Below are 230686 nucleotides of genomic sequence, written 5' to 3' on the forward strand. Positions count from 1 at the left end.
CTCCGCGTCGCATGCCTTTCCGGACGCTCCGCGTCCTCTTGGCGACGCAGAGCGTCGAGACCTGCATTCCCACGCTGGAGCGTGCGGAACGATCATCGCAACTATCGTGCGGCACTCCGCGTCGCATGCCTTTCCGGACGCTCCGCGTCCTCTTGACGACGCAGAGCGTCGAGAACTGCATTCCCACGCTGGAGCGTGAGGAACGATCACTTCAACTATCGTGCGACGTTCCGCGTCGCATGTCGTTCCGGACGCTCCGCGTCCTCTTGACGACGCAGAGCGTCGTGAACTGCACTCCCACGCTGGAGCGTGAGGAACGATCACCTATCGTGCGGCGCTCTGCGTCGCATGCTATTCCGGACGCTCCGCGTCCTCTTGACGACGCAAAGCGTCGTGAACTGCATTCCCACGCTGGAGCGTGAGGAACGATCACTTCAACTATCGTGCGGCGCTCCGCGTCGCATGCCGTTCCGGACGCTCCGCGTCCTCTTGACGACGCAGAGCGTCGAGAACTGCATTCCCACGCTGGAGCGTGAGGAACGAGAATCCCGACGATCGTGCCAACGCTCCGTGCAGTAGAGCCCGTCCACTAAAAGTTGACGGTGGCCGACAATCTCGCCGTTCTGGGTGCGCCCATGAACAGGTAGTCGTCACCCAGATACTCCCCGGCATCACGCCAGTAGCGTTTGTCGAAGAGGTTGTCGACGGTCAGGCGCAGGACCGTGTCGTAGCCGCTGATTCGGGTGCTGTAACGGCTGCCGATATTGAACAGTGTGTAGTCATTGACCTGCACGGAGCCTTCACGGTCAGCGTACTTGCTGGCGCTGTACTGCATCCCGCCGAGTAAGGCGAGCCCGGGCACCGGCAGGCTGTAGTCAGCTTGCAGGGTGCCACGGTATCTGGGCACATTGAGGGCCTGATGATCGTCATAGGCCTCGGTGCCGCTGTCTTCAACGCGCGCCCGGATGGCCGCCGCACTGGCGGATATCTGCAGGCGGTCGGTCACCCAGCCACTCGCCCCCAGTTCAAGCCCGGTGTTTTTCTGCTCGCCTTGCTGCACATAGGTAAACGTGCCGTCATCGTTGGGCCTGGAGTGCTGATACGCCTGGCGCGCCTGAAACACTGCGGCGGTCAGGCTCATGCGCTGCCAGTCATACTTGATACCGGCTTCCAGCTGTCGGGATACGGTCGGCGCAAGAATTTCACTGGCATTGGTGGTGAACCACGCCGCTGTCCCGCCCAGCGACAGGCCCTTGCTGTAGCTGGTGTAGAGCGAAACGTTGTCCACCGGCTTGTAGATCAGCGCCGCCTGAGGCAGAAACACATAGCGCTCGGTGTGTCGCGCATCGCTGCCGTCCTCGTTGAACGCCTGTTCGTCGAGCCGCACCCCGCGTCCGCCCAGCACGGTTTGCCAGTGCTCGTTGAAACTGATCCGGTCGGTGGCAAACAGCCCGTACTGGCGGCTGTCCAGACGACGCTCGGTGTGCGCAAGCGCCAGAGTCGAGGGGGCCACTTGCTCGGGCGCCTCATTGATATTGCCCGAGCCGACGAATTCGTTGAAGGTCCCGCGCGTATCGACCGTTCGGCGGTAGGCACTGCTGCCGAAGGTCAGTTCGTGCCCCAGCGATCCGGTAGTGAATGTGCCGGACATGGCCGCTTCGACTTCATCGTTGCGACGCGTGTCGTCCGGGCTGCGGAAATCATAGATGTCATAATCACCCTCGGCACTGAAGTGGTTGGGCACCGCTTGCCCTGCGCAACTGGCCGAGCCGTAGCAACCCCACGCAAAGGCACTGTAGTCATCGATGACCACACGACTGCGTGAAGCGCTGAGACTGCCCTTCCAGCTGTCATTGAATCGATATTCGAAACGTCCGTTCATGTTCAGCGAGTCGATACCGACCGGATTGGACCAGTTCTGGTAGCCCAGCAGTTTACGTGGTGAGGCATCGTGAGGCAGCGCAGTACCGCCCAGAAGCTGATAACCGGGCACCGAGCGCTGTTCTTTGGTCTGGTACTCGACGTCGAGTTGCAGCAGCGCGCGCTCGCTGATGTTCCAGTCGAACGCCAGCGAGGCGAAATCGCGCTGACCATCGGCGTGTTCGACATACGAGCGAATGTCTTCGTGGGCAAGGTTGGCGCGCAAGCCAAACTGTTGCTCGCTGCCGAACCAGCCACCGACGTCGGTGGCGATGTAACGTTCACCGTGCTCGTTGGTCGAGACCGTGACCGACCGGACGTCCTGCGCCCGCTTGGTCTGATAGTTGATGACGCCACCGGGCTCGGCCACACCGCTCTGCAGGCCGGAGAGCCCTTTGAGCAACTCGACCTGCTGCTTGTTCTCCAGCGCTACATTCTGCTCACCGGCAATGCTGCGGCCGTTGATGCGATAACTGTTGGCGGCGTTCAACGAAAACCCGCGCACCACAAAGTTTTCGTAATAGCCCACTGGTGCATAGCCGTCGCCGACCGACGCATCGTTGCGCAGCACTTCACTCAGCAGCTTTGCCTGACGGTCCTCGATCAGCGCAGCGCTGAACACCGACACCGAGGCCGGCGTGTCCAGCAGAGAGGCCTGATCCAAGCCGAAGATCGACGCCCGCTCTGCTTTATAGTCGCCGGTGCTTTCCGGCTCGCTGAACCCAGTGACATTGACCGCATCCAGGCTGACCACTTCTGCGGCCAGCAACGGCGAGGCAACCGCCATACCCAACGGTAACAATCGCCAGGCGTGGCGCATGGCAGGTCGGTAAGGCGTTCTCATCGAGCAGACTCCGAAAGGACAGATGCCTGGACAGACGCGACGCACCTTCCGGCAGGGGGCCAACCTTTTACGTTCACTGCCGGTTTTTTTCAACCTTTACGTGACGCTCTGCCTGTAAACGAAGTGCAGGGGAAAACTTTACTTGCGAATCGGCAGAGCGAGACCGGCTTCATAACGTTTCGCACACTTGAATAATTAAGCGTGAATTAAGTAAGCGCGGATAATCTGAGTTCAACAAAACCGCTGAACCAATCAGCCTGTGATGAATCCATCAAGACAGATCAATCAGAAAGGAAATACCCCATGAAACTTATGCCTGCCGTTTTCGCCGCTGTTGCCCTCACTGCTGTTGCAGGTGCCGCCCAGGCTGACGTTGGTCCCGATGAAGTGATCCGCCTGTACAAGTCTCAGGCGCTGGGTGACTTTGAACAGTTCAACAAGAACGCTGTTGCCAAGCACCAGGGCTTTACGGTCAGCGATACCGAGCTGGAAAAAGACCGCACCGGCCGCCTGATCTACCAGATCGAACTGAAAGACGCCAAGGGTGTAGAGTGGAACTACGACGTCGATGCCAAGACAGGCGAAGTGGTACGTGACGCAAAGGATAATTGATCCGACGGCTTTAACGGTTACCACCGCAAGCAACTCATAAGAAAATTCCCACAACATTGTGGGAATTTTCTTTTTCAAACGATTAATAGTTTATTACTGAGCCAAGCCGACTTTCAGCAGGCTTCCCTTATCGTCGTCGGTCAACAGATACAAGTAACCGTCCGGCCCCTGACGCACATCACGTATGCGCTGTTTCATGTCTTTCAACAGACGCTCCTCATGAACGATCTTGTCATTCTCGAACTGCAGCCTGATCAACTCCTCAGTGGCCAGCGCACCGATGAATACACTGTGATCCCATGCCTTGAAAAGGCTGTGGTCATAGAACGCCATGCCACTCAAGCCCGGCGACACTTCCCAGACCTGGAACGGAATTTTGGTTCCTTCGACAACCTTGCCCTTGGACTCCGAAATCGGCTGACCCGAGTAGTCGATACCGTGGGTCGCGATCGGCCAGCCGTAATTCGCGCCACGTTCGATGATATTCAACTCATCACCGCCCTTGGGACCATGCTCGTTGGTCCACAACGTCCCGGTCCAGGGATCCAGCGCGGCCCCCTGCTGATTACGATGGCCATAGGACCATATCTCGGGGCGTACGCCCTTCTGGCCCACGAACGGGTTGTCTTTCGGTACGCTGCCGTCCGGATAGATGCGCACGATCTTGCCCTGCAGCTTGTCCAGATCCTGCGCAGTGGGGCGCTGATTGTTCTCGCCCAGCGCAATGAACAGGTAACCGTCGCGATCGAAGACCATCCGCGCGCCGAAGTGGTTGCCCACTGACAGTTTCGGTTCCTGGCGGAAGATGACTTCGAAGTCTTCCAAGCGGGTCATGTCTTTGGACAGGCGACCACGCCCTGCGGCAGTGCCGGCGGTATCACCCTCGGCGGCGGTCTTGCCGCTGCCCTCGGAATAGGTCAGATACACCATGCGGTCCTTGGCGAAATCCGGTGACAGCACGACATCAAGCAGACCGCCCTGCTTCTGCGCCCAGACTTGCGGCACCCCGGAAAGCGGCGCAGACAATTTGCCATCCGCCGACACCACGCGCAGGTTGCCGGAACGCTCTGTCACCAGCATGCCTTGCCTGTCAGGCAGAAAGGCCAGCGCCCACGGATGATCCAGACCTTCGACAACAGGCGTCACCGTGACGGTGCCCAGTTCGCTTTTGTAGGTTTCCGTAGCGGCGCTGGCCGTCAATGGCAGGCTCAGAATGGCTGCAGTACACAATGTCGCGATCAGGGTTTTTCTAAGCATGAGCGTTTCCTTATGCATTGAGTCGACGTCCACACGGGTTCGCCGGGTTGAAAATTCAGTTGTTGCGCTTGGGGTCGATTGTCGGTGTAGAAGGACGTGGCGTGTTCTGGCGCGTGGGGTAGCCGTTGCCGATGCCACCGTTTTCCAGGGTAGGCTTGCGCACCGGCGGCGCGATGTTGGGGCCACGAGACGGGGGCACGCTGGACTCGGTGCCCTGGCGACTGTTGGGGTTGGCACGGTGGATCGGGCTGTTATACGGGTTGCTGCTGGCACCGTTGTTGAGGGTGCTGTTGGGCAGCGTCTGCGCCTGGGCTGCGCCGATGCTGCATGACGCAACAAGCACGCCCCCGACAAGATTGCGCACAAAACTGTTCATCACTACCTCTGGGCAAGGTGAAAACTTCGGAGTAACCGTGAAGGCTCAGGCCTTTGATGGCAACCCGAGCCTCAGGTTCGACGCGACACTGCCGATGAGCAAGCAAAGCGATGGACGAGTTTGTAACAAGGATGGTCAGGGCTGTCGCAACCGAACGACGCGACGGCCTGCAGCGCGAGGTTTTCCGGAGGCGGGCAGCCTGCGCTCAGGCGTTGGCTGACGCAGAATGCTTACGCAGACTTCAACGGCATGCTGAAGGTAAAGACCGTGCCCTGCTCACGCGTGGAGCACACCTCGAGCGTACCTCCATGAGCAATGGCGATCTCACTGGCGATGTACAGACCCAGTCCGAGCCCGGCTTGCGGCTCATCGGTGATGGGTCTTGAGTACGGCAGGAACAGTTGCGCACGAACCGATTCAGGTATCGGCTCCCCCTGATTGGTAACGCTGAGTACAAACAGCTCGCCATGCACACCTGCCGTCACTTCGACCGGGCTCTCGGCATCGCCATGACTGATCGCGTTGGACACCAGATTGGAGAGCAATTGCGCGATCCGCTCGTGATCGCAGCGGATACGCTCCAGCACGCCTATGTCCGAATGAATCGGCCGCGACGGATGAACACGCTGCACCTCGGAAATCACATGCTCCAGAGTTTTATCCAGGCCGTGCGCCTCATGGATACTGAGAGGAATGCCGTGGCCCATGCGGCCTCGGGCAAAATCGAGCACGTCATCGACCAACTGCGAAGCACGCTGGCCAGAGGTCAGGATGTGTTGCACAACCTGCAGGGCCTTTTCATCCAGCGGACGACGCAACAGCAATTCGGCACTGGCATTGATGGCAAACAGGGGGTTGCGCAGGTCGTGCCCCAGCACGGCGATAAACTGCTCGCGCAGCTCAGCCACCTCACGTTCGGCGAGCAGGTCTTCACGCGCCTGTTGCAGATTTTCCTCGGCCTCGATCTGCAGCGCCAGAAGACGTGCGAACGACACCATCATTGCCTCGATGGGCGTACCGGTCAGCTTTGCAGGCTTGGGATCCAGCGCGCAGATGGTGCCGAAAAAAGAGCCGTCGGAGAGAAAGATCGGCACCGAGATATAGCTCTGAAAGCTGTACAGACGTGGAGTGTCATGCGTACAGAACAGCGGATCCTCAGCGACATGATCAATCACCACAGCCTTGTGGGAGTTGCGAATCTCATGGCAGATGGTGCTGCTTACGTCCAGTTCGCCGCCAGGTTTCAAACCGAAATCGAGCTTGTCCAGAACCGCACAGGCCGTCCAGGTATTTTCGGTTACACGCGCCACGGCGGCGAACCCCAGCCCTGTGGATTCGGCAATGACCTGCAGGATGGCCGGCACCGCACTGATCCGACTGATCGTGGCCACATCATTTGAAATGGATCGCCGCATGTAGAACCTGTATGAGCCTTGATGTGATGACGCAGCACGCTAGTTTAGGACTGTAACGATTTTTCTGCACCCGTGAATAACACGGGTTGATCGGCAATCTGCATGAAACCTGATCAAACCTCGGATTTCGCCGGGGGACGCGGAAACGCCACCGTGAACGTCGTGCCCTCTTCAGCCGAAGAACGAACCGTCACATCGCCTAGATGGGCTCGAACGATCTCGCGCACGATAAACAGGCCGAGCCCGACTGTACGGGTCTCGTCACTGTCGCTGACCACGCGTACGACGGGCTCGTAGAGGTCGTCTACTTTTTCCATCGGTATCGGCTCACCGACGTTGTGCACCGACAGTTTGATCATCCAGGTGTCGAACGACGACGTAATCAAAACCTCACCGTCGTCGGTGCCGTAATTGATGGCATTGCTGACCAGATTGCCGAGCATCTGCAGCAGGCGGTCAGGATCAGCCGAACATGCGCCCTGCCCTTCGCTGCGATGGGTCAGCACCCGATCCGGGAAAACCTGGCGCAGCTCTTCGACGCCGCGGGCGACCACTGCGTGAAAATCGACAGGCTGAGGAACGACGGTAATGCCGCTGCCCACGCGGGCGTGAGTGAAATCCAGCAGATCGACAATCATGCGATCGGCACGGTCGGTGGAATGATTGATGTGTCCCAGAATCCGCTCCTGGCGCGACTCAAGCGATGTGCGCTCCAGCAGTCCGGCAGCCATCTTGATCGCGGCCAGCGGGTTGCGCAGGTCGTGGCTGACGATGCCAATCATCTGTTCGGCAAAAATAGCCCGGATCTCCGCCTCGGCATGCGCCAGACGCAAGCGATTGCGCGCCGAAGTCAGCTCGCTCTGCACGGTCATCTGCTGTTGCAGGAGCTCTTCGGCGATCTTGCGGGCCGCCAGCAGTTCGCGCTCGTACTTGTTGCGCTCTTCGGCCAGGAACACGGCCACTTCATGCAGATACCCCGACGGGTACTCGCGGCGTACGGCATTGAGCATCATCGGAATGGGGCGGCCATCGGCATGAATCAGCTCGACCTTGACCTCGGCAATTGAACCTTGCGACTGCAGCGTAGGCGCCCAGTGAGTCTGCAGAAAGGCCTTGCCTGCCAGGCTCAGCAGATCCTGAAAGCGGCGGCCCACCACGGCGTCGCGCTCCAGACCCAGCCATCGGCAAAACGTCAGATTGGCGCGCTCGATGGTGCCGTTGGGCAGCGTGATCAACAAACCACAGGGCGCCTGTTCATAGAGCTCTTCGGTGGCGGGCAGGCTTACCTGTTCAACGGTCATGTGCGGCGCTCTCGTAAGAGGCCAGAAACTGATTCATCGCAGTAATGCATTCCTGTGCTGCGCTCATGTGCGGGTAATGCCCTACGTTGTCGATCATGTGCAGGGTGCTGTTGGCGATGACACGGTGCAGGTACTCACCCACCTCGACCGGCACCACCATATCGTCGCTGCTTTGCAGAATGAGTGTTCTGCTCTTGAGTTGCACGACATCGGCACGATGGTCGGATAAAAACGTCACGCGGGCAAACTGTCTGGCGATCTCGGCATTGGTGCGACAGAAACTGTTGGCGAGCTCTTCGCTCAGCTCAGGCTGGTCCGAGGCGCCCATGAGCGTCGGCGCGATGGTGCTGGACCATCCCAGATAATTGCTTTCCAGTGTTTCAAGCAACGAATCGACATCGGCGCGAGTGAATCCCCCCACGTAATCTGCCTCGTTGAGGTAATGCGGGGATGGGCCGATCATGATGTGGCCGTCGAAACGACCGGGTGACTGAAGCTCGGCAAGCACGGCAATCATGCAACTGACCGAGTGGCCGACATGCACAACCGGCCCCTGTGCGGCGAACTCGTTGACCACCTCCAGCAAGTCGGTTGCATAACCCTTGAGCGACGAATACTTGTGCGGATACCAGGCCGACACATCCGAATTGCCGTTGCCCACCAGATCGAACAGCACGACCTTGAAGCGCTCTGCAAAGTGCGGCGCCATAAAACGCCACATGTTCTGATCGCAGCCGAATCCATGAGCAAAAATCAGAGTGATCGGTCCGTCGCCCACAATGTTGACGTTGTTACGCTGCTGGACCGACATATCGGGCTCCGAAAATGGCCTGGTAAACGGCTGGGTATGCATACCGTGATAAAGATGGGAGGAGGTTATCACCGTTAAAGGCACATTAGTGGCACAAACCGCACTTTAAGGCAGGAGCCGGAGAAGATTAATGACGGGCAGTATTCTGATGCAAGCCTGAACGTTGAGGGTATCAGGGAGGTGTCAGGCGACGAAGAGCGTCACGAACTGCATGCCAACGCGAGCATTGGCACGATAAGCAGTTAGATTTCCGATGAGCGCGGAGCGTGGGGCTGATAAGACGCGGGATTCACTCGCCGATGTCTTCGTTCCACAGCTCGGGCTTGCTGGCGATGAAGCCCTGCATCATGTGCTTGCAATCATGGTTATCCAGCACGTCGATCTGCACGCCACGCGAGCGCAGCAGGTCTTCCTCGCCCATGAACGACTCATTCTCGCCGATGATCACTTTACGAATGCCGTAGAGCAGAATCGCACCGCTGCACATCGCACAGGGCGACAGTGTGGTGTAGAGGACCGAGTCACGGTAGACACTGGCCGGCTGGCGACCGGCATTTTCCAGTGCATCCATCTCGCCATGCTTCGTCGCACTGCCCTCTTGTACACGACGGTTGTGGCCTCGACCGATGATTTTGCCGCCGTGGACGATGACCGAGCCGATAGGGATTCCGCCCTCCTTCAGCCCGAGTTGCGCCTCATCGAATGCTGCCTGCATGAATGCGTCCATGTTTTTTGCCTCGTATCGTCAAAATAGCTGTCAGTGTTGCAGGGCTGCCTCGGCGTTGCCCAGCGCACGGCTGACAAATTGTCCCAGCAGTTCCGATGATCGGGCTTTCATATCGGTGCTGACCTGGGTGTTTCTGGCCCTGAATCTGTTCCCCAATGAAGGCGAATCCGCCCCCTGATTGAGCGAACGCAACTCCTCGGCGGTAAAGGAATGAGCATATGCGGCTGCCAGATTGCGGTCCCACTGCGCCTGATATTCCGGTTTCAGGCGCTGCAGTTCCTTCTGCACCAGTTCCTGGGCTTCAGTCTTGCCAACCGCCTGCACGATACCGGCAAACGTCGCAGTGCGCGAGGCGACCTGATACCCCAGCCAGGCGAGGCCTTCGCCCAGGTTTCGTTGTTCCACCAGCGCTAGCGCCATGTCGTCGGCCTCTTCGGCACTGGCCGGCTGCATCGCGTCCAGCGACAGACAGGCCAGCAATGCCAGGCAAGTCTGCCACGTGCCGCGCGAGCCCCGAACGTGACCAGTCATGACGCCTCCCGAGCATCGATTGACCCAGACATGAACTTATCAGCTCGGTGACGCTTTACCACTCGGCGCGTCGCATACCGGTCATCGATGCCGTTATCAGCTATGCGCCTCGTGTCATTCAGCAGGGCGTTAGTCAAAGACTGCTGCTGACCCGCTCGGCCACATCGGCAGGCACCCAGGCTTTCCAGACGTCGGGATGCTGCTTCAGAAAGCGTGCAGCCACGACCTTGGCATCCTCATGCTTGTCACTCATTTCACCCAGGGTCTTGTTCAGCAGGTCAATCGGGAAATCCACGCCTTTGAAGACACTCACCAGCTCAGGGTATTGCTTGCTGAATTCTGCCGACACACCGATCGACAGGGTTGCCGCCAGCGAAGACGTGCCGCGCGGATTGGGGTTGCTGGCGTCGGTCAGGGTTTTCCAGGCTTCGGCATCAAAGGCCGGCTCGTCCAGTTTGATCAGCTTGTACTTGCCCAGCAACGGCGTAGGTGACCAGTAGTAAAACAACACAGGCTTGCCGCGCCGGATAGCCGATGCGACCTCGGCGTCCAGTGCTGCGCCCGAGCCGGTGCGGAAGTTGACGAAACTGTCGGCCAGGCCATAAGCCTTGAGCTTCTGGGTGTTGACGATTTCCGAAGTCCAGCCGCTCGGGCTGTTGAGGAATCGGCCCTTGTCCGGCGACTCCGGGTCTTTGAAGACGTCCTTGTAGCGTGCCAGATCCGCGACAGACTTCAGGTCCGGCGCCAGCGGCTTGATACCTTTGGCGGCGTCGCCCTTGATCACGTACTCAGGCACCCACCAGCCTTCGGTCGCGCCTTTGACGATGTTGCCCAGGCCGAGCACCTTGCCTTCCTCTTCAGCCTTGACCCACACCGGGCTGCGTCCGGTCCACTCTTCGGCGATCACCTGAATGTCATTTTTCGCCAACGCGGTTTCCAGGCTGACGGTACTGCCTGGCAGGGTATCGGTCGGGTAGCCATAGCCCTTCTCGACGATGGTACGCAGGACTTCAGTAATCAGGCTGCCACTTTCCCAGGTCAGCGCGCCGAACTGGATAGGCTTGGTCTTTTCAGCCGCTGTCGCGGTCTGCCCAAGCAGGCCCAGCGCCAGAAGTGAACAGCCCAGTAGTCGTGTTATTGATTTCATGCTCACCTCAAATGGCGCGAAAGAAACGGGTCTGAAAGTATCGACACCAGCCAGCGCCGATTAGTTGTCACGGCTTGAGCCTCTGTATGATGCGAGGCCCCTGTTTAAAGCGCCGCCGCGATGTCCGAAATCCAGTTCTACCCGCTACCTGATGAATGTCGCCCGTTACTGGGCAAGTTCTACCGTGAGCACCAGTCGTCAATGCGCGCTGCCAGCAAGGGCCAGGCGTGGGTTGCAAGGCGGGCAGAAATCATCGGTGCGTTGTGCCTGACACCTGTCGCAGAGGGGCATTGGCTGACCGGGCTGTTCGTGGCGCCGGCGCTGCGCGGACAAGCCGTGGCGCAGGGCCTGATCGAAGCGGCATTGCAACCGCTGAACGGGCCGGTGTGGCTGTTCTGCCATCCGGATCTGTTGGGCTTTTACCAACGCTCGGGGTTCGAGACGGCACAGCGTCTGCCACAGGCACTGGGCGAACGGTTCATGCGTTACAGCCGCAGCAAGCCGCTGGTCGCACTGTGCCGCGAAGCCTGACGGCTTCGCAACGAAACGCCACGATCACTCGTCGGCGTTGGGGTCCATGTCCGGAAACATCACGTCCATGAAGCCGAATTTGCTGAAATCGGTGATGCGCGACGGGTAAAGCCGACCGATCAGGTGGTCACATTCATGCTGGACGACCCGCGCGTGAAAACCGTGGGCAACGCGCACGATGGGCTGGCCTTGAGGATCGAAGCCTTCGTAACGAATGCTCTGATAACGGTCTACCATGCCGCGCAATCCGGGCACTGACAGACACCCTTCCCAGCCCTCTTCCAGCGTCGGGCTCAGCGGGGTAATCAGCGGGTTGATGAGAATCGTCTGCGGAACCGCCTCGGCCTGGGGATAGCGCTCGTTGCGCTCGAAGCCGAAAATCACCAGCTGCAGATCGATGCCGATCTGCGGTGCCGCCAGGCCCACACCGCCGACGCTGTGCATGGTTTCGAACATGTCGGCGATCAGCGTATCGAGCTCGCTGCTGCCGAACATGTCTGCGGGCACCGGAGGGGCGATGCGCAACAGGCGCTCATCGCCCATCTTCAGGATGTTATGGATCATGACTGCCTGTCCCTTGCCGACTTAAAAGGCGATCTTGCCACAGAAAGCGATCAGGCTTCGTCCGCCTTCTGCAGCGGCACCGAATGGTCGCGGCCCAGACCGGAGACATGCTGCTTGCCTGTCTCGCTGCTTTCCTCGCCAAGGCCGTCGCCGGCTTCCTTCTCGCCTGCGTCCTTGCCTTCAGCGGACATGTGCTCGATCACCGCATTCATTTCCGCACCCAGCAACAGCACCGCCGCCGAAATATAGAAGTACAGCAACAGCACGATGATCGCGCCGATGCTGCCGTACATGGCGTTGTAATCGGCAAAGGTCTTGACGTAAAAACCGAAGGCCAGGGAAGCGACGATCCACACCACCACGGCCAGCACCGAGCCTGGGGTGATAAAGCGAAACTCCTGTTTGACGTCGGGCATCACGTAATAGATCAACGCCACAGCGACCATCAGCAGGATAATGATCGCGGGCCAGCGCAGGATGGTCCACAGCGTCACGATGAAGTCTTCCATGCCGATCTGCGCGGCAATCCAGTTCATGACCTGCGGCCCCAGCACCATGAAGGCTGCTGCTGCCAGCAACATGCCGGCAATGCCTACGGTGTAGAGAATCGACAGCGGCAAACGCTTCCAGATAGGGCGTCCTTCGACGACGTCGTACGCAGCGTTCATGGCGCTCATCATCAGGCGTACACCTGCTGACGCGGTCCACAGCGCGATGACGATACCGATCGACAGCAAGCCACCCTTGGACTGCTGCAACTGGTCGATGACCGGGTTGACCTGCTCGAGGGCCTGCGGCGGCAAGAGGAACTCCGATTGCAGTCGCAACCAGGAGAAAAAGTCCGGCAGGTGCAGAAAGCCGATCAGCGCGATCAGAAACAGCAGGAACGGAAACAGAGAAAACAGCATCTGGTAAGCCAGTGCCGATGCATAGGTGGACATCTCGTCATCGAGGAATTCGTTGACGGTTCTCACCAGCACCTTGCCGACTTTCAATTTACGCAAATGGGGGAAAATCATGGCGCTTCCTCTCGCTCCCTTACTGGAAAACCCTACATCCTGAAAACCGGCATGTCATACATGACATATCGCGCTGACGGAGCCGATACGCGAATATCGATGGCACATTGACTGGACAGGCCATGAAAGGTTTCAGTCCCGCAGAGCAGAAAGCATAACGGCCATCCGTGGATGGCCGTTATCGGTAATGCCTGCTCCCGGCGCCAGGACGCCGGAAACGATCGACTCAAGCCTTGTCCACGCCCTTCTTGATCGCGTCCTTGACTTCGCCTTTCGCCTGCTGGCCTTCGCCTTTCAGCTCTTGTACCTTGCCTTCAGCCCGCAGTTTGTCGTTGTCGGTAGCCTTGCCAACAGCCTGCTTGACGTTACCAACTGCTTCGTTGGCCATACCTTTGGCTTTATCGCTGGTGCTGCTCATCGGAAATCTCCTGGGTCTGAAGACCGCACTGGATCGGATGTCGTACTCGACAAAGGATTGACCTGTGCCGGTGACGAAGAGTTTCAACTATTTTCCGGGCCGCTGTTGCCATTCATCTGCCGTGCATTGGGGCAGGTTTGCAGCAGAGTTTGTGCGAGAATGCGCGCCACCGTTGTCCGGCAGGGCCGACACGCTGAACACACCGATTCACAGGAACGTTATGAAACTCGATAAAAAGCTGGCCATTGCACGCAGAAACCAGGATCTGGGTGGCGCAGTGCTGGGCGTCAACAACACGCATTTCGCCGTGCTGGACCACAAACGAAACATCTGGTGGTTCGACCTGCCTGTCCCGCGCCTGCAAGTAGGTCAGTACGAGTGGCTGCACCTGCTGCTGCACACGCCTGAAACCGACCAGTTATTGCATTTGAAAGTGACCACGGTATTCATGCGCGACCACATGGAAGGCCTTGAAGTGCGCAATGCCGACAAGCGCAAACCGACCGTCAGCCTGGAACTGAGCGCCGACAAGGACTCTTTCCTCAAGGACATGCGCCCCAAGGGCAGCAACCTGAGTTTTGCCGGTTTCCTGCAGAAGTAGCGGCTGCGTTCCCGCACTGCACCGGGTGAGCGTCGCGCGCCGGCAACGCTCATTCCGGCACACCGCCGCTTCAGGCGAATCGACGTACCGCCAGATAGCCCGCCGTACCGGCCAGCGCTGACACCACCGTGCCCCACGCATGATCGACCAGCGCCAGCTGCGCAGGCCAGCCCTGCAAGGTGGCCCAGTTGGTCAGGTCATAGGTGCCGTAGGCAATCAGCCCCAGCAGACCGCTGCACAATGTCGCGTGGCTCAGTCGTTGCGCTCTGAGCGCAGGCATGACGCCGAAAAACACCACCCCCGCTCCGTACAGCAGATAAAACGCGATGGCAGGTCCCAAGACCGGCGTATCGAGCATCATCGGTCCAAGCCATTCACGGTAGGTCGGCCCCATCAAAACGCCCAGCCACACTCCGTCGAGGATCAGAAACGCCAGTAATGTGCCGAAGTAAGCGATCAGTATTTTTTTCATGGCGCGTCCTTGATGAAGTTCCAGGGCCGGGAAAGCCCGCTTGAGGGTATGACCGACCAAAGGTAGACATTGATCCATCCACCTTCAGGACTTTTAAAAGGTTAAGGGAGTCAGTGTTAACTAGCGTTATGGAGTTTCAAGCACATGAACACTGTTGGTCCCCTGAAAATAGATGTCTGGAGCGACTACGTCTGCCCGTTCTGTTACCTGCAACTGGCCGTCCTGGAACAGCTTCAGCAAACCTACGGTGAACGGCTCGAATTCAATTGGCATGCCTTTGAACTGCGTCCTGACCCGCTGGCACTGCTCGACCCGAGTGCCGATTACCTGCGTGAAACCTGGTCTCGGTCAGTACTGCCGATGGCCGACAGGCGTCAGGTGATGATGAAGATGCCCAGCGTCCAGCCGCGCAGCCGCAAGGTTCTGGAAGCCGCGGCGTTTGCCAGGAATGCAGGAGGTTTTGAGGCGTTTCACAAAGAGGCTTACCGGGCGTTCTTCGAAAAGGGGCTGGATATCGGCGAGACGCACACGCTGCTCGACCTCGCCACCTCCACCGGGCTGGATCGGCAAGCGATGGAGCAGGCACTTAACGCCGGTCACTTCGAAAAGGACGTGATGGACGACCAGCAATTGGCGCAGAAGCTTGGGCTGAGGGCTGTGCCAGTCGTCCTGCTGCGACGCAGTGACGAGGCGCTGGAAGACGCCCGAGTATTCAACGGCACCTTGCCGTTCGATCGCTTGAGCCAGGAAATAGACGCGCTCGCCACCTGGGCTTGAGGTGCCGCGAGCTGCGTCGAATGCAGCTCACATCGATGACCTCACGTGCACCCAGGCTGCGATGCCGTATCAGACCAACTCGATACGGTCGGCGTGAATAACGATCTGGCCCTGCTTGTACAACGCACCAATGGCCTTTTTGAAGTTGCCCTTGCTGACGCCAAACAGACCGCTGATGACCTGCGGATCGCTTTTATCGCTGACCGGCAGCGTGCCGTCGTTCTCGCGCAGCTTGGCGAGAATCTTCGAATTCAGGCTGCTGGCAGCCTCTGCACCGACGGGCTGCAGGCTCAGGCTGATATTGCCGTCGCTGCGGATTTCCTTGATGTAGCCTTTTTCCTGCTTGCCGGCGCGCATGAACTTGAACACTTCGTTCTTGTGAATCAGGCCCCAGTGCTTGTTGTTGATGATCGCCTTGAAGCCCATGTCGGTCGCTTCAGCCACCAGCAGATCGACTTCCTGCCCCACGCTGTAGTTGGCGGGGGTCTTGTCCAGGTAGCGGTCCAGACGCGCAGTGGCGGTAATACGCCGTGTGTGCTTGTCGAGGTAGACGTGAACCACGCAGTAATCACCGGCCTGCAAGGTGCGCTTCTCTTCGGAGTACGGCAGCAACAGGTCCTTGGGCAGGCCCCAGTCGAGGAACACACCGATGCTGTTGACTTCAACCACCTTCAGGCTGGCGAACTCACCGACCTGCACCTTGGGTTTTTCAGTGGTGGCGAGCAGCTTGTCTTCGCTGTCCAGATAGACGAACACATTGAGCCAGTCTTCATCTTCCGTAGGAACGTCCTTGGGGATGTACCGATTGGGCAGAAGGATTTCACCGTCCTGCGCGCCGTCCAGATACAGACCGAAGTTCGTGTGCTTGACGATTTGCAAGCTGTTGTAGCGCCCGATTAAAGCCATTTCCAGATACCCTCATTACGTGGGCGGCATTCTACCCGACTTTGAGTCCGGGTTCGCGTTGCGTGGCAGAAGGTGTCGGCACAGCCTCCACTCGTCAGTTTCTCGGGTGCTCAGCGGCCTGCCCTGATGCGCAGCGGCGCAGCCTCTCATCGAAATTTTATATCTGAAAACAGACGGTTAGCGCTGTGTCAGACAAATCCACCAAGCCGACAAATACAGGCTCGGCTCGGGCGATTGCCACATTCACCAAGCAATAATCAAGCGTTTCCTGTACTCTGGCTGGCCGTATTACGTTTATGAAGGTAAATGGCAGCCATGCGTATCAAAGCATCCCACTCGAAAGCCAAACCCGCCCCAGCCGTTGAAACGAGCGACTCGATCAACGCGCAGATTGCAGCTTTCCTGAAGTCCGGCGGTGAAATCCAGCAAATTGCCAAAGGCGTGAGTGGCCAGACCTTCGCACCGTCCAAGCAGATCAATCTCGGTAAAAAGTAAAACCGCGCTCTGCCTGTCGATCTCTATGCGCCTTGACGCTCAAGGCGCTAGATTGACCATCCTTCGCTGGATATTCTTTCGGTCACGCTGCTACTCTCTCCTCTGATATCACTATGACCACGAGCTGGATCACGCTCTGGACGTTATCTTCTTTGTGGAATGCTCGAATGAAGAACTGGATGTTTTTCGGTGCACTTGTCTACCTTGGCGGCTGCGCGTCGCACCACTGCGAAAACGGCCCCAACGACAGTCAGCTCACCGACAGCCCTTGCCGGGCGGAGCACCTGCTCTATCAGAACGACATGCTGCAGGCCAAACTGCTGATCAGCGAAGACAACCGCGAAAACTATGAGCTGGCCGAAGCCATGCTGCGTCGTGCCGCACTTGACGACGCGTCGGGCGAAGCCGAGTTCTATCAGGCCGTGTTGCTGATTCGCCAGCAGGCCGACCAAAAGCAGATCATCGATTTGCTGCAAACCGCTGCGAAACACAAGCATCCGTTGGCCATTGCCCTGCTCTCCCAGCAACTGAGTGTCAGCGACCCAAAACTTGCTGAACGTTACCAGGCCGAATACGCCCAACTGGACGTCGCCAAGAGCGGCTACCCGTCGTTCGAGCAGGCGCTGGTGGTGATTCGCGGGCTGATCATTCCGTCTGCACGCACCACTGCGGCCAACTGACACACAACGGATCGACGAACGGTCCGCCCTCAGCTGATTTCGACGGTATGCTTGCGAGGCTCTAGCTCGCGGCTTGTGTCGGCTCCTGAGCCATTTTCGATACGCCATCCCTGACCACACTCCTCGCAGATCAAGGAGTGAGCCATGCTCAGCCATCGCTTACATGTGCTGTCTTTCAGCGCCATGCTTGTTTGTCAGTCCGTCTCTGCCCAGGTTCTGGAGCGGGATCTGGGCGATTTCGACCTGAAACTCGCCACCACGCCTACGCGCAGCATGGCCCAGGGTCTGGTGACGCCCACCGGCGGTTCCGGCTCCTTTCATGGCGGCCTGGACCTGACCCACGAGAGCGGTTTCTATTTCGGACAATGGGCACCCGACATGGGCCTGACCTCCGATACCGGGATGGAGCTTGATTCCTACATGGGCTTCAAGAAGCCGTTCGATAACACCCTTGGCTACGAGCTGGGGATGATTCGTTACAGTTACCCCGACACCAGCCAGATCGACAGCCACGAGTTCTACGCCGGTCTGCGCATGCTCAACAGCCGCATCGGCGCGGCCTTCAGCAACGATGTCGGCAGCCGCGACAGCACGGTATTCGTCGATCTGGGTGCCATCGAGCAACTGGGGGTCGGAGTGCGCATGCAGTACGCCAATCACCAGTTCGATACCCCGCAGTCCTCAGCCGACGGCGGATTGATCAACGGCTTCAACGACTGGTCGCTGAACCTGTCACGCCCCTGGCTGGGCATCGACATGAACCTCATCTACAGCGGCTCAAGCCTGAGCGGCGGCGATTGCAGCGTCTACAGCGGCCACAACGCGCGCTGTGAAGGGACGTTCACGCTCAAAGCGGTGCGTTCATTCTTTTAAAGGCCCAAACCGGTTGAACTGCCAGACGCTACACTCCTCTACTGCACGTCAGTACGCCAAGGAGATGTCATGCAGTCTTTATTCAAAGCATTCGTCACGCTGTTGATGACCGCTGCACTGCTCGCAGGATGCAATCAGGTAGGACTGGCGTATCGCAACCTCGACGTGATCATTCCGTGGACGCTCAGCGACTACCTGGACATGAATTCGGAACAGAAAAGCTGGCTGGACGTGCGCCTCAAACAGCATTTGAGCTGGCATTGCAGCACCCAGTTGCCGGAATACCTGACCTGGCTGGACAAGCTTGAAGACATGGTCAAGACCGACCAGGTGACTTACGAAGGGCTGCAAGCCCGTACCAGCGAAGCCAAAGAGGCGATCGCCAAGATCTCGAAGGAAATCACCCCGTCTGCCGTGGAGTTGCTGTCGCGCTTTGACGACAAGCAAGTGCAGGAGATGCAGGAGTCGTTCGCCAAGGACCAGCGCAAGCGCGAAAACAAGTACCTCGACCAGCCACTGGAGCGCCAGATTGCAGAGCGTGCCGACCGGATGGAGAAACGCGTGACGCCATGGGTCGGCAAGCTCAATCAGGCGCAGAAGGATCGCATTCAGGTGTGGTCTGCATCACTGGGCGAGCAAAACAAGGCGTGGATTGAAAACCGTACGCGCTGGCAGAACCTGTTCCTGGCCACGGTCCAGCAGCGTCAGGCCAGTGACTTCCCGCAGCGCATCGCCGCGCTGCTGCAGGACCGCGAGACGTTCTGGACCCCTGAATACCGCAAGGCCTACGACCAGACCGAGAAGGCTGCGATATCGCTGATCGTCGACATCACCGCCCTGAGCACCCCGGAACAGCGCGCCAAACTGCTGAGCCGCATCGCCGACATGCGCAAGGACTTCACCGACCTGGATTGCCTGAAGTCGCAGAAGTAGTCCGCTAGCCCTATCACCATGACTATCGTGCCCATGCTCTGAAGTGGGCATGCCGTTCCGGACGCTCTGCGTTCTGCCTTGAGTGCGCGGCGCAGGATCGTGACGCAGAGCGTCACCCAATGCATTCCCACGCTGGAGCGTGAGGAACGATGGTCATTTCAGCACAACGATGACTATCGTACCCATGCTCCGCGTGGGTATGCCGTTCCGGACGCTCTGCGTCCTCAGAATCGGCATGTGCAGTGTCAGCGGTTTCAGGCGATCTGCGGCTTTTTGGCGATGGTGTCGAAGAGCGCGGGGTCAAGGGGGTCGCCGGCCTGCTCATTGAGCATCTGACGGGGGTGATCATTCCCCGGAATGCTGCTGTCGATCAAAGCCAGCAGACTTGCGCCGCGCTTTGTCAGCATGTACGTCGAGCCATCTCCGCCTTCCTCGCGAGGACGCGGCTCGATGTAGCTGCGATTCAGCAGTGTCTCGAATTCAGTGGATGTCGATGGGGTGCCATTGTTCTGCACATCGTGCAACAAACGCTCGATAAGGTCCCAGTTATAAGTCATTTTTCTAAACCTCCGTCCAGCATGGAATGATCACCCATGACCTCCAGCCACGGGCATGCGACTCAAAGGGTGTGACCCGCGAGGTGTGTGACGGTTCAGAGAAGCTGGCGGACGGTGTAACAAGGCGTTGTCAGTACTGCAAAGAGGTCGATCGCTCCCGAATGCTCGGGAGCGATCACGGCAATCACTCGGCAGCCGGGGCCGGCGTGCTGCGTTTTTTCAGCGGGGCCATGCCGTCCTGGCTGACCAGGTCGGACTTGGGACGGTTGACCGTCTTGCGTTTGGTCGGCCCTTTGGCCGCGACCTTCTTCTTGTCGCCCTTCGCGTCGGTCTTTTTCTTCTTGACGCCTACTGCCTTGCCGGAGGCCTTGACCTTCTTCGGCCCGCCGTAGGTGCCTTTGACTTCCTTGATGACGCGACGCTCGAAGCTCTGCTTGAGGTAGCGCTCCACGCTCGACATCAGGTTCCAGTCGCCATGACAGATCAACGAGATCGCCAGACCGTCGCTGCCTGCGCGACCGGTACGCCCGACGCGGTGGACGTAGTCATCGCCGCTGCGTGGCATGTCGAAGTTGATCACCATGTCCAGACCTTCGACATCAAGGCCGCGAGCCGCCACATCGGTGGCGACCATGACTTTCGCGCCGCCTTGCTTGAGACGGTCGATGGCCGCCTTGCGGTCCTTCTGGTCCTTGTCGCCGTGCAGCACGAACGCCTTGTATTCCAGCGCCACCAGACGGCCATACAGACGGTCGGCCATAGCCTTGGTATTGGTGAAGATAATGGCTTTCTGGTAAGTCTCGTTGGCCAGCAGCCAGTTGAGGACCTGCTCTTTGTGCACATTGTGGTCGGCAGTGATGATCTGGTGGCGTGTGCCGGAAGCCAGTTCGCTGACGCTGTTCACTTGCAGGTGCTGTGGATCCTTGAGCACCTTGCCGATCATTTCCCGCAGGCCAGCGCCGCCGGTGGTCGCCGAGAACAGCATGGTCTGCTCACGACCGGCACATTCGCCGGCCAGACGCTCGACGTCTTCGGAGAAGCCCATGTCCAGCATGCGGTCGGCTTCGTCCAGCACCAGCACTTCAACGTGCTTGAGGTCCAGATTGCCTGCGTTCAACTGCTCCAGCAAACGACCCGGCGTGCCGATCAGAATGTCCGGCACCTTGCGCAGCATCGCGGCCTGAACCTTGAAGTCCTCGCCACCGGTGATCAAACCGGCCTTGACGAATGTGAACTGCGAGAAGCGCTCGACTTCCTTGAGCGTCTGCTGAGCCAGCTCACGGGTCGGCAGCAGGATCACCGCACGGATGTCGACGCGAACCTTGGCCGGGCCGATCAGACGGTTGAGGATCGGCAGCACAAATGCGGCGGTCTTGCCGCTACCGGTTTGCGCAGTCACCCGCAGGTCGCGCCCTTGCAGTGCGAGCGGAATGGCGGCCGCCTGCACGGGCGTAGGCTCGACAAATTTAAGCTCGGCCACAGCTTTGAGCAGGCGTTCGTGCAGGGCGAATTCGGAAAACACGGGTGCTACCTCGACGAAAAACAAAAATACAGCCGCATAGCGTAACGGTTTCGAGCGCCGGGGCCGAGTTTCTTTACCAACAAAGGCCGATTTTGTTTACCAACGGGCGCATAAAGGCCATTCGCAAGTTTGCCGGGCAACGCCGCAAACCCGCGCCTCGACCCTCTCTTCCCCCCCTCTTGCGCGCAAAAAACCGAAGGTCGTGATTTCTTTTTCTACCTTCAGATTCGGTTAAGAAAGCGCTTCGATACTCCACCCTACTCGCTGACCGGGGGAGGAGCCTCGCCAATGCCTGATATCGATTCGAACATTCGTCTACCGCTGAGTTTTGGCAATGCCGGGGCCCCCACCCTGACCCTCTTCCGCGCCTTGGCGCATGAACAGCCGCGTGAGCCTCTGGAACGGTTCGTTCAGCAACAATTTCGCAAGGCCCACAACGCCGACGTCAGGCAATTCATGCCGGAGCTTTTCGGGCTTCAGGACGGCAGCGGCGCGCTGTGTGCGGTTGCCGGCATTCGTCACGCCAGCGCCGGCACATTGTTTCTGGAGAACTATCTGGATGCGCCCATCGAACAACAGGTCAACGCTGCAGCAGGGCGACTGATCGAGCGCCAGGGCATTGTCGAAGTCGGCAACCTGGCGGCCAGCAGTCTGGGCAGCGCCCGGCTGAGCATCATCACAGTGACCTGGTTGCTGGCGATGGGCGGTTTCGAATGGGTCGCCTTTACCGGCAATGCGGCGCTGGTCAACAGCTTCAATCGTCTGGGCCTCAATCCGGTCACGCTGTGCACTGCCGATCCGGCACGCCTGGGTGAAGAACGTCACACCTGGGGCTCGTATTACGACTCACGGCCCAGCGTGCATGTCGGCGACATCCGTGCCGGTTTTCTGCACCTGAGCAGCATGGGCATCTTCGAGCGCTTTGGACTGCCACAGACACTGGAGCCTGATAGCCATGTCGCATGAACGTGAAGCCTTTTGGCAAAAACTGCAGACGCTGGCCGATGAGCAGCCCCGGGCCATCGCCCTGCAAGGCGAAGACCGGACGCTGGATTACACCGCACTGATCGAAGAGGTTACGCAGCGCCGCGAACAATTGCGCGTCGCCAATGCGCGGATCGTGGCGCTGCTGCTGGACAACAGCCCCGACGCCCTGCTCTGGGACCTGGCCGTGCTGTTCGAAAGCCTGAGCTGCGTGGCGCTGCCGCCGTTCTTCAGCGCCGCTCAACGACAACACTGCCTGGAACGAAGCCAGGCGGACACGGTGATTACCGGATCGATCTTCGCCCAAGAGCTGCAGGCCTCTGATTACAGGCAACACGGCGCACTCTGGCAACGCCGCGCTGCTGAGCAACCGTACATGCCGGCGGGCACCGCCAAACTGACCTTCACGTCGGGCACCACGGGCACCCCCAAGGGCGTGTGCCTGAGCGCCGACAGCATCCTCACGGTAGCTCGCGGGCTTCATGAAGCCAGTCAGTCGGTACACCCCGTGCATCATCTGAGCCTGTTGCCGCTGGCGATCCTGCTGGAAAACATTGGCTGCTACGCGGCCTTGTATGCCGGCGCACGCATCAGCCTGCCGAGCCAGCAGGACCTGGGTATCCAGGGTGCCAGTGGCGTCGATGCGTCGCGTCTGCTGATGTTTTTACAGCAGCGCCGCCCGGACAGCATGATTCTGGTTCCGCAATTGTTGTTGCTGCTGGTGACGGCCTGCGAAGCGGGCGCGTTCGATGCGTCGATGCTGCGCTTCGCCGCAGTCGGTGGCGCACGCGTCAGCCTTGATCTGCTGTCACGCGCTCAAGCGGCGGGCCTGCCGGTCTTCGAGGGCTATGGTCTGTCGGAGTGCGCCTCGGTCATCACCCTCAATCGACCGGACGCCCAGCGTGCCGGCAGTGTCGGTCGCCCACTGCCGCACATTTGGCTACGGCTTGCGGCTGACGGCGAAGTGCTGGTGGCCGGCAGCCCGATGCTCGGCTATCTGGGCGACACGACACCCACACCGGCCTGGTGGCCTACCGGCGATCTGGGTGAGCTCGATGCTGACGGCTACCTGTACTTGAAAGGCCGCAAGAAACATCAGTTCGTGACCAGCTTCGGACGCAACGTCAATCCGGAATGGATCGAAGCCGAACTGACCCAGAACCTCTGCATCGCCCAGGCGTTCGTGTATGGCGAGGCTCTGCCGTCCAACCACGCCCTGCTCTGGCCATCGCGCCCCGGCACCACTGACCTGCAGATCGACGAGGCCGTCAACCGGGCCAATCAGACGCTGCCCGATTACGCCCGCGTCACGAGCTGGACCCGTCTCGACGAGCCTTTCAGCCCGGCAAACGGCTTGTCCACTACGAATGGCCGGCCTCGCCGCGAGGCCATTCTTGAACGCTACCAAACCCTTTTCACGCCCTCCAACCTGACCCAAGGTGCCTTGTCATGAGCTTTTTTCAGACCCTGCAGGATGCGACCCAGGAACAACGCGAAACCCTGTTCAACCTGCCGATCATCCGCCAGGCAATGGCCGGCCAGGTCAGCCTGGAAAGTTACCGGGCGTTTCTGACTCAGGCCTACTACCACGTGCGCCATACCGTGCCGTTGATGATGGCTTGCGGCGCGAGGCTGCCGTCGCGCATGGAATGGCTGCGCGCGGCCGTCTGTGAGTACATCGAGGACGAATACGGGCATGAAAAGTGGGTACTCAACGACCTGCGTGCCTGCGGCGGTCAGGCTGACGCCGTGGAAAACGGCCAACCCGGCGCGCCTATCGAACTGATGGTCGCCTACCTTTACGACCTGATCGCACGTGGCAACCCGGTGGGCCTGTTCGGCATGGTCAATGTGCTGGAAGGCACCAGCATTGCCCTGGCTACGCACGCAGCAGACAGCATGCGCAAAGGGCTCGGCCTTGGGCCAGAAGCGTTCAGTTACCTGAGCTCTCACGGCAGCCTGGACATCGGCCACATGGAAACCTTCCGAAAACTGATGGACAAGGTCGATGATCCGGACGATCAACAGGCCGTGATTCATGCGTCGCGCATGGTTTACCGCCTGTACACCGAGATGTTTCGCGAGTTGCCGGGTGCTGCGCTGACCGTGCACAAGGGGTCCGATCATGCGGCTGCCTGACGCGCACGTCGTTCTCACCGGTGCCAGCGGCGGCATCGGTCTGGCAATCGCCGAGGCACTGTGCAGCCAGGGCGCCAAGGTGCTGGCGGTGTCGCGGCACGTGCATCCGCTGCGTCAGTTGCTCGAGCTCTACCCGGCCAACCTGCACTGGGTCGAGGCGGACCTGTGCACGGCGCAAGGTCGTCAGCAAGTAGTCCGTGCGGTTGGCGCCGTGCCTGGCGTCAACCTGCTGATCAATGCGGCGGGCACCAACCATTTCGCGATGCTCGAGCAGCTGTCAGCCAGCGACATCGATTCCATGCTGACCCTCAACGTGCATGCACCGATCCAGTTGACCAGCCTGATGCTGCCGGTGCTCAAGCAGGCCAGCGAAGCCATGGTGGTCAACGTCGGTTCTACCTACGGCTCCATCGGCCATGCCGGGTATGCCACCTACTGCGCCAGCAAGTTTGCGTTGCGAGGGTTTTCCGAAGCGCTGCGTCGCGAGCTGGCCGACACCCGGGTGGGCGTACTGTACGTCGCCCCGCGTGCCACCCGGACCAGCATGAACAGCGCCGCAGCACAGGCACTGAACGACGCGCTGAGTTCGGCAGTCGACGACCCGCAAGACGTTGCCCAAGCGGTGCTTCAAGCCATTGCAGGTAATCGCAGAGAGCTTTACCTGGGGTGGCCGGAGCGTTTTTTCGTCAGGCTCAACAGCCTGTTGCCGACCCTCGTGGACCGCGGCCTGCGCAAGCATCTCCCGTTGATCCGCCACCACAGTTCACCCATTGCGCAAGAGAAGCACATACCATGAAAAGAATCGCTTTCGTCGTCATGAGCCTGATCAGCCTGCCGCTCTGGGCACTCGATGCACCCGACCAGCAACGTCTGGCCGGTATCCAGAAAGAATGGGCGCATATTCAGTACGGCCTGCCCGAGAAGCAGCGTGTCGACGCATTCGAGAAGCTGGCCACGCAAACCACGGCCTTCACTCAGGATCGTCCCGACGCAGCAGAAGCGTGGATCTGGTCGGGTATCGTCACCAGCAGTTGGGCCGGGGCACAAGGCGGCCTTGGCGCGCTGGGCAAAGCCAAACAGGCAAAGGCCGACCTGGAAAAGGCCATGACCCTCGACGCCAATGCCTTGCAAGGCTCGGCCTACACCAGCCTGGCAGCGCTGTATGACAAAGTCCCCGGCTGGCCGATAGGCTTCGGCGACTCGGCCAAGGCCGGGCAATTGCTGGAGCAGGCGTTGAAAATCAACCCGAACGGCATAGATACGCTATTTTTCTCGGCGCAACATCAGTTCGATCAAGGCAACTATGCTCAAGCACAGCAAGCCCTGAACAAGGCGTTGCAGGCCCCCCCCCGTCCGGGCCGTGAAGAGGCCGACGCCGGGCGCAGGAAAGACATTCAGTCGCTGCTCGCCAGCGTGAACAAGAAGCTCAACTGACGGAGAGACCATGCGTCTGCTGCTTATCGAAGACGACGTTGCACTGGGCGAAGGCATTCAGCAGGCACTCAGCCGGGAAGGCTACACCGTTGACTGGATCAAGGACGGCAGCAGCGCCCTGCATGCCCTGCTCAGCGAGAGCTTCGATCTGGCCATTCTCGACGTCGGCCTGCCGACGCTGAGCGGCTTTGAAGTGTTGCGTCGACTGCGTCACAGCGGCTCGACGCTGCCGGTCATGATCCTGACCGCACGCGACGCCACCGAAGACCGGATTATCGGACTGGACAGTGGTGCTGACGATTATCTGGTCAAACCCTTCGATGTGTCCGAGCTGAAAGCCCGCTTGCGCGCCCTGCTACGCCGGAGTGCCGGGCGCGCCAAGGTGCTGATCGAACACAACGGCATCCGTCTGGACCCCAGCACGCAACAGGTCAGCTATCACGATGCTGCAGTTGCGCTGACGCCCAAGGAATACCAATTGCTGTATGAATTGCTCTCGCCACCAGGCAGGGTCATGACCCGCGAACGGCTCATGCAGCTGCTCTATGGCTGGAATGAAGAGGCCGAAAGCAACACCCTCGAAGTGCACATTCACCATCTGCGCAAAAAGTTTTCCAGCACCCTGATCCGTACCATTCGAGGCGTGGGTTACCTGGTGGAGGAGCGTTCTTGAAGTCGATACGCCGCCGCACACTGACACTGATCATCGGCCTGCTGCTGTGTGGTCTTCTGGTCCTGACGCTGTTCAACGTGCATGACAGCAATCACGAAATCGCGGAAATCTACGATGCCCAGCTGGCGCAGAACGCAAGACTGCTGGAAGGCGTGATGCGCATGCCCATGGAGCGCAAGGAACACGCGCAGCTCTATCAGGCCTTCAATCAGGCGCTCGCCCAGGCCGAACCGCGTGTGGACGGCCATCCTTACGAGGGCAAGATCGCCTTTCAGGTCTGGGACAAGGACAACAATTCGCTGGTACACACCGCCAGCGCCCCGACCTTCACTCATCCGCCACAGAGCACCGGGTTCAGTGATTTCAATGACATGACCGGCCATCAATGGCGAGCCTTCGTGCTCAGGGACCAACAGCACGGGCTGCTGGTCTGGGTCGGTGAGCGCGATGACGTGCGCTCGGATCTGGTCAACCGCATTGTGCGCCACACGGTCTTGCCGAACCTGATCGGCAGTCTGGTGCTGATGATCGCCATCTGGCTGGCGATCCGCTGGGGGCTGAGGCCACTGGCCGATTTCGCCAATACCCTGCGTGGCCGTAACGCCGGCTCTCTGCACCCTCTGCAACTCAACGCCCTGCCCGCTGAACTGGAGCCCATGCAGGCCGCCCTGAACCGCCTGCTGGGGCAGATTCAGGACCTGCTCAAACGCGAGCGACGCTTCATTGCCGATGCGGCCCACGAAATGCGCACGCCTCTGGCGGTCCTGCGGGTGCACGCGCAAAACGTCCTGGAAGCGCACAACGAAGAGCAGCGGCAACAGTCGCTGGGCTACCTGATCATCGGCGTGGACCGTACGACGCGGCTGGTCAACCAGTTACTGACCATTGCGCGTCTGGAGCCCGGCCCTTCGCCAGCGGGCAAGGTAGCGGTGGATCTGGTCAGCGCCGTGCGCGACAGTCTGGTGCAGCTGACACCGTGGGTGCTGAGCAAGCATCTGGAGCTGTCCTTTGAATGCACTGAAGCCAGCCGCGAAGTCATGGTCGACTTCCCCGCGCTGGACATTGCCTTGCACAACCTGATCACCAATGCCGTCAACTTCTCACCCGAAGGTGGCCAGGTCACGGTGGGGCTGACGTTCAGTGAGCATTGCTTCCGGCTCAACGTCGACGATCAGGGCCCCGGTATCGACGAGCAGGAGCGCGAGCGCTTGTTCGAGCCGTTCTACAGCCGTGGCAACGATCAAGGCGTGGGTCTGGGACTGGCCATCGTGCAGAAAGTCGCGCTATTGATGGGTGGCAACGTGAGCCTCGACAATCGTCCGCAGGTTGGGCTCAGGGCCAGTCTGCAGGCGCCGCTGCGCTGAGCATTGAGCAACGCGCCGAGGGACGGTCATCGAGCGCAGTCACGACACCGGCAGCAGTACATCGACCACCAGACCGCCGCCCGGCCGATTGCGTGCGGCGATCTGCCCGCCGTGCATTTCGATAGCCCGCAGGGCGATGGCCAGGCCCAGACCAAAGCCCTGCGCGGCATTCTCCGGACCGCGCTCGAAGGGCTGGAAAATCCGTTGCAGACACGCCTCGTCCACACCTGGCCCCTGATCGATGACATTGACCATCAGGCACAGCGGCTGGGCCTGAACGTTGGCGACCACCACCACATCCGTGCCGACCGCCGTGTGGCGAACGGCATTGCGGATGACGTTTTCGAAGGCCCGATAAAGTAATTCGCTGTCGACCTGGGCGACGAAAGATCCGGGAGCCTGCAGCCTGACCCGACACTGCTTCAGTCCGGCCTCGAATTCGGCATCTTCGACGATGGCTGCCAGCAGGCTGATGACATCGACCTCGTCGCGGGTCAGGCTTTCGACATCGCTCTGCATGCGCGCCAGGGTCAGCAATTCTTCGATCAGCGAGTCCATTCGCTCCGATTCGCGCTCGATGCGTTCGAGCATGTCCAGTTGGGTCGGCTCCTGGCGCAGCAGGCCGATGGCGGCACTCATGCGCGTCAGCGGCGAACGCAGCTCATGGGAAATGTCATGCAGCAGTTGTTGCTGGGAGTCGGCCATGACCTTGAGCTGATTGGCCATGCGGTCGCAATCCTCGGCGAGGTCGACGATTTCATCGCGCCGCCGGCCCATATCAGGTTTCACCCGTGTGTCGAATCGGCCTCTGGCGACCTTGCCCATCGCCTCGCGCAATTTAATCAGCGGTGCCACCAGATAGCTGCTGAGAAACCAGCTGAACAGCGCGCTCATGACCGTGCCGGTGATCAGCGGATTGAGGTGAGAGGGTTGATCGTCATGGTTGGGACGCTGGGTAGAGCGGATATGCACGAGTGCACCTTCGCGCGTACGCACGGCGAGTTCGAAGCGAGGGTTTTCCAGCGAATCGCCCGCCAGCAGCATCCCCTGGCTGTCGTAGAGACCGACCTTGCTGTGACCCTCCGGCTGCCAGGCATCGAGCAACGCCCGCCCTGCGGCAATGCCCGAGCGCTGCAAAATGCGCACTTCGTTGTCGAGCACCGTGCTGAACGAGGGATCGTCCCGCCCTGCCTGGGTGAACATGAACAGGCCGGCACCGACCATGAAGGTCAGGCTGGTCGCCAGCCAGAACGCCAGAAACAGCTTCCAGAACAACCGGCTCGGCCTCATGGCGTGATCAACATATAGCCCAGATTACGCACGCTCTGTATCCAGCTCTGGTTATCGTTGCGCGGGCCGAGCTTGTGGCGAATGCTGCTGATGTGCACGTCGATACTGCGATCGTAGCGGGCCAGCGGCCGTCCCAGCGCGTTCATCGACAGGTTCTGTTTGCTGACCAGTTGCCCGGCATGCCGCGCCAGCTCTTCGAGCAGGCAGAACTCGTTGCCGGTCAGTTCAAGCGTCACGCCCTGCCAGCGCGCTTCACGCTTGCCTGGCCAGAGCATCAGCTCTCCGGCCTGAATCACATCCCTGACCGTCTCGATCACCGGCACCGCACGCACCCGGCGCATGATCGCCCGCAGACGCGCCACCAGCTCACCCGGCGAGCTGGGCTTGGGCACGTAATCGTCGGCGCCCAGTTCCAGACCGGAAATACGGTCGATATTGTCGCCGCGGGCGGTCAGCAGAATCACCGGCACCTGGCTTTGCGCGCGGATCCGCCGCAGCACCTCAATGCCGGAGATGCGCGGCATCATGATGTCCAGCACGACGATGTCGTGACGCCCGGACAAGGCTTCAACCTCGCCCTCTTCAGCGCTGTTGGTGCAGGTCACGTCGAAGCTTTCACGGGTCAGGTACTGGCTGAGCATTTCCGTCAGTTCCCGATCATCGTCGACAAGCAATACGGAAGTCATGGCAGGCCCTTGATTGGTAGTTGCCGATTATCCCGGCGCTGCTGCGGCGTGTCAGCCGGGCTCGTTGATCTTTACCTAACCTTACACGGCGTTAACCGTCCCCAACATGCCCTCCCCCTATGCTGCGCAGCCAACAGCGCCCGCCGGACCGGCCCTTTCTGGCGTGTCATCGGCAGCGCTCAAATGCCTTTGTCGCAGCTTTCTGGAAAGGGTTTGATGATTTCTTCGCGTCTGCTTCTATCGTTCTGCCTGTTATTCAGCGTCCCGCTGGTACACGCCGATACTTTTGCCATCTCGGACATCCGCGTCAACGGCCTGCAACGCGTATCTGCCGGCAGCGTATTCGCTGCGCTGCCGCTCAATGTCGGCGATCAGGCCGATGAGCAGCGTCTGGCCGACGCGTCGCGCTCACTGTTCAAGACCGGTTTCTTTCAAGACATCAACGTTGCACGCGATGGCAATGTGCTGGTGATCAATGTAGTCGAACGCCCTTCTATCGCCAGTATCGAGATTGTCGGCAACAAGGTCATCAGCACCGACGACCTGATGAAGGGGCTCAAGCAGTCGGGGCTCAGTGAGGGCGAGATATTCCAGCGCGCCACGCTTGAAGGCGTGCGCAATGAACTGCAACGCCAGTATTTCTCCCAGGGCCGCTACAGTGCCTCGGTCGATACTCAGGCGCTGCCTGCACCACGCAACCGCATTGCCCTGAAAATCACCATCGACGAAGGGACGGTGGCGTCGATCCAGCACATTAACGTGGTCGGCAACACCGTGTTCTCCGATGAACAACTGGCTGATCAGTTTCAGCTCAAGACCAGCAACTGGCTGTCGTTTTTCAAGAACGATGACAAGTACGCCCGCGAAAAACTTTCCGGCGACCTGGAACGACTGCGCTCCTGGTACCTGGACCGCGGCTACATCAACATGGATATCAACTCGACGCAGGTATCGCTGACACCTGACAAGAAAGGCGTGTTCATTACCGTCAACATCACCGAAGGCGACCGGTACACCGTGGGCAGCGTCAAACTGGGCGGCGACCTGAAAGTGCCGAAGGACCAGCTCGAACAACTGATTCTGGTCAAACCGGGCCAGGTGTTTTCACGCAAGGTCATGACTGACACCACCAACCTGATCACCCGTCGTCTGGGCAACGATGGCTACACATTCGCCAACGTCAATGGCGTGCCGAAAGCCAACGAGGCCAATCACACCGTCGATATCAGTTTCGTGGTCGACCCCGGCAAGCGCGCCTACGCCAACCGCATCAACTTTCGCGGCAACACCAAGACCGCCGATGAGGTGCTGCGTCGTGAAATGCGTCAGATGGAAGGCGGCTGGGCCTCGACCTACCTGATCGACCAGTCGAAGGTGCGCCTGGAGCGTCTCGGTTTCTTCAAGGAAGTGAACGTCGAAACGCCAGCGGTCCCCGGCACCGACGATCAGGTGGACATCAACTACGCCGTCGAAGAACAAGCCTCGGGCAACATCACTGCCAGCGTGGGCTTTTCGCAAAGCGCCGGGCTGATACTGGGTGGCTCCATCTCGCAGAACAACATCCTCGGCACCGGCAACTTCGCCAGCCTTGGCATGACCCGCTCCGAGTATCAGACCAAGTACAACTTCGCGTTCACCAACCCGTACTTCACGCCTGACGGGGTGAGCCTGGGCTACAACGTTTTCTACAACGCGACCGACTACAGCAAGTACTACGACGATGACGACGAGGTCTCCTACTATTCGCTCAACAGCGTGGGCGCCGGGGTCAACCTCGGCTATCCGATCAGCGAAACATCGCGCCTGACCTACGGGCTGTCGATCCAGCGTGACACCCTCGACGCCGGCAGCTACAGCGCTGACGAGATCTACGACTTCATCGAGCGCGAGGGGGATGCGTTCACCAACCTCAAGGCCAGCGTCGGCTGGTCGGAATCGACCCTCAACAAAGGCGTACTGGCCACCCGCGGTCACTCGCAAAGCCTGACCCTGACCAGCACCGTGCCGGGCAGTGACCTGCAGTTCTACAAACTCGACTACAACGGCCAGACCTTCCTGCCGCTCAGCGACACCACCTCGCTGCGCCTGCATACCAAACTCGGCTACGGCAACGGTTACGGCGATACCGACGGCCTGCCCTTCTACGAAAACTATACGGCGGGCGGCCAGGCCACGGTGCGCGGCTTCAAGGACGGCACGCTGGGGCCACGCAATACCCCCGCCACCGGCACCTACGCCAGTCAGGGGCAGATCTACTATTCCGACCGCGACACCGAAGCCCTGGGCGGCAACATCCTGATCACCGGCGGCATGGAATACCTGTTCCCGATGCCCTTCGTCAAAGACCAGAAATCCCTGCGCACCTCGCTGTTCTGGGACTTCGGCACGGTTTACGCGGACAAGTGCTACCTGACCACCACGCAGAACTGCGGCAACATCAATATCGACCAGATGGCCAGTTCGGTCGGCGTCGGCGTGACCTGGTACTCGCCGCTCGGCCCCCTGAGCTTCGACCTCGCCGTGCCGATCAAAAAGCCCGAAGACGCCGAGACCCAAGTGTTCCAGTTCTCGCTGGGCCAGACCTTTTGAGGCGGACCTTTTACAGCATGAACAAGGCGGTCTTTACCCAGCATTACCTGGCCCGGACCGCGCTTTACATCCCGTCGTTGAATACTGCCTGCACTACTCATCAGGTCAGGAGTCGTTACATGAGCCGCGAAGTCAGACAGATCACCCCCGATGTGCAGGAAATCATCCAGCACGCCTTGCGCTCACTGCTGGGCAAAGGCTTCGTCATCGCGCTGTTCGGCAGCGAGGATGCAACCGGGGCCATGCACTACCACCTGCGTATCGACCACGACGCCACGGGGCTGGGCATCGAGCATCACGACAACGTCGAAGACGGTTTCATCGACGATATCTTCATGCTCGCCACCCGCATGAAAGCCATGCTCAAGCACCGCGAAACCCTGTCTCGCATGCACGGCGGCAGCCAGGCGACGGGGCAGGTCCGGCTGCTGACCTGGATCACCGAGGACAACAGCCAGACAGTCATGCAAACCGCCGAGGCTGCGGGGCGCGAGTGTTTGAGTGCGTTACGCGAACGCAGGCTGCGGGCTTGAATCATGAGCGCCGCACGGCTCAATCAATGGCCGAAGCCATCAGTTCTCGCAGCCACATATGAGCCGGATCACGGTGCAAACGCTCAGGCCACAGCATGAGCATTTCAAACCCGGGAATCGAAAGCGGCGGTTCCTGAACCACGAGCGTCGGCTGGGCGCGCACCAGCCGTTCGGGCACCACTGCAACCAGGTCGCTGCTGGTCAGTGCAGACACCAGCGAGCCGAAATGCGGCGCCGACAACACGACCCGTCTGCTTAACCCCTGCGCCGCCAGGGCCTGATCGGTGCTTCCGGCGAACCCGCCGCCGTTGGGAGACATGACCGCATGCTCCAGCTCACAGAAACGTGTCAGCGATACGGGCTGCACAAAATCCGGATGATCATGCCGGGCAGCAAGCACATAACGTTCATGGATCAACGACCGCTGACGCAGCTTGGGCGGCGCCTCATCGCGGGTGTGCAACGCCAGATCCAGTCGACCGCTTTCGAGATCCGCGGCAAGGCTGACCGGGTGCTTGTTCAACAGGGCCAGGCGCGTACCCGGAGCACTGCTGCGCAACCTGCCGAGCGACGGCCATATCAACGCGATGGTCGCGTAGTCGCTGGCGGCCACGCGCCAGGTGTGATCGGCCTTTGCCGGATCGAAATCCCGACCGGGCAGCAAAGCGGACTCCAGCGCTGCAAGCGCCTGCCTGAGCGGTTCGCGCAGTTGTTCGGCCCGCGCAGTCGGGGTCATGCCCCGCGGTCCCGGCAACAGCAATGGATCACCCAGTACCTGCCTCAGCCTGCCCAATTGCAGGCTGACCGTCGGCTGAGTCAGGTTCAGCCGATGCGCCGCGCGGGTCACATTCTGCTCCGAGAGCAATGCATCCAGCGTGATCAGCAAATTGAGGTCGATACGCCGCAAGGTATTGTTCATGCACATACCCAGTGTTTGGGAGATTGATTTCCAGCATACCCGATCGAGTGTGTAGCGTTGCCTCATGACAGACAAACCGGAGCCCCTCATGAACGTACTTATTGTCTACGCCCACCCCGAACCGCGCTCGCTGAATGGGTCGTTGAAAGACTTCGCAGTCGATCATCTGCAGAGCAAAGGCCATCAGGTGCAGGTGTCCGACCTTTACCAGATGGGCTGGAAGGCGACAATCGACGCCAACGATGCACCTGGCCTTGAGAGCAGCAGCCGCTTTGACCCTGCCCTTGAGTCGCAACGCGTATTTGCCGCCGGTATTCAACCGCCGGACATCGAGGCCGAACAGGCCAGATTGCTCTGGGCAGACGCCGTCATATTTCAGTTTCCGCTCTGGTGGTTTTCGATGCCGGCAATCATGAAAGGCTGGATAGAGCGGGTGTACGCCTGTGGTTTCGCCTACGGCGTGGGCGAGCACAGCGACCAGCACTGGGGTGATCGATACGGTGAGGGAGCGCTGGCAGGCAAGCGCGCCATGCTGACGGTGACCATGGGCGGCTGGGAGTCCCACTACAGCGAGCGTGGCGTAAACGGGGCGCTGAACGACGTGCTCTTTCCTATCCAGCACGGCATCCTGTTCTATCCAGGTTTCGAGGTGCTCGCGCCCTTCCCTGTGTACCGGGCAGGCAAGGTGGACAGCGCAACCTTTGCGCGGATTTGCGCCGACTACGGCGACCGCCTGGATACCCTGTTCACCCTTGAGCCCTTGCCGTTTCGCAGGCAGAACGACGGTGACTACGAGATCCCGGCGCTGACATTGCGTCCTCATCTTGCAGCGGGTCGGCAGGGGCTGGACATTCACCTTCGTGATGAGGATGAGGATGAGGATGAGCCTGCGGATCTTTAGGCAGATTTGAAACCACCAGTGACCGATAACAAAAAAGCCCTGCTTGTGCAGGGCCTTTTCATGCGTAGCGCTTTCAGGCGGATTACTTCAGGTTGTTCTTGAAGAACTCGCCCAGCTTGTCGAACGGGATGAGATCGACCCGATCGTAAAGATCCACATGCCCGGCCTCTGGCACGATGATCAATTGCTTGGGCTGGCCGGCCAGTTTGTACGCTTCCTCGCTGAACTCCAGCGAGTGCGCCTTTGAACCGGCGATGAACAGCATCGGGCGTGGCGAGATGGTCGCGATGTCGTTGAACGGATAGAAGTTCATGAACTTGATGTTGCTGGTCAGCGTCGGGTGAGTGGTCAGTTCGGGGGACTGGCCTTCGGGCGTGAACTCGCCCCGTGGCGTGCGATAAAAATCATAGAACTCGCGTTCGATCGGGCCGGATGTGTCAGTCAGTTTGTGTACCGTGCCACTGGTATACGCGGTGTCGCCGCCGCTGTATTCCACGTCACGTTGCAGTGCCGCCTGCTCGATGAGCTTCTTGCGCTGCGCCAGCGTCTGCGAGTGTTTCAGGCCGTTGCGGTTGGCGGCGCCCATGTCATACATGCTCACCGTGGCGATGGCTTTCATGCGCGGGTCGATCTTCGCGGCACTGATGACAAAGCTGCCGCTGCCGCAAATCCCCAGCACGCCGATTCGTTTTTTGTCCACGAAGGTCTGCGTGCTCAGGAAGTCCACTGCGGCGCTGAAGTCTTCGGCGTAGAGATCGGAGGAAACGGCGTTACGTGGCTGGCCTTCGCTCCCGCCCCAGAACGACAGGTCCAGCGACAAGGTGACAAACCCTTGCTCGGCCAGTTTCTGCGCGTACAGATTGGCGCTTTGCTCCTTCACCGCCCCCATCGGATGGCCGACGATGATTGCCGGAGCTTTAACGTTCGGGTTCGAGCCTTTGGGTATAAACAGGTTGCCCGCGACTTTCATCTTGTACTGGTTGTTGAACAGCACTTTTTGCGCAACGACCTTGTCGCTTGTGTAGAAATTATCGGCACCGTGAGACATGTCTGCTCCTGTCGCAGCGTATGAGCTGATTAAAAGCCCAAGCATCAAAAGAATCTTTTTCATGGCGTGTTACCTCGTTGATAAATTGACCCGCGTTTATCTGCCCGGCCCTGACCGGTGTTGCTTTCCTGCAGGGACGCGTTGTCGCGTGCCGTCCAGGCCAGCGCGGCCGAACACGCCAGTAACACGCCACCGAATGCGAACGGGCTCCACCAACCGAAGCTGTCGAACAGCGCACCGCCGATACCGGCCCCGGCGGTGATCGCCAATTGAATGGTCGCCACCATCAGGCCGCCGCCCGCCTCGGCATCGTCGGGTAGCGTACGGCTCAACCACAGGCCCCAGGCGACCGGCGCAGGTGTGGCAATCAGCCCCCAGACGGCAAGCACAATGGCGACGGACTGAGGTGAATGGCCCAGGCCGGTCAGCGCCACGGCCAGCACCGCCATCAGCAACGGAATGGCGATCAGGCAGGCATACAGGCCTGTGTGCAGCAGCCTGCCGATCAGGTAGGTGCCAACCAGCCCGCTGGCCCCCAGCGCCAAAAGCATCAGGGACAACGTGTTGACGCTGACCCTGGTGATCTCTTCCAGAAACGGGCGCAGGTAGGTGAAGACGGCGAACTGGCCCATGAACAGCAACACGATCGCGCTCATGCCAACGGCCACTTGCGGGTTGCGCAGCAGGCGGAACGGATTGCGTGCCCGGTTGTTCGGCTGACTGCGCATGGCCGGCAGGCTCAGCCACTGCCAGGCAAACGCCAGCGCCGCGAGCGGGATAACCAGGAAAAACGCCCCGCGCCAACCGATGTACTGGCCCATGAAGCTGCCCAATGGCGCGGCGACCGTCGCCGCCAGCGCATTGCCGCCGTTGATCAGTGCCAGGCCCTTGGCGACCGATTGCTTCGGCACCAGCTTCATCACGGTGGCGGTCGACATCGACCAGAAACCGCCAATGGCAATCCCGAGCAATGCACGTCCCGTCATGAATAACCAGCCGTTGGAGGCCAGCGTGACGATCACGCCAGACACCAGCAGCAACAGGCTGAAGCCCAGCAGGACAGGCTTGCGATCCAGATGTCCGGTCAGCGGCGTGTTCAGCAGACTGGTCAGCACGGCAAAAAAGCCGGAGATCGAAATCGCCTGCCCTGCCTGCCCCTGGCTGATACCGAGGTCCTGCGCGATAGGTGTCAGCAGGCTGACCGGCATGAACTCCGACGCAATCAGCACCACCACACACAGCGCCATCGAAAACACGGCGCCCCAGGCTGGCGGATGAGTGGTTATTTCGGACTGCTTCAGGGTTGAATCAAATACTTGCATGCGTCCTGACCTGGCGACGTTAAAAATGAGTCGGCACAGGTTAGGGCAAAGGTATTAGGATGATTAGACACCACAATTTATACGCGCTTGTGAGAGGGATTCAGTAATGAGCACACCCAAACTCAATGACCTGCAAGCCTTCCTGCAGGTGGCACGCGATCAGAGCTTTACCAAGGCCGCGACCAGACTGGGCGTTACGCCTTCAGCCCTGAGCCACACCCTTCGTGGCCTTGAAGAGCGCATGGGCCTGCGCCTGCTGGCGAGAACCACCCGCAACGTGGCCCCGACCGACGCTGGCGAACGGCTGATGCGCTCGATCGGGCCGCTGCTGGATCAGATTGCCGCAGAAGTCGAAGTGCTGGGCGAACTGCGCGACAAACCCGCCGGCACCATTCGCATTACCTGCTCTGATGACGCCGCAGAAGGCATCATCCGCCCGATGCTTGCAGGGTTTCTGGCGCAGTACCCGGATATTCAGATCGAGATCTGCATCGACTACGGCTTCACCAATATTGTCAGCGAACGTTTCGATGCGGGCATCCGTCTGGGGGAGTCCATCAGCAAGGATATGATTGCCGTGCGCCTGGGGCCTGACTGGCGCTTGTCAGTGGTCGGCTCGCCGGCCTACTTCGAGCGACATCCCGTCCCGCTGCAGCCTCAGGACCTGACTCAACACACCTGCATCAACATCCGCCACTCGCCAAACGGCAGTTGCTACGCCTGGGAGTTCGAGAAGGACAGCCGCAAGCTCAACCTACGGGTCAACGGGCAATTTACGTCGAACAGCATGATCCATGTGCTCAACGCCGCACTGGACGGCGTGGGCCTGGCCTACGTGCCGGACTCCATGGCCGAGCCGCACATCGCCAGCGGCCGCCTGAAAGAAGTGCTGGTCGACTGGAGCCCTTACTTCGAAGGTTTTCACTTGTACTACCCGAACCGGCGACAGGCGTCGCCAGCATTCAGCGCGTTTGTCGAGGCGGTGAGGTATCGGGGCTAGCACCCCGCCGCCTGATTACTGCGCGGCTTTCAACGCATGCGCGACCTTGTTCAGCGAACCTTGAGCAGGCTCGGCAAGCAGTTTCAGCTCGGTGGTTTTGCCACGCACCACCACTTGCATGGCGGTGGGCGCACCCTTTGCGTCACCCACGATCCGGTAAACGGTGTCGCCGCGCACGAAGCTCAATACGTGCATGGCAGCGTCGTACTTCAGTTGCTCACCTTCAGCCTGGGGAAACAGCAGCCCGACCTGATTCTTGCTGTCCACGGCCGCGTAGAAGACCGGGCTTGCGTCCCCTGAGCGGAACAACACAATGCGCTTGCCGGACGGCGCGAGCCTGAACGACAGAAGAATCTCACGCTGCTGGTCTTCCTCCCAGACGATGCTGGTGGTGTGCGTCATCTTGCCATTCTGATTGCGACTGACTGTTTCAGTCGGCAGTCCCGACCCACCGGTATGGTCAAGGACCGTCTGCGTTTCCAGAACCGGCTCGCCATTACGGATGCTGTAGGTAGACGTCTGGTGCCAGCAGCAACCGTCCTTGGTCATGGTCTCGATCTTGCGGGCTTTCTCATCCACGCTGAACAGGCCGCAGTTGTTTTGCGCCAGTTCGGAAAACGAATCGCTGTGCCGAAAACCATCGGCCGTGCCGAGAAAGACCTGATACGAGGGGCCGTGATAACAGCTGTTCTGCCCGTCCATCAAGGCCAGGTCCTTGATGCCATCGAAGTTGAAATCCTGATAGATCAGTACGCTCTGTTCGCCATAGGGCAACTCGTGCACATTGGTTTTGACCTTGCCGGTTTTCGGGTCAGTGCCGAGCACCAGTTCATCGGACTGCACGCGGATCAACGCCGCACCGCTGGCCTTGTCGTACACGTTGATCACGCCGGGACGAAACACATCGTCCTTGGCTGAAATATCCAGCGTCGCACGGTATTTATCGGAAAAATCCTGCAGGGCGTAGTTCTCCCGGGGCGAGCCCGCGAACCCTGCTGCGTCCATTTCACCGTAGGTCGGTAACGCACCGGCGGCACTGACCAATGTCGACGAGGCCAGACCGACCAGTACCCACAAGGCCTGCAACCCGAGACGTGACGCACAGCGTTGAACGATGGATAGGTGCAAGACGCAACTCCTTTGATAATGAGCGATGAGTCTACTTCAGCGATCGATACAATTTGAAATCATTGCCCAACGTACACTTCGTGCTCACGGGCCGCCCTGTCCGACCCGGTAAATGTTCTAATCACGCCCCCTCCTCGCTTAACGGGCCCGATGCTTTTATGGATATTCACTCGCTTTGGCTCAAGACCCAGGAAATCTGGGACATGCTCGATCAGCACCCGTGGGTACGCACCGGGCTGGCGCTGATCCTGTTGCTGACCGCCGCACTGGTGCTTGGCCGCGTGGCGCGCTTTCTGGTGCTGTACGCCGTCAGGATGCTCGGCCGTCAGCCGTCCCTGCACTGGGTCAACGACTTCCGCCACAACAAGGTCTTTCACCGACTGGCGCAGATGGTGCCGTCACTGGTCATTCAGTTCGGCCTCACGCTGGTCCCGGGCCTGAGCACTGCGGGCCGGAACGTGATCGGCAACATCGCCATGGCGTTCACCATCCTGTTCATGACATTAGCCATCGGCACCCTGCTCAACGCCCTGCTGGACATCTACGCGCGCACCGAACACGCCCGCACGCGCTCCATCAAGGGTTACGTGCAGCTGTCGAAGATGATTCTTTACGTCTTCGCCGGGATCATCATCGTCGCCACACTGATCGACCGTTCGCCCCTGCTACTGCTGTCCGGCCTCGGCGCCATGTCGGCGGTCATCCTGTTGGTCTACAAGGACACCCTGCTCTCCTTCGTCGCCAGTGTGCAGCTGACCAGCAACGATATGTTGCGCGTCGGCGACTGGATCGAAATGCCGCAGGTCGGCGCAGATGGCGACGTGGTGGACATCACCCTGCACACCGTCAAAGTGCAGAACCACCCGTGAGTTTTCACCGATTGACTGATCCCTGTGAGTTCTTCAAAAAAATGGACAACCTTGTTTCCAAGAATTCTCACTAGCAAGGCCGCAAGTGCCCACATCCTCCGTGTCATCAGCAGGCAGTGTTAATAGTCAAACTTCACGGCTACATGCAATCGATCTGCTGCCCTATAAGCCAACAGAAATGCGATTAGGCTGGTGCGTGCTCCGAGGCTTTGCAGATCACGTCCTTGAACGTCAGTCCGTCTCCGGCTCCATTCCTTCAGCTATAGAACCCTGGCCCGATGTCGATTTTCCCAGCGGGGGGGTGAGAGATTTGCTGTGTGAGTCAGATTTCAACCTGAGCTGTGCTAGACCTAGCGATACCTATCACTGGCATCACTCGTAAGCGGACACGATCAACTCGCTCTGCTTAGCGAATAATTAAGTACATGCTTCGGAACTCATGCTTGAACATCGAAACGTTCTGGCAGAGTGAGCGCGGGCCTAGATCGCCAGTGGGCTTCGCCCTTTCGCTGGTAAGTTGGAGTACACCTCCACGCCTCGTGGCAGTGCCCCCCAGTGCCACGCCTTCCGCATGATGACTACATTTCAGAGCGCTCCTCTCCAGCTGCCGGTTTGGCAGCCGTTGGTCATTAACCAATGTACCTATCTTAGATAACATCACACTCAGTTGATTTTTTTTATATTTAATATCCACAAACTATATATACAATCAATCACGCCTCCTTCCAACCTCCAACTCACCCTCAAAAACCTCAACCCCCAAAGACATGCGGACTGGAAGCCAAGCGCTCAAATAAAGCAAACAAAGGATGATACAAAATTAAATTGTCAATTAATTAGATATTACCGAAGAAACCCTAAAAAATGGATTAGAGGATACTTCCAGCATACTTTGAATGATGCTTGACAGCGCCTGCTCTAAAACTTTAAATCCCATACCCGAACCCATTCAGTCCTTCTAAGCATGCCTGTAGCAGTCAACCGAGAACCGCGCCAGACTCCATACCGAAAGTATCGGTTTTTAGTGCTTCCTCTCATCTCCGTATTTAAGGCAGAAATAGCTTCCGATGATGAACTGCTTGAGGCGGCGGCAATCATCCAAGGCAAATACCTTATTCGCCCCTTCAAGAGCGATTCGGGAAAATACGAACTGAGGAACGTCCCGGTCATTCTTAAGCCAGACGGCACCATATGGCGCCACGGGTCTCTCTACATTCTTTCAAGAGCGTCAGAGTACAGCCCTCCTTCCGACCAGACGCTGAGATCGTATGCGAAAGGCTTGGTGGATTACGTCAATACCCTGGCCATTGATCAAGTAGATTATCTATCAACTCCACTCAGACAGAGCAATCGACCTACTTATCACTATAGAGCCGAACTTGAAGAACGAATAAAGGGAAATTTACTTGCAACTTCTACGGCAAACTCGCGCATTAGCATCGTAGTGAATTTTTATCGATGGATGAAAAATCGTTTCGATTACCATCCTACTCAAGATCTTTGGATTGAAATAAAAAAATACGTTCGCTACAACAATCGACAAGGCTTTAGCAGTGGCAGAGAAGTAATCACCACCAACCTAAATATAACATCGTCACCAGAGGTCAATACAGGTGAGTACATTGTAGACGGCGGCAAGCTATACCCGTATTGTGAAGAGCAGCAGCGCACACTCATCAAAGTTTTGTTTGAAACACAAAATACAGAGATGATCCTTAGCTTTCTCGTTGCACTCACTAGCGGAGCACGCTCGCTGGCAACATACACCCTGCGAACGACTGATATAGTAAATCCTGAAGCCGTGAGAGGGACAGAAGTAGCTATAAGAATAGGGCACCGCACAGCGATTGATAACAAAAACAACAAGTCAATGAACATCTATATTCCATCATGGTTAAATCGTCTCATCTACATATACATAAATTCTGAACGCTACAATAAAAGAGCTTCTAAAGCGGGGCAGCCAACGGATGGCGCACAATATGTTTTTCTTACATCTCATGGCAATCCGTTTCACATTGCAAAAAGCGACATGAGAAGAGGACAAGACAACCCGATCCAAGAAGGAAATTCTGTTCGAAAATTCATCTCCGAGAAACTTCAGCCTGCCCTGAACAAACTTGAAACATCATTCAAATTTCGCTTTCACAACCTAAGAGCTTGTTTCGGCATGAACCTTCTCGAGGAAAAGCTTAAAGGTTTACCAGTTAATTCTGTGGCTTACACACGAGCACTCGGGAAAGTCCAGCAGCGCATGGGGCATTCAGAAAGAAGCACCACTGAAAGATATCTAAACTATCTCGAGGATAAAGAGCTGACATTCCAAGCTCAAAGCATGTTCGAGCAACACTTACAGACAATGTCAGAAAACTATGTATATTGTTAAGGTCAAGTCCTACTTACGCCGGGTTTCCGGCGTCACTGTCGTGGACATCAATAAGCTCTCGCTGTCAGAAATCGATGACAAAATTGATGAGCTAGGGATACATAAAGTTGCATTTGCGACTAAAGACGAAGCTGTCTTTCATGTAGGGTCACATTGCTTTCGCAACCGCTATCGGATAGCAAACACGGCATTCTATCAGTGCCAGAAATTCGACCTGGACGCTAATAAATGTAAGGCGCTTGATGGATGGGCCCGAAACGCCGTTACGGCGGTAAAAACGGGTGCAATCAGCCAATCTACTTTCCTCTCGAATGCACGAGAACTCAATCAATTTCTCTGTTGGAGTTACAACAATGGATACCCAGATTTATTTGACAGCGTTGAAACTTATTACGAAGCCTATTCAGAATATTCAAATCATATCTACGAAATACACATGGGCGGAAAATACACATACCATACCGCCACACTAAAACAAAGCGCTCCCTTTACCGTACTTTATTGGTTTTTTCCAGAAACAACCATTAACTTCAAACAAGCCCTACCGAAGGTGCCTGTTAGTCTAAACTACAATCCAACACCTGTACCACCAGAGGATCAAGTCGCTCGTGGGCTGAAGCTTTGCACTGAAATCTTCAAAGAGTTTACGGATGCTCTGCTGAATGGAAATAAGTACCCGTTTAAAGTTAATTTAATGGACGATAATCTTTGGGCATTCCCTATTCAATGGTTATGCCATACGAAGGGAACACGGCCACCTACGTTCATCAGAGAGCTTTGGCATTACAACACAGGCACTCTAATACCGCAAACCAATGATTTTCGCATTAAGCGGTACAACCGAGCCTTGGAAACTATCGCGAATGAAAATAAAGATCCGAATGTGCTCACTGTTCACAGACAGCGTCTGGGAAAGCTGGCGCATGATAGTTTTCTATTGATGTTCGCAGCAAACACCGGCATGAACGAACAGCAGATCAGAGATCTGGAATGGTTAACAGGGGAGTACGAAGTAACTCCGAGCGTGCAAGGTTTCAGAACGGTTAAATGGCGAGCGGGCAGGAAGGTGCAGAGTTTCACTATAACGGCCCGCTTTGTGAGAGAGTTTGAGATTTTCTTGAAACTTAGAGCCTTCCTCACAATGAATAGGGCAATTAAATCTCTATTCATTCAAATTCCATGTTCATTAAAAAAACAGTGGCGACCATTACAACCTAGCGCCCTGAGAAAGCTGGGAGACTTTATACGTCAAACCTTGGACGAAAATTTTCCCTATTTAAGCTACCGGCAACTTCGACTATACAAATACAACTTTCTACTAAAAGAATTTGGAGTTGCGGCTGCCAACCAAATCATGCAGAGCAGTGTCGGCACAATCTCAAAGGCATATTCAACTGCTGCTGATGATGTGGCCACGAAAGAAATTAGTGCTTTTTACAATCTTCTTTCAGAGGCACACAAGAAAAATCGGCAAAGAAGAAAACAAAACAGTATTCCCTCCGGGCATTGCATTGAACCTGGAAGGGCAGTTCTGTTGGTGGAGATCGAGCACCCTGTGGCCGAACCATCGTGCAATAACTTTATCACATGCCTGTTTTGCGAGCACTTTGTTGCCCACGCCACGAATAATGACATCCGAAAACTGCTCAGTCTGCAATATTTTCTTGAGCAAATAAAATATCAGTCCATTTCAGCTGAAGAATTCGAGAAACTGAATGGAGCGACTGTGCGAAAAATCAACTACATCATTGGAAAACTGAGAGACACCTCCAAAGAGATTAGCGACTCAATAGGCAAGGTTGAAAAAGAGGTTTTTACCAACGAAATCCTAACGGACTACTGGGCAGCACTTCTTGATAACCTGGTACGAATTGGAGCGGTCAAATGAAATCGACAAACGCCCGTAAACACGCCAACAGTGGCAACGATGCTTACTTAAACATGGATGCGTCCGAGATCAATGACAACACAGTCATCAGTCGCGACAAGGATGGACGCATCATTTCTATCGTTGCCCATAATAAATGGGCTACACCACAGCTAAGCAATCATCACATCAAGACGTCTGCGATATGCTTCTCCAAGTTCAGCACAAAAAACAAGATAGAAATTGAAAGCTTAGCTCAAGTGAAGAAAATTATCTGCGTGCAGATTCATCGTCCTTCCAAAAGAACAGGGTCTTACCCTAGCCACGACGGAGTTATGTCCAATCACGGAGCTCTTCGTAAAGTTCATGAATTCGCCTCCGAGAAAAAATTAACTATCGCTGAGATCTTTGTGAACCCAGTTGAGTTTGGGGAATATATTCGAGAAGTGGAATCGTTAATTGGTCTCAGAATCCTGCAAACTATGCTCAACAAGGTTGTTGAGGATTCAATCTACCCGGTCTCCCCTCTTGCCCTAAAACTGATAGATCAGCTCATTCGAGAATCAAATGACGAGTCAGAGCAGCATCCAGTTATCCCAGGCCGCATTCTATTTGATAAAATTTCGAACTATAAGGAACTCCTAGCGGAATACAACTCTATTGCAGACGAGATTGATGAGCTGAACCATCGGGTAGCAGCCAATCCATACTACGGCAGGATGAAGCAAATATCAAAAAACCCTGCGCGCCCTAACGTTCCTTTTAGCCAAGCCATAGCCGAATGCGGCCTAAGTGAAATCAGTGATAAATACAATTTCAATCAACTAGCAAACGTCGGAAATTATCTCAACCGTTGTTATTATGCGGCCAAAATGCTTATACACACATTCACAGCAATGCGTGAACGAGAAGCGTACCTGTTGAAAGAGAACTGCATCGAAAAAATCTCAAATGACACTTACATAGTACATGGACTAACAATAAAACTAACGAAAGCACCTCGCCCAGCGAAATGGGTAACCTCTGCGGACATTCTCTACCCTTACGAAGCAGCCATGAGAATCACGCAACTCATAAAGCAACACATACCAAAACACGTCAACACCCAAGATCTTCTTTTCCTTTCGGTCACTTACTTGCCAACCTCTAACTACTACAACAAGAAGTGCAAATCAACAAAACTTACCCAAGCCATCCTCTCTCCTTCTAAATGGGAAGAAACCTTTTCGGCCACGATTATCAATACCGAGGACTTTAATGAGCTAGTAATGCTAGATCCTCTCAGGGACTGGCAATCTCAGCCTGAATTCCAACCGGGTGAAAATTGGCGATTAACAACTCACCAGTTTAGACGTTCAATGGCAGTATATGCTGCACAAAGTGGTTTGGTGTCGCTCCCTTCCTTGAAGCGGATGCTGCAGCACACCTTGCTTCAAATGTCACTGTACTACACCAAAGGGTTTACCACAGCCAAATACCTCTTCGAGGATCTCAATCCTGAAATCGTCAAATACTTTCAAGAACAAGCAGTCCCAGCAGAGGCCAGCCTGTTCTTGAAAGATGTCATCATGGAAGAAGCAACGCTTCATGGCGCTGCGGGAACCTTCTATGAGCGCAACGTTAAAGATTCATTCCTGGGCAACATCGCCACCAATTTTGCCGAAACCCTGAAAAAAGTAAAACAGGGGTTACTTTCCTATAAAGAAACCATTATGGGTGGCTGCCTCAAGGTAGGCGAATGCTTCGAGCGCGCGCACCACAATTATGTCGCTTGCCTCAACTGCAGCAACGCCTGCATTAAAGAAAAGAAGCTTGACCAAGCGGTCTTAATACAAGTTAAAGTTATCGAAAGCATCCCAAAAGGTACGTTCGCGTACAACACCGAGCAGACCAAGCTCAGCATGCTGCAACGCTTCAAAGACAAAATCTCACAGGTGATCGCATGAACTCAAATGTTATACAACAACAATACGAAGCTGCTCTTCAACGACTGATCAACAATCAGCCTGCTTCATCAGGAGTTAAAATCAGTCGTGATAGCGTGACTAAAGCAGCACTGCAAAAGAGCTCGCCTAACGGTAAACATCCCCGCCCCAAAGTACGCGCCCCAAAAAATGAAACACAGCGTGTTGAGATTGTTAAGGATGATGCGAACTCATGACTTCCGATGTCATTCTTCAATATGAAACAGCACTTCAACGACTGGTTGATAACAAGCCAAACATCTTGCCGCTGGGCAGCAAGATCACAATCAACAACGTGGCCTTGGAAGCTGGACGCGGGAAAGGCTCTATCAGAAAAGATCGGGAGTGCTTTGATGAGCTTCGCGAGAAGACCAAGGCTGCCGCAGACAAACAAAAAAAAGAAAATAGCGCGAAACCCAACAAAGCGTCTGAAAAGCTGTTCAAAGACCTCTATCACCAGAGCTTAGCCAGGGAATTGATGCTGATTTCTCAGATTGATGAGCTGGAGAAAGATCTTTCTGTATTGAGCAACGTGACGAATATCGCTACGCAGAAGGAAAAAAACAGAAACGCGGCTGAGAAATGAGCACTCTGCGCAAGATCTTGAAGTTGTTGTGACCAGATGAGCGGAGTGACTGGGAGAATCGGCAAGAGCGCTTATTCATCGACGCTGCCAACGAATTGGAAAACTACTATTTGACTCACCAAGGTAGGCTTTCGATGGATCCTGAAGAAGCCAGGAAGGCCCTGCTCCGCTTCGCTCAGCAGTATAAAAGGCCCCCACAGGTAGGTCATCGCTGTGGGGTTGTACAGGCTGGACTACTCATGCAGCGGTATGCACGTAGGCGCTTGGATAGTGTATCGGCGGCTCGATATGAGTTCCTCGAGTCTGCTAATGGCCTTTGCGCCGTGGTAGCTGCAGAGCGACTTACATCGACTGTCACCTGTCACCTGTCACCTGTCACCTGTCAGGATGAGCTGGAAGGTATCCACTCTCCGTTGGGCAATGCCGTAAAGATCATTACTCGCGATGACCTGGCTCGCATACCAACCTAGTGTCGGCAATCCAGCATATGACGACGAATCTTAAGGAGCTTTGTGATGGGCGGTAAAAGGAAGCCTTTCATTACCACCAAGGCAGTAAGTGAGGCGGTTGTAAGATCGGGGGAGACTCGCGGATGGACACGTCCATTGATCCTGGAAGTATGGGAGCTATCGTCGCTCCACCTCTCAGAATCGGTCATTAGGGGTGTTTTTTCCCCGATCCTCGCTAAAACCACTGTGTCAGCGCTATTCGACAGGAACGTGTATACCGTTACAGGGCGAGAAGCGCTTCAATTCGAGTGCACAGCAGGCTTAAATAGCGATCCTGGCTACATTCTTAGCGAGATGCTGCGCGAGCTGATCACGAAACAATGGCCCATGGACAGGCTACTTCCAGTGGGCAGCGAGTGGAATGATTTCACCGAGGCTCTTTTCGAGACACTGTTCAATTCAAGGTGTGCATCGCGCCGCTTAAGGGGATGGAAACTTGAGCTAGATCTTGGTATTTGAATTGAAAACTCTGTAATATCCGGGTAGCCTCACAAAGGCCACGAGGACGGGATTACCTGGGCTCCTGCGGTCAGCTTGCAAAGCTAGCGTACCAGGCCAGAATACCCTGCTCAATCAATATGCCATAAATGCTTGTCGTGAAGCTGACAACGACGTAGTAGGCATTTATAGTTCGGCATTTTGATTGAGTAGGTTCTGAAGTACACGTCATGTACTATTTACCCTCATCTGTTTCTAAGTGCACGCTTGTGCAGTTCCAGGTGGGCCATTCCACGTCTCCACTCGTTGAACAAGTTCTCCCAATCCCGGTAGTACGCACCTTCTACCATTCAAGTAGATCCCCGGCTCGCCCACATCCACACCTATGCCCTCGAGTAGTGATCTCGTAAAGGCTGATAGTGACCTTTCGGCGTATACACATGGGAGTGCTCTTTTCCAGTCAAGAACGCTAGAGTGCCTACGTATCCTTCTCACTGGACAGCTCAAAGATCGACGTGATAGCTTTCGCCGACCGATGTATCTGGATCGGGCGGTCGGCTCGCGAAGGCTTTAGTGCCACAGGTTTCGAAACCCTTCTTCATGCACGCATTTCGACAATAGTCAGCGGGCAGCCGACGCCTCGACGTTATTGGAGAACTGCCAATGCGCGTTCCAGTACATCCAAAAGACCTCATCCGCAACAGTAGCCTCAAGAAGCTCGCCAAGAATCTGCAGAAGCAGTGGTGTGGCCCAAGCCCACTCACCCACACATCAGCCCTGGAGCTTCTTGCCCAGGGACTTGGTTACAAGGACTACAAGGATCTGGCAGTTTCCACGAGCGAGCAGATGCCAGCAGGTACCTTCCCACAGTCTGCGGTGAGGCAGGCAGTGATGCTCGCAATCAAAGCGGCGATGACACCCAGCGAGTGGTTTGCCTCAGACCAGGCGGCACTGGCGCAGATGATCAACTCGCTGCACCTTAACGCCCTCTCTGCATTCAAGGTGCCGAAACAGGTTCATCTACCGCCACGTCATGGTGAACAGTCCACTGGGTCGAACATGTCCGCTTTGAGAACTCAGATGGCGAATTCTGCATGGAAGCTCTCCTCCCAGTTATCAGAGGAAGAACTTGAGTCTCTCAGTCGGGCCGTTGAGACCACGGAGAGCCTGCGAGATCAGGCACTGATGAGCTGCATGATCGCCGGCCTTCGAAAATGGGAATACTTAAGCGCGAGGCCCAGCGACTTTTTTGAAGATGGTGAACGCACCCTCTTTGTTTCTCGGGGCCTCAAAAAAGCGCGAGTCACATTGCCTCGCAAATGCTGGACACCCATCAGCCGCTTCATCACCACCGCGAATCTGGCGGAAAACGCCCTTTTGTTCCAATCCAAAAGGAGCCCAGAAATTCCTATGTCTCCTGCGGCACTTCACAAACTGTGCAAGGCTTGGGCACACAAGGCTGGCATTGATCCTGCCAAAGTCAGTCCACTCACGATTCGCATGTCCTTAAAGTTGAACGCGGCTATGCAGACGGCCACTGTGAGTAGTCCGCTCCCAATCGTGGCAAAACAAATGGGCCACTGGCCAACGGAGTCGATGACGAAGTATTACCTGAGTAGCGGCTTGGACTCCAAACTCAGCGATTGAGACGAGACGAGACGTTCAGGGTGGGAGTGACGGTGACCAAGACGGCAATTTCTGACGCGTTCGGGACGGTTGTGCGGATAGGTCGAAGAACGACCCGATACCGCCAATTGCTGCGGGAAGGCATCAAGCAAGGCCGGCGCTCTCACCCTGGTGATGCACACGTCATCATGATGCTGAACTTGGAGCTGAATGAGCTCGCCGAGCACGTCGGCATCCTGCTTTCAGAATTTCGGAGAAACGAGATGGAGTGCGCTCTGCAGGCCGAGCTCAACTCCATCGAGGCATATCCCGATGCAATTAAGGCGGTCGCTATGCTCCGGGAGCGTGGTGTTGCTCTCGGTATCAGCAGCAACCTTGCCAAGCCCTATGGCGCGGCGGTGGAGCAGCTTTTCCCGAGCATGAATACCCACGCATTCAGCTTCGAGAACGGTGCTGCCAAACCCGATCCTCGTATTTACCAGGCCCTACTGGAGAGGCTTGATCCCAGGTCAGGAAGGACTGCTAGAACAGATGCACCTGAAGTTTGGATTGTAGGTGACTTAGCGCGGTGTGATCGGGATGGTGCCCGAGCACGTGCGCTAGTAACGCCGACCGTCTTGAACCAGGCCCGTCGATGCTCGCCGTTGTCCTAACCCTGCCGGACTTTCATCCTTACGCCAGCGCGCTCAGCTTGCTGGTTGCTATGAGCCTTCAAGCTGGACTGCAGACAAAATCTTCCGCAACAGCTCAAGGTTTTCCAAAACCAACCGTTTGTCATAGGTATGTATCCCTTCGAGCGAATCGCTTTGATCCCACCAGCCGATGACTACGCACAGCGTTTGAGCGCCGCCATTTCGTTCCCCAAGACGATCCTAGGCAACCGTCAGCACGCTGCCTGGCAACGTCTGATCAGCGTCATCAAGTCTTCAGAAACCCTTTCTGCATTTGATAAAGCAGCAGCCTATGTAGAGGGCTACGCACATGCGCTGGTCGACAGCGACCAGATCGACATTTCCATCGAACGAGATGTACTGATCATCGGAACTGTCAACGCCTGGCGATGCGCCCGTGTTGGCTCCAGCACCTCCACCTATTTGTAGCCACCAGTGAGTACCATGACTTCTATTTTTCAACGCTATGCCGACGACGAAACATCAGACCCGCGCATCTCAATGCCGCAGCGGTTTCTTTCCACGACCGTCAGCTATTACCCAATCGATGTGTTGGCGCGCCACCTGGAAAAATACTTGGTGGATCCGTCCTCCACTCATGATCGTTACCCATGGGCGGCTCGATTTGTTATGGGTATGCCCGTACCAACCTGGTCTCGCGGGCTGGAGTGGAACGTAGGCCAGCAGGCTCGTTTCATTACTGCTGTTTGGTCAGGGGCTGATCTTGGGAGCTACCTTACGAACGACTGGTGCGAGCCGGCTGACACAGGCAGGGCATTGGCGGACAACAGCGAGATTCTGGTCGATGGCCAGCAACGGCTTCATAGCCTTGAAATGTATTTCCTTGATCGTCTTGCTGTGCCAGATGCACAGGGTCAGCCGAGGGTTTGGTCTGAACTTGATAATGGCGAGCGGAAGCGTTTTTTGTCGACGATCTTTAGCCACGCGAGGGTGTGTTCTGACGATGAGGTAGCATTGCGCAAAACGTATGACCTTTGCGCGCTGGGCCTAGCACCTCGGTCATTTGATCAACGAGCTGTTCGATAATCTTTGCATTTACAGTAATCGGGCGTACCCCTCCGGGGGCGGCTGTCGTAAACCGAGTCCCGTCATGACGGGTCTCGGCCCTCCGGGCTTCCATCCTTACGCTCTCCGCCCATCATGGTCTGCGCGCTCCGCTTGCGGAGCGATCCTACTCACCTCCTTGCTTGGACATTGGCTGCTGCTCCCACATACTGCTGAGCATCCGATCAAAGATGAGGCCAGGCAAATGGGTTGGCTATTTTGGAAAGACAAGCGCCCCGCGTGGGTTCAGGAAGAGGAGCGGGAATTCATCAAGGCTGCGAACCGCTTAAAGACGCTTCAGGTCACCCCTCGTGGTGGCATGAGGATTGACCCTGAAGAAATTCGAGACCAGATTGTTTCCGCACGAGAGCTGTATAAAGGCTTGGTTAAAAAATAGCTTTCGCTAGGGATCAACCACCTTTCAGTGAAGGTAAAGGCCGGTGAGTCAGGTACAAAACGTCCATGACCCAAAGCCATACCACAGCAGGAGCAGCTAGGCTGCTTTCGAAAACAGGTCAGCCTTCCCCCTGCTTACACAGCGATTGATCCTGTCGCCCAGACAAACCTTCCGAACTTTAGGCCGTAGCAACCTTGTCCAGAATTTGCAGCTATGTTTCGGTTAGCCTTCCATATCGCAGTGCTGCATCCTGTGCTTAGACATCTCGTGCATCGCGCCGGGGTAGACATCTAGGAAGCGCCAATGCTTAAGAAAGCAATCAAATTTCTACGCGACTCTCTACTGGAGGACTTCGGCCAGCCGGCGACCCTGATAAACTTGCTTCGTGCAGACGTCGGCCTGAACAGACACTTGATTGAGCATGAAAAAGGTATCAGCGCAAGCGAAGTGGTGCGTTGGAACGACTTTGGCGACTTGGGGTACGAGACCAGTCGGATGTACCGGCGGAGGCTCAATGGATGGACACGCTCTCCTGGCTCCTATCAAAACTACGGCTCGACCAGCCTAGTCCGAGAGGATCTTCTCAGCCTGGGCACAGTTAGGGAGATCCAGCACTGGAACTGTGACATTCAGCAGGTCGACGGCTTTTCCGCATCGAAGTCAGAGCTGCGCAAGTTCAAAAGCATGGACGCCATGGTTGAGCGCAACTCCCAGCCGATGATCACACCTGTTACCCAAGAAAAGCTTGAAGAGAATCTCCGATGGGACGAGATCCGGATCATCTCTAGAGAAGATCACGATTACTTCTCCACATGGGAATGGGACGGACGAGTGTTCTTGATCAACAGCGGAGGCTCCCACCACTTCGCTGCGGCTAAGTACATTGCGAAACGGATCGGGGTCAACGTCCCACTCACAGGTCGGTATAAGATTTACGGAATTAATCAGGTCGCTTTGGCGAGCCTAAGACGCGATTTCGACATGTTTGTATTGTCATGGCACTGCAAACAGCAAATGGACTTTCACAGAGCCATGCAGAGATTTGAGGCAACCTACTACTGGAAGGATCTCCCACGTCCATACACTGACCAGGCGGCGATTTTCCTGCCTAAAGCGGAGAAGCGCGCTGGGAAAGTATCTGAGGTAATGCGTAAGGCTGGATTTCAGGATTTAGGCCTTTACCTCCAGAAGCTGGCTAATAGTACGGCTCATCATGTCTCGGTCGTCTAGCTGCCCTATGTGCATCTGAACGCCGCATTTCAGCCTGCCATTGATTCAGAAATTTGTCCCAGTCATAGGCATACGGGCCATCGAACAGACGCGTCGAGCTGGTGCTCGCTTGCAGAAAGCGCTCACGCCATGGCTGGGGAATACCTGCCTTGCGCACAATGCTGATACCGGAACTGTGGCGCTCAATCAGAACTGCTTTGCGGGCAACATTTAATCGTCGCCTGGATGACTCTAGTTGCCGAGCGCTTGATCATGTCGGATAGCGGGAAGCCGTTGGAATGGTTTAGCTCTCTCCCGGCTGCCATGGATGGTTGGGATGCAAGCCTTTGACACGCCGCAGGCTTGTCTTGATGACCTCCTGTTTGATCCTTCATGTGCAAGCGACTCGCTATCGCAGAATCAGTCTGAACAGTTATGCTGCGGTAGAAACCAGCCAGGGATCGGAGCTGCTGTGGCCATGAACGATTATCCAAAGCGTGTCTGGGACAACATCATTCCGCTTTCTGTAGGCGATACCTTGCCAAAAGCCTTTGAGGAATGGTCTTTCACTGAGGTCATCCGTGATCATGAGCATCCCACTGAGACGTGCGAGCTATGTGATCAAGAGTCTCTCCGATATCAGTTCGAGATCCGGAATGCCCTGACGGCACGTGTTCTGTGGGTCGGCTCACAATGCATACTTAGATTCGGTGTATCGGTATTCGAAGCTGGTCGGCGCCTCTCTGCATCCGACACCAAGAAAAAGCTGGAGCGACTCACCGAAAAAATGCGAGGGGAGTCATGCGTGAAGGCCCTGCAGCGCTTAGCGATATCGGAACAAAATCCAATTCTCTCGAAGGCACTGGCCTACTATCAGCTCAATAAAAACCTCTCGCCGAAATTTGCGTTCGTGGCCTTCTGGAGGCTCAAGGCTAATCAAATCGATCACAGCCCTTCTTTCTTCAAGGTCAATCTGAAGCGCCTCAAATACCAGCAAGATCTTCAGGCGATGGAGCTACAGCGCGTGCAAATGATCTGGCCTGCGCTGTCATCCTCTCAAAGAAGCATGGCAATCCGGATGGGGCATAAAGCACCTGCCGTGTAATGAGCTGTGCACGGTGAGCCACTCACTGCATGCGCATAGAGCTCAACGCGAATATCGATGCCATGCAATCGGTGTTAGCTTTGACTTCATTATGGTCGGAAAGGGGTACGGTGCTGCACGCCCAAGGGTGACTCGACGAGTCATGGTAGGCGGCGACCTATCCCGCCAGAGCCCTGGAGCATTTCCTCAACGAACTCAATCGAGCTCTCCAGCTCGCCCTGGATCTCGTCGAATACCGGCTCAAGTGCTGGATGGGTACCTGAAGCTCTCAGCTCGGAGATGAGCTCCAGAAATTCTCGCCCTTGGGCCATTGGCATCTGGATGTTGCAGTAAACAGTGTCCCTCGTGTCTCGACCCATGGATTCTCCGTATTGGTTTGCGATGTAGGGCTTCAAGATGGTCAGAGAGCTAGGTCAGCACGTGACTGATGGCTCACGCTTTTTGAGCTGTTCCAGCACTAGCCCTAAAAACAGGCGCTCTTCAGCATAGAAGAATGCAGTTGCGTCATGGCTCGCAAGGTGCTTGGTGTCCTCCTCCCACTCGCCATACCAGGCGTCTGGTTGGTCGACATAAATAGCAGGTCGGTCAGCGAATTGGTCACCGGTGATGTCGACGATCAGCCCATCGACTTCAAGCCAGGCATGTGAGGCTCCGTCCTTCATCCCGCAAACGTAGAAGAATTCGCCGATCCCCACGGTGTTCAAATAGTCGCCCATTAGCTCAGAAATGATTCCGCAGCATCCGCGTGGAAAACCTTGGATGTGCATTGGAACATTACCCGTCTGTATGGCTATCTCGACTGCCGACCTGAAGCTCGTTGCCAACTCAAGCATCGCTGAACGAAGCATTTCCTGTCCCTCATAAAGAAGGGCCCCGCAGGGCCCTCCATTTGTACTCAAACGATTTTACTGAGCCAACCAGCTCTCGACTGTCTCGGAACCGTGTTCGGCTTTCCATTCCTTCAGCACTTTATGATTGCCACCCTTAGTCTCGACGACTTCGCCCGAGTGAGGGTTCTTGTAAACTTTAACTGCGCGAGCCTTCCGGGTGCCCTTGGTCTCAGCGGCTGCAGGAGCGCGGCGGTTATTGGACTGAGGATCCAGGATGGCGACGATATTGCGCAAGCTGTAACCATACTCAGCTAGCAGGTCACGAAGTTTCGTTTCGAATTCAATCTCACGCTTTAGACCATCATCGTTTTTCAGTGTTTCAAGCTCGGCCAACTGGGCAGCAAGCTGTTGTTCAAGCGCGCGGAATTGAGCAAGACGGGACATAGAGCACCTCAGATATTCAGTGGTGGCAGTATAGTCAGCGCCGTCAACTGTAGACAATCGAAGGTGGGGCTGAGGCTAAACGCTGGATGCTCACCTTGCTGACCAGTGAGCATCCAGGTGCCGCGTTTCAACCTGCCATTGAGCCAGGGCTTTTTCCCAATCGTGAGCGTTCGGGCCTACGGTCAAGCGCGTCGACCCAATGCTCGCTGCAGAAAACGCTCACGCCATGGCTGTGGAATGCTGGCCTCGCGCAATGCTGATCTCGGAGCTATGGCGCTCAATCTGAACTGCCTTGCAGACAGCATCCAGATCGAGGCTTGGATGACTATGGTTGAGGTCGACGCGCTCCTGGCCTTCGATGTCGTCTAGAACATCCACAATCGCGGCAGCCTTCGGATCACCCGGTATCAGGTGCGACAGTGTCCAGACCGCTTTGCGCCTGACAGACTCGCGCGAACGAAGATCATCGACCATGTCCAATGCCTCGATTTGAACCCGTTGCCAGCCGACGATAAAGGTCGGCCAGGAGACGAGCATCTAACAGTGCGTGGTGTGGAAGCTCAGGCAGCACCACGTCGCCGATATCATCCGCTCCGAAATGCCTGAACAGCAGGATCAGGTTGGTTGCGCGATTGGCGACGTGAGCTGGCCAACGGTTGTTGACGTAGGCCAGATCGCAGAAAAAATCCCAATCCCATTCAGGAGCATCGGAGCAAACCTCGACCAGGCCTTCGAAACCACCCAGAAACGCGATAAGTGATGCTTGAGCTTCGACTAGGGTTTGCCCATGTACAGGCAGGTTGAGCTGAGGCAGGACGTGTTGGATCACGAAATCGCTGCAGTCCTGGGTCACGTACGTGTCTGTGAGCTCGACGTAGTATTCATGGCCGGCTTCAGACACGAGTGCCAGAGAAATCAGCTTAGTGTCTCGGTTGAGCCGAGTGAACTCACTGTCTAGAAATAGCTTCATCCTCTCCTCCGTAGTACCTTCGTCTACCTGGTCTAGAGATCGACATCGTCGAAGATATTTCGACCTCCCCCTTGTGTAGAGGGCCGGATTAAATCGCTGCGTCCGACTGCAGGTTCTTCGCCCCGCTCCTGCGAGACCTCAATTATCCACTCGTCAACTCGACGTCTTTGGATATCGACCACATCCTCGATCCCTGGCCATTCCGGAAAGGCCGCACAAATCCCTTCTAGCTCATCAATGAAATCAGAAAAGTGGTAATCAGGATCGTTTTCATAGGAATACGACTCCTGCAGGGACTGGCGAACTCTGTCCAGGTCAGGCAACACATGCTTCTGCACATCGATATAAAAGTCCTCCCGCTCTTGGCTAGTGAAGAATTCATGCATCTCGTTATCGTAGATGTGGCCAAGCTCGTCATGATCGAAAACAAAGTCGCGGATCTTGGCTGAAATCGCTTCTCTCGCTGAATCAGGTAGAAGTCCTTGCCGTAGCAGGCGGAGAGCCAGATCAGAAGACCTCGTGAATAGGCTTATCGCGAAGTCACGAACCAAACTGGAGTTCAGTTTTCCATCGATTCTCGAATAGATGTCTAGGAACACGTCATTCGTCCTGCGCTGCAGAAAAGAATACAGCCTTCCCCGCCTTCTGCGCTCCAGGTCGCCCTCGCATGCAACGTATTCACAGCACCGGCTCGCGATTTCTGCGAACATGCTTGAAGGCAAAATCGTAGCGTTCTGAACGCCTGCGTCGCCGCATGTCACCAAGTCCATCAAACGTTCAATCGGAGTTCCGTCCACAAAAATCTGCAGGTGCTCTGGACTCTGGGCGAGTATCAACGCAAACGCATCCCCAATCGTAGGATGCTTGTATCGCCAGAAACGTCCATCAGCCGTATCTGCCACCTGAAGAAAACTACCCCGCAGGCTGTCCAGTGCTCGGATACACCCGGCTTGGCTCCCGCCCAGCCTTTCAATCGCCTGCATCTCTCCGTTAGAGAGACTCACCGGGCTTTCGATTGCTCCATGCTTCATGTAGAGAAGAGCAAGTGCAGCTTGGCTCTCGTCATCCATTCCTTGCATCGTCTCGACGAGCCATCGTTCCTGCTTCGCGACAAATTCGTCGATACTTTTCTGGTCAATCTTTAGCGCTTGGGTAAATTCGACGCTCCCCAAGCGCCGAGCAGTCTCGGGAGCGAACCGACCGTGCGCTGCCACTGCAGGAAGAAACTCCTTCAAGGTTGTCCGAACCCGCTGCGGTTGGTTTCCAAGCTTCACATGGTTGTAGAGGATTTCTGATTTTTCCTGGGGGGTCAGCTCTTTCACGTCGATGACCACCTGGCTCTCTTCCATCAGAGGAAATGCTGTTTTCTTGAGGTCACGCCGTGCGCTGTTGTAAATATAGTCACGGCTGGTCAGAACTATCCGATGCCCACCTCGGATCATGGTCGTGAGAGCGGGAAGAATCCGGTTCCACTCCATCACCAAGTCTGCTTCGTACTGCATCGCCCCGAAGGCATCATCAACCCAGATGAACTGCGATGCCTCCTCAGTATTCCAGTGATCTCTTATCTGCTCGGGCCTCTCCAGCTTCAAGACCAGGCTTCCCCATTTGTCCATTGCACACATGGCCATGAGTGAGGCAATCGTCGTCTTACCTGCTGCTGGCTCTCCAACCAGAAGAACAAAGCCATGCTGCTGGAGGGCTTGAAGCGCTTTGCGATAGGTGCCCGTCACCACGAGCTTTGAAAGGTCGGGAAGCTCTGTTAGGAGCGCCTTAGTCTGCTTGTACCGTCTCTCATCCAAGATCTGGCTAAGGTCGCCAAGACCATAGAGTCGGGGTACGTTCATGCGCAGGTTACTGTTCAGTTGGATCTTCTCGCAGATCCAGGTAGAGCCCAGCAACAGCACATGTTTTACACCTGCATCCTCAAATGCCAATCGGATTTTGAGATTGCTGTCTCCCGTCCAGCCTGCGTTTGTCATCAGAACATACACATCGCACTTTCCCTGGGCGACGAGTCGGCGCACCTTTTCCAGCTCGCCAGCGACATCAGACAGCGTGAGATTGTGATCACGGCGCGATGTGAACTTGCACTGGATGACAAATTCGCCTGCATACACTTCGTTTGGCTGAGGAGACCACGTTCCCTTGAACCCACCATCGCGGCCTCCGTCATTTCCTTCAAGGAACGTCTCGACTGTTTGACCCAAAACTGTTGAGGCTACTGCCATGCACAGTTGCTGAAAACTATGCCAACCTAAGAGATGAAGGTCGTATCTTGGGGGCGTCATGGGCATTCGATCCTTGCAGCAAAATCCAGGGTTAGGACAGAAAGCCATCATAGCGGAACTGTAATAATGCCGGGGCTGTGGTAGCAGAAACCGCACGTACTCACCTACGGGCGAATTGGAGGATATTTGTTTATGAGACAGGTCAGGCTGATCCGCCATGGAGAAAGCGCTGCCAACGCCGGCGAAGCCAGCCTGGATCACGCGACAATTCCTCTTACGCCGAAAGGGGTTGAGCAAGCGTACTTGGTGGCCTGCTCCTTTCGCACTGCTCCCGATCTGATCGTTACCTCTCCCTTCACTCGAGCTGCGTCAACAGCTATGGCCACGTTCACAAGGTTCATAGCCGTCCCGCTTGAGACTTGGCCTACTCAGGAGTTCACGTATCTCGAGCCAGGTAAGTGTGCGGATACGACAGTCGCCCTACGGCGTGAGTGGGTCGACGCGTACTGGTCGAGATCCGATCCTGCATTCAGGGATGGGCCGGGTGCAGAATCGTTTCTGGATTTCATATGCCGCGCTCAGTCCTTTTTGGATCTTATCGCGGAGCATCCCGCCCAGAATATCGCGGTGTTCTCGCACGGTCAGTTTATCAATGTGGTGGCATGGTTGATCGAGAGCAGGCCACAGCATATAGATGCGCGAGCTATGGCGAATTGGCGCGAGTATGAGATCACGAACCACGTCCTCAACTGCGGTGGCTACACGCTTATCAAACTCGTGGATGACGCTACTTGGCGAGTGAGCATCTCAGCACCTCAGGAATTGGTCGAGGCTTCCTCAGAAGCTCGCTGTCTGCTGCCTGATGATTCACCTATGCATGCTGAGAAGCGGTTGCAGGAAACGGTATCAACGCAATCATCAAATGGAAGTGTTGATGACCACCCTCCAGCCCAGCTCTCAGCAAGGGAGGTTTGCCAGGTATTGCGCGAGGTAACCTTCGGGCGACGCAGGATGACCAGGCTGGGTGAAGCATCATGGGATGAGATCTATGCCGGCCACTTCCACGTCGATATTGATGGTTGGTGGCTGTCTATCTATAACGACTGCGGTGAGCTCGACTATTGCGAGGAGTGCCGATGCCCGGATGGTAGACGCTGGTCATTTGATTCTGGCGACCGTTTCGGGACTGACCCAATCGCCCTGCTGTCGACTTGGGAGCACCGAACAATAGAAGGGATGCTGCACCAGCTTTAAATTGCTTTGGAAGTTAGTTGCGCGCCCTGCCGGGGGCCGGCTCTCGTGAGCCAAGCCGCTAAACCGCCGCGTCTTGGCCCTCCGGGCTTCCATCCGCGCGCTCCGGTTGCGATCAATACTGACAAGCGGAAGTCCGTAAAGATATCGATGAGAGCTGGATTAGAGCGGCAGTGGAATATTCCGACGGTGATGGAGCAGAGTCCTTCCTTGATACTGTCGCCCGAGCGCAGGCCTTCCTGGCTTGCTGAGAGTTCACCCTCCTTACCTTAACCCTGAGTGACGAAACCAGAAAGCCCGGCTTGGATGCGGTCTCAGAGACCACAAGCCTGCAGGAGGGTGACGGGCGGCCTGGGCATGACCGCGTGGCAGTGAGGCGGACAGTCTATTTAGTGGATTCGGCGATGCCCCAGGGATCGAGGACGGCAAATAACCGGTTGGTGTAAAGCGTACATATTACCGAGGTAAGAAGAGAACCCGACCGAAAGCATTCTCTACAGTCGGGCCATTCTGTTTTTAACCGACCCTAGCGGTGGGCTCTGCCGGATCGCTACTGTCTACCGAAGCCACCGGCTCTGCCGGTACTTGGCCTTTGGCGACAGGTGCGTCAGGGTAGAACGCCTCAAATTTGTCACGTGGGAAGAGAGACCTAATTTTATACAACGCGTTGGTGAGGAACTGCGTTTTCTCCGCATCGGCGTAGTCGCCGCTGTATCTGCCGGAAAAGAAGTTGATCTCCCAGTAGCCGCCCTTGGGCTTGATCTCGCCAGCGATTCGAGCAGCCTTCATACCAGTCATACTGGGATGCCCAAGCTCATCCGGTTTAGGAATATCTTCAGCAATGAACACCTCTCCATCTTTACCAATTGCCCAGATAAGCTGGCTTTTGGAGGCTGGGTTGTTGGCTACTTCATCCGCGACCTTTTGGTACGCCTTGTGAACCTGAACCAACGGAATCTGCTGCGGATCCCAGATTCGCTCTACAGTCGGGTTGGTACCCTCCCCATCTCGCGAAACCTCGTTGACCTTGATGTGGTTGGGTGCACGCAACGTGCCATACATATCGTTAAGGTGGCCTTCGTAATCCTCACGGCGCTGCTTGATGGCCCTGGTAAAGGCTGCGAAGAAGTGCTCATCATCCATCCCGGCGACCTGGCACTCCTGACCTTTGAAACCACCTAACATAGCATCTGCGTAAATGGGATCGTGGATGTAGATTCCCGAAACAGCGTTGCCCAATGGGATGTCCGTGGCGTCCAAGAACACACGAAAGGCACGCTCAGAATTCCAGAAGAAGTCGATTTGCCATTGCAAACGAGCCAAATTCCCTGTCAAGAAACTCAGCTTCTCCTTCCGCCAACGAATCATCCTCTCCTCATCGAGGGTGTATTTTCCTAGGACATCGCCGACCTTGCGCGGGGTGTAGTGCTCTCGAACCTCCTCCCGAGCCTGAGCAATTGATGCGAGCTTGATCTCATAGGAGACCTCGGGCACATCGAAACAAAACTCAGGACAGATCTCGTCTACCAGATAACCCAAGACTTGATCAGAGATGCGCTCAGCGGTGCCACGAGCGAATTTGAAATCAATCCGTGTCTTTTTATCTGCCGGGACGATTGAAATGTCAGGAACAATAATTTCGTGAGGAGGTATCCATGTAGTGGCATCCGGCTCCCGGATGGACATCGCTAATCCCCACCGATCCTTCAGCTCGTCCGGAGTGGACTCACCCAGGAACTCCTTAAGCATAACCATTTCGGCTCGAGCATACGGGCCAAGACGGTCGTCGTGTACGTACACCCACTTCTTATCTCTGTCCCGGAAGTCATACCCAAGAGCGGTGATTGCATGCCCTGCCTTGAGGTGCTCTCCAGCTGCGTCGGGTTTGGCACCGTAGACCTTACCCGTCAGAATGACAGGTAAGTCGCTATCGATGTGAGCCACAAGCGATTCTCGGAATGACTCTGGGGACGACTTTTCGAGACTGGTGTTGTGGTAACGAAGACCTTCCACGTCCAGTGTTCGCTGAATTTGCTTGTTAGTAAGCTCTTTATTCGGAAAACCGTTGCTTGAACCGTTCACAAAATTCAAAGCGGCTGTAGTGATCTCACTGCAGGACTTGATGTCCTTCACGCCCCGGCCAGGCAAGCTGTGAAGCGCCGTCCAAATAGCGGTAGTAGCACACGCAGCTACGACCTTGTCCTGCTCCTGGAAAGCAATCGAATCGATAGTGAGCTTGATGCCGAAGAGGTTAATATCATAACGCTTATCGATTTTTTTCTTGCCCACGCCGCGATCTCCGCTAACGCGGAGGCAGGTTTTCCCCACGAATGTCCTGGTTAGCGGCTTAATAACCATGAAGCCAAGGTAGTGCGACTGCAGTTGCTTGATGGTTTTTACAGCCTTTTTATCCTTGATGTCGGCCAGCGCTTCAGGTGCGTCACCAGCCAGCAGTGCATCCAGTTGCTTGTGAGTCAGATCGCAATTGAAGAAGTGGAGACGAGCGCACTTGTATCCGTCATTGCGGAACCGTCCCAGGTAAAAGCGGGAGTAGTCTTCAAGGAAATCTCGGTCGATGTACTCATGCTCGAGCAGAATGCTCCCTACCGTCTTCTTGCCCCTCTTAAGCTTGGGCATGAAGGATTTCAGGTAGTTATAGATGTACTTAATTTGAGGTTTTTCGAAGATGTCAGCGTGATCATAGCCGTATGGCTCATGAATCAGAGCTGCCAGCGTCGCTTCCTCGAAGCTGGTGATGAGATATGGAGTCATTGTGATCGCGCAAAAAAAAGCAGCCCATTAGGCTGCTTTAGAATGAAGAGATTTTTTAGAGGCTGCAGGTCTTGGCCAGCAGCGTCGCGGTGACTTCTTGGTTAGCGAATTCACGTGCCAGACGGGTGTTGGTCTTCGCCATGCGATCACGAGCCGCCTTAAGGCTGGCTTCATGAGAATCCTTCCGGTTACGGGCCTCTTCGATCATACGCTCCAGAGTCATAGCTCCATCCTCTAAGAATATTGGTTCCACGGTGCATCAACGAATCCAAATGCGCGACCACTGACTCAACTGGTTGGCAACGTGGTACCGACGCGCTTGCGGCGGCGGCGCGGATTATCGAATCCGCTCGCCAAGCTTCACAAGCAGTACCTGTCGTCAGCCGACAAGCGGCATCACGACTGTAGTTCAGACCGAGCCAAAGCTCCAAGGTTCACGAACCAGTATCCCCAGGATCCCCAGGATCCCCCAAACGGTAGCGCCGTCACAGCTTTGCTTCCCAACAAAAACCGTGACATTCCTCCCCTACTAGCCGGCGCTGCAAACGCCTAAACCTCCATCACAGAGGTGCCCTAGCAGGGCGAGAATCATTGGATGAACCGAGTATGGCATATGGCGATCATCCACTTAAAGTGTAATTTATGATTTTTTGCGTACCATTTTGGTGCAATAGAAGGGTCATTTCATCGAGGCATACCGGTGATGAAACGATAATTTAGGCGATGTGTACTGGGTACAAATGAGGTGGTGGAGGGCCTTTTCTCCTATTAGGCCCTCTTCCTTTACAGGACGCCCCTCGCCTGGGCGTCACAAGCCGAGCCAGCTCTTCAGCCTGCTGATCAGCGACGGTGCCTCGACTGGCTGCCCAGATGGCGCAGACCGAGTTGCGGGGTCGTCCACTGGCCTGAACGGTTGCCGCCGTGCTTTCGCTTCGGCATCGCGCTTGCGGCCCGCGTTGATCGCCTCTTGGGACATGTTTCCGGCCCACTCGATTCGGCCAGATCGCACCCAGTAATGCGAGCGACATTTGAACGTCCAGTTACCAATCGAAGGCTTGAGCGACACCGTTTCGCCATCGAAAGACATCTGCCAGTCGGTTGGCGAGAACGGTGTGATCACTTTGTTGCCGCAACCACAGGCACACAGGTGAGCTGCAGTTGCGAAATCCATTGCCAGGTACAGCTCACCGGGCTCCAGCTTCTGCGGGAAGCTCTCAACGAACTGTGGTGTGAGACTCTTGATGGTCATGGGCGCTCCTCGCTGTTGCCCATCTCGTTGAGGTTGGTAGAGTAGGTGAAGTGATCGGCCTGGACTTGGTCAACGTAAAACCCACAGAGCCGCTTCCAGGTGCCAACCGCTAGTACCGCGTTGAGGGCATTCAGGTCAGCGATCTGAATGTTCGAGCGATACGCATCCTCTGCAGAGTTCTCGGTGAGCGGCATGGTACGAGATGCGTGGTCGTGATGCTCTGGAGTGAGGGTCGTGACGCGGCACATCCCCCAGACTTGTTGTGTATCGCCAACGAGGTGCACCCCCATCCCGACATCAAGCAGCGAGGTTTTCGTACCACGCAGCGCCTTCACCACCAGATCACGGACTGTAGCGTTATCGACACTGAGGAACACGTAGTCAAAGGCGCCCAGTTCAGCGACATTGCCGCCAGTGATCATGCATGGGTAGGCAGTGATGTTGCGGTGCATCTCCCCATACTTCTCCTTGAGGTACTCAACCTTCTTCATCTCCCGCTGCAGGTCGGTGAAGGAGACAGCCCCGGGGTAGCGAAACGCGTTGTGCTGCTGGAGTACGTCGCCATCGAACAGATGGATCTCCGCAACGGGCGTCTTAGCGACCTGATCAAGGATATAGGCACCGGTACCGCCGAGTCCCACCACTGCTACTTTCAATCCCTTGAACTTCTCAGTCGGCGCTCCGATGCCAGCGCGTGCTGATGCCGTATCGGTGTAGGCGAAGACCGTTTCCTCTACATCCGAGCGGAACGGGGCAAAGGTCTGAGCAGTGACATCCTTATCAATGGCCTGAGCCTGGCCACTCAGAATCGAAACGTAGATCGAGACTTTTTCGTAGTAATCGGCATAGTTACCAGCCTTGGGTTTGGCCGAGAAGAAGTGGTTCACGACCAAATCCGACAACAGCTGATTGGTACCACTGCTGTTGATGATTTGCTCGAGGGCACACCCTTGCGAATCGCAAGGGCGGTCACCGATGAAGTGCGCCGTATGGTCGCTCGGACTGACCGCTACATCAGCGGTCAGATTTAGCGCCATGACCAGCACGCCTTTGCACACCTGGCGCTGAGTATTTACGTAGGGCACATCCCGAACCAAGAGATAACCGTCCTTGGTATCAAGGTTGTACCCTTCATTGCGCAAGCGCAGGAGGTGAGGACTACGACTTATCAGTTGGTGTGACATTGAAGTGCATCCCCTTCTTGATACGGACGTGCTGGCCATCGACCAGGTTGGTGGACGAGTTACCTTCGTGGCCCTTCGCAAAGGTAACGGTGAAGTGAGCGTTCGGATCTGGCACCGCCTGCGGGTACGCCAGCCGTACCACTTCCCAGTAGTTGAGGTCGCGCGAATGGACAATCACCGGTTGCGTGTTGACGAAGACCTTGATGTTGATCTCTACCGCAGCGAATTTCTCGACACCAGGGCGCCCCAGATCAAAGAGGTCGCGGTCTTCGATCAGCTCATCGTCATCGCCTGGGATGACCAGGAAGATGTCGTATTTCTGAGCATCCACACCTGCCAGTTTCTTCAGAGTGCGACCAGAGATGCGTTGAGCCCCCCAGTCCTTCGCCTGCCCATCGATGAAGAAGCGGAAGGTGCGGTCGCTTTTGAATGCCAGGAACTTCTCGATGCCCGCCTGGCGCAGGTCTGTGGTCTCACTAGGGCTGAGCAGCTCCAAGTGGCCGTTGGTGAGAAGCTGGAACAGCAGGTACTCGTCCACCGGGCGGAGTTCAGCAGCCTCCAATACCTGCTGCCCGGTCGGAACAGGATCAGCGATCACCAGTGGCCGGTACTCCAGCGCATCGTTGCCGAGCTGGATTTTGTACGGGCCGTGATCGCGCACCTCGCGGCCCGCCAAGACGGCGGCTGCCACGTCCTCAACCTCAAAATCGTTCAATTGACTCATGGGTGAACCCTCGCATCTGAACCAAATGATCTGTTGTCCGCACAGACAACACCACCGCCCTTAAAAACGACCCAAGGGTCGTTGTCCAGCCAGACAACAGTGGACTTCAAAAAAAAGCCGCTTATCATGGATCATGAATCGCGAGCTGTTGTCTGGCTAGGCAACAGACTACTCCCGCCCATTTGGGCAATGCAAGAGGTTGGAGAAAAAAATGGATTTGGCCGGGTTCATCGCTACCATGCGTGAACGGAAAGAGCTGAGCTTTCGTGACCTGGAGAGACGTGCAGGCGACTTGGATCACGCATACATTTGGAGACTGGAGAAGGGAGATCGAGCGGCACCCTCTGAGGAAGTCGTCGACCGCCTGAGTCAAGCGCTCGAGCTGGATGAGCGCGAAGTGGAGGTGTTCAAGCTGCTGGCCAAGTCGGTCACGGTTGAGGACTCCCTATACCGTCTGATGGTCTCGAGGGTGGACATCCCATGGCTGGATTTTGAAGACGTGGCAACAATGAGCTTCAGAGGTGAGCGTCCCAATACCGAGGATGCCTGGCTCAAGCGGATCCAACTCATCCAGCAAATGTAACGACGAGGGCTTTCATGGACGAAAACGTTGTCATCTCACGAGCTAGAAAACTACTGAAAGACGCCGGCATCAACACAGTACCCGTTGATGTCGAGGCACTTGCTCTCCACTTGGGCTTCAAGGTCTCACGGGTGGAGCTTGAGGTGGGTGAAGCAGGTAACACTTTCGAGAGGCGTGGACAGAAGCACATCTGCGTCAACGAAAAGGACAGCCCGGTTCGACAGCGTTTCACGATCCTTCATGAGATCGCACACCATGTCCTTGAGCTCCCGTCCAAACACGGCGATAAGGTGCCCAGTGATGAGCTAGAGCGCTTCACAGGGCGTCATCCGGAAGAGGTTTCGTGTGACCTCTTCGCTTCCGAGTGCCTGGTTCCCTGGGCAATGATCCAGCCATTTACAGAGGAGCGAGACTTTTCCTTGGAGAGCCTTGCCTATCTGGCTGATCACTTCCAAGCCTCCCGCTCCTGCATCGCATCCAAGTTCGCACAGGCCTCTGAAGGCCATCTGGCTTTCGTTGTCGCCGAAGATGGCGTGGTCAAATATTCGATTGGCTCGAAGGCCCTGCGAGATGCCAGGGTGTGGATCACTAAGGGGATCCCCCTCCCCCAGAACTCTGCAGCAGCCAAGGCGTACAAGGCAGGCATCAGCGGCCTTCATGAGGCAGATATCGAAGGGATTGATTGGAGCACCAGTGATGATGCCCGGCGCTTCGCCTGCTACGAACAAGCTACCTACCACGCTCCTACCAGGCAGACTCAGTCAATCCTAACCTTTGACGAGATGGATCCTCGCCCTGTGTCGAATAGCTATCGTGCGAGAAATGATGACGATGATCTTCTGGAAGAACTGGATGGACGGCCTGGGTGGTCGAAATATTGATAGTGTTCCATTTTTATCGGGAAGACATTTAGCAGCCGGCCTAAAATTCTGTATCTCAACGAAGTTAAAGACTGCACATAGAGACTTTTACGATATGTGCTTGCCACAACTAAAAGCCGAGCCGTTTCGGCTATAGCGGCAAGACTTCTGAAGCTATCACCATACGCCACCACACATCCTCTAAGGAAGATAAATAATGCCCCGACGCAAACGAATTAGTGACGAGGACTGTGAATTACACCTCCGAGATAAGTGGAGAGCAATCTTAAGCCTAAGGCTTGCCGCACTTATTCAAACACACGAAAAGGTAACACTACATCTAATAGAAGAAGCAATTGACAGACTAGCTAGCATTTATCGCCTATTCGGAGAGCACAAAGACCCGCACTTCAACAAAGAAATTATGAGCAACTCTGCAAGTTATGACCAGAGAATGTCCGAGATACTATTCTATTATCATTTACGGCGCGGCGGGTTTACCGATCTGGAGAGCAACAAAAAGGGGCCTGACTTTTTCTGCAAAAAGAACAACCGAGAGTATTATTTCGAAGTCGTAACACCAACACCCAACCCAAATCATCTTGACTGGATACAAGATGGAATCAAAAGTAGCGAAAACGCGCCACAAATGTATGTAGAGCGCAGACGTCACATTGCCAAAACCATAGGCAGAAAAGTTAATGATTATCTGGAGTACATCGAAGACGGTACCATACCATCAGACGCAACCTACGTCATAGTAATGAATGACACCTTTCTTCACCCATACAATGAGCCTTGGTTCGGAGCAAACTTGAGCCAGCCCCTTGCATATGGTCATGCAGCAGTCCCTGTGATAGCTAACGTAACACTTGGCGCCATGGATATCAGGTTTAATGAGCTGAACGGAACTTACTTACACCGAGAAGAGGGAGCGATTTACACGAAAGAATCAAAATATATATCCTCCAGCGGAATCAGCATCAATGGCAATCGAGGCAACCAGCCTGACATTACAATAATGAGGGGAAGCGAAACCCCAAAATCCATCGAAAAAACACTAGACATAGCGCTACTGGATACTCAGAAAGTGAGCGGCTTTTATCAACTCACACTTAGAGAAGACCTAGTATTCCTGGATAGAGTATCAGCACACATAGGGCAAAACATATCTAATCCGTCATCAGCGCTCGCCGTTAGGAAAGAGAACTCAGAAAACATCATAGAAGACATCCCCCACTTCTATTTATATCGCGATGACCTACCATTCACTTCGGTGTCCGACCCGTTCTTGATCTTAGGCTTGAGAGGAAGCGACATGTTTAGCAAAGGACTAAAAAGCAACTTAGATTTCATACACGAAAATCTTTACAAAAAAACCCTTAATAGTGCATAAATTTTCTTGAAAGCTTAACTAGCCCTGCCGCAAGCGCGACAGCCGCAGGGCCATACTCTGACTGCCAGCCAATATCAAAACACCTAATAATTAACAACCTGCTTTTGATACGCGACCGAGGAAAAATTATATCGTCTAGATTGTAGCCAAAATCACATACGCTAATTACAACGCCACATCGACTTCAATATGCGTTAAAGGCCATCATCTTGAGCATTAAGGTGCGCCGCCAAGACATCCCCGTGGCATGCAGCAGGCTTGCAATGGCAAGCGATGACCTTACCCCTGATGATGCCTAGGTTGTGCTCAAGGTTTTCAGATGCCTTGAGGAAGCCACGACCGAAGTCGTAGGCGAACTTGCGGATGACCTCATCGCGATCACCGTCCTGGCCCATCTGATATGGATTTCCCCAGATAGTGCCTCGACCGATGTAGACGTCGTAGAGGTCTCCCCGATCCTTGTTCACCACCAAGGTGAGCTGCAGCGGGACTACCCGGGTTGGTATGGCAGCTAGGCCCAAAGCGTCTCTCAAACCGGCAAAGCACTCGCGATCCTCAAAGAGAATCGCGTGCGTTGCTTTTTCGACGGCGCCGGCCTGGTCTTCCACTAGCTCGAACGGTATGCCCTGCTCTTCCGCATAGGCGCTCACGTAGCCATTGGGATCGACCATGGCCAGGAGCTGAACCTCGGCAGATTGGCTGGTGTAGAACTGAACCTTCCTCTGCAGCTTCGAGTAGCAGAGGAATTCCTTCGGGTAGGCGATCAGGATGGTCTTGGTATCACTCATACGAGATGCTTGACGTCGATAGACTCATCGCTCCAGTGCTCTTTAAGATACTCAGTCACGAGCCGGCGATGGCACTGATGAGGCTGGTGCTCACTGCAGAGGAGGCAACCCCCTTCCATTAGGTCTCGGCGCACGTGCTTTTCGATGTTGCGCTTCGCCATCAGGCTCAAGAATTTCTCCTCGTATTGCTGCCAGGTGATGTCCTTCTTCTGGTAAGGCGAGAGAATCTCCTTGGTAGGAGCCAGGTCAGGTAGGTGCACGTAGTCGACGTCGCAGATCTCCTTCAAGAAATACTTCAAGTCGTCACGCTTGGCGAAGCCGGAAAGCTGCGAGATGTTATTGAGCCGAACGTCCACGACACGCTTGGCGCCTGAAAGCTTGATCAGAGAGAAGAAGCGCTCAGCCTTCTTTTCGGTGAAGCCGATAGTCAGTATTTTCATGGGCATCCGTCAGAGAATGGCTGCGACAAGCTTGTAGGCGTAACCCGTGTGGGGATCGATATCACCTAAGCTAACTGTAAAATAGTTGATTCCTTCTGGATGATGAATACCAGTCCCAAGACCTAAGAAATACTGCTCAGCAGGTTCGTCAGTGATACTGAAAGCGTACTGGATTTGATTGTATATGAAGAAAGCACGGGCCTTGAGCCTGTGGTTACCCCACTGAGCGCTTTCCGCTGAAACCCTAACAGAAACCCTTTCTGGCCGAATCAGGTACAGCGACTCCCGCCGTAGGTTCAAGGACTCTGGGGGAACCCGATCATTTACGCCACAACGACTGTGATGGCCCGACTCCCAAAGCCTTAGGGGATGATCTTCAAGGTCGGCGATCTGAGCCAGACTCAATTGACCTTGCGAAATCCACAAAGGTGGGTGGACGATAATATGGTTTTCATTCTGGTAGGGATGATTCTGCAAACCCGAAAAGGTCACTGCGGCCAGATCCCTCACCTGTGCAGTTTGGCCATTGGCGTACGTGCGTTCCACGTCCGAAATCGAGTCATGCTCTCGGTTGCTTACGGGGCGAATCCACACTCCTTGGTTCTCTCCCCCCCATAGCTTGCCGGCTATACAACGGCCATAAGGCTTCTTGGAACTGGCCAAGCATACGAACTGATGCGAGTACGGCATTCTGTGACTCCCTCCATGGTAGCGATGCGCCACACCCATCCTGCACGCATCCCGCGCCCTTATCAATATCTTGGGGGCGCCGTTAGAACCTATACCGTAACCACGCATTTCTGGGGCCGGGGTATAAGGAAGCCCGACCGATTGTTAGGCTGCTTCAGCAGACCATCCCTACCTTTTTAGCTCTTCCCTCTATTTCCTATGCGCCATTGGGCGGGAAGCATCGGCCTCTGAGGGCCAAATCGAGAAAATGACAGTAAACTGTACATGCGTACAGCTCTCGACAGAAAGAGTCCCGATCACCGCCTCATATCTGCCCTAATGGCAAGTAATTCATTATGATGGCCATCGAATTCGGCTCTCTCGGTCAGAAATGCGCCAATTAGGAACGCAAACGAGGGGGCTAGGAAAGGATATGGCAGAGACACAGATTGAGTGGACAGACTCTACCTGGAATCCGGTAGCAGGCTGCTCCATCATTAGTGCCGGGTGCAAAAACTGCTATGCCATGGAAATGGCACGTCGGCTTGAAGCCATGGGCACTCCAAAATACATGGGCTTAACCCGTAAAAAGAACAAGCGCGTAATCTGGAACGGCACCATCGTCGAAGACCATGACGCCTTGGCGATCCCGTATCGCTGGAAAAAACCTCGCAAGGTTTTTGTGAACTCAATGAGCGATCTCTTCCATGAGAAGGTCAGTGACGAGTTCATCGTTGCCGTGTGGAAGGTGATGCGAGAAACCCCGCATCACAACTATCAAATTCTGACCAAACGCCCAGAGCGGATGAAGCAGATTCTCAATGAAGTCATCATTGAGGTACTGCCGAATGTGTGGCTGGGCACCTCCGTGGAAGATCGTGATGCTGCTGGACGAATTCAGTTTTTGAAAGACACACCCGCCCAGATCAGGTTCATCTCCTTTGAGCCATTGATCGGCCCCGTGGGCAGCATTGATCTCTCGCAGATTGACTGGGCGATTGTCGGCGGCGAGAGCGGGAATAAAGCGCGACCGGTGAAAGAAGGGTGGATTGATGAGATCTACACACAATGCCTAGAAAGTGGCACGGCGTTTTTCTTTAAACAATGGGGGACGTGGGGTAAAGATAATGTCCGCCGTTCGAAAAAAGCTAACGGTCGCGAATACCGTGGCAAAACCTGGGATGAGATGCCTGTAAAGCTGGTGGGCATGGCCTAGTTGAAATACCGTAGCCTGACAAGGAATATCCATGGCTAAGAAGAAGTATGATTGGGAAGAAGGTGCAGTTCTTGAAGAGCACTCAAGGAAGAAGCATCAAATACTTCGCGATTATTTTTATCAGTACGTGATCACACGGTGCAAGCACCCGCAGGTCAGAAAATTTCGCCTGGCTGTAGTAGACGGCTTCAGTGGCGCAGGCCGATATCAATGCGGCACTGCCGGTTCACCCATAATTTTTGTGGAAGAGCTGAATCGAGCGTTAACTGACATCAACACCTACAGGGCAGTTAACAATCTACCCCTTGTGGATATCGAGTGTAGCCTTTTCCTGAATGATGCCGAGCGGATGGCAATCGGCATTCTGGAAGGAGTCTTGAATCCAATTATCCTCCACCATAGCATCTCGAATAGCCGGCTTAAAATCCAAACCCGCTACTCGACCGAGCTGTTCGAACATGCTTATCCAAGAATCAAAGCTCAGATCAAATCAGAGAAATACCCGAACATAATCTTCAACCTAGATCAATGTGGGCACAGTCATGTTGACACTGCGACCTTGATCGACATGATGAATCTGAATGAATCGGTGGAGGTTTTCTACACCTTCGTCATCTCTTCTCTACTGGCCTTTTTGAAGCAGCACGATCCAAAAACGCTGTCGAACCAATTGGCATACTTGCAGCTGAGCAGCCGGGACTTCGAGATTCTTGAAGAGAAGCAATCGAAGACAACATGGCTCGGGGTGGCGGAAAACATCGTCTTCGAAAACTTCAAGAAATGTGCAAAATTTGTCAGCCCTTTTTCAATCAACAACCCTAGTGGTTGGCGATATTGGCTGATACACCTCGCCAATTCGTATCGTGCTCGCCAGGTTTACAATGACCGTCTGCACCAAAATAGCGAGACTCAGGCTCATTTCGGCAGATCTGGCCTTGGCATGCTCGCGCATGACCCTAGCGAAGGTAAGACGCTTTACCTCTTCAATGAGTCGGCGAGAGATCAAGCAAAAGACCAGCTTAAGGAGGACATTCCAAAATTCCTCCACGACTCGGTACCCGCATTATCCGTGAAGGATTTTTTCGAAAGGATTTATAACAATACTCCAGCCCATAGCGATGATATCAATACTGCGCTACTAGGTAGCAACGAGATCGAGATTCACACCGCTACCGGTGGAACAAGACGCAAGGCTAGCCAAATCCATACTTCAGACATCATCGCCTTCAAGAAGCAACGAAGCTTCTTCTTTACCAAATGAAGTCAAGTCGGACATGGAACAGCCTAATGAGGTCGACGACCACCGAGTCGTCCGTCACATCACCTACCAAATCCAACGGAAACGTCTATCCACATAAGATGGCCCTGCCGGCCCCTGTAACAGCTTGATCGTCTACCCTCACCACATTTCTACACTTCACATCGCCCAAGAGCACTTAAAAGATCCTGATGGATTAGGCTGATTGATCTTGTAGCTTGAATATCGGCCTGGTACTAACGAGCGTAGCCCTCATGACTCAGCCGCTTTTCGACTTTGACCTCAAATGCGTCTCACACCAGCACTACATAACAGGGAAAGCCGCCATCAACTTCCCCCATCCTGGTAGCACCACGGGTGGATGGCATTTCCTTTCATATTTTGATCGGGAATCCGGCGTGGCCAAGGTGTCATTGGCAGGCATTCATTATCCTGACACGACGGGCTACTTTGGCGACCTGGGCATCACAGACGTGACTGATCGGTTGGCTGACCTTGGCTGGTCTGTGGAGGGCCAACGTCTGTTCATGGCGGATCACTACAGAGCCGCAGCAGACATGATCGTGAAGTGGCTACTGAGCGACTCCAAACACTGTAGCGTCGAGGTTGCTGAATGGTTTCTCTCCCCCGCTGACAGACAAAAGCTCCTTAGGCTTTTAGAGTTGGCAAAGCCAAAGCTTCTCGCGGTGGGCAGGCTTGAAAAAATGGAAGCATGGCTCAGCTCGCAGTAACCTCACCACAGCAGTTGGCGCATGAACCCGCCGCTAGCCCAAAGCTGGACATGCACTCTCTCAGTTAAGGACGACAAATGTTTCCACCTATGGCGAACCCCAATCTCGAAATCTCAGCTGCCGAATTTGAGCGGTTGGTCAGAGAGTGGATCCTCAAGCAGGGTGGTGAACTGACATCGCTGGAGGTGAAGCACGACGTAAGGATCGAAGCCTACGACTCAACCTACCAGATCGACGTGCTGGCGAAATTCCAAGCCTTTGCAGGGGCCGAATTTATCGTGCTGATTGAGTGCAAAAAATACCGAAGCGCAGTCGAGCGAGAGCTCGTTCAGGTACTGCACGACAAGGTGAGATCCGTCGGTGCTCATAAAGGCATGCTCTTCACCACGACTGGTTTTCAATCCGGCGCGATAAAATACGCCAAAGCGCACGGCATAGCGTTGGTGTCGATAATTGAAGGCGCTGCTACATACGAAACTCGCTCCGCTTTTCCAGTCGCGGCGCAGCCTCCGGCCTGGCTCAACCTGCCGAAATTTGCACTCTGGCACGTTGGGGAGAATGACGCCGGAAGCATCTCGATGAAGTCGTTGGGCCGTGCTAGTACAGAGATAAGCGACATGTTGGGCAACTAGGCCTGCCTCGCCGCATAGCTGTCAGGATTCACGACATGCGGATGCTACGGCTCACGGGACGGTTGACAGGCGCCACGGCCTCCAAGCCGGTCACCAACTGATTGATAATGCATTGCCATAATGTCGGGACATCAACTGAAATCCGGCCCAAGGAATGCTCATGACTGTAGGTACCCTGGTTCAGCAACTGAGGATGGCTCAGCACGTCGTTGTTTTCACAGGGGCGGGTGCATCAGCCGAAAGCGGCATCTCAACATTCAGGGATGCGCTGACTGGGCTCTGGGAGCGATTTGATGCAGCTCAACTGGCCACCAGTGAAGCATTCAGAGCCGACCCAGCGCTGTGTTGGGGATGGTATGAATGGCGCCGCCAGAAGGTTGTCCAAGCGCAGCCCAACGGTGCTCATGTTGCTATCGCCGAACTCGCCAGCTATGTGCCCAAGCTCACTGTCGTCACTCAAAATGTCGATAACCTGCATGAGCGGGCTGGCAGCCAGGATGTGATTCATCTACATGGAAGCCTGCACTCGCCTAGGTGTATCGATTGCGGGCTGGCGTATACGAGGCCCCTCCCGTCTGACGATCTCCCTGACGGTGGAATTCGGATTGAGCCACCGCGATGCAGTTCCTGTCGCGGGTATGTTCGCCCTGGAGTCGTTTGGTTTGGCGAGATGCTGCCTGAGCATGCTTGGAGTGCGGGCCTAGCTGCTGCAGAGGAATGCGATGTGTTCCTCTCCATTGGTACGTCCGGGATTGTTTACCCAGCTGCGGAGCTACCACTACGCGCGTTGGGTCATGGGGCGGCTGTCGTCCACATCAACCCAGTGCGCTTCGACGTCAGCAGTCAGGAGCACTTTCTCCAGGGCCCTGCTTCGGTGATGATGCAGAGCCTAATTCGCGAAGCCTTTAGCGCTTTTCCAGCCTTATAACTTGACGCCGATCCACGGCATACCCGCTTTGGGCTTGCCCCCTGTCGGGTTGCGGCTGTAGTGAACCACACCCTGCCTGCGCCGGGTTTTGACCCTCCAGGCGCCATCCTCACGCCTTTAGCCCTTCGGGCCAGCGCGCTCCGCTTACGCTATAAGCTTATCAACCAGGGAATCAGGAGCTGCATGGTTAATCAGTCCGAATCAAAAAAGCCCCCTCGTCCTTAAGATCTAGCCACTCTGCCAAGCAGATCGAATTTCACGAAAACCGACGACTGCCAGAGAGGCACTGGTCTTCCGATCCAAACCAGCCGAGGCGCTTGGCCGAGGAAGCGCCCCTCTTGATTCCCACCAACGCGATACTCGTTACCGGCGCTTATGTCGCTCCTGCTGACTCAGTGGCGGCTCCTTATCGCGTCGTTGGTACTCTGTAGTTGGTGGCGGGGTTGGTATTTTCTGCTCGCTGCTTTGTGGTTTTTTGTCATCGGTCATGCGATCAACTCCCTAATGATTGTGAGGACGGCGAGTAGAGCAAATGCGCCCGCTCCGATAGTAATTTCCTGGTAGGCCAATTCCAGCGGTTTCGACTTTTCGTCTATAGACGTCTTGAGGATCTCGAGGGTGTCGACATAGCAGTTATAGATGTGTGCTTTTTGCGCCTCGTCATCCACAGCCTTCAAATATTCTGCCGTTTCCCGACTAGAGGGCAGACTTGGGTAGGCCTTGATACTGAGCGCACTGAGAGCGTGTCCCCAAGCACAGCCTATAGCGAGTGCTGCCACGGCAAATGCTAAGAATGCACACACGGCCAGCGGGGTTTGGATCTGGAAAAGAATCCCATTCTTCAAAGCTGCTAAGGCGCTGAGCCCAGCGACCAAAACTGACACTGCGGTAAAAAACTTAGCACTTTTGTTCTCTACCTGATCGAAGCGACCTTGCTCTTCTTTGAATCTGTCTTTCAGGTACGAAATCGTTTCATCCATCGAATCGCTCACCCCATGCTAGGCGGCCCATAGGCGCAATCGCCCTTGAGCGTGATCGCGGTATAGTAGCGATATGAAAGCATCGGCATAAAGGAATTTGCTATGAGCACCGATCAGTACCGCACGCAGGTGGCCAATATTCAGAACAGTATTGCCAAGCTTCAGGGCGAAAAAGCCAAGAAAGTCGATGCTGCTGCAAAAGCGGGTAAGAAAAATCACGACGCCCTAGCCGCAGCAGCACGCACATCTTCGGCTTCGACCGCCACGTCTAAACTCCGGGAGGCTACAAGGTACGCCAGTGAGCAGGCCAAAGCCGAGACAGAGGTTGGCAAAATTGAAAAGAAAATTGCCGACGAGCATAAAAAACTCGTTACGGCACAGAAGCGTCTCGAGGATGAGTTGAAGCGAGAGCGCAAACGGCAGGACACTGCTCAAGCTCGGCGAGTTACCGAAGAGAAGAAAGTCGTGGCTGAGCAGAAGCGCGCCGCCCTCCAGCAAGAGCGTGTACTCCGCAACCTGAGCCAAGGCCTTTCGAGGCACGAAAATCTACACGTTCAAACCGCCCTAGAGATCGAGCGCCTAAAGGCCCTCCCAGAGAAGATCACCGTCGTCTTCTTCGCTGCCGACCCTGGCAACGACTCAACAACCAAGCTTGGGCTTGATGAAGAAGCTCGCCTAATCGCTGAGCGCATCCGTGCTTCGGAACATAGAGATGCTCTGGTTTTTCATACAAGGTGGGCAGTGCGACCGCGCGATGTGCTTCAAGCCATTAATGAATTGCAGCCGACCGTGGTTCATTTTAGTGGCCACGGGACAAACGCCGATACGCTCGTGCTACAGGACGATCAGGGGAATGAAAAACACGTCAGCAAAGAGGCCATCGTCAGTGCGATGGCGCTTGGTTCGGAAAGCGTGAAGCTGGTGTTCTTCAATACCTGCTTTTCCTTCAATCAAGCTCAAGGTTGCTTGCAACACGTACCCGCGACCATAGGCATGAACAGAGATGTCGGTGATTTACCTGCACGAATTTTCTCAGCGCAGTTTTATTCGGCAATCGGTTTCGGACTTTCCATCACGAAGGCATTCCAGCAGGCTAAGGCCTTGGTAGCAATGGAAACTCCTGGCGAGGAATCGATACCAGAAATATACGTTCAAGAAGGTTTGACTGAGGAGATGCTGACGCTTGTTAGGCCGCCGTCACTTTAAACATCAGCCCTACTGTTCAACGCTACCCACAACTGCCGTTCACATCACTCCCGTATGATTCGATATCCCTAGTCAGCAGCATTTTTCTCCAATCAAAGCTGCCTTGGCTCCTAAACCAAGGCTCAGCTTATGCGAGGTAGTGATCGCAAACGGGTTCGGACAATCCAGCCCAGCAGTACAAAGCTTCCCCCGAGCACCCCAATGTATTTCAGACCAATGCTGTCGATCAAAAAACCGCCGGCCAAAGCTCCCAGCATGATCCCAAGATTGATAGCAGTGACGTTGACGGCACCGATTAGCTGAGCGCTGCTGCCCGCTCTTCGCAGGACATCAATACCCATCAACAATCCGGTCATTGCGTGACACCCACCCACTGCGGCGACTGCAAGGGGTAGAATCCACATCTCATCGCCCAACAAGGTGATAGCTGCCAGTGATCCGGCCAAGATCAGGAGTAGACGCTTGAACAAGGCGTCTAGGGGATTGGGAACTCGCTTGGCCAACATCAGGTTGCCCACGATGTCCGCAACACCATAAAGCGCCAGAATCATCGTTACCTGCACCGCAGGAAAGCCGGTATGTCGGATCAAGAAGGTGGCGAGGTAACTGAACACGGACATGATGCCGCCGAATATCAGCACAGAGCTCAACAGCATCAGCACGATATCCTTCTTCCAGATTTCGCTCAGTCGACTCAGCAACGTGATAGCTGGCTTTGACGCATTTGACTCAGGTGGACGGATCCACTTGATGACCATCAAGAGCGCCACCGCACTCAAGCCAGACATCAAAATCAATGCTCCTTCCCAATGCCACAAATCACTGACAGCCTTTCCGACGGGAACACCTACAACGGAGGCAATCGAAACGCCGATCAAAACCCTGGACACCGCGAGGCTCTTGGTCTGCTCCGAAGACATTGCAGCTGCAATCAATGCAGCATTCGTCCAGAAAATTGCGACCCCTACCCCGCCTAAAGCACGCCCGATCAACAGTAAGGAAAAGTTCGTTGTCAGGGCCGCAATGGTGTTGCCTAGGAAGAGCGCAACGCAGGCCGCCATCAGCAACGAGCGCATGCGGACACGATGTGTAAAGGCCGCAATTACAGGGGCGCCGATCCCCATCCCCAAGGCAAATGCAGTGATAAGCCAGCCTGCGTTTCCGACGGTTATATGCAGACCTGTCGCGATTTCAGGGAGAAGGCCGGCTACGATGAATTCTGATGAGAGCATCACAAAAGCAGTAAACGTTAGTACATACACCTTCGGGTTTAACAAACTGGTCATTGGTTCCCATTTCAACTATGTGTATTGCTGGCAGACATATGGAGGGGGATAAATGCGAGCGCATTGTCCATCCTCTCCTATCCGTCCAAGTGCCAAGGAGCAGTGCAATCTGATGGAGTTGAGGAGGAAGCTGAACGCAGCGTTCTTGGCAAGCCACTTCGTACTCAAATATGAGCTTCAGTTTAACGATAAGGCATCGGTACGTCGTTGAGCAGCTTTCAACGCAGCATTCGATCCGCCACCACAATGCAAAGCTGCTCACCTGATGCTCGTCATTAGCGCAAGAAATCCCCGTACTTTGACCGTGCCCCCATACTCGATCAGCTGTAGCCAAAGATTGATGCTCCAGGGATCAAGTGACCTGGTGCAGAATGGTCGAACCTGGTGAAATCGCATTTCCTTGATTCCCAAGCCTAGAACCGGCGGTTAATTGCCATGGGGCGGAGGAAGAGAAATACCAGTGAATCGCCAACCAACGTAAGAGGGCCAGAATGAACGATACGAAAAAGGTGCAACTCTGCGTTTTATGTGGGGAGCGGCCAGCCACAAAAGGAGAAGGTGATCACTTGCCGCCGCAGTGCATTTACCCGAAGCCGAGGCCATTGGGTATACCTTGGAATAAGGTGCCTGCGTGCACTCCCTGCAACAACGCAGGCAGCGCAGACGATGAGCAGTTCAAGCTGATCATCGGGTTGAGTACAGGTGAGTACAGGGAAAATCCAGACCAGGTAATCGACTCCCTCGCAGGAACTATCGGTAAAAATATGAGGCTTGCCCGACAGGTGTTGACCAAACAGGAACGCGGCTATGGTCACCGCTTCGGGAATGCCGTAGCCGAGCCACTGGTCGCCGTTCCGTTCGACCGTGAAGCCTACAGCAGAGTCATTCAGCGCATTGTCAGAGGCTTGTATTGGCAGCAAAGTGGCCAGATTCTTAGACCAGACGCAGAGATCCAAGTCATCCCGGCACAATCCGTTACGCCTGAGCTCGGGGCGCCGATTAAGCTTCTACTATCGCGCGCCATGCGGGTAGAGCTCAACAACGCCACATTCGTCTACAAATTCATACTGGAAGACGATGACGCTAGCTTCTGGGGCCTCCAGTTCTTCGACAAGCAGTTCGTCTTCGCGCTTGTGTCCCCGCAGACGGAACCGAAATAGACCAGAGGAGGTGTATTCCTTCTACTGACAAGCATTTGAATGGCCGTCTTCTTCAACCTCCACAAACCAATGATAAACCCTTGTGGCGGGTGGTAGTTCTGACGGCTCCTCACAGCTAAGCAGTCGCCTTAGCCCAGTCTGTGTACCCCTTCGCGCCACCACCGTAATAGTCATCTCGTGTGGACTCCGCGAGCGGCTTATCTTGCTTGAATCGCTCTACAAGATCAGGGTTGGCAATAAATGGTCGCCCAAATGCCACAAGGTCGACCAACCCTTCAGCCCGGCGCTCCATGGCCAGTTGAAGGTCATAGCCATTGTTACCCATGTAAACGCCCTTGAACCGCTTGCGCAAAGCATCAAGGTCAATACCCTCAGCTAGGTCGCGAGAGCCTGCCGTGGCACCCTCTACAAAGTGTAGGTAAGCAAGGTCATAAGCGTTCAGCTTGTCGATCAGGTACCCGTAAGTCTCCATGACCTGCCTGTCCATCGGAGTGTTGCCGGCATCGGGCGTAGTCGGTGAAAGGCGGATGCCAACGCTACCGCTATCCCACACCTCAAGCACTGCCTCCACAATTTCCCGCGTCAGGCGTGTACGGTTTTCGATGGATCCACCGTAACGATCCGTGCGCTTATTCGTGGAGTCTCGGATGAATTGGTCGAGTAGATAACTGTTCGCCGAATGCACCTCGATACCGTCGAACCCTGCCCGCTTAGCGCACTCAGCGGCATGCCTGTATTGCCCAGACAGGCTGGCGACCTCGTCCGTAGTTAGCGCCCTGGGTACCGAGACCCTCTCAAAACCGTTTTCCGTGAATGTATGCCCTTCAGCTTGAATCGCAGACGGTGCGACCGGAGCACCACCCTCTGGCTGCAGAGATGTATGGGAAAATCTACCCACATGCCAAAGCTGACAAACAATCTTCCCTCCAGCCTCATGTACCGCATCTGTCACCAGTTTCCATCCGGCGACCTGCTCATCAGTCCATATGCCAGGGGTATAGGCATAACCTCGTCCCTGCAAGGAGATGTTGGTGGCCTCGCTGATGATCAGCCCGGCAGTCGCCCGCTGGGAATAGTAGGTTGCGTGCAAAGCCGTTGGCACGCCATCTGAGCCCATGCGGCTCCTGGTCAATGGGGCCATCGCTATCCTGTTGGAAAGCGACAGATTACCCACGGTAACAACGTCGAAAAGGTCAGTAGAACGAGAAGGGGTCGACATTTTTTGATCTCAAAAGACGCATTTGCCCCACACCCTACGTACCAATTCAGCGCAGGTGAAGATCGCCCCTGAGCACAACACTGGTTCTCCTTAATTACCAATCCGACAGGTGATACCACGCAGCATGTGAAAGTCATCAATGGATCTTTGATAATCTAACTGCCTATTTTCGTGGGTGTATCTGATGGACGTCTTTCACTCGATGCAGGTTTTTGTAAGCGTCATCGAAACCGGCAGCTTTACCAAAGCCGCGCAAGCTCTACACCTGCACCGCCCCGCCGTATCCAAAACTATTCAGCTCCTCGAACAACAATTGGGTGGTCGGCTGCTTAACCGAACGACGCGTCAGGTCAATTTAACCCCTGAGGGCGAGGCGTTTTATGAGCGTTGCAAAACGATCCTTGCAGACGTTTCGGAGACCATGTCTTCTTTGGGTAATCGCCCTGCCCGCCTTATCGGAAAACTACGTGTAGACATGCCGGTTAGCTTAGCAAAGCTATTAATTATTCCTGCGCTGATGGACTTTCAACGTAGGTACCCAGGGATTGAGCTCACCATCGGAGCGAGTGACAAACCCATCGACATGCTCAGTGAGGGCGTGGATTGTGTAGTCAGGATGGGGGAGCTTGAAGACTCCAGCCTGATCGCCAGCAGCATCGGCCATTTACCCATGCTGACGTGCGCTGCCCCCTCTTACCTTGAGAACTTTGGCACACCTCAAACCTTGGCTGACCTGGAAATGCACCGCGCCGTAAATTACTTCTCAGGCAACAACCCGCGCCCTATCGAATGGGTATTCACGGTGGATGGGCATGTCAAAGCGATGCGGCTGGAGTCAGGGATCAGAGTCAATGACACCGAGGCATTTGTGGCATCTGCATTGGCTGGTTTTGGTCTGCTCCAGGGGTTGGAAATTTCTGTACGTAGCCATTTGCACGATGGTTCGCTCGTCCAAGTGCTCAGGGAGTTTGAGGTTCCAGCAAAGCGGGTTTCGATCTTGTATCCGCACCGTGAACTTTTGCCACCCAAAGTGGAAGTCTTCATAGAATGGTTGAAGGCGCTGATGGCTACCCACCACCTGGTGTGATTCCCATTGGTATTTCCTGGATAACAGTGTGTGTCTGCAGGCGGTCTTCCTGAAGCCGCTGCGAGCGATTAGTTTTGACCTTTTCCGTATCGCAGGAGCTGGCAATGTCTAAAGTCGTTCGTTTTCACCGCATGGGTGGCCCAGAAGTCCTACAAATTGATGACGTTGATGTGCGAACTCCTGCCGCCGGCGAGGTGCGCATCAAGGTGAAAGCACTCGGGCTAAACCGTGCCGAGGCCATGTACAGGTCTGGCCAGTACACCTTCACCCCGGAGATGCCAGCGATCCTCGGATATGAAGCAGCAGGCACCGTTGAATCGGTGGGTGAAGGTGTCTCTGAATATGCCGTAGGCGACGAGGTGAACGTTATACCAGCGTTCTCTTTTGCAGATTACGGCATGTATGGAGAGCTCGTCGTTGCTCCGGTTCACGCACTTGTAAAGCAGCCAGCAGGACTGACATCCATCCAGGCTGCTGCGACATGGATGAAGTACGTAACTGCCTACGGCGCGCTGGTAGACATCGGCAACCTGCAAAAAGGCGAAACCGTATTGATTCGTGCGGCATCGAGTAGCGTTGGGTTGGCGGCCATTCAGATCGCGAACCTCTTGGGTGCTATTCCCGTGGCATTGACCCGTACCAGTGAAAAACGACAAGCACTTCTAGATGCCGGCGCTGCGCACGTGATCGCAACGTCGGAGCAGGATCTGGTAGCTGAAGTGAATCTTTTAACTGAGGGCAAAGGCGCGCGGATGGCGTTTGATCCAGTCGGCGGCCCTGAGGTCGCAAACATCCTTCGAGCCCTTTCGTACTTGGGTATTTTTTTCCAATACGGAGCGCTTGAAACCACCGACCTGAGTGTTCCGGTCATGGAATTGCTGGGCAAAGACCTGACCATTCGCGGCTACCAGCTCTTTGAGATCACCCAAGATCCTGAACGTCTGAACCGTGCGAAGAACTTCATCACTAAAGGGCTTGAAGGTGGCGCCCTCCAGCCGATCATTTCAAAAACGTTTCCGTTCAGCGAGATGATTGAGGCTCATCAGTACATGGAGTCCAACGCGCAGATCGGTAAGATTGTGATCGAGCTGTAATTATCGCGTCGTAAGCCGGCGGCGAAGATATCTTCTGAGTCAAAGCGTTAAGCAATGGCGTCATTTGTGGCCGCCATTGCGTTCTGTGTCCGTTACGCAGAAGAATTAGGTGCCTGTCGGCTTCTGACATTCAACGTTTGCCGATGAAGCACATGCTCTAGATGCTTTTTCAAAAGTGTCTGGAGCGTCCCGTCATAGCCTCTGGCAATTTTCAGGAGAGCTACTAATTCGCGATAATCAATCACGTGAAATAGATCACCGGTTTCGCCCATCGCGGCGACAGCTGCCTCATACACCTCATCCCAATTTTCAGCAAACAGCTCTGAAACGATCACTACGCAATGCAATTGATCTGACAGATCCACGTTTAAGACTTTGCCCTCGATTGAGCTGATCTTGCAGTTCCGTCGAAGCGCTTTGGCTGCACCTACGAGCTGAGCTAACCCTTTTAAAGCCTGTTTCTTTACGCCAGAGACCTTCCTTGCATGCACCCTGGAGCCCTTTGAAGCAAGCATCGCGAGGTCTTTAGCTTCAATGAGAATATTCCCGTGGCTTGAAAGGGCCAGAACGTCCGTTAGCTCTCGGGTTTTCTCACCATTTTCTACAGTTGGACTTTTATAAAGCTGCGCCGGGTAAACAGATGAGAGTGCTGCCCATACTGAGTTCTCCAGCATCCCACCCTCATCCGGATGATCCACCTGAACAGTTTGATACGTGCCCATACCCACGTACGATAAAAAGTTGGGATGCCAGTCGACAAGCTTGACGGGGATTTTCACAGCAGCTAACTCAGGATTTTTCGCCACCGTACTATTGTCGTGCATTGCTTCATTGAAGATATCTAGAAGACATTCACCAAACTCTAGAACGCCTCCGGTGTAAAGCCTAGTGATAGGCTGAAGGCATACAGAAGCTTGTTCGGAACCCTCCGAGGCGAGGGATCCTGGTGACCAGCCGACGCAGTGATCCATCTCGTTGAACAGAAAAAAATTCACGTCACCGCGACTCAAGACCTCTATGAGTGCTTGGTGTTCTTCAGCATGTGCCTGAGGTCGAGAAACAATGAGTGGAGTGTCTGGAGCGTCGTGAATAATCCCTGCAACGCAGACTTTATTTTCTAACACACCTATACCGACTTCGAATGAACAGCCTACCGATAAAGCTTTGAGGCTGCTGATGGGGGCCTTGATCAGAACGGATGCACCGTCTGTAGTTGGTATAAACCATATGCCAGCTTCAGACGAATACATTTCCTGATGGATCCTAGTGCTTGGCATTATCAAAAGTAGGAGGCTCCTTCGGAATGTACATTAAGGCCCACGTCAACCAAACGGGATGAATCAGCTCATCCCACAGCGATGAGGAAGCAGTAAGCCGTTCTAAACTCCTCCCTGGCTCGCGACCGACAAGGCATCGATCATGGCTAGGTGAGTCCGGAGGCACAAGTATGCATCTTGTTGTGTTTCATCATAACCTCTCCAGAATCTCAGGCCTTGTCGCTTCTCTGTCGGGTACCTGTCGTGTTGTGCCCTCAGCACCTTCTTCATCATGAGCCTTACCAACCATCTGATGGAGCTCAAAAATGAACGCGAACAACAAATCTGGCCAACCTCGTATGTTGAGTCTCGAAGAGCTCGCCACTCTCATCCGAAAAATGCGGGAAGCTTTTCAATGGTCGCAGGAGACTTTGGCCGAGCTCGCAGGCCTGAACGTACGAACAGTCCAGCGCGTTGAGAATGCGAAGTCGGCAAGCATCGATACTCGACGCGCGCTCGCAGTCGCTTTCGAAATCGAGGACATTGACGCCTTCAATAAGCCTTTCGCCATCCCTACAGAAGAGGAGCTGAAGGAAGAGAAGGCCCGTATAGAACGCGACTACATCACCTTACCGGCAGTCCCTCTGTCGACGGGACGCCAACTCGCTACACTGGCGGAAAGCTCCACTGTGGATATCTCCCAACCTGGATTTGAAATGAAGCGCGATGCCCAGGAGGTCTTTGCGTCGCTCGTGGACTACTTCCGCGACTATAGAGATTGCGCGAGCGATTACTCAGAAAGCGCCAAATTTGCTGTGTACGACGAAATGCAGGAGCTGATCGATGAACTGCAGCAGCTTGAGGTAGCAATTCAATGTGCAACTCGCAAGGTACACCTGAAGGTTAGTGGCGAACCGTCAGAAGCGGCGCCCCTGACTGTCCACATGTCGTACCTGATTGCCTTCGAACAGGGTAAAGCTCCAAGCGAATTCGCGGTGCAAAAAAAACTGAATTTTCAGTTCTGACATGCATTGCTCCGAGCAAGGAGGCTTACTTCCGCGATCACTGCTTCTACCACCCCACCGGTGCGCCAAAACCTCAATGGCTTACAGCGTTGCGAGTTGCTGCGCTGTCTGCTGATCGGTAATCAGACCTGATATCCATCGCCCGCGTAGTGCAGCCAGAATCGCAGGTATTTTACGCTCCCCGCCCGCGAAGGCGATGATCGGGCGCTCGGCCAACCTTGGCAAAGGCAGGCTCGTAACCCGCTCTGACCATCCCTCATTGATGGGCGCTCCTTGACGATCCATCGCCCAGCCCAGGATTTCTCCGACCGCGCCCTGCTCCGCCAAGGCTTTCGCCTCCTCCGGCGACAGGAACCCGTTCTGGACTAGCGCGCAATTAACCTGCACTTCACCAATACCGACAAAGGCGACTTCAGCCTGGCTGTACAGATCTTTGATCAATGGGGTCAGGCGGTTATCGAGCCATTGGTCTCGCTCATCGGCGGTATTAGCGATGATCGGCATCGGTTGGAGGAAGGCTTTACCGGAGGTTTTGTCGGCAAGCCTCAACCCTACGTCGTAGGAGTTGAACGACCCATCGCGAGCCACACTGCCTGCAAGGGAAATGATGCTCAACTGCGGAGCTCGCAGCTCGGTGATTTCGTCTACCACGGCCTTCAGAGTACGACCGAACCCAACAGCCATTACTCTCAGAGAAGGCTCAGCCAGGTAGCGCTCCATCATGGCAGAGCCCAGAACGGCGATCCGACGCTGACCGGCAGCTTCATCAGGTGAATCGAGTGGTGCTACCTCACACATGCTGAGCCCGAAACGCTGCTGAATCTTGGACGCAAGATCCATGCACTCTCGAATAGGATGGTTGATCCGGACTTGAACCATCCCGGATTCAGTAGCTAGAGAAATCATTCGATTGATGGTAGGGCGCGAGATATTCAGGCGCTGTGCGATCTCTTGTTGCGTGTTATTGCCCACGAAATAGAGCCACGCCACCTGCGCCATCAGTTCTTTTTTTGTCGACTGCATTCCCAACGCCCTTGCTCCATTCCGCATACGCAACGCGGCTCAACGAATGTAAGTACCTTATCAGATTTGCCAATCTACCCGCATGAACGGCCTCTTTTCGCGGGTTTAGCCACGATGACGACTGCGGAAATAACTGATCAGGCCTTGGGTAGATGGATCTTCCGCTGATGACTCATCTTGGCCCACCAGTCGGCTATAAACCCCTTTACCCAGCTCCTTACCGAGCTCGACACCCCATTGATCGAAAGCATTGGTGCCCCAGATGACGCTTTGTGCGAACACCTTATGTTCGTACATCGCTACCAATGCTCCCAGCCTGCGCGGACTAATGCGCTCAAGGACGAGGGTGTTGCTTGGGCGGTTGCCAGGAATCACCTTGTGCGGTGCAATCGCCCGGATATCGTCCTCACCAACGCCTTTCTCGCGCAGTTCTGTCTCAGCTTCAGCAAGAGTTCTTCCCAGCATCAGCGCCTGGCTCTGAGAGAGGCAGTTGGCAAATAACCACTGATGGTGATCAGAAACGGGATTGAAGCTTACGACCGGGACGATGAAGTCCGCCGGAATTAGCTGAGTGCCCTGGTGCAGCAGTTGGTGATAGGCATGTTGACCATTGCAACCCACACCGCCCCAGATGACCGGCCCGCTATCAACAGAAACGGCAGTACCGTCCTGGCGAACGCTTTTACCGTTGGACTCCATATCCAACTGTTGAAGGTGCTTGGTGATGTTACGCAGGTAGTGATCATACGGCAGGATCGCATGGCTTTTCGCGCCCCAAAAATTGCCATACCAAACGCCGAGCAGGGCTAACAGCACAGGCATATTTTCTTCAAACGGTGCCGTTTGGAAATGCTGATCCATGCTGTAGGCACCGGACAGTAACTCTTTGAAGTTGGACATGCCGATGGCCAAGGCAATAGGCAATCCAATCGCCGACCATAGCGAGTAGCGTCCGCCCACCCAATCCCACATAGGGAAAATGTTCTCTTCACGGATGCCGAAAGCCACTGCTGCTGCGTTGTTACTGGATACCGCGATGAAATGGCGATGGAGCTCCGAAGGAGTGCCACCCTGTGCCAAGTACCAAGCTCGTGCCGCATGGGCGTTTTTAAGCGTTTCGAGGGTATTGAAGGTTTTAGAAGAAACGATGAACAAGGTCGTTTCGGCGCGCAGCTTCATTGTCAGTTCATGAAATTCGCTACCATCGATATTCGCCAGGTAGTGGCATCGCACTCCTTTCTGGGCGTAGGACAGCAGGGCCTCCGATACTAGCTCGGGGCCGAGGAACGACCCGCCAATTCCGATGTTCACGACATCCGTAATAGGTCGTTCGGTGTAACCACGCCACAACCCGTCGTGAATACGACCGACCAAGTCGGTCATTTGGTTCAACACTTTGTGAACGTCAGGCATCACGTCCTGGCCATTCACCAAGAGTTTGTCGCCTACCGGACGACGCAACGCCGTGTGCAGTGCTGGCCGGGTCTCCGATGGGTTAACTATCGCCCCCTCAAATTGGGCATTGATAGCACCGCGCAGACCTACCTGGTTGGCCAACTCAACCAAGAGCTGGCGAGTCTCGGTGGTGATCAGGTTCTTCGAGTAATCAAGGAATAGCCCACTGCTGCTCAACGTGAACTGCTCGAAGCGCAGTGGATCGGCATTGAACGCCTCGCGCATACTGAAATTTGCCATTACACCTTTGTGGTGACTGAGCGCCTTCCAAGCGGGCAGCTGCGTAACATCATCAGGGCTTTCGTGGTGTGTCATTCAATTGCTGCCTATCTTATTGTCGAGGATCGGTCATCACTGGATGGTGTACCCGCCATCCACCACAAGGTTCGCTCCGTTGATCATCGACGCCGCATCGCTGGCGAGAAACAAAGCCGCCAACCCAATTTCCTCCGGCTGGGCGAAACGCTGGGTGGGTATCTGAGCACGCGCGCGAACACCGATTTCGCCCGACCAACCCTTGTTGCCCATTTCCGTCTCTACAACGGTGGGTGAAATGGTGTTGGAGGTCACCCCTCGTGGCCCCCACTCCACCGCCAAACACTGATTCATGCCAATCACCGCAGCCTTCGACGCGCTATACGCCGTATGTCCCGGTATGCCAATCAAAGCGGCCTGAGAGGCCAATGTGACGATCCGGCCCTTGCCCTGCTCAAACATGTAGGGCGCTACTGCCTGGGCCATCAGGAACTGACCTCTGAGGTTGATCTCCATCGTCGCGTTCCATGCATCCGTGGTGAGCTCTTCGGCAGGTGCAGTGATAGCGATACCTGCGTTGTTAATCAGAACGTCTATCTGACCAAAGTGATTGGCGACAGCGGAAATCACGTCAGTAATCTGAGAGGGTTCACGGATATCAACCACCCACCCCTGCCCAACCAGTTCTTGCGCGACTGATTCGACCTGAGGGTCGCGATCCAGCAAGGCAAGTTTCGCCCCCTTTTCCGCAAATAACTCAGCGGTGGCGCGGCCAATACCCGTTGCTGCACCAGTGATGACGACTACCTTCCCGGTAAAGTCGAAGGCTTGGGCGAACGTAAGCTTGCTCATAACGGCTCCTTCCTGGATCAACGATTGTGGTGTTTGCGGCTGACGAAAATCGCCAACAGGATGATCGCGCCCTTGATCACGCTCTGGACGTACGGCGAAACGCTCATCAGGTTTAGGCCGTTATTGAGCACGCCCAGCAGCATCGCGCCCACCAAAGTACCTAGAATCGCGCCGCGACCGCCTGCAATAGCTGCACCACCCAGCACAACGGCAGCAATCGCATCCAGCTCAAAGGAGACGCCAGCGTTTGGTTGTCCGCTCATCAACCGCGATGTCAGCAACAGACCCGCCACTGCAGCAGTCAGCCCACTAATGCCGTAAACCAGCAACTTGTAGCGTGGAGCGCGGACACCTGAAAGGCGCACCGCTTCCTCGTTACCGCCAATCGCGTAGATATAGCGCCCAATTGGGGTGTGCTGGAGAAGGATGAACGCCGCGATGTAAACCAGAACCATCGCAAGAATCGGGATCTGAATGCCCAGGAACTCACCGCGACCGAAGAAGCTGAACCACTCTGGCAGGCCAGAAATTGGGTAGCCATTGGTGTACATAAGGCCTAAGCCACGCGCAATGCCCATGGTCGCGAGCGTGACAATAATGGGCGGCATTTTGAGGTAAGCGACGAAGATGCCATTGCCAATACCGAAGGCTGCACCGAGCAGCAGGCCGGCCACTATCGCGATGGGGCCAGGGACGCCGGCGACCAGTAGTGCTGCCGTGAGCGTTCCACTCAAAGCCATCACCGGGCCTACAGACAGGTCGATTCCTCCTGTCAAAATTACGCAAGTCATGCCGACCGCGATGATCGCGTTAATTGAGACTTGGCGCGCAATGTTCTCCAAGTTGGCGGAGGTCAAAAACTTATCGCTCGCGAAGATCATGCAGATGGTCACTACGATCAACCCTACCAAAGGGTAGAACGCTGGCGAGCGCATGAAGCGAGCAAACCACCCTTGTGGTGCCTTGGCTTTTGTTGCTTTCAAGGAGTCGTTATTTAACGCTTGCGGTTGCATGGCGCATTACCTCTTCGGAATTGATGAACTCGGCCTCTAACACCTTGACGATGGAGCCCTTGTTGAAAACCGCAACGCGATCACACATGCCAACGATCTCCGGCAACTCGGAGGAAATCATGATGATTCCGAAGCCCTGAGCGGTCAGTCGGCGCATCAGCGTGTAGATCTCTGCCTTGGCCCCCACATCGATACCTCGGGTAGGCTCATCGAATACCAGGACGGTGCAGTGGTGATTCAACCACCGGGCGATGACGACTTTCTGCTGGTTACCACCGCTCAAATTGACCACCCTCGACTCACTGCTCGGTGCCTTGATGGACAGTTGGCTCATCAGTTCATCGGTCTGTTTGTTTTCATGGGAGTGGTTGATCAGGCCAAGTGCGCTGCTGTATTTGCCGAGGTTATTCAGCGAGATGTTTTCCCTGATGCTGAAGTCTGTGATCAGGCCCTCACTCTTACGGCTCTCTGGCAGCAGACCGATACCTTGATGCAAGGCTTCAGCGGGATCTTTGAGGGATGCCGCTACACCATTCACGCTAACGTCTTTTGAATGGGTGGGTATCGCGCCGATCACCCCGAGGGCCAACTCAGTGCGACCTGATCCAACGAGCCCTGCGAACCCCAAGATCTCACCCGAACGCAGTTGAAAAGAGTTGCTAGGCCCGTTTCGGTGAAGGCTGATCTCACGAACGTCCAGTAGCGGTGGCCGTATTTCAAGCACTGGCTTGGGGGGAAAGTTCGATTCCAGCTTTCGCCCGACCATCATCTCGACCAAGGTATCAATGTCGCATTCATCGACACGTGCCACGCCAGCGTTGGCGCCATCCCGGAGAACGCTGATGCGGTCACAAACGTCAAATATCTCGTCGAGGTGGTGGGAGATAAAAATGATGGTCACGCCCTGGCCTTTCAGCTCGCGCATGATCTGAAACAACAGCTCGCTCTCAGCCGGCGTCAGGGTTGCAGTGGGCTCATCCAGAATGAGCAGGTTGACGTCGAGCGCCAACGCCTTTGCGATCTCGACAAACTGCTGCTCAGCCACACTTAGGCGTGCAACCGGACAATCCAAGTCGAGCTCCACACCGAGCCGCGCAAATAGCTGGGATGCCTTAGTGCGCATCTCCTGTTTTCGAAGCATGCCCCAACGGTTGGTTTTCTCACGGCCCAAAAAGATGTTTTCGGTCGCATTTAGATAAGGGATCAGACTGAATTCCTGGAAGACAATACCGATACCTGCTTCGACCGAGTCGTTGTAAGAGCCGAATCGCTGGGTAACACCGTTGAGCGTGATCGTACCTTCATCCTGCGGCTGAATTCCGCCGAGGATTTTGATCAACGTCGACTTACCTGCACCGTTTTCTCCCAACAGAGCATGAATCTCACCACGCTCGATGCTTAGGTTGATTTGCTTGAGCGCCTTTACCCCAGGAAAACTCTTGGATACCTGCTCAAGCACGAGCAATGTGTTCTGTTGCATATTGAATTCCTCTGCCGCTCACGCGAAGCGCCTTGACGCCCCGCATGCCAACATCAAAGTTGCCGCGAAACCCGCGAGGTTACCAGCTGAACGTCTTGGCTTTCGGAGCGTCGATGAGTTCGACGTCAACTGGGAAGCGGCGAGGAATAGTGGCGCCCCAGTGCTTTGCCAAGGCGAGTGCGAGCCCCAGGCGGGCCTGCTCACGAGGAAATTGTGCTGAGGTGGCGATGAAGTGCGAGCCAGGCTTCAAGATGGCTTGAATAGCCTCAGGAGCACCGTCAACACTTACGAGCTTGACATCCAGACCGCTGGATTCGATGGCGGCCAAAGCACCCAGAGAGCCGTTGTCGTTTACGCTGAAAATGCCCTTCAGGTCAGGGTTTGCCTGGAGCATGTTTTCAGTCACTGAAAGTGCCTGATCCCGTTCCTGCTTACCATTCTGTACGCTGACAACCTTGACTTCTGGATGCTTGGCCAACGCCTCTTTACAACCTCGAACGCGCTCCAGAATACCCAGCGATGGAATGCCATCGAGAATCCCGACATTGCCTTTCTTGACCGTTGTAGCCAAATACTCGCAGGCTTTGAAGCCCGCGTCGTAATCTTTGGAACCAACGTAGGAATCGATAGGCCCTTTGGCCTCGGCATCAATGGAAACAATGGCGACTTTCTTTTCATGTGCGCTGATGACGGCTGACTGCACACCAGCAGAATCAGTCGGATTCAACAGCAGAATATCGATGCCCTGTTGGAGCATGTCTTCTACGTCGCTGACTTGCTTGGACACATCATGGCGAGAGTCGGTGACAATGAGTTCGGCGCCGATGCTCTTGCTCGCCTCCTCTAGCGCCTCCTTCATCGTCACGAAATAAGGATTGTTCATCTCTTGGAATGACACGCCAATCTTCAACGGTTCGGCGTTCACGGATGCCCCGGCCAAACCCGCGACAATACCGGCTACAAACAGGCTTATTACTTTGCGATGGCTTTTCATCAGAGTTACCTTTTATTGTTGTTTTGAGCGCACGACGTCGCCGCATTGAATTAACAACGCGTGTAGCATCAGACGATAAACTTGAAACGTTTTAAGCGGCTTTTACTTCTGGGTTACTCAGTCCACATGCCCTGGCATAAGAAGCAATCACTTGGCGAACTTCGAAACGCAGCCAGTCCAGAGGATCATCACCTGCCAGCATCCCGGCGCGCCGCGCGGCCTGAACCTGCGGGAGGTACTGGCTCAACAAGGTGTCAGCTGGCCGCTTCTTGCGAACGTTGTCGATCAGGCGGTCGACTGCTGCCAATACATCTGGCTGTTGCCAGTAATAACGAATGCGGTCGCTGTAGCTGTATCGACGCGCCAAGCGCTGAGCCTCTTCGCTACCGCGATAGTACGGCGCCCAGTGTTCGGGATCGGCAAGCATTCTGCGTTCAACTACACCACGCAAATCCGAGCGCTCTTCGATATTGGCGAACAGCTCGTCCTCAATATGGCTCAACGCGAATAATGCTTCACGCCAAGCAAAGGTGACGCCCGGCCCGACCTTAAGAATCGCAAAGTGGTCTCGCACTAACGCGCTTAAGGCTGCCTCCGTTTGATAGTCCGTAGAGTGCGCCTCGAAGACCAGGCCCGGAAATGCAAGGATCGCCTTACTCAGAGCCTGTGCTTGCTCGGGCTGGTAATCAATGACGCTTTGGTCATCGAACTCCACACCAGGCTGGGTCACAAGGGCTACGACCCGAGTCAATGCACCTTCCAGTCCCTCCGACAAGAAAGCTTCACGATGGGCCTCAAGCGTTTCAGCCACATCAGCAACGGCGGTTACCTGAAGCTCCTCTTCTTCACCAGCGGTGTGCTGAGCGCCTCCGGGCACAGGTACTTCAGTACCGATGACATATCGAGGCAATGACGCAGGTGCGAGATTGAGCTGCGAGGCGGCTTGCTCGGCAGCAGCACACAGCCGTGCAGCGCGCTGCGCGATGGTTGCAACAGAAAGCGGCTGCACATCATCAGCGCATGCCATGCTGGCATCGAGATGGATCTTGCGGAATCCTGCCCTTACGTAGCTTATGACTAGGATTTCAGCTTGCAGCAGGGCTTTTTCCGCAGGCAGGTGACGCCAAGGGTTTGGGCCCAGATGATCTCCACCCAACAGGAGCTGATCCGTGGGAAAGCCTTCTGCCTCAGCCAGTTTCTGCACCTGCCCGAAGAAGTCGGCAGGCTGCATTCCTGTATATCCACCGTGTTGATTGACCTGGTTGCACGTCGCTTCAATCAACAATGGAGAGCCGTCTGCGAGCGCTTGTTGCATTGCTGCGCGCAGCACTTGTTCATGCGCGGAACAAATCGAATAAATCCCTTGGTGACGACCATTACGATTCGCGGCTGCCAGTGCTTGCAGCACTGCCGCGCCAGTTGATGTATCAGCATGATTAGGCATGATCAGCGTGCTCCTTGATGAACAGGTTGATGTGAGCTGGGTCGCTGTTACCTTCCATTGGCCCTCTACGCGTAACAGCCAAAGCACCAGCTGCGTTAGCCATTTCTAGGGCGTGCTCGACCGGGCTACCCAGCGCTATCGCTCCGACGAAAGCACCACCGAAACAGTCTCCGGCACCGGTGGGGTCAAGCTCTACGACGGGGAGCGGTGTGGCATCGATTCGACTTGCCCGGTCAATGTATGTACTGCCCTTGGCGCCGCGTTTCAGAACTACGCGCTCGATATTCGCTTTCTCGAAAACGAGGGCGATGCTCTCCTCTATCGGAAGATCCGGGAAGAAGAACTGCAGGTCAGACTCGCTCGGCAGAAAAAGATGGCAACGATTGAATACGTTGTGCAATGCCGCGCTCATCGGCTTGAAGTGCAGCATTTCGGTACGGATGTTCGGGTCAAAGCTGATACGCACATCATGGTCAAGCGCTTGCTCAAGCAGAACGTCCAGCGCAGCTATCGCACCGGCGCTGTTAAGCGAAGAACCCATTACATGTAGGTACTTCGCGCCCTTCAGCGCATTGGCGGGAATGCTCCCAGCTCCCAGCAGACCACTAGCGCTCGCAGTGATGTTGAAGACGTAGCTGCGGCTACCATCGTGTTCGTAGGCGACAAATGCCGTTCCGGTAGGCAGCTCGGCATGCCGAACAATGTTGCTTACGTCTACACCGTTCGCTTGAAGTCGCTGAATGATGCAGGTGCCAAACGCGTCAGTTCCTATGTGCCCGATGTATGAAACAGACGCGCCCATGCGCGCTGCCTGGTCGGCGAAAATCGCTGGGGCACCGCTGGGGAATGGGCCCGCAAAGGTGCTCGGCTCCAAGTACCCACGACCAATTTCTTCAGCCACGAACTCGGCCAGAAGCTCACCAAATGCAACTATGGTAGCCATCGCTTGTATCCTCGCGCAGGTTGACTCAGCTCATCCAGTTACCGCCGTCGACATTCAATGTCTGGGCGGTAACGTAGTCGGAATCTTTGGATGCGAGGAACACGGCAGCACCGACGAAATCTTCAGATGCGCCCATTCTGCCGAGTGGGACTGCGGCACCTACCTGGCGCTTCTTCTCGCCTGGAGCAAGGTTTTCGTAGCGCGCAAACAGGCTATCTACCTTGTCCCACATTGGCGTATCGACGACGCCTGGAGCGATGCCATTAACGTTGATGCGATCTTTGGCGAGAGCGAGCGCGGCTGACTGGGTATAGCTGATGACCGCAGCTTTACTGGCGCAATAGTGCGCAACCAGGGCCTCACCACGCCGACCCGCCTGGGAAGCCATGTTAATGATTCGGCCACCCTCCCCCTGCTTCACCATTTGCCGCGCGGCTGCCTGCATCAGGAAAAACATGCTTCGCACATTAACGGCAAAAATTCGCTCATAGGCATCCCAGGACTCATCGAGAAACGGGCCCATGTCGAAGACGGCAGCATTGTTGAAGAGGATATCCAGGCGACCAAAACGCTCGACGGCAGTATTGACCACTGCCTGCAGGTTTTCCTTGGAAGACAGATCGATGCTGAGAGTGGAAAGGCGACTGGCGTCTACACCCGCAAACGGGGCTAGCAGTTCTTCATCAGTCTTGATGTCAACGAGCAGGCAGCTCGCACCCTCAGCAAGATATCCCAGGGCAACGGCCTGACCGATCCCGCTACCCGCACCGGTGATTACAGCGACTTTATTGACGAGCTTCATGAATAGACCTGCATATTTGTTTTTATGTGAGGTCAGATTTACATATGTTCAACAACCTAACAAATGTAATGTATTTATCGGCTTCGCGTTATCGATTGAGAAAATGATAATTTCGATGTTATGGGGGGGTTCTTGCCGTGTGGCCCGTTGGCCCGGATGTTCCAGAGCAAAGCTGGTTTAGCCGTCGTGATCGAGAATTGACTGATCAGAATTGATCATCGCATGCGCCACTGCTGATGGATTCTCTTCAGCAAGCCAGTGACCGGCGTTGCTGATAACGGCAAAACTGACCTTTTCAGCTACCTCCTCCATCATGGATTTCATGATGGTGCTGAACGCACTTGACTCACCTGCCAACGCGAGCACCGGGATTTTTGTCTTCCCGCGCGCCGCTAATTGAGCACGATTGAATTCAGCGTCGGCGGCAAAGGATCGGTACAGCTCGAACCCCGCTCTCATTCCACCAGGCCCGCTGAAGCTGGAAATGTAGCTCGCTTTGGTTACCTCATCGATGGCGCCTGCATCGTAGGCAAGGTCATGCCAAAAGCGCTCGAGGTAATAAGCCTCTTTTCCTGCTGTAAGCGCCTCGGGAATATCCGGAGCTTGGTGAAAGTGGAAGTGCCAAACGCGTCGGTCATCCAAACTCACCTGATCAAACGCCGCAGTGCCTGGCAGTGGCGCGTCAAGGACAGCGATCCCTCTGGTGGACTCAGGGTATTTGCGAGCAAAGGCGTAGGCGATCATCAGCCCAATGTCATGCCCGACGATGAGCGCACGCTCCAAAACGCCTGCATCCCGGAGCACGACCGAGCAATCCTGCGCCATCGTACTTTTGTCATATCCGTGAAGAGGCCGACTGGATCCGCCCGCTCCCCGGACGTCGGGCGCGATGACCTTGTAACCCTGCTCAACCAGAGGGCGGACGATCCTTCTCCAGGCAATCGCGGTTTCTGGGTAACCATGGATGAGCAGAACAGGTTTGTGACCGGTGCCAGCGACGCCGTAGCGAATTCTCACGCCGCCGCCTACATCCACTGACCGCCAGCTCATTTCGATGTGCTCTGGTTCTTTCATTCCGGGTGCTCCTTAAGCTTCTGCGATGACAGATACCTAGCGAAGGCGTGGTCTACTCTAGGAGCGCCACGCCTTAGCAGCGCACGGATCGGTTATTTCAGGCGGGCATTTTTCGCGTGTCGGTGCGCCTTCACAACTTCCGGCGTTGTCCGGTTATCGATAGCCTGCTGCTTGGTTTCTTCGTCGCCACCCACGACATGATCGACATTGTTCATCAGGGCCTCGAAACCTTGGCGCGCAACTTCGGTTTTATCGTTCTTCTTGGACTCACCGATGGCGCTGTTCCCCATGCCTGCGTTCTTGTGGAACTCACTGTCAGTGGCACCAGGAAGCAAAGCAGTCACCGTGACGCCGGTGTCGCGAAGCTCTTCCCGCAGGGACTCGGCAAAGGAAAATCCGAATGCCTTCGAAGGGCCGTAGACCGTTTCGTAAGGGGTTGGCTGAGTCGCGGAAATTGAGGACGTGATGAGGATACGACCTTTTCCATTAGCCACCATATGCTGGGCGACCCGCTTGGCCATGTGCACGGTGCCAGTGATGTTGACGGCAATCAGTTTGAAGTCATCTTCAAGCTTGTTATCGATGAACGCGCCACCTTGGCCGATGCCGACGTTCAATGCTGCGGCTTCGAGCGGGCGATTCAGCGATACGACGAAATCCCAGAGGCCCTGGACGCCTTCGTAAGTGCCAGCGTCGGCCTGGTGAGCAAAACATTGCGCACCTAACTTTTTGATCTCTTCAGCGGACTTCTCAACCTTGTCACTCGAACCAGAGATGACCAAGTCGAAACCGTTCTGAGCGAAGTGCTTCGCCAGTTCAAAACCGATTCCTGAAGAACCTCCAGTTACTAGGGCGAGTGGTCGTGTAGCAGTCATAGGTTTCTCCTCAAGGTTAAGTAGATGTCACTTACTATCGGAAACCTCCTAGCCGCGAATGATCCATGAGCCTGATTCAACGGAGCGTTGCCCTGAATACAAGGTCATCGCCTTTCGACACAGGTCAGACGCTGTGCCCTTAACCAAGAGAGGAACAGCAAATGTCTAATTTGGAAAACACCGTAACCATCATCACTGGCGCCTCATCAGGTATTGGCGCTGCCACGGCGCTAAAACTTGCAGAGAAAGGCAGCAAGATAGTCCTGGCCGCTCGGAACGAGGAAAAGCTTCAGAAACTCGTGTCGCAGATTAAGGACGCTGGCGGTGAAGCGTCGTACCACGTCATCGATGTGTCCGAGCGCTTCAGCCTTGAGGATCTCGTCAAATTCGCAGTTTCCAAATACGGAAAAGTAGACAGTCTGGTTAACAACGCAGGGCTGATGCTGTTTTCTGATTGGAAGGATGTTGCTGTCGACGACTGGGATCAGATGATCAACACCAATATCCGTGGATATCTACACGCCATCGCGGCAGCGCTGCCAGGCATGATCGCTCAAGGTCATGGCAAGATCCTCAACATGTCCTCAGTTGCTGGGCTTCATGTCGGTGGTTCAAGCGGTGTCTACAGCGCAACGAAATTTTTCATCAGGGGCATAACCGAGAGCCTGCGCAAGGAGGTCGGTGTTGAGCATGGCATCCAGGTTTCGATGATCAGCCCTGGTGTGATCAACACCGGCTGGGCGGACAAGGTAAACAACAGCGAAGGCAAAAAAGCTGCGCAGGAGCTCAACAAGATCGCCATCACTCCTGAGCAGGTTGCCGATGCCGTGGCCTATGCCCTGGATCAGCCAAACAACCTCACAATCAACGACATCGTGATTCACCCGACCAAACAGGACTGGTAAAGCAAAGCCGGCGGCCAATCAGATTGGGCGCCGGCTCGTTGTGCCGATGATTTTGAGTCAGTCGTCCTGGTGCTCTAATCCTGATCCAGGTCGCGCCCCTTTCGCATGTAAACTGGCAGTCACGGTGTCAGGGAGAAGATTGTTCACGACGTTGCCGATAAATTTACTATCAGGCTTGCCGGCGACGACTCGATCCTTTCCGGCCTTCATGGCTTCGTAGCCTTCCTCAGCCACTTTGGTAGGCGCAGCTTTTGGGCCCAATCCCAGCTTGCTCGTATCCATCCCGGCTCGGTGCCAGAAGTTCGTATCTACCTCTCCAGGTAGCAGCAGAGTCAGGCTGACACCGCTATCTTTGATCTCAGCTTTCACAGCTTCTACAAAAGAGATTAGAAACGCTTTCGTTGCCCCATACACCGCCTCGTAAGGTGTAGGCATGGTTCCAGAAATTGATGCCGTGTAAAGCACCCGTCCTTGGCCACGCGCGATCATGTCTGGAAGGAGTAGCTTAGTGAGGTGCACTTGGGAAGCTGTGTTCAGCTGAATCAGCTTCAATTCATCTTCAATAGAGGTGCCACCGAGGAAAAACCCACCTAATCCTAATCCTGCGTTTAGCGCTGCTGCGTCCAGTGGGCGCTCAGTTGAGCGTATTGCCTGTACTACTCGCTCAACCCCTTCTGACCCAGTCAGATCTGCCTTAACGATGATAGCGTTGGCTCCGGTCGCACGAACTGCATCAGCAGTACGCTCTAAGCCATCGTTTTCGCCGGTTGCAGTAATGATTAGGTCATAGCCGTCAGCTGCGAACAGGCGCGCGAGTTCATAGCCAATGCCGCTAGATGCCCCGGTTACCAGAGCGAGTGGACGTAAGTCAGTCATGGTGATGCTCCAAAAATAGAGTTAGCAGTTGAGCGCGTCGGCTGCTTCAGTGAGAGAGTCAACGATTACATCCCAGTCTTGTACAGCGACCAGATCGGACGTCTGGCCCGGCCCATGCTCGGACGGGCGTCGAATGAAAACGGACTTAAGCCCGTTAGAGCGCGCGGCAGCCAAGTCAGAATTGTGAGCGGCAACCATTGCGACCGCTTCAGGTGCAAGGCCCACTGCTTTGGCAGATTTCAGGTAGGTCTGCGGCTGGGGCTTGTATGATCCAGCGACTTCGGCGCCTACGATGACATCCCATGGCAGCCCACCGAATTTGGCGAGATTGAGCATCCCGGCAATATGTCCGTTGGACAGAGGGCCAATAGAGAATCTGCGCTTCAGACGCGTGAGACCGGCGACCGAGTCAGGCCATGGATCTAACCGTTCCCACGCTTTGTTAAGCTCAACCAGTTCGGCATCGGTGATCACCGCGAAATCTACGTTGTGGCTGGAAAGTACCGTCTCTAGATTTTCCCGATTCAACACATTCAGGGTTACAAAGGGGCGCTCACCAGATCGCACCCGTTGCATAGACGGTTGGTAGAGCCTACGCCATTGATCTGCGAACTCGAGGGGGTCTACATTCAATCCGTGTCGTTTCAGAAAAGGAGCAGCCGCTCGCGCGACACCGCTTCGCCAATCGACAACAGTGCCAAACACGTCGAACCCCAAAAAACCTACCTCTTCAAGCTTTGTCATCTCGTCGCTCCCAAGGTATGCGTCGTGATTTTTAGTCATTTAGAAAGAAAATTGCCCCGATGAATGGGGCAATGCGCGCTATCCGCCTACCGGCTGCACGAAGACGAATACGCGCGCCTGATCAGGCTTTCTTTTCTACTTCTGTCAGCCACGAATATGCAGGCTTGAAGCCCAGCACCCGTTTAGCTTTCTCGTTCGAAAGTAGAACCTCGTTGCCTGTGATCTCCTTCCGGCGCTCGATGTTCGGGTAATGTCGATCAAGCAGCTCGCTGCTTGGTGTGCGCATGACAGTCTCGTCGTTGGTGATGAAGAACTCATCCTTCCCGCGAACGTCATGGTGCAGCGCCAATTCAATGCCCTGCGCCACGTCCCGGTTATCGACGTACGTCCAGAAATTCCAAAGACGCGCAGTTGGATCGTCCTGCCATGTTTCGAACTTGGCGTACTCTTCTGGGTTCATAACGTTCGACAAACGCATGCACGTGATACGCAGGGTGGGGTCGTTCAAGCAGAACTGGCGGGCCATCTCCTCGCCGAGCACCTTGGTCAGGGAGTAGACGTTGTATCCACGCATCGGGTAGTCCTCATCCACCGGAACGTAAGGAGCATCCGTCTTATCGTAAGGTACGCCCGTGCCGACTTCGCTCGCCGCCCAGATGATGTTTTTGATGCCGAGGCGACGGCACGATTCGAAAACGTTATAGGTCACCGTCATGTTGAGTCGGAACTCGTCACTGTCCGGCAGCATGCGTGGATGCGGCATGCTCGCAAGGTGGATGACGGCGTCGAATGCTTCGCGCTCCGGTCGGGCGTACACATCGCTACCTACTGAGGACAATGCATCCAGAGCCTGACCGAAGTCTTCCAAGTCGGCTTTCATCATCGGCTCGTCCAGACTCAACGGCTCGTCCTTATCGATCACGAAGACGTCATAACCACGCTCCTGCAGATAGGGAACCAGTACCTTGCCCACTTTGCCGTGACCACCAGTTACTGCCACCCGTTTAATTGATTGAGACATTTCTTCCTCCAGGATTATTGGCGATTAATTCCGCCTTACCCCTGTACTGACTCTCATGCCATGCGAACAACCCTTCGATTTCAATCAACGCACGATTGAAATCAGTTCAACATTAGTTAAGGGCATGGAGCCTGTGATTTGCGGTAGCGTAGAGGGAGCGCCATTCGGCTAGGTCGGGTGACAAACCAATCAATGATCTAATGGAGGATTTATGAAGTACGTGAAGCTTGGTAGTACAGGCTTGGACGTTTCGAGACTGTGCCTTGGATGCATGACCTTCGGTGAGCCTGATGCTGGCACGCATCCATGGACATTAGGCGAGGAAGCAAGCAGGCCCATCATCCAGCGCGCAGTCGAGCAAGGGATCAACTTTTTCGACACCGCAAATAGCTACTCAGCTGGAACCTCCGAAATCATCGTTGGCAAGTTGCTCAAGGAGTTCACGCGTCGAGAGGAAACAGTGATCGCCACGAAGGTATTTTTCCCAACAAACATGTGGGAGGGCTCAACAAAGCCGAATGAGAAAGGTCTCTCTCGTAAGGCAATCATGGCCAGCCTTGATGCGAGTTTGAGCCGCCTGGGCACCGACTACATCGACCTGTATCAGATTCACCGATGGGACTACGACACCCCTATCGAAGAAACCATGGAAGCCCTGCACGACATCGTCAAAGCAGGTAAAGCCAGGTACATCGGCGCATCCTCCATGTACGCGTGGCAATTCGCTAAAGCTCAGCAGGTTGCCGTGGCCAACGGATGGAGCAAGTTCGTGTCCATGCAGAACTACCTGAACCTTGTGTATCGAGAGGAGGAGCGTGAAATGATCCCGCTCTGTCTCGATCAGGGTGTTGGGTTGATGCCATGGAGTCCGATGGCTCGAGGCAGATTAACCAGGCCCCACGGCCAGCAGACCGAGCGCACCAAAACTGATGTCAGCGGGCAGTCATTTTACCAAGCTACCGAAGTTGAAGACGGTCGGGTGATTGACGTCGTAGAGCAGGTTGCCAGTGAACGAGGCGTGCCAATGGCGCAAATAGCATTGGCATGGGTACTGGCAAAGCGCGGAGTATCAGCTCCCATCGTTGGTGCCTCCAAGGCAGCTCAACTGGACGACGCAATTGCGGCGCTGGAGCTGGTGCTGACCGATGATGAAATCAAACGCCTAGAGGCCCCATACGTGCCTCATGCAGTGACTGGTTTCTCGTAATCTGACTTTCTGAAAGCAGAGACGCGGACTGTCGAGTATCAGTCTGTATAATCAGCGGAAGCCAAGATGTGTCTCAAAGCGTTACTGGGAGCAGTTGATTTGCAGAGCCGGACAGATCCTGAAATTTATGAGCTAGCCAACAACGTGCTAGCCGAAATAACTCAAAACCTTTCCGATGGAATCTATAAGCAACTCCAAGGCTCCCTGTCGTTCGGTTGGGCTACCGCACCGAAATTCAATGCGTGGGCAGAGTCAGACACTGTTGTCGGCGGCCCTCCTCAGCATAAAATCATTCTGCACTATGAGCTGGCCCGCCTGCTGTACCGAGATGCTGAGGAATTTTGTTCATTTGCGTCGAATGAGCAAACGAAACGCCTGATCCAAACGGCATTTGCAGATGACGCAACCGACCTCCTACCCGAGTGCTTCACACTCGACGATTGCATCCAGAACATGTTCCTCGGATCGCTGACATGGGTATATTTCCATGAACTCGGGCACCTGATGCAGGAGCACGGGAGAGTCAGAGATGACGGGAGCTCGGCTTCTACCATAACAACCATCCAAGAGCTAGACGCCCAGGCCGCTCAAATCCTTACCGGTCGGCAGGCTTTGATTTCTCATGCCACTGAATTGGCAGCTGACTCTGAGGCAACAACTTTATGTCTGATTGCATCAGCTCGGCACTTTTTGAGAGGGCCACTCGTCGATGAAGGTGATGGCGCTGAGGTATTCATTGGCAGCGTGTATTTGCTGATCTGCAGCCTCGCCTGTATTTTCTACCGATTCAACGCTGGCTCCAGCCCGAACGTTATCACCCCGATAACAGGCTCCCATCCCAGCCCTATCTATCGGCTTGAACTCAGCGCGCCTCACATTTACGAGCTCACTGAGCTCCTACTGAAAGCACATGACTTTGATGGTCAGCGCAGACGTCTGGTTGGCATGACAAAACAAGCAGCAGATCTAGGGTCTTTTTTTTGTAACTACGGTCAAGGAACCAGCACAGAAGAAACCATCCATCTTTTCATCAAAGGGTTCCTGCAGCGACCAGAGTTCAAGCCTTACTCTAAAGAAATTCTGACTGTTTGGGACGAGATCCATCCCAGCATAATGGCCTCACGGCATTTCGGCGTTGAGCTGGGAGTATTGCGGTTTACTTCGGAATTTCGGAACTTTGTTTTTAGCGACTCATCCATGACCTAACTGCAGGTCAAAAAACATGTGTCAAATGCACTTACTCTTCCGAAGATGTCGGTCGCAGATGTAGGGGGCGGTCACGACTGCCGCCCCCATAAGCTCTAGGCAAATGTGCTTGGATCAGGGCCAAGTCGTTTGCCGCTGTCCAACCTGGCGATTGCCGCCAAATCTGACGCATCCAAAGAGAAGTCAAAAACGTTGAAGTTTTCCCGGATACGCGAAGGCGTGATGGATTTCGGGATCGCGATAAGGCCGAGCTCTAGGTGCCACCGGATGATCACCTGAGCGGCTGTCCTGCCATGCTTTTGAGCAATGTCCAAAATTACCGGGTTTAACAGTGCGCTACCCTGCCCTAATGGGCTCCAGGACTGTGTAGCGATACCCATCGATTCATGGGCACTCCGAAGGGCCTCCTGCTGCATGAAAGGATGAAGCTCGATCTGATTCAGAACCGGCGCGATTCCAGTTTCATCAATCAGCTTTTGTAGGTGGTCAGGATTGAAGTTGGAAACTCCAATAGACCGAGCTTTTCCACTACGTTGCGCCGCGATCAGTGCACGCCATGTATCTACGTAATTGTCTTGGCTGGGTGCCGGCCAGTGGATAAGCAACAGGTCTACGTAATCGACATTCAGTCGCTCCAAACTCGCATCCAGTGCAGCGGTAGCCGATTCAAAACCGTGGGCGTCATTCCAAATCTTGGTGGTGAGGAACACTTGCTCTCGGGATGTCCCTGCATCTCGTAGGCCGTCGCCGACCCCCTTCTCATTGCCGTAGATCGATGCGGTATCCACATGACGAAAACCCTCTTCCAGCGCGACACGGACAGCGCCGCGCGCCTCGTCATCACTGGCTTGCCAAACACCCAGACCAATTTGGGGAATGCGCTGTGCGTCAGATAGTTGAATGGTCAGCTGTGGCTTTAACATGAATCAATCTCCTAGATTTCGATCTGTTCAAGGCGAGATGTTCGGAGCTCGCCGGGTATTGTCTCGCTCTCGTGATTACGACGTGGCAGGGCTGGTCGACATGGAGAGCTTTTCAACACCGATGGAGATAGCGAAAAAGATAATCCCGAGAACGGCCAGACCTGCGCCAACCCAACCTGTAGATGCCCACCCGAGGCCACCAGCAATGGCGAGTCCGCCCAGCGATGCACCGACAGCGTTGGAGATGTTGAACGCACTGTGATTGAGCGCCGCTGCGAGCGTTTGCGCCTCGCCGGCAACGTTCATCAGACGCACCTGAAGTGCGGGTACCAGGGCGAAGCCGCAGCCAATCAGAAACAGCACGGCCAATGTCCCAACACCAGACGAAGCAAAGAGTGAGAACGCACCCAGGAACACTGCGTTCCAGATCATGATGTAGAAGATTGCAGGCACCAGCGCACGGTCGGCCAGCCACCCCCCTATCAGGTTGCCAACGATCATCCCGATCCCCCATAGCGCCAAAACCATAGGCACCTGGCCGGATGAGAAGCCTGTTACCTCGGTAAGCGTCGGGGTGATATAGCTATACACAGAGAACATCCCGCCGAAGCCGATTGAAGCTGTGGCAAGCGTTAGCCAAAGCTGAGGCTTTTTTAGGCCACTGAGCTCAGATTTAGGACTCGCAGACTCGTCGCGAGGGATGGTTGGGATGAATATCCAAAACAGAATTATCGCAATGGCTCCTCCCGCAGCAAGCGCCCCGAACGCGCCCCGCCATCCGAAGATCTGACCAATCCACGTGGCAGCAGGAACACCGACGACATTGGCCGCTGCCAGCCCCGCCATGACATAGCCGGCAGCTTGGGCTTTTCGATTTTCAGCCACCATGGTCGCCGCCACCAAGCAGGCGACACCGTAATAAGCGCCATGCGGCAGACCCGCTAGGAAACGTGCCCCCAGCAAGGTTGCGTGATTCCAGGCTACGGCACTTGCTCCGTATCCAACAGCAAACAAAGCAAGCAAAGCGATCAGTAGAGACTTGCGAGGCCAGCGTGCGGCTAGGATTGCAATGAGCGGGGCACCTACTACGACGCCAAGCGCGTAGGCCGTGATGTAACCCCCCGCGACCGGTATGGAGACGTCGGTGCTCGACGCCAAACCTGGAAGCAGACTCATGGACGCAAATTCACCCGTCCCGATGAACAGGCCGCCCAAGCCGAGCATGGTGATGGCCATGCCTGTTCCGTGCGGAACATCAATGGCCGGCTGGATTTGCGAAGTGCTTGTATCGACACTGGATTGACTGGTCATCAACGATGCCTCCGATGAAGCGGTACCGAGGGCACGCTTTAGAAATGAAGGGAACGGCACCTGCTTTGAGGGGGTGCCGAGGATGGGCTGATCGAGATAGCGACAGAATTACTTGTCGGCGATGTCTGCGACGTAAGCGGAGAATTTGTCTGCATAGTCTTTGTGCCAGCGAGAGAGCGCTGGGCGGTTCTGAATCATGTCGTCCGCCGCCCACTGCATGCGGCGCTGATCCAATTCCCAACTGGCTTCGTTGTCTTCGCAGAAAATGTAGAAATCCCCATCCGCCATTCTCTCGAGTAAACGATCTGCGACTTGATCAGCAGTCCACGGGCTGTCCGGCTTTTGCGTATCACGGGTCATGCCAGGGAAGTTCATGGGAGTGAACGTGTAGCCAGGTATCAGGAGGTGCGCAGAAATGCGGTCACCCACCTTCTCGCGTAACTCATGCGCCAACTGCTCAGTGAGAACTTTGACAGCCGCTTTTGACAGCGAGTACGCCGCGTTTCCAGGGCGAGTAGTGATGCCTTCCTTGGAGCCAAGGTTGACGATGGCAGCAGCCCCATTTTGGGAAAACATCGTTTCCACGAACAGCTGCTGAAGCGTCAACACACTCCAGAAGTTGATATCCATCAGCGTTCGCCATTTGTGCATGCCATCCCACGGGCCAGCACCCTTGATGATGGCTGCGTTGTTCACCAACAAGGAGACCTCCCCGAATTCGCATGATTTCTCATAGAGCTGGTGGAGATCGCTTTCAGAGGTGACATTACCCTTGATCGCCAGTAGCTTCACGTCAGGAAATTCGTTGAGTAACGCCTTGGTCGCGCTGTCCAACGCAGTCGCATCGCGATCAAAAAGAACGACGTTCATACCCTCGCTGGCAACGCGGTGCGCAATGGCGTAACCAATACCAACAGCTGCTCCAGTGATGACCGCAACGGCGCCTTTACGGATGGCTGGATGATTATTCATAGAAAATTCTCCTAGCAGAGGATGCGTCTGAGAAATAACGTCATTGAGCAGTTGACGTACCAATCGTTGAGTGGAATTAATAGTACATGAGATAAATCACGCGATTGATTAGCGAGATTGCATCAGCCATTGAATCCAGCTCAACAACGGATGCGTCATGCCTGTACTGCCTACTACGCGGCTTTCTCGAGCAGACCTAGCCGATCTGAACTCCTTCCTAGCAGTTGAGAGGATGCGAAGCTTTACCCACGCGGCTGTAGAACTCGGTATCACGACCTCTGCGCTGAGTCATGCGATCCGGAATCTGGAAAGCCGGCTCGGGGTACGGCTGCTGAATCGGACAAGCCGGACGGTCTCTCCGACAGACGCTGGAGCCGCTCTCGCCAAGCGACTGGCTGTGGGCTTTACCGAGATAAGCGGCGCCCTTGCGGCGCTAGATCGCCACAGAGACAGACCCTCCGGCAGACTTCGTCTCAACGTGTTGGCCGATGGCGCCCGCTTACTGTTCACGAAGTTTCTGCCTCCATTTCTTGAGGCCTATCCTGAGGTCTCAGTCGAGGTCGCAGTTGACGACAAAATGGTCGATATCGTGGCTGCAGGCTTCGATGCCGGCATTCGCTTCGGCAACACCATTCCTGAGGACTACATTGCCGTTCGACTTAGTGAAGAGTTGAGATGGGTGGCGGTGGCATCCCCTCGGTACTTGAACGCGAACGCTCGCATCTTGGTTCCCGAGGACTTGAAGAACCATAATTGTATTCAGATCCGGACGGGTAACGGCGTCATCTACCGCTGGGATTTTGAGAAGGATGGCGACCACCAAGCCATCGATGTCCCTGGTCAGTTGTGCGTCAACGAGACTACTTTTGGGATTGAAATGGCTCTGGCAGATAGAGGAATCACCTACTGCCTCGAAGAGCGCGTCAGTGGTCACTTGGCTCGCGGAGAGTTGCAAATCGTTCTCCCGGATTGGGCTCCCATCGAGCCGGCGTTTTATATGTACTACCCCGGACGACGGCAGATGCCGCCGGGGCTTCGCGAGCTGGTGGACATGTTTAGAGCAGGATTACCCTCGTGATCCCAAGATGAAAGCGGCAGCGTCAACTCACCACGGCAACATCGACGCTGCAGCTGTCACTCAAGCTGCGCCGAAGAAATCCTTCAACGCCTTCGCAAGGTTCAATGGCTGCTCAAGCGCCAAGCCGTGGCCACACCGATCAAAAATCCAATTTCGGGAGGGCTCGATGCCTATGCTGGATACACTTTGACGTACCAAATCTCCGAAGAAGTGTGAGGCGCCGATAGTCATTACAGGCAGGTCGGGAAGCGTGGCTTGTAACCTCCGATTTATTTTGGCGTTCTCAAGCGTAGCCTTGTAGGTATCCAGTGTCCCACGCAGTCCATGAGGCGTAGATAAGAGCGTTATCCACTCCTCCTTTAAGTCCTCAGGGTAAGCGGTCGGGTCGTAGCTTTGCTTGTTCAGCCAGTACGTCCAGAACTCACGCTCCTTGCCTGCGAGAAGCATTTCCGGAACATCAGGGGTGAAAAAGAAAGGGACATGCCACTCCCACACACCGGAGTGGTCGGCTGCCTCATTCACATTTTTCTCAGTGAAGAAAGAGCGGTCTTCCAATCCGAAGCCTGAGAGCATCATCTCGGCGAAGCTTAAGGCCTTTACTCGTTGTGGGTGGCTGGCAGCCAAGACAAAACCATACTCGGCACCTCGGTCTTCGCCATGCACGAAGGCTTTCTCAACCTCAAATGCATCAAGGAGCTGCACGAGGTCTTCCGCGATGGTTGAAGACAGATAGCCTTTCTCTGCGTACGGATGCCCGCTAAGGCCGGCTCCACGCAAGTCAGGGGCGATGACTTTGAAATAGGGCGTCAGAATAGGCAGCAACGTACGCCAATAAATATGGGTCTTTGGCGTGCCATGTAGCAACAGCAAGGGCTCGCCTTCTCCGGCGGTCACAGCATGCAGCTCGATACCGTTCACTTGAACCCGATGCTGGGTGGCTGGTGCGCCTGTATGGTCAGTTAGCTGGATCATTGAAGCCTCCATAAAGGTTTTTGATCAGAATGCGAGCTCATCCCACTGGATACGAGCAAGACTCCCAGTGCTGGATAATGTGGCGAAAGCGACGTTCGGCAGGTCTGGGTCAAAACAGAGGTTGGTCGGAAAGTGTTCCGGCATATGCAGATCGGCCAAGTGAACCCCTTGCGGAGAAATCACCGAGAAAATGCCACCTGGCTGGTTGGCAATGAAAATGTTGCCGTTTGGAGCAACAGCCAAGCTGTCGAGCAATTGGGCGTCGGGGGCCTGCCATAAAAGACGCCCGCCATGTGCCGCATTACCAGAACGCTCAAGCTCACCTGGTGCATTGGTATCCCACACCCACAAACGGCCCGCGCCATACTCTGTCGCGTACAACCTGGTGCTATCTGGGGCTAGCCCTATCCCGTTAGCACCCATCGGCAGGGGATACGCCAATTGGCGACAGTCGTTTTGAGAGCCGTCTGACCAATAGATCCCTCCATAAGTACGATGGTGATGACCGTCTCTCCCAAGATCGGTAAACCAGAAACCACCGCGCGGATCGAAAATAAGGTCATCGATAGCCTCAAACTTCCGACCATTTATGTGATCAATTACACGCTCAACTTTTGAGGTGGATAAGTCGATCCGCTCAACCCTTGATTCGTAGCCTTCAGTTTCAAATCCATGAGAAATAGTTAAATCCCCGACCTTCTCCCAGCGCATGTTTCCTCCATTATTTGCAACATAAAGGAGGCCGTCAGGCCCGAATGACAACCCGTTAGGCCCGCCACCCAGATCTGCGACTACAGCCTTTTCACTTCCAGTAATACGCCATACGACGCCTCCTTTAATATCGCAGAGGTATATGGCTCCATCTCGGACAACTGGCCCCTCAATGAAACCTAATCCAGAAGCCAATACATCAATATCAGGCGTTAAATTTTTCACATGAGCCTCCAACATAGTGCGGACTAATGATTGGTGACCTTTGAAATTCAATAGTTTCAAATTAACTGTTGAGCTGAATTTGATGACGCATTGAATGCAACTACCTTCTCTTAAAACTTTATCGCTTTAGAATTTTACGATCATGAGCGTATTACGCCGATCTTCGCCCCAATCCTTATGACTCATAGGAGAAACGATGTGGATACTACCGACGGCAGTGATTTGACAGACCAGCAGAAAATGTCCCCTCAACGCAGGACATTCTTGAAAGGAGCGGCGGGTTTGGGCGCGATTGGGCTTTCCTCCGGACTCTTGAGCACTGCATCGGCTTCGCCCCAAAGCTCATCGCAGGCGGTACCGGCTACGTTCACCCAGCCATTTCCTGCGCATGGCTATGCCGCAAAGTCAGCAGATGCCCCTTTGGCTCCGTTCAGCTTTCAGCGCCGTGCGGTCGGCGCTAACGATGTTGTAATCGATATCCACTACTGCGGCGTGTGCCATTCCGACATCCATACGTCCAAAGGCCAATGGGGTGAGCAGCGATATCCACTCGTCACCGGCCATGAAATTGCAGGCGTCATCCTTGCAGTCGGCAGCGGGGTGAGTAATTACAGAGTCGGCGACCGCGTGGGCGTGGGCTGCATGGTCGACTCTTGCGGGCATTGCGCGGAATGCTCGACTGGCTTTGAGCAATACTGTGAGGTCGGGCCCACGATGACCTACGGTTCGAAGGTAGAAACATCCGTAGAGCCGGGCGGCCTGACTCAAGGCGGATACTCAAGCGCCGTAGTAGTAAGCAAAGACTTTCTGATACGTGTACCAGACGCGATTGACCTTGCCGCTGCAGGCCCGTTGATGTGCGCCGCCGTCACGGTGTACTCCCCGTTACGGCACTGGAATATCCGCAAAGGCTATCGTGTGGGCATCGTTGGTATGGGTGGCTTGGGACACCTGGCGGTTAAAATGGCCACAGCGATGGGCGCCGAAGTAGTCGTTTTCACAACCAGCCCAGACAAGGCAGCTGACGCAAAGCGGTTTGGAGCCGTGGACGTCGTGGTCAATAACGACCCTGAAAAGCTCAAGCAATACACCCGCAAACTCGACTTCGTACTGAGCACCGTCCCATATCAGTACGAAATGGATCCGGTTATGGCGACACTCAAGCGCGATGCAACGATGTGCTTGGTAGGCATCGGTCTCGTGACGCAGCCCAACAAGCTTGGCCCGTTCACCACCATTCAGAAACGTAATAGTTTTGCTGGCTCGATGATTGGGAGCATCCGTGAAACCCAAGATGCAGTGGACTTTTGCAACCTTCACAACATCCGACCTGACTACCAACTGATCGGGGTTACCCAGATCAACAGCGTTTGGGAACAGGTGGTCGCAAAAAAAGCTCGTTATCGATATGTGATTGATCTTAAAAAAGCGTGATGGTTTTTGCTTGGCCTGGATACTCGGGTCAAGCGCACTTCAAACGATATCCCCCTGCTTCGCATCCAAACGGATGCCCATCCAAGAGACACGACCTACCGTCCCAACATGACGAAACGTCATGAAACAAACAGGGGTCGCACCCGGCTTCTATGCCAATTATCCTCCTTCGACTGGTCACATCGCTGGCCGCTTATGACATGGATGATTCAATGCTTCATGATGAGTTCGGAAGCTTAGCAGCGTTCGTAGTTGTTGCCGAAGCTCAAAGTTTTACCCGAGCTGCGGGAAAGCTGGGTACCTCGCAGTCAGCAGTAAGCCACAAGATCCGCAGACTGGAAGCTCGCCTGGGAATCCGCCTTCTGACCCGAACAACACGCAGCGTAGCCCTCACCGAGGCTGGTGAACGGTTACTCGAAACGTTGCGCCCGGCACTCGCGATAATCGAGGCACAGTTGAGCGCATTGACTGTCGTAGGTGACAAGCCCGCAGGAAATGTGCGCATAACAACTGCAGATCATGCATCCGAAACAATCCTCTGGCCGATCCTGCGACGCGTGCTCCCTGATTACCCTGACGTTGCTGTCGAGGTCACTGTCGACAACAGCTTCGTCGACATCGTTGCTGAGCGCTACGACGCCGGCATAAGGCTAGGTGAGAACGTAAACAAAGACATGATTGCCGTCCCTATCGGGCCGCCAGAACAAATGATTCTTTTCGGGTCACCCGAATACTTGGCGAAGCATCCGCCCATACATTCACCGGATGATCTCGCACTTCATCAATGCATCAACCGACGACATGCCTCTCTTGGTGGATTCTCAGCCTGGCAATTTGAAAAGGACGGCGAACAGGCTCAAATACGGGTTTCGGGACAGCTGGCATTCAACCGACCTGAAATGATTGTGGAGGCCGTACTGGAGGGCTTCGGTTTGGGGTATCTACTGAAGTCGCAAGTGGTTGCACACCTGGAAGCAGGGCGAATCGTTTCTCTCCTGGCAGACTGGTGCCCTCCTTTCCCTGGGTATCACCTCTACTACCCTAGCCGACGCCAAAACACTCCTGCATTTCAGATGTTGGTAAATGCGCTGCGATATACCGAGGAGCCGACTTCTCGTAACTCCGCCGGACAGGCGTCATACCGAGCATGAGGCTTGATCAGGTTGCGTGAATTGCGCGAGGGGCATACCCGAGTGGCACTCAGATTCTGGTATCAAGCCTGTGCTGCCCTCTCGCTTGTGACATGCCAGTACGTTTTCGCGCTGGAACCTCCTCCCTCAGAGAGATGCGCTCTAAAGTTCAATAATGGAGCATCACTAACCGTGCCCGTCGCACGGACGTCAAAGGAAATGAGACAAGGCCTGATGGGACGAACTGATCCGACCCCAGGAATGCTATTCGTGTGGTCAAAACCAGGCATCAGAGGGGTTTGGATGAAGAATACAAAAGCCCCGCTGTCAGCAGCGTGGATTGATGGCCGAGGTGAGATCCAAGCAGTGCTGGATTTGAATCCGCTGAGCACGGAAAAGCGTTCGTCGTTCCTGCCGGCAATTGCCATACTTGAGCTTCCTCGAGGTACCTTTGAGTCCATTGGAGTTGGCACAGGCAGCCGTGTGCAAGGCGCCTGCCTGCCTCGTCGATGACAACACTCCGAGCGATCCAAGCGAGCTCAGCGCTCAAGGAGTCGGAGCTTTGGCCGCGATACGTATCAAGCGACCTGCGGCATCGTCCGTAATCACCCACAACGCACCATCGGGGCCTTCTTTCACATCGCGAATTCGTTGATGCTGATCTTGAAGAAGTCGCTCCTCTCCTACGACCTTGTCGCCATTTATCACCAACCGAGCAACATGCTGACCGGCCAGTGCCGCAACGAAAAGGTTGTTCTTCCACTCTGGAATAGCCTTCCCTGAATAGAAGCCCATGCCTCCGGGTGCGATGGTGGGATCCCAGTAATACCGAGGCTGGTCGGTGCCTTCGAGCTGAGAACGACCTCCGTGAATAGGCGTCCCGTCATAGTTAGTGCCGTAGGCTACAAGCGGCCAACCGTAATTGTGCCCTCGCTTGATCAGGTTGATCTCGTCTCCTCCCTGAGGCCCGTGCTCACCATCCCAAAGCTCACCTGTTTCGGGATGAATTGCGAGTCCTTGAGGGTTGCGCTGACCATAGCTCCAGATTTCGGCGCGGGTATGATTTTCAGCTTTTTGATCGGTGGCGAATGGGTTCCCAGGAGCTGGCTTGCCATCGGTTGTGATACGCAGAATCTTGCCTGCCCAACTGTAGAGTGACTGGGCTTCGTCACGGTATGGTGAGAAGAACCGCTCTGCGAGCGATACAAACAGATACCCCTCACGGTCGAAGACCAGGCGGGAACCATAGTGCTTTTCACCGACTATTCCTGGCTCAACTCGAATGACCGTTTCCACCCCCTGCAAGTTGTAACGAGGCGGCTCGCCTTGGCGTACTTCACTGACGAGTTCGGCCTTAGCCACTACTACTCCGTTCTCCTCACCTGACCGAGGTTCAACGTAGGTGAAGAAGACCTGATTGTTTTTAGCAAACTGCGGATCGGCCACGATATCCAACAGACCTGCATCACCTCCGAACACAACTTTGGGTACTCCCTGAACATTGCCCAGTATCTCGCCAGAGGCCAGATCTACTATACGCATAGCGCCTGGCTTCTCAGTGATAATCGCCCGTCCCTCGCCGATGAATGCTATGCCCCAAGGGTGGTTCAGATTTTGCGTGATGACGCGTGTCTCAAGAGGCGTCCGTGTTACAACAGCAGGAGCGCGAGTCTGACCAGGAAATGCAGGCTCCTGCTTAGGAGCAATGGGAGTATTGCGTGGTAGCGGCTGTCCGGCTTGCACGCCTGCATCAGGCGCACGAACGCCCTTGGTCGGGATATCTTCCATATCGATGACTTGGGCAATAGCAGATACGCTCGAGAATCCGAGGGCAGCAGTCAGGAGTAAATTGATCGATTTCAATGTTTTCATTCCTTGTGAATTGGATGTCTGAAAAATTGGCGTCTGGATAAATTTCGAAAGTCTGAGTTCTCTGACGTGCCTTGAATAAAACTCAACGCCTCATTCAAACCCGCGCAATGTCTTAGCTACTGGTTAGATGCTGAGAGGCCTGCTGTGGAGCTCCGAGGTTGGTCACCAGAACGTTCCACCCACCCACCCACCCCCAAGCGCTTTGTAGAGCGTGACGAGATTGTTAGCTCGGGCGACCTTCGCGGATACGAGGCTTTGCTGCGCATCGAACAAGTCCGTCTGTGCCTGCAACACAGACAGATAGTCGTCGACCCCACTTCTGTAGCGCATGTTCGACAACTCCAAGCGCCGCGTTTGCGTTGTCTCGTAGCGCTGTAATGACTGGATCTGCCGGTCATAAGTACCGCGAGCGGCCAAACCATCCGCCACCTCTCGGAAAGCGGTCTGGATCGCCTTTTCATACCTCGCAATTTCGATACGCTTCTGAACCTGAGCCAATTCAAGATTGGCTCTGTTCGCGCCGCCCCTGAAGATAGGAACAGTGATCTGCGGTACGAAGCTCCAGGCGCCCTGACCGCCAATGAAAAGACCACTGGTCGAGGGCGACAAGGTTCCAAAACTTCCCGTTAAGGAAATGCTCGGAAAGAAAGCAGCTCGCGCAGCACCTATGTACGCATTGGCTGCTAAAAGTGATTGCTCAGCCGCAGCGATATCGGGACGACGTTGCAGCAGCTCGGAAGGCAACCCGGCAGGGATGTCGGTCAGGAGGTTTTGCTGTGAAAGTGTCTTTCCTGCCGGTAAGTCATCAGGCAACGCTTGCCCTATCAGCATGACCAAGGCGTTTTCATCCTGTGCCCGAGCACGTGAATAGGCCTCTAGTGTCGCTGAGGCCTGCTCCAGAATTCCTTGGGACTGCTGCAGGTCAAGCTCGGTCGCGATGCCATTGTCGAAACTTAATTTGGTGATCCGGAAGGACTCTTCAGCATTCCTCAGCGTGGCATGGGTGACTGCCAATTGATCCTCTTCGCCGAGCATCGTCAGGTACTGGATAGCCACCTGTGAAATCAATGCCATTTCTGCCGCTTTGCGGGTTTCAGCGAGCGACAAATATTGCGCCAAAGCTTCGTCCTTCAGGCTTCGCACACGGCCAAAAAAATCCAGCTCCCAGGCTACATTCGCGCCGACGGAATAGACCGTGCTGGAGGTTGACCCACCTGTAGATAGGTTGCTTGGCGTGCGTTCACGGGTGGACGATGCGCCGGCATCAACCCATGGAAATAGCTCAGCGCGGGTGATTTGATACTGCGCCCTCGCAGCCTCCACATTGAGCATCGACACCCGTAGATCACGATTGTTTTGTAGAGCGATTTCGATGACTGACTGCAACCGTGCATCAACAAAGAAATCCCGCCAGCCGATATCGACTGCCGCCTTCCCGCCCGAGCTTCGGGCCCCGCCGTCGGGAGCTGTAGCACCTGGCTGGCGGTCGTAGGCGGCACCTGTGGGATAAGCCGCATCGACCGACGAATCTGGACGTTCGTAGGCGGGCTGCAGACTGCAGCCAGCAGTCAAAGCAGCAGCGAGAGTCATTGCGAAAGGAGAAAACCCTTTAATGAGCATCATCTCAATGCCCCCCTTCGACTTGAAAACTTTCGTCGCCTACAGAGGCTTTCTTTTTGCGCCTGGACGTCGTCAGCTTGCTAATCACGACGAAGAACAGCGGCGTCATAAAGATCGCGAGAAACGTGGACGCAAGCATGCCGCCAATAACGCCCGTACCGATTGCATTCTGGCTTACGGAGCCGGCACCACTGCTGAACACCAACGGCATGACACCTAGAATGAATGCCAGAGACGTCATCAAAATAGGACGAAGACGAAGACGAGCAGCTTCAATGGCGGCCTCTACAACATCCATCCCCTTGTCCTGCAGATCCTTGGCAAACTCCACGATGAGGATCGCGTTTTTTGCTGCCAAACCGACTGTAGTCAGCAGTGAAACCTGGAAGAACACGTCGTTCTCCAACCCTCGCATCAGTGCCGCTGCTAAGGCCCCGAGAATACCCAGTGGAACGACCATAATCACCGAGATCGGGATCGACCAACTCTCATACAGAGCTGCCAGACAAAGGAACACGAACACGATAGAGATCGCATACATGAGCGGCGCCTGAGAGGCGGACTGCCTTTCCTGAACAGAGATCCCCGTCCACATGTAGCTGATGCCTGGCGGTAAGTCCTTCAATACCTCTTCCATCGCATCCATGGCTTGTCCGGTGGAATAGCCTTCAGCGCCGTTGCCGTTGATTTGAATGGCAGGCACACCCTGGTAGCGTTCAAGTTGTGGTGAGCCGTGAATCCACTCTCCCGATCCAAAGGCATTGAAAGGCACCATGTCCCCAGATCTATTACGGATGTACCAATCATTCAGGTTCTCGGGTGTCATGCGCCATTTAGCGTCCGCCTGGACGTAGACACTCTTGATCCGGTTATCCATGTCCAGAAACTTGTTCACATACGCAGAGCCCCACGCGACAGAGAAAGCCTGGTCGATACCTTCTGCGGTCAGCCCCAACGCGCTGGCTTTTTCCCGGTCAATGTTCACTTTGAACTTCGGAGTATCACTCAAGCCGTTAGGTCGAACGTTTTGCATAACAGGAGATGCATTGCCACGAGCAATGACATCATCACGAGCGGCCATTAGGGCGTCGTGTCCTACACCACCACTGTCCATAAGCTCCAGGTCGAAGCCTGAAACGTTACCCAGCCCTGGGATAGCAGAGGGGTTGCCCGCAGAGATATTGGCATCCTTGTAGTCGGCAAACCGCTCGTTGATCCGGGCAACGAGATCCTGGGCGCGAGTCGCATCTCCTTCACGCTCAGCAAAATCTTTCATCTGCACGAAGATAATGCCTGATGTCTGAGCACGTCCGGGAAAGCTGTAGCCGTTGATCTCCCAAGTCGAGTTGACGATATCCTTCTCATCGCCGCGAAGGTAAGCGCTGACGTCATCCAAAGCTCGGGCTGTACGCTCTTGGGTCGCACCTGGAGGAGTCGTTACAACGACGAAAATACGGCCCTGATCCTCGTCCGGCAGGAAGCCAGTAGGAACGCGCAAAAACATGAACACCGCAGCGGCGGTGAGCAGTGCATACAACAGCATCGAGCGGGAGGAACAACGGATGACCCGCTTGACGTTTGAGTGATAACGCTCCTGACCTTTGTCGAACACCCGATTGAACCAGCCAAAAAAACCGGTCTTTTTCTGGTGATCAGGGCCGATGGGTTTAAACATCGTCGCGCAGAGTGCAGGGGTGAGGATCAAAGCGGTGAGCACTGAAAGGATCATCGCGACGACTATGGTGAGAGAAAACTGGCGGTAGATCGCTCCGACCGAACCGCTGGCGAAAGCAACTGGAACGAACACAGCGCCCAATACCACCGCGACCCCGACCAACGCACCGGTAATCTGCCCCATTGCTTTGCGGGTAGCTTCTTTGGGACTCAGCCCTTCCTCCGCCATCACGCGCTCGACGTTCTCCACCACGACAATCGCGTCGTCCACCAACAAGCCAATCGCAAGCACAAGGCCAAACATCGACAACGTGTTAATGGAAAACCCAACAGCCGCCATCGCAGCGAACGTCCCCAGGAGAACCACTGGCACGGCAATAGTTGGAATGAGCGTGGCGCGCAGATTCTGCAGGAACAAATACATGATCAGGAAGACCAATACGATCCCTTCAATCAATGTATGAACCACACCTTCAATCGACGCCGTCACGAACGGCGTGGTGTCCTGCGGATACGTCACGACAACACCTGGCGGGGCAAAGGGTGCAAGCTCAGCCACACGCTTACGAACTCTCTCAGCTACCTCCAGAGCGTTCGCGCCTGTAGCTAACTGAATGCCAATTGCAGAGGCTGCCTGACCGTTATAAAGCGTCAGGTAGTTGTAATCCTCGCCCCCCAATTCGACTCTGGCCACGTCCTTCACCCGAACCTGTGAACCGTCGGGTTCGACCTTCAGCAAGATGTTCTCGAACTCGGCAGGCGTGCGTAACAACGTAGCCTCGGTAATTGTGGCTTGCAGCATCTGGCCAGGAGCAGGTGGCGTTCCCCCCAGCGATCCACCAGCAATCTGCACGTTCTGTGAAGCGATAGCCTCAGTGACATCAGTCGGGTTCAGCTTGTAATTATTGAGCTTTCCGGGATCGAGCCAGACTCGCATCGCAAACTGGCGCCCATAAAGCTGAACCTGACCAACACCATCAAGTCGACTTACCGGATCCTGAATGTTCGACGCGACATAGTTGGAAAGCTCATCGCGATTCATGGCTCCATCAGAGGAGATAAATCCGACAGTGAGCAGCGTGCTGCTATTGGATTTCGACACTTCGATGCCGGTCTGTTGTACCGTCTGGGGCAGCTGAGGGGTCGCCAGCTGCAGCTTGTTCTGTACCTGAACCTGCGCGATGTCGGGGTTTGTCCCCGGTGCAAACGTCAGGGTGATCACCGCTTGCCCAAAGTCATCGCTGGTGGAAGACATGTACATCAGGTGATCCAGACCGCGCATTTGTTGCTCGATAACCTGCGTGACTGTGTTCTCCACAGTGCTGGCAGATGCGCCGGGATAGCGGGACTGAATCTGAATGGTCGGTGGTGCAATCGTTGGATATTGAGAAACCGGGAGCGCAAAAATGGCAGCAACCCCAGCCAACATCAGGATGATTGCCAGCACCCACGCAAAAATCGGACGATCAATAAAGAAATTAGCCATGAGGCACGGGCTCGCTTTTCGAAGAGTGAGGGGCCTATGCGCGGGGGCTAGGATTTGATTCGGTTTCGGACGCAGGGCCCGTGGCTGTGGCGCCATGCTGTTGAGCAGGAACAGTCTTCACCAGTGCGCCTGGGCGAACTTTTCCCGTACCTTCCACAATCACGCGGTCGCCAGGTTTCAATCCACTCGTCACCACCCAGTCGCTGCCGCGTGTCCCGGCAGTAGTCAGGACAGCTTGCGAGACCTTGTCATCCGGCCCAACCACCAAAGCGATAGGTCGCCCTGATTGATCATGAGTGATGCCTACCTGAGGAATAAGCATGGCGCCTGCATTGGTACCCTCCTCAAGACGCGCTCTCACGAACATTCCAGGCAAGAGCATTTGATCCTTGTTGGGAAATACGGCCCGAACGGTTACCGACCCAGTACCCTGGTCAACACTCACGTCCGAAAACTGAAGCTTTCCTACGTGGGAATAGGCACGACCATTTTCCAACGTGAGCGCTACTTTTACCGCCCCGCTTCCTTGAGTTTGCAGGCGTCCTTCCTGGATATCGGTACGCATCTTCAGCCCACTCGCGCTTGACTGCGTAAGGTCGACATACATCGGATCAAGCTGCTGGACGGTTGCCATAAGAGTCGCGCCACTGGCTTGAACGTATGCACCAGGAGTAACGTCCGACACGCCTATTCGCCCACTGATGGGCGACACGACGTCGGTGTAACTGAGATTGATCTGCGCGCGCTCCACAGCCGCTTGGCCGGCTGCCACGTCTGCGGCTGCCTGCCCGTGTGTGGCAACTGCGTTGTCATAGGTTTGCTTACTGATCGCATTGCCAGCGACTAGCACTTCATAGCGTTCCACCTGAGCGTTTTGGGCAACAAGGTTTGCCTTGGCTCGTGCCAATGTGGCTTTTGCACTGTTCAATGCGGCCACATAGGGTGCCGGATCGATCTTGTAGAGCCGCTGTCCCGCTTTGACGTTGGCGCCTTCGGTAAACTCACGATGTAGGACAATGCCATCGACTCGGGCACGCACCTGCGAGACCAAAAAGGCGCTGGTGCGTCCAGACAGGTCACTGTAAACAGGCACCGAGCTGGTTTTCACCGTAATCACACCGACCTCGAAAGGCTTCGGCGCAGCAACCTCTTGCTGTTTCTCGCACCCTGAGAGGGTGATAACAAACAGCAGAACACCGCCGGAATAACCGGCTTTTGACTTCAAATTAAACATGTCGACCTCAGTCTGATATGACAAAAGAAAGCGCGAGCGAAAGCTCTTGTCATGTCTTACTCATACATTCATGTATGCGCGTAAAACACGTATGTATGTTGGTTAAACAGTTATTTCTGCCAGCACCAAACGCTGAGCGCATTCTTAACTGCGCTCAGGGCCTGATACCTTTTCAAACTTTATTATTATGAACGCCTGATGACGCGATGATTACAGTGACGCTAAAGGCTTAAACCGACTCAACGGGCAGGTCGTAACGTGAACTCCGTAATCTCAGACGGGACGCCCAGTCGGATAGGAAAACCCATCCAAAGTCCTGTCCCGTTACTTACATAAAGTTTCATTTTGCCGACGTCATATCCGCGCGAGGCAAAGCCTTCGTTCGCGTTCGCGACGAACACACTCAATGCTTTGATCATGCCGCCATGTGTGTGGCCTGATAGCTGCACATCAACCCCTGCTGCCTCATTGATCACAGCGCCCTCTGGTCTGTGACTCAGTAGAATCATCGTCGACGACGGCGAGACACCTTTCAACGCTTTTCCAAGGTCAGGGCCGGCGAAGCCGTAGTTCATCGCTGCCGCATCGGTAACGCCAGCGATAATCAGCTCGGCAGATTGGTGCTGAACTACTTCATTCTCGTTGGTCAACATACGTATCCCTAACCCTTCCAGCACTGGCTCCCATTTGGCGTAATCGAAGTAATATTCGTGGTTGCCTGGGATACCAATAACACCGTGTAACGCGCGGAGATCGCTCAGCGGTGCAACGTCTGCCCGTCTCGCTTCAGTGGAACCGTCGATAAAGTCCCCAGTGATGACGATCAGGTCTGCAGACAAGGTATTGGTGCGCTCCACAACCGCACGTACCCAAGGTTCTGGAAACAAACGACTGATATGCAGATCACTCAGTTGCACAAACCTAAAGCCATCAAGCTCTGCTGGCAGGCCTTCAATAGTGAGCTCTTCGCGATGTATCTCTGGAACCTGGATAGCCTGATAGACACCAAACCCGCCCAGACCGGCAGCGGCAACTGCCGCGCCAATACGAAGCTTGATTCCTACAGAGTTCAGAGCATCGCGACCGCCTAAGATCCGCACCAGAACGCTAACTACATCAGTAACGAGCGTGAAAACAAAAAGCAGAACAAACGAACAAAACAGCCAGCCAAGAACAAGCACTACCGCAAAAGGAAGTTCTGGCGACCACATATTTCCGTAGAACAACACGGAGAGCAGGTGATATTTCGAAGCAACCAGAAGCACAAATCCGATGAGCCCACGACTCACCCATGGCAATGGCAACGGGTAAACGAAACGCACAAGCACATAGAGATATGCGATAGTCAGATAAATATGAAACACGATTCCTACCTAATTCGAAGGGTTCTGAAGACGCTGGCCAAGCCTGACTCGCGCGCTAGTTTTGATGATACCGACGACTTCCTCTCGTAAACGTTTAGAAGAACCGTAAGATGCATTGAATCCAACTCATCAATAGGAGCTAGTTCCATAAGCCGGTGCCTGCAGGCAAACTGACCGGATTACTGCGTCGAACTCCGAAACGTCTGGTAACTCAAAACAGTCACTCAAGAGTCGTTACGTGTTCCCACCTTTATTAGATGCTGGCTTCAGAGGAGGAAGCGGTGCAAGCGTAGCTCGATACCCTTCTTTATCTGTAAGCAGCAAGCGTGCTTGTGTACCCCAACCGCCGATAAATATGTCCGCTCTCCCATCACCATCAAGGTCGCCCTGCCCCATATTCCAGCTACGACCGACAGTGATGCCTGGCACCACCTCGAGCGTTACGTCCTTGAAGCGACCCTGGCCATCGTTTTGCCAAGCTTGCAGTTGAAGCGGTACAAAACCGGGTACCTGGATGGCGCCCACCAGCAAATCCGGTTTCCCATCAGAGTTGAAGTCGACGACCGTACCGGCCCAGCTGGAGAAAGTGTGGGTTGGCAGGCGCTGGGAAGTCTCGTCCTTAAAACGCGCTTTGCCGTCATCGATCAAGATCCGAGATTGTGGATCCTTGTCCCACCCAAAGTTGTTGCTTGTGATGCTGAAAAAGACGATATCCATGTGGCCGTCCTGGTTCACATCCACGGCGTGCACGTCCCTCGTTTCCATAGGAACAAGAAGCTCCAGACGGTCAGAAGCATCTGTGAAGTGGCCTTTGCCGTCGTTGAGTAATAGACGGTTCGGATGGGCTGGGCTCGCGAGAACCATGTCTAGGTCTCCGTCTCCATCCATATCTGCCAAAGCAATGCTTTCGGTTTGGTCGTCAGTGTTCGGAAGGTGGGTTTCCGTTGCGTTGATGAAGTGCCCTGGCCGCTTGGGATCATTCAGAAACAGAAGATTCCGGGCCGGGATGATCTTGGCATCGGGCGCGTAATCAGTCTCGCCAGTGCTGCCAATAATGATGTCTGGCAGGTTATCGCCGTTGACATCGCCAAGCGCCAGGCCATTACCTTGGCTCGTCGCAGGCAGGCGATCACTCACGTCAGTAAAGCCACCCTTTTCATCTCCAAGGAACAGCTGATGCACCTCGTCAGCCTCTGCAACAAACACAACATCCATGTTGCCGTCGCCGTTGAAGTCGGCAGCACGCACATGCTCGCTGTCATGAATGACTTTGCCAAAAGCACCAGGTTTATCCGTGAGCCGGCCTTGGCCATCGTTCAAGTAAAGGCGGTTAACACCGTGCTCCACCGAAACGACCACATCGAGGTCGCCGTCGTGGTCAACATCGGTGAACACAGAATCGGTTGAGTGAAGGCTAGGCGCGATAGGCACGTGGGTTGCAGTCGCATCCACGTAGACACTCGAGGGGCGTTCAGGAATTAGGTCAAACGCATCTGCTGCTTGGGCCTGCGAGGCCGCATTCGCCACCGTCGAAAGGGAGGTGAAAATTCCCGAGGTTGCAAGAATAAGAGACGCTTTGAATTTGAGAGTCATGAACGCTTCCTTCAATCATTCGATCTGTCGGCGTTCGCCGCAGGAAGAATCATTATCAAGTGCAATTCATGAGTTTATTAGAGGGATGATGGCGAATGGGTATATGACGCGATGTCATGAATAAACGCTGCATTTTCATTCCAGCAGGGTTGGCTCTCGTTAAGGCGGGGGGATTTATACCGGGTATTTCTGAATATTACAAAATGCGACATCTTGGTCGTGGGAGGTCGTCTTATTGAAAGTCCAAAGCCGCATTCAATGCCCTGTTGCCTTTTTATGCGGCCTTTTCTGATCGTCCAAACTCGCATCCTGGAACGATGCGATGCTCAAGAAAATTAAACTGCTTTGCTTTTCGCCACACACTCGACATTGCATTACATTCAAAGGCGTGTTGCATTTTTTTCAACAAACTCGAGAACTTAAGGTGTTAGCGTTGATGGTCGCTATGTTGTGAAGCCTTAGGCCGGGTCTACAAAATTGGCAATTGACAAGAGAACGAACTGCTCCGCAGTCACTCACAGCAAAGAGGAGAAGCGCTATGAAACGTATAATCCTTTCTACGGATCATCGCTCATCCAAGGGCGCGTTAAATGCTACGACTACTGGTGACGCCGTTGCCCCTCCTTTAAGCGCTGCCCCTGCCAAGTCATCTACCGGAACGGTGACGCGCAGTTCCCATAGCGCGATTGATACGGGAAAGTCATCCGATGCCGCCCCACGGTTGAACTTAACCAGTCTCAACCACGCAAGCTTTCCATGCTCGGACTTGCAAGCCACCATCGAGTGGTGTGGTCGAGTTTTTGCGATGCCAGAGTACGCATTTCAAGATTATAAAAATTCGATGTTTGGCGGGAATGGTCAAAGTATTTTACGTCTAGGACGTGGGTCTGCGGTCGCCTATATAGCACTCGCGCAAATGACGCCGGAGGAACTCAAAGCCCAAGCGTCGATTCGTCCTCACTTCTGCTTCGGCATACGAGATTTCAGCGTCGACAAGATCTTCGCGGCTCTCTCGAAGATGCCCGCGAAAGCTGAATCGGTTTTGAGAGAGGGTAAAACAATCAACGGCGTTAACTTTACTGATCCGGACGGATTTCCTATGCAGTTCAACCCGGATACCGCCTGTGGCGGAAACGGTTTTCTGGGCGAAACTTGCGACATGGATGCCACAGTTAAACGTCAGCCTGATTGGCCGGCGCCAGTAGAGTTATCAACCTTCAATCACGTCCGCATGGTCGTGAAAGACATCGATAGCGCCATCGCGTGGTACACAAAATTGACCGACATGAAGCCACATGTCTTCGACCTTGATTATGGTGGTAAAAGAACCATCCTACGCATCGGGTCAGGCCCGGAATTTGTACTACTGGAGCAAGGGCCGAGTCCACGAACTTTCAAGCCGCTTCTCGGAGTGGGTATGGATGATTTCAACGCTTGCGAGGTCGTGGATCGCCTTAAGGCACATAAAGTCCCTGTGCGTGTAGAAAAGCCCAACGGCCAAACCCCTGAGATTTTTGTGGAAGGCCCTAATGGCATGGAGTTCCAGGTTCAGGACGTTTCCTACTGCGGAGGTTTCGGGCCACTGGGCAACAAGCTTGCTTAGACCAAGAAGGCTTTCGGCTAATAAGTCGGCACCACTGTAGATTCAAATCACGGTTGGCCCGCAGGTACAAGGTTTGTCGACGTTGTACCTGTGGGATCCGATTTTGGCTTGGACAGGCTGGTGGAACCTATGTTAAGGGAACACAACAGCGTCACGTTTTTCAATGACGCATCCAGCAAATTCATCCGCGATCTACAACTGCTGGAATATCGCCGCCCAGTTCGACGGTGATCCAATCATCAATGGGGCTGGCGAGGAAATGTTTGATAGCGTGCTTCGCGACGGAAGCTGCAAAGTCTAAGGTTCGCCTCACCTCATCGTTACGTTTTTCCACTAAACGCCCCCTATGAACCGCTTTCGACCCATATTCATAAGCCTTTTTAATCATCCTGTACGTTTCTAACTTACGCTGAATCGGCCCTCCCATGATTATAGCGGCGCGAATTGAAAGCCTGTGTGACAACTCCCCACTATCATTATCAAGGAACAAACTTTCCAAGGATGTACGCAGATATACAGCCGAATCTGAAAGATCGCCGCAGCTATAATATTCATTCAACTTTTTTATAGGCAAACGAATATGCTCACGGTGTTTTTCACTGAGCCGACCGAGATTCTCCAACTGCTCAAGTAAAACCACAATCGAGGAAGCTGTCAGTTGAATTGACTTCCTGCGGACATGAAAAGAATGATGTATCCATTCAGCTGGGCCAAAGGAAGGAACAGCGTCAGCTGGAATGATTGATGACGCTACTTTCTGCACAGCCAAGGAATTTTCACTGCACAGCATAAGACAGTTTATCACATCATCGAGATCTTTCATGACATCTGAAACAGCTACAGGAAGTTCACCCTGCGAAGGTTGACCAATTAAAACCGGATGGGACATTGGTATAACCAATGCAGCCGAATACTGTGGAAATAAAGCATGTTCATCCGTTGAATCAGTCAATGCCAACTGAAGTTTTTTATTAGGAAGTTGATAGATATTTGTCAGCCGACCGAATCTCCCAAGTTCTATCGGCTCATCCACCTCCAAGCCTGCTAAAAGCACCACCCCGTAGGCTGAAAAGCTATCATTTTCGATGTACTCCGTTAGCTCCCGCTCGAAGTCACATCTATCGATACCTTTTTTGTAAATCCATGACGCGAACAGCTCAGGTGTCACCCTGTGACGAGACAGACCGATCACTTGCCATCCCGAGAGAATGGCTGCTAGAGATGGATCATTTTTTATAAGGGTAATAATCCCAGGCTTTTCTGCACTTTCGCTAATGGCTGCCCGAGCGAAAAATTCTTCAATATTTGTACCCGTCGTTCTCCAGCCGCTATTCCACTCAATAATATCTACAATTCTCTGATCCACTATGACCTCTACTTGTGCTCGGCGATCAACCTTCAACTCTAGCAATTAATTCACGGCGGCTCTTACATCGTAAAAATAAGCTTTTTAGCAAAGCCAAACCAGAATTTCTGCCTCGCCGCTGCGCAGCCCTTTGCCATGTGGGCATTTTTCACTCACCCTGCTCGCCTCCGCCAGTGCACTACTATACCGCTTCGGCCACCTCCATCACTATGCAAAATGAGGACTCGATGGACTCACTGAGAGGGGCCACCATTTTACATTTTCGTATCCGGCGCCAGGTTTATTCGGAAAACTAAACGAATTTTCTTCCCAGCCACAGCATCAACCCAACGCGTAAAATGAGCTACTCTAACCTCACCGGAAGATTCAATAACTCCCCGAAGTCAAGGAGATGTACATGCCACAGGCAGAGCCCTATCTAGATTTCGCTGCATTATCCATCGACAGTAACATTCTTCGTGGCCAGCGCTACAACTTCGACGGAGGCATCCTAAAGCAACTTGAACAATTCCAAGGCAGCCCTGTCCAGATAGTTCAGCCAGATGTTATTCATTCCGAGGGAGTACAACATCTTTCTGCAGAAATCGCTGAAGCACTGAAGGCAGCTAGAGGCAATCTAAGAACGCTTTCTAAATATAGTGAAGACAGCAAGATACCAGAATTTGGCGCTTCTCATTTATGCGAAATAAACCCGAGACTGATGGCAGAAGAAAAGCTGAAGAACTTCTATAAACGAATTAATGGTAGTGTAATTGCTAGCTCATGTGTCAATATTAGCGACTTAATGCGCATGTACTTCTCTACCGAAGCTCCATTCGAAACCGCGATAGAAAAAAAACACGAATTTCCGGACGCCATCGCCTTACTTACTCTTGAATCTTGGGCAGTAGGGAATGACAAAAGAACTGTATTAGTCAGCAAGGATAAAGGTTGGCACGCATTTGCGAAAGGTTCCTCCTACCTCCACGTTGTTGAAGAGCTGCCAGATGCGCTTGCGTTATTCCAACCTCATACAAAGGTAAAGAGCCTCATTGAGATGCTCCAAGCGGATGGACTACTCGACAGAGACAGCCAACTATTCCAAGGCATCAAAAATGTAATATCGGAGCGAGTTAGTGAACAAACACCCGATATCGAAGCGAACTCTCTATTCTATTTCGAGAGCGACGACGTTCAAATCGAATATCTTGGTCATAAGTTCGCCCAAGGAGAAGACAACAAACCTAAGATTAGAATCGTCTTGATTGAGGATGATCTTGTTGTGCTCAGCCTTACAGCTCTCGTAAATACCAAGGTAATGACTACTTTCTCATTCTCACAGTACGACTCGATTGATAAAGATTATGTACCATTAGGTGGGTCAGTAGAAGAAAGAAATGAAAGCTACGAGACAGAAGTCCTCATCCACTTCAAGGGTGATTGGAAAGAACTAGGCAATGCTCTTGTCCCGAATGAGATCGAGGTGGAGGGTGAAATGGATGTAGTTAAATTTGGTGATATTGCGCCAGATTATTCTAGTGATCGAGATGAGCAGCTCCGCTGGGAATGGGAGTGGGAACAGGAGAAAGAAAGAAGACGTGACGAGGCTGTGGGTTTCAAGCGCTAAAACCTTGGCGTCGAGGCAAATCGATGGCGAATGCGGTCAGCCATAGGGAGCGCATTCGGCACTTCTCCATCGAGGTTGATCAGGACGTGTATCGTCCGCGATAACGCTACACGCCTACTGCAGTACGTGCGGGGACAGATGATGCTGACCACTAGATAGTCGCAGATACTGGCGAAGGCTAGCACGTCCGTTACTACGCTGAAACGTAACAAGGACATATCTCGAATTTTCAGTTGTCATTACCCAAAACCTACCTTCCCGCTCGACTTTCAACACGTCGGAAGTCCGGATCAAATGGCCGTCTCCGAACCGACCATACTGGTCTTTCCGCTGGTGACCAAACACCACACCAATGCCTGCGCGCGCCCTGATAGATACTCCGCAAAGGTACGCAGTGACCGGTATGTCAAAGCCCTGCTCTTGAGCCCTTATAATTCGCTTCAGATCAAAATCTGTATGGCGTTTGCCGTGAAAATTCACATCTATCGTGTCCAGCATCGTTGGGCTCCGGTTGCGGTCTGTAGGTAGTTATCAAGAATTGCGCACATAACCAGGAGCGCTGGTATCGTGGGGGATTAATGGTAATTTTCAGGCTAATCGAATCATGCTTAAATGAAAGACAGGCCTGATGTTCACCAGCGCTCCAATTTGAAAATCTGGTTGGTGCGAGGTGTGGTAAACCTCGCCCTCACCCACCTCTAGGACGCAAACCTCAGAGCCAATTCTGTCCTCACCTACGCTCAACCTGGTCAATCGCCCCATTTGCCAGCCTGTGGTCTTATTCATCCAGGACGGCGTCACAGCCATGACTTCGGTGATACTTAAGTCGGGGCCTTGGCTCACCAGAATTTCTTGAAGCTGACGCGTGTCGTCAATCATCACAGCACACTCGCTGACCCGACCTTCGTTTTCGACGCTGAGGGTCAAGTGGTACCAAGGAGTTCGGAGCAGCCTTGACACTCCGCGCCAATGGGATACGCCCTCCCCGAACAATCCTGGGACGCCTATCAGGTCGTTGTCTATGGTTCTAAACATGTGTCGCCTCAAGCTGCTGCAGAACGTCAGTTGCCCTGCAGAACCGGTGGTAATCAGAAAAGGGAAAATATCGCTTCGATAGAAGCAGACTTACGATGGCCTGGCCCGAGCAAAACGTAGACGGAGTTGCGTGTTTCGAATAGGTAGCCTTCTTTGAAAGCGGTGCCCATGCTTGAGCGCACCCAATGACCTGGTTCAAATCTTCTCTGTTCGTCATGCATCACTTTGTGGGCAAACATGAAGATTGGTTGGCAGCCTGCAGCGGTAACTTTCGCTCGCTCGTCATCGGTGACGATGGCGTCGAGGATTGTCCATTCTTCTACGGCGCAGAGGGGCATCCATTTGTAACGTTGCCTAGCGGCAGCCATCACGGCTTCGAGACCTAGCTCAGAACCCATCAGGCTGACACCAGGATCGCCCAACAGACCGTCTTCGATGATCCCATCCACGGCCCAACCCCCTCTCTGTCAATATTCAATAATTAGCGGCTGAGGCGCTGTACCGCCACAACGACAAATATATCTGTTTGTGTGGCGGCAGGCAAATACGACATACCGTCTCTTTTTATTGGGATAGTGAAATGTCGCTGCGGAAATCTTATGCAGCAGTGGTTCAACTGCTTCGCACTCGGAAAGGCTTGTCTCAAGCAAAACTCGCGGGCTCGTTAACACAAGCCCACGTGAGCGAGCTTGAGCTCGGTAGAAGCTCAGCGACCATCGAAATGAGTGCCCGACTTGCCTCAGCGCTGAAAGTAGAGCCAATTACTTTGCTGGCACTCGCTGCTGCCTCCCATGAGAAGTGCACAGTGCGGGAATCTCTCCTGGCTGCGCTGGATGAGGCTGAATCCCTAGGGCTAGCGGACACTCTTCTGCCAACCGAACCACAAGTTATGGATCCGTCGAGAGTGTTGGAAGCCAAGAGAAAATGGTTGGCCGTGCAAGAGCTGAAGGCGAAAGGGCTCAGTCAGAGTGAGGCAGCGAAACATCTAGGGGTGCCTGAATCGACGTTGCGTCGGTTGTGGCATCAGACGCTTAAAGATTAAGGCTGGTGCGGCGAATGCATCAACTGGGCAATTAGCTAACTGAGAATCTTGCATTGGGAAGCAGCAGCCCCACCAGGCTGGTGCCAAAATTCACGCTTTCAGGCGGCAGGAGCGAGGTAGATCTGAACGGGCCAGCAAGGTCTGGATTTGCTCCAGAGACGTGGCTTGCCAGGCACCACAGCTCTCCCCTATCAACGTTGAGATCTTGCCTGCCTTGTCCATTTTTCTGGAAAAAGATGGACAGGTGCGATTGTCTGTAAGTGATTGTTTTTAATTATTTTCGAATGTCCATTTTAGGGCCCTCTCACGGGTGTACATGTTCGACAAAACCATCGTCTCCATCCCGACCTGGCGCCTGATGTCCGAGTCGTTCCGCAACTGGCGCGGCATGCAGCAATCAGGCGGACGCCGCATCAAACGCAGCCTGTTCATCGACGCCAGCGGCGTGCGCTTCGTGCGCGACGATGAAGAACAGCAACTCATGCAAATCCACCTGCTCACCGACTACATCGGCCGCAAACAGGCCGAACTGCTGGCCTGGAACCAGGCACAAGGCAACGTCGCACAAATGTCCGCCAACCGCCGGCGCATGACCAACATCGGCACCTTCCGCGCCTACGCCCTGGCGTACCTGAAAAGCCACGTCGACATCAACCCGAACATGACCTGCATGGTTCGCCAGCTCGAACCCACCTCACAGGGCATCCCGCTGGAAATCTACTGCTTCACGCGCACGACGGTGTGGGTGGAGTACGAGCGGATACAGGGGGATATTTTCGATTATCTGATTACGGTGATGCCGGAGTTCGGGTTGAGTTTGTATCAGCAGCCGAGTGGAGCGGATATGCGGGTGGGGTTGCGAGGGGAGACTGTGAGTCAAGTCACAGCTGACTGGGTGCGGGAGCGTTGAGGCTGGGATTTTAAGGTGTCTGGAATGGGGTCATGGTAAATGAAGCCGGAAATCAACTCCGGTGAGAAAATCGCTAGGTACTGATAGATGTCGCACTTCTTCTGGTGATTTCAATTGCAAGGCGGCGGGCCGAAGGCTTGATCGATTCTGTGGCAACATTGAGGCCTGTGGTTCGCTCGGGTAACCAACTGTGCATTCGGTCAGTGGGTACACTTTAAAAGCCTACCGCGCTCTTGAGTTTGAGGTACGGCTTTGCGTGTCCATCAAACACCTGAATCTGGTAACACTCTCGCCTGAAAGATGTCCAGAATCATTAGACCTAAATGGCGACTCAGCGAGGGCAGCCCAAAGAGCTTCAATGTGAGTGCACATTTTGAAAGACAGCCAAAAGTTCTATGTCGGATGGGATGTCGGGGGCTGGAATTGCGACAGGAATCCAGCAAGCCGGGATGCATTGGTGATTCTTGACTCAGCCAGAGAATTGGTCGGTGTTCCTTGGAGGGGGAATTTGCGCAACACCCTTAATGAGGCAACCAGCTCCAAAATTCTGGCCATCAAGATCCTTGAATTGTGCCAAGTGAAAATTGATCTCGAAAATTCGTTCAGGTTGCTATTCGCGATTGATACGCCACTTGGATTCTCCAAGGCATTTACTGACCTGATTGTTTCCAGGGTTGCTGCCGGCCAAATTCTTTCCTCATCAGCGAACCCCTACCTACACAGAGAAACAGAGCGGTTTCTTTTTGAACGAGGGCTGTCGCCGTTGTCTCCCATAAAGGACATGATTGGAAGTCAGGCTACAAAGGGAATTCATTTCCTGGCCCGTTTTGCACCAGATCTCGCGAGTTGCGGACTCTGGACAGATGGCCGTTACATTCAGGCAATTGAGGCCTACCCTTCCGCATGCAAACGATCAGCCTGCATTAGCGACATGCGCCGGCCTTTCTACGAAAATTCTGGTGGCAGTGTCCCAATTGAAAAGCTCAAGGCCCGTCGTGAGTTTTATCACGTGGATCTGGAGGACGCGCTGACATGTGCGCTGGTTGGTTGGTCATTTGAGAGTCAACCAGACTTACTCGTGCATCCAACGCCAGCCATAGATCAGTCTGAAGGTTGGATTTTTGTACCCTGTGATGGACTGAGAAGCCTGGAGCATGCCTAACTGTCTTTGCAGGTTTTGTGCAGTCGACATCTTTAGGTTTGCAAGCCCAATGATAAGTTTTTATTGAGCGCCCTGAGATGTTGATCGTCAACGTGTCTGCGGCCCATGTCTGGCTCCTCACCAAATACGAATTACATCAGCTCCAGCGCGCAACTCTGAAATACGCCATGGCTACATTCCTCACATAGCCACTGTCCACCTGAAGGCTGAAATTGGCGGGGAATGCTCTCTGGACGCTTACGAATTCATCATAACCGAGCTAGCTGCGGGCTATGCTTGAAGCCCTTTGATCTGTACAAGCATTACTATCGGGGCATCAAAAGCCATCTATAAAAAAAATGACAAATTGGGGGTAAAGATGAATCGCCTATTTCATGCTGCAGCGTTTGCAAGCTCCATGATGATCGTTGCAGCACCCGCCCAAGCCCGTATTACACAGCTGGAGATCCTGCGGACCGAACCCGCTTTCGGAGGCGAAAGCTTCGGGAATACAGGGGCTTACAAACGCGTCTTTGCACGCGCTCATGGTGAATTAGACCCAGGAGCGTCTGGAAACAAGATTATTCAAGACATCGAACTTGCACCCCGTAACGGTCGTGGGATGGTTGAATACACGACCGATGTTGCAATCCTGCGTCCCGCTGACGTGGCCAAATCGAATGACATCCTTCTATTCGACGTGCCAAATCGAGGCTCTAAGCGCGCGATGTTATTGTTCAATGCTGATATGCGGGGTAGCCCAGCAGCGTTCAACAACTTCGACGTCGCCGGAGACGGTTTTCTACAGCGCCAGGGTACGACGCTGATCGCGTTTGCCTGGCAAGGTGACGTTGCACCGGGCGACAACCGCATGATGGTGCAATTGCCGACGGCCATAAATACTGATGGGTCGCCGGTAACAGGTGTGGTGCGCAGTGAGTTGACCACGCTCTCACCGACCGTCAGCCTTAACCTGTCCGCAGGTTGGTTCACCTCCACGCCGCCTCATACCAGCTATAAATCGGTTGAAACCGACAATACCAAAGTGCTCTCGGATGGCTTTCGTCCGACGTTGACGGTGCGTTCGCGGGCAAATGCGCCCAGGCAGGAAATTCCAGTGAATGACTGGAAGTTTGGCGATTGCAATACGCCAAACGAAACCCAGATATGCCTACCCGCTGGTTTTCAGCCCGGCAAGCTTTACGAGCTGATATACCGGGCCAAGGAGCCGGCGGTAATGGGTATCGGTTTTGCGATCGCACGGGATGTTGGTGCGTTTTTCCAGCAGGCTGAGCATGACGATAAAGGTGTGCCCAACCCTGTCGTGCATGGGCCCAAGGTCAAGTCGATTATCACTGGCTCATCACAATCCGGCCGATTCATCCGCAGCATGATCGCACTGGGTTTCAACCGCAGCGAGGAAGGTCATCGGGTCTATGATGGTGCGATGCCGCATATCGGTGGCGGCCTGATGCCGCTCAACATCCGGTTTGCTCAGCCTGGCCGGGCTTGGGGCCAGCATGTCGATCATGACTACCCTGCTTACGATTTTCCGTTTACCTATGGCCGGGAAACCGATCCGATTACCGGACGCTCGCAGGGTTTGCTGGATCGCTGCAACGATAATAACACCTGCCCTCTGATATTCCACATGGCAACGGCCCTTGAACTTTGGGAGGGACGCCAGTCGCTTGGCCTTACCGATCCACTCGGCTTGCGCGATACACCTGAACCGGAAAACGTCCGCACTTTTATTATGGCAAGTACGCAGCATGCCCCGCCGTCTTTGCCACTTCCGGTTAACCCACCCTTTGGGCTTTGCCAGGTCCAATCAAATCCCAATCCACACACCTGGACAATGCGCGCAGCGTTCATCAACCTCGTTAGCTGGGTTCGTGATGACACAACACCGCCCGCTTCGATAAAGCCTTCTGTGGCGGACGGTACCCTCGTGCCGGCGGACAGGGTCAGTTTCCCGCTCATCCCCGCGACCAATTATGGTGGCGTTACGCGCCCCGCGCTCCACTACACCGGTGCCGTCAATAGCCTGCAAGTGCTTGATTTTGGACCTGGTTTTCGTCCCGAAGACAGCTCTGGCATTCTCACAAACGAGCCGCCGAAATCGGGGGTCGGCAGTTACGGCCTCCTGGTGCCTCAAGTGGATGCAGACGGAATTGATGTGGGTGGCGTTCGGGATGTGTATCTGGGTGCTCCCATCGGAACTTACACGGGTTGGAACACCTTCCGGCCCGAGTTTTTTGATGGCGGCTTTTGCAACTTTCAAGGCAGCTTCCTCCCATTTGCCGAGACGAAGAAAGAGCGAATCGTGGCCGGAGACCCCCGCCTTTCCTTGGAGGAACGCTACCCCACGAAGGAGGCTTATGTGTCTGCGGTGAGTAAAGCTGCAGACTCGCTGGTTGAAGCGCGGATGCTACTTCCTGCGGACCGTGAGCGGCTTGTGAAGGAAGCTCAGGAGAAAGGTGTGCGTGTAGGGCCTTGAGCATAGGTGGCTGCCCCTGGTGCTAACAAACGGTACGGCCTCTGATCTGAATGTATAAGCGTTTGATCATATGGTCGTTACCCCACCCTCCAATGCCAAAATTAGCTGCAACAATCCCACCGGGCAGCAGTCCAAGGACGCACACGTGCCAGCGTTCAGAGGATGTACTGATGAAGGTGTTCATAAGCTCCGTGGTAAAAGGATTTGAGCATTTCAGGGCCGCAGCCAAAGACGCCGTGGAAACATTGGATATGAAGCCGATCATGAGTGAGCATTTCGGGGCGCGCACATATTCTTCGGAGCATGCCTGCCTGACAGAGGTCGACCAATGCGACGTTTATATTCTCATCCTCGGTGCTAACTACGGCTATGAACCCCAGCCAGCCCTCTCTGTTACGCAGCAGGAATTTCGCCAGGCAGTAAGCAAGCGTAAGCCGATTCTGGTTTTCATCCAGCAGGCAGACTTTGATCCGAAGCAGACTGTGTTCGTTAATGAGGTGTCCGACTACAAGCTAGGTTTTTTCAGAGCTTCATTCTCTGATCCCCAAGAACTGTTGAAAGCTATCGTCCAAGGCCTGAGCAGGATGGAAAAATCCAAAAACTCACTTTCCGAGAAAGCTTTTCACGAGCGTATCATGGAGGCATCAAGCTCTCGTTCGTACAGTGGGCACTCTTACGCGCCAAAACTTGAGTTTGCCTTTTTGCCACAGCCCGTTGAGCAGCATGCTGTGCACGGGGCTACCCAGCGCCGTGATGAGATTTTCCAAAGCCTTCATAATCTGGGCTTAGCGAAGTTTAAGCAGGGCTATGAAGAATGGGATGACAGGTCGTTTACGGGTTTGAAGTCGGGAGAAACGTCCTGGCGTGTTTTCGACGACGGGCTCATCCTGCTGGAAACTGATGCAAGTGTGCCGGTGGAGGGGCGTACTGCTGGTCTCTATTTCGTTTCTCCGACCAGCCTGTCCAAGCTGATAATGTCCTGCTTCGAAGTGGCCGCATTCAACAGTGGCTGGTATCGCATTACGTTGAAGAACTTAGACATGGCGAAGATAGAAGAGCCCCCATCAACTGCCTCCAACAGCTATACGATGCCGATGCGTCGTGAAAAGGTTGTCAGCGAGTCACGACTTTTCATCCCTGCCACACGCCCCATGGTGGAGCAATGGACACAGGAAAGCATCGTAAGAATGGCCAGAAGCTTGGCCTATTGATCTGTGTACCCCAAATACGCGCCTCGGTCACCATGAGCCGAGGGAGTCCTGTTCAGCCTTCAATGTGCCATAGGCACCCAACAGCGTTTCCGCATAACTCCAACTGCCGACAGTCATTAAGGTTGCCTAGTGGTCCGCATTGACGTCATCTGGCTCTCCACCGAACCGATGGATACGCGTGCAGGTATGTCGAACGCGCTGGCTAGGTTGCCGACGTAGCGGCCAGTGAGATTGGCCAATTACTATCGCATCGTCAGCCGATGCCTGCCTGAGTCACGCATGACTCTCGCGAGCGCCTAGCGCCAATGTCTTCTAGTCCCATAATCTCGGATCCAGCCTCAAAACGAGAACGCTATCGGCCAAGCACACTCGCGAACCAGTTACAGTCCTGAAACTGGGCAGTAAACTTAAGCAACTCTCGGTTGATCTGGTCAACTGTTCCAACTATCCCGCTCTCAGCCAATGAATAAGCATCCTCGAAATAGCCGCACAGGCTAAGAGCGTCAGGAAAGTCGTAATTCGATCGAAACCAGGATTGATACATCCCCTCTGCTAAGACCTTTCCAAAATCAGGATCTGCAAGTAGCCTTTCATGTGCCTTGGCGAGCACATAGGGCAACACCTCTGCGCGGCTCAAGGAGGGAGTCCCGACTCGAAGTAACTGATTTGCGGTGTCGTACCGATTCGAGTCACTCATCAGCGCGAGCTCTATCAGTTCATAGGTAGGATTTCCCCGTGCAGTGATCTGATCGTCCGCCCATTGCACAATGTCCGAAACCTCAAGAAGACGTAGCTCTAACGCTTCTCTTAGGTAAGAGATCTGGTCATCAACACTAGGGCTATGAATGTTCCTTGCCATGCGTTCTTTCCGACTTTCCTATAAATAACTATATCCTAATTCAGTAGGAAAACATTGTCGTCTGCTCTCGAAAAATCGAAGGTAATGGAAACTCTAGAAATCGTGCCAATTGTAAGTTGCAGGGGGCGTCAGCGCTGCTCGGGGCTGATCCGGCGATAGAGCCGTTTCCTACAGAAAATTAGGCAGATAGGCGCAGATAATACGCCGCTGAGCACCTAAGATGGATTCACAACCAATAGGAGCTGAATCATGAGCGCTCGAATTTCTCCAATCGCGCCGGAATTTGAAACTGAGGAACAGGACACCCGCTATGACAAGTGGTTTTGTACGCAGGTCCAAGCCTCAATCAACTACCCAGCGCCTAATATTCCAAACGATCAGGTCATGGCCGAGATGCGGGCGCTTTTAAAGTCGAAGCAGCTCGCAGCCATTGACTTTGATTGAACAATCTCGCGGATCACTGTCCCGCCCTCCCCCAGAACTCTTCGACCGGTTGACTGGACAATGCTTTTGGCCGGGCCAGATGAATCTCCAGTGGTATATCCCAGCTTTCGTCCAGCGCTCTGACCAGGCGACCATCAAGAACCTCCTGTTCGGTGAGGCTCTTGGGTAACCACGCTACGCCTTTGCTTTCTAGGGCCATGGACATGAGCACCGCCGCAAGATGGCTGCTGAACAGTGGTTTGAGGTGCAGGTAATCTTCCTTGCCGCGCAGTCGGTGGGCGACGATACGGCCTAGTCCGGATTCGTGGGTGTACGCGAGGTAGGGCAACGCCGCAGGCGAGGTGCCGACGTTGGCGGAGGCGCTTGCAAGCGGAACGAGAACGTCCTCACCCACTTTCTTGCTGACAAACTGATCAGGGGCCAGTAGAGGCGGAACGTCGGGGTGGCGGTGGCAGAGCAGAAACTGCACCTGACCATGTATCAGCATCTGCTCACAAGCAGCCATGCTGTCGGAATGCAGTTGTACGGCCTCGATCGGGGCACCGTTTTCTGCGGTTCTGAGCCACTTGGGAAAGAACGTGAACGACAGAGAATGAGTGGCTGCAAACCGCAACGACCTGGCTGCCACGCCAGCGACTTCTTGAGCCTCACTGCGCATTCTGTACAAGTGCCGGGCAGCTTCCTGAGCACTGGGCAAAATCTGCCTTCCGGCCTCGGTGAGGGTGGCTCCTTGCGGTGTGCGGACAAATAACTCCACCCCCATCCAGTTCTCCAATGAACGAACTCTTCGGCTGAACGCCGGCTGGGTGACATGGCGTGCTTCAGCGGCACGAACAAAGCTGCCGTACTCCGCGAGCGCTGAAAGGTCTTCAAGCCAGACGAGTTCCAAGGGCCATGCCTCCTGTGCATAGGGTGCGGCATTAATAGCATTGGGCGGGTGGCGTCGCAACGCATAACGTGGCGCTCACAAACAACAAGAGGAGCCCGTCATGCGCATCGTAGACATTCGTGAAAAAACTGTTTCTATCGCCTCCCCTATTGCCAACGCCTACATCGACTTTTCGAAAATGACCTGCTCGGTCGTCGCTGTGATTACCGATGTGATTCGCGACGGTAAACCTGTTATCGGCTACGGCTTCAACTCCAATGGTCGCTATGGCCAGGGCGCACTGATGCGTGATCGTTTCCTGGCGCGCATCACGGAAGCTGACCCGAACACCCTTGTCGATCATGAAAACAACAACCTCGATCCGTTCGCCATCTGGAAAACCCTGATGACTAACGAGAAGCCGGGCGGCCACGGCGAGCGCTCGGTTGCAGTGGGCACGATCGACATGGCTGTGTGGGATGCTGTTGCCAAGATTGAAGGCAAACCTTTGTATCGTCTGCTGGCCGACCGCTATCGCGAAGGTGTCGCCGATGACAAGGTCTGGGTCTACGCCGCGGGTGGCTACTACTACCCTGGCAAAGACCAGACCAAGCTCAAGGCAGAAATGCAGAGTTATCTGGATCGGGGCTACGACGTCGTCAAGATGAAGATCGGTGCAGTGCCACTGGATGAGGATATCCGTCGCATCGAAGCGGTGCTTGAAGTGGTTGGGGACGGTCGTCGACTGGCGGTCGATGCCAACGGTCGTTTCGATCTTCAGACCGGAATCGCTTACGCCGAAGCCATCAAGAAGTACAACCTCTTCTGGTACGAAGAGGTTGGCGATCCGCTGGACTATGCATTGCAGGCCGAGCTTGCCAATCACTATGAACTGCCCATGGCTACCGGTGAAAATCTGTTCTCCCACCAGGATGCCCGTAACCTGTTACGCCACGGCGGTATGCGCCCTGATCGCGACTATCTGCAGTTCGACTGCGCTCTGTCCTATGGGCTTGTGGAGTACATGCGCACCCTCAAGGTAATGGAAGAAATGGGTTGGTCTTCCCGCCGCGTAGTTCCACATGGTGGTCACCAGATGTCCCTGAACATCGCAGCCGGCCTGCACTTGGGCGGCAACGAATCTTACCCGGATGTGTTCCAGCCTTTCGGCGGTTTTGCGGACGGGATCAAGGTAGAAAACGGTTATGTCGGCCTGCCGGATATTCCAGGTGTTGGCTTCGAAGCCAAGTCCGCCTTGTACGCAGTCATGCGCGAGTTGGGCGAAGGCTGATCTCCCTAGATCTGCGGCCTCCTTGAGAGAGGCCGCAGCATCAGGCGTCACCTACTGACGCCAAGCCACATGCCCATCACAAAAATAAAATGAGGTGCTTCCGTGGAAATCTCCAAAACCCGCTGGTATAGCCAGCTGTATGTGCAAGTGCTGATCGGCATCGTGATCGGTGCAGCCATCGGTTACTTCGTGCCTGATGTCGGCGCCAAGCTCCAGCCCTTTGCCGATGGTTTCATCAAGCTGATCAAAATGCTGTTGGCACCCATCATTTTTGGTACGGTGGTTGTAGGCATCGCAAAGATGGGCAGTATTAAAGAAGTCGGACGGATCGGTGTTAAAGCGCTGGTCTACTTCGAGATTCTTTCAACCATCGCGCTGGTGATTGGCCTGATTGTGGTCAACATTGTGAAGCCTGGCGCGGGTATGAATATCAACGCCAGTACGCTTGATGGCAGTGCTATCAGCAAGTACAGCCAGGCTGCCAGTGAGCAAGGAGGCACTATCGAGTTCTTTCTCAATATTATCCCGAATACCTTTCTTGGCGCGTTCTCCAATGGCGTGATGCTTCAGGTGATCCTGCTTTCGGTACTGATGGGTATTGCACTGGTGCAAATGGGCGAAACCAGCAAGCCGTTGATCAATACCATTGATTTGTTCCTGCAAGGTCTGTTCAGGATCGTTGCAATGGTCATGCGCCTGGCCCCTCTGGGTGCTGGTGCCGGCATGGCGTTCACGATCGGCAAATACGGAATTGGTACTCTGCTGTCACTCGGGCAGTTGCTGGTCGCCCTCTACGTTACCACCTTGATTTTCATCGTGGTGGTGCTGGGCTCGGTTGCCAGATGGTCGGGCATGCCGCTGATGCAATTCCTCCGCTACTTCAAGGATGAAATTCTCATCACACTGGGCACCTGCTCGACAGAAGCCGTGCTGCCGCGAATGATGGCCAAGCTTGAAAAGCTTGGCTGCAAAAAGTCGGTAGTGGGCATGGTGCTGCCAACGGGATACACCTTCAACGCGGACGGCACCTGTATCTACCTCACAATGGCCGCCATCTTCATCGCTCAGGCGACCAATACGCCACTGACATTTGTAGATCAGATGATTCTACTGGGGGTGTTTCTGCTGACGTCCAAAGGCTCGGCCGGAGTGGCGGGTGCGGGGTTTGTGACGCTGGCTGCAACGCTCACAACCATCCACTCCATTCCTCTGGTAGGTCTTGTATTACTTCTGGGCATTGACCGGTTTTTGAACGAAGCGCGGGCCGTGACCAACCTGATCGGTAACGGCATCGGCACCCTCGCCATTGCCAAGTGGGACAACTCGTTCGATGTCGAGGCCTGCGAGCGTGAAATCGCCGCGATGAAAGATGAAAAAACAGCGAGAAAAGCATTATTGGCGCAAAAGTAACCCTCGGAGCACCTTGGTCATGCCGTTCAAATACGGCATGACGGTTAGGGTTTGCGGCTTTAGAGCTGGACGTTCTTGTTCAAGCTTTCGGGGCTGCCTGCACATAAACCATCCATCACCAGGTTCAACAATCTGGTGATGCGTGAGCGCCATTCACTTTGAGAATCAACTTGCCATATGCCTGCAATGGCGAGAAAAAAGTCATCAGCAGTTACACCGCTACGAATCGTTCCAGCAGCTTCATTGGCCCGCAAAAGCAGCTCGGCGGCCGACTGAACGGGTGCGTATCCGGACTGCCCCGGAAATTCATAAACAGACGCGGCCTGCCGGATAGCGGTGGCGAGACCCGCCTTGGTCATTGCATATTCAACGAGGTGGTCCATCCACTCACGAAGGGCCTGCCTGGGGGCAGTAGTGGCGAGCAGTTGTTCCGCCAACGACGCCACTTGCTGCATTTCGAATTGATAAACCTCGAATACCAGTTTCTCTCGGGTAGGAAAATGGCGATAGAACGTTCCCTGCCCTACCCCGGCCTTCTTCGCGATTGCGCTTAGCGCCACAGCAGGATCGCTGGTCAGCTCCACCACTGCGACCTCCAGTATCCGTTCACGGTTCTTCCTGGCGTCAGAACGCATCACCAATTCGTCAGTCATGAGCAAAGATTTTCCTTGATTGGATTGATAAGCGGACACCTGTCCGGTAATGTCCTTCAAGTGGACAATTGTCCGCTTAAGCATTATTTCCGGAGTTTACTATGAACGGCACTGGCAATACGATTCTGGTTACTGGCGGCACCTCAGGCATAGGCCTCGGGCTGGCCCTCAGGCTTCAAAAAGCGGGCAACACTGTCATCATCGCGGGACGTCGCAAGGCTCTTCTCGACAAGATTGTGTCAGAACATCCAGGTATCGAGTCGATATTGCTGGACGTCTCCGATACACAATCAATCCAGCGCAGCAGCGAGGCGCTTGCGATCAGCCACCCGCATCTGAACGTTCTCATCAACAACGCAGGCATCATGCACTGGGAGGATCTGACTGATCCGCAATACCTGAGCACAGCCGAAGATATCGTGACAACCAACTTACTCGGCACTATTCGCATGGTGTATGCATTCACGCCACAGTTGATCAAGCAGCCCAGTGCAACGATCGTGAATGTCAGTTCGGCGTTGGCATTCGTTCCGCTGCCTGCGACACCAACCTACAGCGCAACCAAAGCGGCCGTTCATTCGTTCACTCAAAGTCTTCGAGTGCAGCTAGAGGGCTCGCCGATCGAGGTTATCGAGCTTGCACCACCGGGTGTACGCACCACATTGCTCGGGCAGGAAAATGACGAGCACGCGATGCCTCTGGAAGAGTTTCTGGATCAAATTTTCGACCTGCTCGAGACCTCTCCGACCCCACCAGAACTTATAGTGGAGCGCGCCAAGCCATTGCGCTTCGCCGAAGCAAGCGGTGCCCATGATGAGGTATTGAAAATGCTTGCAGGGTACAAACCACCGGCACAATGATATTAACCACGTGAGTGGCGACTGATGCCATCGCTGTCGGCAAATGCATTTGCTTGCCCAGCTACTCAGCTCGCCTCTCATGCTGAAACATTGTGCACAGGAGCATGCGGGGTGGCTGTCGACAGAGTTCGAACCAGCGGTGCTGGGCCTAACATGACCGCCACCACGTTCAATCGCTGATGGGTTCTTAATTGTCAGCAACCTAATGGGACCGGTGCGCGTACTGTGCCCATTTTTCTTTGTGCTAGAAAGTCGGCGGGCCTCGGCCTTTTTTGTAGTGCTGATGGCTGGCATTGGTTTGCCAGCGTGTCACCAAGCGCAAAGGCGCAACCGCGCACCTTATCGAATGGTCGGTCGAGTTATTCCGCAAAGAAAATAGTCAGCGATGAGAGACCTCCGCCAGCCCATTATCCGAATATAAGCAGCGCCATTTCCTACAAACAATTAAGGCCTGAAGGCACAGACAGGAAACAGCCTGGCAACTAAGATAGCCCTACCTAAATTGCATGTGGTCAAGTAACTGCTGAAATACAGACATCTTTAGTAACGAGACAACATGCAACACAGTTGCTGCCACGCATCCGATAGAAACATGTAACCCACTAGCGAATCCAAAAAGTTTACCGCCTAACCACGCAAAAAAACCGCACGCAAGCCTACACACATCAAGAATTGAGTTTTTCAATTAAAGGAATATCATGAAAAAAGTATTAATCAGCGCCGCAATTGCTACGTGCCTGCTGGGCATGTCCCTGACCTCTCAAGCGGCGGAAAACTGCCCTACCGTCGAGAAGATCGAGCAGGTCTCACCCGGTGTATACCGGGCGAGCGGCAATGACGGCGAGTGGACCGGCGTGCTGCAAGGCGTTGTAAAAAAGAAAATGCCTGTGCAGTCCTTTGAACTGGCCATCGCTATTCAAGAGAGCGCAGACGCGCCTCAGATGCTGCAATACTGTACCTACAACATCGGTGGGCGCGAGATGCTGGACATGCGCTTCACTGCTAAAAACAATAAGGATTTCACTGTAAAAACTGCAGGCAGTACCTGGAAAAAAGAAAATGGTTTTTTGGGTCTCGTCTATAACGTATGTGAAAAAACATCACCTGAAAACTGCAAGTTCACCGTTGTTAAGTAAAACAAGGTGAGCATGTCGCTCTTCAGCGGGCCTGCAATGGCCGGCTGAAGAGTCACTCACGTTAGATCATGCAAATCCTTGCCCAGTGCAGGCATGACCTCGAAATTAGAGAACACCACCTCCAGCCCTCCCCGTTCCGGACTGCAACACATCGGCCCTACGGCATAAGACTCACTCACGGGAAATGGTGCCAGGCGCAGCAGCGGCCAGCGCAGCCCGTCGCTGGAGTGCTGAATACGCATAACGCCCTTGGCGACCGTGACTCGCAGCCAGAGGCCGGATGATGAATCATCAAATACACCTGTGGCCCAATCGGATTGTCCGCAGGTTAAAACGCTGCCCAGCATCAGGGCTCCGTCACTGACTTCAACGCCGGTTTTGACCCAGTTGCGCTCGTCAATGCGGACCATCAACCCCGCCTGATCGTAAAGCGTCTTGAAGTCACCCTGCACATGCACTTGCGCAGTGAAATCACCGGTCACCGAAACACCCAGAAAATGACCGGTGTCACGGCAGAAGCCGTAGTGCGTCTGCTGCCAGAAATCGGTTTGCGGATCTGTGGTGACTGTCAGGCGCTCTTCCGCCACGTTCCAGTGCCGGGGTTGGTTCAGCCAGATGCCTTTGTCGAACATGTTGCCTCCAGTGTAGGGTTGTCGAGGGTGATGGAGGCGTTACCTCATCTAACCCATGCAGATGGGCGCGCTTCAATAATAAACATCAACCGACAACACACTATCTGAACACAACCTAAAATCTAACGCATCGCAGCCGCCCCAAAAAATGCCGTTTCCTACGCTTCAGCCCCACACCTTTCCCCCCACACACCCCATTTCGAAGCCACCCTCGTCCTCCGTCACAGCCATATGCTGCGTCAGTGGCTGACGCATGAGGTGCTGACGACCTTGCATGATCAACAGAACGTCACGCTGGATAAACCCAGAATGAGCCAGCTGCAATGGCCCGGCACATCGCTGAGCGTGCTGCACTGGCGCAGTGAAACCTGGATTCGCTTACGGGACATGCCGAATGTGGTGGCCGAGGCAGCTCCTCGTCCGAAGCGGCCGTTATGGCGCAGGGTGTTGAAGCGCATCAACACAATGCGCACTGCCGCCTGACCGGTACTGCCTGAACCCCGTTGACACCCCTCCCACCAAAAAACATGATGCATCCACCCTAAAAACCGGAACGCACTCATGAGCGACAAGAAAAAGCTTTTGCTGACTGGCGCAAGCCGGGGTATCGGTCATGCCACGGTCAAGCATTTCAATGCCGCTGGCTGGGAGGTGTTTACCGCGTCGCGGCAGAATTGGGTCGCTGATTGCCCGTGGGCTGAAGGTCTGCTCAACCACATTCACCTGGACCTGGAAAACATCGACAGCGTCAGCGAGAGCATGGCGGCAATCAAGGACAAGCTCGGCGGACGGCTCGATGCGCTGGTCAACAATGCCGGCGTTTCCCCAAAGACCGAGGACGGCGGGCGCATGGGGGTGCTGGAGTCGGATTACAGCACCTGGATCAAGGTGTTCAACGTCAATCTGTTCTCTACCGCGCTGCTGGGTCGGGGTTTGTTTGACGAGTTGAGGGCAGCCAAGGGCAGCATCATCAATGTCACCTCGATCGCCGGCTCAAAGGTCCACCCGTTTGCAGGCGTCGCCTACGCCACGTCCAAGGCGGCACTGTCGGCGCTGACTCGGGAAATGGCCTTCGATTTCGGCCCGCACGGGATACGGGTCAATGCCATTGCGCCGGGTGAAATCGATACGTCGATTCTGTCACCCGGCACCGCCGAGATTGTCGAGCGGCTGGTGCCGATGCACCGGCTGGGCAAGCCCGAGGAAGTCGCTTCGCTGATCTACTTCCTGTGTACGGCTGGCGCGTCCTACGTGAACGGTGCGGAGATTCACGTCAACGGCGGCCAGCACGTCTGACTCAACGTGTGCCGGAAACGCTCTCCGGCACGCGCCGCACGCCCAGGCGACTGATCCACACCGACGCCACGATCACCCCGCCGCCGATCAGCAGGCGGGTGAAGTCCTCATGCTGGTTCCAGATCAGCAGATTGATCAACAGCCCCAGCGGCACATGCAGGTTATTCATCACCGCCAGGGTGCCGCCGTTGACCATGCACGCACCTTTATTCCACCAATACATGCCCAGCGCCGTCGAACACAGGCCGAGAAATAGCAGCACGATCCATTGGGTCGGCGCTTCGGGCAGGTGTTGCGGGTTACCGAATATCAGGAACGCAGGCAGTACCACGGCCAGTGCGCCGAGGTAGAAGTAGCCGAAGCGTCGGTAATGCGGCAGGTCGCTCGGGTAGCGCGCCACCAGATGCTTGTACAGCACCTGCCCGGCGGCGTAGGTGAAGTTGGCCAGTTGCAGCAGCAGAAAGCCGCCAAGGAAGTCGCCGTCCAGGCCATCGTAACGAATCACGCCAGCGCCCAGCACCGCGACCGCCGCCGCCAGCAATGCCCAAGGGTTGAAGCGCCGGTTCAGCGCATCTTCGATCAACGTCACGTGCAGCGGCGTGAGAATGGTAAACAGCAGCACTTCCGGCACCGTCAGCACCCTGAAACTCAGGTACAGGCAGACATAGGTCACGCCGAATTGCAGCGCGCCGATCAGCAGCATGCTGCGCATGAAGCGGGGTTGGACCTGACGCCAGCGGGTCAGCGGAATGAATACCAGACCCGCCAGCACCACGCGGACCAGCACCGCGAAATAACTGTCGACGTGCCCGGCCAGATAGACACCGATCAGGCTGAATGAAAACGCCTGAATCGGTGTGACGAAAAGTAGATAACCCATGCCCGCCCCCCATTTTTGAAGGGCGCGACCATAGCGGTTGCGTCACTCACTGTCCACTCGACGGCCGCCAATTTTTGACGCCAACCCGTCGCCGCGCTCCGCGTTACCCGTCACAAATATGACAGTCGCATTATTGACGTACATGTCGTCGGTTTCGACGAAAATATAGCCTATATCGGCAACTTTTCCACAGAAAAAGGTCTTATCATCTCGACGCTGCAATATTGACTCATTTCATCCACATTCGTCGTCGCCTGGAGTAACACCATGATATTCAACACAAAAGACTTCGGAGCAGTGGGCGACGGCGTCACTGACGATACAGCTGCCATTCAGGCCGCAATCGATGCGGCGGCGGCTGCAGGCGGCGGTGAAGTGGTCATGGGGGCCGGCACATACATCGTGTCCGGTGGCGAAGAGCCTTCTGATGGCTGCCTGATGCTCAAGAGCAACGTCACCCTGTCGGGTGCAGGCATGGGCGAGACGGTCATCAAGCTTGCGGATGGCTCGGACACCAAGATCACCGGCATCGTGCGCTCGGCCTATGGCGAAGAAACCCACGACTTCGGCATGAAGAACCTGACGCTGGACGGTAACCGGGACGCCACCACCGGCAAGGTGGACGGCTGGTTCAACGGTTACATTCCAGGCTCTGACGGCAAGGATTCGAACGTCACTCTCGACAGCGTCGAGATCAAGGATTGCTCGGGCTACGGCTTCGACCCGCACGAGCAGACCGTCAACATGGTGATCAAGAACAGCGTGTCGCATGGCAACGGCCTGGACGGCTTCGTGGCCGATTACCTGAGCGACAGCGTGTTTGAAAACAACGTTGCGTACGACAACGATCGTCACGGCTTCAACGTGGTCACCAGCACCCACGACTTCACCCTGAGCAACAACGTTGCCTATGGCAATGGCAGCACCGGCATCGTGGTGCAGCGCGGCAGCGAGAACATCCCCTCTCCCGCCAACATCACCATCACCGGCGGCGCGGTGTATGGCAACGCAGCAGAAGGCGTACTGATCAAGCTGTCCAGCCAGGTTTCGGTCAGCGGCGTGGACATCCACGACAATGGCAACGCCGGCGTGCGCATTTATGGCAGTTCCGGGGTGGATATCTTCGATAACACCCTGAGCAACAACGCGCTGGGTTCAGCGGTTCCGGAAATCATCATTCAGTCCTACGACGACACCACGGGCGTGTCCGGCAAGTTCTTCAGCGGTAGCGACAACCTGATCCGTGGCAACACGATCACCGGCAGTGACAACTCCACCTACGGCGTCGCCGAGCGCAACGAAGACGGCACCGACCGCAACAGCATCGTCGGCAACACCATCAGCCACACCAGCAAGGGGCTGACCCTGGTGTATGGCGACGGCAGCTTCGCAGGTGATGCGTTCCCGCTGGTGACCGTCAATGGCACCGAGGCCAACGACGTCATCACCGGTGGCGCGGCCCACGAGCAGATCTTCGGTCTGGCGGGCAAGGACACCTTGAACGGCGGTGCGGGTGACGACATCCTGATTGGTGGTGCCGGAGCCGACAAGCTCACCGGTGGCGCGGGTGCCGACACCTTTCGCTTCGATCAGTTGACCGACAGCTACCGTACAGCGACCACCAGTTCCACCGATCTGGTCACCGACTTCGATATCAGCCAGGACCGCATCGACCTGAGCAACCTGGGCTTCACCGGGCTGGGCAGCGGCAAGGGCGGTACGCTGAACATCAGCTACAACGCCACGCTGGACCGCACCTACGTCAAATCACTCGACGCCGATGCCAGCGGTAACCGCTTCGAACTGGGCCTGAGCGGCAACCTGAAAGACACGCTCAATGCCAGTCATTTCATCTTCCAGCATGTCGTGGAAGGCACGGCGGGCGGCGATACCCTGACCGGCACCGACGGCAATGACGTGATCAACGGCAACGCCGGTACGGACCGTATCGATGGCGGCGCGGGCGCCGACACGATCACTGGCGGAGCCGATGCCGACACCCTGACCGGTGGCGCGGGCGCGGACCTGTTCATCTACAACTCGCGTCTGGACAGCTATCGCAATTACACCGCCAGCGGCACCAAGCAGAGCGACACGATCACCGACTTCAACCCGGCCGAAGACCGCATCGACCTGTCCAGCATAGGCCTGCGCGGCCTGGGCGATGGCAGCGCCAACACCATTTACCTGTCCGTCAATGCCGACGGCAGCAAGACCTACATCAAGACCGATGCGGTCGACAGCACAGGCAATCGCTTCGAGATCGCCTTGCAAGGCAATCTGGCCGACAAACTGAGCGCGTCCAACTTCATCTTCTCCACCGCAGCCGCCGCCAATCAGGCACCAGTGCTCAATACGCCGCTGATGGACCAGAACATCACCGAGCTGAAGGCGTTCTCCTACGCTGTGCAACCCGGCAGCTTCAGCGACCCGGACAGCGACACGCTGACCTACAGCGCGACCCTGGCCGATAACAGCGCCCTGCCCGACTGGTTGAAGTTCGACAGCAAGACCCTGACCTTCAGCGGCACGCCGGGTGGCACGGCATCGGGGCTTTACTCGGTATTGCTGACCGCGAGCGACGCCACCGGCGCATCGGTGGCCGACAGTTTTGCCATCAATGTGGGCAACGTCACGCCGGGGACCCTCACCGGCACCGAGAACGCCGAGGCGCTGTATGGCACCGAAGGCAACGACACGATTCTGGGCCTGGGCGGTGACGACACGCTGCGCGGCGATACCGGCGCCGACATCATCAACGGTGGCGCAGGACGTGACGCCCTGTACGGAGGAGCCGATGCCGACACGTTCGTCTACAGCGCACTGACCGACAGCTACCGCGATTACGACGCTGGCGGGCTGACCGCCACCGACACGATCTATGACTTCACCCCCGGCCAGGACAAGATAGACGTCTCCGCCCTCGGCTTTCTGGGGCTGGGCAACGGCGAAGATCACACGCTGTACATGACCCTCAACGAAACGGGCGACAAGACTTACATCAAGTCCGCTACGGCGGATGCCGACGGCAATCGCTTCGAAATCGCCTTGAGCGGCAACCTGATTAACACCCTGACCGATGCGGACTTCGTGTTCGGCCAGCGTGAGGCGCAGGAGATTCTCTACCTGCCGACGCTGGGCCAGTCCAATGCGCGCCTGCTGCGCATGACCGAAGACGATAACCAGTCCGGCACCTCGGAAATGGTCAAGGACCTGACCCGCTACACCGATTACGACGTGCGCAGCCAGTTCACCGACGCCAACGGCGATGGCATCGACCTCGCCGTGGGCGGCAGCACCGTGGTCGGCTACTCGACCGGCACTCAGGAAGAACAGCGTGTTTCCTGGTGGCTGGTCGACACCGATGAGCCGGGCCCTGCGCTGTTGCGCGCCACCGAGTTGCTCAAGTCGCAACTGGCGTCGCTGACCGCCATCGACAAAGTGACCACCGGGATCATCTGGGGTCAGGGTGAAGAAGCCGCTCAGGAAATCGCCCGCGCCACTGACAAGCAGGCGGCAGCCGAGCTGTACAAGGCCTCGACCCTGAAAGTGTTCGACTACTTGCATGCGCAGATCGGCGATTTCACCGTATACATCGCCGAAACCGGGCACTACCAGACCGACGCGGCAAAGGCCCGCGGCTACACCGATGAAAAGATCAACGCCATTGTCGAGGGTACCGGGTACGTCAGAAGCGTTCAGGAAGCCATTGCCACTGAGCGCGCCGACGTCAAGCTGGCGGTTGACTACACCGACCTGCCGCTGCGTTACGAGGTCAACCCGCTGGTTTACCCCGATGACGTCTGGCACTTGCATGAAGAGTCCGCCGAGATCGTCGGCCAGCGCCTGGCCGATTTCATCGCCGATGACCTGGGTTTCCACGGCAACGCCGCTGACAACAACGACCCGGCGGCCATTTTCGAGAGTGGCCAGAACGAAGGTGGCCACATCTTCGGCACCAGTGACGACGACACACTGGTCGGCAGTTCCGGCAATGACGTGCTGGACGGCGACCAGGGCGCGGATGACATGAGCGGCGGCGATGGCAACGACATCTATGTCGTCGACAACGCTTTCGATACCGTCACCGAAAGCAACGACTCGCCCTCGCAGGTCGACACCGTGGTGTCGTCTGTCAGCTGGACGCTGGGCGCCAACCTGGAAAACCTGGTGCTTACCGGCGTGTCTGCCATCAACGGCACCGGCAACGCCGTGAAGAACGTCATCATCGGCAATGCCAGCAACAACATTCTTGACGGTGCTGCAGGTGCCGACATGCTGACCGGCGGCGATGGATCGGACAGTTATTACGTCGACGATGCCGCCGACCGGGTGGTCGAAACCAATGCCGATGCACAGGTGGGTGGCGTGGATACGGTGTACAGCTCGCTGGCCAGCTACACGCTGGGGGCCAATGTGGAAAACATCGTCATCAACAGTACCGGGGCCGCCAACGCCACCGGCAATGCCCTGGACAACCTGATTTACGCGGGTGCTGGCGACAACGTCATGGACGGCCGCGACGGCAATGACACCGTGTCGTATCTGTTCGCCACCGCAGGCGTCACCGTTGCGCTGAACACCAGCGCCCAGCAAGCCACCGGGGGTTCGGGCCTGGACACACTGAAATTCACTGAAAACCTGATCGGCAGCCAGTTTGCCGACACGCTGACCGGCAACAAGAACGCCAACACCCTGAGCGGCGGCGATGGCAATGACACCTTGTCCGGCGGTGCGGGTGATGACGTGCTGATCGGCGGGTCAGGCGCTGATACGCTGATCGGCGGCACCGGCGCGGACCACTACGTGTTCAACAGCATCACCGATACGGGCCTGGGCGGACTGCGCGACATCATCAATGGCTTCAAGACAGTCGAAGGCGACAAGCTGGACTTCTCCGGCTTCGATGCCCGACCGCTGACCGATGGCCACGATGCGTTCGTATTCATCGGCAACGCGGCGTTCAGCGCCAACAACAGCGGTGAACTGCGTTTTGCCGACGGTGTGCTGTACGGCAATATCGATGACAACGTCGGCGCGGACTTCGAAATCCAGCTCACGGGCGTGCAAACGCTGCAGGCCGCCGACATCATTGTCTGATTGTCCCAAAGCACATAACTCATAAAAAGCCCTGGAAACGGGGCTGCACCCTCAGAACATCAGCAAGAGCGGCCGGGGTGAGTTCCATCCCCCGCAACCCCGGTCCCACACCAACGCGTTGCACAAAAACGCGAAGCCTCTGTGCTCCCCCCATAAATTTGTCTTATCCATAAGAGCGCTCTACTCTCAGGCGGGCTGACAGCTGAGCCTGATTCGCAACTTTATGATGCTGCGATTGAATCGGGATGAAACGTCGAGACTCTTGCCTGCGCCGACCTGCACATGTCGGGTGCGCGGTGCCTCCGGCCCGTTGATGAACACCACCGAACATTTGGCGTCTACTTCACCGTAGTTGTTGACGGTGATTGACCCGGTATCGTGATAGACGTCGTGGGCAACATAATCGATCTTCACGCCCTGGTACTGTTTTTCCACCTCGATGGGGTACGCCAGGGCTGTCAACGGCAACATGACCAGCAGCGCACAACACAGTCGATTCATTCGGCAATCTCCGAGTCGGGATTGTCAGAGTAGAACAATAAGCCCGTACTTTAAGAGGAATTACAGCATGAAAGCGCCCCGCGTGACTCTCGACCAGTGGCGCACATTGCAGGCCGTGGTCGATCACGGTGGTTTTGCTCAGGCCGCCGAAGCGTTGCATCGCTCGCAATCATCGGTGAGTTACACCGTGGCGCGCATGCAGGAACAGCTCGGCGTGCCGTTGTTGCGTATCGACGGGCGCAAGGCGGTGCTGACCGAAGCCGGCGGCGTACTGCTGCGCCGCTCGCGGCAACTGGTCAAACAGGCCAGCCAACTGGAAGACCTCGCCCACCATATGGAGCAGGGCTGGGAAGCGGAAGTGCGCCTGGTGATCGACGCGGCGTACCCTTCGGCGCGTCTGGTCAGGGCGCTGACCGCGTTCATGCCGCAGAGCCGTGGCTGCCGGGTGCGACTGCGTGAGGAAGTGCTCTCCGGCGTCGAGGAGGTCTTGCTCGAAGGCGTCGCGGACCTGGCCATCAGCGGCTACAGCATTGCCGGGCATCTGGGCACCGAGATGAGCTCGGTCGAGTTCGTCGCCGTCGCTCACCCGGACCACGCCCTGCATCAGGCCAATCGCGAGCTGACCTTTCAGGACCTGGAAAGCCAGTTGCAGGTCGTCATCCGTGATTCCGGCAGGCAGCAACCCAGGGACTTCGGCTGGCTGGGCGCGGAACAGCGCTGGACCGTCGGCAGCCTGGGCACCGCTGCGACTTTCGTCAGCAACGGCCTGGGCTTCGCCTGGCTGCCTCGGCACATGATCGAGCGTGAACTGCGCGAAGGCCTGCTCAAGCCCCTGCGCCTGGACAAGGGTGGCAGCCGCAACCCGACCTTCTATCTTTACTCCAGCAAGGACCGACCGCTGGGCCCGGCCACGCAGATTCTGATCGATCTGATCCGCAGCTTTGACACGACCCCGCTCACCGCTGCACTCGGCACGCCGCAAAATGCCTGACCGGCGCAGGCACTTGGCGCTCTTCACTGTATGCAGCACGTCAATCGCACGCGGCTGGAATTCATCGCCAGCAACGCAGTCTGAAAATCCTGTGCGGTCCATGGACGTGCAGCCTGATCGTCTGAAGTGCTGCAAACCCGCCAATACGCTGGGCAAAAAAAGCCAAACGTGGTTACCTTGCCGGTCACAGTCGATATCTCTTAATGAAGGACGTGTTGCCACATGCTGAAAAAAATCGCTCTCGCCGCCTGCTCCGTACTGTTCGCCGCCAACCTGATGGCTGCTCCGGATAAAGCCACGCACGTGGTACTCGACACCAGCTTCGGCCAGATTGAAATCGAACTTGCAGACACCAAGGCGCCGATCAGCACCCAGAACTTTCTGGGCTATGTCGACAGCGGCTTCTATACCAACACCATCTTTCACCGGGTGATTCCGGGTTTCATGGTGCAGGGCGGTGGCTTCACCCAGCAACTGGTTCAGAAGCAGACCAAGGATCCGATCAAGAACGAAGCCCAGAACGGTTTGCATAACGTCCGCGGCACCATTGCCATGGCGCGTACTTCGGACGTGAACTCGGCCACCAGTCAATTCTTCATCAACACCAACGACAATGCCATGCTCGACAACGGCGCGCGCGACTTCGGTTACGCGGTGTTCGGTAAAGTCGTCAAGGGTATGGACGTCGTCGACAACATCGTCAACGCCCGCACCACGACTCAGAAAGGCATGCAAAACGTGCCAATCGACCCGATCCTGATCAAGTCCGCCAAACGCGTCAACTGATCGGGAAACCTGCACCGCATGGAGCCTCCTGGCTTCGTGCGGTCCGGACGGGAGAGCCTCCACTTATCAAGGAGAACCCACGTCGCGTGGGTGTGATAGCCAATGCTTTATCGTCGTTTCGAAAAACTGATCGATATCTTCAAAGACGCTCCTACCGCTGCCCCGCCCAATACCGTCTTCGCGTTTTATCTCTACTACCTGCGTCAGGTGTGGCCGACGTTTACCGCGCTGCTGGTGGTCGGGCTGATCGGTGCGCTGATCGAAGTGTCGCTGTTCAGTTACCTGAGCCGCATCATCGACCTGGCGCAAACCACGCCGCCGGAGAACTTCTTCAGCATTCATGGTTCCGAGCTGATCTGGATGGTCGTCGTGGCCCTGCTGCTGCGGCCGATTTTCGTCGGCCTGCATGACCTGCTGGTACACCAGACGATCAGCCCCGGCATGACCAACCTGATTCGCTGGCAGAACCACAGTTACGTGCTCAAGCAGAGCGTCAACTTCTTCCAGAACGACTTCGCCGGGCGTATCGCTCAGCGCATCATGCAGACCGGCAACTCATTGCGCGACTCGGCCGTACAGTCGGTGGATGCGCTGTGGCATGTGCTGATCTACGCGATCAGCGCGATGGTGCTGTTCGCCGAGGCCGACTGGCGCCTGATGATCCCGCTGGGTACCTGGATCGCGGCTTTCATCCTCTCGCTGATGTACTTCGTGCCGAGGGTCAAGCAGCGCTCGGTGGATTCGTCCGATGCGCGCTCACGACTGATGGGCCGCATCGTCGACGGCTATACCAACATCACCACGCTCAAGCTGTTCGCCCACACCAACCACGAGCAGCAGTACGCTCGCGAAGCGATGCGCGATCACACCGAAAAAAGTCAGCTGGCCGGCCGCGTGGTCACGTCGATGGACACCACCATCACCACCATGAACGGCATACTGATCGTCACGACGACCGGCCTGGCCCTGTGGTTGTGGACTCAGTCGATGATCTCGGTGGGGGCGATTGCACTGGCCACCGGTCTGGTCATCCGCATCGTCAACATGTCCGGCTGGATCATGTGGGTAGTCAACGGCATCTTCGAGAACATCGGCACCGTGCAGGACGGCCTGGAAAGTATTTCGCAGCCCGTTACGGTCAATGACAAACCCGGCGCCCTGCCGCTGAAGATCGAAAACGGCGGTGTCAGGTTCGACGGCGTCGATTTCCATTACGGCAATGGCAACGGGATCATTCACAACCTCAACCTGGACATCAAACCGGGTGAGAAGATCGGTCTGATCGGGCCTTCCGGCGCGGGCAAGTCGACGCTGGTGAACCTGCTGCTGCGCATGTACGACGTGCAAGGCGGGAGGATCCTTATCGACGGCCAGGATATTTCCGAAATCACCCAGGAAAGCCTGCGGGCGCAGATCGGCATGATTACCCAGGACACCTCGCTGCTGCACCGCTCGATTCGCGAGAACCTGCTGTATGGCAACCCGCACGCAACCGACGAACAGCTCTGGGAGTCGATCCGCAAGGCTCGTGCCGACGAGTTCATCCCGCTGCTGTCGGACTCCGAAGGGCGTACCGGCTTCGATGCTCATGTCGGTGAACGCGGCGTCAAGCTGTCCGGCGGTCAACGCCAGCGTATCGCGATCACCCGCGTGCTGCTCAAGGACGCACCGATCCTGATCATGGACGAAGCCACCTCGGCACTCGACTCGGAAGTCGAAGCAGCGATTCAGGAAAGCCTGGAGACGTTGATGCAGGGCAAGACGGTGATCGCCATCGCGCACCGCCTGTCGACGATTGCACGCATGGATCGCCTGGTGGTTCTGGAGAAAGGCCAGATCGCCGAAACCGGCACGCACAGCGAACTGCTGGCGCATGGCGGGCTGTATGCGCGGTTGTGGCAGCATCAAACGGGTGGGTTTGTAGGCGTGGATTGATAGGGGGAGGCTGCTGACCTCTTCGCGAGCAAGCTCGCTCCCACAGGATCTTCAGAGGCCACAACATCTTCAGCGGCAGCGACGCAGCACTTGTGGGATCCACCTGTCGATCATGTGTACGCCGCACCTGTGGGAGCGAGCTTGCTCGCGAAGAGGCCAGTGCAGTCGCTGAATGTCTGCTGTGTAGCGACTCCACCTGTCGGTCATATGTACGCCGCACTTGTGGGAGCGAGCTTGCTCGCGAAGAGGCCGGTGCAGTCGCTGAACGTCTGCTGTGGTCATGTGTACGCCGCACCTGTGGGAGCGAGCTTGCTCGCGAAGGGGCCAGTGCAGTCGCTGAATGTCTTCTGGCCGGTTACTCCACCTGCCGATACGGCAGCGCGCTGCGCGCTTCCTCGGCATAGGCCAGTACGCCGACTCGCTCCTGCTCCAGAAACTCGCTGACCGCGTCTTTCAGGCCTGGATGCATCAGGTAGTGCCACGAACGGGTAATCTGCGGTTCGAAGCCGCGGATCAGTTTGTGTTCGCCCTGCGCGCCGGCGTCGAAGCGTTGCAGGTCGTGCGCGATGGCGTAGTCCATACCCTGATAGAAACAGGTTTCGAAATGCAGCCGGTCAAACTCGGCCAGACAGCCCCAGTAGCGCCCATAGAAACTGTCGTCGCCGATCAGGCTGAAGGCCATCGCCACCGGCCGTGAGCCCTGCAGCGCGATGACCACACGGATCGATTCAGGCATACGCTCAGCCAGCAGGCTGAAGAACTCACGCGTCAGGTAAGGCGCCTGCCCTCGCACCTCGTAGGTATTGGAGTAGCACGCATACACGAAGTCCCACAGCACTTCGCTCATCTGCGCGCCTTCGAGCCATTCAAACTCGATGCCCTGCCCGGCCACCTGCTCACGTTCCTTGCGCATCTGTTTGCGCTTGCGCGAACTCAATGCATCAAGGAAGTCCTGAAAGTCCCGGTAGCCGCGATTGTGCCAGTGAAACTGGCAGCCAAAGCGTTCCAGCCAGCCCGGTTGCGTTTCAAGCAAGGCATCGGCCGCCGGATCGGTGAAGTTCACGTGGGCGCTCGACAACCCTTCACTCTGCAGATAGGCAGGCAGCTCACTGAGCAACTCGATACCGCCCTGAGGCGTCGCCGACAAAATCCGCGAACCGCCGACCGGGCTGAAAGGCACGGCGATCAGCAGCTTGGGGTAATAGGCGATGCCGGCGCGACGGCAGGCGTCTGCCCAGGCGTGATCGAACACGTACTCGCCATACGAATGCCACTTTCGGTAAGCCGGCAACGCCGCCACCAACTGATCGTTTTCGTAGTGCAGCACGTGCTCGGCACGCCAGCCCGATCGTGGCCCGAGGCTGCCGCTGTCCTCCAGCGAGCTGAGAAACGCATGCCGCAGGAATGGCTGATTGCCAGGCACCAGCGCATCCCACTGGGCAGGCGCGACGGTGCCGAGGCTGTCGATTACGTGAACAGGCATGCAGGTTCCCCGATAGGCAGACAGGGTGAAGAATATCCCTTATTGAGCCGTCATGTTCACCGCCTGGGCAATCTGCCTGGAAAGAGTGATCGCGAATTCGTTGAGCGCCTGCTCACGCTGACGAGAGATCAGGCCAATCTGCTCGAGGTACTGCTGATCGGATCGCTGATCAGGCGGCAACTCATCCAGGGCCACCAGGCGCTGATTGAAAGGCTGCTTGACCGGCTCGAACTCCGGGGCGTAACGAATTTCCAGATAACTCATCCAGAATTCCCGGGCAATCATCGACTGGAAAAACTCAGGGGTGGCTTCGCGATCGATGATTTCGTTGTAAGCCGCCTGCAAATCCGCTTCGCTCACCTTGGCAATAGCGCGGAACCACATGTTTCGCGGCTGGCCCGGCAGCTCAAGCCGCACCTGCAGACCGACGCGGTAGGCCAGGCGTACTTCGGCCTCATCGACCGTTTCGCCGCTCGCCTGACGAAACGCTATATCGCGCAGGGCAATTTTCTCCACCTGGTCCAGACGGTCCAGACTGCGGGTCATCCTGAACAGCTCGCGTGGCTGCGCGGCCGCCGTCGTGGATGACATGATCGAGAAGATCTGGACGCGCACTTCCATATCGCCAAACACCATTGCCAGTCCATCACCACACGTCTGCGGGTGCGCGGCAACATCGAAGAGCTGGGCACGCAGCTCGGCGTTGACCGACGCCGATTCGATCATCGACCAGACTCGCGCAATCAGCTCATCGCAGTTACTTGAGAAGTCGGCCGATTGCGTCAGATCGCTCAGCATCTGAAAAAAATCCGTGGATCCGGCACAGGCGCGCAGGTCTTGCCACAGCCTTATGCGGGTATTTACCTGCTCACGATTCAGACCTGCAAGCCACGGCGCACTGCCAGGTCCGGCCTCGACCGGATTGCGACTCTGGCTGACACCCCACCGCGGGCGCAACCTACCCTCGCGAAACAGCCTGATGCGTTCCAGCGTGGGTGAATTCAACGGATTGCCGCTCAGATGCAGGTGCAGGCGCGAGGAACTGAGGGAGCGCTCGATGTTATCGAGTTCATCGATGGATATTTCCGAGATGCGATTGTCACGCACATCAATCCGAATCAGCTCGGACCGCACCCAGTTCCATGCCGGCAATGTTCGAATGCCCGTGCCACGCAAAAACAGTAGGCGCAATGAGTTCAATGCGTGGATGGGGACGTCCTCGCCGAGCGAGCAAAAGTTGAGGTCCAGAATCTCCAACCGGTTCAGGTTCTGCAACGCCGCGTTGGCGGACTCTGTCCAGATCAGCGGGTTGTGGCTGATGGACAGCTCTGCAAGCTGAGGCATTTGCCCTATCGAGGTCGGCAAGGATCGCAGATCATTGAAGTCCAGGCTCAGCGAACGCAGTCTGTTGAAGTTTTTCAGTAATGCATTCGCTTGTGGATCGGTAAGCTGCATGGTGCGGGCTTTCAGCACCGCCACATGGTCGAAGTTAGCCGTGATATCCGGGAGTTCTCCGATACGCAAGTTATCCAGATCGAGCGCATACCCTAAAAAGTCACCCTGAAAGTTTCGGCACTGAAAGCTCAAGCGTTTCCAGCAGTCGCGAATGCGCGTCGCGGCGACCTCCCTCGGTCTGCGCAACGAAGAAAAGGGCGTTTCCGCGACCCAGTTGTCCAGGGTAACTTGAAGCGTTCGCAATTCATCGGCGAGGCTGCTCAGTCTTTGCCGGACGAAAGTCGACAACTCCCTCGCCGGTCCGGTGTGTTCGGCGCGCAGCGTGCTCAGGAAGTCGGACACTTCTGCATCGGAAAAACCCGGGTACAGACTTCTTACCGCAAGCTCCGGCGAGTGCCTGGACGCGCCAATGCCCAAGCGACGAAAGAAACCCCGCAAGCGTCCACTCAGGGGGTAGCCAATACGGCCATGAGGCAAGCGTTGCGGCCACTTGATACCCGGCTTGATTGGCTGCAATTGCAAAATGGCAGCCATGCGCTCACGCCGTTCGACTGCCGTATTGCGCAACAGACTGCGCAGTTGCTGCTCATCCGCGCCAGCAGGCAGCTGAATGTCGAGGCGTATCTGTTCGGGAAGCGCCAGCAACAACGCCCTGAAAAATTGCTGATCGACTTCACCGAGCGGCTCACCTGAAGGATCGAAGCACTGAACGCCCGCTTCGGTGCTGACCAGCAGCCGGTGCACTGAGGCCTGATCGCTGTCGAGACTGGCGATTTCGTCGCCCTCCAGCGAATCTTTCAGCAGATCAATGGAAACATCACCTCGCCAGCCTGGCACGTACTGCAGCATGCCCATCCCCGCCGCCTGGGTGTCCAGATTGTCGGTTACTGCCCGATAGAAGCCTTCGTTGGCGCGGTTTATCCGCAGTTGCTGCTGATACTCGCGGGCATGCTCGGCAAGTGTCAGAGGAATGCGTTCTTCCGTGGTCATCCGCGCTTTGTCCGCGTCGCTGGCCATGCCGATGAGTTCGAGCGCCACGCTGCTCGGCAAGCTGCCGAAGTCGCGCTGTATCAGTTGAACATGCGGGTCGTCGCTGCGACCTTTGAGCGCCTGCACGTCATCCAGCAGGCACCCCAAGTGTGTCTGGGCGCAATCGGCCAGATAGCGTTTGAAGCCGCGCAGTTGAACGGCCTTGTCGGCACTGTCGCTCCCGGTCAAACGAGTGACTTCATCGGCGGGCAGACCTTCCAGCAACTGGCCGAGTACTTGACTGAGGTGCCCGGTCGGCCCTGTGACATGGGACGACAGCGTCATCTGCGATCCCACGTTCCAGGATTCCAGCAGCGCCCCTTGGGCGTCGATGAGTAACAGGCCGCGGGGCTCATGCCAGCGCGGTGACGACACCAGCAGTTTCAGCCACGGTTCAAGATGAGAAACATGGACCTCAGACACATCGGCGGCCTGAAGAGCATCGATGCAGACGTGCAGTTGCCGTTCTGTTTCAACGCGCTGAATGGCGTCCTTCAGCAAGGCCGGAGGCTGGAGGTTCTCGACATGTATCTGGCGCAGCAACGCCTCGTGGGTGCCGGTAATGCGCAGGACTTTCTGAATGTCCTCTTCCGGGAGTGCATGACAGGTCGGGTTGAGGCGTCTGAAAGCCGTTACCTCGTCCCAACCCATAGGGTTTTCCCATTCATGGCGCCAGGCACCGGCCCCATTGTGCTTGAGCTTCGGCGCGTAAGAACGCTCATTCAGCGGATGCCTGATGCGCCAGTTGGCGCCGGAGGCATCGGACTCGACGCGATACAGCTTGCCGTCGAGTGGCAGCCAGGTCCTGCCATCGTGCTCATAAAGTCCAAGGGCGTTGCTGCTCAGGTTGTCGGGCAACGAAACCGTATGCGCATAGGCGTCAATGCTCGGCTTGCCGAGACGTACGGCCCCGTCGACACGTCGCTGCACCAGGCTTTCGATGAACATCGAGGGTTGCAACCCGTTCACCGCGCCCACCACGCCGCCTACCAGCAACATCTGTGCAACGTTTTCGCCGATGTTGTAGACATGTTGCATGGCGTCTTCGACTTCATCGTGCTGCCAGTCCTCGTAAGCCACGAACGCTTCGCTGGCGAGCTGATAGAGGGCGACCACTGACATGATTTCACCCAGCACCGGCACAAAGAACCCGGCCACGTTGAGCAGGTTCATGCCATTGTTTTCAAGGCTTTCGATCAGTGAATCATGAGCCTGCTGGTCCACCTGCGCGGAAGGCACCGCGATAGCCTTTGAGTCGTCATAGGTTTTGGCCAGCAAATGGTCGTACAGCAGTTCGAATGGCGGTTTCGAAAACGGCTGTGCCTGCACGACCAGGTCGGCGTCGGGGTCCAGCTTGTGGTCCCCGGCGGGATACAGCCGTGCGTCCAGTTTGGTAAAAAATGCCGGAGCCTGGACAAGGCTGACGAAACGGCTGAAGTAGCGTCGATAGTGTTCGCTGCCCAACGCCGTCACCAGCCAGGCGTTGAAGGCCCGCAATGACTCGAACTGCTTGATCGGATGCGAGGGCTCGGAAGGCAGGTAGACCAGACAAGGACTGTCATCGGGCCTGGCGCCGTCCTGCTGTATCAGCAAGGCACCCTGTAACAGCGAGCCTGAAAACGTGTAGGTGTCGAGCAGGTGCAGTTGGCAATAGCGCACGCCCTTGCCATCCCAGCGGGGCTGGTCAACGGACTTCACCATATCCAGCAGGGTCTGGTACGCCGCTTCAGTGATATCGCCTTTCATCACGGCAATATGCGCAAGCACCTCGACGGCGGCACGCTCGCTGTCCATGAACGCGCTGGCAACCGCTTGCGCAGCCTGGCCTGGCGGCTTGAACACGCTGTCCAAGTGAGTCTGATACTGACGGCCCAGATCCAGCTCATGGCAAAAATCAGCGAACTGCTCAAGATCGATCGCCTGACGGTCCCGGTATTCCACCTTGTAGCGGCGCTGGGCGCTGTCGATCAGCCAGTAGCGCAGGCCACCTGTCCGCAGGATTGCCGAGTAGGGATTGAAGCGGCTTCTGTTGCTCGGAGCAAAGTTCTGCAGGGCCGCCTGGAGCAAGGTCTGCTCGAGCGGGGCGGGGTTCCAGGCGCTGTCGTAGCGCCAGGTCATCAGTTGAAAGGCTTCAACGTCCAGGTCGAGCTGGAAACGTTCGACAAACGCTTTCGACAGCAAGGGCGCTGCAAATTGCTGTGGCGATAACAGGCGGTCGCGCACCGGCTCCAGCGCCTGCGCGTAACGCCGTGCACTTTGCTGGCTGGCGTGCAGTGCCTGGCGCAGTGCCGTGGACGCACCCACATACCAGTCTGGCAAGTTGAGCCTGATGAATTCGGTGTTGGCGTGCTCCGCTTCGAACGGCGCCGCGTCCTGCGCTCGAGGCGTTACAGAGGCGTGCGCAATGGACGCTTCTATGGTTTCAAAGGGGTTGTAACGGAGGGTGAACATGGTCGATACCGCTAATGGCTTTGTGAATAGCCAATACGATAAAGACCCAAGGGCCTGCACATGACATAACGGGATATGACAGGTAGCGCCCGCCTCCGGAGCGCTACCCGTCGAACGCGATCAGCGCTTGCGCAGAATCACGCTGCCGATCGAATAACCGGCGCCAAACGAGCTGAGTACCGCCAGCGCGCCTTGCGGCAAGTCATCCTGATAGGTGTGAAACGCAATCACCGAACCCGCCGAGCTGGTATTGCCGTAGGTGTCGAGAATCACCGGCGCCTCTTCGACCGTAGCGTCGCGGCCCAGCAGCTTCTTGACGATCAGATGGTTCATGCTCAGGTTGGCCTGATGCAGCCAGAAGCGTTTGACGTCAGTGATGTTGATGCCGTTATCCTGCAAATGCGCAGCGACCAGCTCGGCGACCATCGGGCACACCTCGCGAAACACCTTGCGGCCTTCCTGCACGAACAGCTTGTCCGGCGCATTCTGGCCCTCGTCCGAGGTACGGTTGAGGAAACCGAAATTGTTGCGGATGTTGTTGGAGAACTGGGTCAGCAGGCGGGTGCTGACGATATCGAACTGGTAAGGCGAGGTTGCCAGGTCGGCGCGCTCGACCACCACGGCAGTGGCGCCGTCACCAAAGATGAAGTGGCTATCACGGTCACGGAAATTAAGGTGTGCGGTGCAGATTTCCGGGCTGATCACCAGCAAGGCGCGGGCCTGACCGAGTTGCACACTGTTGCAGGCTGCCTGAATGCCAAAGGTGGCCGAGGAACAGGCCACGTTCATGTCGAAGCCGTAACCGGCGACACCCAGCGCTTGTTGAATCTCGATGGAGATCGCCGGGTAGGCCCGCTGCAGGTTGGAGCAGGCAACGATTACACCGTCGATATCGGCAGCGGTTTTGCCCGCGCGTTGCAGCGCCTGTCTGGCGGCAGCTACACCCATCTCACAGAGGATCGACCATTCGTCATTGCTGCGCTCCGGCAGGTTGGGCTTCATGCGCTGCGGATCGAGAATGCCCTCCTTGTCCATGACGAAGCGGCTTTTGATACCCGAAGCCTTTTCGATGAAAGCGGCGCTGGATTCACTCAGCGCCTGCACGTCGCCACGTTCGATAGCGGCGGCGTTATCGTTGTTGAACTGTGCAACATAGGCATTGAAAGACTGCACCAGCTCTTCGTTGGAGATGCTGTTGGCCGGGGTAAACAGGCCTGTGCCGCTGATGACGACGTTGTGCACGGTCGTTCCTCTCTTATTGAGTTGCAGGTAATGACCTGCTCAGGCACGGCAATTGAAGGCCCACTGTTTTTGGGACCAACGTACCAGTGCGACTGTAAAAGCTGCCCGTAACAGGGAGCAGCATTTCATGACACGGTGAAGACAGGCGCGGAGTGTGCCACAGAGCCCGGTTTTGGCGCTATCGGGCCAATGAATATAGGCACGATAGACGCCTTTTACTGGGTGACAGGAAGCAGTGGATCAGCTCTCCACCTGACTCCACTGCTTGCTCAACCGTTTGTCCGACACCGGCATTTTGGTGCCCAGTTGCTGGGCGAACAGCGAGACGCGGTATTCCTCCATCCACCAGCGGTACAGCGCCAGCTCCGGGTCACGCTTGCCCTCTTGAGCATGCTTGTCGGCGCGTGTCTGATATTGCGTCCACAGACCTGCCAGCTCGATGCTCCATACCCTGTCCTTCTGCACCTGAGCCGGGAGTTTTTCCAGGCGCATCTCGATAGCCTTCAGGTAACGCGGCAGCTCCTTGAGCCATACCGCCGGGGTCTCGCGGACGAATCCGGGGTACACCAGCTTGCTCAGTTGCGCCTTGATATCGTTGAGCGCCACCGCTTGGGACAGGTCGATCTTGCCTTTGAAGCGCTTTTGCAGACCGTGCCACAGCTTGAGGATTTCCAGCGTCAGCTTCGCGAGCCGCTCGGCATGCTCGGTCCAGTCGGCGCGCTTGCGCTCAGCCAGTGACAGCAGGCCGGCACCGTCGCGCGGTAACTCGGTTTCACCTTCCAGCACGCAACTGTCGAGGCTGGCCAGTAGAATGTCTTCGATCAACGCATCGATGCGCCCCAGTTCGCGATGCAGCAAGGCCAGCTCGGTCTGCCCCGGCAATTTGTTGCGCAGAAACTTGGCGGGTTCGGCCAACTGCTGCAACAGTAAACGCTGCAAGGCGCGGCGATGCTGGTATTCGGCCTCGGCCTGAGTCGAGAACCGGCCTTCCTTGACCGCGCCGCCCTCTTCGACCAGCGCCGGATAGACCGTCATCGACAGCCCGGCGATGTTCTGCTGGGTTTTCTGCGCCACCGCTGCGAAGGCCTTGGCCTGCACCGGCTGCTGGCTTTTTGCGGTTTGCGGCACGGCCAGCGCGGCCTGGCTCGCCTCGGCAAAGCGCGCCGTCAGCTCGGCCAGATCACGTCCCTCACCAAGAAACTTGCCGCTGCCATCGACGATTTCCAGGTTCATCTTCAGGTGGCCTTCAAGCTGCTGTGCCGCCTCGGCCCAGGCTTCGTCGCTGACCCGTACGCCGGTCATGCGCAGCAGCTCACGACCCAGCGCCTGAGGCAACGAGCCCTCGCCGAAAGTAATGCGCTGCAACGCCGCCTTGATGAAATCCGGGACCGGCACGAAATTCTTGCGTACCGCCTTGGGCAGGTTGCGGACCAGCGCGATGCATTTGGTCTCGAGCAACCCCGGCACCAGCCACTCGAGACGCTCGGCAGGCAGCGACAGCAACAATGGCGCGGGAACGCGCAAGGTCACGCCGTCACGCGGGTGGTTGGGTTCGAAGTGGTAGCTCAGCGACAGGCTCAGGTCGCCCAGACGCAAGGTATCCGGGTATTGCGCGGCGGTGACTTCGCTGGCCTCGCGAGCCAGCACGTCCTCTTCGCGCATGATCAGCAGCTGCGGATTCTTCTGGCTTTCGGTCTTGTACCAGCTGTCGAAGGTGGCCGTCTGATGAATCTCGGCAGGGATGCGTGCTTCATAGAAGCTGTACAAGGTGTCTTCGTCAGCCAGAATATCGCGGCGTCGAGCCTTGGCTTCCAGCTCGTCGAGCTGCTCCAGCAAGCGGGTATTGGCGCTCAGGCACTTGGCCCGCGACAGGATATCGCCACGCACCAGGCCTTCACGAATGAACAGCTCGCGCGAAACCACCGGGTCGATGGGGCCGAAATGCTCAGGGCGACGGCCCACCACGATCAGGCCGAACAGCGTGATCTGTTCGAACGCCACAACCTGCCCGCGCTTCTTCTCCCAATGCGGCTCGAAATGATTTTTCTTGATCAGGTGGCCGGCCAGCGGCTCGATCCAGTCCGAGTCGATCTTGGCGACCATGCGCGCGTACAGCTTGGTGGTTTCCACCAGTTCGGCGGTCATCAGCCACTGTGGACGCTTTTTGCCCAATCCGGAAGACGGATGAATCCAGAAGCGCCGCTGCCGTGCCCCGAGGTAATCGCCCTCGTCGGTCTTTTGCCCGATCTGACTCAGCAGACCGGAAAGAATGGCCTTGTGGAATTTCGGGTAATCGGCCGGCTCCTTGTTGACCGTCAGTTGCAGGTCGCGACAGATCAGACTCAATTGCCGATGGGAATCGCGCCATTCCCGCAGGCGCAGGTAATTCAGGAAATTGCGCCGGCACCAGTTACGCAGCGGGCTGGCGGTCAGGGTCTGGCGCTGCTCTTCGAAGCCGCGCCATAGATTGACCATCCCGGCGAAGTCCGAGTCGGCGTCCTTCCATTGCGCGTGGGCCTGATCCGCGGCCTGCTGACGCTCGGGCGGGCGCTCGCGCACGTCCTGTACCGACATGGCGCTGGCGACGATCAGCACTTCCTGCAGGCTGCCCTGCTTCGCTGCTTCCAGCAGCATGCGGCCCATACGCGGGTCCACCGGCAGACGCGCCAGTTGACGGCCCAGCGGGGTCAGCTGATTCTCACGGTTGACCGCCGAGAGCTCCTGCAACAGGTTGAAACCGTCGCTGATCGCCTTGCCGTCCGGCGGTTCGATGAACGGGAAGTCGGTGATCTCGCCCAGGCGCAGGTGCAGCATCTGCAGGATGACCGCAGCCAGGTTGGTGCGCAGGATCTCGGGGTCGGTGAATTCCGGCCGACCGTTGAAATCCTCTTCGCTGTACAGACGCACGCACAGGCCGGGTTCGACCCGTCCACAACGGCCTTTGCGCTGGTTGGCGCTGGCCTGCGACACCGCCTCGATCGGCAGGCGCTGGACCTTGGCGCGATAGCTGTAGCGACTGATGCGCGCCGTACCGGTGTCGATCACATAACGGATGCCTGGCACGGTCAGCGAGGTTTCAGCGACGTTGGTGGCCAGTACGACGCGACGACCGGGGTGTGACTGAAAGATACGCTGCTGCTCGGCCGGCGAGAGGCGCGCGTAAAGCGGCAGAATCTCGGTATGCCTGAGCTGCGCCTTGCGCAGCACTTCGGCGGCATCGCGGATCTCGCGCTCGCCGGGCAGGAACACCAGCACATCGCCTGGGCTCTTGCGCTCGCTGCGCTCGAAGGCCGCCAGTTCGTCCAGCGTGGCCAGAATCGCCTGATCGACGGTCAGGTCCTCTTCAACGCTGTTGCCGTCTTCGTCCTGCTCGCTGGTCAGCGGGCGATACCAGACGTCCACGGGGAAGGTACGCCCGGACACTTCGATCACCGGCGCATCGTTGAAGTGCTCGGAAAAGCGCTGCAGGTCGATGGTCGCGGAGGTGATGATGACTTTCAGGTCCGGACGACGCGGCAGCAGGGTTTTCAGGTAACCCAGCAGGAAGTCGATGTTCAGGCTGCGTTCGTGGGCTTCGTCGACGATGATCGTGTCGTAGCGCTCAAGAAAGCGATCATGCTGGGTTTCAGCCAGCAGAATACCGTCGGTCATCAGTTTGATCAGGGTATTGCTGTCGCTCTGGTCCTCGAAACGCACCTGATAGCCGACCAGTGCGCCCAACGGTGTGCCGATCTCCTCGGCAACCCGGCTGGCCACGCTGCGAGCGGCGATCCGGCGCGGCTGGGTATGACCGATCAGACCGTGCTGACCGCGACCGATTTCCAGGCAGATCTTCGGCAACTGGGTGGTCTTCCCGGAGCCGGTCTCGCCGGCAATGATCAGCACCTGGTGCTTGAGCAGCGCCTCCTTGATCTCGTCACGCTTGGCCGCAATGGGCAGGTTATCGTCATAACGAATCGCCGGCACACTTTCACGCCGCGCCGTGACCTGCGCACAGGACGCCTGCACCCGCGCAACCCACTGCGCCAGCTTCGCCTCGTCGGGCTTTTTGCGCAGGTCGTGCAACTGACGGCGCAGACGATGACGTTCGCTGATCATCGCTTGGTCGAGGTTTTTCAGAAGTTGGTCGATAGAGGGCGATTCGTCGGTCATCAGGCGCGCAGGGTCTTTTTTCAAATGGCAGGTGCGGATTGTCGCAGATTGTGGCGGGTCGTGACGAATGGCCTGAGTGTCAGGCTATCCATTGCGGTCATGGTTTGCGGCAGCAGTGCTCAATCACAATAAAGTATGAGGTACTCCATTCCTGACGCTTCGCGCCCTTTTTGCGACGCAGAGCGTCGAGAACTGCATTCCCACGCTGGAGCGTGCGGAACGATAATCTCAACTATCGTGCAGCGCTCCGCGTCGCCCCGGAGCCGGTCTCGCCGGCAATGATCAGCACCTGGTGCTTGAGCAGCGCCTCCTTGATCTCGTCACGCTTGGCCGCGATGGGCAGGTTATCGTCATAACGAATCGCCGGCACACTTTCACGCCGCGCCGTGACCTGCGCACAGGACGCCTGCACCCGCGCAACCCACTGCGCCAGCTTCGCCTCGTCGGGCTTTTTGCGCAGGTCGTGCAACTGACGGCGCAGACGATGACGTTCGCTGATCATCGCTTGGTCGAGGTTTTTCAGAAGTTGGTCGATAGAGGGCGATTCGTCGGTCATCAGGCGCGCAGGGTCTTTTTTCAAATGGCAGGTGCGGATTGTCGCAGATTGTGGCGGGTCGTGACGAATGGCCTGAGTGTCAGGCTATCCATTGCGGTCATGGTTTGAGGCAGCAGTGCTCAATCACAATAAAGTATGAGGTACTCCATTCCTGACTCTTCGCGCCCTTTTTGCGACGCAGAGCGTCGAGACCTGCATTCCCACGCTGGAGCGTAGGGAACGATAATCGCAACTATCGTGCGGCGCTCCGCGTCGCATGCCGTTCCGGACGCTGCGCGTCCTCTTGCGACGCAGAGCGTCGAGAACTGCATTCCCACGCTGGAGCGTAGGAACGATAATCGCAACTATCGTGCGGCGCTCCGCGTCGCATGCCGTTCCGGACGCTCTGCGTCCTCTTGCGACGCAGAGCGTCGAGAACTGCATTCCCACGCTGGAGCGTAGGAACGATAATCGCAACTATCGTGCGGCGCTCCGCGTCGCATGCCGTTCTGGACGCTCCACCCTACTTCTTCACACCCAGCTTCTTCAATTCCTCGTCACGCAGCTCGCGACGCAGGATCTTGCCGACGTTGGTGGTTGGCAGCACGTCGCGGAATTCGACGCTGCGTGGCACTTTGTAGCCGGTCAGGTTGGCGCGCATGTGCTCCATGACCTTATCCTTGGTCAGGGTCACGCCCGGTTTGGCCACCACGAAAACCTTGATGGTTTCGCCCGATTTTTCGTCCGGTACGCCGATGGCCGCGCATTGAAGCACGCCGGGAAGTGTCGCCAGTACGTCTTCCAGTTCGTTGGGGTACACGTTGAAACCGGAGATCAGGATCATGTCTTTCTTGCGATCGACAATCCGGATGTAGCCATCAGGCTGAATGATCGCGATGTCGCCGGTCTTCAGCCAGCCTTCGCTATCGATCATTTCATCGGTCGCTTCCTGGCGCTGCCAGTAGCCCTTCATGACCTGCGGCCCCTTGATGCACAGCTCGCCGGTTTCACCGAACGCCAGCTCGTTGCCCGCATCGTCGATGACCTTGCACAGGGTCGACGGTACGGGAATGCCGATGCTGCCCATCTGCACGTTCTGAGCGGGATTGACCGTGGCCACCGGGCTGGTCTCGGTCATGCCATAGCCTTCGCAGACCTGGCAGCCCGTCACCTGCTTCCAGCGCTCGGCGGCGGCCTGCTGCAGGGCCATGCCACCGGACAAGGTGACTTTCAACGCCGAGAAATCGAGGTTGCGGAAGCCTTCGTTATTGCACAGGGCCACGAACAGCGTGTTAAGGCCGACAAAGCCGCTGAACTTCCATTTCGAAAGCTCCTTGACCATGGCCGGCAGGTCACGCGGGTTGCTGATCAGGATGTTGTGATTGCCAAGCAGCATCATCGCCATGCAATGAAAGGTGAAGGCATAGATGTGATACAGCGGCAGCGGCGTGATGATGATTTCACAGCCTTCGCCCAGATTTGACGCCATCAGCGCGCGGCATTGCAGCATGTTGGCGATCAGGTTGCGGTGCGTCAGCATTGCCCCCTTGGCCACCCCGGTGGTGCCGCCGGTGTACTGCAGCACGGCAACATCGGCGCTGCCGGGCGACACGTCGGTCACTGGCTGACCACGGCCCTTGCCAAGCACATCGTTGAATTTGATGGCCTTGGGCAAGTGATAGGCCGGGACCATCTTCTTCACGTACTTGATGACGCTATTGATCAGCAAGCGCTTGAACGGCGACAGCATGTCGGCCACTTCGGTGACAATCACCTGCCTGATCTGCGTCTTGGGTACGACCTTCTCGGCCAGGTGGGCCATGTTTGCCAGACACACCAGCGCCTTGGCACCGGAGTCGTTGAACTGGTGTTCCATTTCCCGCGCGGTGTACAGCGGGTTGGTGTTGACCACGATCAGCCCGGCGCGAATCGCACCAAAGACGGCAATCGGGTACTGCAATACGTTGGGTAGCTGCACGGCGATACGGTCACCCGGCTGCAGGTCGGTATGTTGCTGAATCCAGGCGGCAAACGCGCCGGACAGCTCATACAGCTCGCCGTAGGTGATGGTCTTGCCCAGGTTGCTGAACGCCGGCTTGTCGGCGAAGCGCTGGCAGGACTGCTTCAGGACCGCCTGGACGTTAGGGTACTCGTCGGGGTTGATATCGGCAGGGATACCGGACGGGTACTTGTCCTTCCAGAAGTTATCAATCATTCAGTCGGCTCCGTAGCGATAGCGAATTCTTCACATCGCCTGAAGCGATGATTTTCTTGTGCTTGGAATTATGCAGTAGACGCTTTTTCGCTTTATGACTGATCAAAAAGCGCGCCGAGAGTAGCAGCTTTGCCAAAGGCCGACTAGAGGCAGAAGCAGGCCACACAGTCACGAATACGACCAGAAACTAACAAGCAGTCACTTTAAATTCATTTAATAAATTTTCATCATCACGTCGAAAGTACCGGAACAGAGCGGTCAATCAATATAATCGCCTGTTTCCGAAAAAAACCGACCCCGTTTACAGCGTTCTGCAAACGGGGCCTGGTACACACATGGAGACGATTAAAGGGTCAGGCGATGTCCCGAAGCTCGCGTCGCAGAATCTTGCCCACCGGAGTCATCGGCAATGAATCACGCAGAACGATCTGTCTGGGCACCTTGTAGCCGGTGAAATTCTCTTTGCAGAAGGCCTTGAGCTCTTCAATGCTCAGCTGCGGGTCTCGCGCCACCACGAACAGCTTCACGGCCTCCCCCGAGCGCTCGTCCGGCACGCCGATACAGGCGCAGTTGGCGACTTTCGGATGGGCCATGACCACGTCTTCGATTTCATTGGGGTAGACGTTGAAGCCGGACACGATGATCAAGTCTTTCTTGCGGTCGACGATACTGACGAACCCGTCAGCGCCAATCACGGCAATGTCACCGGTCTTGAACCAGCCTTCGGCGTCCAGGCATTCGGCCGTGGCATCAGGCTGGTTCCAGTAGCCTTTCATGACCTGCGGCCCCTTGATACACAGCTCGCCACGCTCGCCGAAAGGCAACTCGATGCCATCGTCATCAATGACTTTCATCGCGGTGCCGGGCACGGGAATGCCCACGGTTCCCAGGCGTGCCAGGGCGCCATAGGGATTGGCGCTGGCGACAGGCGACGTCTCGGTCAGGCCATAACCTTCGACGATCGTGCAGCCGGTGATCTGCGCCCAGCGCTCGGCCGTGGCCTTGACCAGTGCAGTGCCACCGGAGTTGGTGCTTTTCAGCGCCGAGAAATCCAGATTCTTGAATTCCGGGTGGTTCATGAGCGCCACGAACAGCGTGTTGAGGCCGATCATGGCAGTGAAACGCCACTTGCCCAGCTCCTTGATGAAGCCGCCGATATCGCGAGGGTTGGTGATCAGGATGTTGTGATTGCCGCTGATCATCATGCACATGCAGTTCGCCGTGAACGCATAGATGTGATAGAGCGGCAACGGCGCAATCATCACCTCCTTGCCCTCTTCAAACAGCGATCCGCCTTGCGGTCCTTGCTGGCGCATGCAGGCATAGACTTGCTGCATGTTGGCGACCAGATTGCCATGGGTGAGCATCGCGCCTTTGGCCAGCCCCGTGGTGCCTCCGGTGTATTGCAGAACGGCAACATCCTGCAGACCTCGCGGTACGACCTGCATGCGGCTCTCGCGCCCCAGGCGCAGCGCGCGCTTGAAGCCGACGGCCTGAGGCAGATGGAATTCGGGGACCATCTTCTTGACCTTGTCGACAAGGGTATTGACCAGCCAGCCCTTGGCCGCCGACTGCATGTCGCCCATTTTTACTTCGATCAGGTATTCGATGGCCGTGTCCGGCAGCACTTCCTGCACCAGCTTGCCGAACAGGTTGAGGTAAACCAGCGCTCTGGCACCAGAGTCCTTGAATTGATGGCGCATCTCGCGTGCGGTGTACAACGGGTTGGTGTTGACCACCGTCAGACCGGCGCGCATCGCACCGAATACGGCGATCGGATATTGCAGGATATTGGGCATCTGTACGGCAATGCGATCACCCGGCACCAGTTGCGTATGCTGCTGTAGATACACGGCGAAGGCGGCGGAGTGACGCTCGAGTTCCGCGTAGGTCAGCGTCACGCCCATGTTGCTGAACGCAGGTCGGTCGGCGAATTTCCTGCAGCAGCGCTCGAACACCTCGACGACCGATTGGTAGGTTTGCAGATCCACCTCGGCGTCGACACCCGCCGGACGCTTGTCATCCCAGAAGTCAGCTTGCATTATTTTTATCCTTTTTCCCTGCATGGGTCTGGGCGGACGTTAGCAGTTAAAGTGTCTCAGGCAAATGATCGTCCGGGCCTCATCAGCAGCATGAATCTTGTCTCTGTTCAGACTGAAATCTGTCGTCGGCGATACACTGCTCACGGCAATCGGGCTGGTAAAGATACTTGCCCGATCGCTCAGTAGCCTTATTCGCATGGCGTTTGCTTATTATTCGCCTTGAATGTGATCCGGGGAGCGCCAGCAAGCGTCTGAATGATCTTGTCCGCGCATTGGCGGCGACAGGTCATCAAGTGTTACAAATCAAGGCCAGGTCGGATTGCACGAACCGGCACGCTTCAATTCATTTTTATTGTCAGGACAGCCACATGACTCAAGTCACCAACACGCCTTACGAAGCTCTTGAAGTCGGTCAGACCGCCAGCTACAGCAAGACAGTGGAAGAGCGTGACATTCAACTGTTCGCCGCCATGTCCGGAGACCACAACCCGGTCCACCTGGACGCCGAATACGCCTCCAAGACCATGTTCAAGGAGCGTATTGCCCACGGCATGTTCAGCGGCGCACTGATCAGTGCGGCGGTTGCATGCGAGTTGCCTGGCCCCGGCACCATCTATATCGGTCAGCAGATGACCTTCCAGAAGCCGGTGAAACTGGGCGATACCCTGACTGTGCGCCTGGAAATCCTGGAAAAACTGCCGAAATTCCGCGTGCGCATCGCCACCCGTGTTTTCAATCAGAACGATGAGCTGGTTGTAGACGGCGAAGCCGAGATTCTCGCCCCGCGCAAGCAGCAGACCGTCGACCTGACCGTATTGCCCGAGATCACTTTCGGCTGATACCCGGAACCGGCGCGCGCACCTGCGGCCGCGCCCGGGCTCCACTGCTGACCTGAACACAAATTCATGATGCCCTCGGAACTGTTTTGGCTGCGCTTTCCACTCAGGAAACCAGCGCTACCTTATCCGGATCACGAATCGTTCATTCCTGCAGGCGGGGCAATCACCCATGAATATGATCACCCGAAATTATTATCCCGTCTCCGGGCAACCAACCCAGGGCATAAACCCGCAAGCCGATAACAGTCCGCCACCTCAGGTCACGTCCGGCAATGGCAGCAAACTGGTCGACTTCGCCCCGCCGCAGCAGGCAACAGGGTTGCAGTCGTCATTCAATGGCCTTGGCTCCAGGGCGCAAACGCCCGCTACAAACGCAGCCTCGGGTGCAACTGAAAACCCCGTCGAGTTGTTGCTGAACAAGCTGGTGGAAGCCATTCGCACCATCCTCAAGGATCTGTTTTCCAGATCACAAGGGCATCAGCAGGACGGCTCGACACCGGCACCTGCACCGTCTGAACGGGAACAGGCGCCGACCTCCCTTCAGTCTTCATCAGCCCCCTCGTCAGGGTCGCCGTCATCGTCCGGCAACACAGAAAAGCCGTTCGTGGTGAAAAACGATTATCCGACCGACAAACCGGTCTCGCTGCAAAAGAACGCCACAGCAGCGCCGTCTGATACGACGCGCACTTCGGCGTCAGCCCAAGGCAATACGCCAGCCGCCAATCAGCCTGCGCCCGCCAAAACGTTGCCAACCGCCACAGACAGATCTGAGACCACAGAAAAAGTGGCGCAACCCGCGCACCGAGCGGGCAACGGTCCTGGGGCCGACATGTCCAGAATGGTCGGCTTCGCCAAACAGGCGAATACCACCGGCGGTAATGGTGGCGAAGTCGTCACGGTCAATACCGTAGCGGACCTCAAGAAGTACATGGAGGACGACAAAGCCCGTACCGTCAAACTGGGGGCCAACCTGTCTGCCGACAGCAAGGTGACCATCAACTTTGGCGCCAACAAGACCCTGCTGGGTACCGACAAGGGCAACAGCCTGCACAACATCTACCTGGCCAGCGGCAAGACCGCCAGCAATGACATCTTCCAGAATCTGAACTTCGACCACGACAGCCGTTATCGCGAAAACGGTGACATGCAGATGTTCATCAGCAGCGGTCAGAAATACTGGATCGATCACAACACCTATTCAGGCACCAAGGATCAGAACGCCAAAGGCCTGGACAAACTGCTTTATGTCGGCGGGACGGCAGACAACGTCAGTCTGACCAACTCGAAATTCCAGAACAACGAATATGGCGTGATTCTCGGTCAGCCGGACGACTCCGCTCAAGCCAAGGCCGAGTACAAGGGTTACCCGCGCATGACCATCGCCAACAATGTGTTCAGCAACCTGGATGTTCGGGCACCCGGCCTGATGCGGCATGGCGACTTTGACGTTTACAACAACTCGATCGACAACTTCCATCTTGGCTTCACCGCGACGGGGGATGCGACCATCCTCTCGCAGGCCAACTATTTCGCAAAAGGCGTGGATGTTTCCAACAAGGCCAGCAACTCCGGCGTGCTGGATGACTATGGTGATGCGCACTTCAAGGACATCGGCAGCAATGTCAGCTTCACCCAGAAGTCACCGTTGACCGCCTGGACGCCCAGCTATCAGCGCGACATCAAGACCGCCGAAGCCGCCAGAGCCTATGACCTGGCCAATGCCGGCGCCAAAACCGTGAGCTGATAGCGCCCGGCGTTCGATGCAGGGCGTGGCATGCAGAAGAAAAAAAGGGCGACCGAAGTCGCCCCAAGTGCCTTGCGTGCTCATTGAATGCATGCAGGCGCGTGTCCGCCCACAACGCATTCGATGGAACAAGATTAAGGCAGCGAACATAACGGCGAGTTGATCCAGATCAGCTGTTACTGAACCAGACTGATCAGATCAAGGGTGTGGCGGCTGGATCAGCGTTTTTTGGGCTTTTTCTTCGGTTTTTTGCTGCTCAATGGCATCGCCTGTTCGAAGGCGTTACGCACTTCATTGAGGCGCTTGTCATTCAGATCGTGGATACGCTTGGCGCGCTCGGCACCCAGGTCGATCAATTGTGCATCGTCGCTCATGGCTTGCGGTTCTCGAACACGGGAAATCAGGGCCAATAATGCTCAATCGCAGCGGCCCTGACCAGTCCCGTGACCAGTACAGCCCTGGGCGGTGCAGCGATCAGATCTGGATATCCACCCAAAGCCCCTGGCGCGGCTCGTCGTCGATGAGCGGTACAACGGGTACGGTGTTGTCGGCGTTCAGCGAATCACCCGGGACGACCAGCCCGACGTATTCCTCGGCTTCTCCGCCGCCATGAGCCTGCTGCTGTTGCTGCTGGCGCTGTTGCTCTTCACGCAACAGCAACGCGCTGCGTTCAGTATCTTCATTGCGCAGGTCGATGGAGGTCTCGCTGGAGCTCTCCTGTACCGGCGCTACAGGTGGAATGTCCGGCATGCGCTTGGCCGGATCCAGCTGTGATGTCACAGGCACCACACTTAACGGAAGCATAGGTTGCAGCATGGTTTTATCTCCTCTTACCGGGGTTTCGGCCGTGCACGAGGCAACTTGAACCGGGCTGAAAGAGCCAGTGGTGGTTTATAAGATCTTTTTTGACCCCTCTCAGTGAAATAAGTGTCATGGAACCAAAAATTCGATAGGTTCCGGCGCCGACCATGAGTTTTTTCACGCTGCCTTTGGCCTTCGGGGCGTGTTCCGTTAACATACTCAGCTTTTTCAAGCGGGAGACAGGCAGCATGGCGCAGCAGTATCAACCGGGGCAACGCTGGATTAGTGACAGCGAAGCCGAGCTGGGTTTGGGCACCGTTCTGGCACAGGACGGCCGCTTGTTGACCGTGCTCTATCCGGCCACTGGCGAAACACGTCAGTACGCACTGCGTAATGCGCCGCTGACCCGCGTGCGCTTCTCCCCTGGCGACGTGATCACGCACTTCGAAAACTGGAAAATGACCGTTCGCGAAGTCGACGATGTCGATGGTCTGCTGGTCTACCACGGCCTGAACGCGCAGAACGAACTGGTCACGCTGCCGGAAACCCAGCTGTCGAACTTTATCCAGTTCCGCCTGGCGACCGACCGTCTGTTTGCCGGCCAGATCGACCAGTTGTCATGGTTCTCGCTGCGCTACAACACGCTCGAACACACCAGCCGCCAATTGCAGTCCTCGCTGTGGGGCCTGGGTGGCGTGCGGGCACAGCCTATCGCCCACCAGTTGCACATCGCTCGCGAAGTCGCGGACCGTATCGCGCCGCGCGTTCTGCTGGCCGACGAAGTGGGTCTGGGCAAAACCATCGAAGCCGGTCTGGTGATCCATCGCCAACTGCTGTCGGGCCGCGCCAGCCGCGTGCTGATTCTGGTCCCGGAAAACCTCCAGCACCAGTGGCTGGTGGAAATGCGTCGCCGCTTCAACCTGCAGGTCGCGCTGTTCGACGCCGAGCGCTTCATGGAAAGCGATGCCGGCAACCCGTTCGAAGACACCCAGCTCGCACTGGTCGCCCTGGAATGGCTGGTCGAAGACGAAAAGGCCCAGGACGCCCTGTTTGCGGCAGGCTGGGACCTGATGGTGGTTGACGAAGCGCACCACCTGGTCTGGCACGAAGACAAGGCCAGCCGCGAATATTCGCTGGTCGAACAATTGGCCGAAGTCATTGCCGGCGTACTGCTGCTGACCGCGACGCCGGAACAACTGGGCCAGGACAGCCACTTTGCCCGTCTGCGCCTGCTGGACCCGAACCGTTTCCACGACCTCAAGGCCTTCCGCGCCGAGAGCGAGAACTATCGCCCGGTGGCTCAGGCCGTTCAGGAGCTGCTCGACAAGGGCAAGCTGTCTGCCGAGGCGCAGGAAACCATTCACGGCTTCCTGGGTGCCGAAGGCGATTCGCTGCTGGCCTCGGTGAATACCGGCGACGAAGAAGCCAAATCGCGTCTGATTCGCGAACTGCTGGACCGTCATGGCACCGGCCGCGTGCTGTTCCGCAACACCCGTGCCGCCGTGCAGGGCTTCCCGGAGCGCAAGCTGCATCAATACCCGCTGCCCTGCCCTGTCGAATACCTCGAACTGCCGGTCGGCGAGCACGCCGATCTTTACCCTGAAGTCAGCTTCCAGTCGCAGTCGGAAGTCAGCGAGGAAGAGCGCTGGTGGCGCTTTGATCCACGCGTCGACTGGCTGATCGATACCCTGAAAATGCTCAAGCGCGTCAAGGTGCTGGTCATCTGTGCCCATGCCGAAACCGCCATGGACCTGGAAGACGCGCTGCGTGTGCGTTCCGGTATCCCCGCCACGGTTTTCCACGAAGGCATGAACATCCTCGAGCGCGACCGAGCCGCGGCCTACTTTGCAGACGAAGAGTTCGGCGCCCAGGTGCTGATCTGTTCGGAAATCGGCAGCGAAGGCCGCAACTTCCAGTTCTCCCACCATCTGGTCCTGTTCGATCTGCCGTCGCACCCGGACTTGCTGGAGCAGCGTATCGGGCGTCTGGACCGGATCGGCCAGAAGCACACCATCGAGCTGCATGTCCCGTTCTTGGAAACCAGTCCGCAGGCCCGCCTGTTCCAGTGGTATCACGAAGCGCTCAATGCATTCCTCAACACTTGCCCGACCGGCAACGCCCTGCAGCATCAGTTCGGCCCGCGCCTGCTGCCGTTGCTGGAAAGCGGTGACGACGACGAGTGGCAAACCCTGATCGATGAAGCCCGCAGCGAACGCGAGCGCCTGGAAAGCGAACTGCATACCGGTCGCGACCGTTTGCTGGAACTCAATTCCGGCGGCGCAGGCGAAGGCGAAGCGCTGGTCGAAGCGATCCTCGACCAGGACGATCAGTTCAGCCTGCCGATCTACATGGAAACCCTGTTCGACGCCTTTGGCATCGACAGCGAGGACCACTCGGAAAACGCCCTGATCCTCAAGCCGAGTGAAAAGATGCTCGACGCCAGCTTCCCGCTGGGCGACGACGAAGGCGTGACCATCACTTACGACCGCAATCAGGCGCTGTCCCGCGAGGACATGCAGTTCATCACCTGGGAGCACCCGATGGTGCAAGGCGGCATGGATCTGGTGCTGTCAGGCTCGATGGGCAACACCGCCGTGGCACTGATCAAGAACAAGGCGCTCAAGCCGGGCACCGTTCTGCTCGAACTGATCTACGTCAGCGAAGTGGTTGCGCCTCGCTCGCTGCAACTGGGGCGTTATCTGCCGCCTGCTGCGCTGCGCTGCCTGCTTGACCCCAATGGCAACGATCTGGCCAGCCGTGTGTCGTTCAATACGCTCAACGATCAGCTCGAAAGCGTGCCCCGTGCCAGCGCCAACAAGTTCATCCAGGCACAACGCGACCAACTGACCCCGAGGATCAACGCGGGCGAAGAGAAAATCACGCCGAAACACGCAGAGCGCGTCGCCGAAGCTCAGCGTCGCCTGGCAGCCGACACCGAAGAAGAACTGGCCCGCCTGACGGCATTGCAAGCGGTCAACCCAACCGTGCGCGACAGTGAACTGGTGGCTCTGCGCACGCAACGTGAACAGGGTCTGGCCATGCTTGAAAAAGCGGCCCTGCGTCTGGAAGCGATCCGGGTACTGGTCGCAGGCTGAGGGCTGGTCACACACCCGCCGGTCATGCCCATGCCCCGCATGGGCATGACGCTCTTGCTCACGCTATGACGCAGAGCGTCATGAAAGGCATTCCCACGCTGGAGCGTGAGGAACGATGTGTCCCGTAACCACGCCCCTGCTCCGCGATATCCGCAACACCCCCTATCGTGCCCATGCTCCGCGTAGGCATGCCTTTCCGGACGCTCTGCGTCCTCTAAACGATACGCACCAAACACGCCAGCCATCACTTTGATGCCAAATTGGCACCTCGTGCATTTGCAGGTTGTAAACAGCTTCTATACTCAGCTTTGAACGCCAGGCTTTCGGCTTTGGCGGCCTTGCAGTGAGATAAGGGCAAGCTATGGATTGGCTGGGTTTGAACGTATTCGCTGGCCCACCAGCGGACGTGCAATTATTGATCGACTGCAGTCACAACCTGTTTCTGGTCGCGCTGGCTTACGGCGTGGCCTGTGCTGCGTGCTTTGCCACGCTGGACATTGCGGACCGTGTCATCCAGGTCGACGCCCTTAAAAGCCGTCGCCTCTGGAAGGCGCTGGGCGCGTTATGCCTGGCCGGTGGCGTGTGGGCGATGCACTTCATCAGCATGCTGGCGTTCCAGGCGCCGCTCAAAATCACTTATGACCTTTCCATCACGCTGATTTCCCTGCTGATCGTACTGGTTACCGCACTGGTGGCCATGCGGGCGCTGACCATCCCGGAGCTGACCCTGAGACGCTGCCTGACCAGCGCGGTGGTGATGGGGATCGGCATCAGCGTCATGCATTACCTCGGCATGTCAGCCATGCGCTCTACCGCTACGCAGTACTACGAGCCGCGGATGTTCGCCCTGTCGATCCTGGTCGCGGTTCTTTCCAGCATTGCGCTGCTGACCCTGTCCCGGCACTTGCGCCAGTACCACGGCATGTTTCATCAGATGTTCCGTTATGCGGTCAGCCTTCTGCTGGGCGCAGGCCTGCTGACCATGCACCTGATGGGCATGAAGGCGCTGCGGCTGGTGATACCCGAAGGCATTGAGCTACACGTCCCCAGCACTGAAAACAGCCAGCAGTTGGGGCTTACCATCGCGGCCATCGCCCTGCTGACCATCGCTGGCAGCATCAGCGCGGCAATGGCCGACAAGAAACTGCAAGGCAAGGAGCATGATCTGCAGCGGGTCAATGCACTGCTTACCCAGCTGGATCAGGCACGCGTTTCACTTCAGCAGGTTGCGCATTACGACCCGCTGACCAACCTGATCAACCGCCGCGGGTTCAATCAGATCTTCGCCGAGAAGCTGCAGGAGCATATCTTCAACAAAGGCATGCTTGCGGTGATGTTTCTGGACATCGACCACTTCAAGCGCATCAACGACAGCCTGGGCCATGATGCGGGTGACGAGCTGCTCAAGGTGATCGCCGAGCGCATCCGCAGTGCTACCCGTACCCAGGACGTGGTGGCGCGTTTCGGCGGCGATGAATTCTGCATCCTGCTGAGCATTCCGGACTACGAAGAGGCCCGCCATCTGGCTCATCGGGTCATGCAAAAGATGAAGGAGACCATCGCGCTGGCAGGAAGGCGCATGGTCATGACCACCAGCATCGGCATTGCCGTATTCCCGCGTGACGGTGAGACCTGCGATGAGTTGCTCAAGCACGCAGACCTCGCGCTGTACCAGTCAAAGGACAAAGGGCGCAACGGCGTCAACTTCTTCAATCCGGCCCTCAAGACCAAGGCCAGTCTGGAGCTGCAACTGGAAGAAGAATTGCGCAATGCCCTGCGCGAGGGAACGGGGCTGCAGGTGTATTACCAACCTATCGTCGACATGCGCACCGGCCACGTTGCCAAGCTCGAGGCGCTGGTACGCTGGAATCACCCGCAGCACGGCTTGCTGGTACCCGCACGCTTCATCGGCATCGCCGAGGCCAACGGCCTGATTGCCGAACTGGATAACTGGGTGCTGCGCCGCGCCTGTCACGACTTGCGCACTCTGCATCAGGAAGGGCTGGAACAGCTGATCATCTCCGTCAACTGCTCAGCGCTGACGCTGGGCCGCAACGAACTGGTCGAAGAGGTTGAGCGGGCGCTGGCCGATGCTGACGCAGCGCCTGGACGACTGGAACTGGAAGTGACCGAAAATGCCCTGATGGGCAACATCAGCAACACTATCCTGATGCTCAAACACATCCGCAGCCTGGGTGTTTCCCTGTCGATCGACGACTTCGGCACCGGTTACTCGTCGCTCGCCTATCTCAAGCGGCTGCCGCTGGACACGTTGAAGATCGACCGATCGTTCATTATCGACATCCCCCAGTCCCCGCAGGACATGGAAATCGTTCAGGCAATCCTTGTCATGGCGCATACGCTGCGCTTGAAAGTCGTGACCGAAGGCGTCGAGACCCAGGATCAACTGGAGTTTCTCAGGCAGTTTGGCAGTGATTACGTACAGGGTTATCTGTTCAACAGGCCCCAGCCGCTGGAGCGCATCCTGCCTCTTGCCAGACAGATGAACCAGCGCGAGCCCACGACCCGCTGGTCTGCCCTGCCACAACAGCACAGCCAGGGGCAAGACAGCGAAACACCAGACATTCCGGATGTGTTTGCCGAACTGCCTGAAAATGACGACTTCGCCAGTCCCAGACCTGTTCGTACCTGAAGGAGCAGCGCAAGGCTCCATCGTCAAAAGAAACAGTGCAGCCTGCAGAAACCGCCACCTTAACGGTGTGGTTTTACGCTACGCGGGCTGCCGAAGAGTTACCTTCCCACTCACTCCGGAAAACCGCAAGGCACCCGACTGGTGCGCAAATCAATCCTGCGCCCTATTTTGAATCAAAACCCAAGGTGCCACTACCACAGCCCAGAGCAGCGGATCTGTCTCCACCAGCTCAAGCGCCTTGGTTTCAGACACCTTGCCAACCCGCCCCTCCGCCAGCCACGCAGACACCCTGGCTGCATCATTTTCGGCCACTGCCTCGGCGACTTCGATCAAATCCAGAGGCAACTCGACCCACAACAGGGCACCCTTGGCAAAGAATGGTTGCAATTCAGTCCAGGTGATTGAGGCCGTTTCGCCAAGCAGTTTGGCATAGAGGGTGCTAGGTTCTTGCGTCATGGGTTTCACCAAAAAGAAAATCGGCGCAATCATACCGCCGACTTTCCCACCGGCAAGCCCAGAAGCAGGCGATTTATCGCAGGGAAGTGCAGATAACCTTATGGATCTGAAGTGATTTCAGACACTCAAGCGGTTCGATTCTGTAACTTTCTTTCGATTAAGCGACACCCACAGGTTTGTCCCCAGACGCCCGGCTTTCCAAGCCAGCGAACCGCGCTCTAAACTGTTCCGGTACAGTTGGCGGCGTGGGACAACCGGTGATCGAATCGGTCCTGGAGCCTTGGCCATCAGGATTATAAAAACTACAACGCAAGAGTGGAGCATCATGACTAAGGGTACCAATAAGCTTTCAAGGCTGTTTGCCGCACTGGTTATGGCGGGGGTTGCCAGCCATTCGTTCGCAGCTGACACCATCAAGATCGGCATTGCCGGCCCCAAGACCGGCCCTGTCGCCGAATACGGCACCATGCAGTTCAATGGCGCCAAGATGGCCATCGAGCAGATCAACGCCAAAGGCGGCGTGGATGGCAAAAAGCTCGAAGCCGTCGAATACGATGATGCCTGCGATCCGAAACAGGCCGTTGCGGTCGCCAACAAAGTGGTCAACGACGGCGTTAAATACGTGGTCGGCCACCTCTGCTCCAGCTCCGCTCAGCCAGCGTCCGACGTTTACGAAGATGAAGGCATCATCATGGTGACCCCGGCTGCCACCAGCCCGGAAATCACCGCGCGCGGCTACAAACTGGTGTTCCGCACCATCGGTCTCGACAGCGCCCAGGGTCCGGCCGCTGGCAACTACATTGCCGACGTCGCCAAGCCGAAAATCGTTGCAGTCATTCACGACAAGCAGCAGTACGGTGAAGGCATCGCGACAGCCGTCAAGCAGACGCTGGAGAAAAAAGGCGTCAAGGTTGCCTTGTTCGAGGGCATTAACGCTGGCGACAAGGACTTCTCGTCGCTGATCGCCAAGCTCAAGCAGGCCAACGTCGACTTCGTCTACTACGGCGGCTACCACCCTGAGCTGGGCCAGATCCTGCGTCAGTCCAAGGAAAAAGGCCTGAACGCCAAATTCATGGGCCCTGAAGGCGTCGGCAACGAGTCGATCTCGCAAATCGCGGGCGATGCTTCGGAAGGCCTGCTGGTCACCCTGCCGAAATCCTTCGACCAGGACCCGGCCAACCAGGCGCTGACCGAAGCCTTCAAGGCCAAGAGCCAGGATCCGAGCGGCCCGTTCGTGTACCCGTCCTACTCCGCCGTGCAGGTCATTGCTGACGGCATCGCTGCCGCCAAGTCCGAAGACACCGCCAAGGTGGCCGCTGCCATCCATGCCGGTACCTTCAAGACGCCAATGGGCGAGCTGAGCTACGACGAAAAAGGTGACCTGAAGAACTTCCAGTTCGTGGTCTACGAGTGGCACTTCGGCAAACCCAAGACCGAAGCCGCCAAATAAGCTGCTTGCATCAACCCTCAAAGCCCACTGCCAGCGCAGTGGGCTTTGTTTTACGAATCCAGGCCCGTACGCACGTTTCGGCGACCCGAACGGCGTGCACGAGGCCCCCTGAAAATCTTAAAACCGTCAACAGCGGTTCCCTGGCAGCGCAACAGGCTACGCATCCACAGAATGCCACCCCGGCGCAGGTCAGAGAAATGCAGATCAGGTTTTTAGGAGCGCGGTAAATGCCCGAGTTATTCCACTACATGCAGCAGCTGGTCAATGGCCTGACCATTGGCAGTACGTATGCATTGATCGCCATCGGTTACACGATGGTGTACGGCATCATCGGAATGATCAACTTCGCCCATGGCGAGGTGTACATGATCGGTTCCTATGTAGCTTTCATGGCACTCGCCGGCTTGGCGATGCTGGGGATTCACAGCCTGCCGTTGCTGATGATTGCCGGTTTTGCCGCTGCGATCATCGTGACCAGTGCCTATGGATACAGCATCGAGCGTGTGGCCTACCGTCCGTTGCGCAACAGCAACCGTCTGATTCCACTGATTTCTGCCATCGGCATGTCGATCTTTCTGCAGAACTCGGTCCAGCTTTCCCAGGGCTCGGGCAACTTCGCCATCCCCAACCTGCTACCCGGCAGCCTCTCGTTCGGGCCCGGTGGCGCAGAGGAAGTGCTGATTTCCTACATGCAGATCGTGGTGTTCCTCGTCACCCTGGTGGCCATGACCGGCCTGACCCTGTTCATTTCCCGCTCGCGAATGGGCCGCGCCTGCCGCGCCTGCGCCGAGGACATGAAGATGGCCAATCTGCTGGGCATCAACACCAACAACATCATCGCCCTGACCTTCGTGGTCGGTGCGGCACTGGCCGCTGTCGCCGCCATGCTGCTGAGCATGCAATACGGCGTGATCAACCCCAACGCCGGCTTCCTCGTCGGCCTGAAAGCCTTCACGGCTGCGGTACTGGGCGGTATCGGTTCGATCCCGGGTGCCGTGCTCGGTGGCCTGGTGCTGGGCGTCGCCGAAGCCTTCGGCGCCGACATTTTTGGTGATCAGTACAAGGACGTGGTGGCTTTCGGCCTGCTGGTCCTGGTGCTGCTGTTCCGACCGACCGGCATTCTGGGTCGTCCGGAGGTTGAGAAAGTATGAGCAAGTCCTTCAAACAGGCGCTGTTCAGCGCCGCACTGGTCTGGGCCGTGGCCTATCCGGTGTTCGGTCTGAAACTGGCCTTTTCCGGCGTCACCCTGCAAGTGCAGAACGCCAGCCCGCTGACCCTGACCATCATTGCCGTGTGTTCGGTCCTGCTGTTTCTGCGCGTGTTGTTTGCCGAGCAGATCAGCGGCCTGCGTCGCGGCTCCGACAAGCCGCTGATCCCGCAAAAGACCAGCGACTTCCTGACCCAGCCGAAAACCCAGCGCTGGGGCCTTGCGGCGCTCATCGTGCTTGCGTTCATCTGGCCATTTTTCGGGTCGCGCGGTGCGGTGGACATTGCCACGCTGATCCTGATCTACGTGATGCTCGGCCTCGGTCTGAACATCGTAGTCGGCCTGGCAGGTCTGCTTGACCTGGGCTATGTCGGTTTCTATGCGGTCGGCGCCTACAGCTATGCCCTGCTGTCGCACTACTATGGACTCGGTTTCTGGATCTGCCTGCCGATCGCGGGGTTGATGGCGGCGCTGTTCGGATTCCTGCTGGGCTTTCCGGTGTTGCGTCTGCGCGGCGACTATCTGGCTATCGTGACGCTGGGCTTCGGCGAGATTATCCGTATCTTCCTGCGTAACCTGACCGATATCACCGGCGGCCCGAACGGCATCAGCAACATCGAAAAGCCGACCCTCTTCGGTCTGACCTTCGAGCGCAAGGCCGCTGAGGGCATGCAGACCTTCCATGAGTTCTTCGGCCTGCCGTACAACTCGATCAACAAGGTCATCTTCCTCTACCTGATCGCCCTGCTGCTGGCACTGGCAGCGTTGTTCGTCATCAATCGCCTGCTGCGCATGCCGATCGGCCGGGCCTGGGAAGCCTTGCGCGAAGACGAAATCGCCTGCCGTGCACTGGGTTTGAACCCGACCGTGATCAAGCTCTCGGCGTTCACCCTTGGCGCTGCGTTCGCAGGTTTCGCAGGCAGCTTCTTTGCCGCGCGTCAGGGCCTGATCACCCCGGAATCGTTCACCTTCATCGAGTCGGCAATCATCCTGGCCATCGTCGTGCTGGGTGGCATGGGCTCGCAATTGGGTGTGATCCTGGCAGCCATCGTGATGATCCTGTTGCCCGAGCTGATGCGTGAGTTCAGTGACTACCGCATGCTGATGTTCGGCGCGCTGATGGTGCTGATGATGATCTGGCGCCCACAAGGCTTCCTGCCGATGCAGCGCCCCGAAATGAAATTGAAAGCGGAGCAGTCGAAATGAGCCGCCCATTACTGCAAGCCACTGGCTTGAGCATGCGTTTTGGCGGCCTGCTGGCGGTCAATGGCGTTGCCCTGACCGTCAATCAGGGGCAGGTCGTATCGATGATCGGCCCCAATGGCGCTGGCAAGACGACAGTCTTCAACTGCCTGACCGGTTTCTACCGGCCAAGCGCGGGCACGATTCTGCTGGACGGTGAGCCGATCCAGGGCCTGGCTGGCCATCAGATCGCGCGCAAGGGCGTGGTGCGTACGTTCCAGAACGTGCGCCTGTTCAAGGAAATGACTGCCGTGGAAAACCTGCTGGTTGCCCAGCACCGGCATTTGAACACCAACTTCCTGTCCGGCCTGTTCAAGACGCCCGCGTTCCGCCGCAGCGAACGTGAAGCCATGGACTACGCCGAGCACTGGCTTGAGGCGGTCAACCTCCGGGAGTTCGCCAACCGCCCTGCCGGGACGCTGGCCTACGGTCAGCAACGCCGCCTGGAAATCGCCCGCTGCATGATGACGCGCCCGCGCATTCTGATGCTCGACGAACCGGCGGCGGGTCTGAACCCCAGAGAAACCGATGATCTGAAAGCGCTGATCGGCGTGTTGCGCAGCGAGCACAACGCTACGGTCCTGTTGATCGAGCACGACATGAAACTGGTAATGAGCATTTCCGACCACATCGTGGTGATCAATCAGGGCACGCCTCTGGCCGATGGCACGCCGGAACAGATTCGTGACAATCCCGATGTGATCAAAGCCTACCTGGGGGAAGCGTAAATGCTGCAGTTCGAAAACGTTTCCACCTTCTACGGCAAGATCCAGGCGCTGCACAGCGTCAACGTGGAAGTGCGTCAGGGTGAAATTGTCACCCTGATCGGTGCCAACGGTGCCGGCAAGTCCACCCTGTTGATGACCCTGTGCGGCTCACCACGCGCCCACAGCGGCAGTATTCGCTATATGGGCGAGGAACTGGTCGGGCTGGAGTCGTCGATCATCATGCGCAAGAGCATTGCCGTGGTGCCGGAAGGCCGTCGGGTGTTTGCGCGTCTGACCGTTGAAGAGAACCTGGCGATGGGCGGCTTCTTCACGGAAAAGGCTGATTATCAGGAACAGATGGACAAGGTCCTGCAGCTCTTTCCACGCCTCAAGGAACGCTTCAATCAGCGCGGCGGCACCATGTCCGGTGGCGAGCAGCAGATGCTGGCCATCGGTCGAGCACTGATGAGCAAGCCCAAGCTGTTGTTGCTGGACGAGCCTTCGCTGGGTCTGGCGCCGATCATCATCCAGCAGATTTTCGAGATCGTCGAACAGCTGCGCCGCGATGGCGTGACGGTGTTTCTGGTCGAACAGAACGCCAACCAGGCCCTGAAAGTCGCCGACCGCGCCTACGTACTGGAAAACGGCCGCGTGGTCATGCAAGGCACAGGCGAAGAACTGCTGGTCGATCCGAAAGTGCGGGACGCGTATCTGGGCGGGTAAGCGCACGCCACGCCCCTATAGGCCGAAACGGTTTTGCAGGAGCGAATCGGGTGACGCTTCGCTTGTTCGCGAAGGCGTTCGTTTAAACGATGTATTTTCGTCGAACAAAACGGCCCTTTCGCGAACACGTTCGCTCCTACCGTCAGCGTCAAACCTGAACGATAGTCAAAGCCACTGCTCGCGCGATAAGCATCCCGACCCTTGTGATGCACCTCCAGTCTGAGTAACGTGGCGGCACTTGTCTGGAGACCACATCATGTTCGCTGCCCGTTCCGTCCTCGTATTTGCTCTTCTACCGCTGTTTGCCGGGTGTCAGTTGCTCGGTAAACAGGCCGAGGAACCGAAGGTTTCCACGGCGGGCATGCTCCGTATGCAGGGCGACCTGACCGGAGAAAACGGCCAGCTGCTGTTCAAGCCGTGTAACGAGCAGCGTCGCTACGTGGTCAAGGATCGCGGCAACACCGGTATTCTGCAGGAAGCGGCCTCGCTGGCGGACAGCAAGGGCACGGTGTTTGCCGATCTGCGCGGCAGTTTTGCTGCGAGCAAGGCGGCCAACAGTGACGGACAGCTGGACCTGCATCAGTTGTACCGCGTCGAACGTCCCGGCCAGGCCTGTGAAGACCTCAATTTCAAACGCCTGACATTGCACGTCAATGGCAACAAACCCGCCTGGAACGTCAATGTCAGCGGCAAGGGCATGGTTCTGGAGCGCGAGGGCGTTGCCCCACTGGCGTTGCCCTACGTGGAAGAGAAGCTGCCGGACGGCAGTTTCAGCATCAGCAGTGAAGCCAACAACCAGCGCATCGAGATCTGGGTCGCGCCACAGCGCTGCGTCGACAGCGTCGACGGCTCGGTGCAACACCTCACCGCAGAGCTGCGCATCAACGGCCAGGCCCAGCGTGGCTGCGGTTATTACGGCGGTTCGCGCGACGACTGATCGCCCAGGCTCGCCGCCAAAGGGGTTCAGCGCTTATAATCGCCGGTTCTTGTAGTGCTGTCGGGCTGAACCTGCGGCCCGAAAACTGGACCCCTTAATGTTACGAATCACCGAACTCAAGCTGCCGATCGATCATCCGGAAGAAGACCTGCGCGTTGCGCTCTTGAAGCACCTGGGTATCGACAGCGGCGAACTGCTGGACTTTACCCTCTTCAAACGCAGTTACGACGCGCGCAAAAAGTCTTCCGAGCTGTGCTTCATCTACACCATCGACTTCCAGGTCAAGGATGAAGAGGCACTGTTGCGCAAGCTGGCCAATGACCGCCACGTCGGCCCGGCACCTGATGTCAGCTACAAAGTCGTCGGTCACGCTCCCGAGGGCCTGACAGAGCGTCCGATCGTCGTGGGTTTCGGACCCTGCGGCATTTTTGCCGGGCTGCTGCTGGCGCAGATGGGCTTCAAGCCGATCATCCTCGAGCGCGGCACCGAAGTTCGCCAGCGCACCAAGGACACTTGGGCACTGTGGCGCAAAAACGTGCTCAACCCCGAATCCAACGTGCAGTTTGGCGAGGGCGGTGCCGGGACCTTTTCCGACGGCAAGCTTTACAGCCAGATCAAGGACCCGAAATTCATCGGCCGCAAGGTGCTGCACGAGTTCGTGAAGGCTGGCGCGCCGGAAGAAATCCTCTATGTCAGCAAGCCGCATATCGGCACGTTCCGCCTGACGGGCGTGGTCGAGAACATGCGCCATCAGATCGAAGCACTGGGCGGCGAAGTGCGCTTTCAGCAGCGCGTGACCGACGTGATGATCGAGGATGGCCAATTGCTGGGCGTGCAGCTCGACAGCGGCGAGCAGATCGAGTCCCGGCACGTGATTCTGGCGCTGGGCCACAGTGCCCGTGACACCTTCCGCATGCTGCACGGCCGTGGCGTGTTCATGGAAGCCAAGCCGTTCTCGGTGGGCTTCCGCATCGAACACCCACAATCGTTGATCGACCGCGCGCGACTTGGCAAATATGCCGGTCACCCGAAGCTCGGCGCAGCCGATTACAAACTGGTGCACCACGCCAGCAACGGCCGCTCGGTCTACAGCTTCTGCATGTGCCCTGGCGGCACGGTCGTGGCAGCCACATCAGAGCCCGGCCGAGTGGTCACCAACGGCATGAGCCAATACTCACGCAACGAGCGCAATGCCAACTCGGGCATCGTGGTCGGTATCTCGCCGGAACAGGACTACCCTGGCAGCCCGCTGGCCGGTATCGAGTTGCAGGAGCGTCTGGAATCCCACGCGTATCTGCTCGGCGGCAGCCGCTACGAGGCTCCGGCGCAACTGGTCGGCGACTTCATTGCAGGCAGGGCCTCGACCGCTCTGGGCAGTGTTGAACCGTCCTACAAGCCGGGCGTGAAGCTGGTGGACCTTGCCGAGGCCCTGCCCGCCTTTGCCATCGAAGCGATTCGTGAAGCCCTGCCTGCGTTCGACAAGCAGATCAAAGGCTTCTCGCTGCACGACGCTGTGCTGACCGGCATCGAAACCCGTACCTCGGCACCGCTGCGCATTACCCGCGGGCCGGCGCTGCAAAGCCTGAACACCAAAGGCCTTTACCCGGCCGGTGAAGGCGCTGGCTATGCGGGCGGGATTCTCTCGGCTGGCGTGGACGGCATTCGGGTGGCTGAAGCGCTGGTGCGCGACATGCTGGGGATCGAGGGCTGACCCCAGGAAACAGGGCGTTCGATACATCGTCTTCGTGAGCAATGGGCATGGTATTCACGCCCATTTACGCCTGGCAATAAAAAACCCCGAGCATTGCGGCTCGGGGTTTTGCTGTGCGGTGTTGCGGATCAGTGAGTAACGCGGCTGGTGCCGTTGACGCTCATGATGCGCACACGCTCGCCGACCCGGAAAATCTCGTTTTCCTGAACCTGCTGCACGTAGGCACGCATGCTGCCGTCATCCTCACGCACGGTGATTTCAACACCTTGCGTACGGGTCAGGCCTTCCTCGGTCGCCGAACCCAGCAGGCCGCCGGCCACTGCGCCGATCACCGCTGCCACGATACTGCCGCGACCGCCACCGATAGCGCTGCCGCCCACACCACCAACGACTGCACCTGCCGCGCCGCCGATCGGGGTCTTGGTGCCCTCGATCTTGACCGGACGCAGGGATTCGATCGTTCCCATGCGAACTGTCTGTACGGTCCTGGCCTCGTCACGGGAGTAGGAATCACCGGTCAGATTCGAGGTACAGCCGCCCATCATCAGTGCCATGGCAGTGAACGAAGCAACCAGAAGAGCAGACTTGCGCATAAAAGGAATCTCCAGAGGAATCAGTGGCCATTAGACTACCCGACAAAGGCGCTGTCACGGCCCCGAGCCCGCAAATTAAATTGATTCAGGCCTCATACAGCCACGGCCCGTATAACGCTCAGACGATTGGCCAGACGAATAATTCAATCAGGGTGCAAGGCGCTCGCGTGTCCATCTGTCGTCTATCAAACGATAGTTCAAACGGTCGTGAAGTCGACTGGAGCGACCCTGCCAGAACTCGATCCGCTCGGGCAAAAGACGATAGCCACCCCAGTGCTCGGGGCAGTGTGGCTGGGTGTCTGCGAAGCGTTGTTCCGTCTGTCTGATCAGACCTTCCAGTTCGTCGCGATCGGCGATCACCCGACTTTGTGGCGAGGCCCATGCACCCAGACGGCTGCCCAGAGGGCGCACCTGGTAATAGGCGTCGGATTCTTGCGCAGAGACTTTCTCGACCCGACCCTCGATACGCACCTGGCGCTCCAGTGTCGGCCAGAAGAAGGTCATCGCGGCAAATGGACGTGCAGCGATCTGCTGGCCCTTGGCGCTTTCGTAGTTGGTGAAAAACGTAAAGCCCTGAGTGTCCAGGCCCTTGAGCAGCAGGACGCGGCAATGGGGACGTCCTTGCTCATCAACCGTCGCCAATGTCATGGCGTTAGCCTCGACCGGCGGCTGCTCGGTGTTCACCGCGTCGGCAAACCATGCATGAAAGAGTGCAAAGGGCTCGTCCGGCGATTGCGCTTCGGTCAACCCGTCGCGCGTGTAATCACGGCGCATATCGGCCAGGGTCTGGGTCATGGTCTGGTTCCTGCGAGGTCACGGATCGACCCCACGCGAAGCGTCAGTGACGATCCGCGTGGGTGCTGACAGGCTTAGTTACTGGCCTGGCTGTCATCCTTCTTGGCGGGCGTTGCGTTTTTGGCCGGGGCCTTGGCGGTGGTTTTGGTCGCTGCCGGCTTCTTGGCCGCTGCGGTGGTCTTGGCTGGCGCGGCCTTCTTGGCGGTGCTGGCTTTGGCCGGTGCAGCTTTCTTGGCGGTGTCTTTCTTCGCAGCGGCTTTCTTCGCAGGTGCGGCGGCAGGTGCCGGGGTGACTGGCTTGACGTCCTGGGTCGCGACCATGGTCGGTGCAACTGGCGGCAGTGCGTAGCGGCTCATCAGCGCGCGCATGGTGTCCTGCGGTGTCATGAGGATCTCGACCCGGCGGTTGAGCGCACGCCCTTGCAGGCTGTCGTTGGCGGCGCGCGGCATCACAGCACCCATGCCACGCTGGCTCAGGCGATTACGCTCCAGGCCACTGAGACGGAAAATCGCGGCAACCGACTGCGCACGCTCCTGGCTGATCTTCTGGTTGGCTTCGGTAGGACCCGAAGTGTCGGCATGACCGAGAATCAGCACGGCAGTTTTCTGATCGCCTTCTACCACCTTGGCCAGACGGGTGATCGGCCCCAGCGTGTTCGGCAGCAGCATGGCCGGACGGTCGGGGTTGAACGAGCTGTCGACGGGCGCGGTGATTGCCAGCAGGTCTTCTCGACGCTCCAGCTGGAAAGGGCTGTCCTTGATTGCAGCGCGCAGGCGCGGCTCGTATTCGTCCAGCCAGGCCTGGGTCACTTTCGGATCAGGCATCGGCAGCGCTTTCGGCTCGTCCTTGGCGGAGTCATTGCCAAACGGCCACCACCACTTGCTGTCGGTCTCCGACTTGGCAACCATCGCCGGTGCAGCAGGCTTGGCGGCCGGCTTGTCGGCCACGGCATCAGGTTTGGCCTGCGCGTTATCGTTCGAGCCGAACGGCCAGTACCACCGCGCGCTGTTTTCAGCACCTGCCTCAGGTGCCGGCGTTGCAGCAGCCTTGGCAACCGGAGCGGGCGCCGGGCTCGGTGCCGGAGCCTTGGCAGCGGTGCCTGCGTCAGCGGAGTCGCTGCCGGAACCGAACTGCCACCAATGGCCTCCGGTTGCAGCAGAGTCGGATTGTGGGGTTTGCGCACAGCCGGTCACGGCGATGCACAGGGCGAGAACGAGGCTTTTATTAGACGACATGGGTAACCCGCAACGGTTTTGATCAGACAGAAGGACGTAACTAAGCCGGTATAACATGCATAAAGATGCAGTTGGAAAAAGAAACCGTCGTACGGTTCCTGTTACAGCCATTTAACTGACAGTCGGTATGAAACAAGCACTTATGGCCGATACTTACTGCAAACACTCACGCAGAACCCCGACCAGTTTCTGAGCGCGTGGGTCCATCAGAATGTACGGCCCCAAGGTGTTGGTAACGAAGCCAAAGGCAACCTCGCCATCAGGATCGGCGAAGCCCACCGAGCCGCCCGCCCCCGGATGGCCAAAGGCCTTTGGCCCCAGGCCGTAAGTCGCGTTGGCAACGCCCGGCTGATCGAGCATGCAGCCCAGTCCCAGACGGGTCGAGGTCAGTAATGTCTTGTCCTGACCGAGGCTGTGTTCACGGGTCAGCTCATTGAGCATGTCTGCTTCAAGCAGGCTGCCATCGAGCAGACCGTTATAGAAACCGGCAAGACTGCGCGCATTGCCGTGACCGTTGGCCGCTGGCTGCTGCATGCGGCGCCACTCCGGCTTGTTGGTGCTGGTCATGATCGACGGCGGGTTGGTGAACGCCTTGGCTGTGATCGAAGCCGGTTCGCGCATCGTCGCCTGAAGCACGCGCTGGGCAGCGTCGTCACCGGCATTGCCTTTGCCACGCGCGATGTGGGCCACACGATGAAACTGGTCATCCGCCAGGCCCACATGAAAATCCAGCCCCAGCGGGCGGGCGATACGCGCAGCAATGGATTCACCGGGACCTCGACCATCGGCGCGGCGCAGCATCTCGCCCACCAGCCAGCCATAGGTGATCGCTGCATAACCATGCCCCTGACCCGGTGTCCACCAGGGTTCTTCGGCGGCCAGGGCGGCGGTCATGGTGTCCCACTGGTAAAGCGCTTCGGCAGGCAACGGCTCACGCAACGCGGGCAGGCCGGCCTGATGGCAGAGCAATTGGCGTAGGGTGATGGAGGCCTTGCCCGCCGCGGCGAATTCGGGCCAAAGCCTGGCCACGGGTTCGTCCAGCTTCAACTTGCCCTCTTCGACCAGTTGCAGAACCGCCACGCTGGTGAAGGTCTTGGTGCAGGAGAACAGGTTGAGAATGGTGTCGGTGTGCCAAGCCTCGGCACCGTCCTTGTCGGCAGTGCCCGCCCACAGATCGATGACGGTCTGGCCGCCGACCTGAATGCACAAGGCAGCACCGCGCTCCTGCGGGTCGTCAAAGAGCGCCGCAAAGGCTTCACGTACTGCTTCGAATTGAAGTTCGTAATGACCCTGGATCTGCAACGGCTGACTCCTGACTGGCAACATGAGCCTGGCGACAGGCTAAATGGCGCGTATTGTTTCAGCGATCGAGCGCTTTGGGAACAGATGTGAAACGCTCTTCATCTTTGGCTCAGGTTATTTCCCGGCGGAACGGTGGCAGCGCATTGAGAATCGCCTTGCCATAGCGCTGGGTGACCACGCGTCGGTCCAGCAGCGTGATGGTGCCGCGGTCCTCTTCGGTACGCAGCAAGCGGCCACAGGCCTGTACCAGACGCAACGAGGCATCCGGCACGGCGATCTCCATGAACGGGTTGCCACCACGCGCTTCGATCCACTCGGCCAGCGCGGCCTCGACCGGGTCATCCGGCACCGCGAACGGGATCTTGGCGATGACCACGTGTTCGCAATAGGCGCCGGGCAAATCCACACCCTCGGCAAAGCTGGCCAGCCCGAACAGTACGCTGGACTCGCCGCTGTCGACGCGTGCCTTGTGCTTGTTGAGGGTTTCCTGCTTGGACAGATTGCCCTGAATGAACACCTGCTTGCGCCAGTCACGGTCCAGGCCGTCGAAGACATCCTGCATTTGCTTGCGCGACGAATACAGCACCAGCGTGCCTCGCGAACCTTCCACCAGACCCGGCAGGTCGCGAATGATCGCTGCGGTGTGGGCCACCGAGTCACGCGGGTCGGCCTTGAGGTCCGGCACGCGCAGCACACCGGCATCGGCGTGATGGAACGGGCTTGGTACCACGGCGGTCACCGCCCCCTTGGGCAGGCCGGCACGCATGCGATAGCGGTCGAATTTGCCCAGCGCGGTCAGGGTCGCCGAGGTAACCAGCGCCCCGTAGGCGATGTTCCACAAGTTGCGACGCAGCATTTCCGCCGCCAGGATCGGGCTGGCATTGACCTCGATATCGAACATTGCACCGCTGTCGGCCAGGGTCAGCCAGCGCGCCATTGGCGGGCTGTCTTCCGGATCTTCGGCGGTGAAGGCTGTCCACAATTCCCAGTTGCCATGCGCGCGGGCCAGCAGGCTGCCGAACAGCGGATACCATTCTTCGGCCTGATGGCTGGCGATGCCGATGTTGACCTCACCGTCCATGCCTTCCTTGAGCAGCTCGGTCAGGCGCGTGAACAGGTCGTCGAGGCGCGCAAAGCCCTTCTTGAGCTCGATGCCCATCTCGCGGATGTGCTCGGGAATCACGCCGCCGACAAAGCGATGACGTGGACGCTCGCGGCCCTGCATGTCTTCACCGGCGCGGAAATCCGCCAGTTGCTCGCAGGCACCGAACATGAACTGCTGATGGCCCTTGATCTCGCGGGCCAGCTCCGGCACCTGCTCGATCAGCTTGCCCAGATCACCGGGCAGCGGATGCTGGGCCAGCAGCTTGGCGAGGTTCTTGGCGGTCTGTTCCAGCCAGTCGGCGGTCGATTTCAAACGGGTGTAATGGGCAAAGTGGCCGATGGCCTTGTCCGGCAGGTGATGACCCTCGTCGAAGACATACAAGGTGTCACGCGGGTCCGGCAGCACTGCACCGCCGCCAAGTGCCAGGTCAGCCAGTACCATGTCGTGGTTGGTGACGATCACATCGACCTTGCCCATGCCTTCCCGCGCCTTGTAGAAGGCGCACTGCTGAAAGTTGGGGCAGTGCCGGTTGGTGCACTGGCTGTGATCGGTGGTCAGACGCGCCCAGTCCTGATCGGCGAGTTCCTGCGGCCAGCTGTCGCGATCGCCGTCCCACTTGTTGCCCGCCAGCTTCTGCAACATGCTGGTGAAAAGCTTCTGACTGGCCTCATCGACCTCGATCTTGAAGCCTTCTTCCTCGAACAGCTGCGCGGTCGCGTTGGTCGCGTCACTTTCCTGCAGCAATGCGTCGAGCTTGGACAGGCACATGTAACGCCCGCGCCCCTTGGCCAGGGCGAAGGTAAAATTCAGACCGCTGTTGCGCATCAGGTCCGGCAGGTCCTTGTAGACGATCTGTTCCTGCAGGGCGACGGTCGCGGTGGCGATCACCAGCCGCTTGCCTGCCGCCTTGGCAGTGGGAATCGAGGCGATGGCATAGGCCACGGTCTTACCGGTACCCGTCCCGGCCTCGACGGCCACTACCGCAGGATCGCCCGAACGACGGCCCTCTTCATCGGTGTCAATGTCCCCCAGCACCTTGGCGACTTCAGCGATCATCAATCGCTGGCCATAGCGCGGCTTGAGGCTCTTGGCTTCGAGGAAACGCGAGTAAGCGCCCTGGATCTGGGTTTTGAGTTCGGTACTGATCATTGGCTTCGGTTCGGGGGCACGGCTAAAAAGGCTGGATAAATTTTCAGTAGTTCTGAGTGGGCGCTATCATAGCGCGCTAAATCCATCCGCGCAGAACGGAGTGTCCGATGACCGCTTTTTCTACTGTCTATACATTGCATCTGCTGGCTGCCCTGGTGTGGGTTGGCGGGATGTTTTTCGCCTGGATGGTGTTGCGCCCAGCAGTCATTGCAGCACTTGAAGGCCCTTCTCGCCTGAAAGTGTGGGTCCAGGTGTTTCCGCGCTTCTTCGCCTGGGTCTGGGCTGCGGTGGTGCTGCTGCCGATCACCGGCATCGGCATGATTCAGCTCAACTTCACCGGCTTTGAAACCGCGCCGCGTTATGTGCAGATCATGATGGGCCTGTACGTGGTCATGGTTGCGCTGTTTTTGCGTATCCAGTCATTGCAACTGCCGGAGCTGCGTCGTGCCGTGGAAGCCGAACAGTGGGCCGAGGGCGCCGCGGCATTGGGCCATATCCGCCGCCTGGTCGGCATCAATCTGATTATCGGTCTGGCCGTGGTCATGCTCGCCGCTGCTCGTCCGGGCCTTTGAGGTAAAACGGAACATCGCGGGGCACTGGCGGTGACACCGCGCACAGCTTGCGGGCGTTTTCCTGCCCGATCGGTCATCTTCTGCGCCTGATATCCAAGGCATTCAACATCTTGAAACAGTTTGGCATGGGCTGTGCAAACGTTTGCGATCAGCAGTACGCGCCCACGAAAAGGAGCTTCAATGCCACAGCCGCCGTTCACTCGACCCGCAACGCCCTCAAGACTTCTCATGCCTCTGCTGTTCGCCGCCGCTGCGGCGCTGCCATGCACCAGCGCGCTGGCACAGCCCGCCGCTACCGAAGACTCGGCGCAGGGCGAAGCACTCAGCCCACCTGCCTCGCCCAAGGAAGGTAAAGGCGCGTATTTTTCAGACTGGTTCAACCAGGACCTGACGCTGATCGGCAGCAAGGACATCAGCTTCGGCCCCAAGCCTAACGATGACATCTACCTGGAGTACGAATACTTCGGCCGCAAAGGGCCGTTCGAGCTGTATGGCTATGTCGACGTACCGAAGATTCTCGGCATCGGCAATGATAATGACAAAGGCGTCTGGGACCATGGCTCGCCGCTGTTCATGGAGCACGAGCCACGCGTCTCGATCGACTACCTCGCCGGGCGCAGTCTGGCCATTGGTCCGTTCAAGGAATGGTACGTCGCCTTCGACTGGATCTATGACCACGGCAGCAATACGGCGAACCGGGCCAACACCCTGTACAGCGGCCTGGGCACTGACATCGATACCCACTCGCGGGTCAATCTGTCGGCCAACTTCTATGGCCGCTACCAGTGGGAGAACTACGGTGCCAGCAACGAATATTCGTGGGACGGCTATCGCGCCCAGCTCAAATACATCGTACCGATCAGCACGTTCGACAACGGCGCCTCGCTGACCTATATCGGCTTCACCAACTTCGATTTCGGCTCGGACCTCAAAAACGATCCGGCACGCACCGGCAACTCCACGGTCGCCACCAATGTGCTGCTTTACGCCTTCACGCATCTGCGCTTCACCCTGGTTGGCCGCTACTTCCACAACGGCGGCAACTGGCAGGACGGCAGCGAGCTGAACTTCGGCGATGGCAACTTCCGCGCGCGCTCCGACGGCTGGGGCTATTACGCAGGCGTGGGTTACCAGTTCTGAACCTGATTATGACGACAGGAGTTTTCATGAAACACACAACTCGCAATACCCTCTGCGCCACGCTGGCACTGCTTAGCCCGGCTGTCTGGGCGGCTACCGCGCCGGTGGCACCGGTCACGCCCAAGGTCATGCTGGTCGCCATGTTTGCGCCCGAAGCACAGAACTGGATCGACCGGCTGCATCTGACCAAGGAGATCCAGGTGCCCGGCCTTGCCGCCGAGTACCCGGCCATCCGCTGCAATGATCAGGACGTCTGCCTGCTGGTCACCGGCATGGGTCAGACCAATGCCGCAGCATCGACTCTGGCCCTGGCCCTGTCGCCGCAATTCGACCTGCGCAAGACTTACTTCATCGTCGCGGGCATTGCCGGCATCAACCCGCACCACGGCACACTCGGCACCACGGCCTGGGCACATTATCTGGTGGAATTCGGCACGCAGTGGGAAATCGACTCCCGCGATGTGCCCAAGGAATGGCCGACCGGTTATCTGGGCATCAACACCAAGGGTCCGAACGAGAAGCCGCCACTGGATTACAAGACCGAAGTCTTCGAGCTCAACCCCAAGCTGCAGGCCAAGGCGTTTGCCCTGTCGCACAAAGTGACCCTCAGCGAGAGCAAGGAATCAGCAGCCTGGCGCGTCAAATACCCTTATGCGCCTGCCAACCAGCCGCCGCAGGTCACGCAGTGCGACACGCTGGCAGGCAATACCTGGTTTTCCGGCACGCGTCTGAGCGAGCGTGCGGAAGTCTGGACCAAGCTGCTGACCGACGGCAAGGGCGTGTATTGCACCACCCAGCAGGAGGATAACTCCACCTACGAGGCTCTGTTGCGAGCGAGCAAGGCCGGCAAGGTCGACGTCAATCGCCTGGCTGTCGTGCGCGCGGGTTCCGACTTCGATCGTCCGTATCCGGGTTACAGCGAGGTGGACAACCTGCTCAAGTACGCCGATCAGGGTGCCTTCGTCCCGGCGCTGGAAAACCTCTACCGCACCGGCAACCCGCTGGTGCAGGCGATTGTCGGCGACTGGAAGAATTGGGAGAAAGGCGTACCGCAATAATGTGATGTGAAGCGGGTCGCGACTGTCCGGATCATGGCCTTGCACCTGATCCGGACAGGCTCTCGCAGATTACAGACGTTGCAGAATCAACGCGCCTGCCGGTCCCGGAGCACCTGGCAGACCGGGCTCACCCTGTCTGCCAGCCTTGCCGCCTTCAGCGCGGTAGACGATACAGCCTTTGGACGCACCGCCCTTACCTGCCTTGCCGCCCTCGCCCCCCTTGCCCGCCGCACCACCCGCGACATTCACCTTGATGCGCTCGGCCGGATAGCTCTGTGGCAGTTCAAGACGCACCTGTGCGCCCGCAGCGCCATCGTGACCATTACCGCCGCTGTCGCCGTTATAACCACGCCCGGCCTGACCCCAGGTACAGCCCGGGTCTTCGCCCGTGCCGCCGTCCAGCCCGGCATAGCCTGGGCTGCCTGCGCCACCACGGGCGTCAATCGACAGTTCTTCGGCATTCAGGCTCTGCAGGCGCAGGGTCAGGTTGCGCCCTGGCCGTGCCGGTTTCTCGAAAGTACCCGGCGCGCCCCGCGCGGTGATCTGGCTGCCGGTGCCGAACTCACCGTGCAGCACGACCATATTGAACGCCTGCACACCAGGGACGATGGCGATTCGCGCTTCGTGCCCCAGCACCAGCTCGCCAATCTTCACATCATCGATCCCGGCCGGGATCAGCAGAGTGCCGTAGTCGGCCACTTCAAGGCGCTCGACCTGCAGAACGCTGCTGTTGCCAGGCAGACGCATCAGCGAGTGTGGCGCAACGATAATTGCCTGGGCCATGGCCAGAGGGCTGAACAGTGCCGCCAGCAGAACGAGCTTACGCATGAGTGTGCCCCCTGACCGAACGGCCGATGGATTGAACGTGAAAGATGCCGAAAAGAATGATTTTGCCCCGGTCGCGCCACGGATGCCGGCGACCGCGCAGGCTGCCGTTGAACAGAATCAGCTCCAGCAAATGAGTCAACAACAGCACCGCGCCTGCCATGTCGATCATCACGCCAAACGGGCTGGGCGCCTCAATCGCCGCGTTGACCAGCACCACCAGCCAGAAGCCCAGCATCAATATCTTTCCCAGCCCCCAAAACACCTTCATTGCCTGCCCACCCCTTGTCATGATCCATTACGAAATTGCAGTCTTCGCATGCTTTTCGTCGCCGCACAGTAGACGTGCTGTACGCCGAATATGCCAGCGGTGTGTTGAAAAAGATCCGCAATGATCTCGACGCAAGACAATGTTTGTGTTCGGCAATACTGCAATCAAGGATAGCGGACACCAAAAAGCCCTGTCACAAAGGATGCAGGGCTTTTTGCAGGACCTCTGATATGTATCGAGCCTGTCAGGCCTCGCTGGGAGTCTTGGCCTGAACGACTGGACGTACCACCGGCACCGGACGCTTGTACCACCAGACACCTGCCAATACCGCAGCAACGCCAACCCATTGCACGAACGTGAGCTGCTCATCGAAAAAGAAGAAACCGATCAAAATCGCCACCACCGGACGGGCCAGTGCAGAAACAGAGGCCAGTACCACATCGACGTGCCTGAGTGCATATGCCATCAGGCCATGGCCGAGAAGCTGGCTGATCAGCGCAAGCAACGCAATGACCACCCAGCCGTACACGGTGTCCGGCAGAACCTTCGGACTGGTGAGCAAAGCGATGGGCAGTAACAGCACTGCACAGGTAAAGCTGTTCCAGATAATAATCTTGCGAGACGTGAAGCAGTCGCGCAACGACTTGATCATGATCAGGTAGATCGCATAGAAAAGCGCCGAGTTGAGGGCCAGCAGGTCGCCGGTCACGCTCTGACTGGAAAATGCCACGCTGGCACTGCCGTCAAACACCAGCAGACACGCCCCGCCGATACTCAGGGCCAGCGCCAACACTTGATAGATGCCGATTTTTTCCTTCATGAACAGATAGGACAGCAGCGCCACGAACACCGGGGACAGGTTCATCAGGACCGACGTGTTGGCCATGCTGGTCAGCTTGACCGCCCAGTGATTGGACAGCAGATCCACACACGACACCACGCCCGACAGCACCAGCAACCAGAGCATCGCCCGCCGGCTGCGCGCCGTACCGACGGTCCCGGTCTCAGTGTTTTTACCTGCTGGCCAGGCAGCCAGCGCAGAGGCCATACCGCCCGCCATGAACATTCGCAGCATCAGGGTAGACGTGGCATCCACTTCACTGAGTTTGACGAACGCAATGGCGGAGGCCACACCGATGGTACTTATGATCAGTGCCAGAACGGGCAGAAACGCCTTATTACCCACCTTCATGACGGTCCCTCGAAGTTATAGGAGTTGAGTGGCGCAATGAATGCCGCCGAACTGCTTTTGATGCTCTGTACAGGCGATCAGATGAACATGACAGTCATGCTCAGCCAACTGATCAAGCAGGCGCACCGGTGCGTTCTGATCGATCCAGACATGGTTGCCCAATGACAATGCATTTGCGCACCATGCAGCCATCATTTCTTCGTCCAGCGGTATCAGCCCGATACCCGCGACCTGTGCTGCCTGGCGAAGCGTCAGGTCCTTGTCAGTCAGTTGCCAGCCCGATGACACGCGCCGATAAACGTTGACCAGGGATCGGTCGGCTGCGTCCGCTCTTTTCGCGTCGACCAGCAGGGCGTTGCGCAGCAGGCAGGCGTAGTGATCCAAGTGAAACTGTTCCGGATTGCGCCATACGTCCTGCACCGCCAGCACAACTTCACCCTTGAGCAGGTTTGAAGCCAGCAAGAACTCCAGCACTGGAAGCTCGGTACGAAAGCCGATGTTGATCACGGATACGCGTTCATTTTCCAGATAGTCGCCGCCCTCGAGCACCTGATCGAGTTCGACGGGAACGTGACCATGTGCAGCGACCACCTGCTTCACCACATCCACCTCACGCGCCCTGTCCTGACGCTTCAGACGCCCGAAAACCGGCTGTCCACCTACGTTCATGAAGTGGTCCCGCGGAAACAGAAGTCCGTACAGCGGTTGAATCCGGTAACTCTCGTAGGTAGCGTCCGGACTGATCCGGCCCAACTCGTCATCGTCATGCAGCCGTAGCTCGGGCTGGTTGATGATGATCTCGGCCAACTCCTGCCGACTGCAGCGGAACAATTGCTGGTGAGCAAGCTGCTGGCGCCCGTGTTCGACGTTGTCGGCAAAGCGCAATGCATGCCTTGCCAACCGCCGCATATCCTCGATGGCGACATGCGGACCGTCCTCGCTGAACAGCGCATCGGACAGGAAGACGGTCGGGAAACCCGCTGCATTGAACGAACTGGCCATAGCCATGACATCGGCATCTGCCTGCCGAAGCGAATACGGCTGCTGCGATTCCATGAATACCGACATGGAAACAGGCTGCACGACAGAGGGAAGCTGCAGGAGCACTTTCATCCAGGGTTCCAGAAATCAGGTTGCGCGAATCGACGTCTGCAAAATATTCATGCACTGCACAATGGCCTGCTCTATCGCAGCCTGGCTGTCGGCGGCGAAGTGCAGTCTGGCGGGGATATCCTCGTAGCTGAACGCACTTGAATCGCCCTGAGACTGCACGCTGCTATACGTCAGCAGCGGATGGGAGAGCTCCATCTGCGGATCGAAGGTGAACCCGCCGGGGAACGGATTGGGCATCATCAGAAAACCGGTGATTCGGGTGTCTAGCGGAGCGATGGCCACTTCGAGCGCGGCGCGGGTCCAGAGCTCATACAGGTCGATCCCCTCGCTGCGCAACGCGACAAACGGAATCTCGCCGCCACCGACGCGACCGCCGATCTCCAGAAACACCAGCTCGCCACGACGCTCGATGATTTCCAGGTGAATGGCCTGGTTGTGCAGGTTGAGACGCAGGCAGACTTCTTCGGTGAACGCGCGAACCCGCGCGACGAATGCCCGGTCATCGACTGTGACCGAGCCGAGCGGCAGGCCGTTGCGAAAGTCCAGGCAGGTGTTCAGGTACTTGGACACCTTGAAGTACGGCATGCTGTCGGCCGCCAGTATCGCGTCGACATGATAAATATCGCCTTCTATATATTCTTCGACTTCGTAGCCATTGAAATCCGGCAGGTCGGGTATGTCTTCCAGGCGTTCGATCTTCACCACGCCGTCCGAGGCGGCGCCCACCTGGGGTTTCAGGATGACCGGAAAGCCGTGCTCGCGACAGAAGGCTTCGACGCCGCTGCGCGACGCTAGATTCCGGTACTGAGGATAACGAACCGAAGAACCGGTCAAGGCTTCCTTCATGCTCGCCTTGTTACGGCACAGCAGATTATCGGCGACCTTGGCACCGGGTATGTTGAATTCGGTACGCACCAGCGCAGCGGCATCCAGATCGTATTCCGAAAAGGCGATCACGAAATCGACGGGCTGACGACGATGAATGGCCCGCGCTTCCTGAAGTATCAGATCGGCGTCCAGTACGCTGACTTCGACCACATTGGCGCTGATCTGCGGATCAATCAGTCGCGAGTGCCCTGCCAGTGATATGTAGGAGACATCGACCTGCGAGTGATCGATGTAGTTGCGGTAGTCCGAAAGCTCGTCGTCATAGCGGTTGATGATCAGGACATGCTTCATACGATTCCAACCTCTGTGTGTACCCGCCCGACGAGGCTTCTTACAAGCGCCTCGTCGGCGCCGCCGAACATGACGTAGCCAATTCTTGAGGTCCAGTCCTGATCGGAGCCCAGAGCATCTCCGGACCGGTAATACACCTGATGCGAGAGGTAATACGGACTGTCGAAAATGTCGGAGAGCCCCTGCAGTTCGGTAAATTCGCTCTTGTCGCCTCGGGGGATGAAGGCGATGGCACTGACGCCGTTCGCACATGGCACGGTGCGACTGTCGATGTCCAGGTACTCACACAGCGTCTCTTTGGCCAGGTCAATGCCGCTGGCACGCCTGATCAACTCGACGATATTGTCGCCTGGAAGGCGGGCCGCCAGTTCAACCGCCACCGGCTGGCCTTGTGGCGTTACACGCAACTCCAGATGGAACGGCCCGACGTTGAGCTTTATGGCCTCAAGCACCGCCAGCGAGTATTCGGTCAGCACCTTGCGAAACCCTTCGTCATAGCCCTGGCCCACAATGTGACCGACTTCGACGAAGTACGGCTCCGAGCCGAGCAGTTTTTCCGTGATGGACGCAAGGGTGACGCTGCCATCGCTGCGCACAATGCCTTCGACACTGTATTCCGTGCCGGGAATGTACGCTTCGACAATCAGCCGGCCACTGGCAGTAAAGCCGATGTCGTCGGGCAATGATTGACGGAATGTCTCCACCGCTTCGATCAGCTCTTCATGGCTGTAGAGCTTGCGCACACCGATGCTGCCCGCCATATCGATCGGCTTGACCACCGCCGGAAAGCTGAAACCCTCCGGCACCGATACCGGGGCGTGGGCATCCAGAAGGAAAAAGCCGATAGTGCTCAGCCCCGCGTCAGTCAGCCGACTGCGGAAATTGAATTTGTTGCGCACTTTCTGTACTGCACTGTCGTGCAGATGCGTTGTGCCTGACGCAGCCCCCAGGCGCGCGGCCATGGGCACGGCGTACTCCACACCGGGAAGAACGGCGCGGATGTTTCCCAACTCATTGATTTTCTCTAGCTGTGCATCGAAATCACCGGTGTCGATTTTGATGACCTGACGCACCTTGGCCCGCAACTCAGCGTTGAGCTCCTGCTCGCCACCGTCACAGGAAAACACATAGACATCGACGCCCAGTTGCTGCGCCGCATTGATATAGTTAATGCCGGATGAAACAGGATCAATGACAACGATGGACATGGCTCAGTCTCCGACTATCCAAAACTTTCAAGTTCACACAAGGGAAGGTTCTTTAACTTGCCGATCACCCCATCCGACCCGACGCCGATGGTGAGCGTGTCGTGCATCAAGTGTTCGCCAATGGCGAAGTCAGGGTGGGTCCATTCGGAAAATGGAAAGTTGGTGACCTGAACGTCGCAGTCAACCGTCTTGCGAAAGACCTCTATACACCCCGCGTGATAATCGCTTAGGCCTGCACGATTGACGGCGTAAATGGCAACTTCACTAATACCGTACTTCGCCACCAGTTCCTGCGCACGGCTCAGTGCCGCCCCCATTCCACTTCCACCGCTCACGACATTCAAACGACTCAGGGACTGTTCATAGACCGGCAAGGCAGGACTTGCAATTGAATACTCCAACGGTTCGCCAATTGGCCACTGCACCAATAAGCCCGAGAACAGGCCACCCTCACGCAACTTCACATGGCAGGTCAGGCTGTCGTAATCCTTGCCACCCAAGGTGACCACGGAATAACTTCGTACCGCTGAACCCTCGGGGTATTTCAAGCTGATGACCGACTTGGCGTTATAAAAAACCTTTTTGACCTCAAGCACGACTTCCATGATTTGCCCGGACAGAATCCGTTTGCTTTTCAGCCTGGCCTTATGAAAAGTGCTGATCGCAACGCGGATATCAATATCCGTTTCAGCACGACTGACGCATGGCAAAAAGGCTTCATTCAAGGCAACGACTTTTCCCTGTTCCAGAACGCGACCCGAAACAAGTGTGCACTTGCACACTCTGCACACCCCTTTGAGACACCCCCTTACCAACGCTTCATGAGGAAGGGCATCGGTAAGGGGGTGCTGACTCTCGGCGGTGTAAGTCTGGTCTCCAATACGAACACTGTAGATTGCCATTACACCGACCTTGAGTAAGGTGTATTAAAGCGTTGCTGCACGCAGGGCCTGGAAGTACTCACCGACCATCGGCACGAATGCCTTGATATGAACGACAGCCTTTTGCAGATCCTTCTCGTCCTTGATAACCGACGCCAGCATGTTGTTCATCATGCCGCTGTGGTCCTCGGCTTCGTCGAAAGCCACGTGCGAAGCCGCTCCGCTGACCGCTGGCTGGCCCATGCTGGCGCTGGCCTTCTGAGTGATGAACGAGCTGTACTTGTCGCCGTAGTATTCGAGGAACCAGTCCCAGGTGATCGAGGACAATGGCCCGAACTTGCTGACGCAGAAGTTCAGGTAACCCATGAGTTTCCAGGTTTCCGGAAAGGCGAACTGCGCCTGAATATCGGAAGGGGAATAGCCGTACGTAGCGAGGTCCTGACCGAACATTTCGTCGTGGCCGAACTCATCATACAAATAGTAGGACAATTGTTTGGCCGCGGAAATGTTATCGACCGCCGCAACCTGTACAGCCCGTGCGTCCAGCTCGTTGTTCATGTGAATGCGGATCACGCACTCCAGGATATGACGCTTGTAATAAGACTCATTGAACCAGTCGCCTTTGTGGAACTCGCCCATGACAGTGTCTTTTTTGAATTCTGCTTCCAGGCAGGCATCAACGGTGCTTTCAAGCGTCTTTAGCATCTCAGCGGTGGATATCATCGTTTGCTTCTCTCCATGTTAATCATTAATGGCTTAATGACATTTAATGTTCAGCGCCATGCTGAACCGTGTTATCCGTATCACAACAAAACAAATGACCGACGGCCTGAACCGAGAGCAAAAGCTGATCGAGTGGTCAAACAGCGATTGCGTAAAACAAAAAATGACGTCAAACAGGCGCCCCAGCCTATTGCCAGATGCGGCAGCTGAACAACCAGCGTTTTTAATAGCTGCACCGGCACGCACCCGAATGACCCGGGCAATATCATTGCTTTGCGTATTCAAGGCGCACAGAAAAGCGGTTCATCATAATGAACGCCGCACGCCTAATAGCCCGTGGTCAGAATATTCTGCATGCCCGCCGGACACACAGTAAGTGCCACGCCTTTATCAAGGCATCGCAGAAAATACAATTGAGTTACATTGAAGGTGTTTAGGCGTCGCGTCCATGCAGTCACTCTTGGGATCCAATTTGTGCCGGGGATCCTAATACCTCTTAAAACAGCTTGCAAGTAACTTTATAATCTAAGTATCTGCCAAATGGCTTAATGAACCAGTCGCTGCACCTGAAGGCCCGTGAACGACGCTTTCCAGACCTCGCCGGGCAGGCTAGTCTTGTCAGCCAACCAGAGGACTTTCAATGACCGTCGGCTACTCGAACCGTACGCCCCAACAAGCGCTGGCTGCCTTGCTCGATCGCTATGCGCCGCAGCGCCTGCTGTTGATCGGCGCTCAGGCGTTCCCGGCGTTGCAGGCCTTTCAGGAGGCCCATCCGCAGACCGAGGTCGCGCTGGCCGAACCCGGTGCGCTGCCTGCCCATCTGGCTGCGCAACGTTTCGATCTGGCGCTGGTGGTCGATTGCCTTGAGCACATCCCCAAGCGTACCGGCCTGGAACTGTTGGGTGGCATCCGCAACCTCAACGCCAGCCGCATCGCGGTGCTCGCCGATTTGCAGGCCTGCGGCTGGCAGGAGACGGATTTTTTCTCGCTGGCGCTGCAGTCCAGCGAACGCTTCGCCCGCAACGAGCAGGTACTGAACCTGTTTACGTACGACTTGCGTGAGTACAAACAGGTGCCCGACTGGCTGAACGCGAAGTACTGGGCCAACCCGGAGAATTTTGGAAAGTATTGGTGGTGACCTATGAGTAGTGCCATTTGCCCTTGCGGCAGCGGCGATCTGTTGCTGGCCTGCTGCGGTCGCTATCACGCAGGTCAGCCTGCCCCCGGCGCGGAAAAGCTGATGCGCTCGCGTTATAGCGCCTATGTGTTGGGGCTGACCGACTACCTGGTACAGACCACTCTGCCGGTGCAGCAAGACGGGCTGGACCGTGAGGCTATCGCGCAGTGGAGTGCGCAGAGCACTTGGCTGGGGCTGGAGGTGGAAAGCTCGGAGGTGTTCGGCGGCAAGCCGGAGCATGCGTTCGTGACCTTTACCGCTCGCTGGCATGACGGCAATGGTGAGCACAGTCATAAGGAGCGTTCGTCGTTCGTGCAGAATCAGGGCCGCTGGTATTTTATCGACTCTACCGTGCCGTTGAGAGCTGGGCGTAATGATGCGTGTCCGTGTGGCAGTGAGCAGAAGTTCAAGAAGTGCTGCTCGGCTTATGTGGACTGAGTTGCGTCTCTTTGCTTGAGCGTCGAGAACTCTGCGGTTGACCATCGTTCCCACGCTCCGCGTGGGAATGCAGTTCGTGACGCTCTGCGTCACACAGCGGTCTGCCTTATCAGGTGGATTGGGCGCACCTTAAAACTCCAATTGCGCCGAGAACGCGACGGTGCGTGGGTCGCCCAGGTAGCTGCTGTTGAGCCAGTATTCCTTGTTGGTCAGGTTGCTGACGTTGACGCGCAGGGTCAGGTCGTTTTCTGAGAGGCGTAGGCGGTAGCGGGCTCCGGCGTCGAAGGTGGTGAAGGACGGCAGGTCGTTTTCGTTGCTTTGATCGGTGTATTGTTTGCCGGTGTAGAACGCCCCACCAGTCATGGCCAAGCCTGGTACCGGGTTGATGTCGTATTCGGCATAGACCTTGGCCAGTTGTTTGGCGACGTTGGTCGGCACGTTGCCTTCATCCGCGGCGACGCCGGTTTTCTTGATTTTCGGGTCCAGTAAGGTGAAGCCGCCAACCACAGTCAGTTCCGGAATGACCTTGCCGGTGACGCTGAATTCCAGGCCGTTGTTTTCCTGACGTCCGTCAACCACGTAAATGTTGCCACCCGTGGTGTAGCCGTTGGGCTTTTCGATGTTGAACAGCGCCAGGGTCAGCAGGGTTTCGCCCAGCGTCGCCTTGGCACCAATTTCGTATTGCTCGCTGATTTCAGGCGCAAACGCCTGGCCGGCATTGAGCGTACCGCTAGGCGCGACGCCACCCGATTGCAGGCCTTCTATATACGTCGCATAGGTGGTCAGCCACGGCAGTGGTTTATAGACCAGTGAGATGTTTGGCGAGGTCTTGCTTTCATTGTATTTCGTCTCGGTTTCCGCCGAGCCGAACGCCTTGGCATAGACGAACTCGTTGGCGTAGGTTTTGATCTGCGTGTTGGTCACCCCCAGGATCGTTGACCATTGTTCGTTGAAGGTGATGACGTCACCGATCAGGACATTGTTGCTTTCCGAACTGTTGGCCAGGCGCTGGTCGCCATGCCCGATCGAGTACGACGGTTTACCGACCTGAGGCGTCTGGTCCAGCGGTATTGTGCCCACCGGCGAGGTGTATTGCGGGCCTGGCTGATCGGGCGTGTACGGGATGTGATCCTCGTACTGTTTCTGGCGCGAGGTATTGCCTTGATAGCCCACGGTGACCTTGTGACCGATGAAACCGGTATCGAACGCCGCATCGAGAAACAACGAGCCGGTCTTTTCTTCGGTTTCAATCGGGGCGAAGGCATACAGCGGCTGCGAGTAAAGGCCCGCGCTGTAGACCGTCGGCCCGGTGTAGGTGTTCTCCGAGGTGTACTGCTGGGCAGCGAAGGCTGCGCGCAAGGTGAACGTATCGTTCAAGCGCCATTTGGCGCGAACACCGGCCTTGTCGGACTCATAATCGGAAAACGACCACCTCTGGCTGTAGAGCTTGTCGTTGTCCAGTGATGCCGCGCTGGGACGCAGGGACTGGTCACCGAAATACCAGTAGCTGGTCAGGCCGCGAATCTCGGTCTTCTTGTGCGAGGCGTCGAACTGCACCAGCAGATCGTCGGACACGTTCCAGTCCAGCGCCAGGGAAATCATCTCGCGACGCCGCTTGTTCAGATCGACGGCCGTTTCGCCATCCTGGGTCAGCACATTGAGGCGATAGGCGAATTTGCCCTCGCTGTCGATCGGCCCGCCGAAGTCACCGTGCAGGTAGTAATTCTCACCCCCGGCATTGCCCAGGGTGACGCTGTTGTAGCGTTGATAGGTCGGGCGCTTGAGCACGTAATTGACCAGCCCGCCCGGCGAGGCCGGACCATACAGAAAGCCGGTCAGCCCGGTGATGACTTCCAGCTGTTCCATCTCTTCCATGTAGTTGCTGCCGTCGGCACCGTTGGTGAAACGCAGGCCATCATTGGCGATGTTCAGGCTGCCCGCGCTGCTGAAACCGCGAATGTTGACGGCACTGGCGTAGCCGGCGCTGGTCGGCGAGTACATCTGGGTGAACGGGTTGTGCTTGATGACATCGTCCAGCGAGGTGGCCTGGATGTTTTTCAGCAATGCCTGAGGCGTGACGCTGATGGAATAAGGCGTGTCCTGCAGCCTCATGCCACCCAGCGCGCCGACGCTGCTGACGGTCTCGCTGCGATAACCCGCTGCTTCCGAACCTTCGAGGGGCGTGCTATTGGCGTTGATGTTGACGTCCGACAGATTCAAGGCGTTCTGTTCCATGGCCATCAGCGTGTAGGTGCCGGCGCTGCTCTGCACCAGTTGCAGACCGCTGCCACGCAGGGCCTCGCGCAAGGCCGTCGCCGCATCGAAATTGCCTTTCACCGCCGAGCTGGTTTTGCCGGCGACCAACGCCGGGTCAAGACTCAGTGCCAGACCACCCTGGCTGGAGATCCGATTCAGCGTGGTCGCCATCGGGCCTGCGGGCAGATCATAGGCAACCACGCTGGCCTGCTGCGCCGCCATCGACAGCGGGCTGGTCAGAGGCGTGCACAGGGCGATCGCCACGGCCAACAGACTGGGACGCAGAAGGGTGTCTAACGAACGGGACATCGGGCAACTCCTGATGGAATACTTCTCAATGCCTGTTAGCCGGACGAACGCTCGAAAGTAACAGGGCTGATTGAAAATAATTCCGTTTCAGGATTCAGCGGGCTCGCAGCATCACTCCGGGATGATCTTCAGATGCGACGTATCGGGCGCCTCCTGCGACTCGGGCTTTTCCACCTGTCCCATGTCGCTGCCCACCGGGGCCAGGCTCAAACGCGAGAGATCCAGCAGCGGCGCAACAGGCTGAGGCTTGCCGGGCAGCAACTCGACGCCCGCTTCTGCAACCGAGTAGTCCGGCGCATCGACGTCCACAAAAGCCGCCATGTAAGCGTCGCGCGGTTTGATCTGCAAACGCCCCGGACTGACCGAGGTCTTGCGCAACCAGGTCGGCGCGTCGGGCGGCGGCGCCAGTTCGACTTCTTCCATGGGCGGTGGCGTATTCATTTCCAGCACACGCACCAGAGCGCCTGCGCGCTCCAGGGTGGCGCGGTATTTTTCTGCGGTTGCGGCGTCGAGATTGTTTTTCAGAACCAGTCGGCGCCCCGAGAACAGGAGGTCCAGACGTTCAGCATCCGCATTGAACAGCTTGCCAAGGTTAGCCCTTACCTTCTCGGGTTGTGCTCCGGCGACGAGTTCAGCGCTGAAGACAATTTCGTAGAGATTCATGGAAGAAGACACCGATATGCACGTCAGTAAAAGTATGGCGTAGCGTGATACAGCGCAATAAGCGCGTTGCCGTTGAACGTCGAGTTGGTAGACTCAGGCGTCAAAGGGAGCACATCCATGTTTTTTCAGGCGCACATTACAAGAATCATAAGCCTTGCGTTGATCCTGTTCGGGCTCGGCGGATGCTCACTCCTGAGTTTTGACCGCACTCAGGAACCGGAAGTGCATTTGCTGAAGGTCCAGGTGGTCAAGGCAAGGCTGACACAGCAGGATTTCAAGCTGTACTTCGAAGTTGAAAACCCCAACGAAGACAGCTTGCTGGTGCGTGGCCTGAAGTACAAGATCACCCTCAATGACGTGGTCCTCGTCGATGACGCGTTCAGCGACTGGTTTGTCGTCGACGGTAATAGCCGCAAAACCTTTGTGGTGCCGATTCGCACCAACCTCTGGCGCTACGCACGGTACATCGCTCAACTGCTGAAAAAGCCTGATGAGCCGATCCATTATCGGCTGGACGGCAAGCTCAAGACCGGCATCGTATTCAGGCACAACGTCCGCATCGGCACATCAGGCGATGTGCTGCCGCACGACCTGATCCAGCGCCGATGATCATTCCGGCTATCCGCCCAGCTTGCCCTTGATCAGTTCCAGAAGAAACTTCCAGATGTCCGCGGCCCACAATGCCCGATTGACGGCACTGATAAGCGCACCGCCGAACGATCCCAGCAGAAACCCCACGCCCGTGGTGTTGCGCGGGTCTGCCACGCCAAGGTAATCACTGGCAATGCCGGTGAGAAACACAGCACAAGCCACACCGGTCACCAGAAAAACCAGCCAGGCACGCCAGTCAAGCAGACCTGCCTTATGCCACCAGCCAGAAATGATCGCACCCACCAGACCGGCTACCAGCCATTCGCCTCGGTCTGCCAAACCATTCAAGATATCCATCGCTTCTGACTCCGTTCAAGAAATACAGCCGTTCACGAACACAGAAAAATTCAGACACTGGGGGACCTGCCGGGAATTGCTGCGGCGTCGGGACCGTTCAAAAATCAAAAAATTAAGCATGCTTAAAAAAACAGGCAAACATATGCCATCAACCCACCGCGCTACCGGGCGAGCATCAGAGGCTTGAGGTCAATTATCGATGTAGCGCTGCCAGCCGATCCTTATCGAACCGTCTGGCTGACGGTCAATCTCGATGCCTTCGGTCTCTTCGATTTCCTGCAGCACCACGTTCCAGCTGTCCAAGGGCTCATCATCACGACGGACGACGATGACCCACTGGGTCTTTTGAACATTCGGCGCGGAGACCAGCCGTTGAATGCGCTTGCCGATCTGTTCGTAGGAAGACCTGCCTGTCGATCCATTATTACTGCCAGCCATGATAGCCTCCGAGGCATAACTGTATATAAATACAGTATTCCAGCTGCATGAACCTCGCAAGCATTTCGTAGGACGTGTCCTGCCGAGCATCTTGGACAAAAATGCCCGCACGCCCTGCCACGCAGGGCTTACAGCCTGCCGGTCATCCTCACGGCCACGCCGATAATGCGACAGTCGGCACCGCACTCGATCATTTTGTACGCCGGGTTCAAGGGCTTCAGGTAGCGTGTGCCACCATCCTCGACCAACTTCTTGAACGTCGCCTCGTTGCTGGCGGGCAGCTTGGCGATGACCAGCCTGCCAGGCTGCACGTCGGCCTCCGTGTCCACCAGAATCAGCATCCCTTCCGGCACGCTGACGCCGGTGGGTGCGGTCATCGAATCGCCCTTGACCTCCAGCCAGAACGCCGGCCCCTTGGAGTCGTAGTCGGAGATTTCATAGCGGTCGGAAAAACCGTCGGGGTAAGGCTGAACCGCCTCTTCCCACGAGCCTGCCGAGACCCAGCTGATCACCGGATAACGGAAGGACATTTTCGGCTGATCGATCAGCGCAACGTTGGCGTCGAAGGCAGGCGCCTTTTCCGGCCCCTCGCCAATCGCCAGCCACTCGGCACGAAAGCCCGTGGCACGAGCCAGTGCGTAAAGGTTTTCCGGCCTCAGGCTCTTGCTTTCTCCGCTGATCCACTGGGTGACGGCAGAGTTGGCCACGCCGCAAAGGGCGGCAATCTCACCTTTCTTCAGGCCACTGGCGGCGATTGCCCTGGCGATGCGTTCCTGTCGGGTCATGGAGTCGGCTCTGCACATGGAATAAAGAACGCTGAAAAACGCTCGACTAAAACTAAGCATACTTAAAAATCGATGCTATGCGAATCCTGATATGGCGATACTGCTTTGCCATGATTTGCGGGATAATGCGCGCCAGTTTTAATTGCGGAGTAAAACCGATGAACCAGCAAGCCCATGTGCATGGCCCCGATTGCGACCATGATCACGATCACCACGACCACCAGCACGGCCATGTACACGGTCCGAACTGCGGTCACGCCCATCAGGAGCCAGTGCGCAATACCCTCAAGGATGTCGGTCGTAACGATCCCTGCCCATGCGGCAGCGACAAGAAATTCAAGAAATGCCACGGCGCGTAAGGCGCGGAGCATTCTGACGACGGCCTGCATTGCAGGCCGTTTTCATTTGAGTGTGCTGCCTGCCTTCAGTTAGGGACCTAAGGCATGTAGCCACTGGCTGCCATGTAGCGCAGAGCGTTGCGAACTAAAGGCGTCTGGTCAGCCTCTGCAAAATCCTGAAATAAACTAGTCCGTGCCGCTTGCGTGCGGCTTGCCTGCTCTCTAACGTAGCGGCTTTTGTACGTTACCCCTCCAGGAGCTTGCCCATGGCCTCGCCAGCCCTTCGTCATTTTCTACCCCGATTCGGCGCTGCCGCCGCTGCGGCGAGCTTCCTGAGCCTTGCCGGCTGCCAGTTGGGCGGCGGCGATCCCGAGACCGTGCTGCCTGTTTCCGGGACGTTCCCGCTCAAAGGGCTGGCGCAGAACGTTTCGGTGCGCCGCAACACGATGGGTATGCCGCTGATAGAAAGCAGCAGCTACCACGATGCGCTGTTCACGCTGGGCTACGTTCATGCAGGTGATCGGATCAGTCAGATGCTCGGCATGCGCCTGCTGGCGCAGGGCCGTTTGTCGGAAATGGCCGGCGCCGATGCGCTGGACGTCGACCGCCTGATGCGCTCGGTCAACCTCAAGCAGAATGCCAGCGACCTGTACAACGCCGCATCGCCACGCTTGAAACGCTTCTTCGATGTCTATGCGCGCGGCGTGAACGCCTACCTGTTCCGTTATCGCGACAAGCTGCCTGCCGATATCGCCAGTTCGGGCTATAAGCCGGAATACTGGAAGCCGGAAGACTCGGCGCTGATCTTCAGCCTGCTCAACTTCAGCCTGTCGGTCAACCTGCAGGAAGAGCTGTCGGCGTTGGTTCTGGCGCAGAAAGTCAGCGCGGACAAGCTCGCCTGGCTACTGCCGACCTACCCTGACGAAGAATTGCCATTTGCCGAAGCCGACAAGCTCAAGGGCCTGAACCTGAACAATCAGGTCACCGGCCTGAGCGATCTGAACAGGATCGCCCTGCAGCTCTCGGACCTGAACATGCTCGGCGTCGCGGCCTCCAGCAACTGGGCCATCGCGCCACAACGCAGCCGAAACGGCAAGAGCCTGCTCGCCAGTGACATGCAGCTGCCTGCCGGGCTCAATTCTGCCTGGAGCTTCGTGCAGATCCGCGCACCGAAATATCAGGTGTCCGGTGTCACCATCGCCGGTATGCCGCTGGTGCTCAGCGGTTTCAACGGCAAACTGGCGTGGAGCATGAGCAACGTCAAGGGCGACAACCAGGACCTGTTTCTGGAGAAGATTAAGCGCGAAGGCAACCGCGTCTCCTATATGGCTGACGGCAAATGGCTGCCAGCGGCGGCTCATCAGGAAACCTTTCTGGTCAAGGGCGGCAGCCCGCTGCGTGAAACCGTGTACGAAACCCGCCACGGCGCGCTGCTCAACGCCTCTGCAACCCCGCCCGGCAACGGTTTGAGCCTGGCGCTGCAGGTTCCGAACTTCAAGGACGACAAGAGCCTGGATGCGTTCTTCGACCTGTCCCGTGCGCCTAACGTCGAGAAAGCCTTCGATACCAGCCGCGAGATCCGGGCGATCACCCTGAACATGATCTTTGCCGACGCCTCGAACATTGGCTGGCAGGTCACCGGCCGCTTCCCGAACCGCCGTGAAGGCCAGGGCCTGCTGCCTTCGCCGGGTTGGGATGGCAAGTACGATTGGGACGGCTTCGCCGATTCGATGCTCCACCCCTATGATCAGGACCCGCGCCAAGGCTGGCTTGCAGCGGCCAACCAACGCACGATTCCGAAAGGCTACGGCATGCAGCTCTCCAACTCGTGGGGCTACCCGGAGCGCGCCGAGCGGATTGCCGAACTCGCCAACGGCGGCAAGCAGGACCTGCGCAGCACCATCGCCATGCAATACGACCAGACCACGACGTTCGCCGCCAAGCTCAAGACCATGTTCCAGGCGCCGGGCATGAGCAAGCCGCTCAAACAGGCCATTGATGCTCTGCCCGAAGCTGAGCGCAACAAGGCCCGCGAAGCGCTCACGCGCCTGATGGCGTTCGATGGCAAGCTCAGTGCGACTTCGGCTGATGCGGCGCTGTACGAGCTGTTTCTGCAGGAAAGCGCCAAGCAGATTTTCCTTGATGAGTTGGGCCCGGAAACCAGCCCTGCCTGGCAGGCACTGGTGGCCAACGCCAGTTCATCCTACTCGCCACAGGCCGACCACTTGCTGGGTCGCGATGACAGTCCGTTTTGGGATGACGTCAAAACCGCGCAGAAGGAAGATAAACCGGCCATCCTTGCGCGCAGTCTGGCGGCCGCCATCACCAGCGGCGACAGCCTGTTGGGCAGCGATCACAAGGCCTGGCAATGGGGCAAACTGCACCGCGACAACTGGGCCTCTACCAGCCCGCTGGCCAAACAATTGGGTGGCGGCGAGTTCAACCGTGGCGCCACAGCAGCGGGGGGTGATCACACGACGCTGAACGTGTCCGGCTTCGAGTGGGGCAAGGGCTTCGACGCCCGCATGGCACCCGGTCTGCGCATGATTGTCGACTTCAGCCTGGTCGAACCGATGACCGGCCTGATCAGTACCGGCCAATCCGGCAACCCGGCCAGCCCGTATTACGCCAACAGCATCGAGCCGTGGCAGAAAGGCCAGTACCAGTCGATTCCGGTGCAACAACAGAACTACGAAAAGGGCTACGGCAAACAGCGCCTGACGCTGACGCCGGGCAAGTAAGCGCCGAAAGGGAGCATGGGCACGAGGGTGTTCTCCAGGACACCTATCGTTCCCACGCTCCAGCGTGGTAATGCCTTTCGTGACGCTCTGCGTCACACATCGGTTCTGTGGTGTCAGGTGGATTTAGGCTCGACTCAAGTCACCTTTTCGCCCCTCGGAGACCTACTTTGATGGGGCCAAAGTAGGCAAATCCCCTCGCTCCGGTTTCCGGCCCGACTTCGTCGGGTTCCTTCGCCCTGTCACTTACGTCGCACTCGGCGTCGTCTGTGCCATCGCGACAAAAAAGCGCTTTTATGCACGATAGTGTTCTTTTGGACATTTATCGCACCTCACGCTCCGCAGCCCTCACGCAAACTCCCCGAACTTCCAGATCCTTACCGGCTCATAGCTAACAAGCCCATCCATACGGTTGCCCCATGGATCTTGTCGTTGCACGCCCCGAAGGTTTGTACTGCCCACCCGGTGATTTCTACATCGATCCATGGCGTCCTGTCGAACGGGCAGTCATCACCCACGCGCATGGTGACCATGCCCGTACCGGCAACGAGCATTACCTGTCGGCGGCCAGTGGCGAGGGCATTCTGCGTTCGCGCCTCGGGCAGGACATTAATCTGCAGACCCTGGAATACGGCGAAACCGTCACCCATCACGGCGTGAAACTGAGCCTGCATCCGGCCGGGCATGTGTTGGGGTCGGCGCAAGTGCGACTGGAGTACCAAGGCGAGGTCTGGGTTGCTTCCGGCGATTACAAAGTCGAGCCGGACGGCACGTGTGCGGCCTTCGAACCGGTGCGCTGTCATACCTTTATCACCGAATCGACCTTCGGCCTGCCGATCTATCGCTGGGCACCGCAGGCGCAGATCTTCGAAGGCATCAACCAGTGGTGGCGTGCCAATGCAGCCCAGGGCAAGGCCAGCGTGTTGTTCGCCTATTCGTTCGGCAAGGCCCAGCGCATTCTGCATGGCATCGACGCGCAGATCGGGCCGATTCTGGTCCACGGCGCCGTTGAACCGCTGAACCGTGTGTATCGCGAGGGCGGCATCTACATCCCCGAAACCCAATACGCCGGCGATTTCAAAAAGACCGATCCCGCACTGCGCCAGGCGTTGATTCTCGCCCCGCCTTCGGCAGGCGGCAGCAGCTGGATGAAGCGCTTTGGGGAATACAGCGATGCGTTTGCCAGCGGCTGGATGATGCTGCGCGGTACACGACGCCGGCGCGGTGTGGATCGTGGTTTTGTGCTGTCCGATCACGCCGACTGGCCGGGCCTGCTATGGGCTGTCGAACAGACCGGCGCCGAACGCGTCATGGTGACCCACGGTTCGGTCGGCATACTGGTGCGCTACCTGCGTGAACTGGGCCTGGATGCGCAAGGCTTCAGCACCGAATACGGCGATGAAGAAGACAGCAACCCGGTAACCAGCGAACCCGAGGCGGCAGGCACGGGTGAGGCTCAGTCATGAAAGCTTTCGCTGAACTCTACGCACAACTGGACGCGACTACGTCAAGCAACGCCAAACTTGCCGCCATGCGCGACTACTTCGAAAAGGCGGCTGCAGAGGACGCCGCTTGGGCGGTGTACTTTCTGTCAGGCGGACGTCCACGGCAACTGGTGCCTACTCGTGTGCTGCGCGAGCAGGCAATGACCCTGGCAAATCTGCCGGAATGGCTGTTCGAAGAAAGCTATCAGGCGGTCGGCGACCTGGCGGAAACCCTGTCGCTGTTACTGCCCCAGGCCGACCACAGTAATGACGAAGGTCTGGCCACCTGGATGGAAGACAAGCTGTTGCCATTGCGCGGCCTGCCGCCTGAAGAACTCGCCGAGCGGTTGCCGCTGTTCTGGTCGCAGCTGGATCGCAGCAGCCTGATGGTCTGTATCAAGCTGATCACCGGCAGCTTCCGCGTCGGCGTGTCCAAGCTGCTGGTCACCCGTGCGCTGGCAGCGCTGGCAGACATCGACAGCAAGCGTGTCGCACAACGACTGGTGGGCTACACCGACCTGTCGCACCGACCCAGCGCCGAACGCTATTTGAAGCTGATCGCGCCTGAATCCGAAGATGAGCACGCCCAACGCGGCGGCCAGCCCTACCCGTTTTTTCTCGCCCACTCCCTGCAACAGCCCGCCGATCAGTTCGAGGAGTTGCTCGGTCCGGCGCAGAACTGGCAGGTGGAATGGAAGTGGGACGGTATTCGCGCGCAACTGGTCAAACGTGACGGACGCTTGTGGATCTGGTCGCGCGGCGAGGAGCTGGTGACCGACCGTTTTCCAGAGTTGCACAGCCTGGTGCAGTGCCTGCCGGACGGCACGGTGATCGATGGCGAAATCGTGGTCTGGAAAGCCCCCGATGCGAACCCCGATGCCGATGCGGAGTTTGCCTTGAACAGCGATTCGCCTGCGGCTGCGCCCTCGGTTCAACCGTTCGCCCTGCTGCAACAGCGCATAGGCCGAAAGACGCTCGGCAAAAAGATTCTTGCCGACGTTCCGGTCGTGGTGCTCGCCTATGACCTGCTGGAGTGGCAAGGCGATGACTGGCGCAGTCGCCCGCAACATGAGCGCCGTGCGCAACTGGAAGCGCTGATCGAAACCTGCCAGAGCGAGGTGCTGATGCCCTCCCCGGTGCTCAGCGGGAAGGATTGGCTCGATCTGGCCACCCAGCGCGAGGCCTCTCGCAGCCTGGGCGTCGAGGGCATGATGCTCAAGGCTCGCGACTCGTTGTATGGGGTCGGTCGCACCAAGGACATGGGGGTGTGGTGGAAATGGAAAATCGATCCGTTCAGTGTCGACGCCGTGCTGATTTACGCGCAACGCGGTCACGGACGACGCGCCAGCCTGTACAGCGACTACACCTTTGCAGTGTGGGACGGCCCGCCCGACGCCAGTGAACGCACCCTGGTGCCGTTCGCCAAGGCCTACTCGGGGCTGACCGATGAAGAAATGCGCAAGGTCGACGCCATCGTTCGCAAGACGACGGTGGAGAAATTCGGGCCGGTCAGCAGCGTCACCCCGACGCTGGTATTCGAGCTCGGCTTTGAAGGTATCGCGCTGTCGAAGCGCCACAAGAGCGGCATCGCGGTGCGTTTTCCGCGCATGCTGCGCTGGCGGCAGGACAAGCCGGTCGCCGAAGCCGACAGTCTGGCGACGCTGCAGGACCTGCTGAACTAGAGCACCAAAAAGGCGCACGACAAATACCGTGCACCTTTTTGAAACACCGACGAACGAATCATCCCGTCTCAACGCAGGAAACTTCCCGATTCGTTACCAATCTTCCGCTCTTTCTTACCTGAAAAAGCATCTTGTGTCGGACCGGGCGATGAACACCAGCCCTGTAAGCGCGCATGGGCGGCCTATTGCCAGCCGTTTATATGAAATAGCGACAACCCCTTATATTTCAAACGCACGTTCGTTCCTCTGGTTCGGAAATTGCTAACCAATGCCTGTCTGGCACTTGCCGGTAGCACGCTTCGCGTATTCCCAACGCCCCATTTAAGGTTTTAAGGACTGAACAATGAAAAAAGCATGGCTGACTCTTTCTGCACTGGCTCTGTGCATCGCCGCCGGTAACACCATGGCCAAGGAATACAAGGAACTGCGCTTCGGCGTCGATCCATCTTACGCACCGTTCGAGTCCAAAGCGGCCGACGGCAGCCTGGTCGGTTTCGATATCGATCTGGGCAACGCGATCTGCAAAGAGCTGAAAGTCACCTGCAAATGGGTCGAAAGCGACTTCGACGGCATGATCCCTGGCCTCAAGGCACGCAAATTCGACGGCGTCATTTCCTCGATGACCGTGACCCCGGCTCGCGAAAAAGTCATCGACTTCTCCAACGAACTGTTCTCCGGCCCGACCTCGCTGGTGTTCAAGAAAGGTGCAGGCCTGACCGCCGACCTGGCCAGCCTGAAAGGCAAGACCGTGGGCTATGAGCAAGGCACCATCCAGGAAGCCTACGCCAAGGCCGTACTGGACAAGGCTGGTGTATCCACCAAGGCCTATGCCAACCAGGACCAGGTTTACGCCGACCTGACTTCGGGCCGTCTGGACGCTTCTATCCAGGACATGCTCCAGGCCGAACTGGGCTTCCTCAAATCGCCAGCCGGTGCCGACTACGAAGTCAGCAAGCCTGTCGACAGCGAACTGCTGCCAGCCAAAACCGCCATCGGCATTGCCAAGGGCAACAAGGAACTCAAAGCGCTGCTGGATAAAGGCATCAAGGCGATGCACGACGACGGCACCTACGCTGAAATCCAGAAAAAACACTTTGGCGACCTGAATCTCTATAGCGGTAAATAACACCCCGACGCCCATCGATTTCGGCGATGATTCGTCGCCCGATCGGTGGGCGTTTTTGTTGGTAACAAGGCCTATCCATGCTCGATGCACTCATGCAAAACCTGGGACTCTCGGCATTCAGCCTGAAGGGCTTTGGCCCGCTGTTGCTGGAAGGCACCTGGATGACCGTCAAACTGGCTGTGCTGTCGCTTGCTCTGAGCATTCTGCTCGGACTGATCGGGGCCAGCGCCAAACTGTCGAGCTCCGCGCTGCTGCGCGTGCCGGCGCAAATTTACACGACACTGATCCGTGGTGTTCCGGACCTGGTGTTGATGCTGCTGATTTTCTACAGCCTGCAAACCTGGCTCACCATGCTGACCGACGCGATGGAATGGGAATACATCGAGATCAACCCGTTCGGCGCAGGCGTCATCACCCTGGGCTTCATCTATGGTGCGTATTTCACCGAGACGTTTCGCGGCGCGATTCTGTCCGTGCCTCGCGGTCAGGTGGAAGCAGCGACAGCCTATGGACTGAAACGCGGCCAGCGCTTTCGTTACGTCGTGTTCCCGCAGATGATGCGTTATGCGCTGCCGGGCATCGGCAACAACTGGCAGGTGCTGCTCAAAGCGACTGCGCTGGTGTCGATCATCGGCCTGGCCGATCTGGTCAAGGCGTCACAGGACGCGGGCAAGAGCACCTATCAGCTGTTCTACTTTCTGGTGCTGGCGGCATTGATCTACCTGCTGATCACCAGCGCCTCGAACTTCGCCCTGCGTTGGGCTGAGCGGTATTACGCCGCAGGCAGCCGGGAGGCACAGCGATGATCGAATTGCTGCAGGAATACTGGAAGCCCTTCCTTTATACAGATGGCGTCAACGTCACCGGCCTGGCGATGACCATGTGGCTGCTCAGCGCCTCCATCGCCATCGGCTTCTGCGTGTCGATCCCGCTGTCGATTGCGCGGGTGTCGAAAAACCGCTGGGTGCGCTGGCCGGTGCAGTTCTACACCTACCTGTTTCGCGGCACGCCCCTCTATATACAGTTGCTGATCTGCTACACCGGCATTTACAGCATTGCTGCGGTGCGTGAACAGCCGATGCTTGATGCGTTCTTTCGCGATGCGATGAACTGCACGATCCTGGCCTTCACTCTGAACACCTGCGCCTACACCACGGAGATCTTTGCCGGGGCTATCCGCAGCATGGCACACGGCGAAGTCGAAGCGGCCAAGGCCTACGGCCTGACCGGCTGGAAGCTTTACGCTTACGTGATCATGCCGTCGGTGCTGCGCCGTTCGCTGCCGTATTACAGCAACGAAGTGATCCTGATGCTGCACTCGACCACCGTGGCCTTTACCGCCACGGTGCCGGACATCCTGAAAGTAGCGCGGGACGCCAACTCTGCCACTTTCATGACCTTCCAGTCCTTCGGTATCGCCGCCGTCATGTACCTGACCGTGACGTTCATTCTGGTCGGGCTGTTCCGCCTTGCCGAACGCCGCTGGCTGGCCTTTCTCGGCCCGGCCCATTAATCAGGACTGAACATGCGCCACCACACCCATGACTTGCTGTCGCCAGTGCCCGGCACTGGCCGGCAGATCCACAGCTTCCATTACGGTCCGCAAAACGGCACCGGCAAAGTCTATGTCCAGGCGTCGCTGCATGCCGATGAACTGCCGGGAATGCTGGTGGCCTGGTACCTGAAGCAGCGTCTGGCTGAACTGGAAAATGCCGGGCGCCTGCTGGGCGAAATCGTTGTGGTGCCCGTCGCCAACCCGATCGGTCTGGAACAGGTGCTGATGGACACCCCGCTGGGCCGCTACGAGCTGGAAAGCGGCCAGAATTTCAATCGCTGGTTCAGCGATCTCGGCACTCAGGTCGGTGATGACATTGCAGCCCGACTGACTGCCGACGCAGAGCACAACCGCGCACTGGTCAGGGACAGCCTGCTGGCGGCGCTGAATGCCCTGTCGGCGACCACCCAGTTGCAATCGCTGCGCCTGACCCTGCAGCGCCTGGCCTGCGACGCCGACATGGTGCTGGACCTGCATTGTGATTTCGAGTCGGTCGAGCACCTGTACACCACGCCCGAGGCCTGGCCAAAAGTCGAACCGCTATCACGCTACCTGGGCGCGCAAGCCAGCCTGCTGGCAACCGACTCAGGCGGGCAGTCGTTCGATGAGTGCTTTACGCTGGTCTGGTGGCAATTGCAGCAACGCTTTGGCGAGCGTTTTCCGATTCCCATGGGCAGCTTTTCAGTGACCCTGGAGCTGCGCGGACAAGGCGATGTGAACCATGCGCTGGCCAGCCGCGACTGTCAGGCGATCATCCATTACCTGATCGACGCCGGCATCATCGACGGCGATCTGCAGCCGCTGCCCGAACTGCTCTACCCCGCTACGCCACTGGCAGCGGTCGAACCGGTGGCTACGCCGGTCGGCGGCCTGCTGGTGTTCTGTGCGATGCCTGGCGAACACGTCGAGGCCGGCCAGCTGATTGCCGAGGTCATCGACCCCATCAGCGACACCGTGACCTGCATCCATGCCCTCAACGCAGGCCTGCTGTATGCGCGTTCGCTGCGCCGCATGGCGACTGCCGGCATGGTCATTGCGCACATCGCCGGCACCCAGGCCTATCGCAGCGGCTATCTACTTTCTCCTTGAGGACCTGTCATGCAAAAACTGACCATCGATGGCCTGCACAAAAGCTATGGCGACAATCACGTACTCAAAGGCGTATCGCTCAAGGCCAGCAGCGGTGACGTCATCTGCCTGATCGGGGCCAGCGGCTCCGGCAAGAGCACCTTTTTGCGCTGTATCAATTTTCTCGAACAACCCAGTGACGGGGCGATGAGCCTGGATGGCAAGCAAGTGCGCATGGTCAGCGACAAGGACGGCATGCGCGTTGCCGACCCGGATGAGCTGCAGCGTATCCGCACGCGGCTGGCGATGGTGTTTCAGCACTTCAACCTGTGGGCGCACATGACCGTGCTGGAAAACATCACCATGGCGCCGCGCCGGGTCCTGGGCGTGCCCAAGGCCGAAGCCGAGGCGCGCGCGCGCAAATACCTGGAAAAGGTCGGTCTGCCGGAGCGTGTTGCCGATCAGTACCCCGCGTTTCTTTCCGGTGGTCAGCAGCAGCGCGTGGCCATTGCCCGTGCGCTGGCGATGGAGCCGGAAATCATGCTCTTCGACGAGCCGACATCCGCGCTGGACCCGGAGCTGGTCGGTGAGGTACTGAAAGTCATTCAAGGCCTGGCTGAAGAAGGCCGGACGATGATTCTGGTGACCCACGAAATGGGTTTCGCACGCAAGGTGGCGAGCCAGGTGGTGTTCCTGCACCAGGGCCAGATCGAAGAGTCCGGCCACCCGGACGAAGTACTCAACAATCCGAAAAGCGAGCGTTTGCAGCAGTTCTTGAGCGGCAATCTGAAGTAGCACCGATTGCTGCGTACACACGTCTGCCCCCCCCTCAAATCTCATTCCCACGCTCCAGCGTGGGAATGCATTTCATTGCGCTGCGCGTCATAAACAGGACGCAGAGCGTCCAGAACGGCATGTCGACGCGGAGCATCGGCACGATGGGTAATCCAGGAGCGATCAGCCACATAACCATTTAAAACTATTACCCTTTCTCTGCTGTCTCTGACTTAACGCCACTCAGAGCACACTCAAACGGATGAGCAGACCCACCGATTTCGCTCGACGATGGTTTCTCGCCCGGGGCTGGAAGCCCTTTGCGTTTCAGAAGGAAGTTTGGGCAGCGGTAAAAAACGGTGAGTCCGGATTGCTGCATGCCAGCACCGGCTCGGGCAAGACCTACGCTGTGTGGTTCGCCGCCCTCAACCGCTTCGCCAAAGCCAATACGCTCACCGCTGACAACAAACCCCGCAAACGCAAACCGCCCGCTGAACCGCTGAGTGTCCTGTGGATCACGCCCATGCGCGCCTTGGCCGCCGATACCGCCAGAGCCCTTGAGGCCCCGTTGGCTGAACTGGATATCCCGTGGTCGGTCGGCTTGCGCACCGGCGATACCAGCGGCAGCGAACGGGCCCGGCAGAGCCGGCGGCTGCCCTCTGCCCTGATCACCACCCCTGAAAGCCTGACGCTGCTGCTGACCCGTGCCGACGCTCAGGTCGCCTTGTCGACACTGAAGATGGTGGTGGTGGACGAATGGCACGAGCTGATCGGCAACAAGCGCGGCGTGCAGTTGCAACTGGCCCTGGCGCGCCTGAGGCGCTGGAATCCGCAACTGATCGTGTGGGGCATTTCCGCGACGCTGGGCAATCAGCAACACGCGCAGCAGGTGCTGATCGGCGACGGCGGCGTGACCGTGCAAGGCAAGATCGTCAAGGACTTACAGGTCGATACGCTGTTGCCGCCGTCCATCGAACGCTTCCCGTGGGCCGGGCATATGGGCTTGCGCATGTTGCCGCAGGTCGTCGCCGAGGTGGAAAGCAGCGCGAGCTGTCTGGTGTTCACCAACACTCGGGCACAATCGGAAATCTGGTATCAGGCGCTGCTGGAAGCCCGCCCCGACTGGGCCGGGTTGATTGCCCTGCATCACGGGTCGCTGGCGCGAGAGGTCCGAGACTGGGTCGAGCGCGCGTTGAAAGAAGGCGCACTCAAGGCTGTGGTGTGCACCTCCAGTCTGGACCTGGGCGTGGACTTTCTACCGGTGGAGCGCGTGTTGCAAATCGGCTCCCCCAAAGGTGTCGCGCGCCTGATGCAGCGCGCCGGGCGCTCAGGCCACGCGCCGGGTCGCCCCTCGCGCGTGACGCTGGTGCCGACCCACAGCCTGGAGCTGGTCGAAGCCGCTGCCGCTCACGACGCCGTCGAAGCACGGATGATCGAGCCCCGCGAATCACCGCTCCAGCCGTTGGACGTGCTGGTCCAACACCTGGTCAGCATCGCTCTGGGCGGTGGTTTCCTGCCTGATGAGCTGCTCGCCGAGGTACGCAGCGCCTGGGCTTACCGGGACCTCAGCGACGAGCAATGGCAATGGGCGCTGGCGTTTGTCCGCAACGGCGGCCACTCACTGACCGCCTACCCTGATTATCGCCGTGCCGAACCTGACGAGGACGGCGTCTGGCGCGTCCCCGATGCGCGTCTTGCCAGACGTCACCGCATGAGCGTGGGGACCATCGTCAGTGAGGCCACCGTCAACCTGAAATACTGGAAAAAAGGTGGCGGCGGTGGCTCGCTGGGCAGCGTCGAAGAAGGCTTCATCGCCAGACTCAAACCCGGTGACGGCTTTCTGTTCGGCGGACGCTTGCTGGAGCTGGTTCGAGTGGAAAACATGACGGCCTACGTCAAGCGCGCGACCGGCAAGAAAGCCGCCGTGCCACGCTGGAATGGCGGTCGAATGCCGCTGTCCAGCGAACTGGCGGATGCCGTGGTGGAGAAGTTCGATGCCGCTGCACGAGGCGAATTCAACAGCCCGGAGATGCGTGCCATCAAACCCCTGCTGGAAGTACAGCAGCAGTGGTCAAGGCTGCCACGACGCGACACATTGCTGGCCGAAACACTCAAATCCCGCGAAGGCTGGCACCTGTTCCTCTACCCGTTCGCCGGCCGACACGTGCACCTGGGACTGGGCAGCCTGCTGGCCTGGCGCCTGAGCCGGCATCGGCCGCTGACCTTTTCCATTGCCGTCAACGACTACGGGCTGGAGTTGCTCAGTGCCAGCGAGATCGACTGGGCGCAAGCGTTGCAGGCTGACCTGTTCAGCGAAACGGATCTGTTAGCCGATATCATCGCCAGCCTGAACGCTGGCGAGCTGGCCCTGCGACGCTTTCGGGAAATCGCGCGTATATCCGGTCTGGTGTTTTCCGGCTACCCTGGCGCGGCCAAGAGCAATCGTCAGCTTCAGGCATCCAGCGGACTGTTCTTCGAGGTGTTCAAGCAGTACGACGCGGACAACATGCTGCTGACCCAGGCCGAACAGGAAGTCCTGCGTCAAGAACTGGACCTGCAGCGTCTGGAACTGACGTTGCGCCAGATCAACAGCCGCACGCTGGACCTGCACGCAATAAAGCGCGCGACTCCGCTGGCCTTTCCATTGCTGGTCGAACGCTTTCGCGAAAGCCTCAGTTCGGAGAAACTTGCCGACCGCATCGCGCGAATGGTCCGCGACCTGGAGAAAGCCGCCGGCCCGGAGACTGAACAATGAACCCGTATCTGGCTGTCACGCTGGCAGGAGAAGAGCTGTGGTTGCTGGCCGACAAGGCCATCTACTACCCCGCCGAACGATCCTTGCTGATTGCCGATGCGCACTTTGGCAAGGCGGCCGCCTATCGCAAGCTCGGCCAGCCGGTGCCGCACGGCACTACACAGGAGAATCTGCGCCGCCTGGACAGCCTTTTGAAGGCCTATCCCTGCGATCATCTGATCTTTCTGGGCGATTTCCTGCACGCGCCGGAATCTCACGCGGTCGGCACGCTGGCCGCGCTGGAACACTGGCGGGCAGAACGCTCGACGCTGCGCATCACACTGATCCGCGGCAACCATGACAAACGGGCTGGCGATCCGCCCGCTTATCTGGGCATCGATGTGGTCCCCGAGCCCTTGGCACTCGGGCCATTTGCACTGCAGCACGAGCCCGATCCGCACCCTGACCTGCACGTACTGGCCGGGCACATTCATCCGGTGTATCGGCTACACGGGCGCGGCCGGCAAAGCTTGCGGCTGGCGTGTTTTTACCTGGGCCGGCAAGTCAGTCTGCTGCCAGCCTTCGGCGAATTCACCGGTGGTTTTCAGATTCGTCCCGCGCAGGACAGCACGGTCTATGTAACCGGCGGTGATGCGGTGTGGCGAGTGGCATAACGTAGCCGGTCGCCCTATAAAAAACTGCCCACTGCTCGCGAGAGCAGCAGGCAGTCTTGTGATAATCAGGCCACAGGTGCAGGTGGCGGCTCGTCCGGAACAGTAGGCCCGCCTGGCTCGGTAGGCTGAAACGGAGTGTCGGGGCCTGGATCGCCCGGGATCCCGCCACCGACCATGTTCAGCTCCGGGCTGAGATCGGAATGAGCCATCAATGACCAGGCGAGCAGCCCGATCTCGTTAAGCGGAGATTGAACCTGTTCAGAGATTTTGAAAGTAGTCTTCATAGGGCACTCCAGATCAAAGGCCTTCGCACGTAATGAATGATGCGAAAGCATGTGAGCAGATAGAGTGCGGAATAGAGTATTAATTCAATTCCACTAGTCACCTGAAGCGCAAATCAGGTGCGTGGCAGGGTGACGCCACGCTGGCCCTGGTACTTGCCACCACGATCCTTGTAGGACACTTCACACTCCTCATCGGACTCCAGGAACAGCATCTGCGCCACGCCTTCGTTGGCGTAGATCTTGGCCGGCAGTGTCGTGGTGTTGGAAAACTCCAGCGTTACATGCCCTTCCCACTCTGGCTCGAGCGGCGTGACATTGACGATGATGCCGCAGCGCGCGTAGGTGCTCTTGCCCAGGCAGATCGTCAGAACGTTACGCGGAATACGGAAATATTCCACCGTGCGCGCCAGCGCAAACGAGTTGGGAGGGATGATGCACACGTCGCTCTTGATATCGACGAAGCTTTTTTCATCGAAGTTTTTCGGATCGACCGTGGCCGAATTGATGTTGGTGAACACCTTGAATTCGTCGGCGCAACGCACGTCGTAGCCGTAACTGGACACCCCGAAAGAGATCACCCGATCGGCGCCTTCGCCACGTACCTGGCGCTCTACGAAGGGCTCGATCATCCCGTGTTCCTGCGCCATGCGGCGAATCCACTTGTCCGATTTGATGCTCATGGCGGTGTCCTGAATAGCGAGGTGAAAAAGATATCCGGCATCTTACCGGGCTGAGGCCGACGGTTCAAAGGCAACAGATCGCGAGTTTGCGTGACTGGCCGGGCTGTTTCGCTGTGAATGGAAATAATCATCAACAGACCATTGGCACGTTCGGAAAAAAGGGTTAAGGTGGCGTCACTGTGTTGCTTGTGTCACTGAGAATCTCTACACGATGTTGAATTTCGATCCAACCATCTCCATGAATTTTCCAGCTCTTTGCACTCAGTCTCGGCCAGGGCTCTTCCTACGCCGCAGTTAACTTTGTCCAAGGAGATATACTATGTCCAATCGCCAAACTGGTACCGTTAAGTGGTTCAACGATGAAAAAGGCTTCGGCTTCATCACTCCACAATCCGGTGACGACCTGTTCGTGCACTTCAAAGCTATCCAATCCGACGGCTTCAAAAGCCTGAAAGAAGGCCAACAGGTTTCTTTCATCGCTACCCGCGGTCAGAAAGGCATGCAAGCTGAAGAAGTTCAAGTTATCTAACTTGTACTGATTCGCTTAAAAACCCCGCCCTTAAAGCGGGGTTTTTTATTGCCCGTCTTTTGACCTCTCGCCGGCTGAGCACCTGCTGTACAGCTGAGCGGGACGAGAGCAGCAAAGCACCTCCCCCGCCCGATCATCGCTATCCAATCAGTCGTCGCTTACCGAAATGGTCGGCATGGCTGGACTTGCAGCTTCCTGCAACACGATCCGTGCACCGACATGACGTGCCAGCTCCTGATACACCATCGCAATCTGACTCTCCGGCTCGGCAATCGCCGTAGGCTTGCCGCCATCTGCCTGCTCGCGAATCAGCATCGAAAGCGGCAGTGACGCCAGCAGCTCGACATCGTACTGCGTCGCCAGCTTCTCGCCGCCACCCTCACCGAACAGATGCTCAGCATGGCCGCAGTTGGAGCAGATGTGCACCGCCATGTTTTCCACAACGCCCAGTACCGGAATATTGACCTTGCGGAACATCTCGACACCCTTTTTCGCATCCAGCAGGGCCAGATCCTGTGGCGTGGTAACAATCACGGCACCCGCGACCGGGACTTTCTGCGCGAGCGTCAACTGGATATCACCAGTGCCGGGCGGCATGTCGATAACCAGATAATCCAGATCATTCCAGGCAGTCTGCGTGACCAGTTGCAGCAACGCCCCCGACACCATCGGTCCGCGCCAGACCATCGGCGTGTTGTCGTCGGTCAGAAAGGCCATCGACATCACCTCGATGCCATGCGCCTCGACCGGCACGAACCACTTCTGGTCCTTGATCTTCGGCCGCGTGCCTTCGGGAATACCGAACATCACCCCTTGGCTAGGCCCATAGATATCGGCATCGAGGATACCGACGCGAGCACCCTCGCGAGACAGTGCCAAGGCCAGGTTGGCGGCGGTCGTGGACTTGCCGACACCGCCCTTGCCGGACGCGACGGCAACAATGTTTTTCACATTGGCAAGCCCCGGGATCTGGCTCTGGGCCTTGTGCGCGCTGATCACGCTGCTGATGGCGACCGTGGCCGAACTGACGCCTTCCAGGTTCTCGATGGCAGTTTTCAACACTTGCGCCCAGCCGTTCCTGAACAGGTCGGCGGCATAGCCCAATTCGAGTTGCACGCTGACCTGTGCCCCCTGAATATCGATGGACCGGACGCAACCGGCAGTGACCGGATCCTGATTCATATAGGGGTCGGTGTACTGGCGAAGAATCGTCTCCACCGCTGCGCGATTGACTGCGCTCATGGGCTTACTCCGTAAAAAGACTGACTGAAACAGCCGACTATCGTACCTGTTCTGCCAACAGCCCACATGATTTCACTGAACCGCGGCCCACCTTTCAGGAGCATTCCCACAACCGCACGGGTGAAAAAAATCGTTCAGACCTTTATAGTGGCCGGTCTCCGTTTCACTTCAAGTAGCCGAGCCCCATGTCCGAGCCACGCAAGATTCTCGTTACCAGCGCCCTGCCCTATGCCAATGGTTCCATCCACCTTGGCCACATGCTCGAGTACATCCAGACCGACATGTGGGTGCGTTTTCAGAAGCACCGCGGCAATCAATGCATTTATGTCTGCGCGGACGACGCCCATGGCTCGGCGATCATGCTGCGCGCCGAAAAGGAAGGCATCACGCCAGAGCAACTGATCGCCAACGTCAAGGCCGAACACAGCGCCGACTTTGCCGACTTCCTGGTGGATTTCGATAATTTCCACTCGACGCACTCGGACGAGAACCGCGAGCTGTCGAGCATGATCTACAAGCGTCTGCGCGATGCGGGTCATATCGCGACGCGCTCGGTTACCCAGTACTTCGACCCGGAAAAGAAAATGTTCCTGGCCGACCGTTTCATCAAGGGCACCTGCCCGAAATGTGCGGCCGAAGACCAGTACGGCGACAACTGTGAAAAGTGCGGCGCCACCTACGCCCCGACGGACCTGAAAGACCCCAAGTCGGCGATTTCCGGTGCCACGCCGGTGCTCAAGGACTCGAAGCACTTCTTCTTCGACCTGCCTGCGTTCGACGCCATGCTCAAGAGCTGGACACGCAGCGGCACCCTGCAGGACGCCGTTGCCAACAAGATCGCCGAATGGCTGGACAGTGGCCTGCAGCAGTGGGACATCTCCCGCGATGCGCCCTATTTCGGCTTTGAAATTCCCGACGAGCCAGGTAAATACTTCTACGTGTGGCTCGATGCGCCGATCGGTTACATGGC

General features: G+C 56.7%; 203 protein-coding genes and 6 pseudogenes (1 of these 209 cut by a window edge). 103 read left to right on the top strand and 106 right to left on the bottom strand.

The window, feature by feature from the left end; translation table 11 throughout:
* Positions 1–589: 589 nt before the first annotated feature.
* A complete protein-coding gene (locus BLR16_RS04445; RefSeq protein WP_074804571.1) occupies positions 590–2764 on the bottom strand; it encodes a TonB-dependent siderophore receptor in 2175 nt (724 codons plus the stop codon).
* Between the two features lie 303 nt (positions 2765–3067).
* Here BLR16_RS04445 and BLR16_RS04450 point away from each other — a divergent pair, with 303 nt between their 5' ends.
* On the top strand, positions 3068–3376 hold the full coding sequence (locus tag BLR16_RS04450) for a PepSY domain-containing protein (RefSeq protein WP_003363351.1): 309 nt from the start codon (positions 3068–3070) through the stop codon (positions 3374–3376).
* Between the two features lie 93 nt (positions 3377–3469).
* Here BLR16_RS04450 and BLR16_RS04455 read toward each other — a convergent pair whose 3' ends face one another.
* The 8 genes from BLR16_RS04455 to BLR16_RS04490 form a co-directional block, all read right to left on the bottom strand.
* Positions 3470–4633, bottom strand: coding sequence for a PQQ-dependent sugar dehydrogenase (locus BLR16_RS04455; protein ID WP_003431049.1), 1164 nt, complete (start codon positions 4631–4633; stop codon positions 3470–3472).
* A gap of 55 nt (positions 4634–4688) precedes the next feature.
* Complete coding sequence (locus BLR16_RS04460) at positions 4689–5009, bottom strand: hypothetical protein (protein ID WP_003431051.1); 321 nt, start codon at positions 5007–5009, stop codon at positions 4689–4691.
* Positions 5010–5239: 230 nt separating this feature from the next.
* Complete coding sequence (locus BLR16_RS04465) at positions 5240–6424, bottom strand: GAF domain-containing sensor histidine kinase (protein ID WP_003363357.1); 1185 nt, start codon at positions 6422–6424, stop codon at positions 5240–5242.
* 113 nt (positions 6425–6537) lie between these two features.
* The gene (locus BLR16_RS04470; protein ID WP_003363358.1) at positions 6538–7725 is read right to left on the bottom strand and encodes a PAS domain-containing sensor histidine kinase; all 1188 of its coding nucleotides are present in this window, start codon (positions 7723–7725) and stop codon (positions 6538–6540) included.
* The gene (locus BLR16_RS04475) at positions 7715–8536 is read right to left on the bottom strand and encodes an alpha/beta fold hydrolase (RefSeq protein ID WP_074804574.1); all 822 of its coding nucleotides are present in this window, start codon (positions 8534–8536) and stop codon (positions 7715–7717) included. Before BLR16_RS04475 ends, BLR16_RS04470 begins: the two co-directional genes overlap by 11 nt.
* A gap of 289 nt (positions 8537–8825) precedes the next feature.
* The gene (locus BLR16_RS04480; protein ID WP_044309772.1) at positions 8826–9263 is read right to left on the bottom strand and encodes a nucleoside deaminase; all 438 of its coding nucleotides are present in this window, start codon (positions 9261–9263) and stop codon (positions 8826–8828) included.
* 30 nt (positions 9264–9293) lie between these two features.
* On the bottom strand, positions 9294–9794 hold the full coding sequence (locus BLR16_RS04485; protein ID WP_003349900.1) for a hypothetical protein: 501 nt from the start codon (positions 9792–9794) through the stop codon (positions 9294–9296).
* Between the two features lie 133 nt (positions 9795–9927).
* Positions 9928–10941 carry an ABC transporter substrate-binding protein gene (locus BLR16_RS04490; RefSeq protein WP_074804576.1) on the bottom strand — a complete coding sequence of 338 codons (1014 nt, stop codon included), beginning with the start codon at positions 10939–10941 and terminating at the stop codon, positions 9928–9930.
* A 120-nt stretch (positions 10942–11061) separates the two neighbouring features.
* On the opposite strand from BLR16_RS04490, the gene BLR16_RS04495 reads away from it, so the two are divergent.
* The gene (locus BLR16_RS04495) at positions 11062–11472 is read left to right on the top strand and encodes a GNAT family N-acetyltransferase (RefSeq protein ID WP_024663707.1); all 411 of its coding nucleotides are present in this window, start codon (positions 11062–11064) and stop codon (positions 11470–11472) included.
* Between the two features lie 24 nt (positions 11473–11496).
* Here BLR16_RS04495 and def read toward each other — a convergent pair whose 3' ends face one another.
* The 3 genes from def to BLR16_RS04510 all read right to left on the bottom strand — a co-directional run bounded on the left by def (position 11497) and on the right by BLR16_RS04510 (position 13473).
* Positions 11497–12036, bottom strand: a complete 540-nt coding sequence (gene def / locus BLR16_RS04500; RefSeq protein WP_003363366.1) for a peptide deformylase — start codon at positions 12034–12036, stop codon at positions 11497–11499.
* Positions 12037–12086: 50 nt separating this feature from the next.
* A complete protein-coding gene (locus tag BLR16_RS04505) occupies positions 12087–13055 on the bottom strand; it encodes a YihY/virulence factor BrkB family protein (RefSeq protein WP_003363368.1) in 969 nt (322 codons plus the stop codon).
* A gap of 226 nt (positions 13056–13281) precedes the next feature.
* Positions 13282–13473, bottom strand: a complete 192-nt coding sequence (locus BLR16_RS04510; protein ID WP_003363370.1) for a CsbD family protein — start codon at positions 13471–13473, stop codon at positions 13282–13284.
* A 220-nt stretch (positions 13474–13693) separates the two neighbouring features.
* Here BLR16_RS04510 and BLR16_RS04515 point away from each other — a divergent pair, with 220 nt between their 5' ends.
* Complete coding sequence (locus tag BLR16_RS04515; RefSeq protein WP_003363371.1) at positions 13694–14074, top strand: hypothetical protein; 381 nt, start codon at positions 13694–13696, stop codon at positions 14072–14074.
* A gap of 70 nt (positions 14075–14144) precedes the next feature.
* Here the strand turns inward: BLR16_RS04515 and BLR16_RS04520 are convergent, their stop codons facing one another.
* Positions 14145–14546, bottom strand: coding sequence for a DUF2177 family protein (locus BLR16_RS04520; RefSeq protein ID WP_003363373.1), 402 nt, complete (start codon positions 14544–14546; stop codon positions 14145–14147).
* A 144-nt stretch (positions 14547–14690) separates the two neighbouring features.
* Here BLR16_RS04520 and BLR16_RS04525 point away from each other — a divergent pair, with 144 nt between their 5' ends.
* On the top strand, positions 14691–15323 hold the full coding sequence (locus BLR16_RS04525; RefSeq protein WP_024663706.1) for a DsbA family oxidoreductase: 633 nt from the start codon (positions 14691–14693) through the stop codon (positions 15321–15323).
* A gap of 69 nt (positions 15324–15392) precedes the next feature.
* On the opposite strand, the gene BLR16_RS04530 is transcribed toward BLR16_RS04525, so the two are convergent.
* Entirely contained in the window at positions 15393–16229 is an 837-nt protein-coding gene (locus BLR16_RS04530; protein WP_003314497.1) for a CvfB family protein, read from the bottom strand.
* Between the two features lie 306 nt (positions 16230–16535).
* On the opposite strand from BLR16_RS04530, the gene BLR16_RS04535 reads away from it, so the two are divergent.
* From BLR16_RS04535 to BLR16_RS04550, 4 genes are all read left to right on the top strand, one after another.
* Positions 16536–16724 carry a hypothetical protein gene (locus BLR16_RS04535; RefSeq protein ID WP_002554403.1) on the top strand — a complete coding sequence of 63 codons (189 nt, stop codon included), beginning with the start codon at positions 16536–16538 and terminating at the stop codon, positions 16722–16724.
* A gap of 167 nt (positions 16725–16891) precedes the next feature.
* Positions 16892–17404: a hypothetical protein gene (locus tag BLR16_RS04540; RefSeq protein WP_161437933.1), complete on the top strand. Its 513-nt coding sequence runs from the start codon at positions 16892–16894 to the stop codon at positions 17402–17404.
* Between the two features lie 144 nt (positions 17405–17548).
* Entirely contained in the window at positions 17549–18277 is a 729-nt protein-coding gene (locus BLR16_RS04545; protein ID WP_003363380.1) for a TorF family putative porin, read from the top strand.
* Positions 18278–18346: 69 nt separating this feature from the next.
* Positions 18347–19210 (top strand): DUF6279 family lipoprotein, encoded by an 864-nt coding sequence (locus BLR16_RS04550; RefSeq protein WP_074804581.1) that lies wholly within the window; start codon positions 18347–18349, stop codon positions 19208–19210.
* A gap of 254 nt (positions 19211–19464) precedes the next feature.
* Here BLR16_RS04550 and BLR16_RS04555 read toward each other — a convergent pair whose 3' ends face one another.
* Together BLR16_RS04555 and BLR16_RS04560 are read right to left on the bottom strand one after the other, a co-directional pair.
* Complete coding sequence (locus BLR16_RS04555; RefSeq protein ID WP_092194130.1) at positions 19465–19767, bottom strand: hypothetical protein; 303 nt, start codon at positions 19765–19767, stop codon at positions 19465–19467.
* Positions 19768–19951: 184 nt separating this feature from the next.
* The gene (locus BLR16_RS04560; protein WP_003431067.1) at positions 19952–21289 is read right to left on the bottom strand and encodes a DEAD/DEAH box helicase; all 1338 of its coding nucleotides are present in this window, start codon (positions 21287–21289) and stop codon (positions 19952–19954) included.
* 288 nt (positions 21290–21577) lie between these two features.
* Between BLR16_RS04560 and BLR16_RS04570 the strand changes: the two genes are divergently transcribed.
* Genes BLR16_RS04570 through BLR16_RS04600 form a run of 7 tightly spaced genes read left to right on the top strand, consistent with a single transcriptional unit; the run spans position 21578 to position 27883 of the window.
* A complete protein-coding gene (locus tag BLR16_RS04570; RefSeq protein WP_054082152.1) occupies positions 21578–22255 on the top strand; it encodes a thermostable hemolysin in 678 nt (225 codons plus the stop codon).
* Positions 22245–23726 (top strand): AMP-binding protein, encoded by a 1482-nt coding sequence (locus tag BLR16_RS04575; RefSeq protein ID WP_074804587.1) that lies wholly within the window; start codon positions 22245–22247, stop codon positions 23724–23726. The genes BLR16_RS04570 and BLR16_RS04575 overlap by 11 nt, the downstream gene beginning before the upstream one ends.
* Positions 23723–24412 (top strand): iron-containing redox enzyme family protein, encoded by a 690-nt coding sequence (locus tag BLR16_RS04580; RefSeq protein ID WP_024663476.1) that lies wholly within the window; start codon positions 23723–23725, stop codon positions 24410–24412. The genes BLR16_RS04575 and BLR16_RS04580 overlap by 4 nt, the downstream gene beginning before the upstream one ends.
* Positions 24399–25208, top strand: coding sequence for an SDR family oxidoreductase (locus BLR16_RS04585; protein WP_003412774.1), 810 nt, complete (start codon positions 24399–24401; stop codon positions 25206–25208). Before BLR16_RS04580 ends, BLR16_RS04585 begins: the two co-directional genes overlap by 14 nt.
* On the top strand, positions 25205–25846 hold the full coding sequence (locus tag BLR16_RS04590; protein WP_003431073.1) for a tetratricopeptide repeat protein: 642 nt from the start codon (positions 25205–25207) through the stop codon (positions 25844–25846). Before BLR16_RS04585 ends, BLR16_RS04590 begins: the two co-directional genes overlap by 4 nt.
* A 10-nt stretch (positions 25847–25856) precedes the next feature.
* A complete protein-coding gene (locus BLR16_RS04595; RefSeq protein ID WP_003393295.1) occupies positions 25857–26519 on the top strand; it encodes a response regulator in 663 nt (220 codons plus the stop codon).
* Positions 26516–27883 (top strand): sensor histidine kinase, encoded by a 1368-nt coding sequence (locus BLR16_RS04600; protein WP_074804597.1) that lies wholly within the window; start codon positions 26516–26518, stop codon positions 27881–27883. Before BLR16_RS04595 ends, BLR16_RS04600 begins: the two co-directional genes overlap by 4 nt.
* Positions 27884–27922: 39 nt before the next feature.
* On the opposite strand, the gene BLR16_RS04605 is transcribed toward BLR16_RS04600, so the two are convergent.
* Positions 27923–29158: a HAMP domain-containing sensor histidine kinase gene (locus BLR16_RS04605; RefSeq protein ID WP_161437936.1), complete on the bottom strand. Its 1236-nt coding sequence runs from the start codon at positions 29156–29158 to the stop codon at positions 27923–27925.
* An 11-nt stretch (positions 29159–29169) separates the two neighbouring features.
* Complete coding sequence (locus tag BLR16_RS04610; protein WP_003393298.1) at positions 29170–29859, bottom strand: response regulator transcription factor; 690 nt, start codon at positions 29857–29859, stop codon at positions 29170–29172.
* Positions 29860–30075: 216 nt separating this feature from the next.
* On the opposite strand from BLR16_RS04610, the gene bamA reads away from it, so the two are divergent.
* Both bamA and BLR16_RS04620 read left to right on the top strand, forming a co-directional pair.
* Complete coding sequence (bamA, locus tag BLR16_RS04615) at positions 30076–32448, top strand: outer membrane protein assembly factor BamA (protein WP_074804604.1); 2373 nt, start codon at positions 30076–30078, stop codon at positions 32446–32448.
* Positions 32449–32567: 119 nt separating this feature from the next.
* Entirely contained in the window at positions 32568–32981 is a 414-nt protein-coding gene (locus BLR16_RS04620; RefSeq protein ID WP_003431083.1) for a hypothetical protein, read from the top strand.
* Positions 32982–33000: 19 nt separating this feature from the next.
* Here BLR16_RS04620 and BLR16_RS04625 read toward each other — a convergent pair whose 3' ends face one another.
* Positions 33001–33900 (bottom strand): LysR family transcriptional regulator, encoded by a 900-nt coding sequence (locus tag BLR16_RS04625; RefSeq protein WP_060708118.1) that lies wholly within the window; start codon positions 33898–33900, stop codon positions 33001–33003.
* Positions 33901–33988: 88 nt separating this feature from the next.
* Here BLR16_RS04625 and BLR16_RS04630 point away from each other — a divergent pair, with 88 nt between their 5' ends.
* Positions 33989–34801, top strand: a complete 813-nt coding sequence (locus BLR16_RS04630) for an NAD(P)H-dependent oxidoreductase (protein ID WP_074804607.1) — start codon at positions 33989–33991, stop codon at positions 34799–34801.
* 82 nt (positions 34802–34883) lie between these two features.
* Here the strand turns inward: BLR16_RS04630 and BLR16_RS04635 are convergent, their stop codons facing one another.
* Positions 34884–35912, bottom strand: a complete 1029-nt coding sequence (locus tag BLR16_RS04635; protein WP_074804610.1) for an alpha/beta hydrolase — start codon at positions 35910–35912, stop codon at positions 34884–34886.
* Positions 35909–37171 (bottom strand): MFS transporter, encoded by a 1263-nt coding sequence (locus tag BLR16_RS04640; protein ID WP_074804613.1) that lies wholly within the window; start codon positions 37169–37171, stop codon positions 35909–35911. Before BLR16_RS04640 ends, BLR16_RS04635 begins: the two co-directional genes overlap by 4 nt.
* Positions 37172–37277: 106 nt before the next feature.
* Between BLR16_RS04640 and BLR16_RS04645 the strand changes: the two genes are divergently transcribed.
* Entirely contained in the window at positions 37278–38171 is an 894-nt protein-coding gene (locus BLR16_RS04645) for a LysR family transcriptional regulator (RefSeq protein ID WP_072366829.1), read from the top strand.
* A gap of 15 nt (positions 38172–38186) precedes the next feature.
* Here the strand turns inward: BLR16_RS04645 and BLR16_RS04650 are convergent, their stop codons facing one another.
* The gene (locus tag BLR16_RS04650; RefSeq protein WP_074804614.1) at positions 38187–39299 is read right to left on the bottom strand and encodes an XAC2610-related protein; all 1113 of its coding nucleotides are present in this window, start codon (positions 39297–39299) and stop codon (positions 38187–38189) included.
* Positions 39300–39457: 158 nt separating this feature from the next.
* On the opposite strand from BLR16_RS04650, the pseudogene BLR16_RS04655 reads away from it, so the two are divergent.
* The 13 genes and pseudogenes from BLR16_RS04655 to BLR16_RS04720 all read left to right on the top strand — a co-directional run.
* Positions 39458–40159 (top strand): annotated as a pseudogene (locus BLR16_RS04655) (mechanosensitive ion channel domain-containing protein); the annotation flags it as partial.
* Between the two features lie 973 nt (positions 40160–41132).
* Entirely contained in the window at positions 41133–42554 is a 1422-nt protein-coding gene (locus tag BLR16_RS04660) for a site-specific integrase (RefSeq protein WP_074804620.1), read from the top strand.
* Between the two features lie 40 nt (positions 42555–42594).
* On the top strand, positions 42595–44442 hold the full coding sequence (locus tag BLR16_RS04665) for an integrase (RefSeq protein ID WP_129446482.1): 1848 nt from the start codon (positions 42595–42597) through the stop codon (positions 44440–44442).
* Positions 44439–46367, top strand: a complete 1929-nt coding sequence (locus tag BLR16_RS04670; protein ID WP_074804629.1) for a site-specific integrase — start codon at positions 44439–44441, stop codon at positions 46365–46367. Before BLR16_RS04665 ends, BLR16_RS04670 begins: the two co-directional genes overlap by 4 nt.
* Complete coding sequence (locus BLR16_RS27875) at positions 46364–46582, top strand: hypothetical protein (RefSeq protein ID WP_129402456.1); 219 nt, start codon at positions 46364–46366, stop codon at positions 46580–46582. The genes BLR16_RS04670 and BLR16_RS27875 overlap by 4 nt, the downstream gene beginning before the upstream one ends.
* Positions 46579–46971 (top strand): hypothetical protein, encoded by a 393-nt coding sequence (locus tag BLR16_RS04675; protein ID WP_074804632.1) that lies wholly within the window; start codon positions 46579–46581, stop codon positions 46969–46971. The genes BLR16_RS27875 and BLR16_RS04675 overlap by 4 nt, the downstream gene beginning before the upstream one ends.
* A 1610-nt stretch (positions 46972–48581) precedes the next feature.
* A complete protein-coding gene (locus BLR16_RS04685; protein ID WP_074804638.1) occupies positions 48582–49565 on the top strand; it encodes a tyrosine-type recombinase/integrase in 984 nt (327 codons plus the stop codon).
* A 32-nt stretch (positions 49566–49597) separates the two neighbouring features.
* Positions 49598–50197 carry an HAD family hydrolase gene (locus BLR16_RS04690; protein WP_161437934.1) on the top strand — a complete coding sequence of 200 codons (600 nt, stop codon included), beginning with the start codon at positions 49598–49600 and terminating at the stop codon, positions 50195–50197.
* A gap of 129 nt (positions 50198–50326) precedes the next feature.
* The gene (locus tag BLR16_RS04695; RefSeq protein WP_232917463.1) at positions 50327–50644 is read left to right on the top strand and encodes a hypothetical protein; all 318 of its coding nucleotides are present in this window, start codon (positions 50327–50329) and stop codon (positions 50642–50644) included.
* A gap of 15 nt (positions 50645–50659) precedes the next feature.
* On the top strand, positions 50660–51262 hold the full coding sequence (locus BLR16_RS04700) for a hypothetical protein (RefSeq protein WP_074804640.1): 603 nt from the start codon (positions 50660–50662) through the stop codon (positions 51260–51262).
* A 223-nt stretch (positions 51263–51485) separates the two neighbouring features.
* Complete coding sequence (locus BLR16_RS04705; protein WP_074804643.1) at positions 51486–51677, top strand: hypothetical protein; 192 nt, start codon at positions 51486–51488, stop codon at positions 51675–51677.
* 303 nt (positions 51678–51980) lie between these two features.
* Positions 51981–52907 carry a DUF6685 family protein gene (locus BLR16_RS04710; RefSeq protein ID WP_232917464.1) on the top strand — a complete coding sequence of 309 codons (927 nt, stop codon included), beginning with the start codon at positions 51981–51983 and terminating at the stop codon, positions 52905–52907.
* A 316-nt stretch (positions 52908–53223) separates the two neighbouring features.
* Entirely contained in the window at positions 53224–53991 is a 768-nt protein-coding gene (locus BLR16_RS04720) for a hypothetical protein (RefSeq protein WP_232917465.1), read from the top strand.
* 140 nt (positions 53992–54131) lie between these two features.
* Here BLR16_RS04720 and BLR16_RS28770 read toward each other — a convergent pair whose 3' ends face one another.
* The 6 genes from BLR16_RS28770 to BLR16_RS04750 all read right to left on the bottom strand — a co-directional run bounded on the left by BLR16_RS28770 (position 54132) and on the right by BLR16_RS04750 (position 58466).
* A complete protein-coding gene (locus tag BLR16_RS28770) occupies positions 54132–54350 on the bottom strand; it encodes a hypothetical protein (protein WP_074804646.1) in 219 nt (72 codons plus the stop codon).
* Positions 54351–54404: 54 nt separating this feature from the next.
* Positions 54405–54839, bottom strand: a complete 435-nt coding sequence (locus tag BLR16_RS04730; protein WP_074804649.1) for a hypothetical protein — start codon at positions 54837–54839, stop codon at positions 54405–54407.
* A gap of 57 nt (positions 54840–54896) precedes the next feature.
* Positions 54897–55265 (bottom strand): histone-like nucleoid-structuring protein, MvaT/MvaU family, encoded by a 369-nt coding sequence (locus BLR16_RS04735; protein WP_074804652.1) that lies wholly within the window; start codon positions 55263–55265, stop codon positions 54897–54899.
* Between the two features lie 219 nt (positions 55266–55484).
* Positions 55485–55739 (bottom strand): hypothetical protein, encoded by a 255-nt coding sequence (locus tag BLR16_RS04740; RefSeq protein WP_232917466.1) that lies wholly within the window; start codon positions 55737–55739, stop codon positions 55485–55487.
* Complete coding sequence (locus BLR16_RS04745) at positions 55729–56235, bottom strand: 3'-5' exoribonuclease (RefSeq protein WP_074804656.1); 507 nt, start codon at positions 56233–56235, stop codon at positions 55729–55731. Before BLR16_RS04745 ends, BLR16_RS04740 begins: the two co-directional genes overlap by 11 nt.
* A gap of 32 nt (positions 56236–56267) precedes the next feature.
* Positions 56268–58466: an nSTAND3 domain-containing NTPase gene (locus BLR16_RS04750; RefSeq protein WP_129402457.1), complete on the bottom strand. Its 2199-nt coding sequence runs from the start codon at positions 58464–58466 to the stop codon at positions 56268–56270.
* Positions 58467–58658: 192 nt separating this feature from the next.
* Here BLR16_RS04750 and BLR16_RS28775 point away from each other — a divergent pair.
* Positions 58659–59267, top strand: a pseudogene (locus BLR16_RS28775) (histidine phosphatase family protein); the annotation flags it as partial.
* A 966-nt stretch (positions 59268–60233) separates the two neighbouring features.
* Here the strand turns inward: BLR16_RS28775 and BLR16_RS04760 are convergent.
* The 5 genes from BLR16_RS04760 to BLR16_RS04775 all read right to left on the bottom strand — a co-directional run bounded on the left by BLR16_RS04760 (position 60234) and on the right by BLR16_RS04775 (position 65646).
* On the bottom strand, positions 60234–62489 hold the full coding sequence (locus BLR16_RS04760) for a hypothetical protein (protein WP_074804666.1): 2256 nt from the start codon (positions 62487–62489) through the stop codon (positions 60234–60236).
* A 55-nt stretch (positions 62490–62544) separates the two neighbouring features.
* On the bottom strand, positions 62545–62712 hold the full coding sequence (locus BLR16_RS28525) for a hypothetical protein (RefSeq protein WP_164989076.1): 168 nt from the start codon (positions 62710–62712) through the stop codon (positions 62545–62547).
* A 585-nt stretch (positions 62713–63297) separates the two neighbouring features.
* On the bottom strand, positions 63298–63738 hold the full coding sequence (locus tag BLR16_RS04765) for a ubiquitination-like system serine protease family protein (RefSeq protein WP_074804669.1): 441 nt from the start codon (positions 63736–63738) through the stop codon (positions 63298–63300).
* Positions 63735–64922: a ThiF family adenylyltransferase gene (locus BLR16_RS04770; RefSeq protein ID WP_074804673.1), complete on the bottom strand. Its 1188-nt coding sequence runs from the start codon at positions 64920–64922 to the stop codon at positions 63735–63737. Before BLR16_RS04770 ends, BLR16_RS04765 begins: the two co-directional genes overlap by 4 nt.
* A complete protein-coding gene (locus tag BLR16_RS04775; RefSeq protein ID WP_074804676.1) occupies positions 64897–65646 on the bottom strand; it encodes a multiubiquitin domain-containing protein in 750 nt (249 codons plus the stop codon). The genes BLR16_RS04770 and BLR16_RS04775 overlap by 26 nt, the downstream gene beginning before the upstream one ends.
* A 211-nt stretch (positions 65647–65857) precedes the next feature.
* On the opposite strand from BLR16_RS04775, the gene BLR16_RS04780 reads away from it, so the two are divergent.
* The 3 genes from BLR16_RS04780 to BLR16_RS04790 all read left to right on the top strand — a co-directional run bounded on the left by BLR16_RS04780 (position 65858) and on the right by BLR16_RS04790 (position 68485).
* Positions 65858–66229, top strand: a complete 372-nt coding sequence (locus BLR16_RS04780; protein WP_010217754.1) for a helix-turn-helix domain-containing protein — start codon at positions 65858–65860, stop codon at positions 66227–66229.
* 14 nt (positions 66230–66243) lie between these two features.
* Entirely contained in the window at positions 66244–67110 is an 867-nt protein-coding gene (locus BLR16_RS04785) for an ImmA/IrrE family metallo-endopeptidase (protein WP_092194134.1), read from the top strand.
* 196 nt (positions 67111–67306) lie between these two features.
* A complete protein-coding gene (locus tag BLR16_RS04790; RefSeq protein WP_074804683.1) occupies positions 67307–68485 on the top strand; it encodes a hypothetical protein in 1179 nt (392 codons plus the stop codon).
* Positions 68486–68679: 194 nt separating this feature from the next.
* Here the strand turns inward: BLR16_RS04790 and BLR16_RS04795 are convergent, their stop codons facing one another.
* From BLR16_RS04795 to BLR16_RS04805, 3 genes are read right to left on the bottom strand one after another with little or no spacing between them, the layout of a single operon-like run.
* On the bottom strand, positions 68680–69273 hold the full coding sequence (locus tag BLR16_RS04795) for a DUF4326 domain-containing protein (protein ID WP_074804686.1): 594 nt from the start codon (positions 69271–69273) through the stop codon (positions 68680–68682).
* On the bottom strand, positions 69270–69713 hold the full coding sequence (locus tag BLR16_RS04800) for a DUF488 domain-containing protein (RefSeq protein WP_074804689.1): 444 nt from the start codon (positions 69711–69713) through the stop codon (positions 69270–69272). The genes BLR16_RS04795 and BLR16_RS04800 overlap by 4 nt, the downstream gene beginning before the upstream one ends.
* A 9-nt stretch (positions 69714–69722) precedes the next feature.
* Complete coding sequence (locus BLR16_RS04805) at positions 69723–70511, bottom strand: dual OB domain-containing protein (protein WP_371123490.1); 789 nt, start codon at positions 70509–70511, stop codon at positions 69723–69725.
* A gap of 304 nt (positions 70512–70815) precedes the next feature.
* On the opposite strand from BLR16_RS04805, the gene BLR16_RS04810 reads away from it, so the two are divergent.
* From BLR16_RS04810 to BLR16_RS04830, 5 genes are all read left to right on the top strand, one after another.
* Positions 70816–71598 (top strand): phage Gp37/Gp68 family protein, encoded by a 783-nt coding sequence (locus BLR16_RS04810; RefSeq protein ID WP_074804694.1) that lies wholly within the window; start codon positions 70816–70818, stop codon positions 71596–71598.
* Positions 71599–71629: 31 nt separating this feature from the next.
* Entirely contained in the window at positions 71630–72859 is a 1230-nt protein-coding gene (locus BLR16_RS04815) for a three-Cys-motif partner protein TcmP (RefSeq protein WP_074804697.1), read from the top strand.
* Positions 72860–73110: 251 nt separating this feature from the next.
* Positions 73111–73587, top strand: a complete 477-nt coding sequence (locus tag BLR16_RS04820; protein ID WP_074804700.1) for a hypothetical protein — start codon at positions 73111–73113, stop codon at positions 73585–73587.
* Positions 73588–73664: 77 nt separating this feature from the next.
* Positions 73665–74219, top strand: a complete 555-nt coding sequence (locus tag BLR16_RS04825) for a restriction endonuclease (protein ID WP_074804703.1) — start codon at positions 73665–73667, stop codon at positions 74217–74219.
* A gap of 160 nt (positions 74220–74379) precedes the next feature.
* Positions 74380–75147 (top strand): SIR2 family NAD-dependent protein deacylase, encoded by a 768-nt coding sequence (locus BLR16_RS04830; RefSeq protein WP_074804706.1) that lies wholly within the window; start codon positions 74380–74382, stop codon positions 75145–75147.
* A 485-nt stretch (positions 75148–75632) separates the two neighbouring features.
* On the opposite strand, the gene BLR16_RS04835 is transcribed toward BLR16_RS04830, so the two are convergent.
* A complete protein-coding gene (locus BLR16_RS04835) occupies positions 75633–76127 on the bottom strand; it encodes a hypothetical protein (RefSeq protein WP_074804709.1) in 495 nt (164 codons plus the stop codon).
* A gap of 102 nt (positions 76128–76229) precedes the next feature.
* Between BLR16_RS04835 and BLR16_RS04840 the strand changes: the two genes are divergently transcribed.
* Positions 76230–77333, top strand: coding sequence for a CHAT domain-containing protein (locus BLR16_RS04840; RefSeq protein WP_074804712.1), 1104 nt, complete (start codon positions 76230–76232; stop codon positions 77331–77333).
* A gap of 122 nt (positions 77334–77455) precedes the next feature.
* On the opposite strand, the gene BLR16_RS04845 is transcribed toward BLR16_RS04840, so the two are convergent.
* Positions 77456–78619, bottom strand: coding sequence for an MFS transporter (locus BLR16_RS04845; RefSeq protein ID WP_074804715.1), 1164 nt, complete (start codon positions 78617–78619; stop codon positions 77456–77458).
* 491 nt (positions 78620–79110) lie between these two features.
* Between BLR16_RS04845 and BLR16_RS04850 the strand changes: the two genes are divergently transcribed.
* On the top strand, positions 79111–79779 hold the full coding sequence (locus BLR16_RS04850) for a hypothetical protein (RefSeq protein ID WP_074804718.1): 669 nt from the start codon (positions 79111–79113) through the stop codon (positions 79777–79779).
* 115 nt (positions 79780–79894) lie between these two features.
* On the opposite strand, the gene BLR16_RS04855 is transcribed toward BLR16_RS04850, so the two are convergent.
* Entirely contained in the window at positions 79895–80998 is a 1104-nt protein-coding gene (locus BLR16_RS04855) for an alkene reductase (RefSeq protein ID WP_074804721.1), read from the bottom strand.
* A 184-nt stretch (positions 80999–81182) separates the two neighbouring features.
* Here BLR16_RS04855 and BLR16_RS04860 point away from each other — a divergent pair, with 184 nt between their 5' ends.
* Together BLR16_RS04860 and BLR16_RS04865 are read left to right on the top strand one after the other, a co-directional pair.
* Positions 81183–82085 carry a LysR family transcriptional regulator gene (locus tag BLR16_RS04860; protein ID WP_074805366.1) on the top strand — a complete coding sequence of 301 codons (903 nt, stop codon included), beginning with the start codon at positions 81183–81185 and terminating at the stop codon, positions 82083–82085.
* Between the two features lie 104 nt (positions 82086–82189).
* Positions 82190–83179 carry a zinc-dependent alcohol dehydrogenase family protein gene (locus BLR16_RS04865; RefSeq protein WP_074804724.1) on the top strand — a complete coding sequence of 330 codons (990 nt, stop codon included), beginning with the start codon at positions 82190–82192 and terminating at the stop codon, positions 83177–83179.
* A 92-nt stretch (positions 83180–83271) separates the two neighbouring features.
* Here the strand turns inward: BLR16_RS04865 and BLR16_RS04870 are convergent, their stop codons facing one another.
* Positions 83272–84429 (bottom strand): hypothetical protein, encoded by a 1158-nt coding sequence (locus BLR16_RS04870; protein ID WP_129402459.1) that lies wholly within the window; start codon positions 84427–84429, stop codon positions 83272–83274.
* Between the two features lie 332 nt (positions 84430–84761).
* Between BLR16_RS04870 and BLR16_RS04875 the strand changes: the two genes are divergently transcribed.
* Entirely contained in the window at positions 84762–85460 is a 699-nt protein-coding gene (locus tag BLR16_RS04875) for a helix-turn-helix domain-containing protein (protein ID WP_074804730.1), read from the top strand.
* Positions 85461–85541: 81 nt separating this feature from the next.
* Here BLR16_RS04875 and BLR16_RS04880 read toward each other — a convergent pair whose 3' ends face one another.
* The 11 genes from BLR16_RS04880 to BLR16_RS04930 all read right to left on the bottom strand — a co-directional run bounded on the left by BLR16_RS04880 (position 85542) and on the right by BLR16_RS04930 (position 97670).
* Entirely contained in the window at positions 85542–86483 is a 942-nt protein-coding gene (locus BLR16_RS04880) for a sugar-binding transcriptional regulator (RefSeq protein ID WP_092194136.1), read from the bottom strand.
* Positions 86484–86588: 105 nt separating this feature from the next.
* Entirely contained in the window at positions 86589–88253 is a 1665-nt protein-coding gene (gene pgi / locus BLR16_RS04885; protein WP_074804735.1) for a glucose-6-phosphate isomerase, read from the bottom strand.
* Between the two features lie 36 nt (positions 88254–88289).
* Complete coding sequence (locus tag BLR16_RS04890; RefSeq protein WP_074804738.1) at positions 88290–89045, bottom strand: GolD/DthD family dehydrogenase; 756 nt, start codon at positions 89043–89045, stop codon at positions 88290–88292.
* A 17-nt stretch (positions 89046–89062) separates the two neighbouring features.
* On the bottom strand, positions 89063–89980 hold the full coding sequence (locus BLR16_RS04895; RefSeq protein ID WP_092194138.1) for an ABC transporter permease: 918 nt from the start codon (positions 89978–89980) through the stop codon (positions 89063–89065).
* Between the two features lie 55 nt (positions 89981–90035).
* Positions 90036–91538, bottom strand: coding sequence for a sugar ABC transporter ATP-binding protein (locus BLR16_RS04900; protein WP_074804744.1), 1503 nt, complete (start codon positions 91536–91538; stop codon positions 90036–90038).
* Between the two features lie 79 nt (positions 91539–91617).
* Positions 91618–92532, bottom strand: coding sequence for a substrate-binding domain-containing protein (locus tag BLR16_RS04905; RefSeq protein ID WP_074804746.1), 915 nt, complete (start codon positions 92530–92532; stop codon positions 91618–91620).
* 91 nt (positions 92533–92623) lie between these two features.
* Complete coding sequence (locus BLR16_RS04910) at positions 92624–93976, bottom strand: D-tagatose-bisphosphate aldolase, class II, non-catalytic subunit (RefSeq protein ID WP_074804749.1); 1353 nt, start codon at positions 93974–93976, stop codon at positions 92624–92626.
* Complete coding sequence (locus BLR16_RS04915; protein WP_074804753.1) at positions 93969–94919, bottom strand: sugar kinase; 951 nt, start codon at positions 94917–94919, stop codon at positions 93969–93971. The genes BLR16_RS04910 and BLR16_RS04915 overlap by 8 nt, the downstream gene beginning before the upstream one ends.
* A 25-nt stretch (positions 94920–94944) precedes the next feature.
* On the bottom strand, positions 94945–95721 hold the full coding sequence (locus BLR16_RS04920) for an L-iditol 2-dehydrogenase (protein ID WP_074804756.1): 777 nt from the start codon (positions 95719–95721) through the stop codon (positions 94945–94947).
* A 177-nt stretch (positions 95722–95898) separates the two neighbouring features.
* On the bottom strand, positions 95899–96795 hold the full coding sequence (locus BLR16_RS04925; RefSeq protein WP_092194140.1) for an alpha/beta fold hydrolase: 897 nt from the start codon (positions 96793–96795) through the stop codon (positions 95899–95901).
* Positions 96796–96887: 92 nt separating this feature from the next.
* Positions 96888–97670, bottom strand: a complete 783-nt coding sequence (locus tag BLR16_RS04930) for an SDR family NAD(P)-dependent oxidoreductase (protein WP_074804762.1) — start codon at positions 97668–97670, stop codon at positions 96888–96890.
* Positions 97671–97831: 161 nt separating this feature from the next.
* Here BLR16_RS04930 and BLR16_RS04935 point away from each other — a divergent pair, with 161 nt between their 5' ends.
* Positions 97832–98575 (top strand): SDR family oxidoreductase, encoded by a 744-nt coding sequence (locus tag BLR16_RS04935; RefSeq protein WP_074804765.1) that lies wholly within the window; start codon positions 97832–97834, stop codon positions 98573–98575.
* 57 nt (positions 98576–98632) lie between these two features.
* Here BLR16_RS04935 and BLR16_RS04940 read toward each other — a convergent pair whose 3' ends face one another.
* The 3 genes from BLR16_RS04940 to BLR16_RS04950 all read right to left on the bottom strand — a co-directional run bounded on the left by BLR16_RS04940 (position 98633) and on the right by BLR16_RS04950 (position 101216).
* Positions 98633–99451 (bottom strand): SDR family NAD(P)-dependent oxidoreductase, encoded by an 819-nt coding sequence (locus BLR16_RS04940; protein WP_074804768.1) that lies wholly within the window; start codon positions 99449–99451, stop codon positions 98633–98635.
* A gap of 21 nt (positions 99452–99472) precedes the next feature.
* Positions 99473–100195, bottom strand: a complete 723-nt coding sequence (locus BLR16_RS04945) for a haloacid dehalogenase type II (protein WP_074804771.1) — start codon at positions 100193–100195, stop codon at positions 99473–99475.
* 121 nt (positions 100196–100316) lie between these two features.
* Positions 100317–101216: an NAD-dependent epimerase/dehydratase family protein gene (locus BLR16_RS04950; protein WP_074804776.1), complete on the bottom strand. Its 900-nt coding sequence runs from the start codon at positions 101214–101216 to the stop codon at positions 100317–100319.
* 211 nt (positions 101217–101427) lie between these two features.
* Between BLR16_RS04950 and BLR16_RS04955 the strand changes: the two genes are divergently transcribed.
* Both BLR16_RS04955 and BLR16_RS04960 read left to right on the top strand, forming a co-directional pair.
* Complete coding sequence (locus BLR16_RS04955) at positions 101428–102423, top strand: aldo/keto reductase (protein ID WP_074804778.1); 996 nt, start codon at positions 101428–101430, stop codon at positions 102421–102423.
* Positions 102424–102489: 66 nt separating this feature from the next.
* Entirely contained in the window at positions 102490–103629 is a 1140-nt protein-coding gene (locus tag BLR16_RS04960; RefSeq protein WP_074804781.1) for a hypothetical protein, read from the top strand.
* Between the two features lie 95 nt (positions 103630–103724).
* Here the strand turns inward: BLR16_RS04960 and BLR16_RS04965 are convergent, their stop codons facing one another.
* The 3 genes from BLR16_RS04965 to BLR16_RS04975 form a co-directional block, all read right to left on the bottom strand.
* Positions 103725–104552 (bottom strand): aldo/keto reductase, encoded by an 828-nt coding sequence (locus BLR16_RS04965; RefSeq protein WP_074804784.1) that lies wholly within the window; start codon positions 104550–104552, stop codon positions 103725–103727.
* Between the two features lie 75 nt (positions 104553–104627).
* Positions 104628–105788 carry an MFS transporter gene (locus BLR16_RS04970; protein ID WP_074804787.1) on the bottom strand — a complete coding sequence of 387 codons (1161 nt, stop codon included), beginning with the start codon at positions 105786–105788 and terminating at the stop codon, positions 104628–104630.
* Positions 105789–105971: 183 nt separating this feature from the next.
* Positions 105972–106835: an SDR family NAD(P)-dependent oxidoreductase gene (locus BLR16_RS04975; RefSeq protein WP_074804790.1), complete on the bottom strand. Its 864-nt coding sequence runs from the start codon at positions 106833–106835 to the stop codon at positions 105972–105974.
* A gap of 157 nt (positions 106836–106992) precedes the next feature.
* On the opposite strand from BLR16_RS04975, the gene BLR16_RS04980 reads away from it, so the two are divergent.
* Positions 106993–107913, top strand: a complete 921-nt coding sequence (locus BLR16_RS04980) for a LysR family transcriptional regulator (RefSeq protein WP_074804792.1) — start codon at positions 106993–106995, stop codon at positions 107911–107913.
* Between the two features lie 60 nt (positions 107914–107973).
* Here BLR16_RS04980 and BLR16_RS04985 read toward each other — a convergent pair whose 3' ends face one another.
* Together BLR16_RS04985 and BLR16_RS04990 are read right to left on the bottom strand one after the other, a co-directional pair.
* A complete protein-coding gene (locus BLR16_RS04985; RefSeq protein WP_074804795.1) occupies positions 107974–108885 on the bottom strand; it encodes an alpha/beta hydrolase in 912 nt (303 codons plus the stop codon).
* 24 nt (positions 108886–108909) lie between these two features.
* Complete coding sequence (locus BLR16_RS04990) at positions 108910–109821, bottom strand: SMP-30/gluconolactonase/LRE family protein (RefSeq protein WP_074805370.1); 912 nt, start codon at positions 109819–109821, stop codon at positions 108910–108912.
* Positions 109822–110019: 198 nt separating this feature from the next.
* Here BLR16_RS04990 and BLR16_RS04995 point away from each other — a divergent pair, with 198 nt between their 5' ends.
* From BLR16_RS04995 to BLR16_RS29225, 3 genes are all read left to right on the top strand, one after another.
* Positions 110020–111255, top strand: coding sequence for an NAD(P)-dependent alcohol dehydrogenase (locus BLR16_RS04995; protein WP_241689276.1), 1236 nt, complete (start codon positions 110020–110022; stop codon positions 111253–111255).
* Positions 111256–111467: 212 nt separating this feature from the next.
* Entirely contained in the window at positions 111468–112406 is a 939-nt protein-coding gene (locus BLR16_RS05000) for a LysR family transcriptional regulator (RefSeq protein WP_074805376.1), read from the top strand.
* A 171-nt stretch (positions 112407–112577) separates the two neighbouring features.
* The gene (locus BLR16_RS29225; RefSeq protein ID WP_368086290.1) at positions 112578–112898 is read left to right on the top strand and encodes a DUF192 domain-containing protein; all 321 of its coding nucleotides are present in this window, start codon (positions 112578–112580) and stop codon (positions 112896–112898) included.
* 33 nt (positions 112899–112931) lie between these two features.
* On the opposite strand, the gene BLR16_RS05010 is transcribed toward BLR16_RS29225, so the two are convergent.
* The 6 genes from BLR16_RS05010 to BLR16_RS05035 form a co-directional block, all read right to left on the bottom strand.
* Positions 112932–114248, bottom strand: coding sequence for a PQQ-dependent sugar dehydrogenase (locus BLR16_RS05010; protein ID WP_074804798.1), 1317 nt, complete (start codon positions 114246–114248; stop codon positions 112932–112934).
* A gap of 171 nt (positions 114249–114419) precedes the next feature.
* Complete coding sequence (locus BLR16_RS05015) at positions 114420–115880, bottom strand: efflux transporter outer membrane subunit (RefSeq protein ID WP_080484231.1); 1461 nt, start codon at positions 115878–115880, stop codon at positions 114420–114422.
* A 1-nt stretch (position 115881) separates the two neighbouring features.
* Positions 115882–119037 (bottom strand): efflux RND transporter permease subunit, encoded by a 3156-nt coding sequence (locus tag BLR16_RS05020; RefSeq protein WP_074804801.1) that lies wholly within the window; start codon positions 119035–119037, stop codon positions 115882–115884.
* A 34-nt stretch (positions 119038–119071) separates the two neighbouring features.
* Positions 119072–120271 carry an efflux RND transporter periplasmic adaptor subunit gene (locus BLR16_RS05025; protein WP_074804804.1) on the bottom strand — a complete coding sequence of 400 codons (1200 nt, stop codon included), beginning with the start codon at positions 120269–120271 and terminating at the stop codon, positions 119072–119074.
* Positions 120272–120510: 239 nt separating this feature from the next.
* Complete coding sequence (locus BLR16_RS05030) at positions 120511–121635, bottom strand: metallophosphoesterase (RefSeq protein ID WP_074804807.1); 1125 nt, start codon at positions 121633–121635, stop codon at positions 120511–120513.
* A gap of 234 nt (positions 121636–121869) precedes the next feature.
* A complete protein-coding gene (locus BLR16_RS05035) occupies positions 121870–123228 on the bottom strand; it encodes an FG-GAP repeat domain-containing protein (RefSeq protein ID WP_074804810.1) in 1359 nt (452 codons plus the stop codon).
* Between the two features lie 538 nt (positions 123229–123766).
* Between BLR16_RS05035 and BLR16_RS05040 the strand changes: the two genes are divergently transcribed.
* Positions 123767–124831, top strand: a complete 1065-nt coding sequence (locus BLR16_RS05040; RefSeq protein ID WP_129454488.1) for a VOC family protein — start codon at positions 123767–123769, stop codon at positions 124829–124831.
* A gap of 181 nt (positions 124832–125012) precedes the next feature.
* On the opposite strand, the gene BLR16_RS05045 is transcribed toward BLR16_RS05040, so the two are convergent.
* The gene (locus BLR16_RS05045) at positions 125013–126197 is read right to left on the bottom strand and encodes a HEPN domain-containing protein (protein ID WP_129402391.1); all 1185 of its coding nucleotides are present in this window, start codon (positions 126195–126197) and stop codon (positions 125013–125015) included.
* A 397-nt stretch (positions 126198–126594) separates the two neighbouring features.
* Here BLR16_RS05045 and BLR16_RS05050 point away from each other — a divergent pair, with 397 nt between their 5' ends.
* Positions 126595–127803: a PIN domain-containing protein gene (locus tag BLR16_RS05050; protein WP_074804819.1), complete on the top strand. Its 1209-nt coding sequence runs from the start codon at positions 126595–126597 to the stop codon at positions 127801–127803.
* A gap of 114 nt (positions 127804–127917) precedes the next feature.
* On the opposite strand, the gene BLR16_RS28785 is transcribed toward BLR16_RS05050, so the two are convergent.
* The 3 genes from BLR16_RS28785 to BLR16_RS05065 form a co-directional block, all read right to left on the bottom strand.
* Entirely contained in the window at positions 127918–128301 is a 384-nt protein-coding gene (locus BLR16_RS28785; RefSeq protein WP_074804824.1) for a hypothetical protein, read from the bottom strand.
* 90 nt (positions 128302–128391) lie between these two features.
* Positions 128392–128682 carry a hypothetical protein gene (locus BLR16_RS05060; protein ID WP_232917502.1) on the bottom strand — a complete coding sequence of 97 codons (291 nt, stop codon included), beginning with the start codon at positions 128680–128682 and terminating at the stop codon, positions 128392–128394.
* A gap of 209 nt (positions 128683–128891) precedes the next feature.
* Positions 128892–129287: a DUF6957 family protein gene (locus BLR16_RS05065; RefSeq protein ID WP_092194145.1), complete on the bottom strand. Its 396-nt coding sequence runs from the start codon at positions 129285–129287 to the stop codon at positions 128892–128894.
* A gap of 131 nt (positions 129288–129418) precedes the next feature.
* On the opposite strand from BLR16_RS05065, the gene BLR16_RS05070 reads away from it, so the two are divergent.
* The 5 genes and pseudogenes from BLR16_RS05070 to BLR16_RS05090 all read left to right on the top strand — a co-directional run bounded on the left by BLR16_RS05070 (position 129419) and on the right by BLR16_RS05090 (position 135642).
* Complete coding sequence (locus BLR16_RS05070; protein WP_074804830.1) at positions 129419–129880, top strand: helix-turn-helix domain-containing protein; 462 nt, start codon at positions 129419–129421, stop codon at positions 129878–129880.
* Between the two features lie 307 nt (positions 129881–130187).
* Positions 130188–130790 (top strand): annotated as a pseudogene (locus BLR16_RS05075) (mechanosensitive ion channel family protein); the annotation flags it as partial.
* A 364-nt stretch (positions 130791–131154) separates the two neighbouring features.
* Entirely contained in the window at positions 131155–131952 is a 798-nt protein-coding gene (locus BLR16_RS05080) for a hypothetical protein (RefSeq protein WP_003346237.1), read from the top strand.
* Between the two features lie 358 nt (positions 131953–132310).
* Positions 132311–134431 (top strand): alpha/beta hydrolase domain-containing protein, encoded by a 2121-nt coding sequence (locus BLR16_RS05085; protein WP_074805388.1) that lies wholly within the window; start codon positions 132311–132313, stop codon positions 134429–134431.
* Between the two features lie 170 nt (positions 134432–134601).
* Positions 134602–135642 carry a DUF4062 domain-containing protein gene (locus tag BLR16_RS05090; RefSeq protein WP_074804835.1) on the top strand — a complete coding sequence of 347 codons (1041 nt, stop codon included), beginning with the start codon at positions 134602–134604 and terminating at the stop codon, positions 135640–135642.
* Between the two features lie 352 nt (positions 135643–135994).
* Here BLR16_RS05090 and BLR16_RS05095 read toward each other — a convergent pair whose 3' ends face one another.
* Positions 135995–136501, bottom strand: a complete 507-nt coding sequence (locus BLR16_RS05095) for a hypothetical protein (RefSeq protein WP_003363434.1) — start codon at positions 136499–136501, stop codon at positions 135995–135997.
* A 249-nt stretch (positions 136502–136750) separates the two neighbouring features.
* Here BLR16_RS05095 and BLR16_RS05100 point away from each other — a divergent pair, with 249 nt between their 5' ends.
* Positions 136751–136945, top strand: a complete 195-nt coding sequence (locus BLR16_RS05100) for a type II toxin-antitoxin system RelB family antitoxin (protein ID WP_003363436.1) — start codon at positions 136751–136753, stop codon at positions 136943–136945.
* A gap of 13 nt (positions 136946–136958) precedes the next feature.
* On the opposite strand, the gene BLR16_RS05105 is transcribed toward BLR16_RS05100, so the two are convergent.
* Positions 136959–137834: a LysR family transcriptional regulator gene (locus tag BLR16_RS05105; RefSeq protein ID WP_092194147.1), complete on the bottom strand. Its 876-nt coding sequence runs from the start codon at positions 137832–137834 to the stop codon at positions 136959–136961.
* 100 nt (positions 137835–137934) lie between these two features.
* Between BLR16_RS05105 and BLR16_RS05110 the strand changes: the two genes are divergently transcribed.
* Both BLR16_RS05110 and dctA read left to right on the top strand, forming a co-directional pair.
* Entirely contained in the window at positions 137935–139104 is a 1170-nt protein-coding gene (locus BLR16_RS05110) for a mandelate racemase/muconate lactonizing enzyme family protein (RefSeq protein WP_074804839.1), read from the top strand.
* 102 nt (positions 139105–139206) lie between these two features.
* Positions 139207–140514 (top strand): C4-dicarboxylate transporter DctA, encoded by a 1308-nt coding sequence (gene dctA, locus BLR16_RS05115; protein ID WP_003431124.1) that lies wholly within the window; start codon positions 139207–139209, stop codon positions 140512–140514.
* 59 nt (positions 140515–140573) lie between these two features.
* On the opposite strand, the gene BLR16_RS05120 is transcribed toward dctA, so the two are convergent.
* Positions 140574–141167, bottom strand: coding sequence for a TetR/AcrR family transcriptional regulator (locus BLR16_RS05120; RefSeq protein WP_032609194.1), 594 nt, complete (start codon positions 141165–141167; stop codon positions 140574–140576).
* A 101-nt stretch (positions 141168–141268) separates the two neighbouring features.
* Here BLR16_RS05120 and BLR16_RS05125 point away from each other — a divergent pair, with 101 nt between their 5' ends.
* Both BLR16_RS05125 and BLR16_RS05130 read left to right on the top strand, forming a co-directional pair.
* Positions 141269–142027, top strand: a complete 759-nt coding sequence (locus BLR16_RS05125) for an SDR family oxidoreductase (protein WP_003363443.1) — start codon at positions 141269–141271, stop codon at positions 142025–142027.
* A gap of 698 nt (positions 142028–142725) precedes the next feature.
* Positions 142726–143163: a DUF3757 domain-containing protein gene (locus BLR16_RS05130; RefSeq protein WP_003431127.1), complete on the top strand. Its 438-nt coding sequence runs from the start codon at positions 142726–142728 to the stop codon at positions 143161–143163.
* A 56-nt stretch (positions 143164–143219) separates the two neighbouring features.
* Here BLR16_RS05130 and BLR16_RS05135 read toward each other — a convergent pair whose 3' ends face one another.
* Positions 143220–143795 (bottom strand): DUF1349 domain-containing protein, encoded by a 576-nt coding sequence (locus BLR16_RS05135; protein WP_060708169.1) that lies wholly within the window; start codon positions 143793–143795, stop codon positions 143220–143222.
* Positions 143796–144029: 234 nt separating this feature from the next.
* Between BLR16_RS05135 and BLR16_RS05140 the strand changes: the two are divergent.
* Together BLR16_RS05140 and BLR16_RS05145 are read left to right on the top strand one after the other, a co-directional pair.
* Positions 144030–144278: pseudogene (locus tag BLR16_RS05140) on the top strand (phage antirepressor); the annotation flags it as partial.
* A 78-nt stretch (positions 144279–144356) separates the two neighbouring features.
* Entirely contained in the window at positions 144357–145091 is a 735-nt protein-coding gene (locus BLR16_RS05145) for an SDR family NAD(P)-dependent oxidoreductase (RefSeq protein ID WP_074804846.1), read from the top strand.
* Position 145092: 1 nt separating this feature from the next.
* Here the strand turns inward: BLR16_RS05145 and BLR16_RS05150 are convergent, their stop codons facing one another.
* The gene (locus BLR16_RS05150) at positions 145093–145971 is read right to left on the bottom strand and encodes a carboxylate/amino acid/amine transporter (RefSeq protein ID WP_092194149.1); all 879 of its coding nucleotides are present in this window, start codon (positions 145969–145971) and stop codon (positions 145093–145095) included.
* 267 nt (positions 145972–146238) lie between these two features.
* Between BLR16_RS05150 and BLR16_RS05160 the strand changes: the two genes are divergently transcribed.
* Positions 146239–151071, top strand: coding sequence for a M10 family metallopeptidase C-terminal domain-containing protein (locus BLR16_RS05160; RefSeq protein ID WP_092194151.1), 4833 nt, complete (start codon positions 146239–146241; stop codon positions 151069–151071).
* 186 nt (positions 151072–151257) lie between these two features.
* Here BLR16_RS05160 and BLR16_RS05165 read toward each other — a convergent pair whose 3' ends face one another.
* A complete protein-coding gene (locus BLR16_RS05165; protein WP_003363462.1) occupies positions 151258–151572 on the bottom strand; it encodes a hypothetical protein in 315 nt (104 codons plus the stop codon).
* Between the two features lie 67 nt (positions 151573–151639).
* Between BLR16_RS05165 and BLR16_RS05170 the strand changes: the two genes are divergently transcribed.
* The 3 genes from BLR16_RS05170 (at position 151640) to BLR16_RS05180 (ending at position 155284) form a co-directional block, all read left to right on the top strand.
* A complete protein-coding gene (locus tag BLR16_RS05170) occupies positions 151640–152563 on the top strand; it encodes a LysR family transcriptional regulator (protein WP_003363464.1) in 924 nt (307 codons plus the stop codon).
* Between the two features lie 222 nt (positions 152564–152785).
* Complete coding sequence (locus BLR16_RS05175) at positions 152786–153349, top strand: peptidylprolyl isomerase A (protein ID WP_003363466.1); 564 nt, start codon at positions 152786–152788, stop codon at positions 153347–153349.
* A gap of 102 nt (positions 153350–153451) precedes the next feature.
* Positions 153452–155284, top strand: a complete 1833-nt coding sequence (locus BLR16_RS05180; RefSeq protein ID WP_003431136.1) for an ABC transporter ATP-binding protein — start codon at positions 153452–153454, stop codon at positions 155282–155284.
* Positions 155285–155639: 355 nt separating this feature from the next.
* Here BLR16_RS05180 and BLR16_RS05185 read toward each other — a convergent pair whose 3' ends face one another.
* From BLR16_RS05185 to fadD2, 7 genes and pseudogenes are all read right to left on the bottom strand, one after another.
* Positions 155640–156767, bottom strand: coding sequence for a GNAT family N-acetyltransferase (locus tag BLR16_RS05185; RefSeq protein ID WP_074804854.1), 1128 nt, complete (start codon positions 156765–156767; stop codon positions 155640–155642).
* 39 nt (positions 156768–156806) lie between these two features.
* Positions 156807–161702 carry an NEL-type E3 ubiquitin ligase domain-containing protein gene (locus BLR16_RS05190; RefSeq protein WP_074804857.1) on the bottom strand — a complete coding sequence of 1632 codons (4896 nt, stop codon included), beginning with the start codon at positions 161700–161702 and terminating at the stop codon, positions 156807–156809.
* Between the two features lie 120 nt (positions 161703–161822).
* On the bottom strand, positions 161823–162944 hold the full coding sequence (locus BLR16_RS05195) for a beta-ketoacyl-ACP synthase III (RefSeq protein WP_003363473.1): 1122 nt from the start codon (positions 162942–162944) through the stop codon (positions 161823–161825).
* Positions 162945–163184: 240 nt separating this feature from the next.
* The gene (gene hrpA, locus BLR16_RS05200) at positions 163185–167096 is read right to left on the bottom strand and encodes an ATP-dependent RNA helicase HrpA (protein ID WP_074804860.1); all 3912 of its coding nucleotides are present in this window, start codon (positions 167094–167096) and stop codon (positions 163185–163187) included.
* Positions 167097–167346: 250 nt separating this feature from the next.
* A pseudogene (locus BLR16_RS05205) lies at positions 167347–167652 on the bottom strand (hypothetical protein); the annotation flags it as partial.
* A 502-nt stretch (positions 167653–168154) separates the two neighbouring features.
* A complete protein-coding gene (fadD1, locus tag BLR16_RS05215; RefSeq protein WP_074804865.1) occupies positions 168155–169846 on the bottom strand; it encodes a long-chain-fatty-acid--CoA ligase FadD1 in 1692 nt (563 codons plus the stop codon).
* A 353-nt stretch (positions 169847–170199) separates the two neighbouring features.
* Positions 170200–171888: a long-chain-fatty-acid--CoA ligase FadD2 gene (fadD2, locus tag BLR16_RS05225; protein WP_074804868.1), complete on the bottom strand. Its 1689-nt coding sequence runs from the start codon at positions 171886–171888 to the stop codon at positions 170200–170202.
* Positions 171889–172256: 368 nt separating this feature from the next.
* Between fadD2 and BLR16_RS05230 the strand changes: the two genes are divergently transcribed.
* Entirely contained in the window at positions 172257–172727 is a 471-nt protein-coding gene (locus tag BLR16_RS05230) for a MaoC family dehydratase (RefSeq protein ID WP_003363482.1), read from the top strand.
* A 169-nt stretch (positions 172728–172896) separates the two neighbouring features.
* Positions 172897–174471 (top strand): pectate lyase family protein, encoded by a 1575-nt coding sequence (locus BLR16_RS05235; protein ID WP_074804873.1) that lies wholly within the window; start codon positions 172897–172899, stop codon positions 174469–174471.
* A gap of 218 nt (positions 174472–174689) precedes the next feature.
* Here the strand turns inward: BLR16_RS05235 and BLR16_RS05240 are convergent, their stop codons facing one another.
* A complete protein-coding gene (locus tag BLR16_RS05240) occupies positions 174690–174845 on the bottom strand; it encodes a hypothetical protein (RefSeq protein WP_002554798.1) in 156 nt (51 codons plus the stop codon).
* A 100-nt stretch (positions 174846–174945) separates the two neighbouring features.
* The gene (locus BLR16_RS05245) at positions 174946–175287 is read right to left on the bottom strand and encodes a hypothetical protein (RefSeq protein WP_003363486.1); all 342 of its coding nucleotides are present in this window, start codon (positions 175285–175287) and stop codon (positions 174946–174948) included.
* Between the two features lie 233 nt (positions 175288–175520).
* Between BLR16_RS05245 and rapA the strand changes: the two genes are divergently transcribed.
* Together rapA and BLR16_RS05260 are read left to right on the top strand one after the other, a co-directional pair.
* Positions 175521–178367: an RNA polymerase-associated protein RapA gene (gene rapA / locus BLR16_RS05250; protein ID WP_003363488.1), complete on the top strand. Its 2847-nt coding sequence runs from the start codon at positions 175521–175523 to the stop codon at positions 178365–178367.
* A gap of 361 nt (positions 178368–178728) precedes the next feature.
* Entirely contained in the window at positions 178729–181020 is a 2292-nt protein-coding gene (locus BLR16_RS05260; RefSeq protein ID WP_054082132.1) for a putative bifunctional diguanylate cyclase/phosphodiesterase, read from the top strand.
* Between the two features lie 150 nt (positions 181021–181170).
* Here BLR16_RS05260 and BLR16_RS05265 read toward each other — a convergent pair whose 3' ends face one another.
* The gene (locus BLR16_RS05265) at positions 181171–181476 is read right to left on the bottom strand and encodes a DUF2288 domain-containing protein (RefSeq protein WP_003393364.1); all 306 of its coding nucleotides are present in this window, start codon (positions 181474–181476) and stop codon (positions 181171–181173) included.
* Here BLR16_RS05265 and BLR16_RS28790 point away from each other — a divergent pair.
* The 8 genes and pseudogenes from BLR16_RS28790 to BLR16_RS05305 form a co-directional block, all read left to right on the top strand.
* Positions 181475–181726, top strand: a pseudogene (locus BLR16_RS28790) (hypothetical protein); the annotation flags it as partial. The gene BLR16_RS05265 and the pseudogene BLR16_RS28790 overlap by 2 nt on opposite strands.
* A 75-nt stretch (positions 181727–181801) precedes the next feature.
* Positions 181802–182926, top strand: a complete 1125-nt coding sequence (locus tag BLR16_RS05275; protein WP_003431160.1) for a branched-chain amino acid ABC transporter substrate-binding protein — start codon at positions 181802–181804, stop codon at positions 182924–182926.
* A gap of 227 nt (positions 182927–183153) precedes the next feature.
* Positions 183154–184077: a high-affinity branched-chain amino acid ABC transporter permease LivH gene (gene livH / locus BLR16_RS05280; RefSeq protein WP_003363499.1), complete on the top strand. Its 924-nt coding sequence runs from the start codon at positions 183154–183156 to the stop codon at positions 184075–184077.
* Complete coding sequence (locus BLR16_RS05285; RefSeq protein ID WP_003363501.1) at positions 184074–185339, top strand: high-affinity branched-chain amino acid ABC transporter permease LivM; 1266 nt, start codon at positions 184074–184076, stop codon at positions 185337–185339. Before livH ends, BLR16_RS05285 begins: the two co-directional genes overlap by 4 nt.
* The gene (gene livG / locus BLR16_RS05290) at positions 185336–186103 is read left to right on the top strand and encodes a high-affinity branched-chain amino acid ABC transporter ATP-binding protein LivG (protein ID WP_003314434.1); all 768 of its coding nucleotides are present in this window, start codon (positions 185336–185338) and stop codon (positions 186101–186103) included. The genes BLR16_RS05285 and livG overlap by 4 nt, the downstream gene beginning before the upstream one ends.
* Positions 186104–186805, top strand: a complete 702-nt coding sequence (locus BLR16_RS05295; RefSeq protein WP_002554807.1) for an ABC transporter ATP-binding protein — start codon at positions 186104–186106, stop codon at positions 186803–186805. It begins immediately after the preceding gene.
* A 256-nt stretch (positions 186806–187061) separates the two neighbouring features.
* The gene (locus BLR16_RS05300) at positions 187062–187742 is read left to right on the top strand and encodes a COG3650 family protein (RefSeq protein WP_003363504.1); all 681 of its coding nucleotides are present in this window, start codon (positions 187062–187064) and stop codon (positions 187740–187742) included.
* A gap of 97 nt (positions 187743–187839) precedes the next feature.
* Positions 187840–189453, top strand: coding sequence for an NAD(P)/FAD-dependent oxidoreductase (locus BLR16_RS05305; protein WP_092194153.1), 1614 nt, complete (start codon positions 187840–187842; stop codon positions 189451–189453).
* Positions 189454–189581: 128 nt separating this feature from the next.
* On the opposite strand, the gene BLR16_RS05310 is transcribed toward BLR16_RS05305, so the two are convergent.
* From BLR16_RS05310 to dinG, 5 genes are all read right to left on the bottom strand, one after another.
* The gene (locus BLR16_RS05310) at positions 189582–190046 is read right to left on the bottom strand and encodes an outer membrane lipoprotein (RefSeq protein WP_003363510.1); all 465 of its coding nucleotides are present in this window, start codon (positions 190044–190046) and stop codon (positions 189582–189584) included.
* Between the two features lie 147 nt (positions 190047–190193).
* Positions 190194–190841 (bottom strand): pyridoxamine 5'-phosphate oxidase, encoded by a 648-nt coding sequence (gene pdxH, locus BLR16_RS05315; protein ID WP_003363512.1) that lies wholly within the window; start codon positions 190839–190841, stop codon positions 190194–190196.
* Between the two features lie 74 nt (positions 190842–190915).
* Entirely contained in the window at positions 190916–192076 is a 1161-nt protein-coding gene (locus BLR16_RS05320) for an OmpA family protein (RefSeq protein ID WP_074804876.1), read from the bottom strand.
* 153 nt (positions 192077–192229) lie between these two features.
* Positions 192230–193378 carry an EstA family serine hydrolase gene (locus BLR16_RS05325; RefSeq protein ID WP_003363516.1) on the bottom strand — a complete coding sequence of 383 codons (1149 nt, stop codon included), beginning with the start codon at positions 193376–193378 and terminating at the stop codon, positions 192230–192232.
* Positions 193379–193487: 109 nt separating this feature from the next.
* Positions 193488–195632: an ATP-dependent DNA helicase DinG gene (gene dinG / locus BLR16_RS05330; RefSeq protein ID WP_003402334.1), complete on the bottom strand. Its 2145-nt coding sequence runs from the start codon at positions 195630–195632 to the stop codon at positions 193488–193490.
* Positions 195633–195739: 107 nt separating this feature from the next.
* On the opposite strand from dinG, the gene BLR16_RS05335 reads away from it, so the two are divergent.
* The 3 genes from BLR16_RS05335 to BLR16_RS05345 all read left to right on the top strand — a co-directional run bounded on the left by BLR16_RS05335 (position 195740) and on the right by BLR16_RS05345 (position 198402).
* Positions 195740–196204: a CopD family protein gene (locus BLR16_RS05335; RefSeq protein WP_003363517.1), complete on the top strand. Its 465-nt coding sequence runs from the start codon at positions 195740–195742 to the stop codon at positions 196202–196204.
* A gap of 180 nt (positions 196205–196384) precedes the next feature.
* Positions 196385–197344 carry a nucleoside-specific channel-forming protein Tsx gene (locus tag BLR16_RS05340; protein WP_054082128.1) on the top strand — a complete coding sequence of 320 codons (960 nt, stop codon included), beginning with the start codon at positions 196385–196387 and terminating at the stop codon, positions 197342–197344.
* A gap of 26 nt (positions 197345–197370) precedes the next feature.
* Complete coding sequence (locus BLR16_RS05345; protein ID WP_060708181.1) at positions 197371–198402, top strand: purine-nucleoside phosphorylase; 1032 nt, start codon at positions 197371–197373, stop codon at positions 198400–198402.
* Positions 198403–198471: 69 nt separating this feature from the next.
* Here the strand turns inward: BLR16_RS05345 and BLR16_RS05350 are convergent, their stop codons facing one another.
* From BLR16_RS05350 to BLR16_RS05385, 8 genes are all read right to left on the bottom strand, one after another.
* Positions 198472–199230 (bottom strand): hypothetical protein, encoded by a 759-nt coding sequence (locus BLR16_RS05350; protein ID WP_003363522.1) that lies wholly within the window; start codon positions 199228–199230, stop codon positions 198472–198474.
* Positions 199223–199498, bottom strand: a complete 276-nt coding sequence (locus BLR16_RS05355) for a DUF1145 domain-containing protein (RefSeq protein ID WP_003363526.1) — start codon at positions 199496–199498, stop codon at positions 199223–199225. Before BLR16_RS05355 ends, BLR16_RS05350 begins: the two co-directional genes overlap by 8 nt.
* A 244-nt stretch (positions 199499–199742) precedes the next feature.
* Complete coding sequence (locus tag BLR16_RS05360; protein ID WP_044310181.1) at positions 199743–200690, bottom strand: DMT family transporter; 948 nt, start codon at positions 200688–200690, stop codon at positions 199743–199745.
* A 15-nt stretch (positions 200691–200705) separates the two neighbouring features.
* A complete protein-coding gene (locus BLR16_RS05365; RefSeq protein WP_072366784.1) occupies positions 200706–201803 on the bottom strand; it encodes an arginine deiminase family protein in 1098 nt (365 codons plus the stop codon).
* A gap of 15 nt (positions 201804–201818) precedes the next feature.
* Positions 201819–202982, bottom strand: coding sequence for an ATP-grasp domain-containing protein (locus BLR16_RS05370; RefSeq protein ID WP_074804879.1), 1164 nt, complete (start codon positions 202980–202982; stop codon positions 201819–201821).
* Entirely contained in the window at positions 202979–204190 is a 1212-nt protein-coding gene (locus BLR16_RS05375; protein ID WP_074804881.1) for an ATP-grasp domain-containing protein, read from the bottom strand. The genes BLR16_RS05370 and BLR16_RS05375 overlap by 4 nt, the downstream gene beginning before the upstream one ends.
* Before the next feature lie 14 nt (positions 204191–204204).
* A complete protein-coding gene (locus BLR16_RS05380; protein ID WP_063682330.1) occupies positions 204205–205092 on the bottom strand; it encodes a 2Fe-2S iron-sulfur cluster-binding protein in 888 nt (295 codons plus the stop codon).
* 24 nt (positions 205093–205116) lie between these two features.
* Entirely contained in the window at positions 205117–205794 is a 678-nt protein-coding gene (locus BLR16_RS05385; protein ID WP_003363540.1) for an iron-containing redox enzyme family protein, read from the bottom strand.
* Between the two features lie 46 nt (positions 205795–205840).
* Between BLR16_RS05385 and BLR16_RS27900 the strand changes: the two genes are divergently transcribed.
* The 3 genes from BLR16_RS27900 (at position 205841) to BLR16_RS05395 (ending at position 207409) form a co-directional block, all read left to right on the top strand.
* Positions 205841–206170 (top strand): hypothetical protein, encoded by a 330-nt coding sequence (locus BLR16_RS27900; protein WP_129402392.1) that lies wholly within the window; start codon positions 205841–205843, stop codon positions 206168–206170.
* A 264-nt stretch (positions 206171–206434) separates the two neighbouring features.
* On the top strand, positions 206435–206932 hold the full coding sequence (locus tag BLR16_RS05390) for a DUF6231 family protein (RefSeq protein WP_003363541.1): 498 nt from the start codon (positions 206435–206437) through the stop codon (positions 206930–206932).
* Between the two features lie 3 nt (positions 206933–206935).
* Positions 206936–207409 carry a YchJ family protein gene (locus BLR16_RS05395; protein WP_003431189.1) on the top strand — a complete coding sequence of 158 codons (474 nt, stop codon included), beginning with the start codon at positions 206936–206938 and terminating at the stop codon, positions 207407–207409.
* Between the two features lie 129 nt (positions 207410–207538).
* On the opposite strand, the gene BLR16_RS05400 is transcribed toward BLR16_RS05395, so the two are convergent.
* Positions 207539–209974 carry a TonB-dependent receptor gene (locus tag BLR16_RS05400; protein ID WP_074804885.1) on the bottom strand — a complete coding sequence of 812 codons (2436 nt, stop codon included), beginning with the start codon at positions 209972–209974 and terminating at the stop codon, positions 207539–207541.
* Between the two features lie 111 nt (positions 209975–210085).
* Positions 210086–210637: a hypothetical protein gene (locus BLR16_RS05405; protein WP_054082123.1), complete on the bottom strand. Its 552-nt coding sequence runs from the start codon at positions 210635–210637 to the stop codon at positions 210086–210088.
* Positions 210638–210754: 117 nt separating this feature from the next.
* On the opposite strand from BLR16_RS05405, the gene BLR16_RS05410 reads away from it, so the two are divergent.
* Complete coding sequence (locus BLR16_RS05410) at positions 210755–211246, top strand: LEA/WHy family protein (protein ID WP_058397250.1); 492 nt, start codon at positions 210755–210757, stop codon at positions 211244–211246.
* A gap of 9 nt (positions 211247–211255) precedes the next feature.
* Here the strand turns inward: BLR16_RS05410 and BLR16_RS05415 are convergent, their stop codons facing one another.
* From BLR16_RS05415 to BLR16_RS05425, 3 genes are all read right to left on the bottom strand, one after another.
* Positions 211256–211585, bottom strand: a complete 330-nt coding sequence (locus BLR16_RS05415) for a hypothetical protein (protein ID WP_003314406.1) — start codon at positions 211583–211585, stop codon at positions 211256–211258.
* A gap of 189 nt (positions 211586–211774) precedes the next feature.
* Positions 211775–212023, bottom strand: coding sequence for a DUF1654 domain-containing protein (locus BLR16_RS05420; RefSeq protein WP_003363552.1), 249 nt, complete (start codon positions 212021–212023; stop codon positions 211775–211777).
* A gap of 128 nt (positions 212024–212151) precedes the next feature.
* Entirely contained in the window at positions 212152–212808 is a 657-nt protein-coding gene (locus BLR16_RS05425; RefSeq protein WP_003431195.1) for a LexA family protein, read from the bottom strand.
* A gap of 158 nt (positions 212809–212966) precedes the next feature.
* Between BLR16_RS05425 and BLR16_RS05430 the strand changes: the two genes are divergently transcribed.
* The 11 genes from BLR16_RS05430 (at position 212967) to pdeM (ending at position 226981) form a co-directional block, all read left to right on the top strand.
* A complete protein-coding gene (locus BLR16_RS05430) occupies positions 212967–213167 on the top strand; it encodes an SEC-C metal-binding domain-containing protein (RefSeq protein ID WP_003431196.1) in 201 nt (66 codons plus the stop codon).
* Positions 213168–213412: 245 nt separating this feature from the next.
* Positions 213413–215887, top strand: coding sequence for a penicillin acylase family protein (locus BLR16_RS05435; RefSeq protein ID WP_074804887.1), 2475 nt, complete (start codon positions 213413–213415; stop codon positions 215885–215887).
* A 416-nt stretch (positions 215888–216303) separates the two neighbouring features.
* Positions 216304–217350: a ligase-associated DNA damage response exonuclease gene (locus tag BLR16_RS05445; protein WP_092194155.1), complete on the top strand. Its 1047-nt coding sequence runs from the start codon at positions 216304–216306 to the stop codon at positions 217348–217350.
* A complete protein-coding gene (locus BLR16_RS05450; RefSeq protein ID WP_003363563.1) occupies positions 217347–219050 on the top strand; it encodes an ATP-dependent DNA ligase in 1704 nt (567 codons plus the stop codon). Before BLR16_RS05445 ends, BLR16_RS05450 begins: the two co-directional genes overlap by 4 nt.
* A gap of 343 nt (positions 219051–219393) precedes the next feature.
* Positions 219394–220176: a transporter substrate-binding domain-containing protein gene (locus BLR16_RS05455; protein WP_092194157.1), complete on the top strand. Its 783-nt coding sequence runs from the start codon at positions 219394–219396 to the stop codon at positions 220174–220176.
* Between the two features lie 77 nt (positions 220177–220253).
* Positions 220254–220982 carry an ABC transporter permease gene (locus BLR16_RS05460; protein ID WP_003363567.1) on the top strand — a complete coding sequence of 243 codons (729 nt, stop codon included), beginning with the start codon at positions 220254–220256 and terminating at the stop codon, positions 220980–220982.
* Complete coding sequence (locus tag BLR16_RS05465) at positions 220979–221689, top strand: ABC transporter permease (protein WP_003363569.1); 711 nt, start codon at positions 220979–220981, stop codon at positions 221687–221689. The genes BLR16_RS05460 and BLR16_RS05465 overlap by 4 nt, the downstream gene beginning before the upstream one ends.
* Positions 221690–221701: 12 nt before the next feature.
* On the top strand, positions 221702–222820 hold the full coding sequence (locus BLR16_RS05470; protein ID WP_003431200.1) for a succinylglutamate desuccinylase/aspartoacylase family protein: 1119 nt from the start codon (positions 221702–221704) through the stop codon (positions 222818–222820).
* Positions 222821–222829: 9 nt separating this feature from the next.
* Complete coding sequence (locus tag BLR16_RS05475; protein ID WP_003431202.1) at positions 222830–223594, top strand: ABC transporter ATP-binding protein; 765 nt, start codon at positions 222830–222832, stop codon at positions 223592–223594.
* Positions 223595–223835: 241 nt separating this feature from the next.
* A complete protein-coding gene (locus BLR16_RS05480; protein WP_058397254.1) occupies positions 223836–226328 on the top strand; it encodes a ligase-associated DNA damage response DEXH box helicase in 2493 nt (830 codons plus the stop codon).
* The gene (pdeM, locus tag BLR16_RS05485; RefSeq protein WP_074804893.1) at positions 226325–226981 is read left to right on the top strand and encodes a ligase-associated DNA damage response endonuclease PdeM; all 657 of its coding nucleotides are present in this window, start codon (positions 226325–226327) and stop codon (positions 226979–226981) included. Before BLR16_RS05480 ends, pdeM begins: the two co-directional genes overlap by 4 nt.
* 65 nt (positions 226982–227046) lie before the next feature.
* On the opposite strand, the gene BLR16_RS05490 is transcribed toward pdeM, so the two are convergent.
* The gene (locus BLR16_RS05490; protein WP_003363577.1) at positions 227047–227265 is read right to left on the bottom strand and encodes a hypothetical protein; all 219 of its coding nucleotides are present in this window, start codon (positions 227263–227265) and stop codon (positions 227047–227049) included.
* A gap of 113 nt (positions 227266–227378) precedes the next feature.
* The gene (gene dcd, locus BLR16_RS05495) at positions 227379–227945 is read right to left on the bottom strand and encodes a dCTP deaminase (RefSeq protein WP_002554836.1); all 567 of its coding nucleotides are present in this window, start codon (positions 227943–227945) and stop codon (positions 227379–227381) included.
* Between the two features lie 319 nt (positions 227946–228264).
* Between dcd and BLR16_RS05500 the strand changes: the two genes are divergently transcribed.
* Positions 228265–228474 (top strand): cold-shock protein, encoded by a 210-nt coding sequence (locus BLR16_RS05500; RefSeq protein WP_002554837.1) that lies wholly within the window; start codon positions 228265–228267, stop codon positions 228472–228474.
* Positions 228475–228621: 147 nt separating this feature from the next.
* Here BLR16_RS05500 and apbC read toward each other — a convergent pair whose 3' ends face one another.
* Entirely contained in the window at positions 228622–229716 is a 1095-nt protein-coding gene (gene apbC, locus BLR16_RS05505; protein ID WP_003431222.1) for an iron-sulfur cluster carrier protein ApbC, read from the bottom strand.
* Between the two features lie 185 nt (positions 229717–229901).
* On the opposite strand from apbC, the gene metG reads away from it, so the two are divergent.
* A protein-coding gene (gene metG, locus BLR16_RS05510; RefSeq protein ID WP_074804896.1) for a methionine--tRNA ligase crosses the window boundary here: on the top strand, positions 229902–230686 show its start. Its footprint extends 1264 nt past the window's final position; 785 of the gene's 2049 nt are visible here — the first part of the coding sequence; its start codon is at positions 229902–229904; the stop codon falls past the right edge of the window.

Source organism: Pseudomonas sp. BS3767, from assembly GCF_900099665.1.
Taxonomy (GTDB): domain Bacteria; phylum Pseudomonadota; class Gammaproteobacteria; order Pseudomonadales; family Pseudomonadaceae; genus Aquipseudomonas; species Aquipseudomonas cerasi.

Bases quoted from the DNA above. Each gene is read 5' to 3' on its own strand.
- BLR16_RS05190 (WP_074804857.1), bottom strand. From the start codon at position 161,702: ATGTTCACCCTCCGTTACAACCCCTTTGAAACCATAGAAGCGTCCATT.
- BLR16_RS04465 (WP_003363357.1), bottom strand. From the start codon at position 6,424: ATGCGGCGATCCATTTCAAATGATGTGGCCACGATCAGTCGGATCAGT.
- BLR16_RS04460 (WP_003431051.1), bottom strand. From the start codon at position 5,009: ATGAACAGTTTTGTGCGCAATCTTGTCGGGGGCGTGCTTGTTGCGTCA.
- BLR16_RS05335 (WP_003363517.1), top strand. From the start codon at position 195,740: ATGACCGCTTTTTCTACTGTCTATACATTGCATCTGCTGGCTGCCCTG.
- BLR16_RS04595 (WP_003393295.1), top strand. From the start codon at position 25,857: ATGCGTCTGCTGCTTATCGAAGACGACGTTGCACTGGGCGAAGGCATT.
- BLR16_RS04520 (WP_003363373.1), bottom strand. From the start codon at position 14,546: ATGAAAAAAATACTGATCGCTTACTTCGGCACATTACTGGCGTTTCTG.
- BLR16_RS04855 (WP_074804721.1), bottom strand. From the start codon at position 80,998: ATGTCGACCCCTTCTCGTTCTACTGACCTTTTCGACGTTGTTACCGTG.
- BLR16_RS04985 (WP_074804795.1), bottom strand. From the start codon at position 108,885: ATGATCCAGCTAACTGACCATACAGGCGCACCAGCCACCCAGCATCGG.
- BLR16_RS04625 (WP_060708118.1), bottom strand. From the start codon at position 33,900: ATGAACAATACCTTGCGGCGTATCGACCTCAATTTGCTGATCACGCTG.
- BLR16_RS04455 (WP_003431049.1), bottom strand. From the start codon at position 4,633: ATGCTTAGAAAAACCCTGATCGCGACATTGTGTACTGCAGCCATTCTG.
- BLR16_RS05355 (WP_003363526.1), bottom strand. From the start codon at position 199,498: ATGAAGGTGTTTTGGGGGCTGGGAAAGATATTGATGCTGGGCTTCTGG.
- BLR16_RS04735 (WP_074804652.1), bottom strand. From the start codon at position 55,265: ATGTCCCGTCTTGCTCAATTCCGCGCGCTTGAACAACAGCTTGCTGCC.
- BLR16_RS05420 (WP_003363552.1), bottom strand. From the start codon at position 212,023: ATGGCTGGCAGTAATAATGGATCGACAGGCAGGTCTTCCTACGAACAG.
- BLR16_RS05020 (WP_074804801.1), bottom strand. From the start codon at position 119,037: ATGGCTAATTTCTTTATTGATCGTCCGATTTTTGCGTGGGTGCTGGCA.
- BLR16_RS05455 (WP_092194157.1), top strand. From the start codon at position 219,394: ATGAAAAAAGCATGGCTGACTCTTTCTGCACTGGCTCTGTGCATCGCC.
- BLR16_RS04670 (WP_074804629.1), top strand. From the start codon at position 44,439: ATGAAATCGACAAACGCCCGTAAACACGCCAACAGTGGCAACGATGCT.
- BLR16_RS05265 (WP_003393364.1), bottom strand. From the start codon at position 181,476: ATGACGCAAGAACCTAGCACCCTCTATGCCAAACTGCTTGGCGAAACG.
- BLR16_RS04925 (WP_092194140.1), bottom strand. From the start codon at position 96,795: ATGAAAGAACCAGAGCACATCGAAATGAGCTGGCGGTCAGTGGATGTA.
- BLR16_RS05135 (WP_060708169.1), bottom strand. From the start codon at position 143,795: ATGTTCGACAAAGGCATCTGGCTGAACCAACCCCGGCACTGGAACGTG.
- BLR16_RS05125 (WP_003363443.1), top strand. From the start codon at position 141,269: ATGAACGGCACTGGCAATACGATTCTGGTTACTGGCGGCACCTCAGGC.
- BLR16_RS04630 (WP_074804607.1), top strand. From the start codon at position 33,989: ATGAACGTACTTATTGTCTACGCCCACCCCGAACCGCGCTCGCTGAAT.
- hrpA (WP_074804860.1), bottom strand. From the start codon at position 167,096: ATGACCGACGAATCGCCCTCTATCGACCAACTTCTGAAAAACCTCGAC.
- fadD1 (WP_074804865.1), bottom strand. From the start codon at position 169,846: ATGATTGATAACTTCTGGAAGGACAAGTACCCGTCCGGTATCCCTGCC.
- BLR16_RS04770 (WP_074804673.1), bottom strand. From the start codon at position 64,922: ATGTCACACCAACTGATAAGTCGTAGTCCTCACCTCCTGCGCTTGCGC.
- BLR16_RS05405 (WP_054082123.1), bottom strand. From the start codon at position 210,637: ATGAATCTCTACGAAATTGTCTTCAGCGCTGAACTCGTCGCCGGAGCA.
- BLR16_RS04825 (WP_074804703.1), top strand. From the start codon at position 73,665: ATGTTTCCACCTATGGCGAACCCCAATCTCGAAATCTCAGCTGCCGAA.
- BLR16_RS05320 (WP_074804876.1), bottom strand. From the start codon at position 192,076: ATGTCGTCTAATAAAAGCCTCGTTCTCGCCCTGTGCATCGCCGTGACC.
- BLR16_RS27875 (WP_129402456.1), top strand. From the start codon at position 46,364: ATGAACTCAAATGTTATACAACAACAATACGAAGCTGCTCTTCAACGA.
- BLR16_RS04905 (WP_074804746.1), bottom strand. From the start codon at position 92,532: ATGAAAAGCCATCGCAAAGTAATAAGCCTGTTTGTAGCCGGTATTGTC.
- BLR16_RS04635 (WP_074804610.1), bottom strand. From the start codon at position 35,912: ATGAAAAAGATTCTTTTGATGCTTGGGCTTTTAATCAGCTCATACGCT.
- BLR16_RS05490 (WP_003363577.1), bottom strand. From the start codon at position 227,265: ATGAAGACTACTTTCAAAATCTCTGAACAGGTTCAATCTCCGCTTAAC.
- apbC (WP_003431222.1), bottom strand. From the start codon at position 229,716: ATGAGCGCAGTCAATCGCGCAGCGGTGGAGACGATTCTTCGCCAGTAC.
- BLR16_RS04510 (WP_003363370.1), bottom strand. From the start codon at position 13,473: ATGAGCAGCACCAGCGATAAAGCCAAAGGTATGGCCAACGAAGCAGTT.
- BLR16_RS05375 (WP_074804881.1), bottom strand. From the start codon at position 204,190: ATGTCCATCGTTGTCATTGATCCTGTTTCATCCGGCATTAACTATATC.
- BLR16_RS05160 (WP_092194151.1), top strand. From the start codon at position 146,239: ATGATATTCAACACAAAAGACTTCGGAGCAGTGGGCGACGGCGTCACT.
- BLR16_RS04775 (WP_074804676.1), bottom strand. From the start codon at position 65,646: ATGAGTCAATTGAACGATTTTGAGGTTGAGGACGTGGCAGCCGCCGTC.
- BLR16_RS04915 (WP_074804753.1), bottom strand. From the start codon at position 94,919: ATGGCTACCATAGTTGCATTTGGTGAGCTTCTGGCCGAGTTCGTGGCT.
- BLR16_RS04585 (WP_003412774.1), top strand. From the start codon at position 24,399: ATGCGGCTGCCTGACGCGCACGTCGTTCTCACCGGTGCCAGCGGCGGC.
- BLR16_RS04790 (WP_074804683.1), top strand. From the start codon at position 67,307: ATGCCCCGACGCAAACGAATTAGTGACGAGGACTGTGAATTACACCTC.
- rapA (WP_003363488.1), top strand. From the start codon at position 175,521: ATGGCGCAGCAGTATCAACCGGGGCAACGCTGGATTAGTGACAGCGAA.
- BLR16_RS05050 (WP_074804819.1), top strand. From the start codon at position 126,595: ATGCCACAGGCAGAGCCCTATCTAGATTTCGCTGCATTATCCATCGAC.
- BLR16_RS04620 (WP_003431083.1), top strand. From the start codon at position 32,568: ATGAGCCGCGAAGTCAGACAGATCACCCCCGATGTGCAGGAAATCATC.
- BLR16_RS28770 (WP_074804646.1), bottom strand. From the start codon at position 54,350: ATGGGTCGAGACACGAGGGACACTGTTTACTGCAACATCCAGATGCCA.
- BLR16_RS04860 (WP_074805366.1), top strand. From the start codon at position 81,183: ATGGACGTCTTTCACTCGATGCAGGTTTTTGTAAGCGTCATCGAAACC.
- BLR16_RS04480 (WP_044309772.1), bottom strand. From the start codon at position 9,263: ATGGACGCATTCATGCAGGCAGCATTCGATGAGGCGCAACTCGGGCTG.
- BLR16_RS04645 (WP_072366829.1), top strand. From the start codon at position 37,278: ATGAGCACACCCAAACTCAATGACCTGCAAGCCTTCCTGCAGGTGGCA.
- dinG (WP_003402334.1), bottom strand. From the start codon at position 195,632: ATGATCAGTACCGAACTCAAAACCCAGATCCAGGGCGCTTACTCGCGT.
- BLR16_RS05390 (WP_003363541.1), top strand. From the start codon at position 206,435: ATGACCGTCGGCTACTCGAACCGTACGCCCCAACAAGCGCTGGCTGCC.
- BLR16_RS04475 (WP_074804574.1), bottom strand. From the start codon at position 8,536: ATGTCGGTCCAGCAGCGTAACAACGTCAACATTGTGGGCGACGGACCG.
- BLR16_RS05235 (WP_074804873.1), top strand. From the start codon at position 172,897: ATGAATATGATCACCCGAAATTATTATCCCGTCTCCGGGCAACCAACC.
- BLR16_RS04640 (WP_074804613.1), bottom strand. From the start codon at position 37,171: ATGCAAGTATTTGATTCAACCCTGAAGCAGTCCGAAATAACCACTCAT.
- BLR16_RS04805 (WP_371123490.1), bottom strand. From the start codon at position 70,511: ATGCGTGGTTACGGTATAGGTTCTAACGGCGCCCCCAAGATATTGATA.
- BLR16_RS04590 (WP_003431073.1), top strand. From the start codon at position 25,205: ATGAAAAGAATCGCTTTCGTCGTCATGAGCCTGATCAGCCTGCCGCTC.
- BLR16_RS05145 (WP_074804846.1), top strand. From the start codon at position 144,357: ATGAGCGACAAGAAAAAGCTTTTGCTGACTGGCGCAAGCCGGGGTATC.
- BLR16_RS04785 (WP_092194134.1), top strand. From the start codon at position 66,244: ATGGACGAAAACGTTGTCATCTCACGAGCTAGAAAACTACTGAAAGAC.
- BLR16_RS05450 (WP_003363563.1), top strand. From the start codon at position 217,347: ATGAAAGCTTTCGCTGAACTCTACGCACAACTGGACGCGACTACGTCA.
- BLR16_RS04765 (WP_074804669.1), bottom strand. From the start codon at position 63,738: ATGACCATCAAGAGTCTCACACCACAGTTCGTTGAGAGCTTCCCGCAG.
- BLR16_RS04485 (WP_003349900.1), bottom strand. From the start codon at position 9,794: ATGACTGGTCACGTTCGGGGCTCGCGCGGCACGTGGCAGACTTGCCTG.
- BLR16_RS05130 (WP_003431127.1), top strand. From the start codon at position 142,726: ATGAAAAAAGTATTAATCAGCGCCGCAATTGCTACGTGCCTGCTGGGC.
- BLR16_RS04955 (WP_074804778.1), top strand. From the start codon at position 101,428: ATGAAGTACGTGAAGCTTGGTAGTACAGGCTTGGACGTTTCGAGACTG.
- BLR16_RS04730 (WP_074804649.1), bottom strand. From the start codon at position 54,839: ATGCTTCGTTCAGCGATGCTTGAGTTGGCAACGAGCTTCAGGTCGGCA.
- BLR16_RS04445 (WP_074804571.1), bottom strand. From the start codon at position 2,764: ATGAGAACGCCTTACCGACCTGCCATGCGCCACGCCTGGCGATTGTTA.
- BLR16_RS05275 (WP_003431160.1), top strand. From the start codon at position 181,802: ATGACTAAGGGTACCAATAAGCTTTCAAGGCTGTTTGCCGCACTGGTT.
- BLR16_RS05435 (WP_074804887.1), top strand. From the start codon at position 213,413: ATGGCCTCGCCAGCCCTTCGTCATTTTCTACCCCGATTCGGCGCTGCC.
- BLR16_RS04740 (WP_232917466.1), bottom strand. From the start codon at position 55,739: ATGGTCGATGATCTTCGTTCGCGCGAGTCTGTCAGGCGCAAAGCGGTC.
- BLR16_RS04575 (WP_074804587.1), top strand. From the start codon at position 22,245: ATGTCGCATGAACGTGAAGCCTTTTGGCAAAAACTGCAGACGCTGGCC.
- BLR16_RS04555 (WP_092194130.1), bottom strand. From the start codon at position 19,767: ATGACTTATAACTGGGACCTTATCGAGCGTTTGTTGCACGATGTGCAG.
- pdeM (WP_074804893.1), top strand. From the start codon at position 226,325: ATGAACCCGTATCTGGCTGTCACGCTGGCAGGAGAAGAGCTGTGGTTG.
- BLR16_RS05110 (WP_074804839.1), top strand. From the start codon at position 137,935: ATGCGCATCGTAGACATTCGTGAAAAAACTGTTTCTATCGCCTCCCCT.
- BLR16_RS05070 (WP_074804830.1), top strand. From the start codon at position 129,419: ATGTCGCTGCGGAAATCTTATGCAGCAGTGGTTCAACTGCTTCGCACT.
- BLR16_RS05385 (WP_003363540.1), bottom strand. From the start codon at position 205,794: ATGATATCCACCGCTGAGATGCTAAAGACGCTTGAAAGCACCGTTGAT.
- BLR16_RS04710 (WP_232917464.1), top strand. From the start codon at position 51,981: ATGCTTAAGAAAGCAATCAAATTTCTACGCGACTCTCTACTGGAGGAC.
- BLR16_RS05095 (WP_003363434.1), bottom strand. From the start codon at position 136,501: ATGGCAAGGAACATTCATAGCCCTAGTGTTGATGACCAGATCTCTTAC.
- BLR16_RS05230 (WP_003363482.1), top strand. From the start codon at position 172,257: ATGACTCAAGTCACCAACACGCCTTACGAAGCTCTTGAAGTCGGTCAG.
- BLR16_RS04875 (WP_074804730.1), top strand. From the start codon at position 84,762: ATGAACGCGAACAACAAATCTGGCCAACCTCGTATGTTGAGTCTCGAA.
- BLR16_RS04545 (WP_003363380.1), top strand. From the start codon at position 17,549: ATGCTCAGCCATCGCTTACATGTGCTGTCTTTCAGCGCCATGCTTGTT.
- BLR16_RS05395 (WP_003431189.1), top strand. From the start codon at position 206,936: ATGAGTAGTGCCATTTGCCCTTGCGGCAGCGGCGATCTGTTGCTGGCC.
- BLR16_RS04530 (WP_003314497.1), bottom strand. From the start codon at position 16,229: ATGGCTTTAATCGGGCGCTACAACAGCTTGCAAATCGTCAAGCACACG.
- BLR16_RS04970 (WP_074804787.1), bottom strand. From the start codon at position 105,788: ATGGCCATCACCATGCTCGGCTTGGGCGGCCTGTTCATCGGGACGGGT.
- BLR16_RS05460 (WP_003363567.1), top strand. From the start codon at position 220,254: ATGCTCGATGCACTCATGCAAAACCTGGGACTCTCGGCATTCAGCCTG.
- BLR16_RS05310 (WP_003363510.1), bottom strand. From the start codon at position 190,046: ATGCGCAAGTCTGCTCTTCTGGTTGCTTCGTTCACTGCCATGGCACTG.
- BLR16_RS04935 (WP_074804765.1), top strand. From the start codon at position 97,832: ATGTCTAATTTGGAAAACACCGTAACCATCATCACTGGCGCCTCATCA.
- BLR16_RS04830 (WP_074804706.1), top strand. From the start codon at position 74,380: ATGACTGTAGGTACCCTGGTTCAGCAACTGAGGATGGCTCAGCACGTC.
- BLR16_RS04810 (WP_074804694.1), top strand. From the start codon at position 70,816: ATGGCAGAGACACAGATTGAGTGGACAGACTCTACCTGGAATCCGGTA.
- BLR16_RS04495 (WP_024663707.1), top strand. From the start codon at position 11,062: ATGTCCGAAATCCAGTTCTACCCGCTACCTGATGAATGTCGCCCGTTA.
- BLR16_RS05370 (WP_074804879.1), bottom strand. From the start codon at position 202,982: ATGAAGCATGTCCTGATCATCAACCGCTATGACGACGAGCTTTCGGAC.
- BLR16_RS05470 (WP_003431200.1), top strand. From the start codon at position 221,702: ATGCGCCACCACACCCATGACTTGCTGTCGCCAGTGCCCGGCACTGGC.
- BLR16_RS05015 (WP_080484231.1), bottom strand. From the start codon at position 115,880: ATGATGCTCATTAAAGGGTTTTCTCCTTTCGCAATGACTCTCGCTGCT.
- BLR16_RS05415 (WP_003314406.1), bottom strand. From the start codon at position 211,585: ATGGATATCTTGAATGGTTTGGCAGACCGAGGCGAATGGCTGGTAGCC.
- BLR16_RS05380 (WP_063682330.1), bottom strand. From the start codon at position 205,092: ATGGCAATCTACAGTGTTCGTATTGGAGACCAGACTTACACCGCCGAG.
- BLR16_RS04505 (WP_003363368.1), bottom strand. From the start codon at position 13,055: ATGATTTTCCCCCATTTGCGTAAATTGAAAGTCGGCAAGGTGCTGGTG.
- pgi (WP_074804735.1), bottom strand. From the start codon at position 88,253: ATGACACACCACGAAAGCCCTGATGATGTTACGCAGCTGCCCGCTTGG.
- BLR16_RS05175 (WP_003363466.1), top strand. From the start codon at position 152,786: ATGCTGAAAAAAATCGCTCTCGCCGCCTGCTCCGTACTGTTCGCCGCC.
- BLR16_RS04720 (WP_232917465.1), top strand. From the start codon at position 53,224: ATGCAAGCCTTTGACACGCCGCAGGCTTGTCTTGATGACCTCCTGTTT.
- BLR16_RS04470 (WP_003363358.1), bottom strand. From the start codon at position 7,725: ATGACCGTTGAACAGGTAAGCCTGCCCGCCACCGAAGAGCTCTATGAA.
- BLR16_RS04700 (WP_074804640.1), top strand. From the start codon at position 50,660: ATGACTTCTATTTTTCAACGCTATGCCGACGACGAAACATCAGACCCG.
- BLR16_RS05100 (WP_003363436.1), top strand. From the start codon at position 136,751: ATGAGCGCTCGAATTTCTCCAATCGCGCCGGAATTTGAAACTGAGGAA.
- BLR16_RS04865 (WP_074804724.1), top strand. From the start codon at position 82,190: ATGTCTAAAGTCGTTCGTTTTCACCGCATGGGTGGCCCAGAAGTCCTA.
- BLR16_RS05285 (WP_003363501.1), top strand. From the start codon at position 184,074: ATGAGCAAGTCCTTCAAACAGGCGCTGTTCAGCGCCGCACTGGTCTGG.
- BLR16_RS05350 (WP_003363522.1), bottom strand. From the start codon at position 199,230: ATGCGTAAGCTCGTTCTGCTGGCGGCACTGTTCAGCCCTCTGGCCATG.
- BLR16_RS05480 (WP_058397254.1), top strand. From the start codon at position 223,836: ATGAGCAGACCCACCGATTTCGCTCGACGATGGTTTCTCGCCCGGGGC.
- BLR16_RS04800 (WP_074804689.1), bottom strand. From the start codon at position 69,713: ATGAAAATACTGACTATCGGCTTCACCGAAAAGAAGGCTGAGCGCTTC.
- BLR16_RS05410 (WP_058397250.1), top strand. From the start codon at position 210,755: ATGTTTTTTCAGGCGCACATTACAAGAATCATAAGCCTTGCGTTGATC.
- BLR16_RS04515 (WP_003363371.1), top strand. From the start codon at position 13,694: ATGAAACTCGATAAAAAGCTGGCCATTGCACGCAGAAACCAGGATCTG.
- pdxH (WP_003363512.1), bottom strand. From the start codon at position 190,841: ATGACCCAGACCCTGGCCGATATGCGCCGTGATTACACGCGCGACGGG.
- BLR16_RS05180 (WP_003431136.1), top strand. From the start codon at position 153,452: ATGCTTTATCGTCGTTTCGAAAAACTGATCGATATCTTCAAAGACGCT.
- BLR16_RS04695 (WP_232917463.1), top strand. From the start codon at position 50,327: ATGTATCCCTTCGAGCGAATCGCTTTGATCCCACCAGCCGATGACTAC.
- BLR16_RS05425 (WP_003431195.1), bottom strand. From the start codon at position 212,808: ATGACCCGACAGGAACGCATCGCCAGGGCAATCGCCGCCAGTGGCCTG.
- BLR16_RS28785 (WP_074804824.1), bottom strand. From the start codon at position 128,301: ATGCTGGACACGATAGATGTGAATTTTCACGGCAAACGCCATACAGAT.
- BLR16_RS05040 (WP_129454488.1), top strand. From the start codon at position 123,767: ATGAAACGTATAATCCTTTCTACGGATCATCGCTCATCCAAGGGCGCG.
- BLR16_RS04840 (WP_074804712.1), top strand. From the start codon at position 76,230: ATGAGCACCGATCAGTACCGCACGCAGGTGGCCAATATTCAGAACAGT.
- BLR16_RS04920 (WP_074804756.1), bottom strand. From the start codon at position 95,721: ATGAAGCTCGTCAATAAAGTCGCTGTAATCACCGGTGCGGGTAGCGGG.
- BLR16_RS04930 (WP_074804762.1), bottom strand. From the start codon at position 97,670: ATGACTGCTACACGACCACTCGCCCTAGTAACTGGAGGTTCTTCAGGA.
- BLR16_RS04965 (WP_074804784.1), bottom strand. From the start codon at position 104,552: ATGTTAAAGCCACAGCTGACCATTCAACTATCTGACGCACAGCGCATT.
- BLR16_RS04525 (WP_024663706.1), top strand. From the start codon at position 14,691: ATGAACACTGTTGGTCCCCTGAAAATAGATGTCTGGAGCGACTACGTC.
- BLR16_RS05245 (WP_003363486.1), bottom strand. From the start codon at position 175,287: ATGCTGCAACCTATGCTTCCGTTAAGTGTGGTGCCTGTGACATCACAG.
- BLR16_RS27900 (WP_129402392.1), top strand. From the start codon at position 205,841: ATGTTCAGCGCCATGCTGAACCGTGTTATCCGTATCACAACAAAACAA.
- BLR16_RS05445 (WP_092194155.1), top strand. From the start codon at position 216,304: ATGGATCTTGTCGTTGCACGCCCCGAAGGTTTGTACTGCCCACCCGGT.
- BLR16_RS05345 (WP_060708181.1), top strand. From the start codon at position 197,371: ATGAAACACACAACTCGCAATACCCTCTGCGCCACGCTGGCACTGCTT.
- BLR16_RS05305 (WP_092194153.1), top strand. From the start codon at position 187,840: ATGTTACGAATCACCGAACTCAAGCTGCCGATCGATCATCCGGAAGAA.
- BLR16_RS05340 (WP_054082128.1), top strand. From the start codon at position 196,385: ATGCCACAGCCGCCGTTCACTCGACCCGCAACGCCCTCAAGACTTCTC.
- BLR16_RS04880 (WP_092194136.1), bottom strand. From the start codon at position 86,483: ATGCAGTCGACAAAAAAAGAACTGATGGCGCAGGTGGCGTGGCTCTAT.
- BLR16_RS04535 (WP_002554403.1), top strand. From the start codon at position 16,536: ATGGCAGCCATGCGTATCAAAGCATCCCACTCGAAAGCCAAACCCGCC.
- BLR16_RS04945 (WP_074804771.1), bottom strand. From the start codon at position 100,195: ATGACAAAGCTTGAAGAGGTAGGTTTTTTGGGGTTCGACGTGTTTGGC.
- BLR16_RS04980 (WP_074804792.1), top strand. From the start codon at position 106,993: ATGCCTGTACTGCCTACTACGCGGCTTTCTCGAGCAGACCTAGCCGAT.
- BLR16_RS05085 (WP_074805388.1), top strand. From the start codon at position 132,311: ATGAATCGCCTATTTCATGCTGCAGCGTTTGCAAGCTCCATGATGATC.
- BLR16_RS05185 (WP_074804854.1), bottom strand. From the start codon at position 156,767: ATGCCTGTTCACGTAATCGACAGCCTCGGCACCGTCGCGCCTGCCCAG.
- BLR16_RS05165 (WP_003363462.1), bottom strand. From the start codon at position 151,572: ATGAATCGACTGTGTTGTGCGCTGCTGGTCATGTTGCCGTTGACAGCC.
- BLR16_RS04815 (WP_074804697.1), top strand. From the start codon at position 71,630: ATGGCTAAGAAGAAGTATGATTGGGAAGAAGGTGCAGTTCTTGAAGAG.
- BLR16_RS05035 (WP_074804810.1), bottom strand. From the start codon at position 123,228: ATGACTCTCAAATTCAAAGCGTCTCTTATTCTTGCAACCTCGGGAATT.
- livH (WP_003363499.1), top strand. From the start codon at position 183,154: ATGCCCGAGTTATTCCACTACATGCAGCAGCTGGTCAATGGCCTGACC.
- BLR16_RS28525 (WP_164989076.1), bottom strand. From the start codon at position 62,712: ATGACTCTGGAGCGTATGATCGAAGAGGCCCGTAACCGGAAGGATTCT.
- BLR16_RS04960 (WP_074804781.1), top strand. From the start codon at position 102,490: ATGTGTCTCAAAGCGTTACTGGGAGCAGTTGATTTGCAGAGCCGGACA.
- BLR16_RS04780 (WP_010217754.1), top strand. From the start codon at position 65,858: ATGGATTTGGCCGGGTTCATCGCTACCATGCGTGAACGGAAAGAGCTG.
- BLR16_RS05475 (WP_003431202.1), top strand. From the start codon at position 222,830: ATGCAAAAACTGACCATCGATGGCCTGCACAAAAGCTATGGCGACAAT.
- BLR16_RS04760 (WP_074804666.1), bottom strand. From the start codon at position 62,489: ATGACTCCATATCTCATCACCAGCTTCGAGGAAGCGACGCTGGCAGCT.
- BLR16_RS04795 (WP_074804686.1), bottom strand. From the start codon at position 69,273: ATGAGTGATACCAAGACCATCCTGATCGCCTACCCGAAGGAATTCCTC.
- def (WP_003363366.1), bottom strand. From the start codon at position 12,036: ATGATCCATAACATCCTGAAGATGGGCGATGAGCGCCTGTTGCGCATC.
- BLR16_RS04490 (WP_074804576.1), bottom strand. From the start codon at position 10,941: ATGAAATCAATAACACGACTACTGGGCTGTTCACTTCTGGCGCTGGGC.
- BLR16_RS05500 (WP_002554837.1), top strand. From the start codon at position 228,265: ATGTCCAATCGCCAAACTGGTACCGTTAAGTGGTTCAACGATGAAAAA.
- BLR16_RS04685 (WP_074804638.1), top strand. From the start codon at position 48,582: ATGCGCGTTCCAGTACATCCAAAAGACCTCATCCGCAACAGTAGCCTC.
- BLR16_RS05365 (WP_072366784.1), bottom strand. From the start codon at position 201,803: ATGAAAGTGCTCCTGCAGCTTCCCTCTGTCGTGCAGCCTGTTTCCATG.
- BLR16_RS05000 (WP_074805376.1), top strand. From the start codon at position 111,468: ATGCTTCATGATGAGTTCGGAAGCTTAGCAGCGTTCGTAGTTGTTGCC.
- BLR16_RS04910 (WP_074804749.1), bottom strand. From the start codon at position 93,976: ATGCCTAATCATGCTGATACATCAACTGGCGCGGCAGTGCTGCAAGCA.
- BLR16_RS04610 (WP_003393298.1), bottom strand. From the start codon at position 29,859: ATGACTTCCGTATTGCTTGTCGACGATGATCGGGAACTGACGGAAATG.
- BLR16_RS04705 (WP_074804643.1), top strand. From the start codon at position 51,486: ATGGGTTGGCTATTTTGGAAAGACAAGCGCCCCGCGTGGGTTCAGGAA.
- BLR16_RS05060 (WP_232917502.1), bottom strand. From the start codon at position 128,682: ATGATTGACGACACGCGTCAGCTTCAAGAAATTCTGGTGAGCCAAGGC.
- dcd (WP_002554836.1), bottom strand. From the start codon at position 227,945: ATGAGCATCAAATCGGACAAGTGGATTCGCCGCATGGCGCAGGAACAC.
- BLR16_RS04845 (WP_074804715.1), bottom strand. From the start codon at position 78,619: ATGACCAGTTTGTTAAACCCGAAGGTGTATGTACTAACGTTTACTGCT.
- BLR16_RS05090 (WP_074804835.1), top strand. From the start codon at position 134,602: ATGAAGGTGTTCATAAGCTCCGTGGTAAAAGGATTTGAGCATTTCAGG.
- BLR16_RS05170 (WP_003363464.1), top strand. From the start codon at position 151,640: ATGAAAGCGCCCCGCGTGACTCTCGACCAGTGGCGCACATTGCAGGCC.
- BLR16_RS04580 (WP_024663476.1), top strand. From the start codon at position 23,723: ATGAGCTTTTTTCAGACCCTGCAGGATGCGACCCAGGAACAACGCGAA.
- BLR16_RS04940 (WP_074804768.1), bottom strand. From the start codon at position 99,451: ATGACTGACTTACGTCCACTCGCTCTGGTAACCGGGGCATCTAGCGGC.
- bamA (WP_074804604.1), top strand. From the start codon at position 30,076: ATGATTTCTTCGCGTCTGCTTCTATCGTTCTGCCTGTTATTCAGCGTC.
- BLR16_RS05025 (WP_074804804.1), bottom strand. From the start codon at position 120,271: ATGTTTAATTTGAAGTCAAAAGCCGGTTATTCCGGCGGTGTTCTGCTG.
- BLR16_RS05430 (WP_003431196.1), top strand. From the start codon at position 212,967: ATGAACCAGCAAGCCCATGTGCATGGCCCCGATTGCGACCATGATCAC.
- BLR16_RS04900 (WP_074804744.1), bottom strand. From the start codon at position 91,538: ATGCAACAGAACACATTGCTCGTGCTTGAGCAGGTATCCAAGAGTTTT.
- BLR16_RS04870 (WP_129402459.1), bottom strand. From the start codon at position 84,429: ATGTATTCGTCTGAAGCTGGCATATGGTTTATACCAACTACAGACGGT.
- BLR16_RS04550 (WP_074804581.1), top strand. From the start codon at position 18,347: ATGCAGTCTTTATTCAAAGCATTCGTCACGCTGTTGATGACCGCTGCA.
- BLR16_RS05120 (WP_032609194.1), bottom strand. From the start codon at position 141,167: ATGACTGACGAATTGGTGATGCGTTCTGACGCCAGGAAGAACCGTGAA.
- BLR16_RS04895 (WP_092194138.1), bottom strand. From the start codon at position 89,980: ATGCGCTCGCCAGCGTTCTACCCTTTGGTAGGGTTGATCGTAGTGACC.
- BLR16_RS05260 (WP_054082132.1), top strand. From the start codon at position 178,729: ATGGATTGGCTGGGTTTGAACGTATTCGCTGGCCCACCAGCGGACGTG.
- BLR16_RS04540 (WP_161437933.1), top strand. From the start codon at position 16,892: ATGAAGAACTGGATGTTTTTCGGTGCACTTGTCTACCTTGGCGGCTGC.
- BLR16_RS05295 (WP_002554807.1), top strand. From the start codon at position 186,104: ATGCTGCAGTTCGAAAACGTTTCCACCTTCTACGGCAAGATCCAGGCG.
- BLR16_RS05400 (WP_074804885.1), bottom strand. From the start codon at position 209,974: ATGTCCCGTTCGTTAGACACCCTTCTGCGTCCCAGTCTGTTGGCCGTG.
- livG (WP_003314434.1), top strand. From the start codon at position 185,336: ATGAGCCGCCCATTACTGCAAGCCACTGGCTTGAGCATGCGTTTTGGC.
- BLR16_RS04750 (WP_129402457.1), bottom strand. From the start codon at position 58,466: ATGGCAGTAGCCTCAACAGTTTTGGGTCAAACAGTCGAGACGTTCCTT.
- BLR16_RS04745 (WP_074804656.1), bottom strand. From the start codon at position 56,235: ATGAAGCTATTTCTAGACAGTGAGTTCACTCGGCTCAACCGAGACACT.
- fadD2 (WP_074804868.1), bottom strand. From the start codon at position 171,888: ATGCAAGCTGACTTCTGGGATGACAAGCGTCCGGCGGGTGTCGACGCC.
- BLR16_RS04570 (WP_054082152.1), top strand. From the start codon at position 21,578: ATGCCTGATATCGATTCGAACATTCGTCTACCGCTGAGTTTTGGCAAT.
- BLR16_RS04820 (WP_074804700.1), top strand. From the start codon at position 73,111: ATGACTCAGCCGCTTTTCGACTTTGACCTCAAATGCGTCTCACACCAG.
- BLR16_RS04675 (WP_074804632.1), top strand. From the start codon at position 46,579: ATGACTTCCGATGTCATTCTTCAATATGAAACAGCACTTCAACGACTG.
- BLR16_RS05360 (WP_044310181.1), bottom strand. From the start codon at position 200,690: ATGAAGGTGGGTAATAAGGCGTTTCTGCCCGTTCTGGCACTGATCATA.
- BLR16_RS05150 (WP_092194149.1), bottom strand. From the start codon at position 145,971: ATGGGTTATCTACTTTTCGTCACACCGATTCAGGCGTTTTCATTCAGC.
- BLR16_RS04890 (WP_074804738.1), bottom strand. From the start codon at position 89,045: ATGAGCAAGCTTACGTTCGCCCAAGCCTTCGACTTTACCGGGAAGGTA.
- BLR16_RS04835 (WP_074804709.1), bottom strand. From the start codon at position 76,127: ATGGATGAAACGATTTCGTACCTGAAAGACAGATTCAAAGAAGAGCAA.
- BLR16_RS05240 (WP_002554798.1), bottom strand. From the start codon at position 174,845: ATGAGCGACGATGCACAATTGATCGACCTGGGTGCCGAGCGCGCCAAG.
- BLR16_RS05465 (WP_003363569.1), top strand. From the start codon at position 220,979: ATGATCGAATTGCTGCAGGAATACTGGAAGCCCTTCCTTTATACAGAT.
- BLR16_RS05300 (WP_003363504.1), top strand. From the start codon at position 187,062: ATGTTCGCTGCCCGTTCCGTCCTCGTATTTGCTCTTCTACCGCTGTTT.
- BLR16_RS04660 (WP_074804620.1), top strand. From the start codon at position 41,133: ATGCCTGTAGCAGTCAACCGAGAACCGCGCCAGACTCCATACCGAAAG.
- BLR16_RS04950 (WP_074804776.1), bottom strand. From the start codon at position 101,216: ATGTCTCAATCAATTAAACGGGTGGCAGTAACTGGTGGTCACGGCAAA.
- BLR16_RS04450 (WP_003363351.1), top strand. From the start codon at position 3,068: ATGAAACTTATGCCTGCCGTTTTCGCCGCTGTTGCCCTCACTGCTGTT.
- BLR16_RS04975 (WP_074804790.1), bottom strand. From the start codon at position 106,835: ATGAATAATCATCCAGCCATCCGTAAAGGCGCCGTTGCGGTCATCACT.
- BLR16_RS04850 (WP_074804718.1), top strand. From the start codon at position 79,111: ATGAACGATACGAAAAAGGTGCAACTCTGCGTTTTATGTGGGGAGCGG.